General features: G+C 59.8%; 146 protein-coding genes, 2 tRNA genes, 1 pseudogene and 1 riboswitch (1 of these 150 cut by a window edge). Of the genes and pseudogenes, 44 read left to right on the top strand and 105 right to left on the bottom strand.

From position 1 onward, the window contains the following. The first annotated feature begins 405 nt into the window (after positions 1 to 405). Positions 406 to 1,437, top strand: a pseudogene (locus H4V98_RS10445) (IS30 family transposase). 50 nt (positions 1,438 to 1,487) lie between these two features. On the opposite strand, the gene H4V98_RS10440 reads toward H4V98_RS10445, so the two are convergent. The 18 genes from H4V98_RS10440 to H4V98_RS10355 form a co-directional block, all read right to left on the bottom strand. Next, positions 1,488 to 2,276, bottom strand: a complete 789-nt coding sequence (locus tag H4V98_RS10440) for a response regulator transcription factor (RefSeq protein ID WP_196863926.1) — start codon at positions 2,274 to 2,276, stop codon at positions 1,488 to 1,490. A 783-nt stretch (positions 2,277 to 3,059) separates the two neighbouring features. Next, positions 3,060 to 3,965 (bottom strand): SDR family oxidoreductase, encoded by a 906-nt coding sequence (locus H4V98_RS10435; RefSeq protein WP_196863925.1) that lies wholly within the window; start codon positions 3,963 to 3,965, stop codon positions 3,060 to 3,062. Between the two features lie 17 nt (positions 3,966 to 3,982). Beyond that, positions 3,983 to 4,291: a GNAT family N-acetyltransferase gene (locus tag H4V98_RS10430; protein ID WP_231374782.1), complete on the bottom strand. Its 309-nt coding sequence runs from the start codon at positions 4,289 to 4,291 to the stop codon at positions 3,983 to 3,985. Between the two features lie 140 nt (positions 4,292 to 4,431). After that, positions 4,432 to 5,379 (bottom strand): glutathione S-transferase family protein, encoded by a 948-nt coding sequence (locus H4V98_RS10425; protein WP_196863923.1) that lies wholly within the window; start codon positions 5,377 to 5,379, stop codon positions 4,432 to 4,434. Positions 5,380 to 5,422: 43 nt separating this feature from the next. Then, on the bottom strand, positions 5,423 to 5,722 hold the full coding sequence (locus H4V98_RS10420) for a hypothetical protein (RefSeq protein WP_196863922.1): 300 nt from the start codon (positions 5,720 to 5,722) through the stop codon (positions 5,423 to 5,425). A 25-nt stretch (positions 5,723 to 5,747) separates the two neighbouring features. Beyond that, positions 5,748 to 6,764, bottom strand: a complete 1,017-nt coding sequence (locus H4V98_RS10415; RefSeq protein ID WP_196863921.1) for an NADP-dependent oxidoreductase — start codon at positions 6,762 to 6,764, stop codon at positions 5,748 to 5,750. A 96-nt stretch (positions 6,765 to 6,860) separates the two neighbouring features. Continuing rightward, positions 6,861 to 7,310 (bottom strand): PaaI family thioesterase, encoded by a 450-nt coding sequence (locus tag H4V98_RS10410; protein ID WP_196863920.1) that lies wholly within the window; start codon positions 7,308 to 7,310, stop codon positions 6,861 to 6,863. A gap of 217 nt (positions 7,311 to 7,527) precedes the next feature. Continuing rightward, positions 7,528 to 8,319 carry an SDR family oxidoreductase gene (locus H4V98_RS10405; RefSeq protein WP_196863919.1) on the bottom strand — a complete coding sequence of 264 codons (792 nt, stop codon included), beginning with the start codon at positions 8,317 to 8,319 and terminating at the stop codon, positions 7,528 to 7,530. Positions 8,320 to 8,406: 87 nt separating this feature from the next. Beyond that, the gene (locus tag H4V98_RS10400) at positions 8,407 to 8,631 is read right to left on the bottom strand and encodes a hypothetical protein (protein WP_196863918.1); all 225 of its coding nucleotides are present in this window, start codon (positions 8,629 to 8,631) and stop codon (positions 8,407 to 8,409) included. Then, the gene (locus H4V98_RS10395; RefSeq protein WP_196863917.1) at positions 8,631 to 10,463 is read right to left on the bottom strand and encodes an acyl-CoA dehydrogenase; all 1,833 of its coding nucleotides are present in this window, start codon (positions 10,461 to 10,463) and stop codon (positions 8,631 to 8,633) included. The genes H4V98_RS10400 and H4V98_RS10395 overlap by 1 nt, the downstream gene beginning before the upstream one ends. A gap of 140 nt (positions 10,464 to 10,603) precedes the next feature. Then, positions 10,604 to 11,779 (bottom strand): acetyl-CoA C-acyltransferase, encoded by a 1,176-nt coding sequence (locus tag H4V98_RS10390; RefSeq protein ID WP_280757491.1) that lies wholly within the window; start codon positions 11,777 to 11,779, stop codon positions 10,604 to 10,606. A gap of 41 nt (positions 11,780 to 11,820) precedes the next feature. Beyond that, positions 11,821 to 13,920, bottom strand: a complete 2,100-nt coding sequence (locus H4V98_RS10385) for a 3-hydroxyacyl-CoA dehydrogenase NAD-binding domain-containing protein (protein ID WP_280757490.1) — start codon at positions 13,918 to 13,920, stop codon at positions 11,821 to 11,823. Positions 13,921 to 14,117: 197 nt separating this feature from the next. Next, positions 14,118 to 14,813 carry an ABC transporter ATP-binding protein gene (locus H4V98_RS10380; protein ID WP_196863937.1) on the bottom strand — a complete coding sequence of 232 codons (696 nt, stop codon included), beginning with the start codon at positions 14,811 to 14,813 and terminating at the stop codon, positions 14,118 to 14,120. Between the two features lie 37 nt (positions 14,814 to 14,850). Further along, entirely contained in the window at positions 14,851 to 15,645 is a 795-nt protein-coding gene (locus H4V98_RS10375) for an ABC transporter ATP-binding protein (protein ID WP_196863914.1), read from the bottom strand. Further along, complete coding sequence (locus H4V98_RS10370) at positions 15,642 to 16,958, bottom strand: branched-chain amino acid ABC transporter permease (RefSeq protein ID WP_196863913.1); 1,317 nt, start codon at positions 16,956 to 16,958, stop codon at positions 15,642 to 15,644. The genes H4V98_RS10375 and H4V98_RS10370 overlap by 4 nt, the downstream gene beginning before the upstream one ends. Before the next feature lie 12 nt (positions 16,959 to 16,970). Continuing rightward, a complete protein-coding gene (locus H4V98_RS10365; protein WP_196863912.1) occupies positions 16,971 to 17,924 on the bottom strand; it encodes a branched-chain amino acid ABC transporter permease in 954 nt (317 codons plus the stop codon). Positions 17,925 to 18,038: 114 nt separating this feature from the next. Then, the gene (locus tag H4V98_RS10360; protein WP_280757489.1) at positions 18,039 to 19,343 is read right to left on the bottom strand and encodes a branched-chain amino acid ABC transporter substrate-binding protein; all 1,305 of its coding nucleotides are present in this window, start codon (positions 19,341 to 19,343) and stop codon (positions 18,039 to 18,041) included. Positions 19,344 to 19,484: 141 nt separating this feature from the next. Further along, positions 19,485 to 21,116 carry a 3-(methylthio)propionyl-CoA ligase gene (locus H4V98_RS10355; RefSeq protein WP_196863910.1) on the bottom strand — a complete coding sequence of 544 codons (1,632 nt, stop codon included), beginning with the start codon at positions 21,114 to 21,116 and terminating at the stop codon, positions 19,485 to 19,487. A 196-nt stretch (positions 21,117 to 21,312) separates the two neighbouring features. On the opposite strand from H4V98_RS10355, the gene H4V98_RS10350 reads away from it, so the two are divergent. The 5 genes from H4V98_RS10350 (at position 21,313) to H4V98_RS10330 (ending at position 25,270) form a co-directional block, all read left to right on the top strand. Further along, positions 21,313 to 22,806, top strand: a complete 1,494-nt coding sequence (locus H4V98_RS10350; protein ID WP_196863909.1) for a protein adenylyltransferase SelO — start codon at positions 21,313 to 21,315, stop codon at positions 22,804 to 22,806. Between the two features lie 46 nt (positions 22,807 to 22,852). Further along, positions 22,853 to 23,263, top strand: a complete 411-nt coding sequence (gene msrB / locus H4V98_RS10345; protein ID WP_196863908.1) for a peptide-methionine (R)-S-oxide reductase MsrB — start codon at positions 22,853 to 22,855, stop codon at positions 23,261 to 23,263. A gap of 193 nt (positions 23,264 to 23,456) precedes the next feature. Then, positions 23,457 to 24,083 (top strand): septation protein A, encoded by a 627-nt coding sequence (locus H4V98_RS10340; RefSeq protein ID WP_196863907.1) that lies wholly within the window; start codon positions 23,457 to 23,459, stop codon positions 24,081 to 24,083. Continuing rightward, the gene (locus H4V98_RS10335) at positions 24,080 to 24,379 is read left to right on the top strand and encodes a BolA family protein (protein ID WP_196863906.1); all 300 of its coding nucleotides are present in this window, start codon (positions 24,080 to 24,082) and stop codon (positions 24,377 to 24,379) included. The genes H4V98_RS10340 and H4V98_RS10335 overlap by 4 nt, the downstream gene beginning before the upstream one ends. A gap of 108 nt (positions 24,380 to 24,487) precedes the next feature. Continuing rightward, entirely contained in the window at positions 24,488 to 25,270 is a 783-nt protein-coding gene (locus H4V98_RS10330) for a peptidylprolyl isomerase (protein WP_196863905.1), read from the top strand. Positions 25,271 to 25,333: 63 nt separating this feature from the next. On the opposite strand, the gene H4V98_RS10325 is transcribed toward H4V98_RS10330, so the two are convergent. Together H4V98_RS10325 and H4V98_RS10320 are read right to left on the bottom strand one after the other, a co-directional pair. Next, positions 25,334 to 27,784 carry a catalase gene (locus H4V98_RS10325; RefSeq protein WP_280757488.1) on the bottom strand — a complete coding sequence of 817 codons (2,451 nt, stop codon included), beginning with the start codon at positions 27,782 to 27,784 and terminating at the stop codon, positions 25,334 to 25,336. A 225-nt stretch (positions 27,785 to 28,009) separates the two neighbouring features. Beyond that, a complete protein-coding gene (locus tag H4V98_RS10320) occupies positions 28,010 to 28,753 on the bottom strand; it encodes a heparan-alpha-glucosaminide N-acetyltransferase (RefSeq protein ID WP_196863936.1) in 744 nt (247 codons plus the stop codon). A gap of 304 nt (positions 28,754 to 29,057) precedes the next feature. Here H4V98_RS10320 and H4V98_RS10315 point away from each other — a divergent pair, with 304 nt between their 5' ends. Beyond that, positions 29,058 to 29,939, top strand: coding sequence for a D-hexose-6-phosphate mutarotase (locus H4V98_RS10315; RefSeq protein ID WP_196863903.1), 882 nt, complete (start codon positions 29,058 to 29,060; stop codon positions 29,937 to 29,939). A gap of 76 nt (positions 29,940 to 30,015) precedes the next feature. Here the strand turns inward: H4V98_RS10315 and purL are convergent, their stop codons facing one another. Then, positions 30,016 to 34,161, bottom strand: coding sequence for a phosphoribosylformylglycinamidine synthase (gene purL / locus H4V98_RS10310; RefSeq protein ID WP_280757487.1), 4,146 nt, complete (start codon positions 34,159 to 34,161; stop codon positions 30,016 to 30,018). Positions 34,162 to 34,387: 226 nt separating this feature from the next. Between purL and map the strand changes: the two genes are divergently transcribed. The 4 genes from map to H4V98_RS10290 all read left to right on the top strand — a co-directional run bounded on the left by map (position 34,388) and on the right by H4V98_RS10290 (position 41,175). After that, positions 34,388 to 35,221 carry a type I methionyl aminopeptidase gene (gene map, locus H4V98_RS10305; protein ID WP_196863901.1) on the top strand — a complete coding sequence of 278 codons (834 nt, stop codon included), beginning with the start codon at positions 34,388 to 34,390 and terminating at the stop codon, positions 35,219 to 35,221. Between the two features lie 59 nt (positions 35,222 to 35,280). Beyond that, entirely contained in the window at positions 35,281 to 37,959 is a 2,679-nt protein-coding gene (locus H4V98_RS10300) for a [protein-PII] uridylyltransferase (RefSeq protein ID WP_196863900.1), read from the top strand. 139 nt (positions 37,960 to 38,098) lie between these two features. Next, positions 38,099 to 38,199: riboswitch (glycine riboswitch) on the top strand. 164 nt (positions 38,200 to 38,363) lie between these two features. After that, positions 38,364 to 39,620: a D-amino acid dehydrogenase gene (locus tag H4V98_RS10295; RefSeq protein WP_196863899.1), complete on the top strand. Its 1,257-nt coding sequence runs from the start codon at positions 38,364 to 38,366 to the stop codon at positions 39,618 to 39,620. A gap of 190 nt (positions 39,621 to 39,810) precedes the next feature. Continuing rightward, a complete protein-coding gene (locus H4V98_RS10290; RefSeq protein WP_231374774.1) occupies positions 39,811 to 41,175 on the top strand; it encodes a sodium:alanine symporter family protein in 1,365 nt (454 codons plus the stop codon). Positions 41,176 to 41,222: 47 nt separating this feature from the next. Here H4V98_RS10290 and def read toward each other — a convergent pair whose 3' ends face one another. From def to smc, 5 genes are all read right to left on the bottom strand, one after another. After that, positions 41,223 to 41,762: a peptide deformylase gene (def, locus tag H4V98_RS10285; protein WP_196863898.1), complete on the bottom strand. Its 540-nt coding sequence runs from the start codon at positions 41,760 to 41,762 to the stop codon at positions 41,223 to 41,225. Positions 41,763 to 41,936: 174 nt separating this feature from the next. Further along, positions 41,937 to 43,076: a glutathione-independent formaldehyde dehydrogenase gene (locus H4V98_RS10280; protein ID WP_196863897.1), complete on the bottom strand. Its 1,140-nt coding sequence runs from the start codon at positions 43,074 to 43,076 to the stop codon at positions 41,937 to 41,939. A 304-nt stretch (positions 43,077 to 43,380) separates the two neighbouring features. Then, positions 43,381 to 45,495, bottom strand: coding sequence for an NAD-dependent DNA ligase LigA (gene ligA, locus H4V98_RS10275; protein WP_196863896.1), 2,115 nt, complete (start codon positions 45,493 to 45,495; stop codon positions 43,381 to 43,383). A gap of 70 nt (positions 45,496 to 45,565) precedes the next feature. Further along, positions 45,566 to 46,651, bottom strand: coding sequence for a cell division protein ZipA C-terminal FtsZ-binding domain-containing protein (locus tag H4V98_RS10270; RefSeq protein WP_196863895.1), 1,086 nt, complete (start codon positions 46,649 to 46,651; stop codon positions 45,566 to 45,568). Between the two features lie 14 nt (positions 46,652 to 46,665). Beyond that, positions 46,666 to 50,211 (bottom strand): chromosome segregation protein SMC, encoded by a 3,546-nt coding sequence (smc, locus tag H4V98_RS10265; protein WP_196863894.1) that lies wholly within the window; start codon positions 50,209 to 50,211, stop codon positions 46,666 to 46,668. 434 nt (positions 50,212 to 50,645) lie between these two features. Between smc and dapC the strand changes: the two genes are divergently transcribed. The 7 genes from dapC to H4V98_RS10230 all read left to right on the top strand — a co-directional run bounded on the left by dapC (position 50,646) and on the right by H4V98_RS10230 (position 59,043). Continuing rightward, positions 50,646 to 51,854, top strand: a complete 1,209-nt coding sequence (gene dapC, locus H4V98_RS10260) for a succinyldiaminopimelate transaminase (RefSeq protein WP_196863893.1) — start codon at positions 50,646 to 50,648, stop codon at positions 51,852 to 51,854. An 11-nt stretch (positions 51,855 to 51,865) separates the two neighbouring features. Next, on the top strand, positions 51,866 to 52,693 hold the full coding sequence (gene dapD, locus H4V98_RS10255) for a 2,3,4,5-tetrahydropyridine-2,6-dicarboxylate N-succinyltransferase (RefSeq protein WP_196863892.1): 828 nt from the start codon (positions 51,866 to 51,868) through the stop codon (positions 52,691 to 52,693). A 186-nt stretch (positions 52,694 to 52,879) separates the two neighbouring features. After that, the gene (locus tag H4V98_RS10250) at positions 52,880 to 54,028 is read left to right on the top strand and encodes a PilT/PilU family type 4a pilus ATPase (RefSeq protein ID WP_196863891.1); all 1,149 of its coding nucleotides are present in this window, start codon (positions 52,880 to 52,882) and stop codon (positions 54,026 to 54,028) included. 188 nt (positions 54,029 to 54,216) lie between these two features. Then, positions 54,217 to 55,437, top strand: coding sequence for a succinyl-diaminopimelate desuccinylase (gene dapE / locus H4V98_RS10245; RefSeq protein ID WP_196863890.1), 1,221 nt, complete (start codon positions 54,217 to 54,219; stop codon positions 55,435 to 55,437). Beyond that, a complete protein-coding gene (gene prmB, locus H4V98_RS10240; RefSeq protein WP_280757486.1) occupies positions 55,434 to 56,348 on the top strand; it encodes a 50S ribosomal protein L3 N(5)-glutamine methyltransferase in 915 nt (304 codons plus the stop codon). Before dapE ends, prmB begins: the two co-directional genes overlap by 4 nt. Positions 56,349 to 56,429: 81 nt before the next feature. After that, positions 56,430 to 58,448, top strand: coding sequence for an ATP-binding cassette domain-containing protein (locus H4V98_RS10235; RefSeq protein ID WP_196863888.1), 2,019 nt, complete (start codon positions 56,430 to 56,432; stop codon positions 58,446 to 58,448). 109 nt (positions 58,449 to 58,557) lie between these two features. Beyond that, complete coding sequence (locus H4V98_RS10230) at positions 58,558 to 59,043, top strand: hypothetical protein (protein WP_196863934.1); 486 nt, start codon at positions 58,558 to 58,560, stop codon at positions 59,041 to 59,043. 112 nt (positions 59,044 to 59,155) lie between these two features. On the opposite strand, the gene H4V98_RS10225 is transcribed toward H4V98_RS10230, so the two are convergent. Next, positions 59,156 to 61,069: a propionate--CoA ligase gene (locus H4V98_RS10225; protein ID WP_196863887.1), complete on the bottom strand. Its 1,914-nt coding sequence runs from the start codon at positions 61,067 to 61,069 to the stop codon at positions 59,156 to 59,158. A gap of 389 nt (positions 61,070 to 61,458) precedes the next feature. Here H4V98_RS10225 and H4V98_RS10220 point away from each other — a divergent pair, with 389 nt between their 5' ends. Further along, positions 61,459 to 63,213, top strand: a complete 1,755-nt coding sequence (locus H4V98_RS10220; RefSeq protein ID WP_280757485.1) for an ABC transporter ATP-binding protein/permease — start codon at positions 61,459 to 61,461, stop codon at positions 63,211 to 63,213. A gap of 19 nt (positions 63,214 to 63,232) precedes the next feature. On the opposite strand, the gene H4V98_RS10215 is transcribed toward H4V98_RS10220, so the two are convergent. From H4V98_RS10215 to H4V98_RS10205, 3 genes are all read right to left on the bottom strand, one after another. Further along, a complete protein-coding gene (locus H4V98_RS10215) occupies positions 63,233 to 63,856 on the bottom strand; it encodes an isochorismatase family protein (RefSeq protein WP_196863885.1) in 624 nt (207 codons plus the stop codon). Positions 63,857 to 63,927: 71 nt separating this feature from the next. Continuing rightward, positions 63,928 to 65,649 (bottom strand): acyl-CoA dehydrogenase family protein, encoded by a 1,722-nt coding sequence (locus tag H4V98_RS10210; RefSeq protein WP_196863884.1) that lies wholly within the window; start codon positions 65,647 to 65,649, stop codon positions 63,928 to 63,930. Further along, on the bottom strand, positions 65,646 to 66,296 hold the full coding sequence (locus H4V98_RS10205; RefSeq protein ID WP_196863883.1) for a TetR/AcrR family transcriptional regulator: 651 nt from the start codon (positions 66,294 to 66,296) through the stop codon (positions 65,646 to 65,648). The genes H4V98_RS10210 and H4V98_RS10205 overlap by 4 nt, the downstream gene beginning before the upstream one ends. 108 nt (positions 66,297 to 66,404) lie before the next feature. Between H4V98_RS10205 and H4V98_RS10200 the strand changes: the two genes are divergently transcribed. Continuing rightward, complete coding sequence (locus tag H4V98_RS10200; protein ID WP_196863882.1) at positions 66,405 to 68,066, top strand: 4-hydroxyphenylacetate 3-hydroxylase N-terminal domain-containing protein; 1,662 nt, start codon at positions 66,405 to 66,407, stop codon at positions 68,064 to 68,066. A gap of 248 nt (positions 68,067 to 68,314) precedes the next feature. Here H4V98_RS10200 and H4V98_RS10195 read toward each other — a convergent pair whose 3' ends face one another. From H4V98_RS10195 to H4V98_RS10155, 9 genes are all read right to left on the bottom strand, one after another. Beyond that, positions 68,315 to 68,779 (bottom strand): DUF2721 domain-containing protein, encoded by a 465-nt coding sequence (locus H4V98_RS10195; RefSeq protein ID WP_196863881.1) that lies wholly within the window; start codon positions 68,777 to 68,779, stop codon positions 68,315 to 68,317. Between the two features lie 147 nt (positions 68,780 to 68,926). Then, entirely contained in the window at positions 68,927 to 69,406 is a 480-nt protein-coding gene (locus H4V98_RS10190; RefSeq protein WP_196863880.1) for a phasin family protein, read from the bottom strand. A gap of 286 nt (positions 69,407 to 69,692) precedes the next feature. Beyond that, positions 69,693 to 70,970 carry an Hsp70 family protein gene (locus H4V98_RS10185; RefSeq protein WP_196863879.1) on the bottom strand — a complete coding sequence of 426 codons (1,278 nt, stop codon included), beginning with the start codon at positions 70,968 to 70,970 and terminating at the stop codon, positions 69,693 to 69,695. After that, positions 70,967 to 71,491 carry a hypothetical protein gene (locus H4V98_RS10180; RefSeq protein ID WP_196863878.1) on the bottom strand — a complete coding sequence of 175 codons (525 nt, stop codon included), beginning with the start codon at positions 71,489 to 71,491 and terminating at the stop codon, positions 70,967 to 70,969. The genes H4V98_RS10185 and H4V98_RS10180 overlap by 4 nt, the downstream gene beginning before the upstream one ends. 236 nt (positions 71,492 to 71,727) lie before the next feature. Continuing rightward, positions 71,728 to 72,030, bottom strand: a complete 303-nt coding sequence (locus H4V98_RS10175; protein WP_196863877.1) for a hypothetical protein — start codon at positions 72,028 to 72,030, stop codon at positions 71,728 to 71,730. 17 nt (positions 72,031 to 72,047) lie between these two features. Then, the gene (locus tag H4V98_RS10170) at positions 72,048 to 72,722 is read right to left on the bottom strand and encodes a hypothetical protein (protein ID WP_231374773.1); all 675 of its coding nucleotides are present in this window, start codon (positions 72,720 to 72,722) and stop codon (positions 72,048 to 72,050) included. Then, positions 72,719 to 73,747: an MlaD family protein gene (locus H4V98_RS10165; RefSeq protein ID WP_196863876.1), complete on the bottom strand. Its 1,029-nt coding sequence runs from the start codon at positions 73,745 to 73,747 to the stop codon at positions 72,719 to 72,721. The genes H4V98_RS10170 and H4V98_RS10165 overlap by 4 nt, the downstream gene beginning before the upstream one ends. An 18-nt stretch (positions 73,748 to 73,765) precedes the next feature. After that, positions 73,766 to 74,569 carry an ABC transporter permease gene (locus H4V98_RS10160; protein ID WP_196863875.1) on the bottom strand — a complete coding sequence of 268 codons (804 nt, stop codon included), beginning with the start codon at positions 74,567 to 74,569 and terminating at the stop codon, positions 73,766 to 73,768. 98 nt (positions 74,570 to 74,667) lie between these two features. After that, the gene (locus H4V98_RS10155) at positions 74,668 to 75,840 is read right to left on the bottom strand and encodes a PQQ-dependent sugar dehydrogenase (protein ID WP_196863874.1); all 1,173 of its coding nucleotides are present in this window, start codon (positions 75,838 to 75,840) and stop codon (positions 74,668 to 74,670) included. Positions 75,841 to 76,108: 268 nt separating this feature from the next. Between H4V98_RS10155 and H4V98_RS10150 the strand changes: the two genes are divergently transcribed. Then, a complete protein-coding gene (locus H4V98_RS10150) occupies positions 76,109 to 76,717 on the top strand; it encodes a C40 family peptidase (RefSeq protein ID WP_196863932.1) in 609 nt (202 codons plus the stop codon). Positions 76,718 to 76,926: 209 nt separating this feature from the next. Here the strand turns inward: H4V98_RS10150 and lpdA are convergent, their stop codons facing one another. Genes lpdA through aceE form a run of 4 tightly spaced genes read right to left on the bottom strand, consistent with a single transcriptional unit; the run spans position 76,927 to position 83,930 of the window. Next, positions 76,927 to 78,810, bottom strand: coding sequence for a dihydrolipoyl dehydrogenase (gene lpdA / locus H4V98_RS10145; RefSeq protein ID WP_196863873.1), 1,884 nt, complete (start codon positions 78,808 to 78,810; stop codon positions 76,927 to 76,929). Then, the gene (locus tag H4V98_RS10140) at positions 78,807 to 79,397 is read right to left on the bottom strand and encodes an MFS transporter (protein ID WP_196863872.1); all 591 of its coding nucleotides are present in this window, start codon (positions 79,395 to 79,397) and stop codon (positions 78,807 to 78,809) included. Before H4V98_RS10140 ends, lpdA begins: the two co-directional genes overlap by 4 nt. Beyond that, positions 79,394 to 81,151 (bottom strand): dihydrolipoyllysine-residue acetyltransferase, encoded by a 1,758-nt coding sequence (gene aceF, locus H4V98_RS10135; RefSeq protein ID WP_196863871.1) that lies wholly within the window; start codon positions 81,149 to 81,151, stop codon positions 79,394 to 79,396. The genes H4V98_RS10140 and aceF overlap by 4 nt, the downstream gene beginning before the upstream one ends. A gap of 43 nt (positions 81,152 to 81,194) precedes the next feature. Then, positions 81,195 to 83,930: a pyruvate dehydrogenase (acetyl-transferring), homodimeric type gene (gene aceE / locus H4V98_RS10130; protein ID WP_231374771.1), complete on the bottom strand. Its 2,736-nt coding sequence runs from the start codon at positions 83,928 to 83,930 to the stop codon at positions 81,195 to 81,197. Positions 83,931 to 84,201: 271 nt separating this feature from the next. On the opposite strand from aceE, the gene H4V98_RS10125 reads away from it, so the two are divergent. The 3 genes from H4V98_RS10125 to folD all read left to right on the top strand — a co-directional run bounded on the left by H4V98_RS10125 (position 84,202) and on the right by folD (position 88,374). After that, the gene (locus H4V98_RS10125) at positions 84,202 to 86,772 is read left to right on the top strand and encodes a PAS domain-containing sensor histidine kinase (protein WP_196863870.1); all 2,571 of its coding nucleotides are present in this window, start codon (positions 84,202 to 84,204) and stop codon (positions 86,770 to 86,772) included. A gap of 45 nt (positions 86,773 to 86,817) precedes the next feature. Next, the gene (locus tag H4V98_RS10120) at positions 86,818 to 87,444 is read left to right on the top strand and encodes a response regulator transcription factor (protein WP_196863869.1); all 627 of its coding nucleotides are present in this window, start codon (positions 86,818 to 86,820) and stop codon (positions 87,442 to 87,444) included. Between the two features lie 84 nt (positions 87,445 to 87,528). Continuing rightward, entirely contained in the window at positions 87,529 to 88,374 is an 846-nt protein-coding gene (gene folD / locus H4V98_RS10115) for a bifunctional methylenetetrahydrofolate dehydrogenase/methenyltetrahydrofolate cyclohydrolase FolD (protein ID WP_196863868.1), read from the top strand. 53 nt (positions 88,375 to 88,427) lie between these two features. Here folD and H4V98_RS10110 read toward each other — a convergent pair whose 3' ends face one another. The 20 genes from H4V98_RS10110 to rpsB form a co-directional block, all read right to left on the bottom strand. Next, positions 88,428 to 88,868: a DUF4149 domain-containing protein gene (locus H4V98_RS10110; RefSeq protein WP_196863867.1), complete on the bottom strand. Its 441-nt coding sequence runs from the start codon at positions 88,866 to 88,868 to the stop codon at positions 88,428 to 88,430. Next, the gene (gene greA / locus H4V98_RS10105; RefSeq protein ID WP_196863866.1) at positions 88,868 to 89,344 is read right to left on the bottom strand and encodes a transcription elongation factor GreA; all 477 of its coding nucleotides are present in this window, start codon (positions 89,342 to 89,344) and stop codon (positions 88,868 to 88,870) included. The genes H4V98_RS10110 and greA overlap by 1 nt, the downstream gene beginning before the upstream one ends. A gap of 119 nt (positions 89,345 to 89,463) precedes the next feature. Next, entirely contained in the window at positions 89,464 to 92,706 is a 3,243-nt protein-coding gene (gene carB, locus H4V98_RS10100; RefSeq protein WP_196863865.1) for a carbamoyl-phosphate synthase large subunit, read from the bottom strand. After that, positions 92,699 to 93,880 carry a glutamine-hydrolyzing carbamoyl-phosphate synthase small subunit gene (carA, locus tag H4V98_RS10095; RefSeq protein WP_196863864.1) on the bottom strand — a complete coding sequence of 394 codons (1,182 nt, stop codon included), beginning with the start codon at positions 93,878 to 93,880 and terminating at the stop codon, positions 92,699 to 92,701. Before carA ends, carB begins: the two co-directional genes overlap by 8 nt. 257 nt (positions 93,881 to 94,137) lie before the next feature. Then, a complete protein-coding gene (locus tag H4V98_RS10090; protein WP_196863863.1) occupies positions 94,138 to 94,923 on the bottom strand; it encodes an RNA methyltransferase in 786 nt (261 codons plus the stop codon). Beyond that, complete coding sequence (gene rnhB, locus H4V98_RS10085) at positions 94,920 to 95,537, bottom strand: ribonuclease HII (RefSeq protein ID WP_196863862.1); 618 nt, start codon at positions 95,535 to 95,537, stop codon at positions 94,920 to 94,922. The genes H4V98_RS10090 and rnhB overlap by 4 nt, the downstream gene beginning before the upstream one ends. Beyond that, on the bottom strand, positions 95,509 to 96,648 hold the full coding sequence (gene lpxB, locus H4V98_RS10080; RefSeq protein WP_196863930.1) for a lipid-A-disaccharide synthase: 1,140 nt from the start codon (positions 96,646 to 96,648) through the stop codon (positions 95,509 to 95,511). Before lpxB ends, rnhB begins: the two co-directional genes overlap by 29 nt. Positions 96,649 to 96,742: 94 nt before the next feature. Beyond that, a complete protein-coding gene (gene lpxA, locus H4V98_RS10075; protein ID WP_196863861.1) occupies positions 96,743 to 97,555 on the bottom strand; it encodes an acyl-ACP--UDP-N-acetylglucosamine O-acyltransferase in 813 nt (270 codons plus the stop codon). 10 nt (positions 97,556 to 97,565) lie between these two features. After that, positions 97,566 to 98,006, bottom strand: coding sequence for a 3-hydroxyacyl-ACP dehydratase FabZ (gene fabZ, locus H4V98_RS10070; protein WP_036810831.1), 441 nt, complete (start codon positions 98,004 to 98,006; stop codon positions 97,566 to 97,568). Continuing rightward, a complete protein-coding gene (gene lpxD / locus H4V98_RS10065) occupies positions 98,003 to 99,073 on the bottom strand; it encodes a UDP-3-O-(3-hydroxymyristoyl)glucosamine N-acyltransferase (RefSeq protein ID WP_196863860.1) in 1,071 nt (356 codons plus the stop codon). The genes fabZ and lpxD overlap by 4 nt, the downstream gene beginning before the upstream one ends. A 46-nt stretch (positions 99,074 to 99,119) precedes the next feature. Continuing rightward, a complete protein-coding gene (locus H4V98_RS10060) occupies positions 99,120 to 99,626 on the bottom strand; it encodes an OmpH family outer membrane protein (RefSeq protein WP_196863859.1) in 507 nt (168 codons plus the stop codon). After that, positions 99,626 to 101,926: an outer membrane protein assembly factor BamA gene (gene bamA, locus H4V98_RS10055; RefSeq protein WP_196863858.1), complete on the bottom strand. Its 2,301-nt coding sequence runs from the start codon at positions 101,924 to 101,926 to the stop codon at positions 99,626 to 99,628. The genes H4V98_RS10060 and bamA overlap by 1 nt, the downstream gene beginning before the upstream one ends. Before the next feature lie 13 nt (positions 101,927 to 101,939). Continuing rightward, on the bottom strand, positions 101,940 to 103,316 hold the full coding sequence (gene rseP, locus H4V98_RS10050; RefSeq protein WP_196863857.1) for an RIP metalloprotease RseP: 1,377 nt from the start codon (positions 103,314 to 103,316) through the stop codon (positions 101,940 to 101,942). A gap of 1 nt (position 103,317) precedes the next feature. Then, positions 103,318 to 104,505 carry a 1-deoxy-D-xylulose-5-phosphate reductoisomerase gene (gene ispC, locus H4V98_RS10045; protein ID WP_196863856.1) on the bottom strand — a complete coding sequence of 396 codons (1,188 nt, stop codon included), beginning with the start codon at positions 104,503 to 104,505 and terminating at the stop codon, positions 103,318 to 103,320. 26 nt (positions 104,506 to 104,531) lie between these two features. Then, positions 104,532 to 105,362, bottom strand: a complete 831-nt coding sequence (locus H4V98_RS10040; protein ID WP_280757484.1) for a phosphatidate cytidylyltransferase — start codon at positions 105,360 to 105,362, stop codon at positions 104,532 to 104,534. Further along, complete coding sequence (gene uppS, locus H4V98_RS10035) at positions 105,362 to 106,102, bottom strand: polyprenyl diphosphate synthase (RefSeq protein WP_196863854.1); 741 nt, start codon at positions 106,100 to 106,102, stop codon at positions 105,362 to 105,364. Before uppS ends, H4V98_RS10040 begins: the two co-directional genes overlap by 1 nt. Positions 106,103 to 106,130: 28 nt before the next feature. Continuing rightward, on the bottom strand, positions 106,131 to 106,691 hold the full coding sequence (gene frr, locus H4V98_RS10030) for a ribosome recycling factor (RefSeq protein ID WP_196863853.1): 561 nt from the start codon (positions 106,689 to 106,691) through the stop codon (positions 106,131 to 106,133). Positions 106,692 to 106,756: 65 nt separating this feature from the next. Further along, the gene (pyrH, locus tag H4V98_RS10025; RefSeq protein ID WP_280757483.1) at positions 106,757 to 107,467 is read right to left on the bottom strand and encodes a UMP kinase; all 711 of its coding nucleotides are present in this window, start codon (positions 107,465 to 107,467) and stop codon (positions 106,757 to 106,759) included. Positions 107,468 to 107,529: 62 nt separating this feature from the next. Beyond that, positions 107,530 to 108,444 carry a translation elongation factor Ts gene (gene tsf, locus H4V98_RS10020; RefSeq protein WP_196863851.1) on the bottom strand — a complete coding sequence of 305 codons (915 nt, stop codon included), beginning with the start codon at positions 108,442 to 108,444 and terminating at the stop codon, positions 107,530 to 107,532. Positions 108,445 to 108,577: 133 nt separating this feature from the next. Then, on the bottom strand, positions 108,578 to 109,330 hold the full coding sequence (gene rpsB / locus H4V98_RS10015) for a 30S ribosomal protein S2 (RefSeq protein WP_196863850.1): 753 nt from the start codon (positions 109,328 to 109,330) through the stop codon (positions 108,578 to 108,580). A 148-nt stretch (positions 109,331 to 109,478) separates the two neighbouring features. On the opposite strand from rpsB, the gene H4V98_RS10010 reads away from it, so the two are divergent. The 3 genes from H4V98_RS10010 to H4V98_RS10000 all read left to right on the top strand — a co-directional run bounded on the left by H4V98_RS10010 (position 109,479) and on the right by H4V98_RS10000 (position 113,409). Beyond that, complete coding sequence (locus H4V98_RS10010; protein WP_196863849.1) at positions 109,479 to 110,831, top strand: amidase; 1,353 nt, start codon at positions 109,479 to 109,481, stop codon at positions 110,829 to 110,831. Between the two features lie 359 nt (positions 110,832 to 111,190). Continuing rightward, positions 111,191 to 111,694, top strand: coding sequence for a peptidoglycan-binding protein LysM (lysM, locus tag H4V98_RS10005; protein WP_196863929.1), 504 nt, complete (start codon positions 111,191 to 111,193; stop codon positions 111,692 to 111,694). 128 nt (positions 111,695 to 111,822) lie between these two features. Continuing rightward, positions 111,823 to 113,409, top strand: a complete 1,587-nt coding sequence (locus tag H4V98_RS10000; protein WP_280757482.1) for an NAD(P)H-hydrate dehydratase — start codon at positions 111,823 to 111,825, stop codon at positions 113,407 to 113,409. Here H4V98_RS10000 and H4V98_RS09995 read toward each other — a convergent pair. Both H4V98_RS09995 and rnr read right to left on the bottom strand, forming a co-directional pair. Then, complete coding sequence (locus H4V98_RS09995; RefSeq protein ID WP_280757481.1) at positions 113,382 to 113,951, bottom strand: YggT family protein; 570 nt, start codon at positions 113,949 to 113,951, stop codon at positions 113,382 to 113,384. The two genes, H4V98_RS10000 and H4V98_RS09995, sit on opposite strands and share 28 nt — an antisense overlap. A 41-nt stretch (positions 113,952 to 113,992) precedes the next feature. Continuing rightward, positions 113,993 to 116,302 carry a ribonuclease R gene (rnr, locus tag H4V98_RS09990; RefSeq protein ID WP_196863928.1) on the bottom strand — a complete coding sequence of 770 codons (2,310 nt, stop codon included), beginning with the start codon at positions 116,300 to 116,302 and terminating at the stop codon, positions 113,993 to 113,995. 291 nt (positions 116,303 to 116,593) lie between these two features. Here rnr and H4V98_RS09985 point away from each other — a divergent pair. Then, positions 116,594 to 116,678: transfer RNA gene (locus tag H4V98_RS09985), tRNA-Leu, on the top strand. Positions 116,679 to 116,804: 126 nt separating this feature from the next. Here H4V98_RS09985 and rimO read toward each other — a convergent pair. From rimO to H4V98_RS09960, 5 genes are all read right to left on the bottom strand, one after another. Then, on the bottom strand, positions 116,805 to 118,223 hold the full coding sequence (rimO, locus tag H4V98_RS09980) for a 30S ribosomal protein S12 methylthiotransferase RimO (RefSeq protein ID WP_196863846.1): 1,419 nt from the start codon (positions 118,221 to 118,223) through the stop codon (positions 116,805 to 116,807). 81 nt (positions 118,224 to 118,304) lie between these two features. Then, positions 118,305 to 118,934 carry a polyhydroxyalkanoate synthesis repressor PhaR gene (gene phaR, locus H4V98_RS09975; protein WP_196863845.1) on the bottom strand — a complete coding sequence of 210 codons (630 nt, stop codon included), beginning with the start codon at positions 118,932 to 118,934 and terminating at the stop codon, positions 118,305 to 118,307. Positions 118,935 to 119,069: 135 nt separating this feature from the next. After that, positions 119,070 to 119,146, bottom strand: a tRNA-Val gene (locus tag H4V98_RS09970). Between the two features lie 78 nt (positions 119,147 to 119,224). Beyond that, positions 119,225 to 121,495: a bifunctional (p)ppGpp synthetase/guanosine-3',5'-bis(diphosphate) 3'-pyrophosphohydrolase gene (locus H4V98_RS09965; protein WP_196863844.1), complete on the bottom strand. Its 2,271-nt coding sequence runs from the start codon at positions 121,493 to 121,495 to the stop codon at positions 119,225 to 119,227. Positions 121,496 to 121,523: 28 nt separating this feature from the next. Further along, entirely contained in the window at positions 121,524 to 122,447 is a 924-nt protein-coding gene (locus H4V98_RS09960; protein ID WP_196863843.1) for an alpha/beta hydrolase, read from the bottom strand. Positions 122,448 to 122,570: 123 nt separating this feature from the next. Between H4V98_RS09960 and H4V98_RS09955 the strand changes: the two genes are divergently transcribed. Then, the gene (locus H4V98_RS09955) at positions 122,571 to 123,353 is read left to right on the top strand and encodes a 3-hydroxybutyrate dehydrogenase (RefSeq protein WP_196863842.1); all 783 of its coding nucleotides are present in this window, start codon (positions 122,571 to 122,573) and stop codon (positions 123,351 to 123,353) included. A gap of 106 nt (positions 123,354 to 123,459) precedes the next feature. Here the strand turns inward: H4V98_RS09955 and H4V98_RS09950 are convergent, their stop codons facing one another. From H4V98_RS09950 to H4V98_RS09940, 3 genes are all read right to left on the bottom strand, one after another. Continuing rightward, positions 123,460 to 124,563, bottom strand: coding sequence for an NAD(P)/FAD-dependent oxidoreductase (locus H4V98_RS09950; protein WP_196863841.1), 1,104 nt, complete (start codon positions 124,561 to 124,563; stop codon positions 123,460 to 123,462). Continuing rightward, a complete protein-coding gene (locus tag H4V98_RS09945) occupies positions 124,563 to 125,609 on the bottom strand; it encodes a histone deacetylase family protein (RefSeq protein ID WP_196863840.1) in 1,047 nt (348 codons plus the stop codon). Before H4V98_RS09945 ends, H4V98_RS09950 begins: the two co-directional genes overlap by 1 nt. A 74-nt stretch (positions 125,610 to 125,683) precedes the next feature. Next, complete coding sequence (locus H4V98_RS09940; protein WP_196863839.1) at positions 125,684 to 126,529, bottom strand: N-formylglutamate amidohydrolase; 846 nt, start codon at positions 126,527 to 126,529, stop codon at positions 125,684 to 125,686. A gap of 257 nt (positions 126,530 to 126,786) precedes the next feature. On the opposite strand from H4V98_RS09940, the gene H4V98_RS09935 reads away from it, so the two are divergent. Then, entirely contained in the window at positions 126,787 to 127,377 is a 591-nt protein-coding gene (locus H4V98_RS09935) for an outer membrane beta-barrel protein (RefSeq protein WP_196863838.1), read from the top strand. Between the two features lie 130 nt (positions 127,378 to 127,507). Here H4V98_RS09935 and arfB read toward each other — a convergent pair whose 3' ends face one another. The 4 genes from arfB to H4V98_RS09915 all read right to left on the bottom strand — a co-directional run bounded on the left by arfB (position 127,508) and on the right by H4V98_RS09915 (position 130,962). Then, complete coding sequence (arfB, locus tag H4V98_RS09930; protein WP_196863837.1) at positions 127,508 to 127,921, bottom strand: alternative ribosome rescue aminoacyl-tRNA hydrolase ArfB; 414 nt, start codon at positions 127,919 to 127,921, stop codon at positions 127,508 to 127,510. A 300-nt stretch (positions 127,922 to 128,221) separates the two neighbouring features. Beyond that, positions 128,222 to 129,235, bottom strand: coding sequence for an SDR family oxidoreductase (locus tag H4V98_RS09925; RefSeq protein ID WP_280757480.1), 1,014 nt, complete (start codon positions 129,233 to 129,235; stop codon positions 128,222 to 128,224). Between the two features lie 122 nt (positions 129,236 to 129,357). Then, positions 129,358 to 130,455 carry a chorismate synthase gene (gene aroC / locus H4V98_RS09920; protein ID WP_196863835.1) on the bottom strand — a complete coding sequence of 366 codons (1,098 nt, stop codon included), beginning with the start codon at positions 130,453 to 130,455 and terminating at the stop codon, positions 129,358 to 129,360. A 51-nt stretch (positions 130,456 to 130,506) separates the two neighbouring features. Beyond that, entirely contained in the window at positions 130,507 to 130,962 is a 456-nt protein-coding gene (locus tag H4V98_RS09915; RefSeq protein ID WP_196863834.1) for a CBS domain-containing protein, read from the bottom strand. A 237-nt stretch (positions 130,963 to 131,199) separates the two neighbouring features. On the opposite strand from H4V98_RS09915, the gene H4V98_RS09910 reads away from it, so the two are divergent. From H4V98_RS09910 to H4V98_RS09900, 3 genes are read left to right on the top strand one after another with little or no spacing between them, the layout of a single operon-like run. Beyond that, positions 131,200 to 132,501 carry an O-acetylhomoserine aminocarboxypropyltransferase gene (locus tag H4V98_RS09910; protein ID WP_196863833.1) on the top strand — a complete coding sequence of 434 codons (1,302 nt, stop codon included), beginning with the start codon at positions 131,200 to 131,202 and terminating at the stop codon, positions 132,499 to 132,501. Between the two features lie 2 nt (positions 132,502 to 132,503). Beyond that, positions 132,504 to 133,322: an alpha/beta hydrolase gene (locus tag H4V98_RS09905; RefSeq protein ID WP_196863832.1), complete on the top strand. Its 819-nt coding sequence runs from the start codon at positions 132,504 to 132,506 to the stop codon at positions 133,320 to 133,322. A gap of 2 nt (positions 133,323 to 133,324) precedes the next feature. Next, positions 133,325 to 133,591 carry a TIGR03643 family protein gene (locus H4V98_RS09900; protein ID WP_196863831.1) on the top strand — a complete coding sequence of 89 codons (267 nt, stop codon included), beginning with the start codon at positions 133,325 to 133,327 and terminating at the stop codon, positions 133,589 to 133,591. A gap of 130 nt (positions 133,592 to 133,721) precedes the next feature. On the opposite strand, the gene H4V98_RS09895 is transcribed toward H4V98_RS09900, so the two are convergent. From H4V98_RS09895 to H4V98_RS09880, 4 genes are all read right to left on the bottom strand, one after another. Then, entirely contained in the window at positions 133,722 to 134,015 is a 294-nt protein-coding gene (locus H4V98_RS09895) for a GYD domain-containing protein (protein ID WP_196863830.1), read from the bottom strand. A 129-nt stretch (positions 134,016 to 134,144) separates the two neighbouring features. Beyond that, positions 134,145 to 135,530 (bottom strand): FAD-binding oxidoreductase, encoded by a 1,386-nt coding sequence (locus H4V98_RS09890; protein WP_196863829.1) that lies wholly within the window; start codon positions 135,528 to 135,530, stop codon positions 134,145 to 134,147. Positions 135,531 to 135,714: 184 nt separating this feature from the next. Beyond that, on the bottom strand, positions 135,715 to 136,116 hold the full coding sequence (locus H4V98_RS09885; protein ID WP_196863828.1) for a thioredoxin family protein: 402 nt from the start codon (positions 136,114 to 136,116) through the stop codon (positions 135,715 to 135,717). Positions 136,117 to 136,141: 25 nt separating this feature from the next. Further along, positions 136,142 to 137,356, bottom strand: a complete 1,215-nt coding sequence (locus H4V98_RS09880) for a YihY family inner membrane protein (protein WP_196863827.1) — start codon at positions 137,354 to 137,356, stop codon at positions 136,142 to 136,144. A 35-nt stretch (positions 137,357 to 137,391) separates the two neighbouring features. Here H4V98_RS09880 and H4V98_RS09875 point away from each other — a divergent pair, with 35 nt between their 5' ends. From H4V98_RS09875 to xth, 7 genes are all read left to right on the top strand, one after another. Then, on the top strand, positions 137,392 to 137,781 hold the full coding sequence (locus H4V98_RS09875; protein ID WP_196863826.1) for a DUF2069 domain-containing protein: 390 nt from the start codon (positions 137,392 to 137,394) through the stop codon (positions 137,779 to 137,781). Then, positions 137,778 to 139,265: an FAD-binding oxidoreductase gene (locus H4V98_RS09870; protein ID WP_196863825.1), complete on the top strand. Its 1,488-nt coding sequence runs from the start codon at positions 137,778 to 137,780 to the stop codon at positions 139,263 to 139,265. The genes H4V98_RS09875 and H4V98_RS09870 overlap by 4 nt, the downstream gene beginning before the upstream one ends. Before the next feature lie 111 nt (positions 139,266 to 139,376). Then, a complete protein-coding gene (locus tag H4V98_RS09865) occupies positions 139,377 to 140,207 on the top strand; it encodes a thymidylate synthase (protein ID WP_196863824.1) in 831 nt (276 codons plus the stop codon). After that, on the top strand, positions 140,207 to 140,716 hold the full coding sequence (locus H4V98_RS09860; RefSeq protein ID WP_196863823.1) for a dihydrofolate reductase: 510 nt from the start codon (positions 140,207 to 140,209) through the stop codon (positions 140,714 to 140,716). The genes H4V98_RS09865 and H4V98_RS09860 overlap by 1 nt, the downstream gene beginning before the upstream one ends. Continuing rightward, a complete protein-coding gene (locus tag H4V98_RS09855; RefSeq protein ID WP_196863822.1) occupies positions 140,713 to 141,747 on the top strand; it encodes a nitronate monooxygenase in 1,035 nt (344 codons plus the stop codon). The genes H4V98_RS09860 and H4V98_RS09855 overlap by 4 nt, the downstream gene beginning before the upstream one ends. Before the next feature lie 110 nt (positions 141,748 to 141,857). Continuing rightward, positions 141,858 to 142,439: a DUF4337 domain-containing protein gene (locus H4V98_RS09850; RefSeq protein ID WP_196863821.1), complete on the top strand. Its 582-nt coding sequence runs from the start codon at positions 141,858 to 141,860 to the stop codon at positions 142,437 to 142,439. A 44-nt stretch (positions 142,440 to 142,483) separates the two neighbouring features. After that, entirely contained in the window at positions 142,484 to 143,266 is a 783-nt protein-coding gene (gene xth / locus H4V98_RS09845) for an exodeoxyribonuclease III (RefSeq protein ID WP_196863820.1), read from the top strand. 120 nt (positions 143,267 to 143,386) lie between these two features. On the opposite strand, the gene H4V98_RS09840 is transcribed toward xth, so the two are convergent. The 4 genes from H4V98_RS09840 to H4V98_RS09825 form a co-directional block, all read right to left on the bottom strand. Then, positions 143,387 to 144,199, bottom strand: coding sequence for a sulfite exporter TauE/SafE family protein (locus tag H4V98_RS09840; RefSeq protein ID WP_280757479.1), 813 nt, complete (start codon positions 144,197 to 144,199; stop codon positions 143,387 to 143,389). A 4-nt stretch (positions 144,200 to 144,203) separates the two neighbouring features. Beyond that, positions 144,204 to 145,808 carry a gamma-glutamyltransferase family protein gene (locus H4V98_RS09835; RefSeq protein ID WP_196863818.1) on the bottom strand — a complete coding sequence of 535 codons (1,605 nt, stop codon included), beginning with the start codon at positions 145,806 to 145,808 and terminating at the stop codon, positions 144,204 to 144,206. 11 nt (positions 145,809 to 145,819) lie between these two features. Continuing rightward, positions 145,820 to 146,800: a tripartite tricarboxylate transporter substrate binding protein gene (locus tag H4V98_RS09830; RefSeq protein ID WP_196863817.1), complete on the bottom strand. Its 981-nt coding sequence runs from the start codon at positions 146,798 to 146,800 to the stop codon at positions 145,820 to 145,822. Positions 146,801 to 147,036: 236 nt separating this feature from the next. After that, positions 147,037 to 148,002 (bottom strand): tripartite tricarboxylate transporter substrate binding protein, encoded by a 966-nt coding sequence (locus tag H4V98_RS09825; protein WP_196863816.1) that lies wholly within the window; start codon positions 148,000 to 148,002, stop codon positions 147,037 to 147,039. A 148-nt stretch (positions 148,003 to 148,150) separates the two neighbouring features. Between H4V98_RS09825 and H4V98_RS09820 the strand changes: the two genes are divergently transcribed. Continuing rightward, positions 148,151 to 149,029 carry a LysR family transcriptional regulator gene (locus H4V98_RS09820; RefSeq protein ID WP_196863815.1) on the top strand — a complete coding sequence of 293 codons (879 nt, stop codon included), beginning with the start codon at positions 148,151 to 148,153 and terminating at the stop codon, positions 149,027 to 149,029. Positions 149,030 to 149,199: 170 nt separating this feature from the next. Here H4V98_RS09820 and ntrC read toward each other — a convergent pair whose 3' ends face one another. The 10 genes from ntrC to H4V98_RS09770 form a co-directional block, all read right to left on the bottom strand. Then, on the bottom strand, positions 149,200 to 150,744 hold the full coding sequence (gene ntrC / locus H4V98_RS09815) for a nitrogen regulation protein NR(I) (protein ID WP_196863814.1): 1,545 nt from the start codon (positions 150,742 to 150,744) through the stop codon (positions 149,200 to 149,202). A 55-nt stretch (positions 150,745 to 150,799) separates the two neighbouring features. Next, positions 150,800 to 151,870 (bottom strand): nitrogen regulation protein NR(II), encoded by a 1,071-nt coding sequence (glnL, locus tag H4V98_RS09810; RefSeq protein WP_231374769.1) that lies wholly within the window; start codon positions 151,868 to 151,870, stop codon positions 150,800 to 150,802. A 64-nt stretch (positions 151,871 to 151,934) separates the two neighbouring features. Beyond that, entirely contained in the window at positions 151,935 to 152,447 is a 513-nt protein-coding gene (locus H4V98_RS09805; protein WP_196863812.1) for a hypothetical protein, read from the bottom strand. Between the two features lie 301 nt (positions 152,448 to 152,748). After that, complete coding sequence (gene glnA / locus H4V98_RS09800; RefSeq protein WP_196863811.1) at positions 152,749 to 154,164, bottom strand: type I glutamate--ammonia ligase; 1,416 nt, start codon at positions 154,162 to 154,164, stop codon at positions 152,749 to 152,751. 230 nt (positions 154,165 to 154,394) lie between these two features. Continuing rightward, on the bottom strand, positions 154,395 to 155,366 hold the full coding sequence (locus H4V98_RS09795) for a molybdopterin-binding protein (RefSeq protein ID WP_196863810.1): 972 nt from the start codon (positions 155,364 to 155,366) through the stop codon (positions 154,395 to 154,397). Next, positions 155,363 to 156,295 (bottom strand): EI24 domain-containing protein, encoded by a 933-nt coding sequence (locus H4V98_RS09790; protein WP_196863809.1) that lies wholly within the window; start codon positions 156,293 to 156,295, stop codon positions 155,363 to 155,365. The genes H4V98_RS09795 and H4V98_RS09790 overlap by 4 nt, the downstream gene beginning before the upstream one ends. 7 nt (positions 156,296 to 156,302) lie before the next feature. Then, positions 156,303 to 157,367, bottom strand: a complete 1,065-nt coding sequence (locus H4V98_RS09785; protein ID WP_196863808.1) for a sterol desaturase family protein — start codon at positions 157,365 to 157,367, stop codon at positions 156,303 to 156,305. A gap of 5 nt (positions 157,368 to 157,372) precedes the next feature. Beyond that, positions 157,373 to 158,203, bottom strand: a complete 831-nt coding sequence (locus H4V98_RS09780; RefSeq protein WP_196863807.1) for a polysaccharide deacetylase family protein — start codon at positions 158,201 to 158,203, stop codon at positions 157,373 to 157,375. A gap of 208 nt (positions 158,204 to 158,411) precedes the next feature. After that, positions 158,412 to 159,437, bottom strand: a complete 1,026-nt coding sequence (locus H4V98_RS09775) for a YncE family protein (RefSeq protein WP_196863806.1) — start codon at positions 159,435 to 159,437, stop codon at positions 158,412 to 158,414. Between the two features lie 120 nt (positions 159,438 to 159,557). Further along, positions 159,558 to 160,307 (bottom strand): 16S rRNA pseudouridine(516) synthase, encoded by a 750-nt coding sequence (locus H4V98_RS09770; RefSeq protein WP_196863927.1) that lies wholly within the window; start codon positions 160,305 to 160,307, stop codon positions 159,558 to 159,560. A gap of 172 nt (positions 160,308 to 160,479) precedes the next feature. On the opposite strand from H4V98_RS09770, the gene H4V98_RS09765 reads away from it, so the two are divergent. Next, on the top strand, positions 160,480 to 161,763 hold the full coding sequence (locus H4V98_RS09765) for a phospholipase D-like domain-containing protein (RefSeq protein ID WP_196863805.1): 1,284 nt from the start codon (positions 160,480 to 160,482) through the stop codon (positions 161,761 to 161,763). Between the two features lie 63 nt (positions 161,764 to 161,826). Here H4V98_RS09765 and H4V98_RS09760 read toward each other — a convergent pair whose 3' ends face one another. Both H4V98_RS09760 and H4V98_RS09755 read right to left on the bottom strand, forming a co-directional pair. Further along, positions 161,827 to 162,804, bottom strand: coding sequence for a DHHA1 domain-containing protein (locus tag H4V98_RS09760; protein WP_196863804.1), 978 nt, complete (start codon positions 162,802 to 162,804; stop codon positions 161,827 to 161,829). A 569-nt stretch (positions 162,805 to 163,373) separates the two neighbouring features. Beyond that, entirely contained in the window at positions 163,374 to 163,754 is a 381-nt protein-coding gene (locus tag H4V98_RS09755) for a hypothetical protein (protein WP_196863803.1), read from the bottom strand. On the opposite strand from H4V98_RS09755, the gene H4V98_RS09750 reads away from it, so the two are divergent. Next, positions 163,753 to 164,190 (top strand): hypothetical protein, encoded by a 438-nt coding sequence (locus tag H4V98_RS09750; protein WP_196863802.1) that lies wholly within the window; start codon positions 163,753 to 163,755, stop codon positions 164,188 to 164,190. The genes H4V98_RS09755 and H4V98_RS09750 overlap by 2 nt on opposite strands. A gap of 30 nt (positions 164,191 to 164,220) precedes the next feature. Further along, positions 164,221 to 164,484, top strand: coding sequence for a hypothetical protein (locus H4V98_RS09745; protein WP_196863801.1), 264 nt, complete (start codon positions 164,221 to 164,223; stop codon positions 164,482 to 164,484). On the opposite strand, the gene H4V98_RS09740 is transcribed toward H4V98_RS09745, so the two are convergent. The 8 genes from H4V98_RS09740 to ylqF all read right to left on the bottom strand — a co-directional run. Continuing rightward, entirely contained in the window at positions 164,459 to 165,589 is a 1,131-nt protein-coding gene (locus tag H4V98_RS09740; protein WP_196863800.1) for an outer membrane beta-barrel protein, read from the bottom strand. The two genes, H4V98_RS09745 and H4V98_RS09740, sit on opposite strands and share 26 nt — an antisense overlap. A 120-nt stretch (positions 165,590 to 165,709) precedes the next feature. After that, positions 165,710 to 167,662, bottom strand: coding sequence for an ice-binding family protein (locus tag H4V98_RS09735; protein WP_280757478.1), 1,953 nt, complete (start codon positions 167,660 to 167,662; stop codon positions 165,710 to 165,712). A gap of 611 nt (positions 167,663 to 168,273) precedes the next feature. Continuing rightward, positions 168,274 to 168,993, bottom strand: coding sequence for a Crp/Fnr family transcriptional regulator (locus tag H4V98_RS09730; protein WP_196865136.1), 720 nt, complete (start codon positions 168,991 to 168,993; stop codon positions 168,274 to 168,276). Between the two features lie 206 nt (positions 168,994 to 169,199). Further along, positions 169,200 to 169,916, bottom strand: coding sequence for a Crp/Fnr family transcriptional regulator (locus H4V98_RS09725; RefSeq protein WP_196865135.1), 717 nt, complete (start codon positions 169,914 to 169,916; stop codon positions 169,200 to 169,202). A 193-nt stretch (positions 169,917 to 170,109) separates the two neighbouring features. Continuing rightward, positions 170,110 to 170,682 carry a hemerythrin domain-containing protein gene (locus H4V98_RS09720; protein ID WP_196862690.1) on the bottom strand — a complete coding sequence of 191 codons (573 nt, stop codon included), beginning with the start codon at positions 170,680 to 170,682 and terminating at the stop codon, positions 170,110 to 170,112. Positions 170,683 to 170,715: 33 nt separating this feature from the next. Continuing rightward, a complete protein-coding gene (locus H4V98_RS09715; RefSeq protein ID WP_036804692.1) occupies positions 170,716 to 171,753 on the bottom strand; it encodes an IS630 family transposase in 1,038 nt (345 codons plus the stop codon). Positions 171,754 to 171,875: 122 nt separating this feature from the next. Next, the gene (locus tag H4V98_RS09710) at positions 171,876 to 172,208 is read right to left on the bottom strand and encodes a hypothetical protein (RefSeq protein WP_196862933.1); all 333 of its coding nucleotides are present in this window, start codon (positions 172,206 to 172,208) and stop codon (positions 171,876 to 171,878) included. Between the two features lie 259 nt (positions 172,209 to 172,467). Beyond that, positions 172,468 to 172,628, bottom strand: partial view of a ribosome biogenesis GTPase YlqF gene (gene ylqF, locus H4V98_RS09705; RefSeq protein ID WP_196862691.1) — the 3' end only. Its footprint extends 799 nt past the window's final position; the window shows 161 of its 960 coding nt (coding positions 800-960); its start codon lies off the right edge, out of view; its stop codon occupies positions 172,468 to 172,470.

Genomic DNA, 172,628 nt, shown 5'->3' with positions numbered 1-172,628 from the left:
GTCTTGCTTTGCACTGTTAGCTGTAATCAGCTGAGCCTCAAATTATATACCGCTTTTCTCGCAGTAGTCAAATTTTGTTTGACTTTTTTTCAACTTCCAAACTCCGCAGCCATCTTCAAGGAAAGCCGCTTTGTCATCAGCAGAGCCGCAAATCATAGCACCCTTACTCATGCCATGCGGGCCTTATTTATGAACTACTCCAAAAAGTTGTAAACCGCTCTGTATGTCGTGTAGGGCAGTTGGTCTGTCGATCCGGCCCCGTGAAATCCAAGCGCCTGTCATCAATTGCCTGAACTTCCCCGGGTTTGAACTGACGCCCAGAAGTTGGACAAACTTCTGGGGGTTTATGAGGAAGGGCGGCCTCAAATCTGAAGTGCAACATTTTTATTCAACTAAGGTGTGAAGATGAAAAAAGTGCAGTCTTATCAGCAGTTCCAGCCGGACGAGCGGATCGCCCTGTCAAGCCTCAAAACACAGGGCCTGAGCATGCGGGCCATGGCCCGCATGCTCAACCGCTCGCCTTCGACCATCAGCCGTGAGCTCGCACGCAATGCACCGTCGGGCCAGTACCGCTGCACGTTTGCCCAGCAGCGCTGCGTGCGCCGGCGCCTGCAATGCAGGCCTGTTGCCAAATTGGCGCGTTGCAGCGCCCTGTTTGGACGCGTGCGCGCATGGCTTGCGCGAAAATGCTCACCCCAGCAAATCGCCCTGCATCTGGCCCGTCACTTTCCCCACGATCGGGCTCAGCGCGTGTCCCACGAAACCATCTACAACGCCATCTACGCCCAGCCCCGGGGGGAGTTGCGCGGCGAGCTGATTGCCTGCCTGCGCCATGCACGCGCCAAGCAGTTGCCGCGCACCTACGGCGAAGACCGCCGCGGCAAGATACCGGATATGCTCAGCGTCCATGTGCGCCCGCCGGAGGTGGCCGATCGATTGTTTCCCGGCCACTGAGAGGGCGACCTGATCAAGGGCAAGGCCAACGCCAGCGCTGTCGGCACCCTGGTCGAGCGCTCTTCACGGCTGCTGATCTTGGTGCATCTGCCCAGCCCCAAGCCGGCCAGCGCGGCCCATGTGCTGCGGGCCTTCACCGACAAGCTGCGCTCGGTGGCCGCGCCCATGCGGCGCACCATGACGTACGACCAGGGCTCGGAAATGGCCCGCCACAAGGAACTCAGCGCCAACACCGGCATTGCCGTTTACTTCTGTGACCCGCACAGCCCCTGGCAGCGCGGCACCAACGAGAACACCAACGGCCTGGTGCGCCAGTACCTGCCCAAGGGCACGGACCTCTCGGGTTACTCCCAAGCGCAACTCGACACCATCGCCGACGAGATCAACCACCGGCCTCGCAAGACGCTCAATACGCATTCGCCTCTTGAGGTTTACCGCGACTTGCTGGCAAAACACCACCCCGCCCCCGCCATCATTCAATGATCCCAAGTGTTGCGCTTGGACTTGAAACCGCCCAGGACTAAAAACGTTTTTTAAAATAACCCGCGACTTGCGGCAAAGCTGACAGCTTGAGCGCGTGTTCGGACATTAAGTTTTCGGTAAATATTTTTGATGTGGGTATTAACTGTCTGTGCACTGATGATCAGCCTTGAGCCAATTTCAGTACTCGTGTAACCTGATGCAACCAATTTAAGTACTTGCTTTTCGCGCTCGGACAGCTTTTCCTTGTTTTTACTTTCTTGAAGAGCCTGTGTTTGGGTTTGAGGCTGTTCAAACTTGTTGAGCAGTCTGCGCGCCAGATTCGGAGTAATCGACGCGCCACCATTGACGACCTGTAAAACAGCTTGCGGAAAATTACCAAACCAGGAATTTTTCACCAGATAGCCGGTGGCACCCAATTCAAATGCATGTAAGGCATGTTGCTCGTCTTCCATTGCAGAAATAACAATAGCTTCGGCCAAGGGACGGACGGTCTTCATGTATTCGATAAGCGCAAACCCGGTACCGTCTCCCAAATTTAAGTCGACCAGCATCACATCAAACTCATTTTGACTGATCAAGCGACGTCCTTCCTTGACACTACTCCCCTGACCAAGCAAGTTGATACGCAGATCAGCCAACAATTCATGCGCAATGACACGGCTCATGTGGGGATCATCATCAATCAAGAGCACACGCACAGGTTGCTCTGCCTGCCCCGTCAAAAATCCGGGCCACATCGACGGCAAACCACTGTGAGGTGCCAAATTGTGAGTGGATGACAGGGTGGTATTTTTGATCAGAAAGTCTGAAGCGACTTGTGATTCGTTACGAATTTCCATAGTTTTTTCCTTGCTTATTGCTTCCAGAACAATGCTAAAGCCTGTGACAGTTAGAAATAATCTTACTGACTTTTACGGATCTTTGTCTAATAAATTGTTACTTACTGACTTCTTTAATTCACTGCGTTGATAGCATTGATACGCAAAACAGGAAGAAAAGCTATCAGCCAACAGCTTAAATCACAGGTAGTTACGGAAATTTCTCACAGAAACTCAAGCATTTAAACTTACAAAATGAAGCTTCAAACGGGTCATTATTTATATTTACTATCCGTGAATGAGTTTGAACCTTTTTTTCAGTTACAAAAAACTATGTAGCCGATTGAAGCGATTGGTTGAGATCGTAGTTTTAGGGAAACTGCAACATGAACACCTAGGGTGCGCGGCATCAAATAAACAGCTTGAAACGCCTTGGCCTATCAAGTTGATGACTTTGTTTGAGTCTTCCGGATTTTTAACAAATCGGAATTGTCATTGCCAACATTCTGCAAACTGCTTTTTCTGCATCGGTGCTGCCTTGCATTCAAAAAGGAAACAACGTCATGTTTTTTTGTCGTCGGTGTGAACGCAGGAACAACTGGGACTACCGTGATTACTGCGATCACCGGACTCGTCAGAAGCGCCGCGTGCGCTTGCGGTTAACCATCATGTCCGGGCTGATGTTGGCTTTTCTCCTGCTCGTAGCAGGGCTCGGGGCAGTGAGGGGCACTTTTTGAGCGTCAATTTGAAATTGGGTCATGGAAGAATGCCCTATCTTGTCTGAATTTAAGCGGGAAATCTTTGTTAGACAGCTCGCAGTGCTGCCTTCAAGTCACGCCCAATCTCTGGCCTTTCCCCAAACGGATCTGTCGGGTGGGTTTGCTGCACGATGCATTCCATACGGTTTTGCACATTTCCCAAGGCTTTGGGATGGCTGAAGATGTAGAACTGATCAGCCGCCATTGCGTCAAACACTTTTTGTGCGACTTCAGCCGCAGTTACCTTGCCTGAGCCCACAGCCTTGTCGGTCATGGCCTGACCAATCAACTGGCTTCGTGTGGGTTTTTCACCCTCCAGTCCAGCGGGCCGGTTACGGTGGCTCTGGCTGATGCCGGTTGGCACAAAATAAGGGCACAACACGCTGGCGCCGATTTGGTCAGTGACCAAGCGCAAATCCTGATAAAGCGTCTCGCTAAGTGACACCACGGCATGCTTGCTGACGTTGTATACGCCCATATTGGGAGGATTTAGCAGCCCGGCCATACTGGCAGTATTAACAATATGGCCCTGCCATGACGGGTCTTTGGCAGCAGCGTCCAACATCATGGGTGTAAACAATCGAACGCCGTGAATCACACCCCACAGATTGACGCCCAAGACCCATTCCCAGTCCTTGACAGTGGTTTCCCAGACCAGCCCGCCTGATCCGACGCCGGCGTTGTTAAAGACAAAATGCGGCGCACCAAATCGCTCGAACACCGCTTGGCTCATGGCCTGCATTTCTTCAGCACTCGCTACATCGAGCCTGAAGGAAAGCATTTCTACGCCTGCTGCCTTTACCTCGGCGCTGGCCTTGTCAAGCGCATCCTGCTGGACATCGACCAGCACCATGTTCATGCCAAGTTTTGCGCCAATACGAGCGCATTCAAGGCCAAAGCCTGATCCAGCACCCGTCACAACAGCTGTCTTGCCATTGAAATCCGTAATCATTTGCAACTCCTTAAAAATTAAAAATCGCGCAACATTTCAATGTGGTCAATTCCGTCTTCAAGGTAAACCGGTCCGGCCTTATGAAAACCATGCTGGCGATAAAAACCTTCCAGATGGGCCTGCGCGCCAATCCTGATTGCTTGAACGCCCCACACTTGCGACAGGCAGGCCACTGCCTGGCTCATCAATGCATGCCCAACCCCGGTGCCGCGCACAGTGGGACCAGTTGCCACACGACCAATGCTCGCTTCGGCAAACATTCGTCCCGCATCGAAACAACGGGCATACGCCACCAGACGGCCTTCCAAGCGTCCCAACAAATGCATGGCTTGCGCGTCGGCGCCATCCATGTCCTGAAAAATGCAAGCTTGCTCGACTACAAAAACCTCACTGCGCAACTGAAGTACGGCATAAAGCTCAGAAGCGCTCAGCTGTGCGAACGCCATGCACCGCCACTCAATCCCGCTCATGCCAACTCGGCAACCTTAAGCGAGTAACCAATGCGCGGAAAATGCACATGCACCACGCCAGCCCGTTCGTCGGTGCGGCGAAGCGTGTAATGCATCCGGGTGGCAGCCACCAGTTCGCCATGGGTTGGCTCCTGGCCAAAGGTCTCGGCACAGACCTGCACCTTGCTGCCCAACGCAATACCATGCTCGTCCAGAAAAACATCGTCGAGCAGTGCCGCGGGGGTGGACGCGGCAGCAACCGCGATGGCTTCATGTGCACTAAATTTTTCCATGGCGCCATGACCAATTGCAGCCATACGGTCCATCCACTCCGATACCGCAGGCGTGGCATCAAGCACGCCGGCAAGTACCGAGGTGCGCACCCGTGTGAACCACAGTGGGTGGTACATTGCAAAATCAGTGATGCACGGCATGTCGCCCAGCAGGAAAGGCCGATCGTCGAGCATGTCGGACAGGCGGCGCAAATACGACCGGTACGCTGCGGCAGCATCCTGCGGACGCTGGCGAGACATGCCCCCGCTCATCGCCTTTCGGTCCTGGGCAAATGCCAAGGCAGCTTCAGGTGGTGCGTGTTCGAACAACTGGGCAATGCCCCTGGGCTGCAGGTTGTATGCCATCGAAGTCCAGAAAAGCGTCGTGTCTGCCCATTGCGCTAAGGTACGGGCCATGCCCTTGCTGGGTTCGGGGTACAGCACGGGCAGTGGCTCGACATGCTCCAGCACATCGGCAATCAGCGCGGTGTCGCAATAAATGTCGGCGCCAACCTGCAGCACTGGTGTCCTGCGGTAGCCGCCCGTCAAGGAGATCAGGTCGGGCTTGGGGCTCACCATCGGAATGACCACAGACTTCCAGGGAAGCTTTTTGTAGCCCAGCATCAGCCGGACTTTTTCCGAAAAGGGCGAGGACGGATAATGGTGAAGGATCAGTGTTGGCGGTGTGATCATGCAGGGCTCCTGAAAATTCGGATTGTTGTACGACTCAAGCTTGTCAGGCCATGGCCAAGCCGGCGATAGCATAGAAATTGGTAAGGGAAGGCAACGTGCCCAAAGTATTCGTGCGCATAACTTGACCGCCCTGCTTTTGCGTCATGCCCATAGATTCACATTGACCAGCCACACATGCGCTTGGGCCTCGGCAGCGCCAAGCTGGTTGCCCTGACTGAACAGCCCGGATGCTTCCTTCCAGGCGCATTGACTTCAGCGCATCGCAAAAGGGCTTATTGCACTCGAACAGCTTGGAGTTGAGCAGCGGTCCAAGCCGGTCCAAAACTTCATGGATCAGGTCCATGGCGGCTTTCTGATGGCCCGGAAAACTAGATCAGCTTGACCAGTTGCTTGCCGAAGTTTTTACCCTTGAGCAGGCCAAGAAAGGCTTCAGGCGCGGCTTCCAGCCCTTCGGCAATCGACTCGCGGGGGTGCAGCTTGCCGGTAGCTACCAGCATGGCGAGTTCCTTCAGCGCTTCGGGCCAGATGTCCATGTGCTCGCTGACAATGAAGCCCTGCACCTTGAGGCGGTTCGTCAGGATCAGCGCAGGATAGGTTAGCGGCAGCGGCTTGCCGTCATAGCCGGCGATCATGCCGCACACGGCAATGCGGCCAAAGGCGTTCATGCGCAGCAGTACCGCATCGAGCACCATGCCGCCGACGTTCTCAAAGTAGCCGTCAATGCCATCGGGACACGCTTCCTTGAGCGCTTTGGACAGCGATGCCGCATCCTGGTGCAGCTTGTAGTCGATGCAAGCATCGAACCCGAGTTCATCAACGGCGTAACGGCATTTTTCCGGACCACCGGCAATGCCGACGGTTCGGCAGCCGCGCGCTTTGGACAAGGCCGCAAATGCGCTGCCGACCGCACCAGTACCGGCGCTGACCACCATGGTTTCACCGGCCTTCGGTGCAATCACCTTGACCAGGCCATACCAGGCGGTGACGCCGGGCATGCCGACCGCGCCCAGGTAATAGGACAGCGGCACCAGCGCGGTGTCGACCTTGCGCAGCGCGCCGGGCTCGTCAGCGTTCACCACGCTGTAATGCTGCCAGCCGCCCATACCGACCACCTTGTCGCCGGCCTGAAACTTGGGTGAACGGCTTTCGACCACTTCGCCGACCGTGCCGCCGCCCATCACTTCGCCGAGCGGCTGGGGCGCGGTATAGCTCTTGGAATCATTCATGCGGCCGCGCATATAGGGGTCCAGGCTCAGGAAATGGTGGCGTACCAGCACCTGGCCGTCCTGCAAGGCAGGGGTTTCGGCGCTGGCCAGTTTGAAGTTGCTGGCGCTTGCCTCTGCGGTAGGCCGGTTGTCGAGAAGAAATTGTTGATTGGCGGGCATAAAATTTTCCTTGATAAATGGTTGTGCTATTTAATAAATAGCTATAAACACACACTGGATATGCGCAAAAGCATGATTTGGCTCATGAAATCAAACTCAGTCGGTTGAAATCGAACCCGCGGGGGAATCGGGCAGCTGCGCATTCGTCGCATCTCCCGCCTGCCGCCTGACGTATTTAAAGGTGCCGGTTGAATGGGCGCAGGCCTGACCTTTTGCATCGTAAATCGTGGCTTCGGCAAAAGCCAGTGTCGCCGTGCGGTGCATCAAGCGCCCTTTGGCCGTAAGCGGCGTGCCGTCACCGGGTGCAGGCCGCATAAAGCTGGTCTTCATCTCGATGGTGACCACACCCATATCCTTTTGCACGCTGCGCGCAGCCACAGCCATGGCCACGTCCAGCAGCGTCATACAGGCGCCACCATGCGTAACGGCAAAGGAATTCAGGTGCTCGGGCCGGGGCGTGAAGCCCAAAACGGACTCCCCGCCCTCGAACAGTTCAAGCGTGAAACCCAGCAGCGTGACAAAAGGAATTTCCGCTCCGAAGTTCATAACCTGCCTAACAAAATGGAAGTGCCACCTTCAACCCAGCAGGGGCCGCGGAACCGGCTTTGCCGGGCCGCAGGCGCAGCAGCCCCCTCGGGGGGCAGCGCAGTACGCGAAGCGACAAGCGTGGGGGCACAACATCCACGGCTTTGCCGGGCCGCAGGCGCAGCGGCCCCCTCGGGGGGCAGCGAACCATATGAAGTGGGAAGCGCGGGGGCCATTTCTAGCCTCCCGTGATCACCGACACACCGCCATCCACCGCCAGCCACTGGCCGGTGATGTGCTTGCCGGCATCAGACGCATACAGCACGCACAGTCCCTTCAGGTCTTCGTCATCACCAAGACGTCCCAATGGCGCGTGGGCGGCGAGCTTTTCCTCGCCCATCGCCTTGAGCGTGCCCACCGTCATGCGGCTCGGGAAAAAGCCGGGGCAGATGGCGTTCACGGTGATGTGGTTCACGCCCCATTCACAAGCCAGCGCACGGGTGAAATTGATGACAGCGCCCTTGGAAGTGTTGTAGGCGATGGTGGTCATGCCGCGCGGATTGCCACCCAGTCCGGCAATCGAGGCGACGTTGATGATGCGGCCCGACTTGCGCGGGATCATGCTGTGCTTGGCAATATGCTGCGACAAGATGAAGTAGCCGCGCACATTGAGGTTCATCACCTTGTCCCAGGCTTCAACCGGATGGTCTTCGGCCGGGGCGCCCCAGGCGGCACCGGCGTTGTTGACCAGAATGTCCACGTGGCCGAAACGCTTGATGGTTTCATCGGCCAGCGCGCGGATGTCAGTTTCTTTGGAGGCGTCTGCGGCAATCCAGTCAACGTCGATGCCGGCGGCCTTCAGCACACCAGCAGACTCCTCCAGATCTTCAGCTTTGCGCGAACTGAGCATGACCCGAGCGCCTGCCTCGCCAAGCGCCTGAGCCAGTTGCAGGCCCAGGCCGCGAGAGCCTCCGGTGACGAGTGCAGTTTTGCCGGTGAGGTCGAAAAGTTGCTGGATGGTTCGTGTCATGGATCAGTCTCCTTGCAGGGTTTGTTGAATTTTTTGGCAGGACGGAAGCAGGAAAATGTTTTATTCAGCTTCCAACTCCATACGGGGTCAGTTTTTTATTCTTGAACGAATGTAGATCAGAAAAAATCCGATGGCAGCCGCCAGCGCGCCGCCGGACATCATCAGCCAGCCGGTGTCCTCGTCATTGGGTTCGACCCAGACGCCCCACACCAGAGCCAACAGGCCTGCATAGATCAATGTCCAGGTCAGGGCACCGAGGCGTGCCAGAGATTTGTTGACCTCGGTTCCAGCCGATTTCTTGAAATAACTCATCAGAAAGACGCTTCTGGAAAGTCGGCGCAGGTGCGGTCGCGGTTGGAAACCACTTGGAGCCAGGCAGCTGTTTTTGGCAGCTCATAATGGTAAAAGTAATGCATCGCGCCCATTCTGCCTGCATTTTCAGCTATTGATTGTGTAGCATCTGCCGCTTGCACGGCCAGCGCTACGTCCAGCCACACCCAAGCCAGCACGGTATGGCCAAAGGCCTGCATGTAGGGCACGGCATTGGCCAGCGCTTCGCCAGGCTCGCCGGTAGCCCAGGCCGCGCGTGTGGCTTCGCGGACTTGCTGCAGCGCATCGGCCAGCGCGTCGGCATGGGCAACGAGTTCGGGCAAGTGGCTGGCACGCGCTGCGGTGGCTGTGATGCGCGCGGCCAGCAAATCAAACCCTTTGCCACCCTCCATCAGCACCTTTCGGCCCAGCAAATCCATCGCCTGAATGCCGTGGGTACCTTCGTGGATCATGTTGAGCCGGTTGTCGCGCCAATACTGCTCGACCGGAAAATCACGCGTGTAGCCGTAGCCACCGAGCACCTGGATGGCCAGCGAATTGGCTTCGAGGCACCATTCGCTGGGCCAGCTCTTGGCAATCGGTGTCAGCACTTCGAGCAGTAACCGTGCCTCGTCAGCCGCCTGGAGCGTGCCGGTGTGCTGCTCATCGACCAGCCGGGCGCAGTACAACTCCAGCGCCAACGCGCCTTCGCAATACGATTTTTGCGCCAGCAGCATGCGCTTGACATCGGCATGCTCGATGATGCGGCTCTGCGGTGCCGAGGCGTCCTTGCCGGCGCCCGTCATGGGTCTGCCCTGTGGCCGGTTCCTGGCGTAGTCGAGCGACGCGTGATAGCCCGCCATGCCCAGCATGGTGGCCGCCATGCCGATGGCGATACGCGCCTCGTTCATCATGTGGAACATGCAGCGCAGTCCTTCATGCGGCTTGCCGACGAGGTAGCCCACCGCACCCGCCTGGCCATTGACCGGGTACTTGCCTTCGCCAAAGTTAAGCAGTGTGTTGGTCGTGCCGCGCCAGCCAAGCTTGTGGTTCAGCCCGGCCAGCGCCACGTCGTTGCGCACGCCGGTCAATTCTCCATCGGTGCCAACCATTTTTTTGGGAACGATGAACAAAGAGATGCCTCTGGTGCCTGGAATCAGGCGGCCGTCAGGGCCGGGAATCTTGGCCAGTACCAGGTGGATGATGTTGTCGGTCAGCTCATGCTCACCGGCCGAAATCCACATCTTGTTGCCCTTGAGGCGATAGCGCGGGCCGAGTGGATCGGCATCAAAGTCATCGCCGTCGGGTACTGCCCGAGTGGTGATGTCGCTCAGCGACGAGCCGGCCTGGGGCTCTGACAAGCACATGGTTCCCGAAAAGCGGCCCGAAAATTCATTTTTGGCGAACACGTCCTTTTGCATCGGCGAGCCATGCACCATCAGCAAATTGGCATTGCCCGTCGTCAGCAGGCTCGAACCCATGCTGACCGACGCCATGGCAAAAAAAGCATTGGCGGCGGCTTCGACCGTGTAAGGCAGCTGCATGCCGCCCACCTCATAGTCCTGCGCGGCGCTGAGCATGCCGGATGCGGCATAAGCCTTTTGCGCGTCGTGCGTGGCTTGCGGCAGGATGACTTTTTCACCGTCGAAATGCGGCTCCTGCGTATCGACCAGGCGGTTGAACGGCGCGTATTTCTCACGCGCGATGCGCTCGCAGGTGTCGAACACCGCGTCAAAGGTTTCGCGGCTGTGGTCGGCAAAGCGCTCGCGCTGGTTGAGCGACTCAGCGGCCAGCCAGGGGTAAAGCAGAAAATCGAGAGTAGAACGCAAACTCATGGGGTGATCCTCAATACAAAGGCTAAATCGCAAACCAGGCTGCAAGAAAGTAGTGGATTCGTCTGAAGACGTGCAACCTTGCTGGAGCCAGTGCTTGCGATTTCTTCGGCATACCGGACAGGTTTGCTGCCAAACCGGTGTTACAGCACTTCAAAAATACCCGCAGCGCCCATGCCGCCGCCGATACACATGGTCACGCAAACGCGCTTGGCGCCGCGCCGCTTGCCTTCGATCAGCGCATGGCCGGTCAGGCGCTGGCCAGTGACGCCGTAAGGGTGGCCGACGGCAATCGCGCCACCGTTGACGTTGAGCCGGTCCATCGGAATGCCCAGCTTGTCAGCGCAATACAGCACCTGCACGGCAAAGGCTTCATTCAGTTCCCACAAATCGATGTCGCCCACACTCAAGCCGAGCTTGGCCAGTACCTTGGGAATGGCGAACACCGGTCCGATGCCCATTTCGTCGGGCTCGCAGCCGGCGACGGCAAAGCCGAGGAAGCGGCCCAAGGGCTTGAGTCCTTTTCGCTCGGCAACTGTTTCATCCATGACGACCACGGCACCGCCCCCGTCCGAGAACTGGCTGGCATTGCCGGCCGAGATCAAACCGCCGGGAATGGCCGAGCGCAGGCCGCTGATGCCTTCCTGGGTGGTGCCGGCGCGGATGCCCTCGTCCTGGCTCACGGTGACCTGTTTGGTGATCAGGCCCATCACCTTGTCGGCGATCCCGGCGGTCACAGTGATCGGGGCAATTTCAGCCTCGAACAGGCCGGCTGCCAGTGCGGCAGTGGCTTTTTGCTGGCTGCCGGCGCCGTATTCGTCCATGCGTTCGCGGCTGATCTGGTAGCGCTTGGCGACCTGCTCGGCGGTCTGCAGCATGTTCCAGTAAATCTCGGGCTTGTTCTTGGCCAGCCAGTCTTCACGCAGCATGTGGGTGTTCATTTCCTGCTGGACGCAGGAGATGCTTTCCACGCCGCCGGCCACGTAAATATCGGCCTCGCCAGCGATGATGCGCTGCGACGCCAGCGCAATGGCCTGCAGGCCGGACGAGCAAAAGCGGTTGACGGTCATGCCCGACACGCTGACCGGGCAACCGGCGCGCAGGGCTATCTGCCGGGCGATGTTGGCACCGGTCGCGCCTTCGGGCGTGGCGCAGCCGATGATGACGTCGTCGACTTCACCCGCCTCAATGCCGGCGCGTGCAATGGCATGCTGGACGGCATGGCCGCCCAGCGTGGCGCCGTGCGTCATGTTGAAAGCGCCCTTCCAGCTCTTGGCGAGAGGGGTTCGGGCGGTGGAAACAATTACAGCTGAGGTCATGAAAATCTCCGAATTAGGGGCTTGGCGTTATGGACAGCAAATCAGTTGAAAGTCTTGCCTTCAGCCGCCAGCCGGGCCAGCAGCGGCGCGGGCTGCCAGAAACTGGCATCGTCAAGCGGATTTTTAGCAAAGCGGTTCATGGCCTGCACCACGTTGAAAAGACCCACCTGGTCGGCATAAAGCATGGGGCCACCACGGTAAAGCGGAAAGCCATAACCCATCAGGTAGACCATGTCGATGTCGCTGGCCTTGGAGGCGATGCCTTCTTCCAGAATATGCGCGGCCTCGTTGACCAGCGAATACACCAGGCGCTGGACGATTTCATCGTCAGAAATCTTGCGCGGTGTGATGCCCAGCGAGTTGCGGTGCGCCTCAATCATGCTGACCACTTCCTGGTTTGGAATGGCGTCGCGCTTGCCGGCCACGTAGTCGTACCAGCCGGCGCCGGTTTTTTGCCCAAAGCGGCCTTTCTCGCACAGCAGGTCTGCGGTCTTGCTGTACTTCATGTCCGGCTTTTCCTGGTAGCGGCGCTTGCGAATGGCCCAGCCAATGTCGTTGCCCGCCAAATCGCCCATGCGGAACGGCCCCATGGCAAAACCGAATTTTTCAATCGCCTTGTCGACCTGCGCGGGCGTGCAGCCCTCGTCGAGCAAGAACCCGCCCTGGCGGCCGTACTGCTCGATCATGCGGTTGCCGATGAAACCATCGCACACGCCCGACACCACGGCCGTCTTGCGGATTTTCTTGGCCACCGCCATGACCGTGGCCATGACGTCCTTGGCGGTCTTGTCGCCACGCACCACTTCAAGCAATTTCATGATGTTGGCCGGGCTGAAGAAATGCAGGCCGACCACATCTTCGGGACGCTTGGTAAACGACGCGATCTGGTTCAAATCAAGCGTGGAAGTGTTGGAAGCCAGAATTGCGCCCGGCTTCATGACGCGGTCGAGTTCGGTGAACACCTTTTCCTTCACGCCCATTTCCTCAAACACGGCTTCGATCACCATGTCGGCGTCTTTCAGGTCGTCGTAGCTCAGCGTGGTGCTGAGCAGGCCCATGCGCTCTTCGTACTTGTCCTGCTTGAGCTTGCCCTTCTTGACCTGCGACTCGTAGTTTTTGCGCATGGTGGCAATGCCCCGGTCCAGCGCGTCCTGCTTCATCTCCAGCATTTTGACGGGGATACCGGCGTTCAGGAAGTTCATCGCAATGCCGCCACCCATGGTGCCGGCGCCGATGACCGCTATTGAGTTGATAGCACGTTGTGCAGTGTCTGCTGGCACATCAGGTATTTTTGATGCTGCACGTTCAGCCATGAAGACATGGCGCAGCGCGCGGCTTTCGGGCGTGAACATCAGGTTGGTGAACAGCTCACGCTCGATGCGCATGCCGTCTTCGAACTTTTGCCTGGTTGCCGCTTCCACCGCATCAACGCACTTGAGCGGCGCGGGAAAGTTTTTCGCCATGCCCTTGACCATGTTGCGCGCAAACTGGAAATAGGCATCGCCGTTGCGATGCTTGCACGGCAAGTCACGCACCAGCGGCAGGGGACGCGTTTCGGCGATTGCCTGGGCAAAGGCAAATGCCTCTTCGGCCAGGGTATCGGGTGACGAGGACAGTTTGTCGAACAGTTTCTGGCCCGGGATTTGCGCCAGCATTTCGCTCTTGACCGGCTCGCCGCTGACGATCATGTTCAGCGCCGGCTCTACACCCAGGGCGCGCGGCAAACGCTGGGTTCCACCCGCGCCCGGCAGCAGCCCAAGCTTGACTTCCGGCAGCGCCACGCTGCAGCCCGGTGCGGCGATGCGGTAATGGCAACCCAGCGCCAGTTCCAGACCGCCGCCCATGCAAACTGAATGAATCGCGGCCACCACGGGCTTGGGGGATTTTTCAATTGCCACGATGACGCTCAGCAGATTGGGTTCCTGCAGGGCCTTGGGCGAACCGAACTCCTTGATGTCGGCACCCCCCGAAAACGCCTTGCCAGCGCCGGTGATGACGATGGACTTGACCGCGTCGTCGTCGTTGGCTTTTTGCAGGTTGTCGGTGATGCTCAGCCGGGTGGCATGGCCAAGTCCGTTGACCGGCGGATTGCTCAGGGTGATCAGCGCCACCGAGCCGTGAACTTCGTAGAGGGTTGTCATGGGTTGGTTCTTTCCTTGATTGAAGTTTCAGTATTGACGTTTCTAGGGGCGCTGGTCCGGTTCTGGTGTCCGGCCATCTGGACAGAAATAGTACGGTCGTTCTTTTATCATTGTAGGGAGGCTTGCGGGAGTCAAACAGCATGGAGGGTGCGGGTTTACCCGGTTTTTGTCCCTGCCGTGACAAACCGGCCGACTTGTTAAACCTCCAGCCACTCTTTTCGGATGTAGTCATCGGCGCGCAGGCTGTCGGGCGTGCCGTCGAACACGATGCTGCCATGACCCATGACCAGTGCACGATCCGAAATAGTCATCGCAATCGTCAGTTTCTGCTCGATCAGGAGCACCGAAATGCCCTTGGCCTTGAGGGTTTGAAGGTACTGGCCAACCAGCTCGACGATCTTCGGCGCCAGCCCTTCGGTTGGCTCGTCAATGATGATCAGGTCCGGATCGCCCATCAGCGTGCGGCACAGCGTGAGCATCTGTTGCTCGCCGCCTGACAGCACGCCGGCTTCGGTGTGCTGGCGCTCGCGCAACCGGGGGAACAAAGCATACATGTCATCGAACGACCAGCGCGAGCCCTTGCTGCCACCCTTCTGGCCGAGCAACAGGTTCTGCTGAACGGTGAGCTTGGGGAAAATATCCCGGTTCTCGGGCACGTAGCCCAAGCCAAGATGGGCAATCTGGTAGGCCTTTTTGCCAACGATTTCCGTATTTTTCCAGAGGACGGAACCCTTGCAATCAACCAGGCCCATGATGGCTTTGGCAGTGGTAGATCGACCCGAGCCGTTACGGCCCAGCAAGGCGACGATTTCACCCGGCCGGACGTCGAAAGAAACGCCATGCAGCACATGGCTCTTGCCATAGTAAGCATGCAGGTCGGTGAGTTTGAGCATGGAATCAGCGGTGCCGCTTTTGTGGTCATGTTGCATGTCAGTGTCCCTGCTCTTGCGCATCTGCCACCGACGAGCCCAGGTAGGCTTCCTGCACCCGCTGGTCGGCGCGAACGGCTTCGGGCACGTCGAAGGCGATGATTTCTCCATAGACCACCACGGCGATTTTGTCGGCCAGACCAAACACCACGCCCATGTCGTGCTCGACCGTCAGCAGCGTCTTGCCCACTGTGACTTCCTTGATAAGGGTGATGAATCGGCTGGTCTCGGAGCGGCTCATGCCCGCCGTCGGTTCGTCCAGCAGGATGACGCCGGCGCCGCCCGCGATCGTGATGCCGATTTCCAACGCGCGCTGCTCGGCATAAGTCAGGTTGGTCGCGAGCACATCGCGCTTCTTGTCGAGCTTGATCATGGCCATCAGTTCGTCAGCCCTGGCATTGGCGTCGTCCAGATTGGCCAAAAATTTAAGGAAGGTGTATTTGTAGCCCAGGCTCCACAGCACACCGCAACGCAAGTTCTCGAACACGCTGAGCTTGGGAAAGATGTTGGTGATCTGGAAACTGCGCGACAGCCCCATGCGGTTGATCTCGAACGGCTTCTTGCCGTTGATGCGCTGGCCGTTCAGCAGCACCTCGCCGCTGCTGGGCTCGAAGCGCCCGCTGATCAGGTTGAACAGCGTCGATTTGCCAGCGCCGTTCGGCCCGATGATGGCCACCCGCTCCCCCTGATTCACAGTCAGGTTGATACCGCGAATGATCTCGGTCTTGCCAAAGCTTTTTCGAAGGTTTTTAAGCTCCAGCGCAGGGCTGGCATGTGCAGCACTGTCAAATTTCATAGCAGCTCCCGGCGCTTGATTTCGGTTTCAATCTCGTCCTGAATACGGCTCCATTGCACCCGGAACTTGCGCCGCACCAGTTCGAACAGCCCCAGACCGACCAGGAAAACAAGAGCCGACACTATCCAGGTGCCGGGCCGGGTGGCATTGAGTGTCAAGCCCATGAACTTCAGTTCTGGTCCGACTGCGGCATTGAGTTGCATGTGGTAAATCATCTCGACCATGGCAGCAGCGCCCATCAGCGTAGCCAGTGCAGTGACAGCCAGCGCCAGGTAAGCTGGCCAGAGTTGCCTGAGTTTGCCAAATGAGGCAACCCGCAGGTTCATCATGATCAGGCTGGCCAGACCGCCGGGCGCGTACATCACCATGAACAAAAAGATCAGGCCGACATACAGCAGCCAGGCCATGGACAACTCCGACAGCAGTATCAGGGCCAGCACCAGCAGCCCGGCCCCGATGATCGGCCCGAAAAAGAAGGTGGCGCCGCCCAGGAAGGTAAACAGCAGCAAGCTGCCCGAACGCACGCCGCTGACCACCTCGGCAGTGACGATTTCCGAGTTGATGGCAGCCAGCCCGCCACCGATGCCGGCAAAGAAGCCTGCAATGATGAAGGCGTAGTAGCGCACGCGCTGTGTGTTGTAGCCGATGAACTCGACGCGCTCGGGGTTGTCGCGTACAGCGTTCAAGATGCGGCCCAACGGTGTCCGGGTGAAGGCGAACATGGCGGCGGTGCAGACAAAGCAGTACAGGGCAATCAGGTAATACACCTGAATTTGCGGACCGAATGTGATGCCCATGAACGGCTGGCCATAGGCACGGTTCGTGGTGATGCCGCCTTCCCCGCCAAAAAACTCAGGAAACATCAACGACATGGAAAACACCAGTTCGCCCACGCCCAGCGTGATCATGGCGAAGGTGGTGCCGGCTTTCTTGGTGGTGACATAGCCCAGCAATACGGCAAAGAACAGCCCTGACAGACCGCCGACAAGCGGTATCAGGCTGAGCGGGATATAAAACCGGCCGCTGGCCGCCAGGTTCATGGCATGGATCGCCAGGAATGATCCCAACCCGGCATATACCGCATGGCCGAAGCTGAGCATGCCGCCCTGCCCCAGCAAGATGTTGTAGCTCAGGCAGATGATGACCAGATAGCCGGCCTGCGACAGCATGGTCAGCGACAGGCTGCTCTTGAACAGCAGCGGCGCGGCGATCAGCATCAGCGCATACAGCGACCAGATCAGCCAGCGGCCAATGTTCATGGGTCTGAACTGGTAATGCTTGCCTGATGTGTTTGAAATTGTGGTGGATGTCATGTGCTGGTTTCCTTAACCTTCCCGCGTACCCAGAAGACCCTTGGGCCGGAAAATCAGAATCAGTACCAGAAACAAAAATGGCAGGATGGGTGCCACCTGCGAAATGGTGAGCTTGAGCAGCGGATAGCCAAACGATTCAGGCGTCACTGCGTAATTGAAATGGCCGAGCAGCGTCATCAGCGACTGGTCCATGGCCACGGCAAAAGTCTGGATCAGGCCGATCAGGATGGACGCCAGAAAAGCACCGCTGAGCGAGCCCATGCCGCCCACCACCACTACCACAAAGATAATGGGGCCGACCGAGCCGGCCATGGCAGGCTCGGTGATGAAGGTGTTGCCACTGACCACGCCAGCCAGCCCGGCCAACGCCGCGCCGCCGCCAAACACCAGCATGAACACACGGGGTACGTTGTGGCCCAGGGCTTGCGCGGTTTCGGGGTGCGTCAGCGCCGCCTGGATCACCAGCCCGATGCGGGTGCGCGTCAGCAGCAGCCAGATGCTGGCCAGCATGGCGAGCGATACAAACATGATGAAAGCGCGCGACTTGGGAAAGTCGGTGCCAAACACCGTGAACAGCGACCCCTTCAAGCCTTCGGGCAGCACATAGTTGACCGCCGCCCGGCCCCAGATGAGCTGTACCAGTTCGAGTAACAGGTAAGACAAGCCAAAGGTCACCAGCAGTTCCGGCACATGGCCAAACTTGTGGACCTTGCGCAGGCAAAAGCGCTCGAAAGCCGCTCCGAGGGCAAACACTACCAGCGGCGCCACCAGCAGCGCCCACCAGAAGCCGACGACCTGCGACAGGCTGTAGGCGACATAGGCGCCCACCATATAAAAGGAAGCATGGGCGAAATTGAGCACGCCCATCATGCTGAAAATGAGCGTCAGGCCGGAACTGAGCATGAACAGCAGCAGCCCGTAGCTCAGTCCATTGAGCATGGAGATAGTGAAAAACTCCAGATTCATTGTGTCGTGCCCGGAAAATAATTAGAAAGGCCCGAGCTTGTCGGGCCTTGGAGGATGAAAGTTGGTCTATCAGCGCTTGTCAGCTTTAAGTCAAAGGCCTTGGAAACTGCCTTTTCAGGAAGGCCGCTTCATCTGGCACGAGGTCGGCGTGCTGGCCACATAGGCTTCGTAGTACTTCACCGGCACAAAGGTGTATCCGGTGTTTTCAGCGTCATACGGGTATTTGCCGCCGGCTTTTTCCCAGCGGTCAATGAACAGGCCCTGCTGCAACTGATGATCAGACTTGCGCATTTCGACCTCCCCGTTGAAGCTCTTGAAGCGCAGGCCCTCCATGGCCTTGGCGACCAGCGCGGGCTCGGTTGACTTGGCCTGGGCCATGGCTTCGGTCAGGATGCTGAAGGCGTGGTAGATGGCGCCGGTGTACATGTCGTCATCAAACTTTTTCTTGAATTCAGCCATTGCCTGCTGGATGTCGCCACCCAGGTTGAGGTGGTTGTAGGAAACCTGATAAACCCGACCGGCCGCAGCAGCGCCCATGGCAGATGGCGTGCCGGTGACGCCGCCATAGTAGGTGTAGAACTTCACGTTGTCCAAACCGGCCTCGTTGGCAGCCTTGATCAGCAGCGCCAGGTCCGAGCCCCAGTTTCCGGTGATGACGGTGTCGGCACCCGACTGCTTGATCTTGGCAACATAGGGAGCGAAATCGCGCACCTGTGCCAGCGGATGCAGGTCGTCGCCAACAATCTGGATGTCGGGCCGCTTGGTGGCCAGGTTGGCCTTGGCAAACTTCGAAACCTGCTGGCCGTGCGAGTAGTTCTGGTTGATCAGGTAGACCTTCTTGATGTCAGTCTGGTCCTTCATGAAGGCCGTCAGTGCCTGCATCTTCATCGAGGTGTCCGCATCAAGCCGGAAATGCCAGTAGTCGCACTTGCTGTTGGTCAGGTCCGGGTCGACAGCGGCATAGTTCAGGTAAACGACTTCCTTGCCCGGATTGCGCTCGTTGTACTTGGACAGCGCATCAATGATGGCCAGCGCCGGGCCGGAGCCGTTGCCCTGCACCACATAGCGGGCGCCCTGGTCAATGGCCGACTTGAGCGCGTTGGTGGTTTCCTGCGGGCTGAGCTTGTTGTCGATGCCGATGATCTCGAACTTCGCGCCGGCCTTGTTTTTCTGGCTGAAACGCTCAGCCAGGAACTGGAAGCTCTTGAGCTGGTTGTTTCCCACCGCTGCCATCAAACCGGACAAGGGGTCGAGCCAGGCGATTTTCACCGTCTGGTTCAGGTTCACCGCGCCAGCTGCCGGCGCAGCTGCCTTGGCAGGCGCGGGCGTCTGGGCCAGGCTCAGCCCCGAGCAAAGCAGGGCCGATACCGCCATGGCAATACCAATGTGCCTGCGAACAAAATTGCGCTGGGTTGTCATCCCTTGTCTCCTGAATAATTTATGAAACGGCGAGTTAACGAAACGGGTCAACGGCAAAGGTTAGGGGAAAAGGCTTTGCATCCTGTCAGGGAATGCCCTATCTCATGTCGCTCGCGTGACTGGCTGGGGCCAACACGTCGATCACTTTTGGATTTCTGGCAACTGGTAATCCTTGAGCAGCTCGCGCAGGCGCGTCTTGAGCATCTTTCCGGTCGCGCCCAGGGGAATGGCATCGACGAACACCACGTCATCAGGAATCTGCCATTTGGCGGTCTTGCCCTCGTAGAAAGCCAGCAGTTCATCGCGGCTCACGTCCATGCCCGGTTTTTTCACAACGGCAACGATAGGCCGCTCGTCCCATTTCGGATGCACCATGCCGATGCATGCGGCCATGAGCACCGAGGGATGCGCCACGGCGATGTTTTCGATGTCGATCGAGCTGATCCATTCACCGCCCGACTTGATCACGTCCTTGCTGCGGTCGGTGATCTGCATGTAGCCGTCGGCGTCAATGGTTGCCACATCGCCGGTCGGAAACCAGCCATCCACCAGCGGGTCGCTTGTGCCCTTGTAGTATTCACGGATGATCCACGGCCCCTTGACCAGCAGGTCGCCATAGGTCTTGCCATCCCAGGGCAGTTCCTTGCCCGCGCTGTCAACGATTTTCATGTCCACGCCATAAATGGCTCGCCCCTGCTTGAGGCGAATTTTCATCTTCTCGTCGTCAGACAGACTGTCGTGCTTGTTCTTCAGGGTGCACAACGTGCCCAGCGGACTCATCTCGGTCATGCCCCAGGCATGCAGCACTTCCACGCCGTAGTCATCGTTGAACGCCTTGATCATGGCTGGCGGGCACGCCGAGCCGCCAATCACTGTCCGGCGCAAGGTGGAGAAACGCAGTCCTTGGGGTTTCATGTGCGTCAGCAGCATCTGCCAGACAGTCGGCACGCCAGCCGCGTAGGTGACTTTTTCGGCTTCGATCAACTCGTACACCGACTTGCCGTCCATTGCCGGGCCGGGAAACACCAGTTTGGCGCCGGTCAGCGCCGCTGAATACGGAATGCCCCAAGCATTGACGTGGAACATCGGCACGACCGGCAAAATCGCATCGCGCGCAGAAATGCTCATCACGTCGGGCAAGGCCGCCGCAAACGCATGCAGCGTGCTGGAGCGGTGGCTGTACAGCGCCGCCTTGGGATGGCCGGTGGTGCCGCTGGTGTAGCACATGCTCGACGCTGTGTTTTCATCGAAAGTCGGCCAGTCGTAATCGCCCGGTTGCCCGCCCATCCAGCTTTCGTAGCTTTGCAGGTTGGGAATGCCTGAATCCGCAGGCAGCTTGTCGGCATCGCACAGGGCGATGTAATGTTTGATGGTGGTGCAGTTGGCATGCACCGCCTGCACCAGCGGCAGGAAGCTCAGGTCAAAACAAAGCACCTGGTCTTCGGCATGGTTGGCAATCCAGGCAATCTGCTCGGGGTGCAGGCGCGGGTTGATGGTGTGCAGCACCCGGCCCGAACCGCTGACGCCGTAGTACAGCTCGAAATGCCGGTAGCCGTTCCAGGCCAGCGTCGCCACCCGGTCACCAAATGCCAGATTCAACGCATTCAGCGCATGCGCCACCTGGCGCGAGCGCCGGGCGGATTCACGGTAGGTGTAGCGGTGGATGTCACCCTCGACCCGGCGCGAGACGATTTCAGCGTCGCCATGGTGGCGCGCAGCAAACTCGATCAGTGATGAAATCAGCAAGGGCTGGTTCTGCATTAAACCTAACATCGTCTGCGTCCTTTTTTTATTGCCCGGCCGGGCATGTCATGAAAATTTTTAAACCTGTGTGCATGGTACAGGCCGATATTCCCGACCCGCCTCGGGAAAGTCCGTATTTGGCGCTCCTTGGCGACAGCCTGCATGCCAAAACACAATACTTACCCCTTGCTGCACAGGGCTGCTTGCCGCATTGCACAATAAAGTCATGAGCACTGCCTTCGACACACCTTCCTTCATCCACCCGCCGTCTGCCGTGCCTGATCGGGTCTGGACCCATTCATTTGCCACGCTGGGCCCGGATTTTTATACCGAACTGCAGCCCCGCCCGCTGCCTACGCCCTATTGGGTCGGACGCAACCGCGCGCTGGCCCGCGAACTGGGGTTGCAGGACGAGTGGCTCGAATCGGCCGACGTACTGGCCGCCCTCACCGGAAATCAGCAACTGCAAGGCACGCGGCCGCTGGCCAGTGTGTACAGCGGACACCAGTTCGGCGTCTGGGCTGGTCAACTGGGCGATGGCCGGGCCATCCTGCTCGGCGAGTTGCAGACGCCGAAGGGACCCCGCGAAATCCAGCTCAAGGGCGCGGGCAAAACACCGTATTCACGCATGGGCGATGGCCGTGCTGTGTTGCGCAGCTCGATCCGTGAATTTTTGTGTTCCGAAGCCATGCATGGGTTGGGCATACCGACCACTCGCGCACTGTGCGTGACCGGCTCCGACGCCCCGGTGCGTCGTGAAGAAATTGAAACCGCGTCCGTCGTGACGCGAACCGCGCCAAGCTTTATTCGTTTCGGCCACTTCGAACATTTCAGCTACCGCAACCAGCCTGAACAGTTGAAAGCCCTGGCCGATTACGTCATCGACCGTTTTTATCCCGAATGCCGGGAAGCGAAGCAGCCCTATGCGGCCTTTCTTCAGGCGGTCAGCGAACGCACTGCACACATGGTGGCGGCCTGGCAGGCCGTCGGCTTTTGCCACGGCGTGATGAACACCGACAACATGAGCATCCTCGGCCTGACGATTGACTACGGCCCGTTCCAGTTTCTTGATGCGTTCGACCCCGGCCATATTTGCAACCATTCGGACGAACAGGGCCGCTATGCCTACAACAAGCAGCCCAATATGGCGTACTGGAACCTGTTTTGCCTGGGCCAGGCCTTGCTGCCACTGATTGACAACCAGGAAGACGCGCTGGCTGCACTGGAATCGTTTAAAACCGTGTTTCCCGAAGCCCTGCAGGCCCGGATGCGTGCCAAGCTGGGCTTGCCTGATGCGCAGGAAGGCGACCAGGCGTTGATTGAAAACACCTTCCGGCTGCTGGCGGCCAACAAGGTGGACTACACGATCTTCTGGCGCCGGTTGGGCAACTTCACCGCGCAAAGCGGCCATGAGCCGGTGCGCGACCTGTTTTTCGACCTGGAATCGTTCAATGCCTGGGCGCTACAATATTCAGAGCGAATAACGGCCGTGGATATTGCGCAAAGAGCCGATTTGATGCTTAAATCCAATCCGAAATACGTGCTGCGTAACCACTTGGGCGAAGAAGCCATCCAGGCGGCGAAGCTCAAAGACTTTTCAAAAGTCGACACCTTGCTTGCTTTGCTGCAGGCGCCGTTCGACGAACATCCCGGGCAGGAGCCTCTGGCCGGCTTTCCGCCTGATTGGGCTTCGTCGATCTCCATCAGCTGCAGTTCGTAATCACTCCTCACGCCCACCACTAATCCCATAGAACAGGAACCAGATCATGAGCGCCAAAATCCAGAAAACCGATGCCGAATGGAAAGCCGTACTGGCTGAAAAAGGCGCGGAACCCGTGGCTTTCGATGTCACCCGCCATGCCGCGACCGAGCGCCCGTTCACCGGCAAATACGATACCAACCAGGCCGAAGGCACCTACCGCTGCATCTGCTGCGACGCCGAGCTGTTCAACTCGTCGGCCAAGTTCGACGCGGGCTGCGGCTGGCCGAGCTTTTCCGAGGAAATCAAGGACAGCGCAATTGAAGAACATGTGGACCGCGCCCACGGCATGACGCGCACCGAGACGGTTTGCGCCAATTGCGGCGCGCACCTGGGCCACGTGTTTCCCGATGGACCGACCGATACCGGTCTGCGCTATTGCATGAACTCTGCTTCGCTCGATTTCAAGAAGCGTTGAACCCCCACGCTCCCCACTGCGTGTGGTTTGCTGCCCCCCGAGGGGTCCGCTGCGCCAGCGGCCCGGCTAAGCCGGTTCCGCGGCCCCTGCTGGTCTAAAACGCGTTCCAGCACCATGACTGGCTGTTTTGCGAATTCCGGAATGAGCCTCTGGTGCTTCTTTAAAACCAAAACCGCTCCGCCATAATCACGCCATGAAAATTTTGTTCGATTTCTTGCCGATTGCCTTGTTCTTCGGCATGTTCAAGTACGCCGAAGGCAACAAGGACTGGGCAGCCAGCGCCGCCACTGACTGGCTGGGCTTCATGGTGTCGGGCGGTGTCGTTGGCCCGGCCGAGGCACCGGTGCTGCTGGCCACGGTGGTCGTGATTGTGGCCACCCTGGCGCAAATCCTGTGGCTCAAGGCGAGCCGCCGCAAGGTGGACACGATGCTCTGGATCAGCCTCGGGCTGGTCACGGCGCTGGGCAGTGCCACTATCTACTTTCACAGCGAAAGCTTCATCAAGTGGAAGCCGACGGTGCTTTACTGGGTGATGGGCGCGTCACTGCTGGTGGGCGAACTGGTGTTCCGGAAAAACGGCATCAAGTCGCTGATGGGCGCCCAGATGAGCCTGCCCGATGCGGTGTGGCGCAAGGTCAACTTCAGCTGGGTGGCATTTTTCGCCGTCATGGGGCTCATCAATTTGTGGGTGGCCTTCAACTTTCCTACCAGCACCTGGGTCAATTTCAAGTTGTTCGGTGGCATGGGCCTGATGCTGGTGTTCATCCTGGCGCAGGCATTTTTTCTTAACAAGCACATCAAGCCGGACACCACACCATGAGCAACGCTCCCAGTGAAAACACCGCCCTGCCCGTGCGCGTCAAGGAAATCGAGCAGCAACTCCGCTTGCGCCTTGCACCGACCCAGCTGGAAGTTCTGGACGAAAGCGCTGCCCATGCCGGCCATTCGGGTGCCAATGCCCAGGGATTCGGTTCGCATTTTCGGGTTCGCATTGCCAGCCCCGCATTTGCCGGCAAGAGCCGGGTGGCCTGCCACAGGCTTGTGTATGATGCAATGCAAAATTTCATCGACCAGGGCCTGCATGCGCTGGCCATTGAAATCGTTAAAGACGCTTGAGGGTCTTCGGTTCAAACCGACCCGCCAGGATCTTTTGCAACAGTACCGGCCTGCCGGCTGGAACCATCCTTCTCCTCAACCATCCTTTCTAAAGATTTCCCCTTGATCATGAAGAAACAAATTTTATTGGCCACGGCCATGGCGAGCCTGCTGGCGCTGAGCGCTGGCGCCATGGCCCAAAACCTTGCCATCGTCAATGGCAAGGCTGTTCCCAAAACCCGGCTGGACGCACTGGCCCAGCAAGTTGCCAAGGCCGGTCGCCCGGTCACGCCGGAAATGGAAGGGCAATTGCGCGAAGAAGTCATTGCCCGTGAAGTGTTCATGCAGGAAGCCGAAAAGCAGGGAATTGCTGCCAGCGACGACTTCAAGGCGCAAATGGAACTGGCCCGCCAGACCCTGATGATCCGCGAACTGTTCGCCAATTACCAAAAGACCAATCCGGTCACCGATGCCGACCTGAAGGCCGAATACGACAAATTTGCGGCGGCCAACGGCGGCAAGGAATACAAGGCACGCCACATCCTGGTCGAAAAGGAGTCTGAAGCGAATGCCATCATTGCGAGCCTGAAAAAAGGCGGCAAGTTCGAGGACATCGCCAAAAAGCAATCGAAAGACCCAGGCTCCGGCGCCAAGGGCGGCGATCTGGACTGGGCCAATCCGTCCAGCTACGTGCCTGAATTCACCGAAGCGCTGCTCAAGTTGAGCAAAGGCCAGACGACCGATAAGCCGGTCAAGTCGCAATTCGGCTATCACATCATCCGGGTGGACGACATCCGCTCGGCGCAACTGCCTGCGTTTGAAGAAGTCAAGCCGCAAATTGCCCAGCAGATGCAGCAGCAAAAGCTCGCAGCCTTCCAGGAAGATTTGCGCAAGAAAGCCAAGATCGAATAAGCAGAGTGCTTGAATCATAAAAAAACGCGGCCAAGGCCGCGTTTTTTTATGTCAGTCGCGCCACTACACGCTCGGAGGATCGGTTTCTCGCTGCGGATGGCGGTGTTGCGCAACGCCCTTGAGGAACTTCTCTATCGCATTGGCAGTGCTTTCCGGTGGCCCGGCGATGATGCCGGTATCGGGTTTTCCATCGGGCAAGGCACTTGGAATACCGGCTTTTTCCATCAGCGCCGCTGAAGCGCCCAGTACCAGAATCGTCTTGCCATGCCGGTACTGGTCCTTGATGAACTCCATCGTGTGACCGTCCATCGCCAGTGCATCCACACCCGCTTGGCCATCAGGAAGAACCAGCGCATCGAACAGGAAACCGGGTTCATTTTCAAGCGAAGCATCCGCCTGCAAAACCTCACCGTCCACCGCCGCCACAGAACCGATATGGGGCGCCACCAAGCGCGCCACAGCGCCTTCGGCCAGTAACGCAGACTGCACCTGCGCCATGGACTTTGCCACCACACCCCGCGCGATCAGCAAGGCAATCTTCCTCCCCCTGATGCTGCCATCACCCGGTCGCGCCATGAGCGACAACATCGGTGAAACGGTTACCTCGGGTGCTGCAGGCTGCGCCAAAGCCAGCGGCATGGCGTCCGGCATGTGTTCCATGCCCAAGCCCGCCGCCACTTTTTCTGCCAGCTCTTCCGACGCATTGCGCAGCATCGACACAGTGCGCTGACGAATCGCCGGCACCGTGACCTTGCTCAACTCGAAGCGAAAAGCAGCAGCAATGTGCGCCTTTTCAGACAAGGTCTGGCTTTCATAGAACAGCGTGGCCTGGGTGTAGTGGTCAGCAAATTTCTCAGGCTTGCCGCGCACCATGCCTTCAGGCTGCAGAGACTCGGCCCGTCTTGCCATGGTCACAAAGCCCTGGGCCGCACCCGCCTGAAACGGACAGCCGCCTGCCAGCGAGTTGGGTTCATAAGAAACCCGTCCGCGAGGAATTGCCTGCCGATGAATGCCATCGCGCTGGTTGTTGTAAATCGGAGCGATCGGGGCGTTGATCGGGATTTCGTGAAAGTTCGGACCGCCCAGACGCGACAACTGGGTGTCCACATACGAATGGTGGCGTCCTGTCAAAAGCGGATCGTTCGTGAAATCAATGCCTGGAATAATATTTTGCGTTCCGAAAGCCACTTGTTCCGTTTCGGCAAAGAAATTGTCCGGGTTGCGGTTCAACACCATGCGCCCGACTGTCTTGAGCGGGACCAGTTCTTCCGGAACAATCTTTGTGGCATCAAGGATGTCGAAGCTGAATTGCTCGGCTTGTTCTTCCGTGAAAATTTGCACTGCCAGTTCCCATTCCGGATAGGCACCCGACTCGATACGCTCCCACAGGTCGCGGCGATGGAAGTCAGGATCGGCGCCCGAAATCTTGACGGCCTCGTCCCACACCAGCGAATGCGTGCCAGCCTTTGGATTCCAATGAAATTTGACATAGACCGCTTCGCCAGCGTCGTTGACAAAACGAAAGGTATGAACGCCGAAACCCTGCATCGTGGCAAAGCTGCGCGGAATGGCGCGATCCGACATCTGCCACATCAGCATGTGCGTCGATTCAGGCATCAGCGACACGAAATCCCAGAAGGTGTCGTGGGCGCTGGCAGCCTGCGGGATCTGGTTGTGCGGCTCGGGCTTCACGGCATGTACCAGATCGGGGAACTTGATCGCATCCTGAATGAAGAACACCGGCATGTTGTTACCCACAATGTCCCAGTTGCCCTCGTCTGTGTATAACTTGACGGCAAACCCGCGCACATCGCGGGCCGTGTCCTTGGAGCCGCGCTCGCCAGCGACGGTAGAAAAGCGCACGAACACCGGTGTGACCTTGCCGGCTTCCTTGAAAGGCGCGGCCTTGGTGTATTGCGTCAGCGGTTCGTAGCATTCGAAATAGCCATGGGCGCCGGAACCGCGCGCATGCACGATGCGTTCTGGAATGCGTTCGTGGTCGAAATGCGTCATCTTCTCGCGAAAGATGAAATCTTCGAGCAATACCGGGCCACGCAGGCCGAGTTTCAGCGAATTCTGGTTATCCGAAATACGCGTGCCCATGTTGGTGGTCAGCATCTGTCCCGACGCATCCACGCGAACCCGGTCCAGCGGCTCAATGGCAGCATTCACGCCTTCGGGCACGACGCTTCCGGTCTTGTCACTGCTGTTGTGCTCAGACAACGTGCTGCCTGTAGGCAACCTGGACTCGGGCTTTACGGTGGCGCCCTGCTGTGGCGCGATGGCATTGGCAAATCCGTGTTCAGCGGATTTTCTCGAATTGAAAGGCATGGCAGCGACCAAAGTTTCGGTCTGAACCATTTTTTCAACCTGCGTGTCACCACCTGAGTCAGGGTTTAGCTTGGCAGGGCCACTGTCGGTATTACGGGCAGAGGCCTTGGCGGAAGTGTCACTGGCAGAAGAATTTTTTCCGGTATTTTTTCGGCCATCGGCCGGTGGGCTGGTTTTAGGCATGAATATTGGGGGTGAGCCGGCGAGATTGCCAACAAAAACAATACCCAAGCGATTCAAACCCTTTTGTAGGACGTGGCCGTTTGCCCAAGCAAGCATTTTATGAACCGTGAAAATGGCCATGTAACCTGCAAGCAACTTTCTGGCTGATCTCCTGCGAAAGCTGACAAACCAGGACGGGGCGCGATTCAGTCCGGGACGCCTTCAATAAATGCAGTGAGGCCAAAGTTACTTCAAAAAACTCAAAACTGTCAGCAGACCCATCAACACGGGCTGGTGAAGCAGGTAGTAGCTCAGGCTCCACCGCCCTAGTGTGGCCAACGCGCTAATGGCACGAGGGGCTGGGGTGGAATGCGCAACCAGCCACTGTGGCCGCGCGCGCAGCATCCAGTTCCCCGCCGCCATGCCCAGCCACACCACGCCAAGCCAGGGAACCAGGGGAACATAGTCTTCGGTGACAGGCTTGCGGCTGATCAACCCCAACCAGTTCAGCGTTTTGTCATTCAGGAAATCAAGAGCGGGCCACAGGGCATGTGCGCCACTGGCCATGAACTTCAGGGCGATGGCCGCACTGCCCAGCAGCCACAACCACCGACCCCAGCCTGCCGTCAGCCGCACGAGCACCAGCATGACAGCCATGCCATGCAACACGCCAAAATAAATAAAGCTTTCTGGATACATGGCGTAGGAGCCAGCGCTGACCAGCAGAGCAGCACCGGCCACCTGAAACCATCGCAGCCAAAAGCGCGCCCACGTCTGGTGCTGATCAAAAGCCACCGACTGACCCAAGCCAGCCGTGAACAGAAACAGCGTCACGATCGCTGTGCGTTGCCATGTCCAGAATGGATTCGAGTAAAAATTCTCTTGCAGATAACCAAAATGGTTCAGGTCAAAACACAAGTGATAGGCCGTCATCCAGAGGATGGCCAGGCCGCGCAGGGCGTCGAGATAGTCGAATCGGCGAAAAAGCATGTCTCCGAGTGTACGCACAGGTATTTCTTTGTGACTCGCCTGGTCGGCCGCATAGCTATCTCACCGCCTGCAGAAGCCAAATTCAGCAACATTGTTCGCATTGGTTTGTCATTTCGGCGTGGTCGACACGGCCAGGGTGGGCAGAACGCGGTAACAGCGTCTCCCCCCGCAAACTTCTTTTTGGTCAGCGACATGGACGCCAGGCGCAAAGCCAGGGCATTCATCGTCGCCAGGGTTGTGTGTTCTGGCCATCAGGCCATTAGGATCGACATTAAAAACAGCAGGTACAGCCATAATTCGTGGCATGCACCTGCCGCCTGAAATCACCCCCTGCCAGCATGCAGGCCATGAGGCCTTGCAACTGGCCACACGCCACGGCACCGCCATCATTGCGCTCCACGGCGCGCACCTGCTGTCGTGGGTACCCACCGGTCAACGCGAGATTTTCTGGTTGTCCCCGGACTCGCCGCCCGAGCCTGCAGCAATTCGTGGCGGCGTGCCGGTGTGCTGGCCGTGGTTTGCCAAGCAAGGCATGCCAGAAGACGCGTTGCAGCATGGGCCCGCGCGACGGGTTGCATGGCAAGTCAGCGAAGTGCATGCCAGCGGCGACGATGGAGTCAGTTTGAGCCTGCAACCTTGTGCCGATGCCCGCCTTGCCGACCTGGCGCCCCACCTGCAGGTCAGCCTGCAGATCACGCTCGGCCAAACGCTGAGCCAGTCGCTGCACACCCGCAACTTCGGCACGCGGACGTTTCGACTGACGCAAGCGCTGCACAGTTACTTTGCTGTCAGCAGTGCGGCGAAGATCGGCATCGAAGGCCTGGACGGCCTGCCCTACCGGGACAAACTGCGCGGCATGGAAGCCGCTGTCCAGCAAGCGCCGTTTGCCCTTGATCAGGCTTGCGACCGCATTTACCATGCAGCGCCGGACACCGTCAGCGCCTACACCGGCCGCTGCACACTGACCGACGCGGGCTGGCAACGCCGCATCCTCATGCAAACGCATGGCAGCCGGTCGGTGGTGGTGTGGAACCCCGGCAGCGAAGGCGCGCGCCAGATGACCGACGTGCCCGACGATGGCTGGCAGGATTATTTCTGCATCGAGGCCGCCAATGCCGGACCCGATGTCATTGCCCTGGCACCGGGCGCCGAGCACTGGCTGGGACAAACCTTGAGCATCGAATAAGCCTTTTGCGCATGACTGGCGAATACAAGCTGCTATATATTCGATAGCAGCTTGTATAATTGTCAAAGCCGCCTGATCAACCGACCCACTGGCGGGCGTTGTGCCACAGCTGCATCCAGGGGCTGGCGGCGCTCTTGTCCAGATTGGTCCAGCTCATCTGCACATTGCGAAACACCCGCTCGGGGTGCGGCATCATCGCGGTGAAGCGGCCGTCTGATGTGGTGACGGCCGTCAAGCCGCCGGTGCTGCCGTTCGGATTGGCCGGATAGGCTTCGGTTGGCTGGCCATGGTTGTCCGTGAAGCGCATGGCCGCGATCGCCTTGCCGGCGTCGCCCCGGTGCGCAAAGTTGGCGTAGCCTTCGCCGTGCGCCACGGCAATCGGCAGACGCATGCCCGCCATGCCGGCGAAGAACAGGCTGGGCGATTCCAGCACCTCGACCATCGACAGCCGCGCCTCGAAACGCTCGCTGCGGTTGGTGGTGAAGCGCGGCCAGGCCTCGGCGCCGGGAATGATGTCGGCCAGTTCGGCAAACATCTGGCAGCCGTTGCACACACCCAGGCCAAAAGTGTCGTTGCGGCCAAAGAAACTGCTGAACTGCTCGGCCAGCAGCGGATTGAAGGTGATAGAACGCGCCCAGCCGATGCCTGCGCCCAGCGTGTCGCCGTAGCTAAAACCCCCGCATGCGACGACGCCGGAAAAATTGGCCAACCGGGCGCGGCCGGTCTGCAGGTCGGTCATGTGCACGTCGATGGCATCAAAACCGGCTTGCGTGAAGGCATAAGCCATTTCCACATGCGAGTTAACGCCTTGTTCGCGCAAGACCGCCACTTTCGGGCGCGACAGCATCAGCGCCGGGGCATGAATGCCGTCGCGCATGGCGGGCGGCAGGAAAACATGCAAGCCCGGGTCCGCCAGATCACCGGCTGCCGCATGTTCCCTGTCCGCGCCGGCCGGGTTGTCACGCTGCTGGCAAATCTTCCAGCTCACGGCGTCCCAGACCTGGTGCAGGTCCTGAAGCTTGGCCTTGAACACTGCCTTGGTGTCGCGCCAGACATGCACTTCACCCTTGCCGACGTCAAGGGATGCATGCGCCGGCCGGGTCTTGCCGACGAAATGGCTGAATTTGGACAGTCCGTGCGTGCGCAGTGTCTGCATCACGTCATTGCGCACGGACGTTGCCACCTGAATCACCACACCCAGTTCTTCGTTGAACAGCGCCTTGAGCGTCAGCTCGTCACGGCGACCGCTGACCTGCGACGCCCAGTTCTTGCTGTCGCCCATTTCCATGCGGCTGTCGCTGATGCCGTCGCCCTCGACCAGCAGCATGTCAATGTTCAGCGACACGCCGACATGGCCGGCAAAGGCCATTTCGCAGGCGGCGGCGAACAGGCCGCCGTCACTGCGGTCGTGGTAAGCCAGGATCTGGCGCTGCGCGCGCAGTTCATTGATGGCATTGACCAGATTCACCAGGTCTTGCGGGTCGTCCAGGTCGGGGACTTCGCCGTCTTCAATATTGAGCGTTTGCGCCAGGATGGAGCCACCCATGCGGCGCTGGCCCTTGCCCAGGTCGATCAGGATCAAGGTCGTGTCGGCTTCCACCGTGTTCAGCTCAGGCGTGAGCGTGCCGCGCACATCGGCCAGCGTGGCAAAGGCGCTGACGATCAGCGACACCGGCGAGATGACCTTTTTCGCCGCGCCATCGCCCTCGTCTTTCCAGACGGTGCGCATCGACAGCGAATCCTTGCCGACCGGAATCGACACGCCCAGCGCCGGGCACAGTTCCATGCCAACGGCCTTGACGGTCTCGTACAGCGCAGCGTCCTGGCCCGGCTCGCCGCAGGCAGCCATCCAGTTGGCCGACAGCTTGACGCGCGCCAGCTCGATCGGCGCAGCCAGCAGGTTCGTGATGGCTTCGGCCACGGCCATGCGGCCGGACGCGGCGGCCCCACCCGAGCCCATGGCGGCCAGCGGCGTGCGCTCGCCCATGCTCATGGCCTCGCCGCCAAAGCCCTGGTAATCGGCCAGCGTCACCGCGCAATCGGCCACCGGCACCTGCCACGGGCCGACCATCTGGTCGCGGTGTGTCATGCCGCCCACGGTGCGGTCGCCAATGGTGATCAAGAAACGCTTGGACGCCACGGTGGGGTGGATCAGCACGTCAATGCAGCTTTTTTGCAGGTCAACGCCGGTCAGGTCAATCGGCTTGATCTTGCGCGCCACGGTAGTTACGTCGCGGTGCATCTTGGGGGGTTTTCCCAGCAAGACATTCATGGGCATATGAACTGGAATCCCCACGCTCCCCACTGCGTGTGGTTCGCTGCCCCCCGAGGGGGTCGCTGCGCCTGCAGTCCGGCTAAGCCGGTTCTGCGACCCCGGCTGATTTGGAAGGCCAGTACTTACTTCGTCTGTGACGATCAACTCCCTTACTTCCGTCGCCACGCCAATCACCGCAAACGGGCAGCGTTCGCGCTCGCAAAACGCCTCGAATTGCGCCAGCGACTCGGGTGCAATCGCCATCACATAGCGTTCCTGGCTCTCGTTGCTCCAGATTTCCTTGGGCGACAAGCCGCTTTCTTCGAGCTTGACGGCGCGCAGGTCAAAGCGCGCCCCGCGCCCGGCGTCGTTCACCAGTTCGGGAAAGGCGTTGGACAAGCCGCCCGCGCCGACATCGTGAATCGCCAGGATCGGATTGCTAAGGCCCAGCTGGGCGCACTGGTTGATGACTTCCTGCGCGCGGCGCTCGATTTCCGGGTTGCCGCGCTGCACCGAATCAAAGTCGAGCTGTGCCGCGTTGGCGCCCGACGCCATCGAACTGGCGGCGCTTCCGCCCATGCCGATGCGCATGCCGGGGCCGCCCAGCTGAATCAGGAGCGTGCCGGCCGGAAACAAAATCTTGTGCGTCAGCTCGGCATCAATCGTGCCGACGCCGCCGGCAATCATGATCGGCTTGTGGTAACCCCAGCGCTGGCCGCCGACGGTCTGCTCGTACTCGCGGAAGTAGCCATTCAGGTTGGGCCGGCCAAACTCGTTGTTGAACGCCGCGCCGCCCAGCGGGCCTTCCGTCATGATTTGCAGCGGGCTGGCGATGTGGCCGGGCTTGCCGTAATCGCCGTCAAACAGTTTTGAAACCGTGAAGCCTGTCAAACCGGCTTTCGGTTTGGAGCCGCGCCCGGTCGCGCCTTCGTCGCGGATTTCACCGCCTGCGCCGGTCGATGCGCCGGGAAACGGGGAAATCGCCGTTGGATGGTTATGGGTTTCCACCTTCATCAGCACATGCGTCAGCACATCGTCCATGACGCTATAACTTTGATAGCTGCTTGCGCCCGTCACACCTGCGCCAGAGGCCGATTTTGCATAAAATCGCTGGATTTTCGCACCTTCCATGACCGAAGCGTTGTCTGAATAGGCCACCACCGTGTGCTGCGGGTTGAGCTTCTCGGTGTTGCGGATCATGCCGAACAGGCTTTTGTCCTGGAGCGCACCATCAATCGTGAAATCGGCGTTGAAAATCTTGTGCCGGCAATGCTCGCTGTTGGCCTGCGCAAACATCATCAGCTCGACATCGGTCGGGTTGCGCTGCAACTGGGTAAAGGCCTGGACCAAATAGCCAATCTCGTCTTCAGCCAGTGCCAGGCCGAACTCGCTGTTGGCCTGCTGCAGCGCGGCTTTTCCGCCCTGCAGTACGTCAATGGTCTGCAACGGCGCACCCTGCAGCTCGGTGAACAAGCCCGCTTCTGCGTGGGCACGGTCGGCAACCACGCTTTCCGTCATGCGGTCGTGAAGCAACGCGGCGACCTGATCGTGCTGGGATTCCGTCAGTGCCGATTTGCTGAAAAAGCCGGATTTCAGGCTCAGCCGGTATTCGGTGATGCGCTCGATACGCCGCACGTCCAAGCCGCAGTTGTGCGCGATGTCAGTGGCTTTCGACGCCCACGGCGACACCGTGCCGAAGCGCGGAGACACGATGAACAACACGTTGTCGGCGGCATTTGCGGCGGGCTGTGCGCACGGTTCGCCGTAGCTGAGCAAGGCCGCCAGCCGGTTTTTCAGGTCCGGCGAAGGAGTCGCTTCGGTGGCGACCAGATGCACAAACCGGGCGCTGATGCCGACGATCTTGTCGTGGATGGCTTGCAGCCGGGGCAGAAGTTGCTGGACGCGAAAATCGCTCAGGGCGCTGATGCCGTGGGCGTCGCCCTCAAAAGTCGTCAGGTGCAGGGTCACGGTACGGGTGGCCTTTTGGATAAAAGTGGTGGAGGGCAGCCAGCAAGCTGTTTTTGTCGAATATGAAGCCTTTTGCTGGAAATAACTTCCCGGCAAAAGGCCAGAATCTGCGCAGTTCGCGTCAAACGGCAATTTTATCAGCGCACCGGCCGCGCTTTGATGCACCGTCAAAAGCCTTGCTGCCCGTTGAAAAGCACGCAACAGACGCCAGTGGGATAATTCCTCCATGAGTATTACTTACAAAGATGCAGCCGGTATCGAAGGCGTGCGCGTGGCGGGCAGACTGGCCGGCGAGTTGCTGGACTATCTGACCCCTTTCATCAAGCCCGGTGTGACGACCAACGAAATCAACCAGCTGGCGCACGACTACATGGTCGACGTGCAAGGAACTGTCCCGGCCACGCTCGGCTATGGCCCGCCCAGCTATCCGCCCTACCCCAAGTCGCTGTGCACCTCGATCAATCATCAGGTGTGCCATGGCGTTCCGAACGACAAGCCGCTGAAAAAGGGCGACATCGTCAATGTGGACGTCACTGGCATCAAGGACGGCTGGCACGGCGACAGCAGCCGCATGTTCCTGATCGGCGAATGCTCGATTGCCGCCAAGCGCCTGTGCCAGGTCACCTACGACGCCATGTGGAAGGGCATCATGTGCGTGCGTCCCGGCGCCCACTTGGGCGACATCGGCCACGCCATCCAGACGTTTGCCGAAAAGCAGGGTTACTCGGTCGTGCGCGAGTTCTGCGGCCACGGCATCGGCACCAAGTTCCATGAAGACCCGCAGGTGCTGCATTACGGCCGCCCGGGCACGCTTGACGAACTCAAGCCCGGCATGGTGTTCACCATCGAGCCGATGATCAACATCGGCAAGCGCGACATCAAGGATGGTCCGGAAAAAGACGGCTGGAGCATCGTGACGCGCGACCATTCGCTGTCGGCGCAATGGGAACACATGGTGCTGGTCACCGAGACCGGTTACGAAGTGCTGACGCTGTCGGCCGGCAGCCCGCCAATTCCGGATTTCGTGCCGCAGCTGTCGCGCGAAACAACCGCCGCCTGATCCCGGCCTCCCTGACGGGACTGCCTTCTTCGATTCTTTCAAGGTCAGGCCCCGCCATCATGACTGAACTGGCTCCCTTTCGTGAACAATACAGTGTTGGCAAGGCGGTTGTTCTGGCCGCGCTGGCGGGCAGCGGTGCCTCGACCCGGGGCATCCATGGACTGCTGCAAAAGCTGAGCCAGCTGACCGACACCACCCTGCGGCGCCTGTGGCAACAAGCCGAATTTCCGCGGGATGCCTGCCTGATCGCGGTCGGCGGTTTTGGCCGGGGCGAATTGTTTCCGCATTCCGATGTCGATGTACTTCTGCTGCTGCCCGACGACGCGATCGATGTTGAAAATAACCCGGCGCTCAAGGCGAAGGTCGAAGACTTTATCAGCAGCTGCTGGGACTGCGGGCTGCAGATTGGCTCCAGTGTTCGCACGGCGGCCCACTGCGTCGAGGAAGCGGCCAAGGACGTCACCGTGCAGACCTCGCTGCTTGAAATGCGTCTGGTGACTGGCGGGGCCGATTGCTACCAGCGCCTGCAGGCGCAGCTTGACGCAATTCTTGACCCCAAGGCGTTTTTTATCGCCAAGACGCTGGAAATGCGCCAGCGCCACAACAAGTTTGACAACACACCCTACGCGCTGGAGCCCAATTGCAAGGAATCGCCCGGCGGGCTGCGCGACCTGCAGGTGGTGCTGTGGGTGGCCCGCGCTGCAGGCCTGGGGAAATCCTGGGACGAGCTGGCCAGAAACGGGCTGATCTCAAGCTTTGAAGTCCGGCAGATCAAGGCCAACGAGGCCTTGCTGAGCCTGATACGGGCGCGTCTGCACATCATTGCCCGTCGGCGCGAAGACCGCCTGGTGTTTGACCTGCAGACAACAGTGGCCGAATCTTTCGGCTATCACACACAGCCTGGCAACCGAAGCGAACGCCTGCCTGCACTGGATGCGGCTCAGGTGGCCCTGCCGCTGGACAGGGCCGTGTCACCCCGGGGCGGACGGGCGGCCAGACGCCCGCCGGCGCGCCCCAGCGAAGCGCTGATGCGCCGCTATTACTGGACGGCCAAGGCGGTCACCCAGCTGAACCAGATATTGCTGCTCAATATCGAGGAGCATCTCAGCCCCTGCAACTATCCGCTGCGCCCGCTCAATGCGCGCTTTCTGGACAAGGCCGGCATGCTCGAAGTGGCCAGTGACGACCTTTACCTGCGGGAGCCTCACGCCATCCTGGAAACCTTCCTGCTGTTCGAAACCCATGTCGGCATCCGGGGCTTGTCGGCACGCACCTTGCGCGCGCTCTACAACGCCCGCGGCATGATGAATGCGAAATTTCGCACCGACCCGGTGAACCGGGCGACTTTCCTGCGCATCCTGCAGCAGGGCCAAGGCATCACCCACGCCATGCGGCTGATGAACCAGACCTCGGTGCTGGGCCGTTATCTGTGGGTGTTTCGGGGCATCGTCGGGCAGATGCAGCACGACCTGTTCCACGTCTACACCGTCGACCAGCACATCCTGATGGTGCTGCGCAACATGCGGCGTTTTTTCATGGCCGAGCATTCGCATGAATACCCGATGTGCTCGCAACTGGCCGCAGGCTGGGACAAGCCGTGGATTCTGTACATCGCCGCGCTGTTCCACGACATTGCCAAGGGGCGCGGCGGCGACCACTCCGAGCTGGGCCGCAAGGATGTGCGCACTTTCTGCCGTCAGCACGGCATTGCCGCCGAGGACACCCGGCTGATCGAGTTCCTGGTGGGCGAACACCTGAGCATGAGCCGCACGGCCCAGAAGGAGGACCTGAGCAACCCGGAGGTCATCGCCACATTTGCCAAGCGGGTCGGAAACGAACGCTACCTGACCGCCCTCTACCTGCTCACGGTGGCCGATATTCGCGGTACCAGTCCGAAAGTATGGAATGCCTGGAAGGGCAAGCTGCTGGAAGACCTGTATCGCTACACACTGCGCGTGCTGGGCGGACGCGCGCCCGATGCCGCCGCCGAGATCGAGGCCCGCAAGCGCGGCGCACTGACGCTTTTGGCACTGCACGCCGAGCCCTTCCAGGCCTACAAGGCGCTCTGGGACACGCTGGACGTGAGCTATTTCATGCGCCACGAAGCCGCCGACATTGCCTGGCATGCCCGGCACCTGTCGCGCCACATCGGCAAGGCCGTGGTGACAGTGCGCGTGCGCCAGTCGGCAACCGGCGAAGGCATGCAGGTGCTGGTCTACACGCCCGATGCGCCAGACCTGTTCGTGCGCATCTGCGGCTTCTTTGACAAATCCGACTTCAGCATCCTGGACGCCAAGGTGCACACCACCAACAACGGCTTTGCCCTGGACACATTCCAGGTCACCAGCGAGCTGCTGGAAGAGCACTACCGCGAACTGGCCACCATGGTGGAGGTGAACCTGGGCCGCATTCTGGAAGAAAAAGGCCCGCTGCCGCCACCCAGCAAAGGCCGGGTGTCGCGCCGCGTCAAAAGCTTTCCGGTGACCCCACGCGTCGATTTGCGGCCGGATGAAAAAGCCCAGCGGTGGTTACTCAGCGTGTCGGCCAGCGACCGGGTCGGCTTGCTTTACCTGATTGCACGCGTGCTGGCCAATCACCACATCAACGTCAAGCTGGCCAAGGTGACAACGCTGGGCGAACGGGTCGAAGACACTTTTTTGATCGACGGACCTGAACTGCAGCACAACAAAGCGCAGATTGCGATTGAAACCGAGTTGCTCAAGGCCTTGAGCGAATAAGATTCAGCACGCATCTTTGTCGTATCTTGACAAAGATGCCGCAAAATCTGAAAAAGTTTGTTGATCTAGCCGGATAGCTGATAAATTACCATCATTGCCGCTCTCATTGAGAACGGCATGCATCAATCGGCGCTTAGCCTGCTTGATGCCGGAAGAGTCTGTGGTACGGCTAACGCAGTACCCGGCGCCGAAGGAGCAACCACCCCGGAAACTCTCAGGCCAAAGGACCGGCATCACTATTGATCTCTGAAGAGTTGCCGCAGGCTACGTCATGCGGTGCACCGAAGGAGCAAACCAGCCCTGCCACAAGCGAAGGCCGGTGAATCTCTCAGGTCCAGAACAGAGGGGGTGTCCGCAGCACATTTGCGCGCGGGCTCAACCCCTTGACGTTGCTGGAGACTTTCATGAAAAAAATCGCAGTCATTGGTGGTGGCATCACCGGCGTGACCACAGCCTACGCACTGGCCAAGCGCGGCTTTTCTGTCACTTTGTTCGAAAAGCACCGTTATGCCGCCATGGAAACCTCGTTTGCCAATGGCGGCCAGCTTTCCGCGTCCAACGCAGAGGTGTGGAACCACTGGTCAACGCTGCTCAAGGGCCTGAAGTGGATGCTCAAGAGCGATGCCCCGCTGCTGGTCAGTCCCAAACCCAGCTGGCACAAAATATCGTGGTTTGCCGAGTTCATTGCAAACATTCCCAACTATCGAAGCAACACCATAGAAACCACGCGCCTGGCCATCGCGGCGCGCAAGCATCTGCTGGGCTGGGCCGAACAGGAGGGCATAGACTTTGACCTGAAAAAAGAAGGCATTCTTCACATTTACCGCGACAAGGCCAGCTTTGACCACGCAGGCAAGGTTTCCAAGTTGCTGGCCGAAGGCGGTCTGCCACGCCGCGCCGTCACCCCTGAAGAGATGCGCGTCCTCGAGCCGACGCTGGCCGGCAAGTATTACGGCGGCTATTTCACCGAAAGCGACTCGACCGGCGATATCCACCGCTTCACCAAGGGCCTGGCCGAAGCCGCCGTACGACTGGGTGTGACATGCCTCTATGACCAAGACGTAAAAAGCGTGACGGCAGACGCAACCCAGGCCTGCGTGACGGTGGGTCATGGCGCCCAGGAAACCCGCGCGGTCTTTGACGGCGTGGTGGTCTGTGCCGGCACCGCCAGCCGCGCGCTGGCTGCCTCGCTGGGCGACCGCGTGAACATCTACCCGGTCAAGGGCTATTCCATCACCGTCAACCTGCAAGACGCGCAAAGTCAGGCGGCAGCCCCCGTGGTCAGTTTGCTGGACGATGAAACCAAGCTGGTCACCAGCCGCCTGGGCCTTGACCGTTTCCGGGTGGCCGGCACAGCCGAGTTCAACGGATACAACCGTGACATTCGTGCCGACCGCATCAAGCCCCTGGTGGACTGGGTGCAGCGCTGCTTTCCCGGCATCAACACCCAGAGCGTCATACCTTGGGCGGGTTTGCGGCCCATGATGCCCAACATGCTGCCACGCGTTGGCCGTGGGCGCTCGCCCTGCGTTTTTTACAATACCGGACACGGTCACCTCGGCTGGACGCTGTCAGCCATCACCGCCGAGATGGTGGGTGATGTGGTGAGCGAAGCCTTCAAACCAACGAGCTTGCTGCAAGGCAACCCTGTCGCGGCCTGAAAACTCAAGGCCCATGCGCCAGCTGACATTTGGCGCTGACGGCTTGCCTGGGTGCGGCAGCGATTCACTGGCATTGCCAGCCGCCCTCAAAACCACGAGACCTTGCCGTGACAGGCAAGGTTGTTCATCAATAACCGCCATGGGCGGGTGCTTTCGTTCGCCTCAATAACTACTATATGGAGACAAAATCTTGGAAACCCTGACATCGATCGTCACAGCGATCAACAACTTCGTCTGGGGACCGCCCATGCTGGTGCTGGTTCTTGGCACTGGCCTTTTTCTTCAACTCCGGCTCAAGCTGATGCCGATTTTGCGCATCGTCACCGGGTTTCGCATGGTCTGGAAAGGCCGCAAGCCCGAGTCGGGCGCCAAAGGCGAAATCACCCCTTACGCCGCCTTGATGACCGCGCTGGCCGCGACTGTAGGAACAGGCAACATTGCGGGCGTTGCCACAGCCATTGCCATTGGCGGGCCGGGCGCGCTATTCTGGATGTGGATGACGGCGCTGGTCGGCATGGCCACCAAGTACGCCGAGGTGTTGCTGTCGGTGCACTTTCGTGAAACCAATGCCCATGGTGAACACATGGGCGGGCCCATGTTTGCCATCAAGAACGGCTTGGGTCAACGCTGGGCCTGGCTGGGTGCTGCCTTTGCCCTGTTTGGCGGTCTGGCCGGTTTTGGCATTGGCAACATGGTGCAGTCCAACAGCATTGCTGCCGTACTAACCGCCAGCTTTGGCATCTCGCCCTGGGTGTCGGGCGTGGTGTTGATGGTACTGACGGGCTTTGTGCTGCTGGGAGGGGTCAAGCGCATTGGCGCGGTGGCTGAAAAACTGGTACCGGCCATGTGCATCGGCTACGTCGTTGCCTCGCTGATTGTGCTGGGCATGTACGCCGACCAGATTCCGGCAGCCTTTGCATTGATCTTCAAGTACGCCTTCACGCCCTTGTCGGCTACTGGCGGCTTTGCGGGCGCCACCATCATGCTGGCCATGCGCTATGGCGTGGCGCGCGGCATTTTCTCCAATGAAGCCGGATTGGGAACGGCCGGCATCGCGCAGGCCGCTGGCCAGACCAAAAGCGCCGCCGAATCCGGCCTCGTCGGCATGATGGGCACCTTTATCGACACCATTGTTGTCTGCACGATGACCGGCCTGGTGCTCATCATCACCGGGGCCTGGAACAGCGGACTGACCGGGGCCGAGTTGACATCGAGTGCTTTTGCCACGGCCTTTCCGGGTTTTGGCCAATACCTGCTGGCCATTGCGTTGGCAGTGTTTGCCTTCACCACCATTCTGGGCTGGGCCTATTACGGTGAAAAATGCTGGGCTTACTTGTTCGGCAGCAAGGTCGAAGTGCCTTACCGCGTGTTGTGGACGCTGTTTGTGATGGTAGGCGCGGTCACGCACCTGGACTTTGTCTGGCTGCTGGCCGACACCCTGAACGCTTTCATGGCTTTTCCCAACCTGGTGTCACTGGTGCTGCTCTCGCCGGTGGTGAGCAAGGTCACCAACGACTACTTTGCAGACAAAACCAACGCGGGAACATTGCGCTAAAAAGATCTCGGGGCCCATAAGGACAACCGGCACAGGACGCGGCTGGATTAGTCGTCGTCGGACGCGTCCTGGCCGGGAAACAGCACCTCCGTGTAGCCAAACTGGCTCAGGTCCCGAATGCGCATAGGGTACAGCTTGCCGATCAGGTGGTCGCATTCATGCTGCACCACGCGCGCATGAAAGCCGTCCACTGTGCGGTCAATGGGGTCTCCATACTGGTCGAAGCCGGTATAGCGGATATGCGAGAAACGGGGCACCATGCCGCGCAGGCCAGGCACCGACAGACAGCCTTCCCAGTCGCTCTCTTCCTCCACGCCCAGCGGCATGATGACCGGATTGACCAGCACGGTACGCGGCACGACCGGCGCATCGGGGTAGCGCGGGTTCAGCTGGTCGCTGCCAAAAATCACCACCTGCAGGTTTTCACCGATCTGTGGCGCGGCCAGGCCAGCACCATTCACCGACTGCATGGTGTAGAACATGTCAGAGATCAGCAGATGCAGCGCATCAGTGTCGAAGGCTGCCACGGGTTGGGCAATGCGCAAAAGCCGCGCATCGCCCATTTTGAGAATTTCACGAATGGTCATGCAAGCAAGCATAGCGGCTGGCGGCACATTGCGCCCATGCGCTCAAAACAATGTCACGAATGACGGGCACGCTTTTAGCCATGTCCTACTGCCTGCGGCTTATGCTCAATGACACAGCTGGCATGCTGTTACGTTTATGGATAAGCAGGAGCAAACCAAGAAACCACAATTTCATCAAGTGCCCGGCCGCAGGAGCACTTTGGTCCAGCCATCCTTGCGCTCATCGAAATTCTTGTAGGCTTCAGGCGCTTGGTCCAGCGGCAACTCATGCGAAACGATAAACGATGGCTTGGCCTTGCCAGCCTCGATCAAGTCGCGCAACGGACGGTTATAGGCCTTGACATTGGCCTGTCCCGTGCCTATCTTTTGGCCTTTCATCCAGAACTGGCCAAAGTCAAATGCCAGTTGCCCCTGCTTTGCCAGATCGTCCTTGGCGCCCGGGTCTTGAGCAATAAAGACGCCAACCACGCCGATGCCACCGGTCGCCCGCACTGTTTTCACAAGGTTGTTCATGGTCAGGTTAGGTACTTCGTTGCGATGCTTGTCGCAACACTGGTAGCCCACGCACTCGCACCCACGGTCAGCACCCTGGCCTTTCGTCAGCGCCAGAATCTGGTCGACGCATGAACCGTCGGAGTCGTCGATGGGAATAGCGCCGGCTTTCTCTGCCAAAGCCAGGCGGTCCTTATGCGTATCGACCACCATGATCTTGCCGGCACCCTTGATCGCCGCAGAATACGCGGCCATCAGGCCGACCGGTCCCGCGCCGTAGATGACCACTGACTCGCCCGGTCGAACACCAGCCAGCTCGGTGGCGTGGTAACCGGTCGGAAAGATGTCGGACAGCATCACATAGTCATTTTCCTTCTCCTGCGCGTCGGGCGGCAACTTCAGGCAGTTGAAGTCGGCATAGGGAACACGCAGGTATTCAGCCTGACCACCGCTGTACGGGCCCATGCCGGCAAATCCATATGCCGCGCCTGCCGTTCCCGGGTTGGCGGTGAGGCAAAAACCGGTTAAGCCACGCTCGCAATTCTTGCAAAAGCCGCAGCCAATGTTGAACGGCAGGCAGACCCGGTCGCCGATTTTGATCCGATCGACCGCGTTGCCCACTTCAACCACTTCGCCAAGATTTTCGTGCCCCAGGATACGGCCAGTCTCCATATCGGTACGGCCTTCATACATGTGCAGGTCAGAACCGCAAATGTTGGTCACGGTGATCCTGACCAGCACATCGGTGGGTCGTTCGATTTTGGCATCGGGCACCTCCTTGACGCGGACGTCGCGCGGACCTTGATAGACGAGTGCTTTCATGGTGGGTTTCCTTTGAAGTTGCCGATTGAAATTGTGTTTGCAGCAACACCGAGAGGTGAAGCACAAGTTGACAACCTTAGTGGCCGTGCCTTCAGCCGCTTGTAAGCGAGCACCAGAGGATCTCGTAAGTCCCCAACCGGCAAAGTACTTCGCGCACGCCGCTTCTCCATTGAAAATTTTTAATGAAAACAACCGCCAACGTAATAAAGATGGATGCAAGCAGCTGCATTTTTAATAGCAGCAAAGCGAAGCGCCGAATTACGCATGCGGTTAATCCAACCGACAAGAAAATTTGAAGCCAGCTTCAATCTGGCAGCCCATGCAGCAGCGCCATCAAGTCCTCCTGATCAATCACTGCGACGCCCAGCGCCTCGGCCTTGATCAGCTTGCTGCCCGCTTCAAGACCAGCCACAACGTAATCGGTCTTCTTGCTGACGGAGCCGGCCACCTTGCCGCCGGCCAGCTCGATCATGTCCTTGGCCTCGTCACGGCTCAGGTCCGGCAAGGTTCCGGTGATCACAAAGGTCTTGCCCGACAGCGGCTTGACTGCCAGCGCCACGGGTTCGCTTTCTTCCCAGGTCACGCCACAGGCACGCAGTTGCTCGACCACTTCACGGTTGTGCGGCTGGTCAAAGAAGGTGTGGATGCTTTTGGCCACGATGGGACCGACATCGTCCACTTCCAGCAACTGCGCTTCAGTCGCATCCATGATGCGGTCCAGCTGGCAAAAATGGCGGGCCAGCGCCTTGGCTGTTGCCTCTCCGACATGCCGGATGCCCAGGCCGAAGACAAAACGCGGCAGGGTGGTGTGCTTGGACTTTTCCAGTGCCGCCACCAGGTTGTTGGCCGACTTCTCTGCCATGCGTTCCAGGCTGGCCAGTGACGCAAAACCCAGCTTGTACAAGTCAGGCAGCGTGCGGATGACGCCCGCATCAACCAGTTGCTCGACCAGCTTGTCGCCCAGGCCTTCAACCTCGACAGCCCGCTTGTGGGCGAAATGCAGGATGGCTTCCTTGCGCTGGGCGGCGCAGAACAGGCCACCGGTGCAGCGGTAATCGGCCTCACCCTCTTCCCGGACGGCCTCTGAGCCGCAGACCGGGCACTGGCGCGGCATGGTGAACTGCGTCGCGTCCGGTACGCGCTTGTCAAGCAGCACGCTGACCACCTCGGGAATCACGTCGCCGGCACGCCGAACGATGACCGTGTCGCCCAGCCGCACATCCTTGCGCCGCGCCTCGTCCTCGTTGTGCAGCGTGGCGTTGGTGACGGTCACGCCACCGACAAACACCGGCGCTAATTTTGCAACCGGCGTCAGCTTGCCGGTGCGCCCGACCTGGATGTCGATCGCCAGCACGGTGGTCAGCTGCTCTTGCGCCGGGTATTTGTGCGCCACCGCCCAGCGCGGCTCACGGCTGACAAAACCCATCCGGCGTTGCAGCGCCAGGCTGTTGACCTTGTAGACCACGCCGTCAATGTCATACGGCAAGCGATCCCGCTCTTTGCGAACAGTGTCGTGAAACGCTATTAATTCAGTAGCGCCTTGCGCAAGCCGGGTCTGCGCTGCGACCGGAAAACCCCATGATTTCAGGGTTTGCAGCAGCGCGTAATGGGTTTCGAATGCCGGGCCATCTTGTTCGGGCGGCGTGACTTCCCCCACACCATAGGCGAAAAAGCTCAGTCGCCGCTCCGCCGCAATCGCCGGGTCGAGCTGGCGCACGCCGCCCGCCGCGGCATTGCGCGGGTTGGCAAATGTTTTTTCGCCCTTCGCGCCTTTGGCGATTTTTTCACGCTGACGCTCGTTCAGTGCCTCAAATTCACCCCGGCGCATATAGACTTCGCCGCGCACTTCCATCACGGGCGGTGCGCCGGAGGGCAGCCTAAGGGGAATCTGCCGAATGGTGCGGATGTTTTGCGTCACGTCCTCGCCCATCTCGCCGTCGCCTCGCGTGGCGGCCTGCACCAGCACACCGTGTTCATAGCGCAGGCTCATGGCCAGGCCGTCGAACTTGAGTTCGGCCACGTACTCGACCGGTGGGTCGGATTCCGTCAACCCCAGTTCCTTGCGCACCCGGTTGTCAAAATTCCGGGCACCGCTGGCCTCGGTGTCGGTTTCGGTGCGGATGCTGAGCATGGCAATCCGGTGGCGCACCGTGGCGAACTGGCCAAGGGCTTTGCCACCGACCCGCTGCGTGGGCGAATCCGGACTTTGCAAATCAGGATGCGCCGCTTCCAGCGCCTGCAGTTCCCGGAACAACCGGTCGTATTCACTGTCCGGAATACTGGGTTCGTCAAGCACATAGTAACGGTGCGCGTGAAGGTCGAGTTCGGCGCGCAGGCCGGCGATGCGTTCGGACGCTGACACGGCTTCGAGTGCCGCAGGCACGGGTATTGGCTGGGCAAACAGGTCAGGAGTGGCCATGGGAATATCGGGAAGCTTCAAAAAATCGGCCGCCTGAGGCAGCCGGAAAATGGATGCAGAAATCAGGATTTCACGAAAACAACCGCCGGCCCAGCACCGAGCCGGCCGACAGTTCGCGCGCATCCATGCGGTCGTACAACGCCTCCAGGTCGGCATGGATCGCTTCCATTGCCTCGGGCCTGACCAAAATCGTGTTGTCATCGATGATCACGCCGTCCATGCTGCCCGCCAGCGCAATCGCCACTTCGCACATGCGGGCAAAAGGCCGTTCCGAACGCAGCACCTGCGGCACATCCAGCGAAAGCGTCACTTCATACAAGGCCGTCTGTTCGGGGTCCTCGGCCTGTGCGGCCTGCGAGTCAAAGCTCAGGCCCAGGATCGGGCCAGGGCCGGTCTGGCTGGCCGGCAAAAGCATGCGGCCAGGCGTGGAGGCGGGCATGAATCCCTGGCCGGCCGCGCATTGCTGCACATAGCCCGGGCTCCAGGCGGTTTTCACGGCGCGCAGCTTGAAGCTCAACTGCGCATCGTGCGCGCCGGCAAACTGGTCAAGTTCCCGGGCACGGGCCACCTCGCTCTGCATTTCGGCAAACTCGACTTCCCCACCAATCGCATCGACAAAAGCCTGCGTCTTCATGACAAATTCGGAGTATTCGATGGCGTTCAGCGCGCCGGTGCGGTTGGCCAGCTGGACGCCGCATTGAAAAGCGCTGTAGCGATGGCCAGCAGCAGGAATTTCCCATTCGCGGCTGTCCTCACGCAGGCCCTCAATGGCAAAAGGCTTGCTGCCCACACGGCGCGTGGTTGGCATGGCAGCCAGCGCGGCTTCGCCAGAAACCGGGGATTCCAGCGTGACCGATGCGATGGCGTCGATCAAAATGTCGAGCACCGGTTTTCTCTCGGGCGTGGTGAGCTGCGTCAGCGCCGCCAGGACGGCATCGGTGTCAAAGCTGGGTTCCTGCCGTTCCGGCAATCCATCGACATCGTCCATCTGGAAATAATTCTCCTGGCCAGGCGCTGGCGCGGGTTCGATGTCGGATACTGGCTTGGCCGTGGCCTGCTTGGGCAGGTTCTTGCGGGCAGACCAGGCGCCATGGGCAACGATGCCCACCAGGACCAGGCTGCCACCGACCGCCAGACTTATTTGTAATGTGCTCATGATGTTTGATGGGTTCAGGCTATTTCGGCAAGTCCCAGGGCGGCCTGCATGTCGACGGCGACGATGCGGGAAACGCCCTGCTCCTGCATGGTCACGCCAATCAATTGCTCGGCCATTTCCATGGCGATCTTGTTGTGGCTGATGAATAAAAACTGGGTTTGCTTGCTCATGCTGGACACGAGTTTGGCATACCGTTCGGTGTTGGCATCGTCGAGCGGCGCATCGACCTCGTCGAGCAGGCAAAACGGCGCCGGGTTGAGCTGGAAAATCGCGAACACCAGCGCAATCGCGGTCAGCGCCTTTTCACCGCCCGAGAGCAGGTGGATGGTCTGGTTTTTCTTGCCCGGCGGCTGCGCCATGACCTGCACGCCGGCGTCCAGGATTTCCTCGCCGGTCATCACCAGCCGGGCATTGCCGCCGCCGAACAGCTCGGGGAACATGCGGCCAAAGTGGCCATTGACGGCGTCAAACGTGCTGGAGAGCAAATCGCGCGTTTCCATGTCGATCTTGCGAATCGCGTCTTCCAGCGTCGCCATGGCCTCGTTCAGGTCGGCCGACTGCGCATCGAGGAACTGCTTGCGTTCCCGGGCAATGCCCAGTTCGTCGAGCGCGGCCAGGTTCACCGCGCCCAGCGCGTGGATGTCGCGCTGGATGCGGTCGATTTCGCCCTGCAGCCCGCTGATGCGCACATTGCCGGACTCGATGGACGCCTGGACCGCCTGAAGATCGGCCTGCGCGTCAAGCAGCAGCTGGGCATATTGCTCGAAACCCAGCCGCGCGGCTTGCTCTTTGAGCTGGAATTCGGTGATGCGCTGGCGCAGCGGATCGAGTTCGCGCTCCAGAGCGGCGCGGCGCTCGTCGCTGCTGCGCAGCCGGTGCGTCAGGTCGTCGTACTGGCTGCGCTGGGCCAGCAACTCGGCGTCGCGCGCGACCTTGGCATTCAGCGCATCCTGAAGCCCGCCCTGCGCTGCGGCATCGCTCAGCCGCGCCAGTTCATCCTGGGCACGGCCTTCTTCGGCGGCAATCGACGACGCCTGGGCGGCGGCAATGGCGATGGAGCGCGCCAGTTCCTCGCGCCGCGATGCCAGGGTGCGCAGCGCAAACTGCGCTTCCTGCAGCTGGCGCTCCAGCGTGCGCTGCTGCTCGCGCGATTCGGCCCGCCGGCGCTCGGCAGCAATCACCCGGTCTTCCAGCTGGGCGTGGCGCTCCTGGCTGTCGGCCAGTTGCATGTCGAGTTCTTCAAACCGGCCTTCGGCAGTGATCTTGCGCTCCTGCAACTCCTCAAGCTGGGGTTCGATTTCGGCCATGTCGGCCTGGAGCTGCTGGCTGCGCGCGCGCGCCTGCTCGGCCAGTTGCGTCAAGCGCAGCACCTCGACCTGCAGCGCATGGCTCTGGTTCTGGCCCTCGCCCGCTTCGCGCCGGGCCGTTGCCAGGCGCTGGCTGGCGTCCAGATAGCTGGCTTCGGCACGCGCCAGCGCCGCCCGGGCTTCCTCGCTGATCAGCAATTGCGCACGCAGGCTTTTTTCCAGGTTGTCGATCTCCTGCGCACGCGCCAGCAAGCCGGCCTGCTCTGAATCGGGCGCATAAAAACTCACGCTGTGCCTTGTGATGGCATGGCCGCCCATGACGTAGATCGTCTCGCCCGGCTCCAGCCGTTCGCGCGCGGCCAGGGCGTCGTCCAGCGTCGGCGCGGTGAAGCAGCCGTCCAGCCAGTCGTCCAGCAGCGCCGACAGCCCGGCATCGTTCAGCCGAAGCAGGTCGGCCAATGGCTTGAGAAGCCCTGCCGGCCGGGCGCGGCCTGGCACGCCGGCCTGCGGCGGCGTGTAGAACGACAGCTTGGCGGGCGGCCCCTGCGCCTGGCCGCGCGCGTCGGTGCCGGCAAAACCGCGCACGATGTCGAGCCGGCTGACTTCCAGCGCGCCCAGGCGCTCGCGCAGCGCCGCTTCCAGCGCGTTTTCCCAGCCCTGCTCGATGTAAAGGCGGCTCCACAGGCCCTGCAGATTTTCAAGCCCGTGCCGGGCCAGCCAAGGCCTGAGCTTGCCGTCGGTCCTGACTTTTTCCTGCAGCGCCTTGAGCGCCTCCAGCTTCGCCGACAGCTCGGCGCGCCTGGCCGATTCGGCATTGGCCGCCTGTTGAAGCGAACGCCGCGCGTCGTCCAGTTGCGGCACGGCTTCGGTCAGCGCCTGCAAACGGGCCTGCGCCACGGACTGCGCTTCGCGCGCATCATCGAGTTGCAAATTCAGGCTGGCCAGCCGTGCCTCGTCGGGCGCATCAAGCGCCTTGCGGTCCGCCGACAGTCGCTCATGGCGCAGGCCGAGCGTGCGCAGTTGCTCTTCGACATGGCGCTGTTCGGCGGCCAGCACCTGGAGTTGCTGCTGCACCTGCGTCACACCGGCGCGCTGCGCATTCGCCGTGGCCTGGGCCTGGCGCAGTGCTTCCTCAAGTGCCGGCAGCTGGTCCTGCTGTTCTTCCAGCTGGGCGGCCAGCAGTTCGGCTTGTTCCTCGGCGTCAAAGGCCTGCCCGGCCAGGCTTTCCGACTCGACCGACGCGTCTTCGCCGCGCGTGGCCCACTGGGCGGATTGCTCTTTCAACTGGACCAGGCGCTGCTCGACGCGCAGCCGGCCATCGACCACGAAACGGATTTCCGCCTCCAGCCGGCTGACCTCGGCGCTGGCCTCATACAGCCGGCCCTGCACCTGGTTCACCTGGTCGCCGGCCGCATAGTGCGCCTGGCGGATGGTTTCCAGGTCGGCTTCAACATGGCGCAAATCAGCCACGCGGCTTTCCAGGTCATTGACCGATTTTTCGGCTTCCAGCCGGACTTTGGCCTGGTCGGCTTCGCTCTCGGCGCGCTTCAAAAACCACAGCTGGTGCTGCTTCAGCGTGCCAGCGGCCTGCAGCGTGTTGTAGCGCAGGGCGACTTCGGCCTGTTTTTCAAGCCGCTCCAGATTGGCATTGAGTTCACGCAGGATGTCGTCGACACGGATGAGATTTTCGCGCGTGTCGCTCAAGCGGTTGGCGGTTTCGCGGCGGCGCTCCTTGTACTTGGACACGCCGGCGGCTTCTTCGAGGAACAGGCGCAGCTCCTCGGGCTTGGATTCGATGATGCGGCTGATCGTGCCCTGGCCGATGATGGCGTAGGCGCGCGGTCCCAGCCCGGTGCCGAGGAACACGTCCTGCACATCGCGGCGGCGCACCGGCTGGTTGTTGAGGTAGTAGCTCGACGTGCCGTCCCGCGTCAACACGCGCTTGACGGCGATTTCCTCGTACTGGCCCCACTGGCCGCCGGCCCGGTGGTCGGCGTTGTCAAACACCAGCTCGACGCTGGCGCGGCTGGCCGACTTGCGGGTGGTGGTGCCGCTGAAGATCACGTCCTGCATCGACTCGCCGCGCAGCTCCGACGCTTTGGATTCGCCCAGCACCCAGCGCACGGCGTCCATGATGTTGGACTTGCCGCAACCGTTGGGCCCGACCACGCCAACGAGCTGGCCCGGCAGCTGGAAATGGGTTGGGTCGGCAAAGGACTTGAAACCAGCTAACTTGATCGAATTGAGACGCACGGCTGACCTGTGTTGTTGAGCCTGAGGCTAATGCGTTGATACTTTTGACGCTTGTGAATCCGCAGCGCTACGGTCAGGCGGCACACGGTCAGTAATGTTACCCGAGCGCAGGATTATTTTTAGAGCCGTGAGGCCCAAAACAGCCTCAGGTCGTGGCCTCTGTACATGCGGCAAGACCCTGCATTGAAAGACACACCATTTATAAAGTCAAATATGCCATTGGCGCTTGCAGCTGTTACGCTTACTGCTATTTAATTCATAGTAATTCATATAAAATCAGGCGCTGAAATTGTCCACTATTGTCCCGTTTCCTGGCGTCCTGCTGGCTGACACCAAGATACATATCCAGCAGAAAACCGACGGCGGGAGGGCGGAGCAGATACCGCAGCAGACCTATGAAGGCACAGCAGGTGACCGGTGGATAATCGCGACCCATGAATCCCCTGCTTTCCCGCCTTCAGCCTTACCCCTTCGAGCGGCTGCGTCACTTGCATGCCGACATCACCCCCAATCCAGCCTACAAACCCATCAGCCTGGGCATTGGCGAGCCGCGCCATGCCACGCCGCAGCTCATCAAGGATGCACTGACCGGCAGCCTGGCGGGCTTGGCCAGCTACCCCGGCACGCTGGGCGAGCCCAAGCTGCGCCAGACCATGAGCGACTGGCTGGCCCGGCGCTATGGCGGGCTGAAAGTTGACCCGGCGACGCAAATCCTGCCAGTTAATGGCTCGCGCGAGGCGCTGTTTGCGCTGGCGCAAACCGTCATTGACCCAAGCCGGCCGGGCGCGACGGTGATCAGCCCCAATCCGTTTTATCAAATCTACGAAGGCGCGGCGCTGCTGGCCGGCGCGCAGCCGTGGTTTGCGCCGAGCGAGGCGGCGCGTAACTTCGGCATTGACTGGGCTGCCGTGCCCGCCGCCGTGTGGGAAAAAACCCAGCTGCTGTTTGTCTGCTCGCCAGGCAACCCGACCGGCGCGGTGATGGACCTTGGCGAGTGGAAACTGCTTTTTGAACTCAGCGACCGTTACGGTTTCGTGATTGCCTCGGACGAGTGCTACAGCGAAATTTATTTCCGGGACGAGCCGCCGCTGGGCGGACTGGAAGCGGCTGCCAGGCTCGGCAGGCATGACTTCAAGAACCTGATCTCGCTGACCAGCCTGTCCAAGCGCAGCAACGTCCCCGGCCTGCGCAGCGGCTTTGTCGCCGGTGACGCGGCCCTCATCAAGTCATTTTTGCTTTACCGCACCTACCACGGCAGCGCCATGAGCCCCATCGTGCAGACCGCCAGCATCGCCGCCTGGGCCGACGAAGCGCATGTGGTGGACAACCGCACGCAGTACCGTGAGAAGTTTGCGCAGGTCACACCGTTGCTGGCGCAGGTGATGGACGTGGCCCTGCCCGACGCTGGTTTTTACCTGTGGGCCGCTGTGCCTGAAGGATTTAATGGTTCGGACACGGCGTTCTCCCGCGAATTGCTGGCTCTTTACAATGTTGTCGTGCTGCCGGGCAGTTACCTGGCCCGCGATGCGCAGGGGCTCAACCCCGGCGCCGGCCGAATCCGAATGGCGCTGGTCGCCGAAACCGCCGAATGTGTGGAAGCCGCCCGGCGCATCGTCCAATTCATTCAATCCAAAGTTCACTGAGAAACCCAAAAATGACACAAGACAACCTGCAAGCCATCATCGACGCCGCATGGGAAAACCGTGCCAATCTGTCAACCACCGCCGCGCCCAAAGAAGTTCTCGAAGCGGTCGAGCACGCCATCGAGCAGCTCAACAACGGCACAATGCGCGTCGCCACCCGCCAAGGCGTGGGCCAATGGACGGTCCACCAGTGGCTGAAAAAAGCCGTATTGCTGAGCTTTCGCCTGAAAGACAACGAAATGATGCGCGCCGGCGAACTGGCTTTTTACGACAAGGTGCAAACCAAGTTCTCGCACCTGAGCGAGCAGGAAATGCGCGCCACCGGCGTTCGCGTCGTGCCGCCCGCCGTGGCACGCCGCGGCTGCTACATTGCCAAGGGCGCGATCCTGATGCCCAGCTACGTCAATATCGGCGCGTATGTCGATGAAGGCACGATGGTCGACACCTGGGCGGCTGTCGGTTCCTGCGCACAGATCGGCAAGAACGTTCACCTGTCGGGCGGCGTCGGCATTGGCGGCGTGCTGGAGCCAATGCAGGCGAACCCGACCATCATTGAGGACAACTGCTTCATCGGCGCACGTTCCGAAATTGTCGAAGGCGTGATCGTCGAGGAAAACTCGGTGATCTCGATGGGCGTGTACATCGGCCAGAGCACGCCGATTTACGACCGTGAACTGGACACTGTGAGCTACGGTCGCATTCCGGCCGGCTCGGTCGTGGTGTCGGGCAACCTGCCCAAGGCCGGCGGCAAGTACAGCCTGTATTGCGCCGTCATCGTCAAGCGCGTGGACGCCAAGACCCGCGCAACGACCAGCCTGAATGACTTGCTGCGGGACTAGAAATGGCCCCCACGCTCCCCGCTTCGCGTGGTTCGCTGCCCCCCGAGGGGGCCGCTGCGCCTGCGGCCCGGCAAAGCCGGTTCCGCGGCCCCTGCTGGGCTGGAGCGGGCTACATGCGTGTGCCGGATCAAACACATTGCGCCTGCGGCGCAAACCACTTGAACCAACCCTGATGAAAGCTGAACCATGAGCACTATGGAAAGAATTCTGCGGTTGATGGTGGACAAGAAGGCGTCAGACGTTTACCTGTCGGCGCACTCGCCGGCGTTGATCAAGATCAACGGACACACCATTCCCATCAATGCGCAAATCCTGCCAGCCGAGGCATGTCGCAGCCTGCTGGCCGAGATTTTGCCCCCCGAGCGCATTGAGGAACTTGATGAAATCGGCGAACTCAACATGGCGCTGCCGGTTGAAGGCTTGGGCAATTTCCGTATCAGCGCTTTTCGCCAGCGCACAACCCACGCAGCCGTGATTCGCTACATCCCGAACAGGATTCCGGCGCTGGCCAGCCTGAACCTGCCGCCGCTGCTGGGCGAACTGATCATGGAAAAGCGGGGTCTGATCCTGATGGTGGGCGCCACTGGCGCTGGTAAAAGCACCACGCTGGCCTCGATGATCGATCGCCGTAACGAAACCACGACGGGGCACATCCTGACGATTGAAGACCCGATCGAGTATTACTTCACCAACAAGAAGTCAGTCGTCAACCAGCGCGAAGTCGGCAGCGACACCCAGTCGCTGCAGGTCGCACTGAAAAATGCGCTGCGCCAGGCGCCTGACGTGATCATGATCGGCGAGATCCGCGACCGTGAAACCATGTCGGCGGCGATTGCCTATGCGCAGTCGGGTCACCTGTGCCTGGCCACCATGCATGCCAACAACAGCTACCAGGCGCTCAACCGCATCCTGAACTTTTACCCGGCAGAGGTGCGTCCGACCCTGCTCGGCGACCTGGCGGCAGCACTGAAGGCGGTGGTTTCGCAACGCCTGCTGCGCAGCCAGAACAACGACCGCATCCCGGCCGTGGAAGTCATGCTCAATACCAAACTGGTGGCGGAGCTGATCGAGAAAGGCGACTTTTCGGGCGTCAAGGAAGCCATGGAAAAATCCATGGCCGAGGGCTCGCAGACCTTCGAGCAGCATATTGCCAAACTGATCACCAACGGCACGGTGACGCGCAAGGAAGGCCTGGCAAATGCCGATTCGCCGACCAACCTGATGTGGCGGCTTGAAAACGACTTCATTGCCGGCAAGGCCAAGGCCGACTTGTCCGGTATCGACCCGGATGACGAACCGTCGTTCACTGAAATCACTTTTGACGTCCGGCACTGAATGTGGCCCCCACGAACGCCCACTGCGTGTGGCTCCCTGCCCCCCGAGGGGGCCGCGCTGCGCCTGCGGTCTGGCAAAGCCAGTCCCGCAGCCCTGGCTGCCTTGGAACTGCCACCCCTCCTGGCTTCGCAAGCACATAGTCTTTCCTTTCACTTCAACTCAAGCCAACCCAGCAGCCACTGATTTTTATGTCCCGAACACTCCACCTTGCCGAGCAACTGATTTCCCGCGCTTCGGCAACGCCCGACGATGCGGGGTGCCAGGACCTGCTGATCGCGCGGCTCGCGCTGCTGGGTTTCAAGTGTGAAACCATCATCAGCGGACCTGAACACTTCCGGGTTACCAACCTCTGGGCAAAATTTGAAGGTTTCAGGCCAGTTGCGCTTGCTGAGCCTTTGCAAGCAGCTATTGAATCCATAGCAAATCCAGACACTGCCGAAATCCGCGTCAAGACGCTGGTGTTTGCCGGCCACACCGACGTGGTGCCAACCGGCCCACTGGAGCAGTGGCACAGCCACCCGTTCACGCCCAGCCACCGGGACGGTAATTTGTACGGACGTGGCGCCGCCGACATGAAAACGTCAATTGCCGCCATGGTCGTGGCGGTCGAGGAATTTCTGGCAGCGCATCCCCGGCCGGCGCTGTCGATGGCTTTTTTGATCACCAGCGACGAGGAAGGTCCGGGGCTTGACGGCACAGTCGTCGTCTGCAACCAGCTCAAGGCGCGCGGCGAAGTGCTTGACTATTGCATCGTTGGCGAACCGACCTCGGTGAAAAACCTGGGCGACATGATCAAGAACGGCCGGCGCGGCACGCTGAGCGGCAAGCTGACGGTCAAGGGCGTGCAGGGCCATATCGCCTACCCGCATTTGGCGAAAAACCCGATCCACCTGTTCGCGCCGGCTCTGGCCGAACTTGTCGCCACGCAGTGGGACCAGGGCAATGAATTTTTCCCCGCCACCAGCTGGCAGGTGTCCAACATGCATGCCGGCACCGGCGCAACCAATGTAATTCCGGGCGACCTGGTGGTGGACTTCAATTTCCGCTTCTGCACCGAATCGACGCCTGAAAGACTGCAGCAACGCCTGTTGGCCATTTTGAGCCGGCACCAGTTTGAATACGACCTGAAATGGACTCTGGGCGGCCTGCCCTTCCTGACCACGCCAGGCACGCTGGTTGATGCGGTGCGTGGTGCAATCCTGGCCGAGACCGGCTTGCAGACCGAACTGTCCACGACCGGTGGCACCAGCGACGGCCGTTTCATCGCCAAGGTCTGCCCGCAGGTGATTGAACTCGGGCCGGTCAATGCCACCATCCACCAGATCAATGAATGCGTGGCGGTCAGCTCGATCGATCCGCTAAAGAATATCTACAAGGGCGTGCTCGAACGCCTGGCGAGTCAGATATGACAAAAACCCCCATCCCCGCCCCCACCGTGACCGTACTGGAGGTGATTGAGCAGATGGCCGACCGGCTGGACGCCGCCGGCCTGAGTTTTGCCGATGGGTATGGCCAGGGCACGACCAATGCGTTCGATGAAGCCGCCTGGCTGGTGCTGTGGAAACTGGGCCTGGAGATCGACGACCTGGAATCGGTCGAAAACCGGCCGGTAGCCCCCGAAGACCAGGCGCAGGTTGCCCTGCTGGTGGACCAGCGCATCAGTACCCGACAGCCTGCCGCCTACCTGACGAACGAAGCCTGGCTGATGGGCGTGCCGTTTTATGTTGATGAACGCGTGATCATTCCGCGCTCGCTGATCGCCGAATTGCTCGACGACGGGAGCATTGATGACTGGCTGAGCGACGAGACGCTGCGCGTGCTCGACCTGTGCACCGGCAACGGCAGCCTGGCGGTGCTGGCCGCCATGGCCTATCCGGAAGTGGTGGTTGATGCCGCTGACATCAGCCGGGACGCGCTGGACGTTGCGCGCATCAACGTCGAGCGGCACCAGCTGGGCAGCCGTATCACCCTGGTCGAATCGGACGGCCTGGCGGCTTGCCCCGGCCCTTACGACCTGATCCTGTGCAACCCTCCTTATGTAAATGCCGCCAGCATGGCCGCCCTGCCCGCCGAATTCAGGGCCGAACCGGGCCTGGCGCTGTCGGGCAATATTCACGGTGGAAGCGACGGCATGGACTTCATTCGTGGCCTTTTTCTGGCCATTGCCGCGCAAATGAACGAAAATGCGGTGTTGGTGCTGGAAATCGGCAACGAGCGCGAAAATTTTGTACGCGCTTTTCCGCACCTGGAGCCGCTCTGGTTTGAAACCAGCGCCGGCCCCGACCAGGTCTTGCTGCTGACGCGGGAACAGCTGGCCTGACCCTTGGCTTTCGTATTTCGGACCGCAAGCGCTTTGCCGGGCGCCCTGCGGTCCGATCCTATTTCTTCAGTCTGTTAATAAATGATTACCCTTAAAAACGTGGTGCTGCGTCGTGGCTCCAAAGTGATTCTCGACAGCGCGTCTGTCACCCTGAACCCTGGCGAGAATGTTGGCCTGGTGGGCCGCAACGGCGCGGGCAAGTCGTCGCTGTTCGCCATGCTCAACGGCTCGCTGCACGAAGACGGCGGCGAATACTACATTCCGGCGCAGTGGAAAATGGCGCAGGTCGCGCAGGACATGCCCGAAACCGAGCAAAGCGCCACCAGCTACGTGATCGAGGGCGATGTGGTGCTGCTGGCCGCACAGACCGAAGTCGATGCGTCCGAACTCAGCGGCGACGGTGACCGCATGGCGCACGCCTACATGGACCTGTACGACGCGGGCGCGCACGACGCGCAATCGCGCGCGCAGGCCTTGATCCTGGGCTTGGGCTTCAAGCTCAGCGAACTCGACAACCCGGTCAACAGCTTTTCCGGCGGCTGGCGCATGCGTCTGCAACTGGCGCGCGCGCTGATGTGCCCGTCTGACCTGCTGCTGCTTGACGAGCCGACCAACCACCTGGACCTGGACGCACTGGTCTGGCTGGAAGCCTGGCTCAAGCGCTACCAGGGCACGATGCTGGTCATCAGCCATGACCGCGAATTCCTCGATGCGGTGACCGATGTGACGATGCACATCGAAAGCGCCAAACTGACACGCTATGGCGGCAACTACAGCAAGTTTGAAGACCTGCGCGCCGAACAGATGGCGCTGCAGCAAGGCGCTTTCAACAAGCAGCAGGACAAGATTGCCCACCTGCAAAAGTTCATCGCCCGCTTCAAGGCCAAGGCCAGCAAAGCCAAGCAGGCGCAAAGCCGGGTGAAGGCACTCGACCGCATGGAGAAAATCGCGCCATTGCTGGCCGAAGCCGATTTCACCTTCGAGTTCAAGGAACCGGCCAACCTGCCCAACCCGATGCTGTCGATGCAGAACGCCTACTTCGGCTACCCCGCGCCCGAGGATGCGCCCGAAGGCACGCCGCCCACCGTCATCGTGCAGAACGTCAGCAAGTCCGTGCTGGCCGGCCAACGCATCGGCATTCTGGGTGCCAACGGCCAGGGCAAGTCAACGCTGGTGAAAACCGTGGCGCGCGCACTGGCGCCGATTGAAGGCGAAATGACCGAGGGCAAGGGCTTGAACATCGGTTATTTTGCGCAGCAGGAGCTCGACGTGCTGCGCCCGGCCGACAACCCGCTGGAGCACATGATTCGTCTGGTGAAGGAAGTCAGCGCCGCCGGCAAGCTGGGCAACCAGCCGACCCGCGAGCAGGACTTGCGCAGCTTTCTGGGCAATTTCAACTTTGGCGGCGACATGGTCAAGCAGTCCGTTGGCTCCATGAGCGGCGGCGAAAAAGCGCGACTGGTGCTGTGCATGATTGTCTGGCAGCGGCCCAACCTGCTGCTGCTTGATGAGCCGACCAACCACCTGGATTTGGCGACGCGTGAGGCGCTGTCGATGGCGCTCAATGAGTTTGAAGGCACAGTCATGCTGGTCAGCCACGACCGCGCCTTGCTGCGCGCCGTGTGCGACGAGTTCTGGATGGTGTCGCGCGGTGGCGTGGCCCCGTTTGACGGCGACCTGGACGACTACCAGCGCTACCTGCTTGACGAGGCCAAGCGCATGCGCGAAGAAGCCAAGAAGTCGAACAACAGCGCGACAGCCCCAGTTGCTGCCAAAAAAATAGCAGCTAGCGCAGATGCAGCAAGCGCAACAAGTACTTTTGATGCTAAAAATTCATCCGACAAGAAAGAAGATGCCCAACGCCGACAGCAGCAATCCGATGCAGCCAAGCCGCTGCGCAAGGATCTGGAAAAGATCGACCGCCAGTTGCTCAGCATGAACAGTGAAAAAGCCAATCTCGAAACCTTGCTGACCTCTTCCAAGTCACCGGCAGAAATTGCCCAGGCCGGCAAGCGGCTCAAGGTGATTGAGGCCGACTTGGCCAAGCTGGAAGAGCGCTGGCTGGAGGTGACGGAAAAGCTCGAAGTCGTTGCTGCATGAAACGCCACATGCCCAGCCCGTGATTGGCTGGAGGCGATGGGCGGCAAGCCTTGCCGCGTGATAAAAACCATGGCACGCAAGACGACATCCCATGAAAGGTTTTCGAGCCATGCCCACTCCCCTGCAACTCGCCGCTGACGATGCGGCGCTTCAAGCGGCGGTGATTCGCAGCCGCAAGCTGCTGCACAAGCGCGCGATGTTCGCTGCTGTTGCCAGCGCCGTGCCGGTGCCCGGCCTGGACTGGGCGGTGGATGCGGCACTGCTGTCCAAACTGATTCCGGCCATCAACAAGGAGTTTGGTCTGGCGCCCGAGCAGATCGACCAGCTTGATCCGGAAAAGCGCGAACAGGTGCAAAAAGCCGTGGCCATGGTCGGCTCGGTTCTGGTGGGCAAGTTCATCAGCCGCGACCTGATCATCAAGGCCGGCACGAAGATTGGCACGCGCATGGCGACCAAGCAGTTGGCCAAGTACATTCCGCTGGCCGGCCAACTCGTGGCGGCCAGCGTGGGTTACGCGGCCATCCGCTACTTTGGCGAAGAGCACATGAAGGACTGCATCCGGGTGGCCCAGCAGGCGCAACTGCGGTTGAATTGAGGCTGCACCACGGCTGGTGAGACTGTCAGGCCAAGACCTTCACTTTCTGAAAAACAAAAGGGTGCTGACCGCGTGAACAGCCAGTACCCAGCATGGCCACAGACGCTGCAGCTTAAACGGCGTCCATCCGGTCCCGGATCTGCTGCAACGCACCCGGATCGTCCATCGACGTCAGGTCACCGGCATCGCGGCCTTCGCACACAGCCTGAATCACGCGGCGCAGCAGTTTGCCGCTTCGCGTCTTGGGCAGGGCCGCAACAAAACGAACCCGCGCCGGCCGGGCCACTGCGCCCAGGTCACCGTCCACGCGTTTCATGATCTCGGCTTCCAGCCTGGCGCAGGCGGCGCTGTCGCCCATCATGCTGGAATCCTTGAGCACCACGAAGGCCATGGCGACCTGGCCCTTGAGTCCATCGGCCACGCCCACCACGGCCACTTCGGCCACTTGCGCATGGCCGGAAATGCTTTCCTCGATCTCGCGCGTGCCGAGCCGGTGCCCAGCGACGTTGATCACATCGTCGGTGCGGCCCAGGATGAAGAAGTAGCCGTCGGCGTCGCGAATGCCCCAGTCAAAGGTGCTGTACACCAGCTTGCCGGGAATGCTTTTCCAGTAGGTGTTGACGAAACGCGCGTCGTCTTGCCAGATGGTCTGCATGAAGCCCGGAGGCGTCGGGCCTTCGATCACGACCACGCCTTTTTCGCCCGGCGCGGTGAGTTCTTCGCCAGTCGCCTCGTGCAGCAGCTTGACGTGGTAGCCGTACATCGGAATGCCGGGGCTGCCGAACTTGCTTGGCTTTTTCTCGACGCCGTTGGCGATCGTCAAAATCGGCCAGCCGCTTTCGGTCTGCCAGTAGTTGTCGATGATCGGCACATTCAAGCCTTCGCTGATCCATCGCGCCGTCGGTTCATCCAGCGGCTCGCCGGCCAGGAACAGCGCACGCAGGCTGGACAGATCGTATTTGGTCAGCAGCGCCGGGTCTTGTTTCTTCAGCACGCGCACGGCAGTCGGGGCGCTGAACATGACGGTGACCTTGTACTTTTCGACCAGTTCCCACCAGATGCCGCCATTAGGCTTCTTGTCCATGCCCTGTGTCGGCAGGCCTTCGTACATGATGGTCGCCATGCCGGCAATCAGCGGGCCATACACAATGTAGCTGTGGCCGACCACCCAGCCGATGTCGCTGGTCGAGAAGAAGGTTTCGCCGGCACGTCCGTCGAAGATGTGCTTCATGCTGGCGGCCAGCGCCACGGCATAGCCGGCGGTGTCGCGCTGCACGCCCTTGGGCTTGCCGGTGGTGCCGCTGGTGTAGATGGTGTAGCTGATGGCGGTCGAGTCCAGCCACTCGCACGGCACTTTCGCATCGAAATGTGTTTCGCGCATTTCGTTCCAGCGGTGGTCGCGCCCGGCGACCAGTTCCATGCTTGCCAAGCCACGGTCGGCCAGCAGCACGGCGCCCGGCTTGTGGCTCGACAGGCGTATGGCTTCGTCGAGCAGCGGTTTGTAGGGCAGCGCCTTGCCGCCGCGCGAGCCGGCGTCGGCGCTGACGATGACCTTGGGCGCCGCGTCCTCGATGCGCGAGGCTAAAGAGCCGCTGGCAAAGCCGCCAAACACCACGCAATGCACCGCACCGATGCGTGCGCAGGCCAGCATCGCAAAAGCGGCTTCGGCAATCATCGGCATGTAGATCAGCACGCGGTCGCCATTTTCAACGCCGAGCGCTTTTAGGCTGGCGGCCATGCGCTGCACTTCGCCGTGCAGGTCGCCGAAGGTGTAGATTTTCTCGGTACCGGTTTCGCTGGAGACGGCAATCAGCGCGGCTTGGTCAGCCCGGTCTTTAAGGTGGCGGTCCACGGCGTTGTGGCACAGGTTGGTCTGGCCGCCTTCGTACCAGTTGACGAAGGGCGGGTTGTCGTAATTGCAGACGCGGTCAAACGGCTGGTGCCAGTCGATCAGCCCGGCCTGTTCGGCCCAGAAAGCGTCGGGCTGGTCGATGGACTGGCGGTAAAAGTCTGCATAGCTGGTCATGAATGGTCTCCGGAATTTTGAAAAAAACTGTCGATTGAAATTTTGACCACCTCACGGCAGATGGGTTTGCGCATCATCAAGGCCGTCGGCTTTTATGCATCGCAGGCCAGGGAATTTCGTTCACATCACGGTCGGCATGAAGAAAACCCACACCCAAGATATCTGGAAACTGCATTCTTAATTATGAACAACGGTCTTTCTGCAAGCTGACGTCTGGTGTTCAAGATTCTCGGAAGCATCCTGATTGCTCCTATAAAAATAGCTGTGGTTAAACGCCCATCAAGCGCAAAGGACAGTTTTCATACTAAAAATTGATTTTTTCATTTTCATCTGCGGTCTCTGTCCATTTCGGATTAAATCGGCGGCTGGCCCACTTGACGCAAAACTTCATGAGCACAGCAGAAGAACCCGGCTTCAACGCCCGACTGTGGCGTCGCTTTACAGAGATTGCACGGCCATACTGGTTTTCAGAAGAACGCTGGCGCGCCCGTGGCCTGCTGCTTTTGCTGGTTGTTCTACTGCTGGGGCAGACCGCCTTCAACGTGCTGTTCAACCAGGAAACCGGCGAATTCACCTCGGCGCTGGCCGCGCAGGATGCCGACCGCTTCTGGGCATCGATCTGGCGCTACACGGCGATTCTTGTGGCGGCGGTGCCGATCTACGCCCTGTACTACTACGTGCGCGACACGCTCGGACTGCGCTGGCGCCGCTGGCTGACGGATTCCTTCCTGGCGCGCTATTTCGACCAGCGCGCCTACTACCGGCTGGGCGCTGCCGACGGCATCGACAACCCCGACCAGCGCATTGCCGAGGACATCAACACCTTCACCCAGCAGTCGCTGTATTTTTCAATGATCGTGCTCGGCTCGGTGTTGCAACTCGTCGCCTTTTCCGCCGTGCTGTGGTCAATCTCGCGGGGGCTGGTGTTGTTCCTGATCGGCTATGCGGTGTTCAGCACCGTGTTCACCGCCACAGCATTTGGCAAGCGGCTGATCGGGCTGAATTTTCGCCAGCTGCAGCGCGAGGCCAACTTCCGCTTCGGCTTGGTGCGGGTGCGCGAGCACGCCGAGCCGATTGCCTTTCACGACGGCGAGGCGCGTGAGATGACGGTGCTGCAAGCCATTTTTTCCAGGGTCTATGCCAACTACCAGCAGGTGCTGCGCTGGCAGTTCGGGGTCAACCTGTTCCAGTACGCCCATGCTTTCCTGACAATCGTGCTGCCGACGGTGATCATTGCCGGCGATGTGCTGTCGGGGCGGCTGGAAGTCGGCCGCGCCATCCAGGCCGCCGGTGCGTTTGCCGCCATCCTGAGCGCGCTGACGGTGATCGTCGAGCATTTTGAAAGCCTCAGCCGTTTTTCCGCCGGCGTCGAGCGGCTGCATACTTTTTCCGATGCCTTGCAAGCCAATGCCAGCCGCCCGACCAACGCAGACACAGACACAGACGCAGACGCAGACGCAGACGCAGACGACAGCGTGCAGCATGTCGAAACGCGGCACGGCTTTGGGTTGTCGCTTGAGCAGGTGACCATTCTCACGCCCGGCCGCGAGCACCTGCTGCTGCGCGAGCTCACGCTGGAAGTCAAGCCCGGCGAAGGCTTGCTGATTTCCGGACCCAGCGGCACGGGCAAGAGTTCGCTGTTGCGGGTAATTGCCGGACTGTGGACCACGGGCTCGGGGACGATCACGCGCCCGGCCGGATCGGACATGCAGTTCATGCCCCAGCAGCCCTATTTGCTACTGGGCGACCTGCGCAGCCAACTGACGTATCCGCACGCGGACAGCGATATTTCAGACGAGGAACTGCTGCACTGGCTGACGCGGGTGAACCTGCCGACGCTGGCCGGGCGCTTCGGTGGCCTGCGCGCCGAACTTGACTGGGGCCGGGTACTGTCGGTCGGCGAGCAGCAGCGGCTGGCCTTTGCCCGCGCCCTGCTCGCCAGGCCGCGCTACCTGCTGCTGGACGAAGCCACCAGCGCACTGGATGCGGCAAACGAAGAGTTGCTGTACAGCCAGCTGGCCGGCCTGTCGATCACGCCGGTCAGCATCAGCCACCACCCGGCGGTGGCGAAATACCACCAATGGGTACTCGAACTGCGTGGGGATGGCCAGTGGACGCTGCAAAGAGCGAGCGGCTATCAGTGATTTACAGGGCAACGCGAAATTACTTCACCAGCGCAAGCAATTCCCTGAAGGCGTCGTGTTCACAGGTGCGTGCCCATTCAAAGGCCACCATCTCGGTGGTGACCAGTTCGGCGCCGTTGCCGGCCAGCCGGTCGAACGCGGCGTCGCGGTTGCGCTCGCTGCGCGAGCTGCAGGCGTCGGTGACGACCCACACGTCGAACTCTTCTTCGAGGAGTTCCAGCGCGGTCTGCATCAGGCAGACATGCGCTTCGCAGCCGGCAATGACGATCATGCTGCGGCCCTCTTCTTCTGGCTCTGCGGGCTTTTGCAGGTGCTTGGGCAGGCTGCGCGCATTGCCGCCGGTCGGTGCCTTGCGAACTGGCGGACGCAGCCACTCAACCAGGCCGTCGGAGGCGGCGCTGAAATGCATCTTTGCCATGGTCTTGCCGCCGGCCGAATCAATCGCCGCCTGCAACTCGGGCAGGTTCTGGCCGAGTTTTTCGGGGTTTTGCGCAGTGCCCCAGACCGGAACGTCCAGGATGCGGGCCATGCGGGCCAGGCGCAGGGCATTGGCCACGACGATCTCATGTTCAAAAATCACCGGCATCAGGCGGGTCTGGTAATCAATCAGCACAAGCTGGGAGTCGTCGGCATCTAGCAACATGGTTATTCCTTTGGGTTGGCGGCCATTATCCCAGCCCTTGCCACCAGTGACGACCGACCGCCTGCGGGCCGCTAGCGAGCGACGCGCGCCCGGTCCACGATGCGGCCGGCCTGCGCACGGGAAACCGAAGCACCCATGGAGCCCAGGGTGCACCCCCAGCCCGCGGCCTGGGCATTGAGCCGCGTGCCCATGAAGGCATCGACCACCTCGATGCTGGAGTGGCGCAGCAGTTCCACGCCCTGGACGGCACGGGCCATGGCTTCGCAGGCCGGCCGGGCCAGGAATTCATCGTCAATGGCCGCCTGGACGAGGGGCGGCAAGGCCTGCAGGTAGGCGTCGAAGCGGCGATCCATGCCGTGGACCGAATTGACTTCGGCCATGAAGGCCTCGCGCGTGATGGGCTCCTTCAGCAGCGAGCGCCGCACATCCATGCACATCATGTTGGCAGTGCCTTCCCAGACGCTGTTCAGCGGCGCCTCGCGGTAGAGCCGGGCCATCGGGTTTTCCTCGATGAAGCCGTTGCCACCGTGGCATTGCAGGGCTTCGTAGGCAATGGCGGGCGCCCGCGAGCAGTTGAAGAACTTGGCCATCGGCGTGGCCAACCGCGCGAAGGCCTTTTCCTGCGCGCTGCTTTCGATATGGTCGGTGGCCCTGGCGACGCGCAGCGCCAGCAGCGTCGCCGCCTCGACCTCGATGGCCATGTCGGCCAACACATTGGCCATCATCGGCTGCTCGGCCAGCGTCTGCCCGAAGCCCCGGCGGGTGCCGGCATGGTTGAGCGCCAGCGTCAGCGACTGGCGCATCAGGCCGGCCGACCCGACGGCAAAGTCCAGCCGCGTCAGGTGCGCGTGCGACAAGATCTCGCGCAGGCCGCCGCCTTCCGGCCCGACGCGAATCGCCAGCGTGCCGGCATATTCGATTTCGCTGGAGGCATTGGACTTGTTGCCGCACTTGTCCTTCAGTCGCTGGATGAAAAACCGGTTGAAACTGCCGTCCGGCAAGGTGCGCGGCAGGAAAAAGCAGGTCACACCGCCGGCCACCTTGGCGAGCGTGAAAAAGCCGTCAGACTGCGGCACTGAACAAAACCACTTGTGGCCCGTCAGCTCGTACCAGTGGGCCGTGGCGCCGTGGTAGCCGGCGCTGTGCGAAAAGCGGGCCGTGGTTTGCGTCTCGCGCAGGTCCGAGCCGCCCTGCTTTTCGGTCATGGCGTAACCGATCACGACCGACGCCTTGTCGGCCACTTCGCGGCGGCTGAACTCATACTGCGTACCGCGCACCTTGTCGGCCCACAGCTTCAGGCAGGGCTCGGACTGAAAGCCGGCATAAGACGCATACGCCATGCCGGTCGGGCAGGCCGTGCCGTGCTCGACCTGGTTCCAGAGGTAGGACAGCACGGCCCGGGCATAGTGCGGCTGCGCCTCGGGCGCAGTCCAGGCCAGCGAATGCACCTCGTGCTTCCAGGCCAGCGCCATCAGCTGGTGCCAGCTGGGGTGAAATTCGACCCAGTCGGTGCGGTTGCCGTAGCGGTCATGCGTCTTGAGCTCGGGCAGGTGCCGGTTGGCCAGGCGGGCCAGGTCCTGAATGTCCTCGTCGCCGACGAGCCGCCCCAGCGCCTGGCAGCGCCCCGACGCCCACGGCACTTCGCGCTGCACGGCGGCGGACAGCACGGCGTCCTGGTCGAATGCATTGAAGCCGGTCAGCGGGCTGGCCTGGTTCTTGACAAGATGCGTGACATGAAGGCTTTCGCCCTGCGGCAAGGGCAACAGCTGATGGGTGTCAATGGGTGCGTTCATGAGAGTCTCCAGCTTGGGTTGCAGGCGTCCTGGCCACGGGCCAGACGAGCGGACAAATCGTCAAGGTAACGGTTGAAAAGGTCGGTGGCGTCCTGGCCGAACATGCGAATGCGACCGGTGTGCTGAAGCAACAACAGGCCGACGCCGTGGGCAAACAGTGCGGTGTTTTCACGCAGCGATTCGTGCGGCGTCAGCCCCATTGCCTGTAATGCCGCTTCGCACGGACGCAGCGCATCGTGCAGGCGGTCATTGAGCTGGACATTGAGATCAGCATTCAGCCCGCGCGGCTGCATGCCCTGCACCAGGTAAAAGCCCAGGTCCAGGTCGCGCGGATTGGCGGCATAAAAGCCGAACCAGGCGCTGGCTTTGGCCCTTAGAACATCAGCCGCCGAACCGTCAGGCGCATCGGCGGTATCGACCACGTTGTTCAGCCGCTCCAGCGATTCAGCCAGCAACGCACCGTAGATCGCTTCCTTGTTTTCAAAATAAGAATAGATGGCACCGGGCGTGTAGCCGGCAGCCTTGGCGATTTCCCGGATGCTCGCACCTTCGATGCCGAGCCGCTGGAACACCGAACGCGCAGCGTCCAGCATCAGCGCCCGGCGCGAGTCGTTCAGGGCCTGTTGGCGTTGAATTTTGGCTTGCATGGCCTGAATATAAGCGGAAACAGGTGGAGCAACCACGCAAAATTAAACACTTGATAATTAAATTGAACAGTGTTTAAATTATTTGGAACCCACTACAGGAAAATTCTAATGAATGCACCCGCCCCCGCCCCCGCGCTAATGTCCGGCGCCGACTACCGCGAATCGCTGCGCCGCTACAAGCCGCGCGTTTTTCTTGACGGCCGGCAGGTTGACAGCGTGGCCGACGAGCGCGGATTTGGCCCCGGCATCAATGCAATTGCGCTGACCTACGACTACGCGCTGAAGGAAAAATACGCGCCTGTCATGACCGCCGTGCAACACACCAGCGGCAAGCGTGTCAACCGCTTGAGCCACATCAACACCAGCAGCGGCGACCTGCTGAACAAGCTGGAGGCCGTGCGGCTGGTCTGCCAGGAAACCGGCTGCGCCCAGCGCTACCTGACGCACGACGCGCTCAACGCCATCGGCCAGGTCTCAAGCCGCATCGACGACGCACGCGGCACCGGTGAGAACACCGCCCGTTTCCTGAACTACCTGCACCGCGTGCAGGACCAGGACCTGACGCTGGGCATTGCGATGACCGATGCCAAGGGCGACCGCAGCCGGCGCCCGCACGAGCAGGCCAACGTGGACAGCTACCTGCACGTCGTCGAGCGCAATGCCAAAGGAATCGTCATCTCGGGCACCAAGGCCATCGTGACCGGCGCGCCGTATGTGCATGAATTGCTTGTCATGCCATGCCGCAACATGGGCAAGGAGGACGCCGACTTTGCCGTCTGCTGCGCCGTGCCGGTTGATGCGCCCGGGATCACCATCATTGCGCGCCCAGCTGGGCGGCCCGGAGAGAAGGTCGAGCATGGCGAGCCACTGTTCAGCCGCAAGTACGGCCAGAGCACGGGCGTGGTGATGTTCGAGCGGGTATTCGTGCCGTGGGACAGCGTGTTTTACGCTGGCGAATGGGAGCATTCGGGCCACCTGACCTACAGCTACGCCACGCACCACCGCCACACCTGCATTGGTGCGCGCGCCGGATTCGGCGACCTGCTGATTGGCGCCGGCGCGCTGATGTGCGAGGCGAACGGGTTCGATCCAGGCAAGGAAACGCATTTACGCGAGCAGATGGTCGAGTTGATCACCATCACCGAAAGTTTTTATGCCTGCGGCGTGGCCGCCAGCGTGTATGGCAAGCCAGATGTCCATAGCCAGACCTTCATGCCTGACCCGGTATTTTCCAATATCGGCAAGCTGCTGCTGGCCACCAAGATCTACGACATGCACCGGATTGCCCACTACGTGAGCGGCGGGCTGATTGTCACCCTGCCCGGCCCGGATGAAGACCACAACCCCGAAACCGGGGCGAAACTGTCGGAAGTGCTGCGCGCCAATCCGGACGTACCCTACGAGCAGCGGATCGAAACCGCGCGGTTTATCGAAGACCTGACGGCCGGCTACCAGGGCGGCTGGTACAGCGTGATCAGCCTGCACGGCGGCGGATCCCCTGCGGCCATGAAACAGGAAATCTACCGCAACTACCCGATCGGATCGAAGGTGGAACTGGTAGAGCGGATTTTGGAGCGCGGCATTGCCGCCGATGGCTCGCCTGCCGCAGCGCCGCACGACCCGCAACGCGCCATCACCAAAAACCGCCAGCCCGGCAAATGCTGCGATACCGGCTGCACCACGCCCGGCCAGCCGGTGATGGTCGATTTGCCGGAGGTTCAGGCGAACCTGCCCTCACGGCGCGCTGGCGTTCCCCGAGTTGGTGAGTAGCCGCTCAAACCGGGGTGGGCCCCTGTTTGTCAAGTAATCCAGGGATTCCGGCATGCGTGGATGCCAGAAACGCAGGATTTACAAAACCATTCCAGGGTCAAGGTGAAAACACCCACGCCAAAACACAGGCCGCTGAAAAGAAGACACGTTCCTTCGCTTGGTTTGAACAAGTATCACAAATAAATTTTTTATTGATAGCAACGAAACCATGACAGCAAAGCGCCACCCGGCAATTCTTTATGGTTTCTTCATGGTTTGACTGGCGCGGGCAATTCCGCGAACTTCAACAAATGCGTTGCCAGCAGTGTTTCCGCCAGAAAGCAGACCAGCGCGGACAGAAAACACATGACGCCAGCCAGAAAGCAAACGGTCGCGATCTTGAAAATTGGCAATTCGCTGGTTTCGCCCAAAAACAGCAAGACGATGGTAGTGCCAATCAAAATGGCGCAAAACGTCAGCAGGGCCAGGCAGCCATTGACCAACCAGCCCCGGTGCCTGAGTCGGCGCAGTTCGTCATACATCCTGGCGGCGCGCACTGGTTCGACATCACCGCTTTCAAGCCGGCCTTCAAGAAATCTGGCCCGGTCGATGATCCGTGCCAGTCGCCCTGCCACGGCACCGATCATGCCGGATACGGCAGTCAACAGAAAAACAGGGGCGACAGCCAGTTGTATGCCGTGGGTCACGGTCGCAAGGTCGGTCGCAAAATTCATCCGGACTCCGATGCATAAGGTGATGGGACAGTCATTTTCTCATGCAAAGGCGCTTGGCTAAGCCAGCCAGAACGCAAGGAACGGCCCGCAAGAACCGTGCTTGAAACTTCCAGGGATACTGCTGCACGCAGGCAGCGGGACGGAATGTCAGGAATGCAGCGACTGACCATCCGGCACATGGGCCGTCATCGGAAAGAAACTGCTGGCCAGCGGCGGCATGGCAGACTGAAGGACTTCCATTGGTGACTTGGTCCCTGTGTCTTTTTCGCGCTCCAGAACGTGGGTCACGCTTTTGATCATTTCCACTTGAGTCTGCATCGCGTTTGCGGCCACTTGCTGCCAGTATTTTCCCGCGCTCTGCACTGCGAAACGCAGAAGTTCGGACTGGATTGCCATGAGTTCGGCAGGCTGGCATGAGACGAAAAGTCTTTGCGCTGTTTCTTCGTGGAAAACCGAAGCTTCGTGCGCAGCATTTTGCTGGATTTTTCGCAGAGCCTCACTGCCGCGGCACATGACCGTGGTGCCATCAACCACCAAGGCAAGATGATGGCGACCCAGTTCCGAAAGAATATTCGGCGGATGGCTTTCAGCAGGCTGGGCAGTGCTGTTCTTTACTTTCGTGATCATTGCAATTCCTTGTTCAAAAAAATTTGAAAGGCAGGTAACCCGAGGGTTGCCACGAGTTTAAATTTTGAGTGCATTTGCGCCCGACATCCACGGATAAGACTGTAAAAACCTTAACGAAAGTTGACAGAAAAATTGCATGGCACAGTGGCAGGCTGAACTCCTTTTCATATTTTCCCTATCAACCAAGGGCCTGCATGCTGCCGAATAAAGAAGGACAACACGTCCCCCAAGCCACTTTCAAGACCCGCACGAACGACAAATAGGTTGCCATCACCCGGCCGGACGTTCAGGCAAACTTTCGCTGTGCATCGAGCGCCAGGCCGGCGCCGATGCTGCCGAACAAGTCTCCTTCAACGCAGCGGGCCTGCGGCGTCAGCGCCAGTACCCGCTCTCGCAGCAAAGGAACGCCGCTGGAGCCGCCGGTAAAAAACACCGTGTCGATGCCTGAGGCGGTGATGCCGGCATCGACCAACAGCCGGGCAACAGTCTGCTCGACAGAATTTACCAGCCCGTCAATCGACCGGTCCAGTTCTGCCCGATGCAGGTTCACGGTTTCACCCGCTGAAATTCGTCCGATATCGATCTGCGCTGCTTCGGCATTTGACAGCGCAATCTTGGCGTCTTCGACCTGAAGCGCAAGCCAGTGGCCGGCGCGTTCTCGCACCAGGCTTTGCAGCCGTTCCATCTTGAGCCGGTCTGCTGCATCACGGTGCAGTTCGGTTATTTCCGCCCAGGCTTTCTTGGTGTACGCCAAGTTGATGGTGTGCCAGGTCGCCAGGTTGAAGTAGTGGCTGGACGGCATTTCGCGCCCGCTTTTGAGCAGGCTGCCCAGCCCCAACATCGGCATCATGCTGGCCAGGCTCAGTGCCTTGTCGAAATCGGTGCCGCCAATATGCACGCCGCTAGTCGCCAGGATGTCATCCCGCCGCTCGGCGCACTTCGCACGCTCGGGGCCGACGCGAATCAGGGTGAAGTCGGACGTGCCGCCGCCAATATCCACCACCAGCACCAGTTCCTCGCGCGAGATTTGTGACTCGTAGTCAAACGCGGCCGCAATGGGTTCGTACTGGAAGGCAATGTCGCGCAGGCCCGCCTGGCGGGCAATGTCTTCCAGCGTGTCTTGCGCGCGCCGGTCGGCCGCCGCGTCGTCATCGACGAAAAACACCGGCCTGCCCAGTACCGCGCGGGTGAATTCCTGCCCCGCTGCCTGTTCGGCCCGGCGCTTGAGTTCGCCGATGAACTGGGCCAGCAGCGCGCGAAACGGCACGGCGCGGCCCGCCACCTCGGTGTATTCGTCCATCATTGACGTGCCGAGCAGGCTTTTCAGCGACCGCATCATCCGGCCTTCATGACCCTCCAGGTAATCGGCCAACGCGGCGCGGCCATAACTGACATGCGCATCTTCGGCATGGAAAAAAATCACCGACGGCAGCGTCAGCTTGCCGTCCTCCAGCGCCAGCAAGGTGCGCTGGCCCGGGCGGCTCCAGCCGGCAGTGGAATTAGACGTGCCAAAGTCAATGCCGCAGGCGGCCACCGGCGCCGCCGGCTCCAGCAGGCCACTCATCGGTCTGCCGGCTTGATGAAGCCGCCTTCGGCCCAGGCAACGGCACTGGCGCGGTTCAGCTTGAACGACGGCGCCACACGAACTTCGGCCAGCAGTTCACCGGTCTCGTCGTGGGCACTCAAGACGGCGTGTGGATGGTCTTCATCAGGAACGATGTCGAGAGACACCGTGATGCGTGCGGCATTCGCCGTCACCGTGATGCGCTGGTGCAAGCTGGCATGCAGTTGCTGCTCATGCCGGCGAACAAACTCCGAAGCAGTCTTGACCAGCGTGTTGAAGGCATTGACGTCCAGCGGCTTGGGGTTTTTCTTGTCGCGCCCCATGGTCCAGGGGCCGACCAGCGCCGGCTCGGGCTCGCCGTCCTTGACCATGGCCACGGCCCAGCCGTCGTCGTCTTCGTTCTTGAGAACCCGGGCGGTCCAGCCGTCGCCGCTCCACAAACGCGGCTCCTGGATTTTGACGGGGTCAGTTGAAGAAGATTCGTTGCCGGAATCTGGCGGGGTGGGGTGGGAATCAGTCAAGGCGCTTCACTCAGGTCAAAAACCACGCCGCAAAAGGGCATGCACAAAAGGGATTCGGGATGGGGATGCGAATTTTACTGTGACCTCAAAGCCGATCCACCGCGTGACCAGGCTCAAGGCGGCAGAGTGCTTTTAGCTACTGAATTTATAGCTGCTTTGGTATGCCAGTCGTGCGGAAAAGACGTATTTGGCAATATAAAAATTATTTATACTCACAAATAAACGCGCCAGCCCGATCAGAGGCCTATCTCGAACTGCGCATCACCCATGTAGCGGTGCGGTCCCAGCGCGGCGGTCAGGGCGGCGGATTCGGCGGCCTGCCACTGGGTGAAGATTTCCAGCTCTTCAGGCGACAACACATCTTGCGCCGGGTGTTCGCCGTAGATTGTGACCATGCGGCAATACGCGCCATACACCGGCGCCACCAGGCTGGCGTCGCCCAGCGACGCGTCCAGCGCCTTGCGAAAACGCTGCTCGGCGGCCGCAAGCTGCTGCGGGCTGGCGTCTTCGAAAGCGTAAAGTTTGAGGGTGTAGCTCATTTTTTGTCCTTCCCGAATTATTTAACGGTCGCATCCGGACCTTGTGCGATGGCAATGCGACGGCGCAGACGGGCCGCCTCTTGCGCGTCGCCGCCCTGCTCTGCCCGCTGGAGCTGAACCCCTAACCAGGCCAGCAGCGGACGCCGCCAGCCCTGAGCGGAAGCCGTGTCAATTGCCAAAGCAATCACGGACGGACTGGCGCGGCCGGTCTGCAGCAGCACGCTGGCTGCCAGAAGCTGCGACAGCGGATCGGCAATGCCCGCAAGCGTTCCGGTATCACCCGCTGCTGCGGCGCGCTGGGCGGGCGGCAGCAAGGCGATGCTGTCAACCTGCACCTGTCCCCGCAGGTAGTCGCCATAGGCACGCTGGGAGGCTGTCGCATCCGCCCGGAGCGGCTCGAAGCCCGCGCAAGGCTCGAACACCAGGCTGGCCACCCGGCTGGCGCAATGCAGGAGTTCGGCGGTGGCCAGCAGGTCGGGCCGGCCGGTGCGCGACAACTGGCTGCGCGCACGCGCCAGTTCAGCGGCTTCGACGCGGCTGTTGCCTTCCAGATAGGCGGCGACCGAACGCTCCATGGAACCCTTGGCTTCGACTTGCCAGTCCGGCGGCCTGGGTGCGCTGCTGCAAGCGGCCAGGACCCAAACGGTGCCGAGTGCAAACACCAGCTTCATCGTCACAGGGCAATTTTTCATGGCAGCTTCATTTCTGCATCCCGTGCAAACGGCCATTTGCGGTTGATCTCGCTGACCAGGCCTTCGACCTTGCGCAGGCTGGCTTCGACATCCCCACGCAAGGCGCCCAGGTCGTTCGTGGCTTCTTTGGCATTCGACGTGATCGCCTGGGCATTGACCAAAATGGCATCGACCTTTTGAAGGCTGGTGCGCGCCTCGCCCAGCATGGCATTGAGTTGCAGCACCGTGGCGCGGGTTGCGGGCAGCACGCCCTTGTCGCCAAACACCTGGGTATCGGTCTTGGCCGCGATGCCATCGAGCTTGGCGAGTAAAGAATTGGTGCGGTCCAGCGTGGCAGAAAACTTCCTGGCCTCGGCTTCGCTGCCAAGCAGCACCGTGAGGGCACCGCCAGGGCCGTTGAGTCGTTCGGTCAGCACCTGCAGGTTGGCCAGGCTGGCGCCCACCGAGCCGCTGCTCCCGGTCAGGCTGTTGAGGTTGTCAATCAGTTCCTTGGCGGCGGCAATGACCCTGGGAATTTCTGCGCTGGCGTCGCCCTGCAAAACGGTTCGCACTGCATCCTTGGGCAGGGGCGGATCGTTCAGCAGCCCGGTGTAGGCGCGAATGTTGGGTCCGCCGACAATGCCCTTGACGAGCGTGAAAACGCTGCTGCTGCGCAGCCAGTGGGCGTCCTTTTCGGCTACATCGACCAAAATGCGTGCCTTGCCGTCTTCGGCCAGTTCAATGCGTCGCACCCGGCCGATCGGAAAGCCGGCAAAAGTCATGTCCATGCCAACCACGACGCCTTCGGAATCCTCGGCCATTAGCACCAGTCGCTGCGTGCTTTCAAAAACACCACGTGCATAAAGCACATACAGCGCGGAACTGCAAACCAGCAGCAGCATGAACAGCAGCAAAAGCCGAGCCTTGAATTCCAGACCAGCCATGTTTTCAGGAATGCTGCGGTCCGGCAGGTGCGCAGACTGCGCCGAACCCTGGCCAACGGGCGGCAGCAGTGGCGGGGACGAATCGGGAGAGGAACGGCTCATGAAAGGTGTATTTCAAATTCAGTAATAGTTGCCAACCAGCGAAGCCACTTCAACCAGCAGCAAAACGGCAAACATACGAACCAGGCCGCGCATTTCGGCACTGGAGCGCAGACTGGCGCCGCGCATGCCGTACAAGGCCGAAGCCATTGGAATGAGCGAAACGGCCAGGCAAAAAAACACTGTCTTCAGCACAAAAATCAGCGTGACGGCAGGTGTGAACACCTGGCCGAACAACCGGGTGTAGCCCGGCAGGCCCGACACGGCGAAGCCGTACACCGCGACATAGGCCACGACCAGCGCCACCACGCAGCTCAGCGCGGCCAGCGTGATGCCGGCAAACATGCCCGCCACCACGCGCGGCAGCACTTCGCGGCGTATCGGCTCAACGCCCTGTCGGCGCATGTTGTCAAGTTCGCCACTGGCCTGCAGCGCGGTGAGTTCGGCGCCATCGGGAATTGTGCAACGCAGCGCCACGAACAGCGCGGCGGTCAGGGGAATCAACTCCAGCACCAGCACACGAATCAACAGTTGCAGCGCATATTGAGACAGGCCATAACTCAGCGCCGTCACCATCACGATGCGCGTGAGTACCACCGTCACCAGCGCGCACAGCAGCGAAAAACCCAGCAGCACCGGCGCCGTGCTGGTGTAGACATGGCGCCCCAGGACTATTCGGTTTTCGCGGCTGTAGCTAGAGGGCGAAAGCGCCAGCACCATGATCACCGCGCCCAGATGCACCAGTTGCCACCATTCGGTGAACCACTGCCGGGCAGACCAACCCGTCTGGGTCAGGCGGTTGTGCCAGGGCGTGCTTGGTGTCATGCCTGCATGATAACGGGGGGTTTGTTCGGCCAAACCCCAAAACAGCGACCGAATGCGTCACCAGCGTATTGCCGACCCGCAGCCCCGAAGGCACGCTTTCACTTGCCGGGGGGTTCGGGCAGCAGCCGGATGAGCTTGCCGTTGCTGCTGTCGGTCAGCACGTACAGCAGGCCATCGGGGCCTTGGCGCACATCGCGGATGCGCTCGCCGACATCGGCCAGCAGCTTGTGCTCGCGAACCACCTTGCCGCCGAAGGGTGTCGAGAGTTCTATCCGGTCAAGGTAAGAAAACTTCAGCGACCCGACAAACAGGTTGCCCTGCCACGTCTTGCCATACCGTTCGCTGGTTAAAAAAGCCATGCCGGACGGTGCGATCGACGGAACCCAGTAATGCAGCGGTTGCTCCATGCCGGCCTTGCGACTCAGGCCTTCGCCCATCTTGCCGCCGCCGTAGTTTTCGCCATAAGTGATCTCGGGCCAGCCGTAATTCGCACCCGGCCGGGGCAGGTTGATTTCGTCGCCACCCTGCGGCCCATGCTCGTGCATCCAGAACGTGCCGTCGGGCCCAAGCGTGGCGCCTTGGGCATTGCGGTGGCCATAGCTCCAGATTTCGGGCAATGCGCCTGCCTGGTTGGCAAAGGGATTGTCGGCAGGCACCGAGCCATCCTTGTTGATGCGAACAATCTTGCCGTGGTGGTTGTCAAGTTTTTGTGCGTCGTCCTTGCGTGAAAACCGCTCTCCCAGTGTCAGGAATAATTTACCGTCCGGTTGGCCATTCGCACCCGGCGCGCGGCCTTCAACAATACGGCATCCGAAATGGGCCGAACTGGCAACTTTCGGCTTCTGGCTGAAAAGCACCTTGAGATTTTCCAGCCGCGCGCCGTCAGCGCTCATTCGGGCGCTGGCCAGCGCCGTGCTGTTGGCCCGGCCGGTGGCAGCAGGTTCCGAATAGCAGAAATACAAGGTGCGGTTGCGTGCAAAGTCACTGTCCGTCACGATGTCGAGCAGACCACCCTGCCCGCCGGCTGCGATCTCGGGCAAGCCGGTGACGGTTGCCAATGCCTTGCCATCGGCAGCCAGCAAGCGCAGCTGGCCGGCCCGCTCGGTGACCAAAAAGCGACCGTCTGGCAAGAATGCCAGCGCCCAGGGATTTTGCAGACCTGACGCCACGGTGTCAGCGCGAACTGCCTGCGCATGCACCTGCAGTGACAGCAGGCTTGAGGTGATGACCGTGGCAGCACAAAGCGCACGCAGGTTCAGCGTTGAAAACATCTTCTGAATCCCTGCATTGTTTTAATGGCTTTGTGATGTCGACTGGGGCGAATAGTTCAAACCAAGGGAGCTGAACCCTATGCCATTCGCCAATCTGGTTCGTCCCGGGAGCAATGCTGGACAAGTGCTTATTTTCAAAAATCCAACACTTCACATATCAAGAAACGAATTTTTCAATTAAATACAATAATATTTAACTGTAATAAAAGAAACTAAGGTAACAATTTTTTATTGACGCAGGGCCTATCCGTCAAGTATGCTCGCCGCGATGCGAATGATTCCCTCTGTACTCGTCCTGGCCCTTGCTGCACTTTGCACCTTGAACGCCCAAGCATCTCCCGCCACTTCCAGCGACGAGATCGACAGGCTGCTCGCCGAGCGGGGGCTTCTGAACAAAATGGACTATGTGCGCCAGAACGTTAGCCATAAAGCGTCCGAGCTGGTCGTCAATGCCATGAGCTTATTGGGGGTTCCCTATAAATGGGGAGGAACCGATGCTGACACCGGATTTGACTGCAGTGGTTTTGTGGTCTCCGTGTACCAGCAAAGCATCGGCTTGCTGCTGCCACGCAAGGCCGAACAGCAGGCGGCAGCCACCGAGAAAATCAGCCAAGCCGAATTGCAACCCGGTGACCTGGTGTTCTTCAACACCATGCGGCGCGCCTTCAGCCACGTCGGCATCTATGTCGGCAACGGCAAGTTTATTCATGCTCCCAGGGCGGGTGCTGAAGTCAGGGTGGAAAGCATGGGTGGCAGTTATTGGCAAAACCGCTTCAATGGCGCACGTCGCGTCATCGGCGATGCCGCCGAATCGGTTAACCCAATGCAGTCGAAGCCGGTCAAGGCTTCAATTGACGACGGAGCCTCCATTCGCTGAATCGCCGGGTTTATGCCCGCCAACAGCACAAAAAATATTCATGTTTGAGAGCCGCCTTGCGCATACGCCGTATGTGCAAGGCGGCTTTTTCGTTTGAAGTCGACTGAAATCTCAGCATTAAAAAACCAAAAGGCTCCTGCACGTTCAAAGGGACACGAGGCTTTTTTGTTTTACCGAAGCGTTCAAACCCGGCATGGCGCCGCAAATACCTATTTCCTGATCGGCGGCAAGTCAGTGCAGCTGCCATGCGCCACTTCTGCTGCCATGCCAATGCTCTCGCCCAGTGTCGGATGCGGATGGATGGTCTTGCCGATGTCCACCGCGTCGGCGCCCATTTCAATCGCCAGCGCAATCTCGCCGATCATGTCGCCCGCGTGCGTGCCGACCATGCCGCCGCCCAGGATCTTGCCGTGGCCGTGCGCCTCCGGGCTGTCGTCAAACAGCAGCTTGGTCACGCCTTCGTCGCGGCCATTGGCTATCGCGCGGCCTGAAGCGGCCCACGGGAACAGGCCCTTCTTGACCTTGATGCCTTGCGCCTTGGCCTGGTCTTCGGTCAGGCCGACCCATGCCACCTCGGGGTCCGTGTAGGCAACGCTCGGGATCACGCGGGCATTGAATGCAGCGCTGGCCAGTTCCTTGTTGCCTTGCAGTTCACCGGCAATCACTTCGGCCGCCACGTGCGCCTCATGCACCGCCTTGTGCGCCAGCATCGGCTGGCCAACAATGTCGCCGATGGCGAAGATGTGCGGCACGTTGGTGCGCATCTGGATATCGACGTTGATGAAACCGCGATCGGTCACGCTGACACCGGCCTTGTCGGCGGCCAGCTTCTTGCCGTTAGGCGTGCGGCCCACAGCCTGCAACACCATGTCATACACCTGCGGCGCAGGGGCCGTGCCGCCCGGCTCGGCGCTCTCGAATGTCACCTCAATGCCTTCGGGCGTGGCCCGGGCGCCCACGGTCTTGGTCTTGAGCATGATGTTGTCAAAACGCGGTGCGTTCATCTTCTGCCAGATTTTGACCAGGTCGCGGTCTGCGCCCTGCATCAGGCCGTCGAGCATTTCCACCACGTCCAGGCGCGCGCCCAGCGTGCTGTACACGGTGCCCATTTCCAGGCCGATGATGCCGCCACCCAGGATCAGCATGCGCTTGGGAACCTCCTTTAGCTCCAGCGCGCCTGTAGAGTCCACCACGCGCGGGTCTTCCGGCATGAAGGGCAGGCGCACGGCCTGGCTGCCCGCAGCAATGATGCAGTTCCTGAAACCGATGGTCTGCTTCTTGCCGGTTTTTTCCTGCGCCGTGCCGCCGGTTTCCTCGACTTCCACGTGGTTGGCACCGACGAAAGCGCCGTAGCCGCGCACGACAGTGACCTTGCGCATCTTGGCCATCGCGGCCAGCCCGCCCGTCAGCTTGTTGACGACCTTTTCCTTGTGGCCGCGCAGCTTGTCGATGTTGACGCTGGGCGCTCCAAAATCAATGCCAAGAGCCGCCATGTGGCTGACTTCGTCCATCACGGCAGCGACATGCAGCAGCGCCTTGGACGGAATGCACCCAACGTTCAGGCAGACGCCGCCCAGCGCGGCATAGCGCTCGACCAGCACCACCTTGAGGCCCAGGTCGGCGGCACGAAAGGCGGCCGAATAGCCGCCGGGACCGGCGCCGAGCACCAGCAGGTCGCAGTCCAGATCGGCCGTGCCGCCGAAGCTGGCGGCGGCTGGCGCTGGCGTAGTGGCTGGAGCTGCTGCAGCAGGCGCTGCTTTTTCAGGAGCAGCAGGTGCAGGTGCAGCCTGCGCGGCAGCCTGTTTTGGTGCTTCAACCGGCGCAGCTGCGGCATTCGCGGCGCCAGCGACTTCCAGTGTCAGTACGACCGAGCCCTGCTTGACCATGTCGCCAAGCTTGACCTTGATGTCCTTGACCACGCCGCCTTGCGAAGCCGGGATTTCCATGGAAGCCTTGTCGCTTTCCACAGTGATCAGGCTTTGCTCGGCCTTGATGGTGTCGCCGGCCTTGACCAGCACTTCGATGACGGAGACTTCATCAAAGTCGCCAATGTCGGGCACCTTGATGTCGATGAAGTTTGCAGAGGCACTCATGAGGAGGCTTTCAATTTGAGGGTGAATAGGTCAATCAGTCCACCGGAATTCTTGTCGAATTCGCAACCGGCGTTCATTCCGGCCATGGCCACCTCGCGGGCGGTTCTGGCCTTGGCCCAGCTCGCATGCATGGCACCCAGCGCAAAGCTGCGGCCCGAGCCCACGCCCCAGAATTCCTTGAATTCAAAGACTTCCCGGTAGCTGTAAAGGCCATAAATGCCGGTGGCGTTGGCAATGAGCACGGTGAACTGGCTGGACTCGTAAGGGTCGTTGTCGTCTTCCTTGCTTTGCAGGAAAAACGATTCCTTGAGCATGGCGTGAAGCCGGAGAAAGGTGTCGAACACCTCCTCGCGGCTGTTCAGCCGAAGTTCCTCGGGGGGCAGCGTCGACATGGCCTTGCGCAGCACGGGAAAGTGCGCCACGGTTCCGGCCATGCCGATGTGACTGACCCCTTGCGGCGTCTCGACCTTGAAAATCTTGCTGTTGCTTTCAAAGCGGTGGCTCAGGCGGGTATCGCCAAAGGTCACAAGCGTGTCGGCAGCCATCACGACCTGACCCGCTTTCTTGACAACCACCAGCGTGGTCACAGCAAGATTCGGCGGAAGTCCGCCAGCACCTGGCCGTAATACGCATTGAAACGCGCCGCCGCCGCGCCATCGATCACGCGGTGGTCCCAGCTCAGCGACAGCGGCTGCATCAGGCGTGGCGCAAAAGCCTTGCCATCCCAGACCGGCTCGATGCGGCTCTTGCACACGCCCATGATGGCGACTTCAGGCGCATTGATGATGGGCGTGAAGTAACGCCCGCCAATGCCGCCCAGCGACGAGATCGTAAAACACGCGCCCTGCATGTCGGCCGGACCGAGCTTGCCGTCGCGCGCTTTCTTGGCCAGCTCGCCCATCTCCTGCGAGATCTGGATGATGCCTTTCTTGTCGGCGTCCTTGATGACCGGAACGACCAGGCCGTTTGGTGTGTCGGCGGCAAAGGCAATGTTGAAATACTGCTTGAGCACCAGCTGGTCGCCGTCGAGCGAGGAATTGAACTGCGGAAACTTCTTGAGCGCGGCCACCGCGGCCTTGATCAGGAAAGCCAGCATCGTGATCTTGACGCCGGATTTTTCGTTTTCCTTGTTCATCTGCACGCGGAAGGCTTCGAGTTCGGTGATGTCCGCGTCGTCGTGGTTGCAGACATGCGGAATCATCACCCAGTTGCGGTGCAGGTTGGCGCCGCTGATCTTCTTGATCCGCGACAGCGGCTGGCGCTCGACCGGGCCAAACTTGGTGAAGTCGACCTTTGGCCAGGGCAACAGTTCCAGGCCGGCACCGGTGCCGCCACCGCCTGCAGCAGCCGGCGCGGGCGCCTTGGCTGCCTGCGCCTGGGTGCGGGTGTCGCCCGTCATCACTGACTTGGTGAAAGCCTGGACATCGTCCTGCGTGATGCGGCCCTTGGGGCCGGAGCCCTTGAGTTCGGCCAGCGGCACGCCCAGTTCGCGGGCAAACTTGCGCACCGAAGGCGAAGCATGCGGCAGACTGGTCGATGTTGCGGCCATGGGTTCATGCGCGGGCTGGGCCTGGGCGGCGGCGGGTGCTGCTGCGGTCGGGGTTGGCGCAGGATCGCCATAGCCTTTGGCGCTGCCGGCGGCATTGGCTGCAGCGGGGTCGGGGCTGCCGCCAGCAGTGGCCGGTGCTGGCGGCGCAGGTGCGGCGGTGGGCGCGGGAGCAGCAGCACTGGCAGCGCCTTCCAGAATCGCCAGCAGGTCGCCAATGTTGATGGTGTCGCCCAGCTTGACCTTGAGCTCCTTGATCACACCGGCATGACTGGACGGGATTTCCATTGAGGCTTTGTCGGATTCCACGGTGATCAGCGATTGCTCGACCTTGACGGTGTCACCCGTCTTGACCAGCACCTCGATCACGACCACATCCTTGAAGTCGCCAATGTCGGGAACCATGACTTCGACCAAGCCAGCCGTCGCGGCTGCCGGGGCTGCCGGGGCTGCGGCTGGCGCGGCTGGTGCCGGCGCAGACGTTGCTTCGGTTTTAGGAGCTGCCGCAGCAGGCGCAGCCTGCGCAGGAGCCTGTTTTGGCTCCGATTCCGCAGCGCCTTCAACTTCCAGCGTCAGCACGACCGAGCCCTGCTTGACCTTGTCGTCGAGCTTGATCTTGATCTCTTTCACCACGCCGGAATGGCTGGACGGGATTTCCATCGAGGCCTTGTCCGACTCGACTGTGATCAGCGACTGCTCGGCCGTCACGCTGTCGCCGGGCTTGACCAGCAGTTCGATCACCGTGACTTCATCAAAATCGCCAATGTCAGGGACTTGTATATCTACCAATGCCATGTTCTTGTCTCCGTTTGCTTGCGTCTTGGACTGAATTTTTACGTCAAGCGTAAAGCGGATTGATCTTGTCGGCATTGATGCCGTACTTGCGGATCGCTTCGGCCACCTTGGCAACCGGCACCGTGCCTTCTTCGCTGAGCGCCTTCAGCGCCGCCACGACGATGTAATGGCGGTTGATCTCGAAGTGTTCGCGCAGCTTGCTGCGGAAATCGCTGCGGCCAAAACCGTCGGTGCCCAGCACTTTGTAAGTGCGGCCCTTCGGGATGTAGGAGCGAATCTGCTCGGCAAAGGCCTTCATGTAGTCGGTCGAGGCAATGACCGGGCCGGCATGGGCTTGCAACTGGTCCTCGACGAACGAGGTGCGCGGGGTTTCCAGCGGATGCAGCAGGTTCCAGCGCTCGGTGTTCTGGCCATCGCGTGCCAGCTCGTTAAAACTCGGGCAACTCCACACATTGGCAGAAACGCCCCACTCTTTTTCCAGCAATTCCTGCGCGGCAATCGATTCCCGCAGGATGGTGCCCGAGCCGAGCAACTGCACGGTCGGCGCCAGCTTGGGGCCTTCCTTGCACAGGTACATGCCCTTGATGATCTGCTCTTCGGTGCCGGGCTTGAGGCCGGGCATGGCGTAGTTTTCGTTCAGCAGCGTGATGTAGAAGTAGACGTTTTCCTGCTTTTCAACCATGCGCTTGAGCCCGTGGTGCAGAATCACGCCGACTTCGTGCGCGTAGGTCGGGTCGTAGCTGATGCAGTTCGGAATCGTGCCGGCCAGGATGTGGCTGTGGCCGTCTTCGTGCTGCAGGCCTTCGCCGTTCAGCGTGGTGCGGCCCGAAGTGCCGCCCAGCAAGAAACCGCGTGCCTGCATGTCGCCCGCCGCCCAGGCCAGGTCGCCGATGCGCTGGAAACCGAACATCGAGTAGTACACGTAGAACGGCACCATGATGCGGTTGTTGGTGCTGTAGCTGGTGGCCGCCGCAATCCAGCTGCTCATGCCGCCGGCCTCGTTGATGCCTTCCTGCAGGATCTGGCCCTTTTTGTCTTCCTTGTAGTACATCACCTGTTCTTTGTCGACAGGGGTGTACTGCTGGCCGGCGGGGTTGTAGATGCCGATCTGGCGGAACAAGCCTTCCATGCCGAAAGTGCGGGCTTCATCCACCAGAATCGGCACGACGCGCGGGCCGAGCGCCTGGTCACGCAGCAACTGCGTCAGGAAACGCACATACGCCTGGGTGGTCGAGATTTCACGGCCTTCGGCGGTCGGCTCCATCACGGCCTTGAAGGTCTCGATGGCCGGCACGGTGAAGTTTTCATCGGCTTTGGTGCGGCGGTGCGGCAGATAGCCACCCAGCGCCTTGCGACGTTCATGCAAGTACTGCATTTCAGGGGTGTCGTCGGCCGGTTTGAAGAACGGCAGTTCGGCCAGCTGGCTGTCGGGGATCGGAATGTTGAAACGGTCGCGAAAGGCCTTGATGTCCTCGTCGCCCAGTTTCTTGGTCTGGTGGACATTGTTCTTGCCCTCGCCAATCTTGCCCATGCCAAAACCCTTGACGGTCTTGATCAAGAGCACGCTGGGCTGGCCGGTGTGGTTCACCGCTGAATGGAATGCGGCATAGACTTTTTGCGAGTCGTGGCCGCCACGGGTGAGCTTCCAGATGTCGTCGTCGCTCATCTTGGAAACCATTTCCAGCGTGCGCGGGTCGCGGCCGAAGAAGTGCTTGCGCACATAGGCGCCGTCATTGGCTTTGAACGACTGGTAGTCGCCGTCGTTGCACTCCATCATGATCTTCTTGAGCGCACCTTCGGTGTCGCGAGCCAGCAGCGGGTCCCAGCCAGAACCCCAGATCAGCTTGATGACGTTCCAGCCGGCACCGCGGAATTCGCCTTCGAGTTCCTGGATGATCTTGCTGTTGCCGCGCACCGGGCCGTCGAGCCGCTGCAGGTTGCAGTTGATGACGAAGACCAGGTTGTCGAGCTTTTCACGCGCAGCCAGGCCGATGGCGCCCAGCGATTCGACTTCGTCCATCTCGCCGTCACCGCAAAACACCCAGACCTTGCGGTTTTCGGTGTTGGCAATGCCGCGTGCATGCAGGTACTTGAGGAACCTGGCTTGGTAAATCGCCATCAGCGGGCCCAGGCCCATCGACACCGTAGGGAACTGCCAGAAATTGGGCATCAGCTTGGGATGCGGATAGCTCGACAAGCCCTTGCCATCAACTTCCTGGCGGAAATTGAGCAGTTGCTCTTCGCTCAGACGGCCTTCAAGGTAGGCGCGTGCATACACGCCGGGCGACACATGGCCCTGAATGTAAAGGCAGTCGCCGCCGTGGTTTTCGCTCTCGGCATGCCAGAAATGGTTGAAACCGGCGCCAAACAGGCTAGCGAGCGAGGCAAACGAACCGATGTGACCGCCCAGGTCACCGCCGTCGGCAGGGTGCAGACGGTTGGCCTTCACCACCATGACCATGGCGTTCCAGCGCATGTAGGCGCGCAGCCGCTGCTCGATGATCAGGTTGCCGGGCGAGCGTTCTTCCTGGTCGGTCTCAATGGTGTTGACATAACCGGTGGTGGCCGAGAAAGGCATGTCGATGCTGTTCTGGCGGGCATGTTCGAGCAGTTGCTCAAGCAGGAAGTGAGCGCGCTCGGGGCCGTTGCTTTCAATGACGGCGGACAGCGCATCCATCCACTCGCGCGTCTCCTGCGTGTCTTTGTCCTGCACCGGCTCAAGGTAAGCGCCGGCGGGGGAAATGCCGGTTTGCTGGGTTTCGTCTGGATTGGCTGCCATTTTGTCTCCTGGATAAATCTTTTCGCTTGTTACTTTGAACCCATGCAAGGCAATGTTCAGCCTTGCGGGCGCGCGTTCAGGTCCCGTTTTTAAACTGAAACCAAGTTTAAGCGCCTAGTTTCTCACAATTATTTGTAAATTTCAAATTGTGCTTTTCAATTTTGCATGATGAAATTTTATGACTTGTTCATTGCTTACCTACATTGAACTTATGGATTTGTAACTGCATCTGTCATGTGGACCTGTTCACTTTAAAATCACTTGTTTTCCCATGTCCCAGTTTCCGCTCTCCCCTTCCACCGACGCCACGGTCAATCCAGCGTCCGTCCCGCTATGGCGGCGCTGGTGGCGCAAACAGTCCCCGTCTCGCCAGGACCGGTTCATTGCGTTGGGACCGCTGTTTTCCGTGGTTCTGTTTCTGGCGGCTGTGATCGCCGCATTTGGCTACCTGCGCATTGAAGAAATAGACCGCGAACAGCAGGCGGTCACCCGTGATGTCGAATATGCCCAGCAACGCCTTAGGCTGCGGCTGCTGGAACGGCAGGAGCAATTGATGCGAATCGGCCGGGACGTGTCCAACAAAGAGATTGATGTCGAAGAATTTCTGATTCAGGCAGAAGCGCTGGTGAACCAGAATCCGGAATTGATGGCGATCACCTGGATCGACAACCGGCGGCGCATCAAAGCATCGTATGTTTCACCCAGTGCCAACGCCATGGGGCCGCGTACTGTCGGCGAGCCGCTCAGGCTGGGTGAGACCGACGGCACCTACGAACTGGCACGCGACCTGCGCCAGCCGGTTTACTCCAGACCCTTGTTATTGCAGGACACCCGGCGCTCCAACGCAGCGAGCCTGCAATTGCAGGTTCCACTGGATGAACAAGGCCGATTCGCTGGTGTGATCATGGGGGAGTATTCAGTGGATGGGCTGCTGCGCTTTGGCATTCCTACGGAAATCACCGCCAAGTACGCGGTTGCCCTGGTGGACGACAAAGAGACTGTGCTGGCAGGCAACCTGCCGCCGGCCCGCAATGGTGCGGCACGGTGGCTGCCCTGGGCCGAAGACGCGGCCAAATACGAAATTCCGGTGTCGCCCGTGGGCAATGGCCTCTTGATCCGGGCCGAAGGCTACCGCGCCTCGCAGGGCGTGGTGGGCAGCGGCTTTTTCTGGCTGGTCAGCGCGCTGAGTGCACTGACCGTGTGGATGCTGCTGGGCAACTGGCGCCATACCCGGCGCAGGGTACAGGCACAAGAGGCATTGCAGACCGAAACCCATTTTCGGCGTGCGATGGAAAACTCGATGCTGACCGGCATGCGCGCGCTCGACCTGCAGGGCCGCATCACCTATGTCAACCCGGCTTTTTGCCAGATGACCGGGCTGACGGAAGACGAACTCGTCGGCTGTACCGCGCCATTTCCACATTGGCCCGAGTCAGAAATCGGCACGCTGATGGGCCGGCTCGAAGATGAACTCCACGGCCGAACGCCGGCCGGCGGCTTCGAAGTACGCGTCAAACGCAAGAACGGCAACACCTTCGATGCCCGCCTGTACGTGTCGCCTTTGATCGATCCGCGGGGCCAACAAACTGGCTGGATGACGTCGATGACCGACATCACCGAACCCAAGCGCATCCGCGAGGAACTCACCGCCTCCTACGAACGGTTCACCACCGTCCTTGAAGGACTGGACGCTGCGGTTTCCGTGGCGCCGATGGGTGGCAGCGAACTGCTGTTTGCCAACCGGCTGTACCGTTCATGGTTTGGTGGCCAGGGCTCAAGCCATGTCAACCTTGTGGCGCAAGTCGGCGTGCCTACCCTCAACCCATCGGGCGATGCCCAGGATGCGGTGGACGACATGGCCGGTTTTCCGACTGAGGCGCTGACCGATGCGCTGACTGCAAATGCCGAAATCTTTGTTCCCGAACTCGCCAAATGGCTGGAAGTGCGTTCCCGCTACCTGACCTGGGTCGATGGCCGTTTGGCGCAGATGGTGATTGCCACCGACATCACTCCGCGCCGCCATGCAGAGGAACAGGCCGCCCAGCAAAACGAACGCGCGCAAAACGCCAGCCGTTTGATCACCATGGGCGAAATGGCGTCAAGCGTGGCGCATGAGTTGAACCAGCCGCTGACCGCCATCAACAACTACTGCAACGGCATGGTGTCGCGCATCAAGGCCAACCAGATCAGCAATGACGACCTGCTGGTGGCGCTGGAGAAAACTGCCAAGCAGGCCTGGCGGGCCGGGCAGATCATTCAGCGCATCCGCGCCTTCGTTAAACGCAGCGAACCCAACCGCACTTCGGCAGATGTGGCGACACTGGTGAGCAATGCCATGGAACTGGCGGAAATCGAACTCCGGCGCCACCATGTGCGGCTGACGCACCACATTGCCGCCCGCCTGCCCGACGTGATGGTGGACCGGATATTGATTGAACAGGTGCTGATCAACCTGATGAAGAATGCGGCCGAATCGATTGCCCAGTCGCACCGGCCCACAGCCCAGCGCAATGTCGAGCTGCAAGTGCTGCCAAAGCAGATCAACGGCCAGAACGTGGTCGAGTTTTCGGTCCTTGATTCCGGCCGGGGACTGACGCCCGAGGTCATGGAGCGTTTGTTTGAGGCCTTCTATTCGACCAAGGCCGAAGGCATGGGAATTGGCCTGAAACTGTGCCGCAGCATTGTCGAATCCCACCAGGGCAGGCTGGAAGCGGTCAACCTCTACAATGGCGACGACGTTATCGGCTGCCGGTTTACCTTCTGGATTCCGCTAATACCCTTGACATCACCGGCAGCCTCTGCCACCGATACCATAACTGCCGAAACTGCGGGCAGTTCCTAGAAAAAACGCCACCATTTCCATTCAAGTTTACGAAGAAAGCAAGGCATGAGTTTGATACCCAAAAAAGGCACTGTCTATGTCGTCGATGACGACGAAGGCGTTCGTGACTCGCTGCAATGGCTGCTTGAAGGCAAGGACTACCGGGTGCGCTGTTTTGATTCAGCCGAAACGTTTTTGAGCCGCTACGATGCGCGTGAGGTGGCTTGTCTGATCGTCGACATCCGCATGGGCGGCATGACCGGTCTGGAGTTGCAGGACCGCCTGCTGGAACGCAAGTCGCCGCTGCCGATCGTCTTCATTACCGGCCACGGCGACGTGCCAATGGCCGTGGACACCATGAAAAAAGGTGCGATGGATTTCATCCAGAAACCCTTCCAGGAAGCCGCGCTGGTCGACCTGGTCGAGCGCATGCTGGCGCAGGCCAAGGATGCCTTCAACGACCACCAGCAGTCGGCCAGCCGCGACGCGTTGCTGGCCAAGCTGACGTCACGCGAAGCGCAGGTTCTGGACCGCATCGTTGCCGGCCGCCTGAACAAGCAAATTGCCGACGACCTGGGCATCAGCATCAAGACGGTCGAGGCGCACCGCGCCAACATCATGGAAAAGCTCAATGCCAACACCGTGGCGGACCTGTTGAAAATCGCCTTGGGCTCCACTGCCCCCAAGGTCTGACTCGCATCAAATACTCCGTTTTTAATAGCAGCCTACGCCCGTGGCACTTGCGCTGACGGGCGTTTTTACTTGAAACTTAAGAACATGACCGCCCAACTCATCGATGGCATTGCACTTTCGCATCAACTGCGAGGCGAAGTTGCCGTTCGTGCAGCCGCCCTGCGTGCCCGGGGCATCACGCCGGGACTGGCTGTGGTACTGGTCGGCGACAGCCCGGCCAGCCAGGTGTATGTACGCAACAAGGTGAAGGCCTGCGAAGACAACGGTCTGCATTCAGTGCTGGAGCGCTACCCGGCCGCCATGAGCGAAGCCGAACTGCTGGCGCGCGTCGACGCATTGAACAACGACCCGGCGATTCACGGCATCTTGGTGCAATTGCCGCTGCCGGCGCACATCGACGCGCAAAAGGTCATCGAGGCGATTTCACCGGCAAAAGACGTGGACGGCTTTCATGTCGGCAGCGCCGGCGCGCTGATGGTCGGCCAGCCCGGTTTCTGGCCCTGCACGCCGTATGGCTGCATGAAGATGCTGGAAAGCATCGGCTACGATCTTCGCGGCAAGCATGCCGTGGTGATTGGCCGCAGCAACATCGTCGGCAAGCCAATGGCGCTGATGCTGCTGCAGAAAAACGCCACCGTCACGATTTGCCACAGCGCCACCGCCAATTTGAAAGCCATGACACTGCAAGCCGACGTGATTGTGGCGGCAGTCGGCAAGCGCAACGTGCTGACCGCCGACATGGTGAAGCCCGGCGCGGTGGTGATCGACGTGGGCATGAACCGAAACGATGAAGGCAAACTTTGCGGCGACGTGGATTTTGACGGCGTCAAGGAAGTGGCCAGCTACATCACACCCGTGCCCGGCGGGGTGGGCCCGATGACCATCACCATGCTGCTGGTCAACACCCTGGAAGCTGCTGAACGCGGCTAGATCAGGCAGCGAGCCATTGCTCATTCAGCGTGCCGTGATACGGCGCTGCGTGGTTACCGCTCCGGGCGGGCGCTCAGGCGCCAGAGCGCGAACCCGGCGCACAGCCACTGGCCCACCAGCATCGCGCTGCCCAACCCATGCCAGAGCCGCAGGTTGCCGCCGTCAACGCGGGCGCTGACAATGCGCGGTGCCACGGCAAATTCAACCAGCAAGGCCAGCAACATGCCAGCTACTATGAATTTCATAGCTGCTTGCGCAGGTGCTGCTTGCGCGTACAGGTCTTTTTGATTAAACACCAGCAACATCAGCAAGGCGCAACCCGTGCTGAGCCAGGTTTGCGCGCCAAACAGTTTGGCCGCCATGGCGCCTGCAGCCGCCGGACTTCCCAGGTGCATGAACAGCATCGGCACGACGACAAAACCCAGTGCCGTCAAGCTGCCCCACCACAGGGCCGCCGCCAGCAGCCCGATTCGCTGACGCGCTGGCGGCTGCATCAAAGGTAGCTGACCGACACGATCTCGTAGCGGCGGATGCCGCCAGGTGCCTGCACTTCTGCGCTGTCGCCCTCGTCCTTGCCAATCAGCGCGCGGGCAATCGGCGAGCCGATGTTGACCAGCCCCAGCTTGATGTCAGCCTCGTCTTCACCCACGATCTGGTAGGTCACGCTGTCGCCAGTGGCTTCGTCTTCCAGTTTCACGGTCGAGCCAAACACGACGCGTGTGCCCGGCTCGAAAGTGGTGGGATCAATGATCTGGGCCGCTGACAACTTGCCTTCGACTTCCTGGATGCGGCCTTCGATGAAACCCTGGCGGTCCTTGGCGACTTCGTATTCGGCGTTTTCGCTCAGGTCGCCTTGGGCACGCGCTTCTGAAATCGCATTGATGACCCACGGGCGCTGAACCGTCTTGAGGTTGTGCAATTCGGCTTTCAGCTTTTCCGCGCCGCGCTTGGTGATGGGTAAGGTGGTCATGTTTGGGTCCTGCAAAATGCGAAACCGCCACCAGTCACCTGGCGGCGGTATGTTTGATCGTCTTGACGTTTTAGTTTAATGCATGTTCGGCAAGGTCAACCGGGAGTTTCACCTGATCGTCAAGCTGCCTGCGCTGCCAGTTGGGCGTGCAGTTCCTGGATCGAATAAATGCTCAGGTTGTCCAGGTACTTCATGCCTTCAACCGCCGCTTCAGCGCCTGCAATGGTGGTGAAGGTCGTCACACGGGCCAGCAGGGCCGAAGTGCGGATCTGCCGTGAATCGGCAATCGCGTTACGGCGTTCTTCCACGGTGTTGATGACCAGCGCAATCTCGTTGCTCTTGATCATGTCCACAACGTGCGGCCGCCCTTCCGTCACCTTGTTGACCACGCCGCAGGCAATGCCGGCCACATTGATGGCCGCGGCTGTTCCCTTGGTGGCCACCAGCTCGAACTTGAGCTCAACCAGTGCACGCGCCACGTCCACCGCGCGCGCCTTGTCGTTGTTCTTGACAGTCAGGAAAACCTTGCCGGACGTGGGCAGCTTCGTGCCGGCGCCGATCTGCGACTTCACGAACGCTTCGCCAAAGGTCTTGCCAACCCCCATGACCTCGCCAGTGGACTTCATCTCGGGGCCGAGAATCGTGTCCACGCCGGGGAACTTGACGAAGGGAAACACGGCTTCCTTGACGCTGAAGTACGGCGGGGTGACTTCGCGCGTCACGCCCTGCGATGCCAGCGACTGGCCGACCATGCAGCGCGCCGCCACTTTGGCCAACTGGATGCCGGTGGCCTTGCTGACGAAAGGCACGGTGCGTGATGCCCGCGGATTGACTTCCAGTACGTAGATGACATCCAGGCCGTCGATGTGTTGAATGGCGAATTGCACATTCATCAACCCGACCACGTTCAGCGCTTCGGCCATGGCGGCGGTCTGGCGCTTGATTTCGGTGACGGTTTCCAGGCTCAGCGAATACGGCGGCAGCGAACACGCCGAGTCCCCACTGTGAACGCCGGCCTGCTCGATGTGCTCCATCACGCCGCCGATGAAGGTCTTGCCTTCCGAATCGCGGATGCAGTCGACATCGCATTCGATGGCGTCGTTCAGGAAGCGGTCCAGCAGCACCGGGGAGTCATGGCTGACCTTGACCGCTTCACGCATGTAGCGCTCCAGGTCGCGCTGCTCGTGGACGATTTCCATGGCGCGACCACCCAGCACATAGCTGGGGCGCACCACCAGCGGGTAACCGAGTGCGGCGGCTTTTTCCAACGCTTCCGGCTCGGTGCGGGCCGTGGCGTTGGGCGGCTGGCGCAAGTCGAGTGCGTGCAGCAGCTTCTGGAAGCGCTCGCGGTCTTCGGCGGCGTCGATCATGTCGGGCGAGGTGCCGATGATGGGCACGCCGTTGGCTTCCAAGTCCAGCGCCAGCTTCAAGGGCGTCTGCCCGCCGTATTGGACGATCACGCCAAACGGCTTTTCCTTGTCGACAATTTCCAGCACGTCTTCCAGCGTGAGCGGCTCAAAGTACAGGCGGTCGCTGGTGTCGTAGTCGGTCGAAACGGTTTCAGGATTGCAGTTGACCATGATGGTCTCGTAGCCGTCCTCGCGCATCGCCATGGCAGCGTGCACGCAGCAATAGTCGAACTCGATGCCCTGGCCGATGCGGTTCGGACCGCCGCCCAGCACCATGATTTTTTTCTTGTCCGTGGGCGCGGCTTCGCATTCGCTGCCCTCAGCCTCGTAGGTCGAATACAAATAGGCGGTGTTGGTTTCAAACTCGGCCGCGCAGGTATCGACCCGCTTGTAGACCGGACGCACACCCAGCGCAATACGCTTTTCGCGGATCGCGGTGTCGGTGGTCTTGAGCTGGCGCGCCAAGCGGCGGTCAGAGAATCCTTTTTGCTTCAGCGCGCGCAGGGTGACGGCATCGATCTTGTCCAGCGTCGTGGTTTCCAGCTCCAGCTCAATCTTGACGATCTGCTCGATCTGCACTAGGAACCAGCGGTCGATTTTTGTCAGTGCAAAAACTTCATCGACGCTCAAACCCATGGCGAACGCGTCGCCCACGTACCAGATGCGGTCGGGCCCAGGCGCGCCGAGTTCCTTTTCCAGCACTTCACGGTCCTGGGTTTTCTCGTTCATGCCGTCCACGCCGACTTCCAGCCCGCGCAGGGCTTTCTGGAACGATTCCTGGAAGGTGCGGCCCATGGCCATGACTTCACCAACCGACTTCATCTGCGTCGTCAGGCGCGAATCGGCGGTCGGGAATTTTTCAAACGCAAAACGTGGAATCTTGGTGACCACGTAGTCGATGCTCGGCTCGAAGCTGGCCGGCGTTGCGCCGCCGGTGATCTCGTTGCGCAGCTCGTCGAGCGTGTAGCCGACGGCCAGCTTGGCGGCAACCTTGGCTATCGGGAAACCCGTGGCCTTGGACGCCAGCGCCGACGAACGCGACACCCGCGGATTCATCTCGATCACCACCATGCGGCCGTCATCGGGATTGATGGAGAACTGCACGTTGGAGCCGCCGGTATCGACGCCTATTTCGCGCAGCACGGCCAGCGAAGCATTGCGCAGGATCTGGTATTCCTTGTCCGACAGCGTCTGGGCCGGCGCGACGGTGATCGAGTCGCCGGTGTGCACGCCCATCGGGTCGAGATTTTCAATCGAGCAGACGATGATGCAGTTGTCAGCGGTGTCGCGCACCACTTCCATCTCGTACTCTTTCCAGCCGAGCAGCGATTCCTCAATTAGCAGCTCGCTGGTCGGTGACGCTTCAATGCCGCGCTTGCAGATTTCCTCAAACTCTTCCGGGTTGTAGGCAATGCCGCCACCCGTGCCGCCCAGCGTGAAGCTGGGGCGGATCACGGTGGGGAAACCCAGCGTTTTCTGCACGGTCCAGGCTTCTTCCAGGGTGTGCGCAATGCCCGAGCGCGCCGAACCGAGACCAATCTTGGTCATCGCGTCCTTGAACTTCAGGCGGTCTTCAGCCTTGTCGATGGCTTCAGGCTTGGCGCCGATCAGCTCGACATCGTATTTTTCCAGCACGCCGTTGCGCCACAGATCGAGCGCGCAGTTAAGCGCCGTCTGTCCGCCCATGGTCGGCAAGATCGCGTCGGGCCGTTCCTTGGCGATGATCTTTTCCACCGTCTGCCAGGTGATCGGCTCGATGTAGGTGACGTCCGCTGTCGCCGGGTCGGTCATGATCGTGGCCGGGTTGCTGTTGATCAGGATGACCTTGTAGCCCTCTTCGCGCAGCGCCTTGCAGGCCTGCACGCCGGAATAGTCAAACTCGCAGGCCTGGCCGATGATGATCGGGCCAGCACCAATGATGAGAACTGATTTGATGTCTGTGCGCTTAGGCATTCTTCTTCTCCTGGCTTTGCGCCATCAGCGCTGTGAAGCGGTCGAACAGGTAGGAAATGTCGTGGGGTCCGGGTGACGCTTCCGGGTGGCCCTGGAAGCAGAACGCCGGCTTGTCGGTGCGGGCCAGACCCTGCAGCGTGCCGTCAAACAGGCTGATGTGCGTCGGTCGCAGGTTGGCGGGCAGTGTGGTTTCATCGACCGCAAACCCGTGGTTCTGGCTGGTGATGCTGACGCGGCCGGTGTCCAGGTCTTTCACCGGATGGTTCGCGCCGTGGTGGCCGAACTTCATCTTGAAAGTCTTCGCACCGCCGGCCAGCGCCATGATCTGGTGGCCCAAGCAGATGCCGAAGGTCGGAATGCCGGTTTCGATCAATTCCCCAATCGCCGCAATGGCGTAATCGCAAGCCTGCGGATCGCCCGGGCCGTTGGCCAGGAAAATTCCGTCCGGATTGAGCTTGAGCACATCGGCCGCCGATGTCTGCGCCGGCACCACCGTGATGCGCGCGCCGCGTTCGGCGACCATGCGCAGGATGTTTTTCTTCACGCCGAAGTCATAGGCAACGACATGAAAGCGCGGTGTGATCTGCACGCCGTAGCCCGAGCCGAGTTTCCATTCGGTCTGTGTCCATTCGTAGGTGTGCTTGACCGACACGACCTTGGCGAGATCAAGGCCAGCCATGCTGGGCGCCGCCTTGGCGGTGGCAATCGCCTTGTCAATGGCCGCTTGGCTGACAGCTTCTCCGGACGCTAGCGCCAGGATGCAGCCATTTTGCGCGCCGTGGATGCGCAGGTGGCGCGTCAGCTGGCGGGTGTCAATCCCTGCAATTGCCACGATGTTTTCGCGAACCAGGTATTCGGCCAGCGTCATGGACGCGCGAAAGTTCGACGTGATCAGCGGCAAGTCCTTGATGATCAGGCCGGCGGCGTGGACTTTGCTGCCTTCGACGTCTTCGGCATTAATGCCGTAGTTGCCGATATGCGGATAAGTAAGGGTGACGATCTGCTGGCAATAGCTCGGGTCCGTGAGGATTTCCTGGTAGCCGGTCATGGCGGTGTTGAACACCACCTCACCGATCGTGGCACCTGGAGCGCCAATCGAATTGCCAATAAAGACCGTGCCGTCTGCGAGCGCCAAAATGGCGGGCGGGGTATTTCCCTGAAGAGACAAAAGCACTGGGTTCTCCGGTTGTGTACGGTTCGCCCAAGCAAGCACAGGAAGCGTCTTTTTCAGACGCTTGCAGGCGGCTTTTGTGAAGGGGGATGGCTTTGTATGCGCTTGGGCGAAGCTGTGTTTTGAAAAGCCACTGATTATATAACGCCCCCACGGTCGCCCACTTTGTGTGGCTCCCTGCCCCCCGAGGGGGCCGCTTCGCCTGCGGCCTGGCGAAGCCAGTTCCGCGGCCCCTGCTTGAAGTTTCGCCGCTTTGCTGCTCAGGTTTCGGAAAGCGAACTTGCGTAAAGGCAAATGGCTGCTGCTGCGGCGACGTTGAGTGACTCCTCGCCGCCCGGCTGGTCGATTCGCACCTTCAGGCTGGCTCTGGCCATCAGGTCATCGCTGACGCCCTGCCCTTCATGGCCCATGGCCCAGGCGCACGGCATTGGCAATTTCTGCTGGTGTACGAAGCTGCCGTGGTGCGAGCTGGTCACCACAATCGGCACCGTGAGTCCCGACAATGCCTCGGGGTCAACGCCTTCGATCAGACGCAGGGCGAAATGCGCGCCCATGCCGGCGCGCAGCACTTTGGGCGACCACAGCGCGGCTGTTCCCTTGAGCGCGATGATCTGGCTGAAACCAAAAGCCGCCGCGCTGCGCAGGATGGAGCCGACATTCCCGGCATCCTGCACACGGTCCAGAATGACCGACGCAGCGCCGGGCTGGACTTCGGGCACGGCTGGCAGTTCGAGCACGAAGCCCATGCGCGCTGGCGATTCGAGTCCGCTGATATCGGGCAGCAGTGCATCGGCTATCACTATGTTTTTCATAGCTACTGATGCCCACTCGGCGTGCGCCAGAGGCCAAAAAGACTCTGAAAAAACTGCGATGACTGGTTTCAGGCCGCGCGCCAGTGCGGCTCGGCACAGGTGGTCGCCTTCCAGCCAGACGCGGCCCTGCTTGCGGTAAGCGGTGTTGTCATGCGACAGCCGGTGCAGGTCCTTGACCAGAATATTGTCGCGTGACGAAACATGCGTGACCGGAACAGAAAAACCGCTGCTCATCGCAACACCCCAGCCACAGGCGCAAACGAACGCCGATGCTGCGGACACGCACCGTGCTGGCGCAAGGCAGCCAGGTGCTTGGCCGTTCCATAACCCTTGTGGCCGGCAAAACCGTATTGCGGGTAAAGCAGGTGATAGTCGCCGCACCAACGGTCGCGGTAGACCTTGGCCAGAATCGACGCTGCCGAAATGGCCGGAACCAGCGCATCGCCCTTGACAATCGCCTCGGCCAGGATCAGCAGCCGGGGCAACTGGTTGCCATCGACAAGCACCTTTGACGGTTTGAGCCGAAGGTTTTCTACCGCCCGCTTCATGGCCAGCAAAGTCGCCTGCAGAATGTTCAGGCTGTCAATTTCTTCCACGCTCGCCATGGCAATCGAGCAGCACAGCGCCTTGGCCTGGATTTCGTCGTACAGCTTCTCGCGTCGCAACGCCGTGAGTTTTTTTGAATCGGCCAGGCCCGCGATGGGATTGAAAGGATCCAGAATGACAGCTGCCGCCACCACCGGTCCGGCCAGCGGCCCGCGTCCGGCTTCGTCGACACCGGCCATCAAGCCGGGCGTGTCCCACGAAAAGACAGTCTGTTCAGGTTTCAAGGATTTTCTGGATTGCATCGGTGGTCAATTGGGAAGTGTCTCGCTGCAGTTCTGCATGCAGCTGGGTAAATCGCTGTTCAACGGCTCTGATTTTTTCAGGGGCCGATGATTTTGCATCAATCCATTCATGCAGCGCTTGCGCCAGCGCCTCGGGCGTTGCCTGATCCTGCAGCAGTTCAGGCACGACAAAATCGCGGCACAAAATATTCGGCAGGCCGACCCAAGGCTGCAGTTGCTTGCGCTGCATGATCTGCCACGACAGCCAGTTCATGTTGTAGGCAATCACCATAGGGCGCTTGAACAGTGCCGCTTCCAATGTCGCGGTACCACTGGCGATCAGGGTGACGTCACAGGCCGCCAGTACCCTGTGCGACTGACCAGCAACGATCTGCACATCGGCGCGGACGCCAGCCTGATCAGCCAGTTGCTCGATCAGAGCTTTCAGCGCCGGAATCGCCGGCACTATGAATTGAATCGCGGGGTATGCCCGCTTGACAAGCGCTGCAGCCTGAAACAATCTTAAAGCCAGGTACTCGATTTCCGATTTCCGGCTGCCAGGCAAAATGGCGACGACCGTGGCCTTGTCGGGTAAGCCCAGCGCGTGGCGGGCCGCCTGTCGGTCCGGCTGCATTGGAATCACGGCCGCCAGCGGATGGCCGACATAGGTCGCGGCAATTCCGTGAGCAGCCAGCAGGGCCGGTTCAAATGGAAAGATGCACAGCACATGGTCAACACTGCGTCTGATTTTTTCCACCCGGTCGGCCCGCCACGCCCAAATCGAGGGACAGATAAACTGCACCGTCTTGATGCCCCCAGCCTTCAACGCCGCCTCCAGCCCGAGGTTGAAATCAGGCGCGTCAATGCCGATGAAGACATCGGGACGATTGCCGGGGTCCGTTAACAGGCGTTTTTTCAGTTGCTCGCGGATACCGGAAATTTCGCGGTAGTGACGCAGCACCTCGACATAACCGCGAACAGCCAGTTTTTCGCTCGGCCACCAGGCCTGAAATCCCCGACGGACCATTTGTGCGCCGCCGATGCCGCCAGACGTCAAGGCAGGCCAGCGTGATGTGAGGCCGTCAAGCAGCAAGCCTGCCAGCAGGTCACCCGAGGTTTCACCAGCGACCATGGCGATGTCAGGGGCCGAGGGGGCACTGGAGCGGACAGAAAAGCCCTGCTCACTTCGCAGTGGCAGGGGCAGTGGCGCGGCCGACATTGCGGCTTTAGCGAACGATACCGCGCTGCGGCGAGGATTGCTCTAGAAACGAAAGCATCATCTGCACGTCTGGCATGGACTCCGGATATTTTTGAGTCAATTCAGCAATATTCAGCTTGGCCTGTTCCAGTGTCAACCCGCCGCGGTACAGCGCCTTGTGCATGGCCTTGACAGCCGAAATACGGTCAGCTGAAAAACCCCGGCGGCGCAAGCCTTCAAAGTTCATCGAGCGCGCTTTGGCGGGCTGGCCCTGGCACATTACAAAGGGTGGCAAATCAGCGAGTACCACTGAAGAAACAGCAGTAAAACTGTGGGCGCCCAGCCGCACGAACTGGTGTACGCCGGTAAAGCCGCCGAGGATCACCCAGTCGTCAACGTGAACATGACCGCCCAGCGTGGTGTTGTTGGCAAAAATCGTCTGGTTGCCGACCACGCAGTCATGCGCCACATGCACGTAAGCCATGATCCAGTTGTCGTTGCCCATGCGGGTCACGCCCAGGTCGCCGGGCGAACCGATGTTGAAGGTGCAGAACTCGCGAATCGTATTGCGGTCGCCAATGACCAGCTCGCACGGCTCGCCAGCGTATTTCTTGTCCTGCGGCACACCGCCCAGCGCATTGAACTGGAAAATGCGGTTGTCAATGCCAATGCGGGTGTGGCCCTCGATCACACAATGTGCGCCGACCGTCGTGCCAGCGCCTATGCTGACATGGGGGCCGATCACCGTGTAGGGCCCGACAGTCACCGAACTGTCGAGCTGGGCGCGGGGGTCAACCAGGGCCGTCGCATGGATGCCCGAAGGCTCGGCTGCCAGCGTCATGACCGCGCCCTCAGGCCACTGTGCGCATAGTGCACATCAGTTCGGCCTCACAGGCAATGTTTCCGTCAACTCGCGTCACGCCCTTGAACTTGAAAATTCCAGCCTTCATGCGCAGCAGGCTCACGTCCATGATCATCTGGTCTCCAGCGGTCACCGGACGCTTGAAACGCGCGCCGTCGATGCCGGCAAAGTAATACACCGTCTTGTCGTCGGGCGTGACGCCCAGCGTGGAAAACGACAGAAGCGCCGCCGCCTGCGCCATCGCTTCGATCATCAGCACCCCGGGCATGACCGGATGCTTTGGAAAATGGCCCATGAAAAAAGGCTCATTGATCGTGACGTTTTTCAACGCCTTGATGCTTTTGCCGGTTTCAATTTCAAGCACCCGATCGACCAGCAAGATGGGATAACGGTGCGGCAATAACTTGAGAATCTGGTGAATGTCCATCATGATTTTTCTTCTTTGAATCTAGCCTGCAGTTGCAGCAGGGTTTTTTCTGTTTGTTTGAGCCGCTCACGCAGCGCATGAAGCTGCTTGAGCGTGGCGGCATTCTTTTCCCAGGCGGCATTGTCGTCGATGGGAAACAGGCCGGTGTAATGGCCAGGCTTTAACAGCGACCGGGTCACGGTCGTGGCTGCCGAGACATGTACACCGTCCGCCAGCCTCAAATGACCCAGCACGATCGCACCGCCGCCGACGGTGCAATGCGCCCCAATCGTCGCGCTGCCGGCGACACCTGCGCAGCCAGCCATCGCGGAATGCCGGCCTACCCGGACGTTGTGGCCGATTTGTACCAAGTTGTCGAGCTTGACACCGTCTTCAAGCACAGTGTCCTGCAGGGCGCCCCGGTCAATGCAGGTATTGGCGCCGATTTCCACGTCGTTGCCGATGCGCACTGCGCCCAGCTGCTCGATCTTGACCCACTGGCCGCCGTGCGGCGCAAAGCCGAAGCCGTCCGCGCCAATCACGGCGCCGGGATGGATGATGCAGCGCTCACCGATGCTGCAACCGTCAGCCACTGTCACGCGCGCTGAAAGCCTGCTGTGTGCACCAACAGAGGCATTCATGCCAATGACGCAATGCGCGCCAATCCGGGCACCTTCGCCAATCGCTGCACCAGCCTCAATGCAGGCGAATGCACCTATCGACACATTCGCGCCAATGCGGGCGGTCGGATCAATTAGCGCGCTGGAATGGATGGCGGGCGCGGTATCTGGCGCATGCAGCCTTTTCCAGAGCTGGGTGACCAGTGCAAAGTAATGGTAGGGATCGTTCACCACGATGCAGGAACCGCGCTTCAGTGCCGCATCGCGGACTGAGTGCGCGACGATCACGCAGCCTGCCCCGGATTGCGCAAACTGTCCGAGGTACTTCGGATTGCTGAGGAAGGTAAGTTCGTTCGGACCCGATGCGTCCAGGGTGGACAGCCCCTCAATCAGCACTTCCGGGTTTCCGATCAGTTCGGCCGGCACCTGGTCGCCCAGCAGCCGGGTGATGTCAGCAAGTTTGAGCGTCATGCAGGCCAGCCTTTTCCACGCTCATGCTTATGCACACCAACGGAAATTACTTGGAAGCGTTCAGCGCCTTGATCACCTTGTCGGTGATGTCATGCTTGGGGTTCACGTATACCGATTCTTGAAGAATCAAGTCGTATTTTTCAGTTTCTGCCAAGGTTTTGACGACCTTGTTGGCACGTTCGATCACCAGTTGCAGCTCTTCATTCTTGCGGGCGCTCAGATCTTCCTGAAATTCCCGGCGCTTCGTCTGAAAGGTCCGGTCCTGGTCAACCAGTTGCCGCTGGCGCACGGTTCGCTGGCTTTCCGCCAGTGTCGGCGCTTCACGCTCGAATTTGTCCGACTGGGTTTTTAACTGGGTTCCAAGATCGGTCAGTTCTTTTTCACGCTTGCTGAATTCCTGCTCCAGCTTGGTCTGGGCCGCCTTGGCCGAATTGGCTTCGCGGAAAATGCGGTCGAGGTTGACGACGCCCACCTTGAATTCCTGCGCGCTGGCGGAAAAACCGGCGACTGCAATCACCAGGCCGAGGAGAATTTTGCTGGAAAAATTTTTCATTAGAAAGAGGTACCAATTTGGAATTGCAAACGTTCGATTTTATCGCCGGCCTGTTTACGAAGGGGCACGGCGTAAGCAATGCGCAACGGGCCGACAGGGGAAATCCAGCTGATGCCAAGACCGGTAGACACCCTGAGGCCATCAGGGCCGCTGAGTTTATAGCTGTCCTTGAACACATTGCCGGCATCGACAAATCCGTACATGCGCAAGGTGCGGTCGTTTCCAGCCCCTGGAAACGGCGCGATCAATTCGGCATTGAGTGTCAGCTTTTTCGGTGCGCCGACGGAAAGGTCGGTACTGTCGCGAGGACCCAGCGATCCCTGCTGGAAACCGCGCACCGAGCCCAAGCCACCGGAATAGTAATTTTTGAACAGTGGGTAAGGTTGGCCGTTCAGTCCTTTGCCCCAGCCCAGTTCACCGTTCAGGGCTACTGTGAATTGCTTGTTCAGCGGAATGTACTGCTGGATCTGGTAATTGGCACGCACAAACCTGATGTCGCCAGCAATACCCCAGTCGCCATAAACCCGTTGAAAACGTCCCGAGGTGGGCACCAGGGCACTGTCGCGGCTGTCGCGTGACCATCCCACTGTCAAGGGAATCGAATTGCTCTTTTCACCGAATTTATTAATATAGTCCTGGTAGCTGACGGGCAGGTTGGTACCGGGAACGATGGTCAAAGACTCGTAGCCGGTGCCAAAGTAAACCGTGTCGGTTTCCGTGAACGGAACGCCAAAACGGATGCTTGCACCGCGGGTCTTCAACTTGTAGTCGCCGCCCTGCCCTGAAAGCGGCTGCGAGGTCCGGTCATAAACGTCAATAGAGCGCGAAATGCCGTCGGCCGTGAAATAGGGATCGATCGTGCTCAACACCAACTGGCGATTTGACTTGCTGGTGTTGACTTCAATGCCCAGGTAATTGCCTGTGCCAAAGACGTTTTCCTGTTTGATGCCGAACATCAGCGAGACACTGTCAGCGCTGGAATAGCCGGCGCCCAGCTGCAAATTACCGGTGGGCTTTTCAGCCACATTGACGGTGATGTCCACCTGATCGGGTGTACCCGTGACTTCCTGCGTTTCCACATTCACTTCGGTGAAAAAGCCCAGGCGGTCGACGCGGTCGCGCGAAAGGCGGATCTTGTCGCCGTCGTACCAGGACGACTCGAACTGGCGAAATTCGCGGCGCACTACTTCGTCGCGGGTTCGGTTGTTGCCCGACACATTGATGCGCCGCACATAGGCACGACGGGAAGGATCCGCCTGAAGCACAAAAGCCACGCGGTTGTTCGCGCGGTCGATCTGGGGAACCGCCTCGACCCTGGCAAAAGCAAAACCAAACACACCGAAATACTCGGTAAAGGCCTTGGTGGTTTCAGCCACCGAATCTGCGTTGTAAGGCTCGCCGGGCTTGATGACCACCAAGGACTTGAATTCTTCCTCCTTGCCCAGGAAGTTGCCTTCCAGCTTGACGCCCGACACAACAAAACGCTCGCCTTCTGTCACGTTCAGCGTGATCGCAATGCTCTGCTTGTCCGGAGAAATCGCCACCTGCGAAGTGTCTACCTTGAACTCCAGGTAGCCACGCGACAGGTAATAAGAACGCAAAGACTCAATGTCTGCATTCAGCTTGGGGCGGGAATAACGGTCTGATTTGGTGTACCAGCTCAACCAGCCGCCGGTGTTCAGATCGAACAGTCCGAGCAACGTCGAATCATTGAATGCCTTGTTGCCAGTGATGCGGATTTCGTTGATTTTTGCCACATCACCTTCAACCACGTTAAAGGTCAGGTTGACGCGATTGCGCTCGATCGGTGTGACGGTAGTGATGACCTCGACGCCATACAGGCTCTTGTTGATGTACTGGCGCTTGAGTTCTTGCTCAGCCTTGTCAGCCAGTGCTTTATCGAACGGCTGGCCGTCAGCGATACCGGCATCGCGAAGCGCCTTTTTCAAAACGTCCTTGTCAAACTCCTTGGTCCCGACAAAGTCCACGTCGGCGACGGTAGGACGCTCTTCGACAATCACAACCAGCACATCGCCATTGACTTCAAGCCGCACATCCTTGAAAAGGCCCAGACCAAACAATGCGCGAATGGCGCTGGAGCCCTTGTCGTCGTTGTAGGTTTCACCAGCCCTAAAAGGCAGCGAGGCAAAAATGGTGCCGGGCTCAACGCGCTGAAGACCTTCGACCCGGATGTCCCGAACGGTGAAAGGGTCAACGGCCCAGGCTGTATTGGCGAGTAACAGACTGGCTGCGATGGCGCAGACAGCACGAACTTGAAGACGATTGAATTTCTTTTGCATGAATTGAGAGGAGTTAGCCGACAAGCCGGGTGACATCGTTGAAAAGGGCAATGCTCATCATGCCCAGGAGAATTGCAACGCCACCGCGCTGCAGACGGTCCATCCAGGCGTCAGACACGCCCCGACCGGTGATCCATTCCCAAAGATAATACATCAGGTGACCACCGTCCAGAACCGGCAGCGGCAGCAGGTTCAACACGCCCAGACTGACACTGACCAGGGCCAGAAATATAAGATAAGACGTCCATCCCATGGTGGCAGACTTGCCGGCGTAATCGGCAATGGTGAGCGGACCACTCAGGTTCTTCAACGATGCTTCACCGATGACCATTTTTCCCATCATCTTCAGGGTTAGCGCAGACACTTCCCAAGTACGGACAGCGCCTTGCCACAGGCCATCGAGCGGGCCATAACGCACCGTGACAAATTCAGGCGGCGCGCCGACGTAAGCGCCGATGCGGGCCACCGCTACATTGTTCTCCTGGCGAATTTCAGGGGTGACCAGCAAGGCGAGTGGCTGCCCCGCCCGCAAAATCCGCCAGCTTTGAGGTACCACGGCGCCTTGGCTTGCCTCTGGCGACTGGGCATAGGAGCGAATGGTGTCACGCAACTGCTGGCCATCGACGATTGAGATATCGCCAATTCGCTGAACCACATCGCCCGCCTTAAGGCCTGATTTTTCAGCGGCGCTGGCCACCATGACTTCGCCAATCACAGGTGCGGTCCATGGCCCGGTGATGCCGATTTTTCGGAACAGTTGGGCATCGGCATTGGCGGCATCAAGTTTGCTGAGTGACAACATAACTGTTCGTGTCGATGCGCCTGCTTCGGCGCCGAGCAGCAGTTGCAAATCTTGCCCATCCAGCGCGCCCTGGGTCAGGCGCCAGCGGAGATCTTCAAACGAGCGAACCGTTTCCAGCTCCTCGCCGTCGAAAGCCGCCTTCTGAACAATCTCGCCGCCACTCAGCCCGGCTCGCGCCGCCAATGAGCCTGCTACCGGACTGGCCAGTATCGCCTTGGGTTCTTGCACACCACTCCAGTTCACCACCGCATACAGCAGCACGGCCAGTAGCAGGTTGGCCAGCGGCCCCGCTGCCACGACCGCGGCACGTGACTTGAGCGGCTGGGTATTGAACGCGAGATGGCGCTCGGCCGGATCGACAGGCGCTTCCCGTTCGTCAAGCATCTTCACATAGCCGCCCAGCGGCAGCATGCCGATAGAAAAATCAGTGTCCTTGCCCTTCAGCCGCCAGGTAAAAAGCGGCTTGCCAAAGCCGATGGAAAACTTCAATACCTTGATGCCGCAGGCCACGGCCACCCTGTAATGGCCGTACTCGTGCACGGCAATCAGAATTCCAAGGGTCACCAGAAATGAAATGAGCGTCAGCATGTCAGGCCTCCAAACGTTCAGCAATTTGACCCGCAACCTGGCGCGATTCGGCATCCAGCGCCAGCAGGCCTTCAATATCATGGATATCAGAGACGCAAACCGTCTCAAGCGTTGCATGATTCACGTGATGAATCTGGTCAAAGCGGATTCGCCTGTCTAAAAATGCCGCCACCGCTATTTCATTGGCAGCATTCAGGACGGCGGCGCTGCCGACGGGCGCCTTGAGGACTTCCCAGGCCAGCGGCAAACCCGGAAAACGCGCAACGTCGGGGACTTCAAACGTCATATTGGCCAAGTTTGTGAAATCCAGCGTCTTCGCGCCAGAACTGATGCGCTCTGGCCAAGCCAGGCCATAGGCAATCGGCACCCGCATGTCGGGCGTTCCCAATTGCGCCACAACCGAGCTGTCGTGGTATTGGACCATGGAGTGGATGATGCTCTGCGGATGGATCACGACTTCAATTTGCGCTGGCGCCATGCCAAACAGGTACTTGGCCTCTATGACTTCAAGCGCCTTGTTCATCATGGTGGCTGAATCGACCGAAATCTTGCGCCCCATCACCCAGTTAGGATGCGCGCAGGCCTGCTCGGGTGTCACATGGCGCAAGCTGGCAGGCGCATGGGTGCGAAATGGCCCGCCTGAAGCGGTCAGGATGATTTTTTCAACACGGCGCGGCCAACTCAATGCGTCATCGGGCAACGACTGGAAGATGGCCGAATGCTCGCTGTCAATCGGCAGCAGCCTGGCGCCGCCGGCTTCGACAGCGCGCATGAATACGTCGCCACCGACCACCAGCGCTTCCTTGTTCGCCAGCAGCAGGCGTTTTCCAGACCGGGCCGCCGCCATACACGACGGCAACCCGGCAGCGCCCACAATCGCCGCCATCACCGCATCGACCTGATCGTGCGACGCTATCATTTCAAGAGCATCTTGCGCATACAGGACATGCGCAGACAGCCCATTTGACTTGATTTTTTCAGCCAACATGCGGGCATGTGGCTCGCTGACCATCACGGCATACTGCGGCTTGAACTGCGCGCACTGAGCCAGCATAAGATCAACCTGGGTGGCGGCACTCAGCGCAAACACCTCGAAACGATCAGGATGCCGTGCAATCACCTCCAGCGTGCTGACGCCGATGGAGCCGGTCGAACCCAGTACGGTGATGCGCTGCTTTTTGAAGGTCATGGTTGAGAAAGTCCGGCCGCAAAGGGTTACAGGGTGACCAGCATCATGGCCAGAGGCAAGGTAGGCAGCAGCGCATCCACGCGGTCCAGCACGCCTCCATGGCCCGGCAGCAAACCACTCGAATCCTTGGCACCTGCGCTTCGCTTGATCAGAGACTCAACCAAATCGCCCACCACGCTCATGGCCGCCAGAAAAATTACCGCCAGCAGCATCAGGGCCATGCCATGGCGCTGGAGCAGTTGGCTGTAAAGTGAGTTTCCGCCCCAGAAAGACCAAACCAGTGAAAGCGCCACCACGCCGGCCATGCCGCCCCAGACGCCTTCCCAGCTTTTGCCGGGACTGATGGATGGCGCCAGCTTGCACTCGCTGAAGCGGCCGCCCAGGGCACGGCCCGCGAAATAGGCAAAGATGTCGGCCACCCAGACCAGCACCAGCACTGACAGTAAAAATTCTATGCCCATGACACGCGCTTGTGCAATCGCCAGCCACGCCAGCCACAGCGCGACCAGGCCGCCACAAAGACGCAAGGCCTTTGGAATTCTGGACCAGCCGGCAACGCCGGTACGCAAGAGCCACGCCCCCGCCAATACCCAGGCGGCACCGGAAGCTGCCCAAACCATGGGCAGTGGTCGGTTCAGCAAGCCGCCATACCATGACAGGCCGCAGGCCAGTACACATAACGCTGCCAGCCCCAAAGCGCCAACCTGCCCAAAGGCATTGAGACGCCCCCATTCCCAGGCACCTACAGCAATCATCAGCAAGGCCAATGCGCAAAAAGGGACCGGTGATTTGTAGAAAAGCGCAGGAAGCAAAATTGCCAGCAGAAAGATGGCGGTCATGACACGCTGTTTAAGCATCAGGCAGCATTTTCGTTGGAAAGCTTGTGCGAAGTGCCAAGTTGGGCAGAGGTTTTGCCAAAGCGTCGCTCGCGTGCGCTGTAGGCAAAAATTGCTTCGTCAAGTGCAGCTTCGTCGAATTCAGGCCAGAGTCGGTTGGAAAAATACAGTTCTGAATACGCAGTCTGCCAGAGCATGAAGTTGCTGATGCGCAATTCCCCCCCAGTGCGGATCAATAGATCAGGATCCGGCACATGCGCAAGTGCCATTGCCCGGTCGAGCGATTGCTCGGTGATGGCGTCGCCCTGCCTGGCAAGTTTTTGCGCCGCCTGGGCAATATCCCAGCGTCCGCCATAGTTGAAACACACGTTGAAGATCAGGCGCTGGTTGCCCGCCGTTTTAAATTCAGCTTCCAGCAGCCCCGCCTGAACCTTGCCGGAAAGCCGCTGGCGATCTCCGATAAAGTGAAGCTGCACGCCGTTGGCGTTCAGACGTGGCACCTGCTTGGCCAGCGCAAGCACCAGCAAGTCCATCAGCCCGGAAACTTCATCTGATGGCCGGTTCCAGTTCTCGGAAGAAAATGCAAACACCGACAGGACGCGAACACCCTTCTCAAGACAGCTCTTCACGCAGTCACTGAGTGCGTCGACGCCCTGCTTGTGACCCGCGATGCGTGGCAAAAAGCGTTTCTTGGCCCATCGGCCATTGCCATCCATGACGATGGCAATATGGTTCGGAACGATCACGGTGGAAGTAGCCATGGGTTGGTTCGGACCAGGTAAGACAACATCAAACGGCCATCAGGTCTTGTTCCTTGCTGGCGACCATTTTGTCCACCTCGACAATGAAACGGTCAGTGGACTTCTGAACTTCATCCTGCGAACGGCGTTCGTCGTCTTCGGAAGCCAGCTTGTCCTTGACCAGTTTCTTCACGCTGTCATTGGCCTCACGGCGGAGATTGCGGATGGCCACCTTGGCATGCTCGCCCTCGGCGCGCACGACTTTGGTAAGTTCCTTGCGGCGCTCTTCGGTCATGGCTGGCATTGGAACGCGGATCAGATCACCTTGCGATGCAGGATTCAAGCCCAGATCGGAATCACGGATGGCTTTTTCGATCTTGGCGCCCATGCTTTTTTCCCATGGTGAGACGCTGATGGTCCGGGCATCGAGCAGCGCCACGTTGGCTACCTGGCTGATGGGCACCATTGATCCGTAATAGTCAACATGCACGGTGTCGAGCAGGCCGGGGTTGGCGCGGCCAGTGCGGATTTTGGTCAGGCTGTGCTGGAAGGATTCCAGGGACTGCTGCATTTTCTGCGTTGCTTGCTGCTTGATCTCAACAATGCTCATTATCGAATCTCCTGATGACTGAATTCAAAAAAATGCACAACGGCTCTTTGACACCAAAGGCAAACTCAAACGTGAACCAGGGTTCCTTCGTCCTCACCCATGACCACTCGCTTAAGCGCACCATGCTTGAAAATGCTGAAAATCTTGATCGGCAGCTTTTGGTCGCGGCAAAGCGCAAACGCCGTGGCGTCCATCACTTCAAGGTTTTTGCCGATGACTTCGTCAAAAGTGATATTGGTGTAGCGCGTGGCCAGTGGGTCTTTTTTCGGATCCGCGGAATAGACGCCATCAACTTTGGTAGCCTTCAAAACAATTTCAGCACTAATTTCAGCGCCGCGCAAGGCTGCGGCCGTGTCGGTTGTAAAAAACGGATTACCCGTGCCAGCTGCAAAAACAACCACCTTGCCCTCTTCCAGATACTGCAAGGCCTTGGGCCGGACATAAGGCTCCACCACACGCTCAATGGCAATAGCCGACATCACGCGGGCAATCAGACCGGCCTTGTCCATGGTATCTCCCAGCGCCAAGGCATTCATAACCGTGGCCAACATGCCCATGTAATCGGCAGTGGCGCGGTCCATACCCACCGAACCGCCGGCCACGCCACGAAAGATATTGCCGCCACCGATGACCACAGCCACCTGCACGCCCATGCGCGTGACCTCGGCAATTTCCTCCACCATGCGAACAATGGTTGCGCGGTTGATGCCGAATGCATCATCGCCCATCAGGGCCTCGCCTGACAGTTTTAACAAGATGCGCTTGTAGGCTGGCATGCGATTGCTTTCGTGATGGGATTAATGTGTAAAAAAATGGACTTCCGGATGAACGCCAGGGCTCAGGCGCCCTTGGCGGCAGCCACCTGAGCTGCAACTTCGGCGGCGAAGTCGTCAACCTTCTTTTCGATGCCTTCGCCGACAACATACAGCGTGAAAGATTTGACGCTGGTCGCCTTTTCCTTGAGCATCTGCTCGACAGTCTGCTTGTCATTCTTGACAAAGGTCTGGTTGTTCAGGCTGACTTCCTTCAGGTATTTCTGAACGCCGCCTTCAATACGCTTGGAAACGATTTCAGCGGACTGGACTGGCTTGCCAGCAGCCTGCGCTACAGAAGCGTCTTCTGCCGCCTTGGCAGCAGCGACTGAACGTTCACGGGCCACCAGCTCGGCCGGCACATCGGCGCTGGACAAGGCCACTGGCTTCATGGCGGCCACATGCATGGCCACGTCCTTGGCAGCGGCTTCGTCGCCTTCAAACTCGACCACCACGCCAATGCGTGTGCCGTGCAGGTAAGCAGCCGACTTGCCATCGGAAAACCGTTTGAAGCGGCGAACCGTCATGTTTTCGCCGATCTTGCCGATCAGGCCTTTGCGAACGTCTTCGACGGTAGGACCAAAACTGTCCATGGACATCGGCAATGCAGCAAGAGCGGCCAGATCGGCTGGATTGTTCTTGACAATGGCTTGTGCGACCGCATCGGCAAAAGCCAGAAAACTGTCGTTTTTGGTCACGAAGTCGGTTTCGCAGTTGATTTCCACCAGCGCGGCGTTGTCACCTTCACGGGCCATGGCTACTACGCCTTCAGCGGTGATGCGGGAAGCTGCTTTGCCGGCCTTGCTGCCAAGTTTGACGCGCAGCAGTTCTTCGGCTTTTTCGAAGTCGCCTTCCGCTTCGGTCAGCGCTTTTTTGCACTCCATCATCGGTGCGTCGGTCTTGGCGCGCAGTTCAGCCACCATTTTTGCAGTAATTGCCATTGCCATTTCTAGTTCTCCGTAATTTCGTTTAGGACTTGGAAGTTCGCTGCAGTTCGCGCCCTTCATCTTGTTAACTTGCAAAAAAGGGGCTACATGAGCCCCTTTTATACGTTTGGCACTGGGCCAATGACGATCAAGCGGCAGCGTTTTCCACTTCGACAAACTCGTCCGAGCCTTCGTCAGACACGGCGCGGACAACATTGTCCATGGCGCTGGCACGGCCTTCGATCACCGCGTCTGCAATGCCGCGGGCATAGAGAGCCACAGCCTTGGAGGAGTCATCGTTGCCGGGAATCACGTAGTCGATTCCGAGTGGAGAATGGTTGGTATCCACCACACCGATCAGCGGAATGCCAAGCTTTTTGGCTTCCAGGATGGCAATTTTGTGAAAACCCACGTCGATCACGAAGATGGCGTCTGGCAATGCCGTCATGTCCTGGATGCCGCCGATGTCTTTTTCAAGCTTTTCGATTTCGCGCTTGAACGTCAGCTGCTCTTTCTTGCTGATCGTGTCCAGGCCGGCTTCCTGTTGAGCCTTCATTTCCTTCAGACGCTTGATCGAGGTCTTGACCGTCTTGAAGTTGGTCAGCATGCCACCCAGCCAACGCTGGTCAACGTAAGGAATGCCGGCGCGTTGCGCTTCGGAGGCTACGGTTTCGCGAGCGGTACGCTTGGTGCCGACCATCAGGATGGTGCCGTTGTTGGCAGTCAACTGCTTGGCGAATTTCATCGCCTCCTGGAACATCGGCAGCGATTTTTCTAGGTTGATGATGTGAATGCGATTGCGATGGCCAAAAATGAAGGGGGCCATTTTTGGGTCCCAGAAGCGGGTTTGGTGACCAAAATGGACGCCGGCTTCCAGCATTTCGCGCATGTTCGTGGACATAATTCATAACTCCGAAGGTTGTTTCTAAAACCAGCGCTTATTGCCAGAGGAATTTCCGGACAACACCTTGTATGGCTGATTTGCGATTTACCCTGCAAACGACCTTGTCGCCATTGGCAGAGCCAGCTGAGTATAACATTCCATCCCCATGAACCCGTACAAACCCTTATTACCGAACGACCTTCACGCCGCACGGCAATCTGTCCATGATGGACAAAACAGCACTGAGGAAATCCTTTCGCAGGCCGCGTCTATAGCTTTGGGCGACACCTGTCGCCATGCCTTCATGCCAGCACAAGCCCAAGGCATGCCCAATTCACCTCTACGTGGCAATGATAAAGATCCCAGTTTGCCGCTGACCGGCATTCCGGTTTCGATCAAAGACCTTTTCGATGTAGCGGGACAGGTCACCATGGCTGGATCGAAGGTGCTCGCCGCAATGCCACCCGCCCGGGCCGATGCCATCGCCGTGGCACGACTGCGCGCTGCGGGCGCGGTGCTGGTTGGCCGCACCAACATGGTCGAGTTTGCTTTTTCAGGTGTCGGCACCAATCCCCACTACGGCACGCCTGTGAACCCGGCCGATGCCGATATCGAGCGCATTCCGGGGGGCTCGTCCTCCGGCGCGGCCGTGTCTGTCGCCACCGGGGCGGCCCTGGTGGGACTGGGCTCCGACACTGGCGGCTCTCTGCGGATTCCTGCAGCACTGTGCGGCATCGTCGGCTTTAAAAGCACCGCACGCCTGGTGCCGCTGAACGGCGCCGTGCCGCTGTCAACCAGCCTCGACACGATAGGCGCGCTGACCCGCTCGGTACGCGATGCGGTGACGGTGCACGAAATTCTGTCAGCACGCACCGTCCGACTGGCCTGCAAGCCGCTGTCATCGTGTCGGCTGGCGGTCGCGCGCACTTTGATGCAGGACGGGTTGAGCAGCACGGTGGCGATGGCATTCGAGAAAAGCCTGCAGCAATTGCGCCGGGCGGGGGCCAGTATTGAAGAGGTGGCGTTAGAAGAACTCAACGAATTGGCATCTATCAACGCCACAGGCGGACTGTCAGCAGCAGAAAGTCACGCTTGGCACCGCAAACTGCTGGCCGAGCACGAAGCGCAATACGACCCCCGCGTAGCACTTCGCATCCTGCGCGGCGCCAGCATGCGCGCCGCCGATTACATCGACTTGCTGGCAGCGCGCCAAGCATGGATTGTCCGCATGCAAGCGCGGCTGCACAACTTTGACGCCGTGCTGTCTCCCACCGTGCCCATGGTCGCGCCATCGATTGCAAGCGTGCTGCACAACGACGATGAATTTTTCCGCGTCAATTCACTGCTGCTGCGCAATACCTCGGTGGTTAACATGCTTGACGGCTGCGCCATTTCCATTCCCTGCCACACACCAGACCAGTTACCGGTCGGGCTGATGCTATGGCATGCGGCCATGCATGATGATCCATTGCTGGACTTGGCGCTGCAAATCGAGGCAGCCCTGGCTTCTTCGATATAAAAATATTATTTATGAATGCTTGCTGGTTTAGCGGTATCCACCTTTTTGTCAAAGCAGGAGGTTCCCGTTTGACGCGATGAGGCGCGATCTTCATGCCCGATCCAACTCCAGCATATGAAAATCGCAATTGTGGCCGCTGGCACTTTGTGAATCCCTACGGCCTGTGAATCCGCCAGGGTTGACTTCAGTGGCTCGGTGCTGAGTTACGGCAGCGCCCGGAAGTATGTGATGGTTTCAAGGCGGACTTGTCCTACAGGCTCTGTCACAGAGTCGCTGCCGGTTGCGACCCAAGAAAGCTTTAAAGTGATTCCAGTCCCGGCATGTTGCACCGGGCGATTCATTTTGACTGGAGAATCCCAATGGGCATGTTCGATTTTATCAAGGAAGCCGGCGAGAAACTTTTCGGTCGCGGCGAAGCCAAGGCGGCTCAGGAAGCCGCAACCGCAAAACCGACACCTGAAAATGTTGCGGCCCTGAGCAAGACGGCTGGAGACGCAATTGCCGCCTATATTAATACTCAGGGTTTGAAGGTTGAAAACTTGCAGGTCAGCTTTGATGCGCCCAGCAGCACGGTGACAGTGGCCGGGCTGGCACCGGACCAAGCAACGAAGGAAAAAGTTCTTTTGTGTTGTGGGAACGTGGAAAAAGTGGCTGCTGTCAAAGACATGATGACCGTCGCCACCAGTTCGCCCGAGTCCAAAATGTATGTCGTGGCCAGCGGCGACAACCTGTCCAAGATCAGCCAGCAGTTCTACGGAACGCCCAACAAATACACCCAGATTTTTGAGGCAAACAAGCCCATGCTGAGCGATCCGGACAAGATCTATCCGGGACAGGTTCTGAGGATTCCACCTGACGCCTGACCCTTTTGACGCCTTCGCACCATGATGTGTGCTTGCCAGCCCGGTTTGCCGGGCTTTTTTTCGCCTTTTTGTCAGACCGCCGAATTTTTGGAGCGTTCGCAATATCGGCAAACCCGCACAATGGCGGAATGCAGAAAATCTCCAACCTCACAAGTTTTCCGCTTCACACTGTTGCCAGTACGCGCCTGATTGAGAAACAGATGGCAAGCAAGCTTGCACCGCACATGCTGATGCAGCGCGCCGGTCTTTCGGTTGCACGCCTGGCAATGGCTTTGGCACCACATGCCCGTTGCATCTGGATCGCGTGCGGGCCGGGCAACAACGGCGGCGATGGTTTCGAGGCAGCGATGCACCTGCATCAATGGGGCAAGTGCGTGGTGGTGACCTGGACCGGCTTTCCATCCGGCAAGGCTGGACTTCCGCCGGACGCCCAGGCATCGCGCCAGCGCGCATTGGCTGCGGGCGTGACCATGGCCAGCGAACCGCCCGAAGAATTTGATCTCTGCATTGATGCGCTGCTCGGCATCGGCGCCGCACTCGATCCAGCGCGGCCTGGAAGCGCCCTGATGCAGGAATGGCTTCATGCCATGCAATGCAGTACAGCATTGCGGCTGTCGGTCGATGTTCCAACTGGCCTGAATGCCGACACTGGTACACAAAGCTTTGATAAAACTATCAAATTCATAGCAATTAATGCCCGTGCATCAGGCGCAAACCGTCTTTTTACCTTAAATTTATTGACCTTGAAGCCAGGGTTGTTCACTGCCAGCGGACAAGACTGCGCAGGCGAGGTCTGGTTTGATGATCTCGGGGCCAGCCTCATGCAGGCTCCCGAACAAGCCTTGCCTGTCGATCCTTGCGCCTGGCTGCTGGGGGCAGATCGAACCCGCCACATCTCTCGCGCGCAGGAAGCGCATGCCACTCACAAAGGCAGCTTTGGCGATGTCGCGGTCATTGGAGGCGAGTCGACAGCGTCGACGCACATGACTGGGGCCGCATTGCTGGCGGCGAGCGCTGCCCTGCATGCAGGCGCTGGCCGGGTTTTCGTGGCCTTGCTTGGCAATATGCCCGATTTGCAGGTTGACACGGAACAACCCGAACTCATGTTCCGCTCGCCGGATGCGCTGGACATGGTGAGCCAGGTCCTGGTGTGTGGCTGTGGCGGCGGCCATTCAGTGGCATCTGTTCTTCCCAAGGTGCTGTCAACGGCCAGGCGGTTGGTACTGGACGCCGATGCACTCAATGCCATAGCCGTCGACCCGCAACTGCAAATCCAGCTCAAGGCCCGGGACGGCCGCGGCTACAGCACGGTGATCACGCCCCACCCCTTGGAAGCGGCGCGCTTGACCGGCAGAAGCGCTGCGGCGGTCCAGTGCAACCGGCTTGAAACAGCGCATCAACTCGCCGAGCTGTTTCACTGCGTGGTGGTACTCAAGGGTTCCGGAACCGTTGTTGCGGGACCCGGCCAGACCGTCTGGATCAACCCAACCGGCAATGCGCTGTTGGCCACTGCAGGGACCGGCGATGTACTTGCAGGATTGATCGGCGCCTTCATGGCACAGGGCCAAAGCAGCCTGGATGCGGCCCGAAGCGCGGTGTTCGAGCATGGCCACAGAGCTGATACCTGGGCCACAAACAGGCCAGATATGGCGCTGACAGCGTCAAGGCTTGCCCACTGGCACTCTGCTCAGACCAGAACCATCATGCCAATTTGAAGCGTAAGTAGCAAGACCAGCGCCGACAGGTCAACGCCACCAATGGTGGGGATTACCCGCCGGAACGGCTCCAGCAGTGGTTCAGTCAGGCGGGCCAGCAGACCATACACCCAGGAACCTGGCTGGACCCAGGACAAGATGGCGTAACCCAGAACCAGCATGAACAGCGTTTGCAACGCGACCCGGATCAGCATCTTGACGGCAACCAGGGGCAACAGCAGAAAAACACCCGCCCCCCAATCCAGTCCGTCTTCGCCAACACGGCCAAAGATGCCAAACAGCAAGCCCACCAACGCCGCATAAACCAGCGCCATCAACGCCGCGGCCAGCACGCTGGCCCAATCCACGCGAGATGTGCTCCACGCCTTGGGCAGGGAACGGCGCAGCGGCTTGATCAGCCAGTCGGTCAAGGCCATCACGAAGCTGCCAGGCTGCCCGGTCATGCTGACGCGCAGCCAGTTCATCCAGGCGCGCAGGAGCGCCGCAGCAATCAGCACAAAAAAGGCAGTTTCCAGCAGAAACGCCAGAATCCGGATCAGCATATGTGCCCGTCAGGTTGGTGCATGAAAATGTTCATGGTGTCCTAGCGACGGGGCTTTTTGCCCTGTTTTGGCACGGTACCCAAGGATGCTTTTTTTGCTGCTGACTTGCGTGCACGAGGTTGCGACGGCGATGCCCTGTCAGGCGGAGACTGGCGACTCTTGTTGCCCGCCTCACGCTCCCCACGTCCGCTACGGCGCGATCCGGTGCTGCGATCCTGCAGGGACGATTCGTCCACAGTACCGCCGTTCTTGTCTTTCATGGCCCGGTTCACGATTCCCGACTTGTCCTCGCCTTCATGGACCAGGCGAAAATCAATTTTCCGGCCATCCAGATCGACGCGGCTGACCTGCACACGCACCCGGGTGCCCAATGCGTAACGCATGCCACTGCGCTCGCCGCGCAATTCCTGCCGCGCTTCGTCAAAGCGATAGTATTCGCCGCCCAGTTCGGTGATATGCACCAAACCTTCGACGTACATGGCGTCAAGCGTCACAAAAACCCCGAAACTGGTCGCTGCAGTGACCACGCCACCAAACTCCTCTCCCAGATGCTCGCGCATGTACTTGCACTTGAGCCAGGCTTCCACATCGCGGCTGGCTTCATCAGCCCGGCGTTCATTGCCACTGCAATGCAGTCCGGCTGCCTGCCAGGCAAGCTGGTCCACACTGGCTTTCTTAGGCTTTTCAGTGGGTTCCTTGACACGGGCAGCCAGCCGCTTGGACAGCTTGGCTTGCGCTTCGCCAGGCGTAGGCAATACCGGCAACTGGTATTTCGTCTTTTTCAGGATCGCCTTGATCACCCGGTGCACCAACAGGTCGGGATACCGGCGGATCGGACTGGTGAAGTGCGTGTAGGCCTCGTAGGCCAGGCCAAAGTGGCCCGCGTTTACCGGCGTGTAAACCGCCTGCTGCATGGAACGCAGCAGCATGGAATGCACCTGCAGTGCATCCGGCCGGTCCTTCGTCGCCTTGGCGATTTGCTGGAACTCACCCGGCGCCGGGTTGTCGCTGACCGTCATGCCTATGCCAACCGCCTTGAGATAGTTGCGCAGCAGTTCGACCTTCTCGGGCGTGGGGCTTTCATGGACCCGGAACAGCGCAGTATGTTTGCTTTGCGCAATAAAGTCGGCAGAGCAGACATTGGCCGCCAGCATCGACTCTTCGATCATCCGGTGCGCGACATTTCGGGTACGCGGAATGATTTTCTCGATCCGGCCAACTTCATCACAGACGATCTGCGTTTCAGTGGTTTCAAAATCAACCGCGCCACGCATGCCGCGCTCCTTGAGCAGGGCTTGGTACACCTCGTGCAGGTGCAGCAGATGCGGCACGATGTCCTTTCGCTGCTGCGCTTCCGGTCCACGGGTATTGCCCAGGACTGCCGCCACTTCGTTGTACGTCAGGCGTGCCTGGCTGAGCATCACTGCCGGATAAAACTGGTAGGCCTGAACCTCACCTTTGGCATTGACGAGCATGTCGCAGACCATGCACAGGCGCTCGACATTCGGGTTCAGCGAGCACAGGCCGTTGGACAGCTTTTCGGGCAGCATGGGAATCACGCGACGCGGAAAATACACGCTGGTGGCACGGTCGTAGGCGTCAATGTCAATCGCGCTTCCGGTTTCGACGTAATGGCTCACATCGGCAATCGCTACCAGCAGTCGCCAGCCCTTGCCACGCCCTACCTTCACGGGCTCGCAATAAACGGCATCGTCAAAGTCGCGCGCATCCTCGCCGTCAATAGTGACGAGGGGAATATCAGTCAAATCAACACGATGCTGTTTGTCGACCGGGCGAACCGCATCGGGCAATGTGCGCGCAAGCGCCAGCGCGTTGTCGCTGAAGATGTGCGGCACGCCATATTTGCGCACAGCTATTTCTATTTCCATGCCCGGGTCGTCAATTTCACCCAGCACTTCGGTCACACGCCCTACCGGCTGACCGAATAGAGCTGGTGGCTCTGTGAGCTGCACGACCACGATCTGGCCTGTTTTTGCCGTGCCAGTGGCACCCTTGGGAATCAGTACATCCTGGCCGTAACGCTTGTCTTCGGGCGCTACCAGCCAGACACCACTTTCCTGCAACAGGCGGCCAATGATCGGATTGGACGAGCGTTCGATGATTTCGGTGACGCGGCCCTCAGGCCGGTTTTTTCGATCGTGCCGCACGATACGCGCCTTGACGCGGTCGTTGTGCAGCACAGCGCGCATTTCGTTCGGCGGCAGGTAGATGTCCGACTCACCGTCGCTTCGCTGGACGAAACCATGGCCGTCACGGTGACCAGACACAATGCCCTCGAATTCAGCGAGAAGCCCGGCAGTGGCGCCGGAAATGGGAAGATTTGTTTTGATAAGAAGTCTCTTTCATGGAATCGCGCTGCTGAAGACTGTTCTGCAAAAGCGCGTGAAGAATGAAGATTGGCCAGTTCCGTTTGTTGTTGTATCAGTTTAAAACCAGATACTAGCCGCGATTTGTGAAAAGCCGATGTTCCGTTCAACGGAACGGTTTATCTGATTCTGGAATGAGAAAGTGAGCCTGATGTCGCGACGTCATTTCGTCACCGATCAGTATTTTTTAAAATCCTGAAAATTTTCAGTTGCATGCCTGATCAGCCGTAAATGTAATGTTAAACTGCTTGCTGTGCCCGGGTGGCGGAATTGGTAGACGCGCACGGTTCAGGTCCGTGTATCGCAAGATGTGGAGATTCGAGTTCTCTCCCGGGCACCAAACTTATCAAGTTAAAAAAGCTACTGCTACCACAGTAGCTTTTTTTTCGGCTGCACGATATCGACGCTTTTTTGCCATTCCCGATGAGTACAGGAAATGGCAAAAAATGCAGACTATTGAAAATTCTCAGACAGGTACGCCAACCAGATCGTGACCCTGTACTCCCACGATGCGAGCACGCGTGAATTCGCCAACTTTCATTGTCTTGCTGATTTTCTCGGGCGGCAGCAACTTGACCACGCCGTCAATCTCGGGCGCATCCGCATATGACCTTCCCGTTCCACCCTTACGGCCCAGCGCAGGGGCATGGTCTACCAGCACCTGCATGGTCGCGCCTATACGTTGTTGAAGTTTCTGGCTTGAAACGGCCTCTGCCACGGCCATGAATCGTGCGCGACGCTGTTCACGCACCTCCAGAGGCAACATTCCTGGAATATCGTTTGCAGCAGCGCCTTGCACCGAACTGTAGGCAAAACATCCGGCACGATCAATTTTTGCCTCACGCATGAAGTCAAGCAAGTGCTCGAATTCGGCTTCGGTTTCGCCGGGAAAGCCGGCAATGAAAGTGCTGCGAATTACAATTTCCGGGCAAATCTCACGCCAGCGCGCAATTCGTTCCAGGTTTTTTTCTCCACTGGCGGGACGCTTCATACGCTTCAACACATCCGGATGACTGTGCTGCAAAGGCACATCCAGGTAAGGCAGTACTTTGCCAGTTGCCATGAAGGGAAGTATCTCGTCAACGCTAGGGTAGGGATAAACGTAATGCAAACGCACCCAGGCACCAAAAGGTGCGGCAATTTCACCAAGCGCCTGGACCAGTTCGAGCATGCGGGTCTTCACCGGTTTGCCATCCCAAAATCCTGTTCGGTATTTGACATCGACACCGTACGCAGAGGTATCCTGGCTGATAACCAGCAACTCTTTTACGCCACCTTCAAACAGCGCACGTGCTTCGTTCAGGACATCCCCGACAGGCCGTGACACCAGATCGCCGCGCATGGAGGGAATAATGCAGAAAGTGCAGCGGTGGTTGCAGCCCTCACTGATTTTCAAGTAGGCGTAGTGCCGGGGCGTGAGCTTGATGCCGGCAATGCCAAAAGCATTGGGCACCAGATCCACAAAGGGATCATGCGGCTTGGGCAAGTTCAGATGCACCGCATCCATCACTTCCTGTGTGGCATGCGGACCCGTGACAGCCAATACGCTCGGGTGCATCTGGCGCACCAAATTACCGCCACCATCGCCAGTTTTGGCGCCAAGGCAACCTGTCACGATAACCTTGCCGTTTTCGGCCAACGCTTCGCCTATGGTGTCCAGGCTTTCTCTGACCGCATCATCAATGAAGCCACAGGTATTGACGATGACTAGGTCAGCACCCTCAAAGGTTTTGGACGTCTGGTAGCCCTCGGCACTGAGCCGGGTCAAAATCAACTCGGAATCAGTGAGAGCCTTGGGACAGCCCAGACTGACAAAACCTACGCGCGGAGCGCGCTTGACAGGGGCAGCAGGGGAAAGGGGAGATTGGGAAAGTACTTCGCTCATGTCTCTATTGTCTCAGAGCAGGCGAAAAAATCGATAAAGCCCAGAATTCCGCTTCCAAATTAGCTACGAAGCAGTTGCTTGCTAACGCTTTAATCCCAGTGCAGCAAGCATTTGTTCATTTTGTTTTTGCATCTGTTCCTGCATTTGCGTGAAAACATTTTTGGATTGCTCGACATAAGCCCCCATCATGCCTTGCATCATGGGCGATTTGGCGTTCATGAACTGAGCCCACATTTCCGGACTCATGCCTTTTGACTGCTCGGCCATCTTGACCTGCAAATCCATGAAGCTTTGCACATTTTTTTCAAGGTACGCGCCCATGAAACTTTGCATGGCATCGCCATAGAAACGAATGATATTGGACAGTACCGCTTCGGTAAACATGGGTGCGCCGCCAGCCTCTTCCTCAAGAATAATCTGAAGCAGAATGCTGCGCGTAAGGTCTTCATTGGTTTTGGCATCGCGCACGACGAAGTGCGTACTGCCCATGACCAAGCGGCGCACCTCCGCAAGCGTGATGTAGGCCGAAGTCTCGGTGTCATAAAGTCGCCGATTGGGATACTTTTTGATGATGCGTGCTGGCCCGACGCTGTTGGCAGTCGTTTTTTTATTTTCGTTGCCGGTGCTGGCGACAGCAGGCTGACTGCCTGCAGAAGAAGGTAAAACAGCTTGCTGAATAACGGATTTGTTGCTATGCAATGATGACTCCATGAAATAACGAGCGCCTGCTTTATTAAGACAGGTTTCGGTACATTCTAGGAATGTCTTGATCTACGCAATTTTTTATGGTTTTTTTTAATCAATTGCCTAAGACAAGCAAAAAACTAAAAACCAATTCACAAAAATTGGTAGGCGCGATTGGACTCGAACCAACGACCCCCACCATGTCAAGGTGGTGCTCTAACCAGCTGAGCTACGCGCCTAAAGAACTATTCGAAGGTCGTATTCTAGCAGTGCAAAATACGGGTTTTAAGACCTGCGCAAAAATAAGTGCAATCAACTTACCGTCTTCGTGCCGAGCGAACACCCGGCACATTGCTGACGATACCAAGCACTTGTTGAAGCCGCCCTGACTGGGGAACCTCGACGGTGAAGGTCATCCAGGCAGTTCCTCCGCGGCTGTCTTTGACCGACTGGGTTTGCACGCCGATCAGGTTCATTTTTTCTTTGGCGAACACCTCAGAAATATCGCGGAGCAGGCCTTGGCGATCGGCAGCTTCTACGGCGACATCGACTGGGTAAACCGCTCCGTCCGGAGCCTTGGCAGAACCCCACTCTACTTCTATCACCCGGTCAGGGCTGCCACTGGCCATATTGCGAAAATTGCTGCAATCGCTTCGGTGAATACTCACGCCTTTTCCTTTCGCAACAAACCCGAGAATGACATCCGGGGGGGCGGGTTTACAGCATTTGGCCAGTTGTGTCAGCAAAGAATCCATTCCTACCACCAGCACACTGCCCTGACTGCCTTTTGTGGCTGTGCTGGATTTTTCGGTCTGTCGCGGCTTTTTGGCGAGGATGAACTCGTCTGGCGACAAGACAGGCTCTGCAGGCCTGAGCAGGGTTTCAATGGTGCGCAGAGAAAACTCGTCTTTCCCCACGACCGCGAACAGATCGTCGGCGGTCTTGAAGCCCAGCTGTAGCGCCAGATCCTGCAGCTTCATGGCAGTCCTGCCTTCCCGCTGCAGGAGCTTTTCAACGGCTTCCCGGCCTTTGGCCACGGTTTGCTCCATAACCTGCGCATTGAACCAGGCCCGCACTTTCGATTTGGCACGGTGACTCAGCAGGAAGCCCAGTTCGGGGTTGAGCCAGTCACGCGATGGCCCACCCTCTTTGGTAGTGATGACTTCAACCGTCTGACCGTTTTGCAGCGGCGTGTTGAGTGGCACCATGGCGCCGTCGATGCGCGCACCACGGCAGCGATGGCCCAAGCTGGTATGGACGCTGTAGGCAAAGTCAATTGTCGTGGCGCCCTGCGGCAATTCCACAATGGCGGCTTCGGGCGTCAGCACATAGATGCGGTCTTCGAACAGCCCCTGATTGGCATCACGGGCCCGCTGCGCAGCGGGCGCAGACAGTTCCCGTTCCCAAGCCAGCAACTGCCGCAGGACCGCAATTTTGGCGTCGTATTCGCTGCTCGCCGAAACACCGGCATAGCCTTTGGTGCCCGCCTCTTTGTAAGCCCAATGCGCTGCCACGCCATGTTCGGCATGGTCGTGCATGGCCTGCGTGCGGATCTGGATTTCGACTGCACGTCCATTGCTCTCACGGACAACTGTATGAAGCGACTGATAGCCGTTGGCCTTGGGCTTGGCAATGTAATCGTCGAACTCCCCGTTTATCGGTTCAAAACATGAATGCACAAAGCCCAGGACGGCATAGCAGCCTTTCACATCGGCGGCAATCACACGCATGGCGCGAATGTCGAGCACCTGGTCAAAATCAAGCGATTTGCCACGCATCTTCTTGACGATGCTCCAAATATGCTTGGGCCGCCCTTGAACCAGCGCAGCAATGCCGTTGCGGTTCAGGTCTCTTTCAAGTTGCGTGCGCAGGGCTTCCATGAAAACTTCACGCTCGGCGCGTTTCTCATCAAGCAGCCTGGCGATTTGCCGGTAGGTTTCAGGCTCCAGGAAGCGAAAAGACAGGTCCTCCATCTCCCATTTGATTTGCCAGATGCCCAGGCGGTTGGCCAACGGTGCAAAAACATGCAGCGACTCATGCGCCAATGCAATCGGAGCAGCCTGCCGGCTGGCCGCGTAATAACGCAGGGTTTGCAAACGCGACGCCAGACGCAGCATGACCACCCGCAGATCGCGGGAAAACGCCAGCAACATCCGGCGAACGTTTTCAGTCTGGGCGGCGGGGTCGTCATGCAAATGGGACTTGCCATCAACCGCCCGCGTCTGCCGCTGCACGTAGATCAGCTTGGTGGTTTCCACTGCAAGTGCGGCATAACTGGGGCCAAAAGCCTTGGCGATCACGTCCTGCGGCTTGTTCAGGTGCTGGCAGGCGTGTACCAGGTAAGTGGCTGCCTGCATGGCTTCGGAACCACCGATGGAATCGAGAATTGCCACCACCGCATTGGCGTGCGACAGAACATTTTCGCCGGTGTCCATCACCTCGCAAGCGATCAGCGGCTCGGCAAAAGCGCGTGCACGCGCCAGCGCATGCGGCTGATCGGCCACGTTGTCCGCCGTGGCCAGGACAATGGGGCTGGGCGCGTCTGTGGAAGCTGAAAGGATGTGCGTTGCCGTCGATTTATTTTTCATGAAATCTCTGTCACTTTGTAGTCATTCCTCACTCAAGCAGGAACCCTGTCAATGCAGCGACCTGGTCTTGCGCAACCAGTGTTGGCGCGTGTCCGACGCCGTCAAACTCAACCAGTCTGGCGCGTGGCCCGCGCTGCGTCATGGACAAGGCGGTTTGCGGGCTCAGCAAATCGGATTGGGCACCGCGCACCAAAAGCGTTTCGGCCTGAATACCATCGTAGAGCTGCCAGAGCATAGCTTCGCCATGCTTTGCGCCGTCTTCGTCCGCCAGCTTGAAGGGAATGGCAATCGCAGGATCGTAGTGCAGCCGCAGCAGACCTTCGGTTTCTGGCGCCACCGGCCTGACCATCGGCTTTGAAAGGGCCAGCCATTGCGCCGGGGTGTGCGGGCCAAAACTGCTGGAGATGGTCCACATCGCATCAGCCGCGTCCTGAAGCGTATCGAAATGGCCGGACTGCCCCAGATAGGCACCAATGCGTTGAATCGCCCGCCATTGCAGCGCGGGACCGACGTCGTTCAGCACCAGTTTGCGCACCGGTACCGGCAGCGGCAAGCCCGGCTGGCCGCACACCACCATGCCGATCAGCCCGCCCATGCTGGTACCCACCCAGTCCAGTGTGGCGATCGACGCCTGCGCGTGAAGCTGCGTCAGCAACGCCAGCATGTCTGCTGCATAAACAGGCACCTGGTAGCCCATCGGGTCCTTCAACCATTCACTTTCCCCCCGGCCTGCCACATCGGGGCAGACGACGCGAATGCCTGTCCCTTCCAATGAACCGGCTTGCGCGCACAAGGCTTGCGCCAGCACGTCAAAGTCGCGGCCCTGGCGGGTCAGACCATGGACGCACAACACCACATGCGGGCTGTCAGGCTGGCCCCATTGCCAATAGGCCATGCGGTGGCCGTCAGCGGCATCGGGACAGGTGACGTGATTCAGGCTGGGCTGGGTCATGGTGTGGGTCTCAGGAAAAGGCTGGAGTAAGCTTGACAATTGTGGGGGCAGGTTTTGCGCCATCTGGCGCGCCAATCACTGCACCGCTTCAACCAACCATCGTAAATCATCCAGAGGAATTTCATGCTCAAAGGTAAAACAGCTCTTGTCACCGGCTCTACCAGCGGTATCGGCCTGGGCATTGCCAAGGCTTTGGCTGCACAGGGCGCCAACATCGTGCTCAACGGCTTTGGCGATGTGGACGGCCCGAAGGCCGAGATTGCCGCGCTGGGTGTGAAAGTTGTCTACCATGGCGCCGACATGAGCAAACCCGGCGAGATCGAGGCGATGATGAAATTTGCCGCTGCCGAATTTGGGCAGGTCGATATCCTGGTGAACAATGCCGGCATCCAGCATGTCGCGCGCATTGAAAATTTCCCGACTGAAAAGTGGGACGCCATCATCGCCATCAACCTGAGCAGCGCCTTTCATGCCACGCGCCTGGCGTTGCCGGCGATGCAGGCGGCCGATGGCGGCAAGGGCTGGGGCCGCATCATCAACCTGGCATCGGTGCATGGCCTGGTGGGCTCGGCCGAAAAATCGGCCTATGTGGCAGCCAAGCACGGCATTGTCGGGCTGACCAAGGTGACGGCGCTTGAAAACGCCACGTCCGGCGTGACCTGCAATGCCATCTGCCCGGGCTGGGTGCTCACGCCGCTGGTGCAAAAACAGGTTGATGCCCGTGCCGAGGCGGGCGGCATCAGCAACGAAGCGGCCAAGCAGCAACTGCTGGGCGAAAAAGAGCCTTCGATGCAGTTCACAACGCCCGAGGAGCTGGGCGCGCTGGCGGTGTTTTTCTGCTCGCCCGCCGGCGTCAACATTCGGGGCGTGGCCTGGAACATGGACGGCGGCTGGGCCGCTCAATAAACCGGTTTGGTTGGTTGCCCCTCCTACTGACAGGAACCCGCCACATGCAGTGCCCTGGTACGGCATGGCGGGCGCTGCCAACTGCTGCTTTAAGGCAGAAATGGCATCACGCTTCTGACAGCATCCGGCTCACGTACTCGCCGATGGCCAGCGAACTTGTCAGTCCTGGCGACTCGATGCCGAACAGGTTTACCAGCCCCGCCACGCCATGCGCGGCGGGTCCCTGGATCATGAAGTCCTTTGCCGGCTCGTCTGGCGACTGGATCTTTGGGCGCATACCGGCATAGCCCGGCAACAAGGCACCATCTTTCAGGTCAGGCCAGTATTTGCGCACCTCGGCGTAAAAGGCATCGCCGCGCGCCGGGTCCACTACCAGATCGTCGGCCGATTCGACCCACTGCACATCCGGGCCAAACTTGGCCTGCCCGCCCAGGTCGATGGTCAGGTGAACGCCCAGCCCGGCGGCTTGCGGCACCGGGTAAATGAGCCGCGAAAATGGCGAGCGGCCGGCCAGGGTGAAGTAATTCCCTTTGGCGTAATAGCTGGGCGGCACGGCCTGCGCTGGCAGCCCGGCAAAGCGCCGCGCCAGGCCTTGCGCCTGCAATCCAGCCGAATTCACCACCCACGCGGCCTGCAATTCGGTGCCGTCACCTGCTACCAGAGTAATAGCGCCTGGTGCACATTGGGCGTGCGCCAATGGCGAATTAAGCACAACAAGCCCGCCAGCGTTCTCTAGATCGCCCTGAAAAGCCAGCATGAGCGCATGGCTGTCAACGATGCCGGTGCTGGGCGAATGCACAGCGGCCACGCATTGCAACGCAGGCTCCATGGCCTGTGCTTGCTCGCGCGACATCAGCACCAGGTCATGCACGCCGTTGGCGGCGGCTTTTTTGATGATGCCGTGCAACTGCGCCACCTGCTCGTCGCTGGTGGCCACCAGCAGCTTGCCACAGCGGCTGTGGCCCACGCCGCGCGCGGCGCAGTAGTCGTACAGCATCGCCCGTCCTTGCACGCAGAGCAGAGCCTTGAGCGAGCCTTGCGGGTAATAAATGCCCGCATGAATGACTTCGCTGTTGCGCGAACTCGTGCCGGTGCCGATGGCGTCGGCCGATTCCAGAACCATCACCTCCCGGCCCTGCAAGGCCAGGGCGCGTGCGATGGCCAGCCCCACCACGCCCGCACCAATCACCACACATTCGATTTTTTCCATCAAGCCTCCTCAAAACCTTCAATCACGTTGACTGCATTGGTCCCCAGCGCAGCCGCTGCATAACCGCCTTCCAGCACAAAGACCGTGGGCAGGCCCATCGCACCCAGTCGCCGGCCCAGCCGGCTGAAATCGTCAGACTGGAGCGCAAATTTCGAAATCGGGTCTTCTGCGAAGGTGTCCAGTCCCAGCGCCACCACCAGCGCATTGGCGCGGTAATGGCCGATGCGCTGGCACGCCTGCTCCAGCGCATCGAACCAGCGCGATGCGGCACATCCGGCAGGCAGGGGCAGGTTCAGGTTGAAGCCCTCGCCCTCCCCTTGCCCGGTTTCGTCGGCATGGCCCAGAAAAAACGGGTATTCGGTCAGCGGGTCGCCATGCAGGCTGACGCACAGCACATCGGCTCGACCATAAAAGATGCTTTGCGTGCCGTTGCCGTGGTGATAGTCCACATCCAGGATGGCCACGCGATCAGCGCCGGCATTGCGCATCGACTGCGCCGCCACCGCCGCGTTGTTCAGGAAACAGTAGCCGCCCATGAAGTCAGCACCCGCATGGTGCCCCGGAGGCCGGCTGCAGCAAAAGGCTGCACGCACGCCGCCATGGCCCGCAGCCACCTGTGCGGCGGCGCTGGCCGCTGCATCGGCGCCGGCCTTCGCGGCCTGCCAGGTGCCCGCCGAAAGCGGCGAGCCGTTGTCCATGGAATACAGGCCCAGCCGGGCAATGAAATTGAGCGGCTCAATGTCGCTGCGCAGGCTGCGCACCGGCCAGATGGATGGAAAAGGCTGGCAGCAGTCATTGCCGGGTGCCAGTGCAAGCCAGTCACGCCAGGCATGTTCCAGGAAAGCCAGGTAGCGCGGCGCATGCACCATGTCCAGTAGATCGCGGCTGTCGACCTGGGCGCTGTGCAGGTGGTGGCCATGTTCGGTCAGCCGGGCCTTGACGTATTCGGCACGGTCCGGGGTTTCAAAGCAGGCCACCCGCTCGCCCCGGAAAAACTCGAATTCCGGTGCATGCGCCTGATGGCTGTCATTGAAAAAAGTAATCATCGGTGGTCATCCGGAAATGCGAACTTGCAACGCACGCATGAAAAAAAGGCAGATCTTGCAGCAGCCTGGCACGCTCACAGCTGCCGGGGATCGGTCTTGAGAAGCATCTCGACCAGCGATTGCAGATGCGCTTTGAGCGGCTCAAAACCGGCTGTCAACTCGAGTGTTTCCTCGTTCATATAAAGCCTGCGGTTGATTTCAAGCTGAATGCTGTGCCGTTGGGCGGCCGGGTCGCTGTATCGCCGCACCAGTTCCACGCCTTTGTACGGATGGTTGTAGGCCACGCGGTAGCCCAGCGCCGTCAGGTGCGCGCAAATCCGTTGGGACAAGACCGGATTGGCGGTACTGGCGTCGCGGTCGCCAACGACGAAGTCGGCGTGTTTTTCACCCGGAAAATTGGTTGCGTGGCTGGAGGCAATGGCTGGCATCGAATGGCAGTTGAGATGAAGGCTGTAGCCGTGTCCAGCATGCGCCGCATCAATCGCCTCGGCCACGGCTGCATGGTAGGGCGTCCAGCAGTGTTCGATGCGATGCTTCACTTCTTGCACCGACAGGCTGCGCCCGTAGATGGGCAAGCCGTCATCCGTGGTGCGCCAGATCAACCCCTTGCCGAGCCGCACCTTGGAAAGCACGACCGGATCGGTGGCGACAGGATCAGGCCAGGGCCCGTCCAACAGAGATACGTCAAGCTCCGTGGTGTTGCGGTTGGCATCCAGGTAGCTGCGGGGGAAATGCGCCTCGATCCAGTGAGCGCCCAGGCCGGGTGCAAAGTCGTAGAGCTTTTCAACATGCGTGTCTTCAGCCTTGCGCAAAATCGACGTTTCGCAGGTGTGCCGAAAATCCGGGGGATAAAACACACCGCTGTGGGGCGAGTCAAGGACCAGCGCAGTGCTGCCGGGAAGATGGGTGAAGAGCTGCATGACGCGACTTTATCAGCAGCTTTCGATGCTTCACGCAAGCGAGTTGGAGACAACTCGGGAAGCTTGAAAAAAACAGGTTCCGGGATTAACTGCATCTACCCGGAAAACCCACTGCAACAAGCTTTTTGTCCTACAAAAATTTGCCTTTTGGCCCCACAGTTGCAACAGTCTGTTGGCATAAAACTATTGGGGAACAACTTCCGCAAACTCTGGTCCTACGTCCATAGAAGTCGTCATTTACACACCAAAGGAGCATCATGAAACTATTCAATCGCAGCTTTTCAGCCATCGTGTTGTCGGTCGCTGCATTGACAGCTGCCACGGGTGTCCAAGCCCAGAGCAATTACGCCTTGTATTCCCCCGGAGCCAGTTATGTCGGCCTGAACGTTGGTTCTTCCAATTTTTCGCTTGGCAACGGATTCGGGCCTTTTGCATCAGACAACAGAGACACGGTCTACAACATTTACACCGGCACGTTCTTTACCCCGAACTTCGGCGTCGAAGCAGGCTATACCAATTTCGGCAAGATCGACCGGGCAGGCGGCAACACCAAGGCACAAGGCTTCAACCTCAGCTTGGTCGGCCGGGCACCGATCACCCAGTCATTCAACATTTTCGGCAAGCTGGGCACCACCTACGGCCGAACCGAAGTGTTGGCTTTTCCAGGCACAGGCATTGCATCCGGCAAGGAAAACGGCTTCGGTGTTTCCTATGGCATCGGTGCGGAATATTCCTTCAACCCACAACTGTCTGCCGTGCTTCAGTATGACGAGCACAAGCTGAAGTTTGCCGGTGATGGCCGCGACCGCGTCAACGCAACCACGGTGGGCTTGCGTTACCGTTTCTAAGCCATGAGCCGCCCACCGGCGGCCTGACCTCGAAACCTGAAGACCTGCAAACCCAGTGGTTTGCAGGTCTTCCTATGAGCGCACACCAGTCAAACACCAATAGCTATCAAAAAAATAGCTGTTAATTACGCTATTCCTTGTTTACCTTGCCGCGCAGTTCCTTGGTCGCTGAACGCTGGCTCTTTCCTTCCAGACGGCGTTGCCGGGAACCATAGGTGGGTTTGGTGGCCCGCCGGGCTTTGGGCGGATTGGACACGCCGTCGATCACCTGCTGCAATCGCGACAGCGCATCGGCGCGGTTCATTTCCTGCGTGCGGTGCTGCTGCGCTTTAAGCACCAGCACGCCTTCCTGTGTGATTCGGCTGTCGCTCAAGGCGAGCAAGCGCTCCTTGATCTCGTCCGGCAGCGAGGATGCCTTGATGTCGAAGCGCAGATGCAGGGCGCTGGACACCTTGTTGACGTTTTGTCCACCCGCACCCTGAGCCCGGATGGCGCTGAGCTCGACGTCGCGTTCATCGATCGGAAACTTGTGAATCACAGGCATGCAGTGGGTTTTCGGGTTACGGATTGGTTCAGCGCCTGCAAGTCTGCAGTCGGGCCACTGGCTATCGGGTGCAGAGCGGCTTCAATGGTGCCCAGGCTTTGCAGGGCTTTGTCCACAGTGATTATCGGCGTGGCTTTGCCGACAGATCACAACGCAGAAATGGTCGAGTTGCGCAGCCAGCGGAGCGACGGCCTGGCCGACTTGCTCGAAACGGCATGACGCTACTTATTTAATAGCTGTTAAGGCTTACCCACACTGCGAAAACAGCTTATTTGATCAAAATTTCACGTTTGCCAGAGATCACGCGCCCACGCTGCCTGTCACCGGCAGCACGATGCCGGTGATGTAACTGGAGCACACCGGCGAGGCCAGGAAGACATAGGCGGGGGACAACTCCTCGGGCTGGGCCGGGCGTTTCATGTCAGTCGCAGAACCAAACTTCTGGATCGACTCGGCATCCTTGTCGGCCGGATTCAGCGGTGTCCAGACCGGTCCTGGCGCTACGGCATTGACCCGAATTCCCTTGTCGAGCAGGTTGCTGGCCAGCGCCTTGGTAAAGGCGTGAATCGCGCCTTTGGTCGCTGAATAATCCAGCAGCTTGGACTCGCCTTCCAAGCCCGTGACCGAGCCGGTATTGATGATGCACGAGCCTTTTTTCAAGTGCGGCAGCGCAGCCTTCGTCATATGAAAATAGCCATAGACATTGGTTCGCAGGGTTTCGTCGAAGCGCTCTTCGGTCAGGTCTTCAAGCGAATCTGCATGTTCCTGGAAAGCCGCGTTGTTCACCAGAATGTCGAGCTTGCCGAATGTGCTGACAGTTTTCTCGACCACCGTGCGGCAGAAAGCGGCATCCTTCACGTCGCCGGCTATCAGCAGGCAGCGCTGGCCTTCGGCCTCGATGCAACGCTTGGTTTCCTCGGCGTCCACATGTTCATTCAGGTAAAAAATCGCCACGTCAGCGCCTTCACGGGCAAACAGCACCGCCACGGCCCGCCCAATGCCTGAGTCGCCGCCGGTGACCAGCGCAGTCATTCCTGCAAGCTTCTCGCTGCCCTTATATCCCTGAGCCATGAACTTTGGCCGCAGTTGCATGTTGGCTTCCACGCCCGGCTTTTCGAGATGCTGGGCCGGCAACGGCGGTGCAGGCTGCGGGGTCAAGCCCGCCTGGACAGCGGGCTTGTTGCTTTTTGCGCCACTGCTTTTCTTCGGTTTCGCGGCGTCTTTGCCGTCTTGCTGCTGTTGAATGCTGTGCTGCTTGTCAACGACAGCCTGGGCGTCGCTCTTCGGCGATGAACGTGATGGGGTGCTTGCCATGAATGCCTTTTGAATGACCAAAAGATTCAATCTACGACGACACCTTTTCAAGCGATGTAGTCAAATTACCTGCTTCGGCCACAGAACTGCCAGCGTGAGCAGGGAAAGTCAACCTGGGCGGTTCAGCCCCGTCTGCGCATGATGTCCGGTGTGTTGACCTTCACGTCGCCGCACTGCGCGCGCTGGCGCAAGGCATGCTCCATGACGACCAGCGCCAGCATGGCCTCGGCAATCGGCGTGGCGCGGATTCCGACGCAGGGGTCGTGCCGACCCTTGGTCACCACTTCGGCCGGGTTGCCTTCGGTATCAATCGACTGGCGCGGCGTGATGATGGAGCTGGTCGGCTTGATGGCAATCGACACTTCCAGGTCTTGCCCGGTACTGATGCCACCCAGCACGCCGCCAGAGTTGTTTGACACAAAGCCTTCGGGCGTCAGCGAATCGCCATGCGTCGTGCCGCGCTGCGTAACCGCGCCAAAACCGGCGCCAATCTCCACGCCCTTGACCGCATTGATGCCCATCATGGCAAAGGCGATGTCGGCGTCCAGCTTGTCGAACAGCGGCTCGCCCAGGCCGACCGGCACACCAGAGGCCACCACGCGAATGCGCGCGCCGCACGAATCGCCGGCCTTGCGCAGCGCGTCCATGTAGTTTTCGAGATTTGACACGTCAGCGCTGGGGGCAAAAAACGGGTTGTTCGGCACATGCGCCCAGGACTCAAACGGAATCACCGCCTCGCCGATCTGCGCCATGCAGCCACGAAAGGTGGTGCCGTACTGCTGAAGCAGCCATTTTTTGGCCACTGCACCCGCCGCCACCATGGGCGCTGTCAGCCGCGCCGACGACCTGCCGCCGCCGCGCGGGTCGCGCAGGCCGTACTTGTGCAGGTAGGTGTAGTCGGCATGGCCGGGCCGGAAGGTGTCCAGGATGTTGCCGTAGTCCTTGCTGCGCTGGTCGGTGTTCCTGATCAAGAGGCAGATCGGCGTGCCGGTGGTCTTGCCTTCATACACGCCCGACAGGATTTCGACCGCGTCGGGTTCGTTGCGCTGGGTGACGTGGCGGCTGGTGCCGGGGCGGCGCCGGTCCAGGTCGCCCTGGATATCGGCCTCGGTGAGCGACATGCCCGGCGGGCAGCCGTCGATCACGCAGCCAATGGCCGGGCCGTGGGATTCACCAAAGTTGGTGACTGCGAAAAGATTTCCAAAAGTATTGCCGCTCATGGCAATGATTATCCCAGACGGTTTTTAAACGGTTCAATCCAGTCCGGGGCATCAGTCACGATCCGCATCGCTTTCTGCCGGCCAGTCGCGGATGTAGGCCTTGAGCATCTTGTTTTCAAAATTCTGGCTGTCCACCACGGCCTTGGCGACATCGTAGAAGCTGATCACGCCCATCAGCATGCGCTGGCTCATCACCGGCATGTAGCGGGCGTGGCGCTCCAGCATCATGCGGCGCACCTCGTCGATCTCGGTGTCGGGCGTGCAGGTCATCGGATGGTCGTCCATTGCCTTCCTGACCAGCGTGCGGCCGATTTCGCCGCCATTGTTCACGATGCAGACAATCACCTCGCGAAAGGTCAGCATGCCGACCAGATCGCCATGCTCCATGACGACCAGCGAGCCGATGTCTTTCTCGGCCATGATCTCGGCGGCCTTGGCCAGCGGCTCGCCAGGCTGTACGGTGTAGAGCGTGTTGCCCTTGACGCGCAGGATATCTGCTACCTTCATCGTTTTTCCTAGGTGGTTCTGGCAGCAGCGCCTGCCAGTGTGTGTTTCAAGGTTTCCGCCGTGACACGCAGCGGTTGCTAAGGGTAAAACCGACTTTAAATATAGCCCACAATGCTTTCACCAAGGGTAACGATTTTCGCGACGTCATCTGGCATTGACCCTGGCTTTTTGACCCTTGACCCGAATATGGCCGGGTGCGTTTGAAAAATCAGCTTTTTTGCACTGGAGATTTTATTCATGCCCGGTTACTCAGACCCCGGTTTCGACACCTTGGCACTGCACGCAGGCGCCGCGCCCGATCCGGCCACAGGCGCTCGCGCCGTGCCGATCCACCTGACCACGTCCTTCGTCTTTGAATCCAGCGACCACGCTGCCAGCCTCTTTAACCTGGAGCGCGCCGGCCATGTCTATTCGCGCATCAGCAACCCGACCAACGCGGTGCTGGAGGAACGCATCGCGGCACTCGAAGGCGGCATTGGCGCCATTGCCACGGCCAGCGGCCAGGCGGCGCTGCACCTGAGCATTGCCACGCTGATGGGTGCGGGTTCCCACATCGTCGCCAGCACAGCGCTGTACGGTGGCAGCCAGAACCTGCTGCACTACACGCTGCGCCGCTTCGGCATCGACACCACCTTTGTCAAGCCCGGCGACATCGACGGCTGGCGCGCGGCTGTACGGCCCAACACCAAGCTGTTTTTTGGCGAAACCGTCGGCAATCCGGGCCTGGAGGTGCTGGACATCGCCACCGTGGCGGCCATGGCCCATGAAGCGCGGGTGCCGCTGCTGGTCGATTCGACGCTGACCTCGCCCTGGCTGATCAAGCCGTTCGACCACGGCGCCGACCTGGTGTACCACTCGGCGACCAAGTTCCTCAGCGGCCACGGCACGGTGATTGGCGGGCTGGTGGTCGATGGAGGCAGCTTCGACTGGGACCGGTCCGGCAAGTTCGCCGAACTGACCCAGGCCTATGACGGCTTTCACAACATGGTGTTCAGCGAGGAAAGCACCGTAGGCGCCTTTTTGCTGCGCGCCCGCCGCGAAGGCCTGCGCGACTTTGGCGCCTGCATGAGCCCGCACACGGCCTGGCTGATCTTGCAGGGCATTGAAACCCTGCCGCTGCGCATGGCACGCCACATGAGCAACACCGAAAAGGTGGTGGCTTTCCTGGCCAGCCATCCCTTCGTCTCGCGCGTCGGTCATCCGCTGCTGGAGTCGCACCCCAGCCATTCGCTGGCGCAAAAACTGTTGCCGCGCGGCGCCGGTTCGGTGTTCAGCTTTGACCTGAAGGGCAGCCGCGCCCAGGGCAAGGCGTTTGTCGAGGCGCTGAAGGTCTTCAGCCACCTGGCCAACGTCGGCGACTGCCGCAGCCTAGTGATCCACCCGGCCAGCACCACGCATTTCCGCATGACGGGCGAGGCGCTGGCGGGCGCCGGCATCACGCAGGGAACGATTCGCCTGTCCATCGGCCTGGAAGACCCGGACGACCTGATCGATGACCTCAAGCGCGCCTTGAAAGTGGCCGAGAAAGCCGGGGCTTGAGCATGGACCTCCTTGTCAACGGCGCCACAACCTATTGCTACACCGGCGGCAAGCCTTTCGATGCAGCGCAGCCCACGGTGGTTTTCATTCACGGCGTGCTGAACGACCACAGCGTCTGGAGCCTGCAAAGCCGCTACCTGGCGCACCACGGCTGGAACGTGCTGGCCGTCGACCTGCCGGGCCACAGCCGCAGTGAAGGCGAAGCGCCCTCTTGCGTCGAGGACGCTGCCGGTTTCATTGCCGCGCTGCTCGATGCGGCCGGCGTGCAGCATGCCGCGCTGGTGGGCCACAGCTGGGGTTCGCTGATTGCGCTGGAAGCTGCGTCCAGACTAAAAGACCGCATCAGCCACCTGGTGCTGGTCGGCACGGCGTTTCCGATGAAGGTGTCGCCCGCGCTGCTGGACGCGTCGCTCAACGAGCCGATGAAGGCGCTGGCGCTGGTCAACGTTTTCTCGCGCAGCACACTGGCGCCGCCGCCGTCGGCATTGGGTCCGGGCACCTGGGTTTATGGCGCGAGCATGGCGCTGGGCCGCCGCGTGCTGGCCAGCAACCGCCAAGTCAACGTGTTCCACCGGGGCTTCAAGGCCTGCGACAGTTATGCCAACGGCGAGGCCGCGATTCAGGCCATCACCTGCCCGGTGCTGTTTTTGCTTGGAGAACACGACCAGATGACGCAGCCCAAAGCCGCGCAGGGCTTGGTCAAAGCCGCCCGTGCGTCGGGCAAGTCGGTTCAGGTCACAAACCTGCCGGTCGGCCATCACCAGATGACCGAAGCGCCGGATGCGACATTGTTTGCCATTCGTGACTTTTTAAAAACATGAACATGACACCATCCCGTCCCCTGCCGCCCGACGCGGCGGACATCTCCCGCATCATTGAAATGGCATGGGAAGACCGCACGCCCTTCGAATCCATCGAAGTGCAGTTTGGTTTGAACGAGTCGGCCGTCATTGCCCTGATGCGCCGCCAGCTCAAGCGCTCGTCGTTCAAGATGTGGCGTGAACGCATGGCGGGCCGGACCACCAAGCATGCGGCACTGCGCAGCCCGGACGTCACGCGGCACCGCGCGCGGCATACACGCCAAGCGTGAACGGCCCTGCTGACCGATGGAGAAACAAGGATTTTTGCTATAAATAAAATAGCTAAAAAGGCTTGCTTGACATGCGCAAAAAGGCTTTTTTAATGCATAAAACAGGTTTTTGACGGCCTGCCAGCGTGCCTCAGGCCATCTTGCCCAGAATGACGTTCATGTCGTCCTTGGAAAACGCCCGCAGCATCTCGGCGCGGATGTTGCCGGCGGCGCCTATGCTCAGGCCGAAGGCGTTGGCGGATTCCTCGTCCTCGGCTTCGATGACCGCCACCAGGTCATACTGGCCCGACGTCCAGTAGAGCTGGCGCATGCTGGCGCCAAATTTTTTTGCCAGTTCCATCACGGCATCGGCGCGCTTCGTGGTGTCCTTCACGCTGCGCATCCCCTGGTCGGTGAAATGGCAAAGGGCGATATAGGTTTTCATGGTTTTTCTTCCTGTCGGCGAGACCTCCGGCATTCGCGGGTCGGCGGCGGTCCCGAAACGCCGGCCCTCGTGACAAACCTGCATGTATTTTCTAGACGCGCCCGGCGCCTGCAAGCGCCAGGGTTGCGCTCAGGCGGGCATGATGTTCTGGTTGGAACTGAACAGGTTGGCCGGGTCGTACTGGCGCTTGATTTGCGCCAGCCGGCCGTAGTTGGGTCCATACGCGGCTTTCACACGCTCGCCCTCGTCGTCGGTCAGGAAATTGACGTACACGCCGCCGCTGGCAAACGGTGCCGAGGCCTTGAAATACTCGCGCGCCCAACGAATGCCCGCGGCGTCATCGGCCGGGTCATCCCAGCGGCCGTGGACATTCATGACGAAACGTGCGTCGCGGTGCGCGTAGGCTGTGGCATCGGGCGCGGGGCGCATGGTCGCGCCGCCGATGGCGCCGAAAAATATCTCGCACTGTGGCGACGGCAGCTTTGCGACGTACTCGATGACGGCATCGAACAGACCGTCTTCCAGCGCCGAGAAATTGTGCGATTTCCAGTAGTTGCGCGCGCCGGGCGTGAGCAAGGGGTCGAAGGCCTGTTGCCAGTTCACATAGGGCATGGCGCCAACATGCGTGCCAAGCGGCGTGCCAAAGCCGTGCAGCGGCTTGACCAGCGCCTCGCCCTGCGAGGGGTCGCCGGTGTAGAGCAGTGCCAGTACGACCACTTTCTGGCCATGAACGCTTTCCGGCAGGAAGGGCAGCGGCGGCGCCTTGCGCAGCACGGTCCAGACGGAAACATCGTCAGGAGCCTGGTCCATGAACGCACGGTACTGCTGCAGCACTGATTTGGCTTGCGAAAACGGATAGACGATCAGCCCGGCCAGCACCTCGGGGCCAACCGGGTGCAGGCGGAACTCAAAGCGTGTCACGACGCCGAAATTGCCGCTGCCGCCGCGCAGCGCCCAGAACAGGTCAGTGTTTTGGCTGGCGCTGGCGCGCAGCACGTCGCCGGCGGCCGTCACGACTTCGGCGGACTCCAGGTTGTCAACCGTCATGCCGTACTGGCGGCTGAGCCAGCCGAAGCCGCCGCCCAGCGTCAGGCCAGCAACGCCGGTGGTGGAGTTGATGCCCAGCGGCGTCGCCAGGCCATGGGCCTGGGCGGCGGCATCGAAATCGGCCAGTGTGGCGCCACCTTCGACGCTGGCGCGGCGGGCGCCGGCATCGACCTGCACGGCCTTCATCTTCGACAGGTCGATGACGATGGCGTCGTCGCGCAGCGCGCTGCCGGCAATGTTGTGTCCCCCGCCGCGAACCGCCAGCGGAACCTGGTGCTCCCTTGCAAAATTCACCGCGTAAACCACATCCCCGGTCGTGGCGCACTGGACGATGGCGGCGGGATGCTTGTCCACCATCGCGTTCCAGATTTGGCGGGCGCTGTCGTAGGCCGCGTCGCCGGCGGCAATGACCGTTCCCTGAACGTCTTTCTTGAGCGCATCGATTTGCGCCGATTGCAGGTTTTTCATGGCAGTGTCCTTCCTTGGGTTCTGGCGCAATGCGCTCAGCACACAACAACAACAACAACAACAAGGGCCAAAACCGGCCATTGCGCCGGATCAGTTGCGTGAGCAGATTTGCTATATGGGGTTTAGCACTGCACCCGGCCCGGTGCAAGGCCTGCTGCCAATTGGAGAACAGCCTTACCTTGGTTTACACGTTTGCAGGCGTGACCCAGTGTCCGGGCGCCGCTTGCAGGGCATCGAGCAGTTGCCGTGTCGCGGGCGTCAGCGGCGCCGCTTGCAGGCTGGCGCTTTGCAGCGAATCGAGCAGCCGCGCCAGGGTGTTGGCCTGCGGCGTCAGGGGGCCGAAAAACCGCGTGCCCTGCGCATCGGCCATCAGCACCGTCGGGAAGGTTTCCACGTCGAGGTCGCCCACCAGGTCGGACTGGTCTTCAATGTCCAGCCAGGCAAAGCGCAACGCGGGGTAGCGCGCCGCCATGTTCGCGAAAACCGCTTCATAGTCGCGGCACAGCCCGCACCAGTCGGCGCACAGGCAGACAACCCAGGTCACGCCGGTGGTTGGCATAGGCTGGGTGACGGATGGATCGTTCATGCGTTGAATCTGGTTGCTCATTTTTTCATAGCGAATCACGCAGTAGCAGCGTGCGCCAGCCGGCTTTTTCCCATAATTTATGAACCGAGGGTGCGCGGTCGAGCAGCAATTGCTGCATCAGCGGCTCCAGCTGCGTGGTTTCCGGATCGGCCAGCAGCACATAGCGTGACTCTGCGTTGCCTTCTGCGTCGTTGAGCTGGCCAATCCAGTCCATCTCCACCAGCGTTTCAAGCACCGGCTCGAATTGCAGGACATCCAACTCCAGCATCTCGGCCAGTTGCGAGGCGCTGACACCCATGCGTGCGGTGATTCGCGCTTTGTCCAGCATTTGCAGGATTTCAATCGCCAGCTGGAACTGCCAGCCATGGGCACTGCCGCGGCGCGTGACGCCTGCCAGAAGGCTGGGCAGGTAGGCACTGATCACGGCGCCCATCAGCACGATCACCCAGGAGACATAGATCCACACCAGCAAGATCGGCAACGCCGCAAAGGCCCCATAGACCATGGAATAGGTGGGCACCGCTGTCATGTAGGCGCCCAGGACTTTCTTGCCGATTTCAATTCCTGCCGCGACGAACAGGCCGCCGGCAAAGGCATGGCCCCATTTGACATAGGTGTTGGGGACATAACGGTACAACGCCGCCATGCCGCCGGCCACCAGGAAAAACTGTGCCACATCCAGCACGAAGCGCACGCTGAACGGCAAAACGCCAACCAGGCCGCTGGAAGCCGACACCACATACGACGTCACCGCCAGGCTGGCCCCCAGCACCAGCGGTCCGAGCGTGATGGCCGCCCAGTAAATCAGCACCCGCTGCGCCAGCGGCCGAGGCTTGCGCACGCGCCAAATGCTGTTCAGCGTGCGGTCGATGGTCAGGATCAGCGCAATCGCCGTCACCAGCAGCACCGCCAGGCCGGCGCCGCCCAGCTTGCTGGCCTGGCCACTGAACTGCGTCAGGTAGCCCAGCACCTGGCGCGAGATGTTGTCGGGAATCAGGCTCCTGACCAGCCAGGCCTGCAGCGCCGCCTGGAGCGTGGAAAACATCGGGAAGGCGGTGAAGACGGCCAGCGCCACGGTGAAAAAAGGCACCAGCGCAATCGACGTGGTGAAGGTCAGGCTGCTGGCGGTCAGCCCCATGCGGTCTTCACGGAAGCGGTTGCGCAGCGTGATGGCGGTGTCGCGCCACGGAAAATGGGACAGGTCGGCAAGCAAGGCCTCAAGCCAGGGCGGAAATTTCATCCCCGGTATCATGCCACTGCCCTCAAAGACCCAAGATGAACAAAGCAAACCAAATTGAAATAACCCGCCTGCTGGCCCTGGGCAGCCTGAGCGGCCTGATTGTGCTGGGCCTGGCCTGGGAAATGTGGCTCGCGCCGATACGCCCGGGCGGCTCGCTGCTGGCGCTCAAAGTGCTGCCGCTGGTGATTCCACTGGCCGGCATCTGGAAAAACCGCATGTACACCTACCGCTGGGTCAGCCTGATGGTCTGGCTCTACTTCACCGAAGGCGTGGTGCGCGCCTGGAGCGACCGCGCGCCGGGCAATTACCTGGCCATGGTGGAAGTGCTGCTGTGCCTGCTGCTGTTCATTGCCTGCGCGCAGCATGTGCGCTTGCGCTTCAAAAACCTGCCTTCTGCCGCCCTTGCCAACGACACCGCACCATGACCACACAAGCCGAACTTCTCGATACCCTGCGCCAGATCACCGGTGCGCCGCATGTTTTGTATGACGGCGACCTGAGCGCCTACACCCAGGACTGGCGCAAGCGCGCGCAGGGCAAGGCATTGGCCGTGGTACGCCCGGCCAGCGTGCAAGAGGTGGCGGACATCGTCAAGGCCTGTGCAGCCGCTGGCACCAGCCTGGTGCCGCAGGGCGGCAACACCGGCCTGGCGGTCGGTTCAGTGCCTGACGAATCCGGAAGGCAGGTGGTGCTCAGCCTGCAGCGCATGAACGCGGTGCGCGCCATTGACGCGGCCAACCTCACCATCACCGTCGAATCTGGCTGCATCCTGCAAAACCTGCAACAAACGGCTGAAAAAGCCGGCTTCCTGTTTCCATTGAGCCTGGCCGCCGAAGGCAGCTGCACCATTGGCGGCAACCTGGCGACCAATGCCGGCGGCACGCAGGTGCTGCGCTACGGCAATGCGCGCGACCTGTGTTTGGGTCTGGAAGTGGTCAATGCGCAGGGTGAGATCTGGCATGGCCTGTCGGGCCTGCGCAAGGACAACACCGGTTATGACCTGCGCGACTTGTTCGTCGGCAGCGAAGGCACGCTGGGCATCATCACCGCCGCCACGCTCAAGCTGTATCCGCAGCCCGCCGCCCGGCTGACCGCGTGGGCCGGCCTGCCTTCGATGGAAGCGGCCGTCACGCTGCTCGGCCTGGCGCACCAGCACCTGGGCGCGGGACTGACCGGTTTTGAAGTGATGGGCCAGTTTGCCCTGAGCCTGGTGGACAAGCACTTTCCCCAGCTGCGAGTGCCCTTTATTGAAGCTTCGGCCACCAACGCCAGTCAAGCTGGATCGAATGGCAGCAATGCACCAGCTGTTGGGAGCGTGGCCATGCCTTATTGCGTACTGCTTGAAAATTCCGACAGTGAATCCGAAGCGCATGCGCGCGAACGCTTCGAGCAACTGCTGGAAACGGCTTTCGACCAAGGTTGCGTGCTGGACGCCGTGGTGGCTGAAAACCTGTCGCAGGCCAAAGCTTTATGGCACATCCGCGAAAGCATTCCGCTGGCGCAGGCCGAGGAAGGCCTGAACGTCAAGCACGACATCTCGATTGCCGTTTCGCGCATTCCCGAGTTCGTTGAGGTGACTGATGCGCTGCTGCGCCAGCGCATCGACGGCGTGCGGCTGGTCAACTTCGGCCATCTGGGCGACGGCAACCTGCACTACAACGTGCAGGCACCCGAAGGCGGCGATGCCAAAGCTTTTTTGCACGACCACGAGGACGAAGTCAACACGCTGGTGTACGACTCGGTGGCCCGGTTCGACGGCTCGATTTCTGCCGAGCACGGCGTCGGCAGCCTGAAAACCGACAAGCTGCCGCTTTACAAATCAGCTGTTGCCCTGTCGATGATGCACGCCATCAAAAAGGGACTGGACCCGCAGAACATCATGAATCCGGGTCGCATCGTCAAGCTCTGAAGCCGCAGGCGGCGGGCATAATTGAATGTTCGTCGACACGTCTTGCCTGCAAGTACTCCGCTCTATCAATTCAAACCACCGTTTGAAATCTCACCACTCCGGTTTTTCTCCATGACCCGCCCCACACGCTCCCAATACGAAGACCTCATGCGCTTGGTGGACACGCAAGGCGTCCACAAGGCCGACCGCACCGGCACCGGCACGAAAAGCGTGTTTGGCCACCAGATGCGCTTCGATTTGAACGAAGGCTTTCCACTGGTCACCACCAAGAAGGTCCATGTCAAGTCCATCATCCAGGAACTGCTCTGGTTCCTGACGGGTTCGAGCAGCAATCACTGGCTGCTTGAACGCGGCGTGACGATCTGGAACGAATGGGCGCGCCCGGACGGCGACTTGGGGCCGGTCTACGGCGTCCAGTGGCGCAGCTGGCCCACGCCGGACGGCGGCCACATCGACCAGATCGCCGAAGTCATCAAGACCCTGAAAACCAACCCGGACTCGCGCCGCATTATCGTCAGCGCCTGGAACGTCGCCGAGTTGGACAAGATGGCGCTGATGCCCTGCCACGCGCTGTTCCAGTTCTATGTCGCGCCCGCCCTTGAAGCCGGCGGCAAGGGCCGGCTCAGCTGCCAGCTCTACCAGCGCAGCGCCGACATCTTCCTCGGCGTGCCGTTCAATATCGCCAGCTACGCGCTGCTCACGCACATGGTGGCGCAGCAGTGTGACCTTGAGGTCGGCGACTTCATCTGGACCGGCGGCGACTGCCATATCTACAGCAACCACGCCGAGCAGGTTGAGCTCCAACTCGGCCGCGCGCCGTTTGCTTATCCGACGCTGAACATCAGGCGCAAGCCGGATTCAATCTTCGATTACCAGTTCGAGGACTTCGAATTCCTCGACTACCAGCACCACCCGGCCATCAAGGCGCCGGTGGCGGTTTGATGAACATGGCCGCGACGCCCCGCATCAACCTGATTTACGCCCGCGCCGCCAATGGCGTGATTGGGCAGAACAACGCCATGCCCTGGCACCTGCCCGAAGACCTGGCGCATTTCAAGCGTCTGACGCAGGGCTGGCCGGTCATCATGGGCCGCAAGACGTGGGATTCGCTGCCACCCCGGTTTCGTCCCCTGCCCGGCCGGACCAATGTGGTCATCACGCGGCAGCCGGACTGGCGTGAAGCCGGTGCGAACCCTGCCAACAGCCTGGGCGATGCGCTGGCGCAGTGCAGCACGTTCGAAGAAGTCTGGATCATCGGCGGCGCGCAAATCTATGCCCAGGCCGAGCCGCTGGCCTTGCGGATTGAAGCGACCGAAATCGCCCAGGACTTTGAGGGCGATGCGTTTGCGCCGCCATTGAGTGACGCATGGCAGGAAACAGCGCGTGAAGCGCATGTGTCAAGCAACGGCTTGCCCTTCAGCTTCGTCACGTTTGAAAAGACCGGTGCATGAACATCCAGGAATTTTTCGGCATTGAGCTGCCCGTCATTCAGGCGCCCATGGCGGGTGTGCAGGCCAGCGCGCTGGCAATAGCCGTGTCGAACGCTGGTGGCATGGGTTCATTGCCCTGCGCCATGCTGACGATTGAGTCGCTTCGCGCAGAGCTGCAAGCCATCACCGCACAGACCCAACGGCCCTACAACGTCAACTTCTTCTGCCACACGCCTTCCGCGCCTGATGCGGCCCGCGAGGCCAAATGGCGCGCCGTGCTCGCGCCCTACTACGCTGAATTTGGCATTGACCCCGCATCGGTGCAAGCCGGCAGCGGTCGGGCGCCTTTCAGCAGCGAACATGCCGAGTTGCTGGCGACGTTCAGGCCACCGGTTGTTAGCTTTCATTTCGGCTTGCCTGCGCCAGCGTTGGTGCAACGCGTGAAGTCCTGGGGTGCAAAGGTCATCGCTTCAGCCACCACCGTCGCGGAAGCCCGCTGGCTGGAAGCGAACGGTGCCGACGCGATCATTGCCCAAGGCCTGGAAGCCGGCGGCCATCGCGGACTGTTTTTGAGCGACGACCTGACGACGCAGGTAGGCACGCTGGCGCTGCTGCCGCAGGTGCTGCGCGCCGTGCGCGTACCGGTGATCGCGGCCGGCGGCATTGCCGACGCACAGGGCGTGAAAGCCGCACTGGCATTGGGCGCTGCTGGCGTGCAGGTTGGCACGTCTTACCTGCTGTGCCCGGAAGCCACCACCACGGCGCTGCACCGTGCTGCATTGCAAAGCGATCGGGCAGAACACACCGCGCTCACCAACCTCATCACCGGCCGCCCGGCGCGGGGCATGTACAACCGGCTGATGCGCGAATTGGGCGCGCTGAGCGACGCGCCGCCGGCTTTTCCGCTGGCAACATCCGCCTTGATGCCCTTGAAAGCCGCTGCCGAAAAGCTCGGTCGAGATGATTTCCCCACGCTCTGGGCAGGACAGAACGCCAGTGGCTGCCGCGAGATTCCCGCTGCTGAATTGACACGACAGCTAGCCTCAACCTGAAACTGCACGCCATGGAAATGGTCACCTGAAGTATCTAATCCGTGACCCTTCGGCGACAGCAGTGGCTGAAATTCAGTTTTTTCCCCTATAAAAATACCCAGAGAAACAATATGTCAGGACAAGGATTTCACGTACACGGCCCCCACGACCACGAACTCGAACATGCGGCCCAGGGCGGCCATGACAGCGGTGGCATGATCGCGCAGATTGCGGTCGTCACCGCCATCATCGCCACCGTGGGCGCGCTGTTTTCATACCAGGGCGGCGCCACGCAGGCCAATGCTGGCCTCTACAAAAACAACGCGGCCATCAAGAAGACCGAAGCGGCCAACCAGTGGAGCTTTTTTCAGGCTAAAAGCACCAAGCAGGCACTGGCTGAATTTGCCCGCGACCTGGCGCCTGACGACAAAAAGTTAAGCTACCAAGTCAAGATTGACCGTTATGAAAAAGAAAAAAACGAGATCAAGGTAGGCGCTGAAAAACTCGAAACCGAATCCTCTAACTGGGAAAAATCATCCGATGAACAGATGCACCAGCACCACCGTTGGGCCCAGGCCACCACCGTGCTGCAGGTTTCGATTGCGCTGGCAGCCATTGCGCTGCTGACGCGCAAGAAGTGGCTGGAATATGGCATGTTTGCCCTCGCCGGTGTAGGCCTGGTGATGGGCGCATTGGCTGCGCTACACATTTAATAGCTACTCTCGCCCATCCTGATTACGCTGGAGCACTAAAACCCATGAAAATTGCCACCTGGAATGTCAATTCCCTGACGGTTCGCCTGCCGCAGGTGCTCGACTGGCTTGCGGCTAATCCGGTTGATGTTCTCTGCCTGCAGGAACTCAAGCTCAGCGACGACAAGTTTCCGCATGCCGCGCTTGACGCCGCCGGCTACCAGAGCGCCGTGTTTGGCCAGAAAACCTACAACGGCGTCGCCATCCTGAGCCGCACGCCAGCGCGTGACGTGGCGAAAAACATCGCCGGCTTCACCGACGAGCAGTCGCGCGTCATTGCCGCCACGCTAGACATGCCCGGCGGCGAGGTGCGCGTGGTCAACGGGTATTTCGTCAACGGCCAGTCGCTGGGCAGCGAAAAGTTCGAGTACAAGATGAAGTGGCTGGAAGGACTGCGAAACTGGCTGCGGGACGAACTGGCCAAGCACCCGAACCTGGTGCTGCTGGGCGACTTCAACATTACCGCCGACGACCGCGACACTTATGACCCTGAAGGCCTGCGCGAGACCATTCACCACACCAGCGAAGAGCGGCTCAATTTCCAGGCCCTGGTCAAGCTCGGCCTGACGGATGCGTTCCGGATGTTCGACCAGCCGGAAAAAAGCTATTCCTGGTGGGACTACCGCGAGATGGCTTTTCGCCGCAACCGGGGCCTTCGGATTGACCACATCCTGGTCAGCGAGCCGCTCAAGCCACGGGTAGCCAGTTGCGTGATTGACAAGCTGCCGCGCAAGAACGAGCGGCCCAGCGACCATGTGCCTGTCGTCGTGGAGCTCGCTTCGCTATAAAAACAGTAGCTGCCAGCGCTTGTGCAGCATGCGCTATTGGCTATTGGCTATTGGCTATTGGCTATTGGCTATTGGCTATTGGCTATTGGCTATTTTTTACAATAATTTCAGCCAGCGCTGTCAGGCAGCCAGTCCCTTGCTGGCCATGTAGGAGGCCAGCACAAACAACAGGCAGGCAAAGGCGCGCTTGAGCTGCTTGACATTGAGCGTATGGGCGGCCCTGGCACCCAAAGGCGCAAAAATCACGCTCGTCGCCACGACCAGCACCAGAGCCGGCAGGTAGAGGTAGCCAAAGCTGCCCTCCGGCACACCTTGCAGGTTCCAGCCGACGATGAGGTAGCCGACGGTGCCCGCCAGCGCAATCGGGAATCCCAGGGCCGATGAAGTCGCCACGGCGGTGTGAATGGCGACATTGCACCAGGCCATGAAGGGCACCGAGATAAAACCGCCGCCGGCTCCGACCAGCGACGACAGCGTGCCAATAACCGTACCCGCGCCAAACATGCCCGCGCCTTTTGGCAATTGCCGGGATGGCTTGGGCTTTTTGTCGATGAACATCTGCACTGCCGAATAGGTGACGAAAACGGCAAACACCAGCGCCAGCGTCTTGGCCGAAAGCAGCCGGGCAATTTGCGCGCCCAGCAGCGAACCCACCACAATGCCGGGCGCCAGCAGCTTGACGACTTCCCAGCGAACCGCGCCGCGCTTGTGGTGCGCACGCACGGAGGCCAGCGAGGTGAACAAGATGGTGGCCAGCGACGTGGCGACCGCCATCTTGACGACATAGCCCACCGGGAAACCTTGCGCGGTGGCAAGGTAGGTCAGGGCCGGCACCAGCAGCATGCCGCCGCCAATGCCCAGCAGGCCGGCGAGGAAGCCGGAAATGCAGCCGAGCACCAGCAGCTCGACGATCAGGGTCAGCTCAATGTTCATTGCTTCAGTACGCCACGGCCTGGCCGTCCTTGCGCGGGTCCGAGCCTGCGATGTAACCGCCCTGCTGCTTCAGCACCAGTTGCGCGCCGCCGAAGGCAAACACGCCGTTGCCGGGTTCGGCCTTGACGTCATGCCCGCGCACGATCAGCTCACTGACCACACCGGCGTCAAAGCCCGGCTCGACCGCCACCTGGCGCCCGCCGGTCACGCGCCAGCGCGGTGCATCGGCGGCTGCCTGCGGATTTTGCCCGTAGTGCAGCACGCGCAAGGCCATTTGCAGATGGCCTTGGGACTGCATCGGCCCGCCCATCACACCAAAGGCCATTTGCGGCGTGCCATCGGCATGCATGGCGAATGCCGGAATGATGGTGTGGGACGGACGCTTGGCAGATCCGACCTGGTTCGCATGTCCTTGCGCCAGTGAAAACCCATGGCCCCGGTTTTGCAGGCTGATACCGGTTCCGGGCACGACGATGCCCGAGCCAAAGCCCATGTAGTTGGACTGGATGAAGGACACCATCATTCCCGAGGCGTCCGCCGCTGCCACATAAACCGTGCCACCCGGCTTGGGTGCACCATGGCCCGGGTCGCCGGCTTTGTTGCGGTCGATCAGGCTGGCGCGCTCGGCCAGGTAGGCCGGGTCGAGCAGCGCACCGGGCGCGATCTGCATGGCATCAATGTCCGCGTTGTACTGGTACAGGTCTGCCAGCGCGAGCTTCATCGCTTCGATCGACAGGTGTACCGTGTCGACATGGTCAAGCGGCTGGTTGCCAATGCCCAGGGCTTGCAGCATGCCCAGCGCCATCAGGGTGGCAATGCCCTGCCCGTTGGGTGGCAGCTCGTGCACCACTGAACCGGCAAAAGGCTGCGCCAGCGTGCCGCACCAGTCGGTCTTGTGGTTGGCCAGGTCGTCCTCGGTCAATGCGCCGCCATGCGCCCGCGCATGGGCGGCAATTTGCCGGGCCAGCGCGCCCCGGTAAAACGACTCGCCATGGCTTTCGGCAATGGCTTCGAGCGTGCTGGCATGGGCTTCGCTGCGAAACACCTCGCCAGCACGAGGGGCGCGGCCACCGGGCAGAAAGCAGTCGGCAAAACCGGGCTGGTCGCCCAGCCGCGCGCCGCCCATTGCCCACAAATGCGAAATGATCGGCGACACCGCAAAACCGTTGCGCGCGTAGTCGATGGCGGGCTGGGCCAGGTGGGTGAATGGCAGACGTCCGAAACGGCGCGAAAGCGCGCTCCAGGCAGACACCGCCCCAGGCACGGTGACAGCGTCCCAACCTTTGTCCGGCATGGCATCGCGGCCTGAAAAGCGGTCGGCAGACCAGGCCGCTGGCGAGCGGCCCGAGGCGTTCAGGCCATGCAGTTCCTTGCCGTCCCAGACAATAGCAAACCCGTCGCTGCCCAGGCCGCAGCCGGTCGGTTCAACAACGGTCAATGCCATGGCCGTGGCAATGGCAGCATCCACCGCATTGCCACCGGCCAGCAGCATGCGCAGGCCGGCCTGTGCGGCCAGGGGCTGCGAGGTACTGACCACATTGCGCCCCAGCACCGCAGAACGGGCCGAAGGATAGGGATTGGTGAAGTCCAGGGAAGATGAAGCGTTCATGGGGTTTTCTTTCATTCCAGTTTGATGTTGCGGTCGCGAATGATGCGCGCCCAGCGCTGGCTGTCAGCCGACACCATGGCGGCGAACTGTGCGGGTGAACCCAATGGCGCGGGTTCCACGCCGAGTTTGGCCAGGCTTTCCACCACGTCAGGCGCGTGGGAGGCTTTTTCGAAGGCTTCATGCACACGTGCCAGCAGGTCGGGCTTCAGATTGCGCGGTGCATACAGCCCAAACCAAGTGATTGAAGAAAAACCCGGCAGACCGGCCTCGGCCACGGTCGGCAACTCGGGCGCCAGGGTCGAGCGCTTGTCGCCAGTGACTGCCAGCGCACGCAGACGCCCGCTCCTGACATGCGGCATGCCTGAGGGAATGGCATCGATCAGCACCTGCACCGAGCCGGCAATCACATCGGGAATGGCCAGAGCCGTGCCCTTGTAGGGTACGTGGGTGATGAACACGCCCGCCTGGGCCTTGAAGGCTTCGGTGGTCAAGTGCACGATGGTGCCGTTGCCGCTGCTGGCGTAGTTGAGCTGGCCGGGATGCTTTTTGGCATAGTCGATCAGTTCGGCAACCGTTTTGACGGGCAGCGACGGCGTGACGAGCACCACGCTCGCGGCGTCGGCCAGATGCGCAACGGGCGTGAAATCCTTGACGGCGTCATAAGGCAGACGTGGCATCAGGTGGGGTGAAATAGCGTGGGTGCTGCTGGTTGTCAACAGCAGCGTGTACCCATCGGCTACTGCTTTTGCAGCCTCGGCCGTTCCGATGGTGCCGCCCGCACCGGACTTGTTGTCAACGATGAACTGCTGGCCCAGGTCTTTTGACACGCGCTGCGCGATGACCCGTGCCACCAGGTCGGTAGCGCCACCCGCAGGAAACGGCACCACAAGCCGCACCGGCCGTTCAGGCCAGGTTTGGGCCTGAGCGCTTGAGGATGCGGCAATGAGCGAGGCGGCTCCCAGCAGACGAAGGCAGTTGGAGAGAAAACGCATGTGAATAGATCCTGGATAAAGGGATAAAAGAGCTGGCGAAAATATCAAAATTGCCGAAACGTCAAGCATGAAGTCGTTACAGCAAGACTTTTGCGGCGCAAAAGCATAAGCGCAGCGTTTCAGTTAATTTAGGAAAAACCCACTAATGCTTGCAAACGACGAGGGTTTTCAACTTGCAACTGTGGTTTTCTGAATGCATTTGGATATGGATTTGAGCAGCGCAGGTTGGATAGGTTTTATTCCAGCGTTACCTTCAGATCAGTCGCAATACGCTTCCACCGTGCCAAATCAGCAGCCACCATTTGCGTGAACTGTTGCGGCGTGCCCCCGGCCGGATCAATTCCGAGCCGGCTGAATTGGGCTTTGACCTCTGGATCGTCAAGCGCCTGGTTGGCAGCGGCGTTGATGCGCTGGAGAATCTCGTCCGGCAAGCCCTTGGGGCCATACAGTCCGTACCAGACAAGGGATTCAAAGCCCGGCACCGTTTCGGCAATGGCCGGAAACTCTGGTGCCAGCGGGGTTCGTTTTGGAGACGTCACGCCCAGCGCCCGCAGCTGTCCTTCGCGCACGCGCGGCAAAGCCACCGGGATCGATTCAAACATGAAGTCGATGCTGCCGCCAATCATGTCGGGAATCACCGCCGCTGTTCCCTTGTAAGGAATATGCGTCATGAACGTGTTGGTCCTGGCCTGGAATATGGCGGCCACCAGATGCGAGTACGAGCCCTTGCCGCTGGAGCCATAGTTGAGACGGCCCGGACTCTTGTGTGCAATATCGACCAGGTTTTGCACGGTCTTGGCGGGCGAATTGTTTGGCACCAGCAGGATGGCGGCAGCGCTGCCCAACTGCGCGATGGGTGTGAAGTCGCGTGCCGCGTCGTAGGGCAGACGCGAGTTGATGGCGGGCGCGATGGCATGGGTCGATGAGGTCGCCAGCAAAAGGTTGTAGCCATCCGGCGCCGCCTTGGCAATCGCGTCCGACCCAATGGCCCCGGTCGCGCCCGCTCGGTTCTCGACAATGATGGTCTGGCCCAGGGTCTTGCCCATTTTCAGAGACACCACGCGCGCCAGCGTGTCCGTCGCACCGCCCGGTGGAAACGGAATCATGATGCGCACCGGCCTGTCCGGGTAGCCTTGTGCATGTGCCCACGACCCGCCCATGGCAGCACAGGCAGACAAAAACACTGTAAAGAAAAATTTCATGTATGTATCCTCGGGAGCAAGCTGTGCGACACAGGTGGTAGCAATAATTATCGAACCATCAATAAAAAAATCAATCGAGATATTTTCTCTTCAGGCTAAAGAAAACCTTTACTCTGAAGTTTTTAAATGTATTTGAAAATCCCCCCTAATGACCAGTATTCGCCTCCTCAAAACATTCGTCGCGGTGGCAACCGAAGGCTCTTTCGCGGCGGCGGCACTCAAGGTGGCGCTGACGCAGGCCGCCGTCGGCTTGCAGATGCGTGTGCTGGAAGGCGAAATGCGCCGGCCGCTGTTTGAGCGGCGGGGCAAGGTCATCACGCTGAACGGCACGGGTCGGGAGTTGCTTCCAAAGATCAAGCACCTCATTGCCCAGTATGAAAAACTGTTGAGTGCCGCAGGGACCGAGGCCTTGTCCGGAACGGTGAACCTTGGCGCTGTTGTCTCAACCGTCCGGCCGCTGGTGCAGGCCTGCCTGGCGGTCAGGGAGCGCCATCCCTCGCTGGACCTGCACGTCAGCGCTGCCAAGTCCATTGAATTGCTGGCCAAGGTCGGCTCGGGGGAACTCGATGCGGCTGTGGTGGTTCGTGACCCCGGACAAAGCGGGTCTGGCTTGGCCTGGACCGCCCTCTATTCGGAGCCCATGGTGTTGGTCTGCCCCCGAAAGATGAACGAAAAGACAGTGCAGTATGTCTTGAAGACTCACCCTTTGCTTCGCTTTGACCGCACGGAGCTGACCGGGCAGATCGTTGAGCGTACGTTGCGAAAGCTGCGCATCAAGCCCAACGAATTCCTGGAACTCAATTCCATAGAAACCATAGTGGAGCTCATCCGTTCGGACCTGGGTGTGTCGATTCTTCCGCTTCTCAACGGCAGCCGCTGGCTGGCGGACCCCAAGCTCCAGGTCATCGAAATTGCACAGGCCTCTGAGCAGAGGCACATTGTTCTGGTGCAATCCGCCACCAACCAGAATGCAGCGCTGACCGATGTGCTGGCGCAAGAATTTCTTTCAGCCCTCAAAAGGGCTTGAACAAAAGCAATTGATCCAATCGCTTGCGCGCCATTGGCCAGCAGGCAGGAACATTGGAGCGGGAACGGAAAAAAGACCGGCTCCGTGGCATCCACTCGATGTTGGAAAATTTAGCTTGCTATTGAAAATATAGCTGCTATCGCTTGCCCGTCCTGCGCAAACACCCTTATTCACTCAAGATTCAATTCCTGTATCTTGCGCGTGATGGTATTGCGGCCAATGCCCAGCTTGTGCGCCGCCTCGATGCGTCGGCCGTTCGTGTTGGCCAGCGCGGTCATGATCAAACGGGATTCAAAGCGGCGCGTCAGCACATCCCAGACATCGCTGCGCCCTGACACCAGCAAGGCCAGCGCTTCGGCTTGCAGTCCGGTTTCCCATGCCGATGGCAGTGCGCAGTTCTCGGATCCGGTTGCGCTTGCCGCCTGCGCGGGAAGCGCTGGTGAGTCGTACGGATACACGGTGGCAGCGGGCCTGTCGGCATCTCTGGTCGATTCCTCCAGGGGCAAGTCAATTCTTTCAGATGGCCGCGCACCGGACTTCCACGCCAGCGTCGAGCTAAGGACTTCGGGGGGCAAGTCCTTTGGCTCGACCACCTGGGCCGGTGCCATGACAGTCAGCCAGTGGCAGATGTTTTCCAATTGCCGCACATTGCCTGGAAAACCAAACAGGCTCAGCTGCTGCAATGCCGCCTCCGAAATGCGCTTGGGTTCGACGCCGAGTTGCTTGGCGCTTTGCTGAAGGAAGTGGCGCGTCAGCATGAACACATCTTCCCGCCGCTCGCGCAACGCGGGCAGACGCAGGCGAATCACGTTCAGGCGGTGAAACAGGTCTTCGCGAAAACCTCCGTCCTTCACGCGCTGCTCGAGGTCCTGGTGCGTTGCGGCGATCACGCGCACATTGGTCTTGACGGCGTTGTGCCCGCCGACGCGGTAGAAATTTCCATCGCTGAGGACGCGCAACAGCCGGGTCTGCAGGTCAAACGGCATATCGCCGATTTCATCGAGGAACAGCGTTCCCCCGTCAGCCTGTTCGAAACGGCCACGGCGCAGCGTCTGCGCGCCGGTGAAGGCGCCACGCTCATGGCCGAACAACTCGCTTTCCAGCAAATCCTTGGGGATGGCGGCGGTGTTGATGGCGATGAACGGTCCGTTGGCGCGTGGCGAATGCTTGTGCAGTGCGCGTGCCACCAGTTCCTTGCCCGACCCGGATTCGCCTGTGATCATGACTGTGACCATGCTCTGGCTGAGCCGGCCGATGGCGCGGAACACGTCCTGCATGGCTGGCGCCTGTCCCAGCATTTCAGGCGCGGCGGCCATGCGCTCTTCGGCCACTTCCTCGCGCTGGCTTTCCTCGACAGCGCGGCGGATCAGCTCCACGGCCTTGTGCAGGTCGAACGGCTTGGGCAGGTATTCGAACGCCCCGCCCTGGAAGGCAGACACAGCGCTGTCCAGGTCGGAAAAGGCCGTCATGATGATGACCGGCAGGCCGGGCAGTTTGGCCTTGACTTTTTCCAGAAGGTCCAGGCCCGAGCCGCCGGGCATTCGGATGTCGCTGACCAGTATTTGCGGTCCATCGCTTTCGGTGGCAACGTCAAGGGCGGCCAGGACTTCGCGTGGATTGGTGAAGCTGCGCGTGGGCAGGCCTTCGCGCAGCAGCGCTTTTTCCAGAACAAACCGGATGGACTGGTCATCGTCAACAATCCAGATCGGTTTCATGCTTGGGGGTCCCTTTGCTTGGAGCGTGGTTATCTTTGATGAAAGACAGCAGACTTCAGGGCAGTGGTATCAGCAGCTTGAAGTCTGTGTGGCCAGGCCGGCTTTCGCACTCAATCAAGCCGTGGTGTTGCTGGACAAAGGTTTGCGCCAGTGTCAGCCCCAGCCCCGAACCGCCTTCACGCCCTGAAACCAGGGGATAGAAAATACGGTCTTTGATGGAGTCCGGAACACCCGGCCCATTGTCAATCACATGCAATTCCAGTGCCAGTCGATAGCGTTTCTTGCCAAAAGTTATTTGCCGCGCCACCCGCGTCCTGAAAGTGATGGTGGCGTTGCCTGCCGTGATGTGCTGCGCCAGTTCCTGGGCCGCATTGTGGGCAATGTTCAGCACGGCTTGAATCAGCTGCTCGCGGTCTCCGCGAAATTCGGGAATCGACGTGTCGTAGTCGCGCACCACCCGCAGGCCCTTGGGAAACTCGACCAGAATGAGCGAACGCACGCGCTCGCAAACCTCGTGGATGTTCACGTCGCCCACCAGGTGCGGCCGGCGGTGCGGGGCCAGCAGGCGGTCCACCAGTGACTGCAGACGATCGGCTTCGTGAATGATCACCTGCGTGTATTCGGTCAGGTCCTTGCCGATTTCCATTTGCAACAGTTGCGCCGCGCCGCGAATGCCGCCCAGCGGGTTCTTGATCTCGTGCGCCAGGTTGCGGATCAACTCCTTGTTGGCCTGCGCCTGGTCAATCAGGCGTTCTTCGCGGTCCTGCTTGGCCTGCTGCTCCAGCGGCAGCATTTCCACGATGGCTTCTCCGGGTGTGTCGGTCTGGGCCACCACGACATGCACCGGCATGGGCTCGTGGTTCAGGCGGCGCAGCCAGGCGTCATAGCGCAGGGCGGCAAATTCATTGCTGCCGGCGCCTTCCAGCGCATGCTTGAGGATGTGTGGCTCGGTGAAGCATTCAGGCAGCTGAGAGCCTTCGATAGTGCGGCGCGAGGTGCCCAGGGCGTCTTCGAGCGCGGCATTGGCAAACACCACGCAGCCGTTGGTGCGAACCACCGCAACCAAGGTAGCCAGCAGGTCAAAGGCCTGGAAGCGCAGGGTTCCCGAATCCGGGAAGGATGACAAAAAGGTGGGGATGGATGGCTTTTTCAAAAAGCCTTATTTTCATCCATAAGCGGCGCTATCCCGCTTAATTTGACGCTGGCAAGCGGGAAATTTCGCGCTTCAGGCCGGCAATGTCGCTCTGGCTGCGCGCAATGCTGTCTTTCATGTCACTGACACGGTCAAGGTAACGCTGGTAGTTGCGCCCCTCGATGCCTTGCTTGTCGGGCTCGCCATTCTTGTATTCCTTTTCCAGTTCAGCCAGCCGGGCTTCAGATTTCCTGAGCTCCGACTCCAGGATGATGCGTGAATCGCTGTCGCGCGCCCGCTGGTCGGGGCTGCTGTCCGCACGCGAATTGGCCGGCGCAGGGGTGGTGGCCACGCGCGCTGGCGCCTTCGGCACTGGCGTGCCCTGCACCACCGTGACATTGCCGCCGGAAACCACAGTGCAGTTGCGCGATTGCGCATCCTTGACGTTGTTGATGTATTCAGGCGCGCCGGCACCGGCGCCAACGCAGCGGTAAATCTGTTGTGCCCAGGCGTTGGGGCCTGCACCGATTAGCAGCATGGAAAAAATGGACAGGGAACAGAGAATTTTCATGGAAGGATTACAGCGTCTAAAAGCGCTTGCAGTTGGTTGCAGGGTGGATGCAGAAATTGCCTGTGATTCCAATTTCAAATCAATCCGACAGGTTGTTGCTTCGCCTTGCGGTGCATCGGCACTGTCTGCGCCTTAGCGCCTGATCTCGCATTGGCCTGCAAACGCAATGAGTATGCTGCAAAGCGTCAAGAATACAAAATCATGCAAGTGTCAAACCCATGCCGCCATGAAAAAAGGATGGCGCAAACCATCCTTTTTACCGGGCCGCCTGCTTCAGGGATGCAGGTGGGATTGACGCTTTTTACAGCGAGTAGTACATGTCGAATTCGACCGGGGAGACTTCAACGCGGGTGCGGTTGACTTCGCCCATCTTCAATTCGATGTAGGCATCGAGCATGCTGTCGGTGAACACACCGCCCTTGGTCAGGAATGCGCGGTCCTTGTCCAGTTCTTCCAGCGCCTGGTCCAGACTATGGCAGACGGTAGGCACCAGCTTGTCTTCTTCTGGCGGCAGATGGTAGAGGTCCTTGGTGGCGGCTTCGCCCGGGTGGATTTTGTTTTCCACGCCATCCATGCCGGCCATCAGCAGGGCCGCAAAACCCAGGTAAGGGTTCATCAGCGGATCGGGGAAGCGTGCTTCGACGCGGCGGCCCTTGGGATTGGCCACGTAGGGAATGCGGATCGACGCCGAGCGGTTCTTGGCTGAGTAAGCCAGCTTGACCGGAGCCTCGAAGTGCGGCACCAGGCGGCGGTAGCTGTTGGTTCCGGGGTTGGTGATGGCATTCAGGGCTTTGGCATGCTTGATGATGCCGCCGATGTAATGCAGCGCAAAGTCGCTCAGGCCGGCGTAGCCGTCGCCAGCAAACAGGTTTTTGCCGTCTTTCCAGACCGACTGGTGCACATGCATGCCAGAGCCGTTGTCGCCAGCGTAGGGCTTGGGCATGAAGGTGGCGGTCTTGCCGTAGGCATTGGCCACGTTGTGCACCACATACTTTTGCAGGATGGTCCAGTCAGCGCGCTCGACTAGGGTCGAGAAACGCGTGCCAATCTCGTTTTGGCCAGCACCGCCGACTTCATGGTGGAACACCTCGACCGGAATGCCCAACGACTCAAGAATCAGGGACATTTCAGCGCGCATGTCCTGCGTGCTGTCCACGGGAGGCACGGGAAAGTAGCCGCCTTTGACAGTGGGACGGTGCCCGCGGTTGCCACCTTCGAGTTTGGTGCCGGTGTTCCATGGTGCTTCGTATTCTTCGATCTCGTAGAAGCTGTGGTTTGGCTCGGTACTCCAGCGCACGCCGTCGAAGATGAAAAATTCTGGCTCGGGTCCGAAGTAAGCGGTGTCGGCCAGGCCGGTGGACTTCAGATAGGCTTCTGCGCGCTTGGCGATGGAGCGAGGATCACGCTCATAGGCCTTGCCGTCCGTCGGTTCGATCACGTCGCACGTCATGATCAGCGTCGTTTCCTCAAAAAACGGATCAATGTTGGCCGTACTCGGATCGGGGATCAGTTGCATGTCCGAGGCTTCAATACCCTTCCAGCCGGCGATGGACGAACCGTCAAATGCATGGCCGTCGGTGAATTTATTCTCATCAAAATGAGACACGGGCACCGTGGTGTGGTGCTGTTTGCCCCGGGTGTCGGTAAAACGGAAGTCAACGAACTTGACTTCGTTTTCCTTGACCATGTTCATGACGTCAGCGACGGTCTTTGCCATTCAAGAATCTCCTGTGATAGGTAGTGGTTTAAAAATTCGTCTCGGTTTTTTCGAATGCACTTTTTGTGCCAAAGCCGAGAACGCCGGGATTTTTGGCTAAACCCGTTATTGTGCCGACACTATTGTCGCTATGGAATGGTGATTGACTTGTTTTGAAACAGCCGTTTTGAAAAAAAACCAAAAATGCACCGTTTGTGTGCAATTACTGGATCGATTTGACGACATTGTGCTTAACGCACCAATTCAGGGCCAAGTTGCAGGTTGAATTGGTGCAGGCCTGCCAGCAACGCGGGATAAGCACGGTTGACCGCTTCTACAGGACCTTTGACACCAAGTTCAATATGGCGGCCGTATTGCGGATGGTCAACGCTGGGCAGACTGAACACTTTGACGCCGGCATGATCGGCTTCGATCGCGAGCATCAGCGGCGTCAATGTGGCTTCCATCGACCCCATCACGATGACCGATTTTTCAACCGCGCCCGAGGTTTGATGCAGATCGGCAAAGTGGTGGTCCAGCACCCATTCCAGCATGGGCCATGCCATGACGGGAAACCCTGGAAAGAAGTGGATGCCGCCACGCTTGCCCACTGCGTGTGACTCGCTGCCCACCGAGGATGCATTCCGGCAAAGCGGGTCCTTCGGCCCGGGCTGGCTGGCCTGCGCCTCCAATTCCGCGCTGCCTGCTGATGCAGTTGGTCCTGCCGGGGACAAGCCGCCATCCTGGGGCTCAACGAAGCAGCTGAAACCTGGAATCTTGTTATAGGGATTGGGAATGATCTCGGCGCCGAGGGGGAACACGCCCATGTTCAGGCGGTGCAGGTTGTCATGACGATCGGGCTCGTAGGCGGCGCCCTGCTCTTTCGCGGTGTCACGTATGCGTTCTTCGATCAGCTGTTTGGCTTGGGGGTGCAGTGCCAGTTCCACGCCCAGCGCCCGAGCCGCGCACTGGCGGGTGTGGTCGTCCGGCGTAGCGCCGATGCCGCCGGTGCAGAACACCACATCGCCCGTCGCGCGGCTGGTGGCAAAGGCACGCGCCAGCGTTGCGGTGATGCGCTCCGGGTCATCGCCGACGTATTCGGCATAAGCCAGCGACAAACCTCTGGCGGCCAGCAGTTCAATGACTTTGGGCAAATGCTTGTCGCTGCGCTTGCCTGAAAGAATTTCATCGCCAATGATGATGAGTCCGAATTGAGGGGTCATGCGAAAGGGTCCTGGGGTTGGGTCGATGAATCCGGCAAGCCGCCAGCTGATGCGCGTGGCAAGCTGCGTGCATGCGACTCGTCAACTATTAATTCGGTAGCAGCTTGTGCTGACAGCGCCTGTGCTGTAGTAGCATTTCTCTTGCGAAGCTGTTCCAGCGCGGCCAGGCAGTAATGTGCAAACCAGAGCGATGAAAAAGCAAATACCAGGGTGTAAATCCAGATCGCCAGCGGTACCACGATGGGCGCCATGGCGATGAACATGGCACCCGACGCCCAGAGCAGGCTGGGCGCTGCACCAAGGTAGCCGCTGAGCACGCCAATGCCGAGCAGGGGCAGGCGGTTTTCGCGGAACAACTGCTCGCGTTCTTCGAGGCTGGCATGGTCGGCCAGGGCATCGTAGGACATCACGCGATAAGTGAGCCAGCCCCAGATCAGCGGTGGCAGGATCAAAATCAGCGGCGGCACCAGCCACAGCGGGACTGTCGCCACCAGCGCCACGATGGCCAGCAAGGTCGAGCCCAGCGACCAGACGATGCTGGCCAGCATCGAGCCGCCCTTTTTACGCTCGAGCTGCGGAAACCGCCGGCTTGCCACCAGTGCGACCATGCTGGGCGTCATGAAGACCGCCACCAGCAGCAGGGTCACGATGACAATCACCGGAATGGACAGAAACAGCACCAGCGCCGGCGCCAGCACCAGGCGCAGGCTGCCTAGCCCGATGCCTTCAAGCCAGTGCACCATGGCGTTGACCAGCTCGAAGCTTTCCAGGCTGGCGCGCACCGCGAACAATGCGTCTTCCCAGTAAAAGTAGCCCAGCGTCAGCGACAGCACGCCCATGATGATGACGGGCAGGATCGACAGCGCAATGACGCGAGGATGCAGGCAGTACATCACCGCCCGCCAGAAGGAATCCAGCATGGTGTTCATGAAAGCTTCATGCGCGCCCGAACAACCGCTTCACGCCCAGCCACTGCTGCGACCAGAAACCGCTGCCGTAGTCGCGCTGCTTCTCGACCTGGTCGCGCACGCCGGTGGGGTCGTAGCGATGCTCGAAATTGGCCGTACCGAACAGCATGTCCCACCACGGCAAGAGCACGCCAAAATTGTGCCCCCCGAGTCTGGGAGCGTACGCATTGTCTTCACCAGCAGGTGCCGCGGAACCGGCTTTGCCGGGCCGCAGGCGCAGCGCCCCCCCGGGGGGCAGCGAACCACACGCAGTGGGGAGCGTGGGGGCTTCATGTCCCAGGCCGATGCTGTGGTGCAGCCGGTGAAAGCGCGGGCTGACCCAGAGCCGCTCACCGATCCGGCCAAACCACAGCCGCACGTTGGCATGCTGAAAGCTTTCGCTCAATTGCGTCAGCACGACGATCAGGATGAACTGGTCCGACGCCACGCCGATCAGTTGCGCAATGACCACGACTACTGTGTCGAGCAGGATGCTGTCGAGCAAGTGGTTACGGTTATCGCTCCACATCGTCATCTGCCGCTGCGAATGGTGCAGCGAATGCAGCCGCCACCACCAGTCCAGCTGATGCTGGCCACGGTGCGTCCAGTAGGCGACAAAGTCAAACACCAGCAGGTAGATCAGCAGGCTCACGACGGGCTGGTCGGTCACGCCGGGCCACAGCTGGTCCAAGTGAAAGGTGCCATAGCCGGCAGTGCGCAGCGCGCCAAAGGCCGCATCAAACCACGGGTCCAACGTGAAGAAAAGCGCCAGCCGGAACAGCCCGAGCCGGTGAATCAGCGTGTACATCACATCAATGCGGATACTGGCCCGGTCGGCGGGCGAGTCCATGGCCTCGACCGGTCGCCAGCGCTGCAGCGGACCGATCACTGCCAGCAGGACGGTGACCTGCAGGACGCCCATCATGAACCAGGCCGTCGCTGCATACGCGTCTTCAAACAGGCTGGCCATGTCGAGCGCGAAGAGTGCGGGCTGCACCAGCGTCTGGAACAACCAGCCCTGAACACTTGCGAAAATTCCAGTCAACCAGTCCATCGCCGTTATTTCCCCGTCTGGGTTGTCAAAACAGGCGAGTGCGTTTCAATCCACGCCTGGTACTGCGGATGCTCGCGCAGCGTCTTGAAGCAAAAGCCTTGCGCCTGCAGGCCAGTGATCAAGGGCTCCAGCACGGCGGGCGCCCACGGGTCCTGGCGTGACCAGATGCCCAGGTGCGCCAACAGCACGTCGCCCGAACGGACATCCTTCAGCGCCTTGTTCAGCAGCGCGGCGTTGGGGTATTTTTCGCTGGGCAACTCGTCCCCCAGAAAGCCGGCCGGAGACCAGTCCACATGCGCGAAGCCGCACGACCGCGCCGCTGCCAGAAGCGGCCCAGAGGTTTTGCCGCCAGGTGCGCGGAACAGCGGCAAAGGCTTCTTGCCAGTGATGTCCTGCAGGCGCGCGCTGGAGCGGCTTATTTCCTCGCAATATTGCCTGGCTGTCCAGGTGAATGTATTGCCCTCGGATGGCCCCGCCGAAGGGCGTACTCTGAACTGCGTCGGCGCGCCCGAGGCGCCCGGCACGTCGGCCCGCCAGTAGGTGTGGTCGAACGTGTGCGAGGCGAACTCGTGGCCCTCCGCCGCCCGCGCTTTCCACCAGGGCGCCCAGTACGCTCCCAGGCTGCCATCGCCGGTCTTGGTGCGCTCGTTGGCGGCAAAGAAAGTGGCCCTGACCTGATGGCGTTTCAACACGTCGGCAATCAGCGGCGCCACTTCCATGTGGCCGGTGTCCAGCGTCAGGTAGACCGGCTTGCAAGAAGGCCGCTCATCCGAGTTTTTTAAATCTAATTGGCTGTTCGCGCTTTCTGCATAAGCGTAATTAGCTATTGAAAACATAGCAAATAGCAATTGAACAAGCCGCATACCCAAGCCATGGCGGCGGAACTGGCTTGGCCGGGCCGCAGGCGCAGCGATCAGCCAGGCGTCGTGAAAAGTGGCCCGCTTCCACCAGCCAGGGCCGCGGAACCGGCTTTGCCGGGCCGCAGGCAAAGTGGCCCCCTCGGGGGGCAGGGAGCTACACGATGTGAGCGACCGTGGGGGCCACCTACCTTGGCGAATGATCGAGCGTCCAGACGCCATGCGGACTCCTGCCAACGTTGATTTGACGCACCACCTTGCGGCTGGCCACGTCGATGAAAGTGAGTTTGCGAATCCAGCGCGAGGTGACGATGATCTGGCTCAAGTCACGGCTCACGTCCATGCAGTCGGGGCCGCCAGGTGCCGGAAAGCTGTTCACCACTTCGAGCGTTTGCAAATCGATCATGCTGATGGTGTTGGCCACCCGGTTGCTGACCAACAGGTGTCGCTTGTCGCCGAAGGCGCGAAAGGCGTGCGCGCCCATCGCCGTCTTGATGAACTTGACGCGCTTGGGCTCCTTGCCACTCACGTCATACACCTCGACGCCGTCGCCGCCGGTCAGGGCCACCAGCACGAATTTGTCATTGGCCATGCCAAACACGTCTGCGGGCGTCGAGCCGGTGGCGGTGCGCCACTTGATGGTCTGCGTGGCAATGTCGATGGCGATCAGTTCGTCGCTTTCCTGCATGGTCGAATAAATCGTGCTGCTATTGCTGTCGATCCACAAATGGCTGGGCGTCTTGCCGGTGGGGATGCGCTTGGCCAGCGTCATGTCCTTGCCATCCCAGTGAAAAATATCGATATGGTTGAGGCGGTTGGCAGCCGTCACGAACCACTTCATGTCGGGTGAAAACCGCAGGTGGTAAGGGTCGATGATGCCGCGCACGGTGCGCTGGACCTCAGCCGTTTTCGGATCAATGAAAGTCAGCGAATCCGACAGCGCGTTGGCCACAATCACCGATTTTTCGTCCGGCGTCAGGTACAGATGGTGTGGCTGCTTGCCAGTCTCGATGCGCTTGACTTCGGTCCAGGTCGCCGGATTGATCACGCTGACGCTGTCTTCCAGAGAGTTGAGCACGAACACCGGCGTGGTGATCACGGCCGTTGCCGGCGCAGCGGCCGGAACTGCGGCAGTTTGTGCAGATGCGGACAAGCACAGCAAGGCTGAAAAAGCCGCCATGCAAACAGACGGAAAACGGGAATAAGCATTCACAGAACGGTTCTTTCCAAGATCAGTCCGGTAGTGTAGCGGCCGGCAATAAACAGCTCTTGCCAAGGTGAATTGAAAGCCTTGCGAGCCACGCAAGCCCTTGCGACTATGGGTGACGAAACGTCAGGCCGGCGGCTTGGCAGCGATGCCGGCAATGCTGGCCAGGTCGTGCGCTGTCAGCCAGCGCCATTCACCGGGCTTGAGGTCTGGGGGCAGCGCCAGCGAGCCGATGCAGGAACGGTGAAGGCCGCCCACCTCTTCCACCCGGTTGCCCACAGCAGCAATCATGCGCTTGACCTGGTGGTATTTTCCTTCGGTCAGCGTCAGGCTCAGCTGCGATTCGCCGGTCTGCTCGCAGGCAGCCGCCCGAACCGGCTTGGGGTCGTCGTCCAGCACCACGCCGGCCAGCAGCTTGCCGACCTGCTGCGCGTCCACCGGGTGCTTGGCCCTGACCTGGTAGACCTTGGGCACATGGTGTTTGGGCGAACTCATGCGGTGAATGAATTTGCCGTCGTCCGACAGCAGCAGCAGCCCGCTGGTGTCCTGGTCGAGCCGCCCGACCGCCTGCACGCCCGCTGCCGCACCGCCGCCGCGCTGGCGGATCGGCGCGGGCAGCAGCGTGTAGATGCTCGGATAAGTGCTCGGCTTTTGCGAGCATTCGTAGCCCGCCGGCTTGTGCAGCATCAGGTAGGCTTTTTCGTGGTATTCCCACGCCACGCCCTGCACCGTGAACTGGAGGCTGTCAGCTACGAAATCCATAGCTGGATCATCAACAGGAACGCCCGCTACCGTCACAAATTCCTGTTGAACCAGCCCCGCGCAGACGCGCCGCGTGCCAAACCCCTGTGAAAAAAGAATTTCCTGCAATTGCATGTGTGTTTTTGCCATGGCGCTATTGTCGCCCGGCGATCAGGCTGCCGGACTACCGACCTGTAGGGAATCGGCTTTCGACAAAATCGCCCGCCTGTCGAATAATGCTTGAGCTTGAACCTGTTCAGACGGCATTAAGGCCACTCTTCTTCCATTAAAACCCTGCCAATTCACGATGATTAAAAAAAAACGCCTTGCGCTGGCCGTTGCTGCCACGTTTTTTCTGACCCTGATCAGCCTGCTGGCGGTGATCAACTTCAGCAGCGGTGAAAAAGACGTCAGTCAGGAATTGCCACGCCTGTATTCAACCCACGATCCGCAGTTTCGACGCGCCATCGGCTCGCTGCTGGGTCCGCCACTTGTCGGCGGCAACCAGGTGCAGGAGCTGATCAATGGAGATCAGATTTTCCCGGCCATGCTGTCGGCGATCCGCAGCGCGCAGCAGACCATCACCTTTGAAACCTATATCTACTGGTCAGGCGACATTGGCCGCGAGTTTGCCAGTGCGCTGTCCGAGCGTGCCAAGGCGGGGGTCAAAGTGAATGTGCTGCTGGACTGGGTCGGCAGCGCCAAGATCGACGACAGCTTTCTGGACGAAATGCGCAACGCGGGCGTGCAGATCGAGAAGTTTCACAAGCCGACCTGGTACAGCCTGCACCGGCTCAACAACCGAACCCACCGCAAGCTGCTGGTGGTCGATGGCAAGACCGGATTCACTGGCGGCGTCGGCATTGCCCCCAAATGGACCGGCAACGGCCAGGATGCCGACCACTGGCGCGACTCCCATTTCCGCATCGAAGGCCCGGCGGTTGCCCAGATGCAAGCGGTGTTCATGGAGAACTGGCTCAAGGTCACCGGCCAGGTCATGCACGGCGAGAATTACTTTCCGGCGCTGCAAGCCCTGGGCAACAGCGACGCCCAGGTTTTTTCAAGCTCGCCTTCGGGCGGCAGCGAAAGCATGCAGCTGATGTACCAGTTGTCCATCACTGCCGCAAAGGATGCAATTGACCTGTCCAGCGCTTACTTTGTCCCCGACGACCTCACCACCCAGGCATTGGTCGATGCGCTCAAGCGCGGCGTGAAAATCCGCGTCATCACGCCTGGAGAAATCATCGACACCGAAACGGTGCGTGCAGCCTCTCGCGGCACTTGGGGGCCGCTGCTCAAGGCCGGCGCCGAGATCCATGAATACATTCCCAGCATGTACCACTGCAAGGTGATGATCGTGGACAAGCTGCTGGTGTCGGTGGGTTCAACCAATTTTGACAACCGGTCGTTTCGCCTGAACGACGAAGCCAACCTGAACATTTACGACACGGCTTTTGCAGAGCGCCAGACGCGTATTTTCGAGGACGACCTGAAAAATTCCCGCCAGGTGACGTACGACCTATGGGCTGCCCGGCCGCTGAAGGAAAAATTCATGGAGCGGCTGGCCTTGCTGCTGGAATCCCAGTTGTGACAGCGTGCTGACCAGATCATCTAAAAAACCCCTCCCCTCCGCCCTCCCCCTTTCGCCCTTCAACTACTTGGGCAAAACGCTGTCAAGAGGCGCACCAAGCGCTTCCTGCGGGGCCAAAGGAGTGGCACTGGCATTGAACACGCCGCTCAGCAACTCGGGCAGGCGATCAATGCCCATCTTGAAGCCGCAAGCCTGTGCATGCCCGCCGCCGCCCATGCTTTCAGCCAGTGGAATGCAGTCAAAGCTGCGTTGAGAACGCAGGCCGACTTTCACACCGCCGCTCTTGCCGACATTCCACATCATGGCGAAGGTGCCGCTTTTTTCAGACAGCATGTTGCCGATCAGGCTGTGGAACACGCCCGGCACGTTGATCATCAAGCCGCTGTGCCCATTAAAAACGACAGGCTGGGCAGAGTCGGCCATGTCCGCGACGAGTTTTTTGAATTTCTCGTCCATGGCCTGGCCGCGCGCCATGAAATGGGCGGTCTGCTCGGGGCTGAAATTCGCAATCTCGGCCCAGCGGGCAAAGTCGAGCGGCTCCATGTCGAGCGCGGCCAGAAAGCCGGCGCTTTCGGGGTACTGCCAGACCCAGATGTCACGGTCTTCAATAAAGCGCACCAGATCAGGTACCGGCTTGTCGGGATGAAAAAACTCCCAGGCCAGCCGGGCGCCGGACTTGTCCATGTCGAAATGCACCACGCCGCAGCGGCAGGCAAAGCCGGTCAGCTTTTCAGCGGCGCTCTTGTGGTGGTCGAGCATGACCAGCTTTGAAGCACGTTCCTCGATACCGTGCAGGATGTCGGCCGAAAACGAGAAGTCGAGGATATAGACGGCGCGGCCTGCCAGCGCGGGCAGATCATCGACCGACTTGATGTCGCCATGGTCAAGCGGCAGGAATTCGGCTTTTCCAGCATAAAAAAACCAGGCGGCCAAAGCCGAGCCGAAGCCGTCAGGACATTTTCGGCCATGGTAAATGATGAGCGGCTGCGGGTCATTCAGGTCAGGCGCCACGAGGAGTTGCAGGGGAAGAATGGTTTTCATGATGCGTGAATTGTCGCCTTGCGATGCGCCTTGCCCCTTGCGGCAAGGACAAGCCCTGTCATTCCGGGCGGGGAAACCTGAACCAGAATTGATCAGCAAGACAGGAGTCAGGGGCGCATCGTTTTTATTCGCCATGAACGTCCACTGCGCTCAATGCCACCCGGCTGTTTAAAAGCAGGTCACGCGACAACTCCAGAGGCTTGACAACGTATGGCGCAAACTTGTCCTCCCTTTCTGTGGGCGAAGCTGTGGATAACAATGTTCACAAGCCTCGAAAGCCGCGCTGCCATTGGCCTGCAGAGTGGTGCCCGAAAATTGACCAGTCCAAACTGATGATCTACCTGAATGTTAGTAAAAACTACATGTAGCGCTTTCCAGCAGGGCATTAGCAGCTATCAATTTTGACAATATTGGTGCTGTTTGCACTTGGGGCATGCTGGCTGGGTCCTGAGCCGGGATCGGGTTGGACGCACCGGCATGGAAATCACGCAGCAGATGCATTTGACATGATGCTGTTCAGGTATCGCTTTACCGGCGCCACAAGACACCAGCGGTGGAAAAAGCCTTATTCAGGCATCGGGCAGGCGGTAAGCCGATACCTCTTCGTCGGTTTCGCGCGCGGTGCGCGGCTGGTCGCTGTGCGACACCCGGTAGCCATCGGCCACATAGCCGGGGCCCTTCATCACCATCACGATGATGCAGCCAATGCCGACGGTCAGGACCATGGACCAGTGGAAAATGATCACACCGCCGACCACGTAATCCATCATTTGAATCCAGCGCGCCTCAGCGGCATCAGGAACCGGTTCGTCCATCAGGTGCACCGCCACAAGGCACACCAAAGGCAGCGCCGTGCCCGCCAGGGCAATCAGCGGCAGCCTGCGCCACAGCCGCCATTCTAGACCACTGGCGGCGCGGTTGTGATGCGGAATTTTTTTAAACCAGTTCATGACTGCACCTGAAATTCTTGATCAAGGCTGCGAGGTTAAGCCTTTGTCCTTTTTATGGTGTGTTCAGCAAAAAAAACCAGCCATGCCCGCCAGTACGCACAGACGCTTGGTATCGAACACCTCAGCGCACAACCGTGACCGCAAAAACTTGCCTTATCAACCGTATGAATTACCCCCAATTACTGTGGACCACCCTGTGCATAACATTGTTCAAAAACCCCGGAAGCCGCGCCAGCACTGGCTTGCCGGGCGGTGCCTTTCAAAGCACCAGGGCTATTACCGCATGAAGGACAAAAATGCCTTGTTTGCCAATGAAAACCTGTTTTTCAAGTCCCTCGCAAACAGTCCCGCTGTTGGGTGTTTTGGCCCGTCGCTGGCTGCAAATTGGCCATGCATTCTGTGCGCCACGCTGTGGATAACAATGTTCACAACTTGAAAAATCCGCACCGGCGCTGGCTTTACGGATGTGGCGTGGCAATTCACCGGTGCGCGGCCGATGTTTGCAGATGCTTTGCTGCACACTTTTCGCCACAACTATATTTTTTTAAAAATGAATGACACAACTGTAGGATTTTCCCTCGAATCGTTGTCAGGAGGAACGAACAGTTTCAGCTTAAGGTTTTTGAGAACAGCCATGAAAAAAGGCGCAGAAAGCGCCTTTTTTGTCATTTTCCGGGTACTGTCCGGGGGGTTTCCCGGCCGGGCTATTGCACTCGGCGTTCGATCGTGATGTTTTCAACCTCTACCCGCCGGTTAGGCTCCAGGCACCTGATCAATGCAGGACGCTGCCTTTCGGTGCAAGCCATGACCGGATCGGCTTCGCCCTTGCCCTGGGCCTTCAGCCGCGCAGCGCCAACACCTTTGCTGGCCAAGTAGGTCTTGACGGCCTCAGCGCGACGCTCGGACAGCTTCTGGTTGTAGGCACTGGAGCCAATGCGGTCGGTGTAGCCGGTGATGACGACGTCGTTGACCTCGGCATGGCGCCCCAGCGCACTGGCGATTTCGTCAAGCCGCATCTGCGGCATGCGCAGCTCGGCACTGTCAAAAGCAAACAGTTCGGTGGCCGACAAGGTGTACTTTTCAAATTGCGCCACGGGTGGCGGCGGCGGTGGCGGAGGTGTTACGGCCACAACTTGCCGGACCGGCTCGGCGGCGGCCATGCGTGGCGCGGGTGCCTGGCTCTTTGCGCCAAAGCGGTAGATCAGGCCGACTGAAACCAGGTCAATGTGGCCCCGGTTGCCAATCGCATCGTTGATGCGATAACGCTCGGCCTCGGCACGCACGGCAAGCGACTCGCTCAAGGCATATTGAAGCCCGAAGCCAAGCTTGTAGTTGGTGTCGTTCTTGCGCGGGTTGGAATTGGCCACCTGGACGGCGCCCGTGCCGCTGAAGGAATCTCGCGCCTGCGCGTAATTCAGCCCAGCCCGGCCAAACACTGAAAACTTTTCGCTCAGGGGAACGGTGCCAACCAGGTCAAGGTTCAGGCCACGCAGCTTGATGCGGCTATCAAGCGTTCCGGCCGGCACAGTGGTGGCGGTGTAGCCGAAATTCCCAAGGTCGAAATAGCCGCCTTCAATCGCAAAGTTCCGGTTAAGCTGGTAGCCGCCAAAAATCTTGTAACCAGTGGAGCGGTCGGCATCGACAAGGGTGCTGGCGCTGAAGCCGCTGCCCAACAGGCCTCGGTTGATCCGCTCGTCGTCGATGGTGGCAGCCGAGCGGCCCACGTTGGCCCCGCCGTACCAGCCCGCATCCTGGCCTTGCGCCATCACGCCCGGGCAGGCAAGTGTCGCCAGCGCGGCCAGGCCGAGCACACTTGTGACTTTAATTAACTTCATGTTTTTCTCCAGACAGGATTTGAATCATTGGTCTTTGCGCTTGACCGCTATGCCAGGCACGCCTTGAGGAGTGAAGCCGGCGAAACCATCGCCTTGCCGGTCTTCAGCACCTCCAACCGGTCAAGGCAGGTTGATATGTGTATTCACCATGGTCACGCCGGAGATCAGGCTCAATGCACGGCCATCAAGCACCGTGAGCTTGGCATTTCCGGCAGTGGAGAAGGTCACGGCTTGCTGGGCAATGATGGTGCCCTTCATGAAGCCGCCGCCGGCCCCATTGATGGTGGCCGAGGTGCCGACCTGCCAGAACACATTTTTTGCCTGAGCGCCGTTGGCCAGAATGACGCTGCGCGCGCCTGTGGGCCCGGCAATGCCGACCGTCAGCGAACTGCCCATCTGGAAGATGAACACTGCATTCGGGTCGCCCTGTGCGTCAAGCGTCAGGTCGCCCTGCGTCAGCTGGTAGGACGTGGCCGAAGTGTAGGTGCCGGGAGCCAGCGTCAGCAGGCCAAGTTCGCCGGCACCGGCATAAGCGCCGGGTGGAACTGCGACGAGCTGGTTATAGGCATTTTGTGCGGCGTTCAGGGCTGCGTCGGCAATTGCTTTGGTCGTGGCATTGCCGGGAGCCGGTGGATAAGTGTAGATGCTGCCATTCACGGCACCATCGTTCAACGGCGTCACGGTGTAGACATTGCCGTTGGTGTCGTGCAGGCCTGTCACACCAGTCGATACTGCGGTGGTGCCGATGTCGCCGTTGATGACCGTGTCAATGCCTTGGTTGGTTATGCCTGCGGTACCGCCATAACTGGCAAAGGTGCTGGCCGCGCCCAGAACGATGGCAGACGGAACGGGCGGCTGGGTGCAATTGACGGCGGTAAACGTCCACTGGTAATTTGCAGCCATCGGATTGGCCGGATTGGCCAGGTCCTTGACACCATTTACACCGCCCTTGACCACAGCGGTGTACGTCACGCCGGCAGTCAGCAGCGCCACAGGCTTCAGTGTGGCCGTGCGGCCGGTGGCGTCGTCCAGCACCACGGATGCTGAAGCCACGGGAGTCAGCGCAGGGCCGGTCAGGTTGAAGCTAGCAGTATTGACGGTGGCCGGATCCATTTCAAAACCTGAGGGCACACTGAAAGTTGCGTTGACACTGGCATTCGTGCACACGTTGGCCGCGTTGGAGCCAGGCCGGGTGGAAAGAACCGAGACATTTCCGGGCGCTGTCGGCGCTGTTGCGGTGAAGGTCCAGACATGGTTGCTGGCCGCTGGCAGTGCGGCCTGGTTACCGCCCAACTGGTTGCGCGCCAAGTCGGTCGCGGCACTTGTGACGGTGGCGGTGTAGGTGGTGCCCACAGTGAGCACGGCAGACGGCTTGAAAAACGCGGTTTTTCTGGCTCCCGAATAGCTCACCGTTCCTGAAGGCGATACGCAAGGTGCGGCGCACGTCAGGGTGAAACTGGCGGCGTTCAGGCTGCCCGGCGCCATGGCTTCGGTAAACGCGGCGCTGATGGCCGTATTGGCCGGCACGCCGGTCAACGGACCCGGTTTAGTCGTGGCGGGAACTGTCAGGGAAACGCGGGGCCGCGTCGTGTCGGCAGTAACGCCTGTGGTGAAGCGCCATACATAAGGGGTCGTCATGCGCAGGCCGCTGGCCAGGCTTTTTGCGTCGCTGATCATGGCCGTGTAACGCGTGGACGATGCCAGAGTGGCGGTAGGCGCGAGTTCAAGGGTAGCTTGTTGCTGGCTCGCGTCAAACGTCACGATACCTGCGGGAGCGACGCAGGGCGCTGCGCAGCTCAGGGTGAAAGCGCCAGTGCCTGACAGTGACACCGGCTCGCTGAAGGTGGCAGTGATCAGGGTTTGGTTGATCGCGACACTCGTGGAATCATTCGAAGGATTCACGTCGGTGACTGCAGGAGCTACAGCGGCGGGCACCGGCGAGACGACCGTTGCGCCCGAACCCAGGATGGGGTCGCGTCCACTGTCACCACCGCCGCATCCGGCCACCAAGGCACTCAGCAGCAGTGCCGACAGCCACGTGCGGTGGCTGTACTGGCTTGTGGGTTGTTTCATTTCTTGTTCCTGTTGGTGAGGGACGCGCAGGACAGTTACGAAAATTCGCTACTTTTACGCGTTCTGGGCGCGATTATGTAAGCGATCCGACTGTAAAAGTAAACGTTAAAAAATGTTAGCGCCATGTCCTACAAATGACCTAACAATCAAATTTGCAAGAAAAAACAATTTGATAACTCCATCATTCGCCATGGCGTGGCCGTTGCTGAATGAGAAACGCATGGAGCCGGTTGAAGGCATCGACGCACTCCAGCACATCACTGGAAAATCTGATGACAGAAGATGTTTGCTGCGCCACGCTGCCCGTAGCCAGCACAGGGGGGCGCATTGTCCAAGACGTTCAGTCGCTGCATAAAACAGAAGATCCCAGTCTTGAGTCGCAATGCGTGACTAACTGACTGGGGCCATGCCCGGTGTTGGCAATCAGGAGGCGGCCAGATTCAGTGGAATGGCAGATCAAATGGTTCATGGTGTTTTGTTTGACAGTTGTAGCAGCGGCGACCCGTGCCCTGTCACCTCAAGAAATCAACAGGCGTCGAATCATTCGCATGTAAACGCTTGTAAGTGTTTAATGCAATTTTTTCTGTTCGCTAGCGCACCTAGCGCGACAGTTAATGTCCGACGGACGCCTTGGCAGCAGATCCCAGCAGTGCTTTGTAAGTCTGCTCACTGGTGGCATAGCAACTGCAAGCGGCGGCTTCCAGACCACGGCGGTCCAGCACGGTGATTTCTCCGCGGTGGTACTCGATCAGTCCGTCCCGCTGCAGCACACTGGCTGCTGCCGTGATGCCGACGCGGCGCATGCCCAACATGTAAGCCAGAAACTCATGCGTCAAGTGAAATTGGTCTGAATGGGCACGGTCCTGGCTCATCAGCAGCCAGCGCGCCAAGCGCTGACCGATGAGGTGAAACCGCAGGCAGGCGGCAGAACTTGCCTGCTGGACCATGAGGACATAAAGGTAGCGGTTCAGCCAGCGCCGCAGGGCGGTACTGCGCGCCAGTTCACGCTTGAAGGGTACGGTGGCAATGCGCCAGGCAGTGCCTTCACCCTGCACCAACGCATGCAGCGGAACGGTTGCCACGCCCAGCACGAGTTGCGCGCCCAGCATGCCTTCACATCCCACCAAGCCCACTTCCACGCCCGGGCTGCCATCTACCAGCGCGACCAGTGAAATGTAGCCTTGGGTAGGGAAATAAACATGTCGGGTTGGTTTCCCGGGTTCGCACAGCACTTCGGAAAGCACCAGTTCAACCGGTTCGCAAAGCGCCAAAAGGCGGTTCCTGTCGGCCACGGGGAGCAGTTCGATCAGGTGATTTTCCAAGGCATTCATGCGGGCTTTCGGAGTGTTGCAGACCCTTCCAGAGAAGGGGCAAGTTCAAAGCCGCGCAGCTGACAAATTCAGTTCGATTCGGAATGACAGAGTATGCACCACACCTACAAATTCTCACAAAAAAGCAGACTGTCAGATTGCTCAGTGACAGGAATCTCGTAGTTTTTCAGATCAGGTTGATAGCCTGACAGGTTCTCGCGAACATTTCACACCGGTTCCTTTTTAGGAAGCAACCGGTCGTATTCCTTCTTCACCACCGCATAACATTCGCATGTACGCTTTTCAAGCCCCGGCCTGTCCAGCACCAGAATGCGGCCGCGCGAATAGCTGATCAAGCCGGCTTTTTGAAGACTCATTGCACCTTCGGTCACGCCTTCGCGGCGAACACCCAGCATGTTGGCTATGAGTTCCTGCGTCATGACCAGCTCATTGCCTGGCAAGCGGTCCAGGCTCAGCAGTAACCAGCGGCAGAGTTGCTGGTCCAGCGAGTGATGGCGATTGCATACGGCGGTCTGGGCCATTTGGGTAATCAGCGCCTGGGTGTAGCGCAGCAGCAGGTGCAACACTGGCGTACGCTTGAATTCTTCCTTGATCGCCTGGGCCTTGAGCCTGAAGCCCTGACCAGCGCTTTGGACCACCGCACGGCTGGGGGTTGACTCGCCACCCATGAACAGCGAAATGCCGACGACGCCTTCATGGCCCACCACGGCGATTTCAGCCGAAGCGCCGTTTTCCATGACGTACAGCAGCGAAACAATGGAAGTGGTCGGGAAATACACATGGCTCAGCGTGCTGCCCGATTCGTAAAGCACTTGGCCCAGCGGCATCTCGACACACTCAAGCTGCGGCAAAAAACGCTGCCACTCGGCGTCCGGTAGAACAGCGAGTAACTGGTTTTTCTTGGGATCAGCAGAAACAGGCATCAGAACTTTCAGGGTAAATCGAGCTTGATTTACTACCTGAGTAGTGATCTCGCATGAGACTGATTATAAGTAAGCTAGTCAATTTGATATGTTCGCTAGCGAACATTTCCTGCTGTTGGAAATCTATTAATAAATCATGTTTGTCAGTCCGTACCAGCAGCTGCTCAAAGTATCAACCGAATAAGCTTGTGGCTCAGCGACGCAGCAAACGCCGACCAATCAGTGCGCCGGCAGCGGCGGCACCCGCCAACATCGCAATCGATGGTGCAGGCATGGCACGCGCCATGTTCACCGCGATGTCTGCGGTGCGCGGTGCCACCAGCTCGAGCCTTCGCTTCATCATTTTGGTGCCCAGTTCACCGAGCTGATCCTGCAGCAGCCGCTCGGCTTCGGGAAGAATCAGGGTTTCTTCGTCGGCCACATGGTGAATCACGTCACGCATCAACTCCATGAAGGTGTCGTCATATCGGGCATCTCCAGGCTCCATGTTGCGCAGCAAAGCTATCAGCCGCTTCATTTCTGCATGCTCGGGAAGCACTTTCTTGATGGCCTCGTTGTCGCTGACTTCACGAACTGCAGGATAGAAAATTTCTTCCTCCAGTTGTGCATGCACTTCCAGCGCCAGGCAGACGGTGTTGACCAGCCCCCGCTTGACCTGTGGTTTGCTGCTGATCCTGTATTGATGGAAGGTGGCCATCGTGTGGGTGTGGTCCAGCCGAATCATGTTGGTGGCATTGGGCATGAAGGCACTGGCGATTGAGTTCATGGGGCATCCTTATTGATCCGGCCCGATGAAGTATCAAGCGGCATAGCGAACACGCCGATCCTGGAAATAGGCGATAACTCGCTCAGGCGTGCGTTCGAGCAACGTCATGTGCTCATTGGCAGCATCGCGTAATTTGGCTTTGCTGCGCACCGGTACGCGCTTTCCCAACTCTTGCTTGAGGTCCGCGTTCAGGCGTTCCTCCGGGTTGAGTTGCGGGCTGTAGCTGGGTAAATAGAACAGTTCGATGTCCTCCTTATGTTCAGCCACCCACGCCTTGACGATTTTGCTGTGATGAACCCGCAAGTTGTCCAAAATCAAAAACACCTTTTTTTCCGCATCCTTGATCAGCGCTTGCAAGAATTCGATGAGCTTGTCCGCGTCAAACGCATCGTCAATGATCATCCAGCGGGTCTTTCCCTGGTTGGTCACCGTGGCAATCATCGAGAGCTTTTGCCGGGTGCCGCCGATGGTCCTGGCCACGGGCGTTTTCCCAGCGGGCGCAAAGCTTCTGCCGCGCACATCCGTGTTGACAAGCGCCGTCTCGTCACCCCAATGGATTTCAGCGCCCTCCTGACGGGCACGTTGCTCTATCGCCGGGTACTCCCCTTCGAGCCAGGCTTGCACCGCTTCAGGGTTTTGTTCGTAGGCGCGCTTGATAGGCTTTTGAGGAGTAAAACCCCAGCGGGCCAGGTATTTGCCAACGCTGCGCACCTGCAGCTTGACCCCGTACTCCTGCTCGATGAGTTGGCCCACGGCCGCCCGGCTCCACAGGAAGAAATCCATCTTGAGCTGCTCAGGGCGTTGGTCGATGATGCTGCGCTGAACGTTGCCTTCCTGGGCTTGGCTCAGGGTGCGCCCAAGACCCTGGCTGCGCCCTCGCAAGGCCGGTCGGATCGCCGGCCAGCCGCCCGCATCAAAGAGATCGATGCACCTGCGCACAGCCGGGTAGCTCAGACCCGTCATGGAGACAATTTGCATGATGCCTATTGCCCTTTTGTGCAGCCTCACGACTTGCTTACGCCGCTCGTGAAGCTGCTCCAGCGTCTGCTTTCTTGCATTTTCTTTTTCCATCTTTCTTCGATAGAGAAAATTCAATAAAGTTCATACTTCATTGGGCCGTATCAATAGTAGGTAATATTGAATCCATGCATTTAAGAATTGCAGACAGCAAAAGGTGCATCTGCCAGTGGCCGTTATGCTCCGCCGATGCCGACAATCACCTTGCCGCTGCCTTTGCATGACGGACAGGCCGCGTCGCCCAAGCGGCCTGAACCACCGCATGCGCGGCAGATTCCCTCGCCAGTCCCGGACATTCCTTCAGGCGCTTCGTCGCCCGGATTCACAGCGTCGGAAGGCAAGGAAACCGTGGCTCCGAACAGTTTGGGCGGCAAACTGCCAGATGTATCCAGCGAGGCACCCGGGTCTTCCTCACCTGCCACCGACTGGCTGTCGAGGTTGCCATTGGTTGCAGGGCCCGAAACTTGAGTCTTGCCGTCGGTGCTGGATGGTGGATGTTTTTCAGTCATGCGTATCCCCTGTTGCTGCTGCGATTTTCTCGAAAGCCATCAGGACAGGTATCAACTCCTGCCTGAACAACTACAAGATAGACGCTCTAGCGGGGCAATGCAGCCAACAAGCTTCGCGCTTTGGCGTAAGACAGTTCGTACAGCCTTGGCACCGTGTGGGACAAGCCGGCGAAATGCGCGCCAAGGCAAGACAGTCGGGCACCTTGTGTATTGCCGAATATCGCCATCAGCACCGCTAACCGCCTAACCGCCTAACCGCCTAACGCGAACCGAACTTGACGGGACGGGGAAGTTTTTTCTGCTTGATCAAACGGCTGGTTTCAATCTTGTCTTTTTTCACCTGACGCTCGGCATCCAGCAGTTGTCCCGCGGCTGTCCAGCGGGCAAACTCCTCGGGCGTTTCCAGCGTCACGCGGCCCA

The organism is Polaromonas sp. CG_23.6 (genome assembly GCF_029892315.1).
In the GTDB taxonomy this organism is placed as follows: domain Bacteria; phylum Pseudomonadota; class Gammaproteobacteria; order Burkholderiales; family Burkholderiaceae_C; genus Polaromonas.
This window is presented reverse-complemented; position numbering and strand designations above follow the sequence as displayed.

Coding starts and splice junctions, on each gene's coding strand:
- H4V98_RS10440 (WP_196863926.1), bottom strand. CDS start 2,276: ATGGAAATTCGTAACGAATCACAAGTCGCTTCAGACTTTCTGATCAAA.
- H4V98_RS10435 (WP_196863925.1), bottom strand. CDS start 3,965: ATGATTACGGATTTCAATGGCAAGACAGCTGTTGTGACGGGTGCTGGA.
- H4V98_RS10430 (WP_231374782.1), bottom strand. CDS start 4,291: ATGCATTTGTTGGGACGCTTGGAAGGCCGTCTGGTGGCGTATGCCCGT.
- H4V98_RS10425 (WP_196863923.1), bottom strand. CDS start 5,379: ATGATCACACCGCCAACACTGATCCTTCACCATTATCCGTCCTCGCCC.
- H4V98_RS10420 (WP_196863922.1), bottom strand. CDS start 5,722: ATGGACCTGATCCATGAAGTTTTGGACCGGCTTGGACCGCTGCTCAAC.
- H4V98_RS10415 (WP_196863921.1), bottom strand. CDS start 6,764: ATGCCCGCCAATCAACAATTTCTTCTCGACAACCGGCCTACCGCAGAG.
- H4V98_RS10410 (WP_196863920.1), bottom strand. CDS start 7,310: ATGAACTTCGGAGCGGAAATTCCTTTTGTCACGCTGCTGGGTTTCACG.
- H4V98_RS10405 (WP_196863919.1), bottom strand. CDS start 8,319: ATGACACGAACCATCCAGCAACTTTTCGACCTCACCGGCAAAACTGCA.
- H4V98_RS10400 (WP_196863918.1), bottom strand. CDS start 8,631: ATGAGTTATTTCAAGAAATCGGCTGGAACCGAGGTCAACAAATCTCTG.
- H4V98_RS10395 (WP_196863917.1), bottom strand. CDS start 10,463: ATGAGTTTGCGTTCTACTCTCGATTTTCTGCTTTACCCCTGGCTGGCC.
- H4V98_RS10390 (WP_280757491.1), bottom strand. CDS start 11,779: ATGACCTCAGCTGTAATTGTTTCCACCGCCCGAACCCCTCTCGCCAAG.
- H4V98_RS10385 (WP_280757490.1), bottom strand. CDS start 13,920: ATGACAACCCTCTACGAAGTTCACGGCTCGGTGGCGCTGATCACCCTG.
- H4V98_RS10380 (WP_196863937.1), bottom strand. CDS start 14,813: ATGCTCAAACTCACCGACCTGCATGCTTACTATGGCAAGAGCCATGTG.
- H4V98_RS10375 (WP_196863914.1), bottom strand. CDS start 15,645: ATGAAATTTGACAGTGCTGCACATGCCAGCCCTGCGCTGGAGCTTAAA.
- H4V98_RS10370 (WP_196863913.1), bottom strand. CDS start 16,958: ATGACATCCACCACAATTTCAAACACATCAGGCAAGCATTACCAGTTC.
- H4V98_RS10365 (WP_196863912.1), bottom strand. CDS start 17,924: ATGAATCTGGAGTTTTTCACTATCTCCATGCTCAATGGACTGAGCTAC.
- H4V98_RS10360 (WP_280757489.1), bottom strand. CDS start 19,343: ATGACAACCCAGCGCAATTTTGTTCGCAGGCACATTGGTATTGCCATG.
- H4V98_RS10355 (WP_196863910.1), bottom strand. CDS start 21,116: ATGTTAGGTTTAATGCAGAACCAGCCCTTGCTGATTTCATCACTGATC.
- H4V98_RS10350 (WP_196863909.1), top strand. CDS start 21,313: ATGAGCACTGCCTTCGACACACCTTCCTTCATCCACCCGCCGTCTGCC.
- msrB (WP_196863908.1), top strand. CDS start 22,853: ATGAGCGCCAAAATCCAGAAAACCGATGCCGAATGGAAAGCCGTACTG.
- H4V98_RS10340 (WP_196863907.1), top strand. CDS start 23,457: ATGAAAATTTTGTTCGATTTCTTGCCGATTGCCTTGTTCTTCGGCATG.
- H4V98_RS10335 (WP_196863906.1), top strand. CDS start 24,080: ATGAGCAACGCTCCCAGTGAAAACACCGCCCTGCCCGTGCGCGTCAAG.
- H4V98_RS10330 (WP_196863905.1), top strand. CDS start 24,488: ATGAAGAAACAAATTTTATTGGCCACGGCCATGGCGAGCCTGCTGGCG.
- H4V98_RS10325 (WP_280757488.1), bottom strand. CDS start 27,784: ATGCCTAAAACCAGCCCACCGGCCGATGGCCGAAAAAATACCGGAAAA.
- H4V98_RS10320 (WP_196863936.1), bottom strand. CDS start 28,753: ATGCTTTTTCGCCGATTCGACTATCTCGACGCCCTGCGCGGCCTGGCC.
- H4V98_RS10315 (WP_196863903.1), top strand. CDS start 29,058: ATGCACCTGCCGCCTGAAATCACCCCCTGCCAGCATGCAGGCCATGAG.
- map (WP_196863901.1), top strand. CDS start 34,388: ATGAGTATTACTTACAAAGATGCAGCCGGTATCGAAGGCGTGCGCGTG.
- H4V98_RS10300 (WP_196863900.1), top strand. CDS start 35,281: ATGACTGAACTGGCTCCCTTTCGTGAACAATACAGTGTTGGCAAGGCG.
- H4V98_RS10295 (WP_196863899.1), top strand. CDS start 38,364: ATGAAAAAAATCGCAGTCATTGGTGGTGGCATCACCGGCGTGACCACA.
- def (WP_196863898.1), bottom strand. CDS start 41,762: ATGACCATTCGTGAAATTCTCAAAATGGGCGATGCGCGGCTTTTGCGC.
- H4V98_RS10280 (WP_196863897.1), bottom strand. CDS start 43,076: ATGAAAGCACTCGTCTATCAAGGTCCGCGCGACGTCCGCGTCAAGGAG.
- ligA (WP_196863896.1), bottom strand. CDS start 45,495: ATGGCCACTCCTGACCTGTTTGCCCAGCCAATACCCGTGCCTGCGGCA.
- H4V98_RS10270 (WP_196863895.1), bottom strand. CDS start 46,651: ATGAGCACATTACAAATAAGTCTGGCGGTCGGTGGCAGCCTGGTCCTG.
- dapC (WP_196863893.1), top strand. CDS start 50,646: ATGAATCCCCTGCTTTCCCGCCTTCAGCCTTACCCCTTCGAGCGGCTG.
- dapD (WP_196863892.1), top strand. CDS start 51,866: ATGACACAAGACAACCTGCAAGCCATCATCGACGCCGCATGGGAAAAC.
- H4V98_RS10250 (WP_196863891.1), top strand. CDS start 52,880: ATGAGCACTATGGAAAGAATTCTGCGGTTGATGGTGGACAAGAAGGCG.
- dapE (WP_196863890.1), top strand. CDS start 54,217: ATGTCCCGAACACTCCACCTTGCCGAGCAACTGATTTCCCGCGCTTCG.
- prmB (WP_280757486.1), top strand. CDS start 55,434: ATGACAAAAACCCCCATCCCCGCCCCCACCGTGACCGTACTGGAGGTG.
- H4V98_RS10235 (WP_196863888.1), top strand. CDS start 56,430: ATGATTACCCTTAAAAACGTGGTGCTGCGTCGTGGCTCCAAAGTGATT.
- H4V98_RS10230 (WP_196863934.1), top strand. CDS start 58,558: ATGCCCACTCCCCTGCAACTCGCCGCTGACGATGCGGCGCTTCAAGCG.
- H4V98_RS10225 (WP_196863887.1), bottom strand. CDS start 61,069: ATGACCAGCTATGCAGACTTTTACCGCCAGTCCATCGACCAGCCCGAC.
- H4V98_RS10220 (WP_280757485.1), top strand. CDS start 61,459: ATGAGCACAGCAGAAGAACCCGGCTTCAACGCCCGACTGTGGCGTCGC.
- H4V98_RS10215 (WP_196863885.1), bottom strand. CDS start 63,856: ATGTTGCTAGATGCCGACGACTCCCAGCTTGTGCTGATTGATTACCAG.
- H4V98_RS10210 (WP_196863884.1), bottom strand. CDS start 65,649: ATGAACGCACCCATTGACACCCATCAGCTGTTGCCCTTGCCGCAGGGC.
- H4V98_RS10205 (WP_196863883.1), bottom strand. CDS start 66,296: ATGCAAGCCAAAATTCAACGCCAACAGGCCCTGAACGACTCGCGCCGG.
- H4V98_RS10200 (WP_196863882.1), top strand. CDS start 66,405: ATGAATGCACCCGCCCCCGCCCCCGCGCTAATGTCCGGCGCCGACTAC.
- H4V98_RS10195 (WP_196863881.1), bottom strand. CDS start 68,779: ATGAATTTTGCGACCGACCTTGCGACCGTGACCCACGGCATACAACTG.
- H4V98_RS10190 (WP_196863880.1), bottom strand. CDS start 69,406: ATGATCACGAAAGTAAAGAACAGCACTGCCCAGCCTGCTGAAAGCCAT.
- H4V98_RS10185 (WP_196863879.1), bottom strand. CDS start 70,970: ATGAGTGGCCTGCTGGAGCCGGCGGCGCCGGTGGCCGCCTGCGGCATT.
- H4V98_RS10175 (WP_196863877.1), bottom strand. CDS start 72,030: ATGAGCTACACCCTCAAACTTTACGCTTTCGAAGACGCCAGCCCGCAG.
- H4V98_RS10170 (WP_231374773.1), bottom strand. CDS start 72,722: ATGAAAAATTGCCCTGTGACGATGAAGCTGGTGTTTGCACTCGGCACC.
- H4V98_RS10165 (WP_196863876.1), bottom strand. CDS start 73,747: ATGAGCCGTTCCTCTCCCGATTCGTCCCCGCCACTGCTGCCGCCCGTT.
- H4V98_RS10160 (WP_196863875.1), bottom strand. CDS start 74,569: ATGACACCAAGCACGCCCTGGCACAACCGCCTGACCCAGACGGGTTGG.
- H4V98_RS10155 (WP_196863874.1), bottom strand. CDS start 75,840: ATGTTTTCAACGCTGAACCTGCGTGCGCTTTGTGCTGCCACGGTCATC.
- H4V98_RS10150 (WP_196863932.1), top strand. CDS start 76,109: ATGCGAATGATTCCCTCTGTACTCGTCCTGGCCCTTGCTGCACTTTGC.
- lpdA (WP_196863873.1), bottom strand. CDS start 78,810: ATGAGTGCCTCTGCAAACTTCATCGACATCAAGGTGCCCGACATTGGC.
- aceF (WP_196863871.1), bottom strand. CDS start 81,151: ATGGCATTGGTAGATATACAAGTCCCTGACATTGGCGATTTTGATGAA.
- aceE (WP_231374771.1), bottom strand. CDS start 83,930: ATGGCAGCCAATCCAGACGAAACCCAGCAAACCGGCATTTCCCCCGCC.
- H4V98_RS10125 (WP_196863870.1), top strand. CDS start 84,202: ATGTCCCAGTTTCCGCTCTCCCCTTCCACCGACGCCACGGTCAATCCA.
- H4V98_RS10120 (WP_196863869.1), top strand. CDS start 86,818: ATGAGTTTGATACCCAAAAAAGGCACTGTCTATGTCGTCGATGACGAC.
- folD (WP_196863868.1), top strand. CDS start 87,529: ATGACCGCCCAACTCATCGATGGCATTGCACTTTCGCATCAACTGCGA.
- H4V98_RS10110 (WP_196863867.1), bottom strand. CDS start 88,868: ATGCAGCCGCCAGCGCGTCAGCGAATCGGGCTGCTGGCGGCGGCCCTG.
- greA (WP_196863866.1), bottom strand. CDS start 89,344: ATGACCACCTTACCCATCACCAAGCGCGGCGCGGAAAAGCTGAAAGCC.
- carB (WP_196863865.1), bottom strand. CDS start 92,706: ATGCCTAAGCGCACAGACATCAAATCAGTTCTCATCATTGGTGCTGGC.
- H4V98_RS10090 (WP_196863863.1), bottom strand. CDS start 94,923: ATGAGCAGCGGTTTTTCTGTTCCGGTCACGCATGTTTCGTCACGCGAC.
- rnhB (WP_196863862.1), bottom strand. CDS start 95,537: ATGCAATCCAGAAAATCCTTGAAACCTGAACAGACTGTCTTTTCGTGG.
- lpxB (WP_196863930.1), bottom strand. CDS start 96,648: ATGGTCGCTGGTGAAACCTCGGGTGACCTGCTGGCAGGCTTGCTGCTT.
- lpxA (WP_196863861.1), bottom strand. CDS start 97,555: ATGACGCTGGCAGCCGAGCCTTCGGGCATCCATGCGACGGCCCTGGTT.
- fabZ (WP_036810831.1), bottom strand. CDS start 98,006: ATGATGGACATTCACCAGATTCTCAAGTTATTGCCGCACCGTTATCCC.
- lpxD (WP_196863860.1), bottom strand. CDS start 99,073: ATGACGCTCAAACTTGCTGACATCACCCGGCTGCTGGGCGACCAGGTG.
- H4V98_RS10060 (WP_196863859.1), bottom strand. CDS start 99,626: ATGAAAAATTTTTCCAGCAAAATTCTCCTCGGCCTGGTGATTGCAGTC.
- bamA (WP_196863858.1), bottom strand. CDS start 101,926: ATGCAAAAGAAATTCAATCGTCTTCAAGTTCGTGCTGTCTGCGCCATC.
- rseP (WP_196863857.1), bottom strand. CDS start 103,316: ATGCTGACGCTCATTTCATTTCTGGTGACCCTTGGAATTCTGATTGCC.
- ispC (WP_196863856.1), bottom strand. CDS start 104,505: ATGACCTTCAAAAAGCAGCGCATCACCGTACTGGGTTCGACCGGCTCC.
- H4V98_RS10040 (WP_280757484.1), bottom strand. CDS start 105,362: ATGCTTAAACAGCGTGTCATGACCGCCATCTTTCTGCTGGCAATTTTG.
- uppS (WP_196863854.1), bottom strand. CDS start 106,102: ATGGCTACTTCCACCGTGATCGTTCCGAACCATATTGCCATCGTCATG.
- frr (WP_196863853.1), bottom strand. CDS start 106,691: ATGAGCATTGTTGAGATCAAGCAGCAAGCAACGCAGAAAATGCAGCAG.
- pyrH (WP_280757483.1), bottom strand. CDS start 107,467: ATGCCAGCCTACAAGCGCATCTTGTTAAAACTGTCAGGCGAGGCCCTG.
- tsf (WP_196863851.1), bottom strand. CDS start 108,444: ATGGCAATTACTGCAAAAATGGTGGCTGAACTGCGCGCCAAGACCGAC.
- rpsB (WP_196863850.1), bottom strand. CDS start 109,330: ATGTCCACGAACATGCGCGAAATGCTGGAAGCCGGCGTCCATTTTGGT.
- H4V98_RS10010 (WP_196863849.1), top strand. CDS start 109,479: ATGAACCCGTACAAACCCTTATTACCGAACGACCTTCACGCCGCACGG.
- lysM (WP_196863929.1), top strand. CDS start 111,191: ATGGGCATGTTCGATTTTATCAAGGAAGCCGGCGAGAAACTTTTCGGT.
- H4V98_RS10000 (WP_280757482.1), top strand. CDS start 111,823: ATGCAGAAAATCTCCAACCTCACAAGTTTTCCGCTTCACACTGTTGCC.
- H4V98_RS09995 (WP_280757481.1), bottom strand. CDS start 113,951: ATGCTGATCCGGATTCTGGCGTTTCTGCTGGAAACTGCCTTTTTTGTG.
- rimO (WP_196863846.1), bottom strand. CDS start 118,223: ATGAGCGAAGTACTTTCCCAATCTCCCCTTTCCCCTGCTGCCCCTGTC.
- phaR (WP_196863845.1), bottom strand. CDS start 118,934: ATGGAGTCATCATTGCATAGCAACAAATCCGTTATTCAGCAAGCTGTT.
- H4V98_RS09965 (WP_196863844.1), bottom strand. CDS start 121,495: ATGAAAAATAAATCGACGGCAACGCACATCCTTTCAGCTTCCACAGAC.
- H4V98_RS09960 (WP_196863843.1), bottom strand. CDS start 122,447: ATGACCCAGCCCAGCCTGAATCACGTCACCTGTCCCGATGCCGCTGAC.
- H4V98_RS09955 (WP_196863842.1), top strand. CDS start 122,571: ATGCTCAAAGGTAAAACAGCTCTTGTCACCGGCTCTACCAGCGGTATC.
- H4V98_RS09950 (WP_196863841.1), bottom strand. CDS start 124,563: ATGGAAAAAATCGAATGTGTGGTGATTGGTGCGGGCGTGGTGGGGCTG.
- H4V98_RS09945 (WP_196863840.1), bottom strand. CDS start 125,609: ATGATTACTTTTTTCAATGACAGCCATCAGGCGCATGCACCGGAATTC.
- H4V98_RS09940 (WP_196863839.1), bottom strand. CDS start 126,529: ATGCAGCTCTTCACCCATCTTCCCGGCAGCACTGCGCTGGTCCTTGAC.
- H4V98_RS09935 (WP_196863838.1), top strand. CDS start 126,787: ATGAAACTATTCAATCGCAGCTTTTCAGCCATCGTGTTGTCGGTCGCT.
- arfB (WP_196863837.1), bottom strand. CDS start 127,921: ATGCCTGTGATTCACAAGTTTCCGATCGATGAACGCGACGTCGAGCTC.
- H4V98_RS09925 (WP_280757480.1), bottom strand. CDS start 129,235: ATGGCAAGCACCCCATCACGTTCATCGCCGAAGAGCGACGCCCAGGCT.
- aroC (WP_196863835.1), bottom strand. CDS start 130,455: ATGAGCGGCAATACTTTTGGAAATCTTTTCGCAGTCACCAACTTTGGT.
- H4V98_RS09915 (WP_196863834.1), bottom strand. CDS start 130,962: ATGAAGGTAGCAGATATCCTGCGCGTCAAGGGCAACACGCTCTACACC.
- H4V98_RS09910 (WP_196863833.1), top strand. CDS start 131,200: ATGCCCGGTTACTCAGACCCCGGTTTCGACACCTTGGCACTGCACGCA.
- H4V98_RS09905 (WP_196863832.1), top strand. CDS start 132,504: ATGGACCTCCTTGTCAACGGCGCCACAACCTATTGCTACACCGGCGGC.
- H4V98_RS09900 (WP_196863831.1), top strand. CDS start 133,325: ATGACACCATCCCGTCCCCTGCCGCCCGACGCGGCGGACATCTCCCGC.
- H4V98_RS09895 (WP_196863830.1), bottom strand. CDS start 134,015: ATGAAAACCTATATCGCCCTTTGCCATTTCACCGACCAGGGGATGCGC.
- H4V98_RS09890 (WP_196863829.1), bottom strand. CDS start 135,530: ATGAAAAACCTGCAATCGGCGCAAATCGATGCGCTCAAGAAAGACGTT.
- H4V98_RS09885 (WP_196863828.1), bottom strand. CDS start 136,116: ATGAACGATCCATCCGTCACCCAGCCTATGCCAACCACCGGCGTGACC.
- H4V98_RS09880 (WP_196863827.1), bottom strand. CDS start 137,356: ATGAAATTTCCGCCCTGGCTTGAGGCCTTGCTTGCCGACCTGTCCCAT.
- H4V98_RS09875 (WP_196863826.1), top strand. CDS start 137,392: ATGAACAAAGCAAACCAAATTGAAATAACCCGCCTGCTGGCCCTGGGC.
- H4V98_RS09870 (WP_196863825.1), top strand. CDS start 137,778: ATGACCACACAAGCCGAACTTCTCGATACCCTGCGCCAGATCACCGGT.
- H4V98_RS09865 (WP_196863824.1), top strand. CDS start 139,377: ATGACCCGCCCCACACGCTCCCAATACGAAGACCTCATGCGCTTGGTG.
- H4V98_RS09860 (WP_196863823.1), top strand. CDS start 140,207: ATGAACATGGCCGCGACGCCCCGCATCAACCTGATTTACGCCCGCGCC.
- H4V98_RS09855 (WP_196863822.1), top strand. CDS start 140,713: ATGAACATCCAGGAATTTTTCGGCATTGAGCTGCCCGTCATTCAGGCG.
- H4V98_RS09850 (WP_196863821.1), top strand. CDS start 141,858: ATGTCAGGACAAGGATTTCACGTACACGGCCCCCACGACCACGAACTC.
- xth (WP_196863820.1), top strand. CDS start 142,484: ATGAAAATTGCCACCTGGAATGTCAATTCCCTGACGGTTCGCCTGCCG.
- H4V98_RS09840 (WP_280757479.1), bottom strand. CDS start 144,199: ATGAACATTGAGCTGACCCTGATCGTCGAGCTGCTGGTGCTCGGCTGC.
- H4V98_RS09835 (WP_196863818.1), bottom strand. CDS start 145,808: ATGAACGCTTCATCTTCCCTGGACTTCACCAATCCCTATCCTTCGGCC.
- H4V98_RS09830 (WP_196863817.1), bottom strand. CDS start 146,800: ATGCGTTTTCTCTCCAACTGCCTTCGTCTGCTGGGAGCCGCCTCGCTC.
- H4V98_RS09825 (WP_196863816.1), bottom strand. CDS start 148,002: ATGAAATTTTTCTTTACAGTGTTTTTGTCTGCCTGTGCTGCCATGGGC.
- H4V98_RS09820 (WP_196863815.1), top strand. CDS start 148,151: ATGACCAGTATTCGCCTCCTCAAAACATTCGTCGCGGTGGCAACCGAA.
- ntrC (WP_196863814.1), bottom strand. CDS start 150,744: ATGAAACCGATCTGGATTGTTGACGATGACCAGTCCATCCGGTTTGTT.
- H4V98_RS09805 (WP_196863812.1), bottom strand. CDS start 152,447: ATGAAAATTCTCTGTTCCCTGTCCATTTTTTCCATGCTGCTAATCGGT.
- glnA (WP_196863811.1), bottom strand. CDS start 154,164: ATGGCAAAGACCGTCGCTGACGTCATGAACATGGTCAAGGAAAACGAA.
- H4V98_RS09795 (WP_196863810.1), bottom strand. CDS start 155,366: ATGACCCCTCAATTCGGACTCATCATCATTGGCGATGAAATTCTTTCA.
- H4V98_RS09790 (WP_196863809.1), bottom strand. CDS start 156,295: ATGAACACCATGCTGGATTCCTTCTGGCGGGCGGTGATGTACTGCCTG.
- H4V98_RS09785 (WP_196863808.1), bottom strand. CDS start 157,367: ATGGACTGGTTGACTGGAATTTTCGCAAGTGTTCAGGGCTGGTTGTTC.
- H4V98_RS09780 (WP_196863807.1), bottom strand. CDS start 158,203: ATGTTTTCAATAGCTAATTACGCTTATGCAGAAAGCGCGAACAGCCAA.
- H4V98_RS09770 (WP_196863927.1), bottom strand. CDS start 160,307: ATGCAATTGCAGGAAATTCTTTTTTCACAGGGGTTTGGCACGCGGCGC.
- H4V98_RS09765 (WP_196863805.1), top strand. CDS start 160,480: ATGATTAAAAAAAAACGCCTTGCGCTGGCCGTTGCTGCCACGTTTTTT.
- H4V98_RS09760 (WP_196863804.1), bottom strand. CDS start 162,804: ATGAAAACCATTCTTCCCCTGCAACTCCTCGTGGCGCCTGACCTGAAT.
- H4V98_RS09750 (WP_196863802.1), top strand. CDS start 163,753: ATGACTGCACCTGAAATTCTTGATCAAGGCTGCGAGGTTAAGCCTTTG.
- H4V98_RS09755 (WP_196863803.1), bottom strand. CDS start 163,754: ATGAACTGGTTTAAAAAAATTCCGCATCACAACCGCGCCGCCAGTGGT.
- H4V98_RS09740 (WP_196863800.1), bottom strand. CDS start 165,589: ATGAAGTTAATTAAAGTCACAAGTGTGCTCGGCCTGGCCGCGCTGGCG.
- H4V98_RS09735 (WP_280757478.1), bottom strand. CDS start 167,662: ATGAAACAACCCACAAGCCAGTACAGCCACCGCACGTGGCTGTCGGCA.
- H4V98_RS09730 (WP_196865136.1), bottom strand. CDS start 168,993: ATGAATGCCTTGGAAAATCACCTGATCGAACTGCTCCCCGTGGCCGAC.
- H4V98_RS09725 (WP_196865135.1), bottom strand. CDS start 169,916: ATGCCTGTTTCTGCTGATCCCAAGAAAAACCAGTTACTCGCTGTTCTA.
- H4V98_RS09720 (WP_196862690.1), bottom strand. CDS start 170,682: ATGAACTCAATCGCCAGTGCCTTCATGCCCAATGCCACCAACATGATT.
- H4V98_RS09715 (WP_036804692.1), bottom strand. CDS start 171,753: ATGGAAAAAGAAAATGCAAGAAAGCAGACGCTGGAGCAGCTTCACGAG.
- H4V98_RS09710 (WP_196862933.1), bottom strand. CDS start 172,208: ATGACTGAAAAACATCCACCATCCAGCACCGACGGCAAGACTCAAGTT.